Below are 230,686 nucleotides of genomic sequence, written 5' to 3'. Positions count from 1 at the left end.
GTTCCTGAATCATCTTCTTGGCTTTCCTGAGACCTTCTTCGTTCCGGGCCATTCCGCAGTACTCCCACATGATGTGGCCCAGCTGCCGGTGAATTTCCTCGGCGGTCTTCTCGCCTTTGATGGACAGCATGCGGTTGATGGTATCCTTCACCTCCTGTTCGGCAGCCCGGAAGGCCGGGTGGTCGGTAGAGATCTTGTCGGACGGACCGATCGTGGCCAGGTAGTCACCAATCGTATAAGGAATGACGAAATACCCGTCGGCCAGACCCTGCATAAGGGCCGATGCCCCCAGGCGGTTGGCGCCGTGGTCGGAGAAGTTGGCTTCCCCGAGGGCGTACAGACCCGGGATGGTGGTCATCAGATTATAGTCGACCCACAGGCCGCCCATGGTATAGTGGACGGCGGGGTAAATTTTCATCGGTGTTTCGTACGGGTTGTCGTCGACGATCTTTTCGTACATCTCGAAGAGGTTCCCGTATTTGGCTTCGATCACCTTCCGGCCGTCACGCTTGATGGCGTCGGCAAAGTCGAGATAGACGGCCAGGCCCGTCGGAGCGACACCACGCCCTTCGTCGCAGACGTATTTGGCGTTACGGGAAGCCACGTCACGCGGTACGAGGTTCCCGAAAGAGGGATACCGGCGCTCCAGGAAGTAATCGCGGTCCTCCTCCTTTATATCATTGGCTTTCAGTTCCCCTTTGCGAACGCGCTCGGCCAGTTCTTTCGTTTTGGGTACCCAAACCCGGCCGTCGTTCCGCAGTGACTCCGACATCAGCGTCAGCTTCGACTGGTATTTTCCTTTTACCGGGATACAGGTCGGGTGAATCTGGGTAAAGCACGGGTTGCCGAAGAGGGCACCTTTTTTATGGGCGCGCCAGATTGCCGTGGTATTGGAACCCATGGCATTGGTCGACAGGTAGAAGACGTTTCCGTAACCACCGGTGCAGAGCAGTACGGCGTGGGCCGAGTGCGACTCGATCTTCCCGGTAATCAGGTTCCGGGTGATAATGCCGCGGGCTTTGCCCCCCTCCATGACGAGGTCGAGCATTTCGGTCCGGGGGAACAGTTTCACCTTTCCGTTGGCGACCTGGCGGCTCAGGGCGCTGTAGGCGCCCAGCAGCAGCTGCTGCCCGGTCTGACCGCGGGCATAGAATGTCCGGGAAACCTGCGCGCCCCCGAAGGACCGGTTCGCCAGCAGACCGCCGTACTCGCGGGCGAAGGGAACGCCCTGGGCAACACACTGGTCGATGATGTTGACACTGACCTCGGCGAGCCGGTAGACGTTGCCTTCCCGGGCGCGATAGTCACCGCCTTTGATGGTATCGTAGAACAACCGGAAGACGCTGTCGCCGTCGTTCTGATAATTCTTGGCCGCATTGATACCGCCCTGGGCCGCGATGCTGTGCGCCCGGCGGGGACTGTCGTGGAAGCAGAAAGCCTTGACGCTGTAGCCAAGCTCTGCCAGAGAGGCTGCCGCCGAGGCTCCGGCCAGACCGGTTCCGACAACGATGACCTCATATTTACGTTTGTTGGCCGGGTTGACCAGCTTCAGGCTAAATTTATGACGGGCCCATTTTTCGGCGAGGGGTCCTTCCGGAATTTTAGAATCCAGCTTCACGCCGGCTTCTTTTTCTTCAATTAAGTCAACCATAAACAGTTGCGATTAAATTCCTAACCGATAAAACCGTGTGTTTTAAGAAACATATAGACCGGCATAGCAGCAAACAAAGCCGGGATCAGGACCCCAAAGCCATAGGTTCCGATCCACTCGATCATCGGGCTGTACTTCTTATGCCGGATCCCGAGGGTCTGAAAGCCGCTCTGGAAACCGTGCACAAGGTGGAACGATAACCCTGCCATGGCGAGAACATAAAAAAGAACATAAAGGCCGTTGGAGAATGCCGCCGAAACGACCGTATACAGATCCTTATATTCCTCCCCGTCGTAATTCACCATCGGAATGGGTCCGAAGTGCATGGTGAACCAGAAAGTCCGCATGTGAATGACGATGAAGATGAACAGGATTGTCCCCAGAATACCCATGTTGCGCGAGGTCCAGTGGCTGTTGGCTTCCGGGCGCTGGTAGGCATACTTGACAGGGCGGGAGGCCTGATTGTGACGCGTCAGAATCAGGGCCATCGTAGAGTGAATCAGGATGGAGGCATACAGCAGGTACGAGATCGTCATGATCACCGGATTATGGGTCATGAAATGACTGTACACATTGAACGCCCGGCCTTCATCTCCTTTGAACAATTGCAGGTTCCCGGCGAGATGCACGATCAGGAACGTACACAAAAACAGCCCCGTCAGCGACATTACTACTTTACGTCCGAGGGAGCTGGCAAGTGTTGTTGTTAACCAAGACATACGGTGAACAATAAGAATTTGTTTATCAAAATGAACTCAGGAATTGAACGATTCGCGGACGCCAAAACTACGGCACAAAGCATTCTGAAACAATAAAACAACTGTTTTTTGTGCTTATTTGGAATTTGTAAACCGTTGAGATTCCCAGCCATTTGAGTAACATATTGTATTCAGATAATGTTTGTTCGTTACAAGATATAAATAGGATTATTTCAAGCACTCACCACATGGACGTCATTCTCTTCGACGGGGTCTGTAATTTGTGTAATTCAGCCGTAAATTTTGTAATCGACCACGACCGGAAAGGCCGGTTTCGGTTTGCTTCCCTGCAATCTGAGACGGGACGGCGGCTGCTGGCCCAATGCCCTCCTGCCGAAGGTCCGGTTGATAGTGTGGTGCTGATCCGGAACGGCCGCTCCTTCGTGCGGTCCGATGCGGCTTTGGAAATCGCCCGGCATCTCGGGGGCGCCTGGCCGCTTTTGACTGTTTTCAAGTTGGTGCCCCGTTTTGTACGCGACGCGGTTTACGAAGCCGTGGCCCGGAACCGGTACCGCTGGTTCGGACGAACCGACGCCTGCCGGGTTCCTGCTCCCGCCCTCAAAGCCCGCTTTTTGGAATAACCGTCATAAGATTTTTATTTTGGCGGCCGGGACACGGTGGGGTGGGTAGGGACGAGTTTCTTTCGGGTGCCTTCCCGCCGGTAATCTTTCTGCGTGTCGCCGTCTTACAAATCATCTGAATATGAAAAAAGCGTATGTTTTTCCGGGGCAGGGGGCACAGTTTCGCGGTATGGGCCAGGACCTTTATCAGCAATCTGAAAAAGCGAAGGAGCTGTTCGACCGGGCGGACGGGATCCTCGGCTTCCGAATCACGGAAGTGATGTTTGGAGGTACCGACGACGAACTCAAACAGACCAACGTGACCCAGCCGGCGATTTACCTTCATTCCGTGATTCTGGCACAGACCCTCTCCGATTTTGCGCCGGACATGGTGGCCGGGCATTCCCTCGGGGAGATCTCGGCGCTGGTGGCGGCCGGCGGGTTATCATTCGAAGACGGGCTGCGGCTGGTGGCCCAGCGGGCCGGCGCCATGCAGAAAGCCTGCGAAATCAATCCGTCGACGATGGCCGCCGTGCTGGGCCTCGACGATCCGACGATCGAACGGATTTGCCGGGAGGTCGCGGATGGTTCGGGAGAGGTGATTGTGGCGGCCAACTACAACTGTCCGGGTCAGGTGGTCATTTCCGGCTCGATCGAGGGCGTTCGGCTGGCGGGTGAAAAATTAAAGGAAGCGGGTGCCAAACGGGTTTTGCCGCTACAGGTCGGCGGGGCGTTCCATTCCCCCTTGATGGAACCCGCCCGTGAGGAGCTGGCCCGTGCAATCGAGACGACGCCGTTCCGTACGCCGAGCTGTCCGATCTACCAGAACGTCGATGCTCGTCCGTCAACGGATATGGAAACGATCAAGGCCAACCTGATTGCCCAACTCACGGCGCCGGTACGCTGGACACAGTCGGTAGAAGCCATGGGAGCGGACGGCGCATCGGTGTTTGTGGAGTGCGGCCCGGGGAAGGTGCTTCAGGGGCTGGTAAAAAAGATTCTGCCTACGGCCGAAACCGCCGGAGTTTAGGAAAAAGCCTGAAAGAGCGCCGGGAGTGAAGTATTGCCGAAGGCTTTGACATTCCGGTGCTTTTCCAGAAATTCAAGTTTTTTTCAATCAGGCTTGATTCTTTTTACCAACAAGTGCTATCTTTGCACTCGCAATTGCCGGATCGTCTAAGGGTAGGACGACAGATTTTGGTTCTGTTTGTGAGGGTTCGAATCCTTCTCCGGCAACTGTTAAGGTTTAAAACGCGCCAGTTCTCAATGAGAACTGGCGCGTTTTGTTTTTACGTATTTACAGAATAAAATTCAAAATTTTTGACTTAGATCGATGCAGATTTAACCACTTGTGTCGATTTAAAATCTTTTATTTCACCCCAAATAACATGGCTACACATTGCACTGATGTCGGAAACCGATCCTGAATCAAAAGACGGTTTATATACCTGTTCCGGTTGTGGAGCCGGACGATCCGGCCGAAAAGCTGTGCTTCCCGACCGCACTTTAGTAGTTGAAATTCCAGCTTAAAGAAGGGATAATCGTGCCGAAGACCGCGAGCCGGAAGGCCCGGGTGGTCGTGTTTACCCGCTGGAAATAAATCGAGTACGGATTCTTGCGGGCGTACACGTTATAAAACGACACCGACCAGTTGCTGTATCGGCGCTGGCCGGGCGTCCGACGGCCGTCTTTGGTGAACGACACATCCAGCCGGTGATAGTCCGGAATGCGGTCGGCGTTGCGCTGCGAGTAATCGAGCACTTTGGTCCCGTTCAAGCGATAGGTGCCGTCCGGATAGGTCGTCGGTCGACCGCTGGTGTAGACAAAGTTGGTGCCGAACGTCCACCCCCGGCTCCATTTCCACTGCGTGGCGACGGTCAGGTTGTGGGGGCGGTCAAAGGTAGACGCGTACCAGGCACCGCCGTTGATGCGGTCGTGAACATAGGGCGTCCGGACCCGCGCCAGCGTCCGGGCGTAGGTGTAGGCCAACAGGCCCGTCAGCAGCCCGCGGGTCTTTTGCAAACTGATTTCTACTCCATACGCCCGCCCCTGCGCCGGAAGCAGGTCGGCGTCCAAAGCCGGGTTCAGCAGAAGCGTTGCTCCGTTGCGGTATTCGACCAGATGGCTCATCTCCTTGCGATATACTTCCACCGACGTTTCGTATTTATTGTCCTGAAAGTTGCGAAAGTAACCCACGGCCCACTGATCCGCCACCGAAGGCCGTACCAGGGGGTCGCTGAGCTTCCAGAAATCGACGGGCGAAATAGCGGTCGTGTTGGAGATCAGGTGCAGAAACTGCCGGGTGCGGTGGTAGCTGAACTTGACGGAGCCGGCGCTCGTCAGGCTGACCCGCACCGTCATCCGTGGTTCCCAGCCGCCGTAGCCGACGACCGGTTCTCCGCTCCCATAAAACAGCGTATCGGTGATGGATTCGCGGCTGCGGGGGATGCCCCCGGCATACCGATAGCCGACTCCCGGCCCGATGTTGGTGAACCGAACGTACCGAACCCCCGCCTGAACCGACAACCCCCGCACGGGCGTCCATTCGTCGGAGAGATACCCCGCCCATTCACGGGCCTGTTCGGTCGACAGCGTCTGGGCAACGACGTTCGAGCCGTCGCCCGTGGGATGGATGGCCCCCGGCAGTAGAGAATAAGCCGTCAGCGTCCCCCCGAACTCGACCCGGTGCGCCGGTTGGGGCACCCACTGCCAGTCAAGCCGGGCGTCACGCTGGCGGATCGTCGAACGGTAGCGGTACGTGTTGGCCGTGCCCTGTCCGTCCAGATAGAAGCGGTAGTCGCTCTGGGTACCCGTCAGGTTAACCGACAGGTGCTTGTTCAGACGCCGGCTGTAACGGGCCGTCAGCAGAGTAGACTGGGTGGTGTAGAGGGTATCCTGAGGAAATTTGAACGTATCGAAGGAGCGGTAGAGGGTGGCCGTGAGTTGACTGTTCGGAGTGAACTGGTACGTGATGCGAGCGTTCAGGTCATAGAAAGAAGCCCGGTTCCGGTTGGTCGGGGCGGGAAATAACCCTAGCAGCAGGGAAGGATAGGCGATGCGGCCTGCGGCCAGAAACGTCAGTTTTTTATTCTTCGTCACGGGGCCCTGCACCAGCAGTCGGCTCGTAATCAATCCGATTCCCCCCTTGACGCCGATCCGGTCGGTTTCGCCGGTTCTGGTGTTCATGAGCAGTAAACTGGACAGTCGCCCGCCGTAAGCGGCCGGAATGCCCCCTTTATACAGGGTGACATCCTGAATCGCATCGGCGTTCAGATTGCTCAGCAGCCCCAGTAAATGGCTCGTATTGAACAGCGGAGCACCGTCGACCAGCACCAGATTCTGGTCGGTGCGGCCTCCCCGAACGTTGAAACCGCCCGCCCCTTCGCCGACCGTACTGACCCCCGGCTGCAGCGTCAGGACTTTGAGAATATCGACTTCGCCGAAAACGACGGGAATATTACGCAGATTCTTCATATCGAGCTTGACCACACTCATCTGGGCGGCCGAGACGTTGGCGTCGGGGGCGCGGCCCGTCACGTTGACTTCTTCCAGCTGCCGGATGTCCGGGTTGAGCGTCACATTCACCACCTCGTCGGCGCGGCTGACGTCGGCCGGCACACTGCGGCTGTAATAACCGACCCGGGAGAAGGTCAGGCTGTACAGGCCCGGCAGTACGCGCAGGCTGTAGGCGCCGGTGCTGTCGCTGAGGGTGCCGACCTTCAGTTTTTTATCGACTACCGACACATTTCCCAGCCCCCGGCCCGTAGCGCCGTCGGTAATTCGGCCGCGGATCAGATACCGGGTCTGGGCCGATACGCCGGATACGACCAGCAACAGCAGGGCAGCGGTTAAACGTGATCGGGCAGGGAAGGCGCGCATCGCAGGAAGGGGTGAAAGTTATTGCCCGTAGGTGAGCCATTTGGTGGGCGGGGCCGCCTGGGCCTGCTCGCGGGCCAGACCGGGGACCTCCGGGTTGGCGTTGCTGAACAGCAGCGGTCCGAAACGCGAAACGAATCGGGCGTAGTTGATGGTGTCGGTTTCGATGATCATGCGCCGGCGACTGACGGCCGATGCCCCGAAATAGCCCAGCGCCAGCTTGTTCGTATCCGCTTCCGCCCGAACGTTGCCCTCGATGCTGGCGGGTTGCGGGTCGAAAATGGTACCCGTGCGCGAAAGCTGCTCCTGATACAGCACCCAGTACTGGTAAGCCGCCCGCGAGAGGGAATACTGCCGTACTTCAACATATTGGGTGCCTAACGCCACCAGAGGGGCGTTCAGCACCAGCTGCCCTACCAGCCGGTTTCCGTTGATCAGCTGGTCGCTGATGACGTTGGTGAGAGGCCCGTAAAAAGGCGCGTAGGCCCCCTGGCCTGCCGAGAGCGACCGGTTGTAAAAACCCTGCGGATCGTTGCTGCCGCCCCAGACCGGCATATAACTCATGGCCTGCCAGCGGTAAAAGTTTCCGGCTTCGGGTGGATCGCGGGTGTCGATGCGCACCAGAAACGAATTAAAAGCCAAAAGGTTAGGGTCAGACTCGTGGTATTCGGCGTAGAGTTCCTCGATGGGCGGCACCGGAGCGAGGACCTCCGGCCGGGACACATACCGGCTGCCGTCCGGCAACTGAACCCGCAGCGTATAAGCCCGGCCGATTACGCCCTGCAACCGGGCGTCGCGCATCCAGTAAAAAGCCGGGTTCAGGGGGTCCTGCTCCAGCGTCGCCTGATTGCCCAGGTTGTCTTCCAGGGTAGCTACGGCTCCGTTGATGGCCAGCTCGTCAGGAATCAGCAGCGACCGGTTCAAATTGCCCGAATAGGTCAGCTTGATAATATACGGCGGGGCTTCGTCGGTAACCAGCCCCTCCACCACCAACCGGCGCTCGGTTTGCCGGATGGGCAGGTCTACCGGGTCGACGCAGCCCCACAGGAGAACCAGCAAAAGACTCTCGAGGAGAAAGCGTTGCCTCGGACCGGTCAGCATGAATAAAAGGATCCTCACAAGGTAAAGCGTTTAGGTATCTATGAATAAACCCGTTTCAGCTTCCTCCGGCTTCAGGGCGTCAGCTCCCACCAGTCGGTGCAGCCCACGATGCGGTTGACTCCGGTGCCGGTCCGCTGGGCCTCGTAGCCCCAGCCCAGATACGCCCGCTGGGGTTTGGCGCCGTCCGGCGCACTGAACACGGCCAGCAACTGGTTTCCCTGACCGGGGTACTCGGTGACGTATTGCCAGCGGTCGGTGCCGGGATCATACCGCCATAGATCGCGCAGACCCTGCCCGTCGGGCGTCAGACCCAGGCCGAAATACCCGTTGCGGGCCAGCGAAAAAGCCGTACCCCGCCGGCGGGACGGACCCGGAAAGTCGGCGCGCCGGGTCCAGACATCGATAGCCGGGTCGTAGGCCCAGAGCCGCGTGGGCAGGCCCGGGCGCTGGTTGACCACGTAGCCGATGTTGCGGATCGAGAAGGTCGCCAGCGTCCCGGGCGGCTCGGGCAGGGGCGCGCGTACCGTCTGCGTGAAGGTGGCATGGATGCTGCGCATGGCCGGTGAGCCGTTCTGGGTCAGGAAATAGGCTTCGTCGGTGGTCATGAAAAAAGCCACTTCGCCGTCTTCTCCCCCATACAGGGGATAGACCGGGCTGCCTCCGACGGGCAGCTGCACGCTCATATCATGGTAATAAAAATACTTACCCGGCGCCCGCTCCTCGGTAATATAGCCCAGTCCGCTGAACTGGTAGCGGTCTACGCCCTTGAAATGAAACAGATTATACTGAATCATGCCCTGTCGGGGCGTCCGGTTTTCTCCGCCGGCAAAGAACGGCCAGCTGTCAGTGGCCCGGTCGTAGATGCGGGTATCCAGCCGGTCCTGCTGCGGACCGGCGTAGCGAAGCAGTTGCACGCGGTTGCCCACGTAAGCCCCGATGCCGGGGTGGCCGCACCCGTTGTCGGGGTTGGACCCGCAGATGCCGTCCACCGCCACCGGGCAGGCGGTATAATCGCCCCCGCTGAAGGCGGCATGCGCCAGCCGCGTCCAGTGGGGCGAGGTGGACAGCCGGTGTGTGTAGGAGCGAATGGCGGTAATCGAATCCTGTTCGGCGAAGCGGAAGGCTAACCGGAATTGATAGGTCTGCCCGCCGACCAGGCCGTCGAGCCGGAGGGTGGTCAGCCGGAACTCCTTCAGGTCGGTGGTTTCACCGGACGGGATGGGAAGCGTGCTCCCCTCGGGCGAACGGGCCGTCAGGCGCCAGCCGGCCGCTTCGAGCCGGATACTTTTCACAATGACTTCGGCCGAGGTCGGGCCGATGGCAAGAATGCTCACCAGCGATGCCTGCGCTGCCGTAACGGGGTCAGGACTCCGGATGGGCACCAGCTCCCCGCCGGTTCGGCAGCCGGCCACGAGCATCGCGGGGATGATCCACCGTAGGGAAGGAAAGCAGTGAGTCAGGGTATTCATTCGTGGACCTCCGGCATGAATCGGTGCGGCAGTGCGGCCCACCATCCGAAAGCGGCTTTTTGCAGTACAATATAAGAAGAGAGGATAGAATTTATGCTGTTTTTTGGCCGGATACGCATCTGCTGTAAAACAGGTTTATCCATCCGGCGCGGGAAAGAAATGGGCCTCCGGGTCGTTTCCGCAGCCGGAGCCGCTCTTTAGGAATGCTGGAAGCAAATGCCTTCTTACCGGCGCCTTGGTATACTTTTTCAACCCCGGGCCGGCCGCTGGAGCCTGTCTTTTCTGCCTATTAAGGAAATGGCCCTGCCCGAAGAATGCGGGTTTTTCGGCTCAGACCGTTGGCTCAACAGACTCGTAAATGCCGGGTAGGAACCGAATGCGATTGGTTCAATGGCTACCCGGTAAGCAGCCAATGCCCGTTCCTAATTTCCATGACCCCGGAGTTTCCGAAACCCCCGATGTTTTCGCTCCCCATACGGTCGGAGACCTGGTTTGTTTCTCCCATCTTCGTTGGGATTTTGTCTTTCAGCGTCCCCAGCACCTGCTGACCCGGGCCAGCCGTCGCTGGCGGGTCTGGTATGTGGAAGAGCCGGTCTGGTGCGAAACGCTCCGGCTGGAGGTCCGGGCGGCCGGTGACCGGATTAAGGTGATCGTCCCGCATTTACCGCACGGCATCGACGACAGGACCGCCGAACGGTTGCAACGGCAACTGATCAATCAATGGATGGAACGGGAAAGGATCAGTGATTTTATTGCCTGGTATTTTACGCCGATGGCCCTCCTGTATACCGAACACCTGCGCCCTTCCCTGACGGTGTACGACTGCATGGACGAGCTGTCGGCTTTTTCCGGCGCTTCCCCTCTGCTGTTGGAACAGGAGCAAAAACTCCTGAAACGGGCCCACCTGGTCTATACCGGCGGCCATAGTTTATATGAAGCCAAGCAGCCCCATCATCCGCACGTATTCGCCTTTCCGAGCTGCATCGATTTCCGGCATTTTGCCCAAAGCCGGGACGGGTTGCCCGACCCTCTGGACCAGAGTGCCATTCCCGGCCCCCGAATCGGCTTTTGCGGGGTAATCGACGAGCGGCTGGACCTGGAATTGCTGAAAGCCCTGGCCGAGCGCCGGCCCGACTGGCATTTCGTTCTGTTGGGACCCGTGGTCAAGATCGACCCGGCCGCCCTGCCGCAGGGACCCAACCTGCACTACCTGGGCATGAAAAACTATAATGAACTGCCCGCCTATTTCAGCAACTGGCAGGCTGCCCTGCTTCCTTTCGCCCTCAACGAATCTACGCGCTACATCAGTCCCACGAAGACTCCGGAATACCTGGCGGCCGGTCTGCCGGTCATCTCCACGCCCATTCGCGATGTGGTGCGAAGCTACGGAGGCTGGGGTCCGGTCCTGATAGGGAATTCGGTTTCGGCTTTTGAAGAAGCCGTCGAACGGTCGTTGGCCCGGCGCAGCGAAGTGGATTGGGCCGGCGTAGACAAGCAGCTGAAAACCCAGTCCTGGGACAACGCATGGCAGCAGATGCAGCGGCTCATCGAAGCCCGGCTTCTGAACAAATTCGAAAATCGGTAAGACTTTACATCATTCAGCCATGAAAAAGGAGGAAATTCATTTTGACGACTGGAAGCGGATCCTGCTGGGAAATAACCCGCCCGAATTTCTGATCGAGGTATTCTTTCGTTCCCTGTTGATTCTGCTGTTCTTTCTGGTCATCGTGCGCCTGCTGGGCAAACGCATGAACGGGCAGCTGACGCTGACGGAAATGGCCGTCATGCTGACGTTGGGAGCCATTATTTCTCCGATCATGCAGTTACCGGACCGGGGCATTCTGCTGGGCGTGATGGTGCTGGTCTGCGCGCTGTCATTCCAGCGGCAACTGACCCGGCTGGATTTTAAAAGCAAACGCGTCGAAGAGATCACCCAGGGAAAAGAAAGTCTCCTGATCGAAGACGGCGTCCTGCAACTGGAAGCTATGGAGAGAGCCCGAATCTCCAAACAGCAACTGTTTGCCGTGCTTCGCAGCCATAAAATCTTCAACGTGAACAAAGTGGAGCGGCTTTATATAGAAGCCTGCGGCCTCTTCAGCATTTACACCGCCGAGGATGAAAAGCCGGGATTGTCGGCCTTTCCCGATACCGACCCCGAAGTACATAGTCTACAGCCGGCGGCTGCCCCTGCCGTGGTGGCCTGCATGAACTGCGGCAATACGGAACAGATGGAGGATCAGAAAACCCCCTGTCCGGTGTGTCAGGAAGTGGAGTGGACCCAGGCGGTCTGTTAACAAGCCGAATACTTTATGAAACCGGAAGAAATGAAATTGACCGACTGGCACCGCATTTTTATCGGTGAGGTTCCGGGCATGTTTTACGTTGAAGTATTGATTCGAACGGCCGTGGTGTATGCGCTGCTGATGATAGCGATGCGGCTGATGGGCAAACGGATGGCCGCCCAGTTAAGCCGTACCGAAATGGTGGCGATGGTGGCCCTGGCGGCTTCTATCGGGATACCGATTCTGGCGCCGGACCGGGGCCTGGTGCCGGGCGTGATTTCGGCGGTGGTGATTGTGGTTGGCGAGCGGCTCATTTCCAGAATGTCCGCCCGTAACCAGCGGATGGAAGCCATCGTGGAAGATGAGCTGGACATCCTGGTGGAAAACTCGGTCATGAAGCTCGATACGATGCTGCAGTGCCGCGTCACGCGGGAGCGGCTGCTGGCCCAGTTGCGGTCGGAAGGGCTTTATCACCTGGGTGCCGTCAAACGGCTTTATCTGGAATCGAACGGCGCTTTTTCGCTGGTCGAGAACCCCACGCCGACGCCCGGCTTATCGGTCCTTCCGGATTGGGATACCAAATACCGGGAAAGGCAAAAAGCGGTATCCGGATCCCGGGTGTGCGGGTTCTGCGGCAATCCGGCCTCCGTTGCCGTTAACCCGGCTAATTGTTCCAACTGTGGAAAAGATCAGTGGACGACGGCCGTGCTTTAATATCTGAGCAGGTCGAAGATCCAGACCAGTTCACAAAATCATCAGCAATCATGTTTTCTGCCAATCAATTGATTGTCACGGCCATGCTGACGGTTACCGTCAGCATGGCCGGCGGACAGTCGCTTTCCACGCCGAAGGCGAAAACCAGGAATTACAAAGGGGCTTCCCCTACCAGAAAACGGGAACCACCGGGACCGAACGGGTGATCAGGGAAAGATCCGGGCAAACCCCGACGCAGCCGGCCCGGGAGAAGCGGCCGGTGGGCCGGAAAACTGCAAAACGGCCTTCCCCGCCGGCCGCCGGAAAATAAAAAATCCGGGCGTGTCGGTTTCGTTCTATTACCCCCCTTCCGGCGGCCGTAGCTTTGCCTGCGCAAACCCAAACGGCCGCAATGTTTCACTTTACCATCACCGACGTCGTTGTGCTGAGCGCGGCCGTCGCCACCGGCTTAATGGCCGGTCTGTTTTATGCCTATTCGTTTTCCGTCAGCCCGGGTCTGGCCCGGGTTTCGGATGCCGCCTATCTGGCCGCCATGCAGGCCATCAACCGGGCCATCCTGAACCCGGTTTTCTTCGCCGGATTTCTGGGGGCGCTGGTGCTGCTCCCGCTCAGTACATGGCTGCAATACGGCCAGCCGGTCTCCGCCCGGTTCTGGCTGCTGCTCGGGGCTGCCGTGGTGTATACCGTCGGGGTCTTCGGCGTAACCGGTCTGGGCAACGTGCCGCTGAACGACGCGCTGGAAGCGTTCGACCTGTCGTCGGCCACGGCCGACGAGCTGGCGGCCATGAGAACCCGGTTCGAGTCGCCCTGGAATCGTCTGAACGCCGTCCGGACGCTGTCGGCGGTATTGTCGGAGCTGCTGGTAACGGCTGCCCTGCTCAGTCCCAAACCGCTTTGACGCTTTGGTCGTTTCCTCTTTTTCGGGATGTTCGGTCGTCCGGCCGATGGAATGTTAACTTCCTTTTAAATTTCGATTTGCTTTTTCGGAGCTGAAGCGGTTGCCTTAAATTTGGGAGAGGGATAGTCTGCGTGCGGGCTGGACAAGTACTACTCATACGAACCGTAATCTCCGGAAGCTATGGATTCCCATTCACAGGATTCAAGAAGAGAATTCCTTAAAAAAGCCGCCCTGCTGGCCGCCGGCACCGGTTTCCTGAATGCGCTGCCCGCATCGATCCAGAAGGCCCTGGCCATCGACCCGCAGCCGGGCAGCACCTACCTCGACGCCGAGCATGTAGTCATTCTGATGCAGGAAAACCGCTCGTTCGATCATTGCTACGGCACGCTTCAGGGGGTTCGGGGCTTCAACGACCCGCGCGCCATCACCCTGCCCGACCGGAACCTCGTCTGGCTGCAGACCAATGCCGCCGGCGAAACCTACGCGCCCTTCCGGCTGAACCTCAAAGATACGAAGGCCACCTGGATGAGTTCACTGCCGCATTCCTGGACCAACCAGGTCGATGCGCGGAACGACGGGAAGTATGATAAATGGCTGGACGCCAAGCCGTCCGGCAACAAGGAGTATGCCCGGATGCCGCTGACGCTGGGCTACTACAACCGGGAAGATATCCCGTTTTATTACGCCCTGGCCGACGCCTTCACCGTCTGCGACCAGAATTTCTGCTCCTCCCTGACCGGAACCACGCCGAACCGCCTGTATCTCTGGACCGGCACCATTCGGGAGCAGCAGAACGGCACTTCGAAGGCCAACGTCCGCAATGAAGACGTCGACTACGAGGACCCGGCACACTGGACCACCTTCCCCGAGCGGCTGGAGGATCACGGCATTTCCTGGAAAATTTACCAGAACGAGCTCAGCCTGTCGATGGGCTTCACGGGTGAGGAGGACGCCTGGCTCGCTAACTTCACCGATAACCCGATCGAGTGGTTTTCGCAATACAACGTCCGGTTTTCGGCCGCTTACCAGCAGTATCTGCAAACGCTTCAGCAGACGCTTCCGTCCGAAATCGGGGCGCTGGAAGCCCGGCTGCGGACGGCCTCCGGGGAGGACGCCCAAAAGCTGACCAAAGAGCTTCAGGAAAAAAAAGCCATGGCCGCCCGGGCTAAAGAGGATCTGGAAAAGTGGAGCCGGGAGAAGTATGAAAAGCTGCCGCAGCGGGCCAGAAACCTGCACGAGAAAGCGTTTACGACCAACAGCAAGGACCCCCACTACCACGAACTGACGACCCTGAAATACCGCGACGGCGACACCGACCGGGAAGTGAGCATTCCGAAGGGGGATGTCCTGTTCCAGTTCCGGGAAGACGTCCGAACCGGCCAACTGCCGGCCGTGTCGTGGATCGTGGCCCCCGAGAACTTCTCCGATCACCCGGGTGCACCCTGGTACGGTGCCTGGTACATTTCCGAGGTCATGGACATCCTGACCCGGAATCCGGACGTCTGGAAGAAAACCATCTTCATCCTGGCTTATGACGAAAACGACGGCTATTTCGACCATGTGCCGCCCTTCGTCGCCCCGCATCCCGAAAAGCCGGATACCGGCCGGACGTCCGCCGGTATCGACACCGCCGTCGAGCACGTCGGCATGGAGCAGGAACTTGAGCGGAAAAGCAAAAATGCCGCCAGGGAGGCCCGGGCCGGCACCATCGGACTCGGTTACCGCGTTCCGCTCCTGATTGCCTCCCCCTGGAGCCGGGGCGGCTACGTCTGCTCGGAGGTGTTCGATCATACGTCGGTGCTTCAATTTCTCGAAAAGTTTCTCAGTCATAAGACCGGGAAAAAGATCGAGGAGCCGAACATCAGCAGCTGGCGCCGAACCGTTACCGGCGATCTGACCTCGGTGTTCCGGCCTTACAACGGCGAGAAAATCGACCTGCCGAAATTCGTACCGAAAGAGCCTTTTATCCAAAGCATTCATAAGGCGAAATTCAGGGAGGTGCCGTCGGCCTTCCGGAAGCTGTCCAGAGAGGAAATCGACCAGATCAACCGTAGTCCGTCGGCCTCGCCCTGGATGCCCCGGCAGGAGAAGGGCGTTCGCGCTTCCTGTGCGCTTCCCTATCAGCTCAACGTCGACGGCCGGCTCAGCGACGATCGGAAAACGTTCCGCATCCGGTTCGAAGCTTCGAATGAGCTGTTCGGCGAGCGGGCGGCCGGTTCGCCCTTCAACGTGTACGCGCCGGGTACGTACCGGGTCTGGGAAGCCGGCGGAGTGAAACCGGATGTGAAAACCTGGGCTTACGCCGTCAAAGCCGGCGACAGCCTGACCGATGCCTGGCCGCTCGGCGACTTCGAAAACGACAGCTATTACCTGCAGGTGTACGGCCCCAACGGGTTCTTCCGCGAATTCCGGGGCGACGGCGCCGACCCGGCCCTCGATATTGTGCTTGACTATCAGCGGGATATGAAGAAAAAGCCGACCGGCAATCTCGAACTGAGAATGAAAACCCCGGACCGGAACCGGTCGTACAGAATCGAAGTGACCGACAATGCCTACAAAGGCGGCACCCGGACGGCTACGGTATCTAAAGGCGGTCAGGCAACGATGGTGCTGGACCTTGCCCGCAGCTTCGGGTGGTACGATCTAAGTATCCGCGTGAACGGCTTCAACACCTTCACAAAACGATATGCGGGCCGGATCGAAACCGGGAAAACCGGTTTCAGCGACCCGGCCATGGGCCAGGAAATCTCCTGACCGCCCGGAATCCTTATCCATCCCCGGTCTAATATCATGTCTGATAAAAGCCTGCCGAAAGATCGGCAGGCTTTTTGTTTATGTGATTGACAGCGCCCAAAAGCGGTTTTGCCACTTACTAACTTTTATGATGGTGTCTATTAAATAAGGCCGGAAAATTGAGTGGTTCTACTTAGGGAATGATACCAATTACTAACAAATGCCGACCGGGACGGAGAACGGAGGCTTCAAATTAGTAACCATTATACCATATATCGGTAATATTGGCATTGGAACATCTGCGTAAAGATTTTAGCAATTTTTGTAACTTTTATGTGACTTTTCGCTACAACTCGCGTCCGATAAGTGATAAAAGCAAATCGTCTATCAACCTATGGAAAAAGTAAAACGGAATCGTGCGCAGACCTCCCAGAGAATTATCAACGCGATTGAAGAGGTCATCGCGGAGAAGGGCGTCGAGGGAATCGGCATTAATCGGATTGCCGAAAAAGCGGGTGTCAGTAAAGTACTTATTTACCGGTATTTCGGTGGTCTCGACGGCCTGCTGACCCACTACATCAAGATGGGCCGGTTGTTTCCGCTGTTAAGTCCGGCCACGGTGGAGCAGTTGCGTCCGGTTCATGAACACGACCTATCCAAACTCTGGTACAAACAGCTGATTCACACCTACCGCTACTTCCGGCAGTTCCCGGCGGCTTTTCAGGTGCTGAAGGCCACCGTCATGGAAAACGACCTGACCGCCGACATCGCCAGCCAGGCCTATGATGAGGAAGTGACCCGGATGATCGATGAACTTTCCTTCATAAAAGGAACGGATTTCCGGGCGATTTCGGCCATTATGGTAGGAGCCATGTCGTATATGACGCTGCTGGCCCGCAACAACCGGACGCTCGTCGGCATCGATCTGTCGTCGGAAGAAGGATGGAAGCGGATCGAAGACGCCATTCGCCTGATGTACACCGCGCTGAACCGGATGGCCGTACACTCTCCCGATATCTCACTGGAGGTGCACCAGACCAGCCTGCCCTCCGCCTACTGGTGAAGCCCGACCAATATCTGTCCTGCCTGGAGCCGGGCCGGTTCCTGCGCAGGAACCGGCCCGTTGCTTGTCACTGAATCCGAATGGTTTTCTGCTGCGTCCCCACGCCCCTGATCGTCAGGGATTTCCATGTTTTCGGTAAGCGGGTTTTCAACTGCACAATGCCGTTATCCGTGATGTCGAGGCCGCCGAAGCCGTTCAGAACCGCCTGAAGCATACCGCCCGCACCGGTGGCGAAATAGGGGTTCGTTCCGCCGGCCGTCTCCGCCAGCACGCCGAACGGCGGCACTTCATTTGGTTTGTAACTCCTGACAAAAAGGTCATAAGCCCGATCGGATTCGCCCAGCCGGGCGTAGAGCGTCGCCAGCACCGAAAAGCCCATGGCCGGCCCTTCCGGCGACATGCGGGGTTCGTAGTATTTCAGATCTTTCCGAATCTGAGCCTCCTCGGTCACGATTTTCATCGGATAGGCCAGCAGGTTGACGTCGGCCTGCTTGATAGGCACGCCGTCGTAGGTTTCGTTTTCCCGGGTCGTTCCGTCCGGAAACCGGAGAATCGGCAGGTTGTCGGCCACGGTCTTCCAGGCCGTATTGGGCGTCAGCCCAAGTTCCTGAGCGGCCTGAACGGCGTATTGCAGCGAGGTTTTCGCCATGCCGTTCGTATAGGCGTTATCGTTAATATTCTCCTGCCATTCGTTGGCCCCGATCACGTTGTTGATATGATAGCCCTTCGCGTCTTTTTCGACCCGGCTTACCCAGAACTCCGCCACCTCCTTCAGCATCGGATAGCCGCGGGTGCGGAGCCAGTCCTTATCCTTCGTCACCTGGTAGTATTTCCAGAACGCCCAGCCTATATCGCCCGTGATGTGATGCTGAAACGGCCCCGTCAGCGCCCAGACGGGAGTCGCTTCCTGCCCGTCGGCATCGGATTCCCAGGGAAACATCACGCCCGCATAGCCGTGGCTGAAGGCATTTTGCCGCGCCATCGGCATGCGTTCGAAGCGGTATTCGAGCAGCGATCTGGCCATCTCGGGCTTCATCAGCAGCAGGGCCGGGTACATCCAGAGTTCCGTGTCCCAGAAGACGTGCCCATTGTAGCCCAGCCCCGACAGGCCCATCGGCGACAGGCTGTAGGCGGTTCCTGCCCGGGCGAAGGAGTAGAGGTGATACAGCGCCGACCGGACGGCCCGCTGGGCGTCGGCATCTCCTTCGATGACGATGTCGCTCTGCCAGAGCTTGTCCCATTCCGCCTGATGGCGTTTCAGAAGCCGGTCCGTGCGTTCCAGGGCGGCAAAGATGGTCAGGCGCTCGGCTTCATTGTGGGCGTCGGCGGTGTGCGCCGTGGAGGTCACCGAACCCACGACGCTGAATCGATAGGTCTGGCCGGCTTTCAGGCGACGCGTAAACTTTGCCAGGTGCATGTTATAGTCCCAGTCTTCGTGAATCACGTCCGGCTCCTGCCCGTGCGGTTCCTCGAAAATAAAGCTGGTCGAAGCCGCCACCGTCAGCCGCCCCGTCGGGCTTTTAGCTACCGAAGTAAGCAGCCGGACCGTAGCGTGGGGCCGGTCGATTTCGGAGTAGAAGTTCCTGACCTCTTTCAGGTTTTCCGGCGACTCGATGACGCTGGCGGGGGTGATGTCGCAGTCTTTCCGGGCCGTAATCTCGACCATCGAAAGCGTCGAAAACGGCAGCTGGCGCAGCGCCATGACCGTTTGCCGCACGCTGACCTTGTCCTGTACGTCGAAGGTGGTGGTCAGGGCGGCTTTCTGCATGTCGAGGGTCTGACGGTAATGAGCCGTCTCCCGCGGACCGACCCGCCGGCCGTCGACGTCGAGATAAAGGTTGGCGAAGTTGAAGACCTTCAGGATGTTGGAAACCCGTCCCCGGCCGTAGGTATCGAAGGCCCCGTTCAGAACCACGTCTTTCACTTTCATAGGCTCCGGCGACGACACCAGCCCAATCATTCCGTTGGCGACGGTGATGCCGTAGTACCTGGCCGGGTCGATGGCCGTGGCTTCAATCTTCCAGGAGTCGGATTGCCCGTATGATTTCGGAAGAAGGAAAAAAGAGAAGAGAAATAGCCGGTAAAACAGAACGCTCTTTTGCATAGGTTAACGATTTTATTGACCAATAACGGGATAAAATAGTAACGTACAAAGGCTATACGGAAGCGTTCCGGTTATCCCTCGTCGGCTTCCCAGGAGGACCGGTAATAGCCGTAAACGAATAATGCAGCCGCAGCAGCCAGGGCCGATACGCCCAGCAGCCAGGCCGGCAGCCGGTACATAATGAGAAAGAAGGACAGGATGACCTGCCAGAAGATGACCGCCGTAAACCGGTCGCGGGGGCGGTGCCGAACCTGTAAGCCGGCAAAGGGCAGGAGAAGGGAACCCAGCGCGAACAGCCAGACGCTCAGTTGTGCCGGGAGGGAAACCCCGGCCGGACGATTCCGCACCATCAGAAGCAGTTCAGGGCTGAGAAGGAGGGTGAAGATCAGGGCATAAAACAAAAACCGGCGTCCGGTCGGCCAGGGCAGATTCCGCACCAGCAGCAACTGGGTCGCTTCAAACTGATACAGTTCATAGACGATTGACGCATGGAAAGCCGCCGACAGCAGAGCGCCCAGCAGCAGGAGCCGCAGGTCGTAATCGTCGGTGGGGTAGAGGGCCAGGACACCGAGCGTCAGCAGACCGGACCCGCCCTTGGCCAGCAGGAGCGTCACGGGCTGCCGGTGCAGCAGATACCGGATGAAAAACAGCACGTAAGGGGTTGCCAGGCGCTGCCGGAGCCGGCTGCCGATACGGCCGGAAAACCGCTCGGGATTGGGGTGACGCAACGCCCACTCGACACAGGGAACCGGAACGGCAGAAAGAAGAGCGACGCTGAGGATCAACAGGTTATTAGCCTTGACGGTATGCTGCTGAACACCCAGCCAGCCCATGAACCCGGCATAGGCAATCACCGGCAGCAGTAGCTGGACGTGAAGACCGTACAGAATCAGCACCCGCCGGCCGGGCGCAACGAGCCGCATCAGCTGCAGCAGGTCGGTGGTCTGAAAACGGTACAGGCTGAACCGGACCACATAGGCGGTATACACCACCCAGAGCCCGACGTACAGGCCCAGAAAGGGAAGGTCATGAAGGGCGTAGGTCGCCAGGGCGATGTGCTCCACCGAACTCAGGAAACCGAAGCCGACCAGCAGAACGACCATGAACAGGCCGGTATTTTGCAGATAAAACTGCCGCACCAGCACTTTTTCCGGGACGGTCCAGAAGGCGGTCATGGGCGGCTGGTCTGAATGGCCGGTTCCAGCGTGCGCTCCCGGATGGCCCAGAACGAATCGATGGGTAATTCCGACGAATCGACATCCTGGTGGGACGACAGCAGAAAATTTACGCCCTGTTCGCGGCCTGCCCGGATGGCTTCGATAACGGTTCGGGTGGCGGTCTGGTCGAGGGTGATCAGCGGCTCGTCGAGCATGATCAGCTCGGGACGACCCAGAAAAGCCAGGATCAGCGCCGTTTTCTTGAGCATTCCGCTCGAATAGGTTCCTACGGGCGTCTTCAGGAAGTCGCGGACGGCAAAGCGGTCGATCAGTTCGTCGGCCTGGCCGGCCGGGGCGCGTTTGGTCGAAGCGACCCAGCGGATCAGCTCCCAGGCGGTCAGAAAATCGGGATAAACTGGTTCCGCTTCGCTGTAGTTGACCCGCAGACGGTAGTCGACCGGATGCCGCCGAATATCGTATTGACCGTTCAGGACCAGCTCTCCCTCGAACGGCAGCAACCCCGCCACGGCCCGGAAAAAGGTAGTTTTGCCGGAGCCGTTGCGCCCTTTCAGCCAGTGAATACCCTCCGGAAAATCGGCCTTTGGTATGTCCAGAATCAGGCGATGATGATAGGCTTTTTGAAAGTTTCGAACCGCGAGCATGGTAAGTGGGGGCGATTCAGGCGGTATCAGGCTTTTACTGCCTGGATACCGCCTTCACCTTCATTATTTAGCCGCAATTTCGGTTCGTCCTTTCAGCCTCTGTACGACGTATTCACCCAGCCGGCGGCCCTGGATGTTCCCGTTTTCAAGGGCATCGCGGTAATGAATCCCACCATAGAGACGGCTATTGGAAGCCTCGACGGCGGCCTGCCGGAACGACTTGAAGTTGCGGACGCCGTGGCCGTAAGGATTTTCGGTCGAGTCAGTGAAGGCGATGTTGTCGCCGAACAGGATCGTCAGCACCTCGGCGGCTGCCGCGGAGATGACGCTGTGGCCGCTGGTATACTCCGGGAAGGCCGGGGTTTGCAGATAGGGCGTCCACTTCGGGTCGATGTATTTATTGATGACCGTCTCGGGCCGGATGCGGTTGCTGCGGTATTTCTCGTCCCAGCAGCTGATAAAACCGTCGGCGAGGGCGAAGGAGGTCAGCGTATAGGCTTCCACGCTTTTGGCGAAGTCGGCTTTCTGCTGCCGGGCTATCGTGGCGGTAATAGCGAGCCAGTGGCCGCCCGGGGTCATTTTTTTGGACGCGTAGGACACGTGCCCGGCCACGTTCATGACGAAGGCGTTGTCGTCCCAGAAAAAGGCGATCTTCTTCTGTTCGTCGGTCAGGTTATTGCCGATCTGATAAACTTCATCGGCCAGTTTGAAGAAGTGGCTTCCTTTGGTCATGCTGTAGGCGGCCGGGCGGGGCGGCATGAACTGCAGGCAGGTGTCCATCACCCAGCAGCGGATCTTCATCCACTGCGGTTCGGCGGCTTCCATATAGGCCGGGGGCGTCGGCACCCAGGTGCCTTCGGCATTGGTGACGGTATGCTTGAAACCGCGCGTCTGTTTGTAGGAATCTTTCTGGGCAAACTCCAGCACGTGTTTGGCGACCGCTTCGCCGTAGGCGACCGACCGTTCATATACCTCGTCGGGAATGCCCATCTCGTGATATTCTTCGTAAAACTTTTTCTCGAATTCGTCGAAAAGATCGCCGGAGAATGTCAGCGCCCGCCCCACCGTCAGAAAGGCTTTCGTGCTGGCAAGGGAATAACAGTATTCCTGACCCGGCTCCGGTTTCGGGGACGCCTTGAACCGCTTTACTTTTCCGGCCAGCGACCCGTAGCCCGGCTGGCCGGGCAGCATGGCTTCGTAGCCCGCGAGGTTGGCATAGCTGTAGATCCGGCTGGCGACCGGCGGTGAGAAGATATCGTGGATAATTACGTCGGTCAGTTGCTTCACACAACGGTGGTAACGCTCCGGCTCGGCGGCTTTCGCGTTATACTCCTCAGGAGTGGCTTTGGGCTGGCACCCGACCAGGCTCCAGAACAGACCGATCACCGACACCCATAACAATCGCTTCTTCATGAACGACTCTGAATTAGTAGTGGTACAAGAGGACTATAAAAATACCTTAAAAAAAACATATAGCCGCACAGTTACAGTGATTAATGTCATTTCAGCAAATGACCTGCCGTTCCGGGCCTGCCGGCAATCATGACCGCAGCCGGGCGGGCTTTTCGGAACGTCTGCACCGTGGTGTCGTTGCGGGCCGCCAGCCAGAGCGGACCACCGGGCGTCCGGACCGGTTTGATGTCGCGCACTTCGCCTTCGAGCAGGAAACCGCTTGCATACGGCGACAGGGCGGTAAACTGCTCCCGGCCCCCGGCCGACCGGCCCCGGTTTTTCAGAACCAGGCCGTAGTTGGCATCGTAACGGCCCTGGAAAGTGCTGACCCCGTAGAAGTTACCGCCAGCCAGTACCTCGGGGAAGCCGTCCCCGTCGATGTCGTCGGTGCGCAGGGCGAACAGCTTCGACACCTGCGCCGGCATCGGCAGCCGATGAACCGCGAACCGCCCGTTCCGGTTTTCGAGATACACGGAGGCAAACTGATCCACTTCATGTTCCTCCGCTCCCTCCAGTTCGTCGCCTTTAAACAGTTCGTCGATCGGTTTTCCGGCGAAGGATTTATAGTCGGTAAATCGCTTGTTGATGACGCCCGGCATCTGTTTGCCCAGTTCGTCCTTGAAGTTGACCGGATACCAGTCTTTCCCGCGCTGATAGGCCAGAATCTGGTCGACGCTGCCGTTTTTGTCGACGTCCTTCACCCACATTTTCAGTTTCGGGTCGGCCTGTTTAATGAATTTGGTATTGAGGCCGAGGTTGCCGGCCACCAGGTCCAGATCGCCGTCGCGGTCGAAATCGGCGGCCGTGAGGCATTGCCAGAAGCCGCTTACCGGAGCGTTTCCAACCGTTATTTCATCCACGGCCTCCAGCTTTCCGTTCCGGTTGGCATATACCCGGATGGGCATCCAGTCGCCGGCCACCACCAGATCCTGGTCCCTGTCGCCGTCGAAGTCAACCCAGACCGCATCCGTCACCATACCGGCTTTGCGGAGCGTGGGCGCAAGCTGGTCGGTGCGGTCGGTAAACCGCCCTTTCCCATCGTTGATCAGCAGGTAGGAGTTGGGCGTTTTGCCGTAGCCGAACCCGACGACCCGGCCGCCCACGAACAGGTCCAGATCGCCGTCGCGGTCGATGTCGAAGGGCCGTACGCAGCTTTTGTTGTCGTACATGGCCGGCAGGGCGTCGGCTTTACGGGTAAAGGTGCCCTTGCCGTCGTTCAGATACAGCCGGTCGAACTGCTCAGGCATTTTGTCGTAAAACTCGTTCCCGCCCGATACCACATACAGGTCAAGGTCTTTGTCGCCGTCGGCATCGAAGAAAGCCGCATCGACATCTTCACAGGTCGAGTCGTTGCGGATGGACGGCTGGGCCGTCGGCACGAAGCGGCCGTCCGGCTGCTGCACCAGCACGCTGCCCGACTGCCATTTGGCTCCCCCGGCGTACAGGTCGTCGAGGCCGTCGCCGTTGACGTCGCCCACCGCCAGTTTCGGGCCTTCCGCCGACACCTTGAACGGCATCAGCGACTCGCGGACAAAGTCATAATACTCGGTATTTTCCCGGTGCTGCCAGACCAGCGGGCCTGGCTGCGTCACTTCCTCGAAAAGCGGCTGCGGCTGCGGGGCCGTAAACCGGTACCCGGAGGCATCCTGTCGGGCGTCGGTCTGTTTCAGGCTCAGGGTCTGGCCGGGTTTTACTCCGGCGCGGACTTCCATCCGCTGATTCGGCCAGATCACGATCAGCGAATCCACCGCCGGCGTCTCGCCCAGCCCGAAGGTCAGCACCGGCTCCACGGACGACTGGAAGCCCCGGGTGGTCATCAGCTGCTGGTATTGCAGGCCGTTTTTCGTCTTCAAAATCACTTTGGTGCCCAGCCCGAAGCTGTTTCCGCCCTCGCCCTGGAATTTGATTTTCAGGAACTGACGCTCCGGGAACAGCTCCCGGGTCCGATTTTGGTAAATCCCGGCCGGGTCGTTGATGTTGTTGGTGACCAGGTCGAGGTCGCCGTCATTGTCGAGGTCGGCGTAGACGGCCCCGCTGGAAAAGGTGGGCGTTTCGAAGCCCCAGGCCAGCGACTTATCGGCAAACCGCAGGGAATCCGAACCCTGATAGAGATAGTTATGCACCTTTCCTTCCGGCATGGTGGAAATCGCTTTCTGGTCGAGCGTCTTCGAGGTTTCCATCGCGTACCGCAACGAGTCGTCGGAGGCAAATTTGACGTAGTCGAGGTCGTTCGGACGCCGGACGATTCCGTTGGATATGAACAGGTCCTTGATGCCGTCGTTGTCGAAATCGGCCAGCAGGGGCGACCAGCTCCAGTCGGTGGCGGCTACCCCGGCCATCATGCCCACGTCGATGAACCGGCGGCCCGACAGATTGAGCTGCAAACAGTTCCGGCTGTACTGGTTCATGTAACCGTACGCCAGCTTGTAAAGGTAAATATCCAGCGGGTCTTCTCCCAGCGACGACTTCTCGACGGTTTCGTCTTCGGGGTACATATCCAGGGTCATGACGTCCGCAAAACCGTCGTTGTTGACGTCGGCGACGTCGTTGCCCATCGAGAACCGGCTGACGTGGGCGAACGACTGCCGGACGCTTTCCTTAAAGCCGCCTTTGCCGTTGTTGACGTAGTAATAATCATCTTCGTGGAAGTCGTTCGAGACGTAGATGTCTTCCCAGCCGTCGTTGTTGAGGTCGGCCACGGAGATGCCCAGCCCGTAGCCCATGGCGGCCCCGTAAATGCCGGCCTGCTCGCTGACGTTGGTGAAGCGTTTCCGCGAAGCTCCGTCCTGGGCGACCAGTTCATTCCGGAACAGATAATCGCCCGACTCGTTCTGACGCAGGTAGCGGGCCGATACCCGGTCGTAGCTCCGGGAGGTGTGTACCGCATGGTTGAGCAGGTACATGTCCAGATCGCCGTCGTGGTCGTAGTCGAAGAAGGCGGCCTGGGTCGAAAAGCCGGTGAAATCCAGCCCGTAGTCGGCGGCTTTTTCGGTGAAGGTACCGTCCTGGTTGTTGATATACAGCTCGTTGGCGCCTTCCAGTCCTTTGAAATTCCCGACGGCGCAGACGTAGATGTCCAGCCAGCCGTCGCCGTTGATGTCGGCCATCGTGGTTCCGGTCTGCCAGTCGGAGAAGCCTTCGACACCGGATTTTTCGGTGATGTCTTCGAACCGGAAGCCGCCCTTGTTGAGATAAAGCCGGTTTTTGCCCTGGTTGGAAACGAAATAGAGGTCGGTCAGGCCGTCGTTATTGATGTCGCCCGCGGCTACGCCCGCTCCGTTGTAGAAATACAGGTAATCGATGATGTTGAGGTTGGCCGTACTCCGGACGGTATTGGTGAAACCGATGTTGGTTTGGGCCGAGTCCAGCCCCTGAAACAGCGGTTTTTCGGAAGTAAACTTCCATTGTTTACAGCCTCCGAACAGCAGGGTTCCGGCTGCGAAAAGCGTGATAATCTTCTTCATCATAGGTTATGTTCCGAACGCGGGTCGGCGTCCAAAATTACTTAAATACCTGCGCCCGGTCGTTATTTTTGGCCAGTACGAACTGCCCCTGTTTCAGCCGCTTCAGATGCCGCACCTGCCCGCGCGCGAAAAACCCGGAGGCCGTAGGAGGAAGCGGTTGCCAGACGTTTTTGCCCTTGTTCAGCAGCACCAGACCATAGCTGGCGTCGTACCGGCCGATTTCGGGCAGGACGTCAAAATAATTGCCGGTCAGGACCAGGTCGGGCCGACGGTCGTTGTCGAGGTCGGTGATTTCGATGCCGCAGACCGGGGAGAGCTGCGCTTCCTTCGGCAGGGCCTGAAAGGTAAAGCGGCCTCTGCCGTCGTTGAGCAATACCGCCGAAGCGCCGGTATAGACCCGCTGGACGACGGCTTTCTTCAACTGTTCCTCGTCCAGAATCTCGTTCAGTTTCTTCCCGGCATAGTCCGTGAACTTGATGTATTTCTTCTTAATGCTCGGCATCTCCTTCTGCAGGTCCTGCTTCAGCACCATCGGATACAGTTCGCCGGTTTCGTCGGCGCAGTTGATGATCTGCTCGACGTTGCCGTTCTGGTCGTAATCGGCCGTATACATCTCCGCCGGCAGGGCCGGCGTGGCCTTGATGCGGGAGTTCTGGCCGAGGTTGCCGGCCACCAGGTCCAGGTCGCCGTCGCCGTCCACGTCGCCCGCCCGGATGCAGTTCCACCAGCCGGATGCGGGCGTCGGTGACGCGTTGCCGTCGGTGCCGGACAGTTCGGGGGTGGCGGCCTCGACCAACCGGCCGCGCTGATTGCGGAAGACGGTCACCGGCATCCAGTCGCCGACCACGATCAGTTCCGGGTAGCCGTCGCCGTTCAGGTCGGCCCAGGTGGCGTCGGTGGTCATGCCGAGCCGGTCGGCTTCGGGCAGATAGCGTTTCGTGTAGTTCTTGAAGTTGCCCGTGCCGTCGTTCGTCAGCAGGTAACTGGCCGGATTGAAACCGTACCGACCCGGGATCAGCCGCGTTCCGACGAACAGGTCCACGTCGCCGTCGCGGTCGAAGTCGGCGGCCGCCACGCAGGAGCCGCTGGCTTTCAGGTTGGGTAGCCGTTCGTCGCGGGTGAAACCGCCTTTGCCGTCGTTGAGATAAAGCCGGTCGAGCAGTTCTTCGGATTCGGCCACGAACTCGTTGCTCCCCGACACCACGAACAGGTCGAGGTCTTTGTCACCGTCGGCATCGAAAAACTCGGCATCGACGGCTTCGTAAGTCGTATCGTGCCGCATGACGCCGGGCGTTTGTTCCGTGAACCGGCCGTCGGCCCGCTGCACGAACAACTGATGCGGCTTTCCGCCGGCTCCCCCAAAGAACAGGTCATCGAGGCCGTCGCCGTTGATGTCGCCCGTCGCCAGGGCCGGGCCGCCGGTCGAGAGCATCTGCTTCAGCAGCGGGTCGCGGTTATAGTCGACGAAAGGGCTTTCGCGGTGCGTATAGGTCAGGCCGGAAGCCGCCGTCACGTCTTTCAGGAGCGGGGCCGAGACCGGGGCGGCCGGTTTCCAGGTGCCGCGGGCGTCCTGCTGCCGGAGGGTCAGCAACTGGTTGGCTTTGGGGCTGCGCAGCGTCTGCATCCGGTCGTTGGGCCAGATCACGGTCAGTGAGTCGATCCGGTCGGCAGTGCCCAGCCCGAAAAGCAGCGTCAGGTCCACCGACGACTGAAAGCCCCGGTTGGGCATCTGCTGGAGCACCTGCATCCGCCCGGCCTGGTAGACGAACACGCGGGTGCCGATGGCGTCCCGGTTAGGAGCGTCGCCGACCAGCTTCACCCGCAGGTAGTTCGTTTTGTTCTTCTCGACCGACAGGTTCCTGTACATGCCCACCGGCGAGTTGACCCTGTTGACGATCAGGTCGAGGTCGCCGTCGTTGTCGAGGTCACCGTAGGCGGCTCCGTTGGAGAAGTCCGGCTCGCCCAAGCCCCAGGCGGCCGCTTTGTTGGTGAACCGGAGGTTGCCCTCGTTCCGGAAAGCGTAGTTCGGAATGGGTTCGGACGGGTCCTTGTCCAGAAATTCCTTGAAGTTGAAATTGCCGCGCCGGGCGATCTGGGCCATGTTTTCGCGGTCGGCCAGAAAGTTGACGAAGTCCTGGTCCGTCACGTCTTTTGCCACGCCGTTGGCCACGAAAATATCCTTCCAGCCGTCGTTGTCCATGTCGAAAATCAGGGCGCCCCAGCTCCAGTCGGTGGCATGCACTCCCGAAAACCGGGCGACGTCACTGAAAAGCGGGGTCGGTACGCGCTGCCCCGGTTCGGGCGAAAGGCCCTGGTTCAGGTGCAGCATGTTCTGCATATACTGGTAATGAAAGTCGCGTTCGAGCTTGATCTGCTGGAGGTCGTAGTTCTCGAAGGTCGAGGTTTTTTTCAGCCGCCGGTCGTTGCCGGGGAGCATGTCGGTCACGAAAATGTCGAGCCGGCCGTCGTTGTTGACGTCGGCCACGTCGGCGCCCATCGAGGAGAGGCTGATGTGCGGCATCGACTCCTTCACCGACTCCCGGAACGTGCCGTCGTGGTTGTTCAGATACAGGTAGTCGCGTTCGTAGAAGTCGTTGGAAATGTAGATGTCCAGCCAGTTGTCGTCGTTGACGTCGCCGATGGTGATGCCGAGGCCGAAGCCGATCAGGCTGCCGTAGATACCGGCGGGTTCGCTGACGTCGGTAAAGCGGTTTTCCGACCGGCCGGATGAGGAGATCAGTTCGTTGCGGAACAGCTTATGGCCGCCCAGCGAGTCGCGTTCGGAACGGATGTTGGCGTACCCCAGCTTCCCGACGGGCGTAAAGCTGTTGTTGAGCAGATACATATCGAGATCGCCGTCGCGGTCGTAGTCGAAAAAGGCCGCGTGGGTCGAGTAGCCGTGGTCGTCCAGCCCGTAGTCGGCGGCTTTTTCGGTGAATGTCAGGTTGCCGTTGTTGATGAACAGCTCGTTGCCCCGGTCGTCGCCGGGCCGGATGCCGGCGTTGCAGACATAGAGGTCGAGCCGGCCGTCGCCGTTGACGTCGGCGAAGGTGGCGCCGGTGCTCCAGTCCCGTTTGCCGGCCACCCCGGCTTTGGCCGTGATGTCCTCGAACTGGAGGTTGCCCTTGTTCAGGTAAAGCTTGTTATCGCCCATGTTGGCGATCAGGAAAACGTCGGCCAGGCCGTCGTTGTTGATGTCACCGACGGCGACGCCCCCGCCGTTGTAGAAATTCCGGTAATTGAAGATGTTGAAGTCCTTATCGTCGACGACGCTGTTGGTAAACTGGACGTGGGTGCTTTCGGGAGACAACGATTCAAACAGCCGTTCCTCCGACCGGTCGCCCGAATCCCGGCAACCGAGCAGAACGAACGAACTGAAAAAGAAAAACAAGTAACGCATGGACTGTTGGTGGGCTGTGTAATCAAGTCTCAAATGTACTTAATTATTTTCTTTTTTCTGGCGGTTTTGTCCAATTAAATGCCGGAAAACCAGTGTTGTAACCGTGTTTTGGCAGAAGGTAAATTTAATTTTAACGACGATTTAACCGGGGTAAAAAACGAAAAGGCCCGGATGTCCGGGCCTTTTCGGGAAGGTAGCAGCGGGATTAATTGTATCCCGGGTTCTGCTTCAGTTTGGGGTTCAGGGATATCTGATCCCGCGGGATGGGGAACAGTTCCCGGTATTTCTCCGAAGCCGGTTTGAAGCGCCATGCCTTCGTGTACTGTCCGAACCGGATGAGGTCCTGACGGCGGTGGTATTCCCAGGCCAGTTCGCGGCCGCGTTCGGCCAGAATCTCGTCCAGCGTCAGCTGAGCGGCCGTGTATTCCGGCACGCCCGCGCGACGGCGGATGAGGTTGAAATCCGGCAGGGCGTCGGCTACTTTCCCGAGACGGAAGTTGGCTTCACCGCGCATCAGATAGGCATCCCCCAGACGAAAGATCACGAAGTCGTTGCTCATGTCGTTGGTGGTGTTGTTCTTCTGGATTTCATACTTCTGGCTCCGTACCCCGGCCAGACGACCGGCCGGACCGGCCGGCATTTCGAAGGACGGAATTTCGGGCGTGAACACCATCGGAACGCCGTCGTCGTCGAGCGCTTTTCCGTTGATGTCAAACTGCTGGCCGACGATCCACATCTTCTTGCGGGCGTCCTGGTTCGAGAACGAGTTGTAGAACTCGGCCACCGTCGCATAACCGTTCCAGGGAGCGGCCGGCAGGTTGTAGGTCAGCTGGTTTTTGTAGTGCAGCGTCGCCATATGGATGTTGAAGCCGCCCCGCTTCGAGTTGTCGAAGGGCGTTGCCAGAATGATCTCGGACGAGTTCTGGTTCTGCACCTTGAAGTTCTCGAAAAAGTCGCCCGTCAGCGAGAATTTACCCGACTTGATAATATTGTCGCAACGGGTGATGGCATCCTGCCAGCGCGGGGTTCCGGTGTAGACCTGGGCGTTGAGGTACATCTTCGCCAGGGTCATGTCGACCACATACTTGTTGAAACGGCCGTAGTAGGCACCGCCGACGGTTTCGCTCAGCTTCGGATAGACTTCCAGGAGTTCTTTCTCGATCCAGTTGAACACCTCGGTGCGGGTTTTCTGCTCGGGGGCCGCGGCTCCGACCTGGTCGGCGATAATCACGTTCCCGAAGAAATCCATCGCCTTGTAGTGGAAGAACGCCCGCAGGGCCCGCAGCTCGGCCTTGACGTTTTCATCGGTCAGCGAACCCAGCTGCTGGTTGATGGAGGTGATGTTGTTGTAACACCAGGTCCAGGGACCATTGAACTGGCCGTTGTCGGTGACGGGGTCCCAGGTATGGGTGTAGAGCCGCTTCCAGTTGTCGCCGTCTTTCCAGTCACCGCCCCGCGTCGGGACGATCTGCTCATCGGTGGTCGCATTCAGCGAGTTGTGGTTACCGTAGTAGTCGCCCAGACCGCTGTAGAGCGGGCCGATGAGGGCGGCCTGCTGGGCCGCCGTGCTCCCGAACTGGTCGGTCGGGATGACGTCGTAGGTTGTCTCGTCCAGGTCGGTACACGACTGGCCCGCCAGCAGCAGGACTACGCATCCGACCAAAACTTTTATGTTGGAATTAAACATTGTTGTAGTTGAGGATTAGTTTGTTGCGTTGATTAAAACGTCAGGTTGACACCCAGCTGGAACGAACGGGTCTTCGGATAAATGTTGCTGAAGTCCATCCCGATATTGTTCGGTGCCTGGCTTTCGTTCTGCAGGTCCGCTTTCACCTGAAGTTCCGGATCGACGCCTTTGTATTTGGTCAGGGTGAACAGGTTGTTCCCACCGATGTAGATACGGGCTGCGGAGAGGTACTTGCTGGTCGTACGGATGTTGTAGCCAAGCTGCCAGTTGTCCAGACGGGCGAAGGTGCCGCTTTCCAGCCAGTAAGTCGACAGAACGTTCGTGCCGTAGCCGGCGGGCAGGTCGGCCACGCCGTTCAGCATGTTCGTTTCCAGAATCGATCCCGGGATCAGCAGGTTGGAACGCAGGTTGTTCAGGATCTTGTTGCCGAAGCTCCCGCGCAGCTGGAAGTTCAGGTCGAAGTTCTTGTAAACGAACGTGTTGATGAACGAGCCGGTCAGGAACGGCTGCGGGTTGCCCTGGTTGATCGGGTTCTGGTTGTTGATCGCCACGGCGGCATCGGCCTTGCTGACGTCGGTCGTCGGCTGGTCGCCCGAACCGGGCTTCAGCAGCACCTTGCCGTCCTGGGTATAACCCACGAACGTCGGCACGTTGTTGAACTCGCCCAGCGGACGGCCCGGCCACAGGTAAGAAGCGAATACGTCGGATAGACCCCGGCCCCCGAAGGCGTTGAAGCGGATCAGACCGGAGTCGAATTCGTCGCTCTTCAGGTTCACGATGGTGTTCTTGTTATAGGCACCCACGATCCGGGACGTCCAGCTGAAGTTTTCCTTCTGGATGATGTCGCCACCGAACGAGAGCTCGAATCCGCGGTTACGCATCGTCCCGACGTTGGCCCAGATAAAGTTCGTGAAGTATTTCACCCCGTCGGCCGGTACCGAGTAGCGGTACAGCATGTCCTTCGTGGTTTTGTTGTAATACTCCACCGTACCGGAGAACCGGCCGTTGAGCAGCTGGAAGTCCAGACCGACGTTGGTGGTGGACAGAATCTCCCACTTCAGGTTCGGGTTGGCGTTCTGCGTAATCCCGTAACCCGGCAGGAAGTCGCCCACGCTGCCGTCGTAGTAGGTTCCTTTCTGGCCATACAGCTGGAGAGACTGGTACGGCTTCAGACCTTCCGAGTTACCGGTCTGGCCCCAGCCCACGCGCAGTTTCAGGTAGTTGAGCGTCGTCGATTTCGGGAAGAAGTCCTCGTTGGTGATCGTCCAGCCCCCGGCGATGGACGGGAACGTACCCCACTTGTTGTTGGCCCCGAACTTAGAGCTGCCGTCGTAGCGGATGGTGGCCGTCACGTTGTACTTGTCGTTCAGGTTCACCGTTCCCCGGCCGAAGAAGGAAGCCAGGGTCGTGGCGTTCCGGTACGAAGTGGCGTAGTTCGACCCCGGACTCAGCAGCGTTCCGGCACCCAGCCCCAGGTTGTTGTAGGAAACCGAGCTGGTCAGGAACTGCGTGTTGCGGGCCTGGAAGCCGTCATAAACGATGTTCTGGTAAGAATAACCACCCAGCAGGGAGAAGTTGCTGTTGTTCTGCCCGAATCCCTTCGTATAGGTAGCGGTCAGTTCGACCAGTTTGTTGTTGGTCTGGTCGGATTTGCGGAAGGCTTCCCCATTGGTCGTCTGGAAGGCTTTGACGCTGCGATCACGGAAGCGGCTCTCGTCGGTATTTTCGTTCTGGAAGGCACCGTTTACGCCGAGGGTCAGACCGTCGAGGATTTCATACCGCAGGTTGACGCCCCCGATGATGAGTCGTTTCTGCTGATCGAACTTCTGGTTTTCCAGCATCGCTACCGGGTTGAACAGGTCGAAGCTACCCCCTACCTCGTAATAGCCGCCGATGTTGTTCGCACCCGTCGGGTCGCGCACCGGGAGAGTCGGCAGGAACGTCACGGCCCGGGCGATGATCCCGTCGTCGTTCAGTTTGGAGTTCGTGTTCGTAGCGGTCAGGTTATACTGAATGTTCAGACGGTTGTCGAGCGCCTTCTGGTCCAGGTTGATCCGGGCCGTGAGCCGTCCGAAGCCGGTGTTCTTGATGATCCCTTCCCGGTTGATGTAGTTGAGGGAACCCCGGTAGCTGAAGGTGTTCGAACCGCCCGAAATCGCCAGATCGTGGTTGTTGGTGAAACCGGTGCGCGTGATTTCCTTCACCCAGTCGGTATCGTAGTTGCCGGCCGGGAAGCGGATTTTGTCGGCCGTAATGTTGTTGGCGCCTTTCAGCTTCGTAACCGCGTCGCGGTAGCCGGCCGCATCGAGCAGATCCAGGCTTTTGGAGATGGTTTCGACCCCGACGTAGTTGTTGAAGCTGACCGTCGTCCGGCCCGATTTTCCGCGCTTGGTCGTCACGATGATGACGCCGTTGGCGGCCCGTGATCCGTAGATAGCCGCGGCAGAAGCGTCCTTCAGAACGTCCATGGATTCGATATCCTGGGGTGAAACCGTCTGAATAGGAACACCGATCACTCCATCGACCACATACAGCGGATCGCTGCCGCCGGCCAGCGAGGTGTAACCCCGCAGACGGACCGTCGGAGCCTGGTTGGGGTCACCCGAAGGCAGCGTGATGACCAGACCGGCTACTTTCCCCTGGATGGCCTGAAGCGGGTTCGGAATGATACCCGGGTTGAATTCCTTGGCCGTTACCTGCTGGACGGAACCCGTCAGGTCTTTCCGTTTGGCGGTACCGTATCCGACAACGACCACTTCTTCCAGCGACTTGGTGTCGGCAGACAGAGCGACGTCGACCGTGGAGCGGTTACCGACCGGCACTTCCTGGGTCGTCAGACCGATGAAGCTGTACACGAGGGTGGCGTTGTCGGGAACGTTGGACAGGGTGTATTTCCCGTCCGCATCGGTGGTGGTACCCCGGGTCGTTCCTTTCAGCTGGACCGTCACACCGGGCAGACCTACCCTGTCTTCCGCCGAAGTGACCGTTCCGGTAACGGTGCGGTCCTGGGCGAATGCCTGGCTGAGGCCCAGGCAGAGAATGAAGGCGAAAGACAGCAGGAAGGCAGGTAACAAACCGTGCCCGTGGGCCTGTCGTCCCCGGAAACCCCTGGCCCGACCCATTCCGTGACTTGAATGATTGAATCGGAGAGATTGATTCATCATAGGTTACAATCAATTAGGATTAGTGAAAAGAATTGAATGGTTAGCAGGATCAGAAACCGGTCCTCTAAAGCCGAAGGAGTTTATACCCGGCCAGGTTCGCTAAAGGCAAAATGAAATTTGGGGAAACGGCTCTTTGCCAAGTAATTAGCATCCTCCTGAGAATTTATAGAACACAATCCTGTCCGTATTCGGCAAGATACTATTATTTGTAATTATTATACAAAATATTAACGGCAATAATTTTTGCGTATATTATCGTAGGTAATAAGTATGTTCTTTCTTGATCTTAGAAAATTTATACTCTATCTCGGGTTCCCGGGCCGGCTGCGGGGAAAAACAAAAACCCCCGTTCCGGGTCGGAACGGGGGTGGCCGATGGTGGGGCAGGAGGGTCTAATAACCCGGATTCTGTCTCAGGTTGGGATTACTGTCGATGGCCCGTTGCGGGATCGGGAACAGCACGGCGGTAGCAGGTGATTTCTGCGGCCGCTGGTCGACCGGGTCGAGGAAAGTTCCGAACCGGATCTGGTCATTCCGGCGCCAGCCTTCCCAGTAGAGCTCATATCCCCGTTCGGCGAGCATCGCCTTGGCATCGACCGGGTTTTTCGGGCCTACCCCGCGGGTTTTGCGGAGGTTGTTCACGATGGCTTCGGTCGTTTCGCCCATGGGATCCTTGCCCCCGCGCATGATGGCTTCGGCTTTCATCAGCAGCAGGTCGGCGTAGCGGAAGAAGACGTAATCATTCTGCGGGCTGTCGAGAAAACCGGGTTCGGGCTGGTATTTGATCACCCGGATGCCCTCGGCTTCCGTCGCGTAGCCCAGGTTGACGTTGGGAGTGTAGGCCAGCGGGGACCCGTTGCGGGTTTTGAGCGGGTTGCCTTTTTCGTCGTTCTGCTGTCCGACGAGGAAGCCGGCCCGGGTTCCGATCACGTCCGTGATGCCGGGAATGGCGGCTCCCAGCCGTTCGTCCTTTTTGTCGAAGCTGTTATAGAATTCCGAAAGGGTCGTAAATCCGTTCCAGCTGCTTGGCTTCTGATTATAGTGCAGCGTCATGTAGTAGCGGGTCCGGACGTTGCCCGGCTGAGCCGTGCGGTCGTTGGCAATGGTGAAGATCAACTCCTTCGAGCGGGTCGAATTTTCCGGGTGGAAATTATCGAAGTATTTGCCCGACGGCTGGAGAGCGAACTTCCCGGATTTGATGACGGCGTTGCCGTACTCGATGACCTTGTCCATGTCTTCCCTGGCGAAGGTGAACGGTCCGGCCGGATTCGAGGGGTCCTGCTTATACACGGCCTTGTTCAGATATACCTTGGCCAGCAGAAACTGAGCGGCTTCCTTGGTTGCCTTGTTGGGTGGGTTGGTCCCCAGATTGGCGACGGCAAATTCCAGGTCCTTGATCAGGTAGTCGACGGCCTGCGAGCGGGTGAAGACCTTCGGGTTGGCCTCGGCATTTTCGTTTACTTCCCGGAAGGGTACCTGGCCGTACAGGTCCACGACGTAGAACATAAAGAACGCCCGGAGAAAACTCGCTTCCGCCTTGATCTGGTTGTTGCTGCCGGCGGCCGAGATGGCCTGCGTCGCCTTGAAGATGCCCGAGTTCAGGTCGTCCCAGGCGTTGGTAATCTGGTTGTGGTCCGGCGTCCAGGTATGCTGGTGCAGTTTGCGCCAGGTTCCGAAGTCGTCCCAGTCGGTTCCGCGCGTCGGTCCCATCATCTCGTCGGAAGGGTGTTCTTCCATGGCAAACGTCTTGTCGGGAGCCGCTGCGATGTTGTTCAGGGCGGCATAAGCCCCCTGCAGGGCGCCGTTCGGGTCGATTTTTGTTCCGCCCTCGGTTACCTCCGAAGCCGAAATATTGCCTAAAACCGTATCGTCCAGGTCCGTGCAGCCGAAAGTGCCGACCAGCAGAAACGAACCCAGCAGGCCAATGGTCCGGTAAGTTGAAAAATTCATTGAATGGAAATGTTAGGTGGTTAGATCAGTTCCTGAATCAAAAGCCTACGTTGACGCCCAGGGTGAATGTGCGGGCCGTGGGAAACGCCGTATAGTCGATACCCAGTGAGGGGATGTTATTATACACCTTCACGGTATTCACCTCGGGGTCCAATCCCGTGTAGTCGCTGAAAAGCAGCAGGTTCTGCCCGGTAAGCGCGATACTCAGCGACTTGGCGAACGACTGGGCCGGCATCGGAACCCGGTAGCTGAGCGTGGCGTTCGACAGGCGGACGAAGTCGCTTTTCTCCAGGAAGCGGGTCGAAACGGAGCCGGGGTTGAGCGGGTTCTCCGCGTTGTCGGCGACCTCTTTGGTTACGTTCCGGCCATTTTTCAGAATCCCTTTCAGGAACAGGGCATTGGCGGTGTTATTGTAGATGTAACCGCCGAACTGGCCGTTGAAGAAGAGACTGGCACTCCAGTTGCCGAAGGTAAAATTGTTGGTCAGGCCCAGCCGTACTTTCGGAATCGGACTGCCGTGGATGGCTGAGCGGCCCCCGTCCGCATAGGTGGCAATCCCGTTTTCGTTGAATCCGGTGAAGGTCGGCATCACGAAGGAAAAGATGGGGTACCCGTCCCGGATGACCTGAGCATAGGCGCCGGAGAGGCCCTGGCCGTGGATCGTACCGGTCGGAACGACCGTGCTGCCGAAGTCGGTCACCTTGTTTTTCAGGAAGGTCATATTGTAAAGCACCTCCCAGTTGAACCGGGCGCGCTGGATGGCCTGATAGCTGAGCGATAATTCGACCCCGGTATTGTTGATATGGCCCGGCAGGTTGACCCATTTGTAGGTGACCGGAGCAGGCTGCGCGTAGAAGACCTGGAATAACTGGTTGGTCGTCGACTTGTAGAAGTAGTCCACCGTTCCGGCCAGTTTTCCCTTCAGGATCGAGAAGTCCAGACCGGCGCCGTAGGCCACGGTTTCCTCCCATTTGATGTCCGGATTGGGGTTGTTCTTCTGGACTGTCGAGCCGTCGCTGTTCAGCTGAAAGATGATCTTGGAGGCTCCACCTTCGAAATCCTGGTTGCCGGTGATCCCGTAGTTGAGCCGGAGCTTCAGGTCATCGAACACTTTTTTCGGGATGAAGTCCTCATTGGACAGACGCCAGGCAGCCGCAACGGACGGGAAGGAACCGTATTTGTTGTTCAGCCCGAAGCGCGAGGAGCCGTCGACCCGCAGCGTGGCAGTCAGCAGATACTTATCATTGATGTCGTAGTTGACCCGCCCGAAAAACGACTGAAGGTCATTCCTGCTGTGATCCGAGCCACCGGCGAAGGCGGCCTGCTTGGCGGCATTGACCGCCCCGATATTGTCGAGGTAATTGATCCTGTCCTGAGTGGTCGAGAAAAAGCTGGCGTTGATAAAATGGCCCTGGTTCTGAAATTTCTGGTAGGAGAACCCGGCCAGAGCATCCAGTTGCCCGCTGCCGACCTTGTGGTTATAATTGAGCGTGTACTCCAGCAGCCGGGAATTCCGGTACCGGTTCTGAATGATCGCCAGGCCGTTTCCATAGACGGAAAAGGTGGTGTTGCTGGAGGTGTTCAGACTGAAACCGGCATTCAGCCGCGAATCCAGGGCGGTCCGGCGGACGGCGCTGGAATTGTCCAGACCGAAGTTGGCCTTGGCCGTCAGGCCGTCGATGATCTTCCAGCTCACGCTGGCATTGGCTAAGGTACGGTTGGTCATGCCTTTGTCGTTGTCGTATGCCAGGATGGCCGCCGGGTTCCGGAAGTCACCGCCCGGCTGGAAGTAGGCCGTGTCGCCCTGCATGACCGGGTAGGTCGGGTTGGCCTGGATGGCGGCCCCGATCAGGTTGCCCTGATAGCCGGCGTCGTTCCCGTTCAGCACGTAGCTGTCCTTAATACCTGAAGTGGTGACGTTGGCCTCCAGGGTGACGCGTTCGTTGAACAGCTTGTGGCTGGCGTTGATCCGGCCGGACAGGCGCTGCATCGCGGAGTTTCTGACGATTCCCTGCTGGTCGGCATAGCCGAGCGAGAAGTAATATCGGGTGGCGGCATTCCCTCCCCCGAAGCCGAGGTTATAGTTCTGGGAAACACCCGTGCGCAGAATCTGGTCCTGCCAGTCGGTGTTGGCGCCTTTGTCGATGGCGGAAGCATCGCCCCCGGCTTTTTTAACGCCTGCGAGAAATTCATCCCGGTTCAGCAGGTCGTAGCGCTTGAGGGCCGACGACACACTGGTCGAGGCCGAGAAGTTCAGCGCCGGCTGCCCGGCTTTTCCCTTGCGGGTGGTGATCAGCACGACGCCGTTGGCGCCCCGCGAACCGTAGATGGCCGCGGCCGAAGCGTCTTTCAGGACCGAAATATTTTCGATGTCGTTCGGGTTCAGGAAGGTCAGCGGGTTCCGGGCCGACGTTACTCCTCCGCCGAAGTCCACCCCGCCCGAGCTGACGTCACCGCCGTCGAGCGGAACGCCGTCGATCACGAACAGCGGGTTGTTGCCGCTCCGCAGCGAAGCCGTTCCCCGAATCTGGATGTTGACGCCCGAACCGGGTTCACCGCTGGCCGGCGTAATCTGGACACCGGCCGCCCGGCCCTGAAGCAGCTGCTCCGGCGAGGCAATGACGCCCTGGTTGAAGTCTTTCGGGCTGACGGCGACGATCCCGCCCGTTACGTCTTTGGCCTTCTGGGTGCCATAACCGATGACGACCACTTCGGAGATCTGTTTGGTGTCGGTCATCAGCACCACGTCGATGGTGGGGCGGTCGTTGACTTTTTCTTCCCGGCTTTCCATCCCGATGAAGCTGAATACCAGGGTAGCATTCTCCGGAACGCCACTGAGGGAATACCGACCGTCTCCGTCGGTAGCCGTGCCGCGGTTGGTTCCCTTCACCTGGACCGTCGCTCCCGGCAGAACTTTTTTGTCCTCGGCCGTGACCGTTCCCGTAATGGTGCGTCCCTGTGCCGAAGCCAGCTGTAATCCCAGCAGGAACGCGATCAGGGTCAGCAACGGCTTCGGGTTCCTTTCACTACCGCTTTGCCGCCCGGAAAAACCGGAACGTACTCTACCTGCAATCTGTGTAGAGTAGAAAAACAGTTTCATCATAGGTTAACTTGAGAAAATTGGTGGAACAACTGTTTACTGATAAATAATCCGAAGGAAGTCAAGGTTAAAACCTATAATAGTTTGTGCAAGCAATATATAATGCCGACATCTTCAGGGATTTATAAGTTTTTCTCCTTAACTCAGCCTGCAAACTACAATAAAAGATTTGGATAATACAAACCCATACCGGAAATATTTTGCATATACAAATTATAGGTCTGGAGTCAGCCGGAAATCATTTGTTACCTTTATAATCAATATTATACACTGATTGTTACTTAATTAGGTCTTTTGGTAATTGTAGCTCCAAACCGTTCGAGCCACCGGGCCGCAGGCGGGCCGCCATGACCGGCCTCATCAGTGAATTGTATTTTTTTACTATTCAGGCTCTTTGGCCCCGACTTACGCCTGTCTAAAAAAAATCGTACCTTTAAGGCTGAATTCCGTCGATCCGGCGACACCGAACTACCGGAAACTCAGTCAGTATGATTACGCAGGAGATACTCCAGGAACTGGCCACCCGACTGGACGGCGAGTTCCACACCGATACTACCCAACGGACTCTTTACGCCACCGATGCTTCGGCCTACCGCGAAATGCCGCTGGCGGTGGCCGTTCCGAAATCAATCGACGATCTACGGACGCTCATCGCCTTCGCCCGCGAACACCGGACCTCGCTCATTCCGCGCACGGCCGGCACCTCCCTGGCCGGGCAGGTGGTGGGCAGCGGCATCGTCGTGGACGTTTCCAAATACTTTACGAAGATTCTGGAACTGAACGAGCAGGAACGCTGGGTTCGCGTCCAGCCGGGCGTCGTTCGGGATGAACTGAACCTGTTTCTGAAACCGTATGGCCTGTATTTCGGGCCGGAAACCTCCACCGCCAACCGGGCCATGATCGGCGGGATGGTCGGCAATAACTCCTGCGGATCGAATTCCGTCGTATATCGTTCAACGCGGGAGCACCTGCTGTCGGTAAAAGCCCTGCTGGCCGACGGGAGCGAAGCCGAATTCGGCCCGCTGGCTTCCGCCGAGTATCAGAGCCTGATCGGGACGGCCGCCCGCCACAACGGGAGTGCCTCGCTGCTCGACAAAATCTACCTCAAAACCAACGAGATCCTGGCCGATCCGGCCAGCCAGGAAGAAATCCGGCGGCAGTTTCCGAAACGGTCCATCGAGCGCCGGAATACCGGATATGCCCTCGACGAACTTCTGGAAACGGATGTATTTACGCCCGGCACCGAACCCTTCAACCTCTGCAAGCTGATTGCCGGCTCGGAGGGAACGCTCTGCTTCCTGACCGAAATCAAACTGAACGTGGTTCCACTCCCGCCGAAAGAACTGGGGCTGGTCTGCATCCACTTCAATACCATCGAGGAGTCGCTTCATGCCAACCTGATTGCGCTGAAATACCGGCCCCGGGCGGTGGAACTGATCGACCATTACATTCTGGATTGTACCAAAGACAACCTCCTGTACCGGAAAAACCGCTTCTTCGTTCAGGGCGATCCGGGAGCGATCCTGGTGGTGGAACTGGGCAGCGACAACCGGGAGGACGTGCTTCGGTCGGCGGCCGCTCTGGAAGCCGAAATGCGGGAGGCCGGGCTGGGATACCATTTTCCGGTCCTGTTCGGCGAAGAAACCAAAATGGTCTGGGCGCTGCGGAAAGCGGGTCTGGGGCTGCTGGGGAATATGCCCGGGGATGAAAAAGCCGTCGCGGTGATCGAGGATACCGCCGTCGACGTCCGCGACCTGCCGGACTACATCCGGGACTTCAACCAGATTCTGGCGAAACACGGGATGTCGTCGGTGCATTACGCCCACGCGGGTTCGGGCGAGCTGCACCTGCGGCCCATCATCAACCTGAAGACGGAAGAAGGCCACCGGCAATACCGCCTGATCGCGGAGGAAATCGCCCGGCTGGTGAAGAAATACGACGGCTCGCTGTCCGGCGAACACGGCGACGGTCGCCTTCGGGGTGAATTCATCCCGCTGATGGTCGGGCCGAAGAATTACGAGCTGATGCGGCAGATCAAACAGACCTGGGACCCGTACGGCATCTTTAACCCCGGCAAGATCGTCGAGACACCCCCGATGGATACGTTCCTGCGGTACGAGGCCGGTCAGAAAACGCCCGGATTCGACACCGTCTTCCGCTTTCACGATCAGACCATTCTGCAACACGCCGAGCAGTGCAACGGCTCCGGCGACTGCCGCAAAACCCATCTGTCGGGCGGCACCATGTGCCCCAGTTACATGGCGACCCGCAACGAAAAGGAAACCACCCGCGGCCGGGCCAACATCCTGCGCGAGATGCTGACGCATTCGCCAAAGGAAAACCGCTTCGACCACGAAGAAATCAAGGACGTTTACGACCTCTGCCTGGCCTGCAAGGGCTGCAAGTCCGAATGCCCGTCGAACGTCGACGTGGCCAAGCTGAAGATGGAATTTCTCCAGCACTATCACGATGCCAACGGCGTTCCGCTGCGCAGCCGGCTCATCGCCAATTTCGCCGACCTGTCGGGTCTGGCTTCGCTGGTTCCCTGGGTCTACAACGCCGTTCTGGGAACCGAATCCCTGCGCCGGATCGCCAACCGGGTGATCGGTTTTCACCCCGACCGCACGATGCCGCTGCTTCATCGGACGACGCTCCGGAAGTGGGCCGGAAACCGGAAGCCGGCCGCTGATGCGGGCCTGCGGAAAGTGTATCTGTTCTGCGATGAGTTTACGAATTATAACGATGTCGAGGTCGGGCAGAAGGCCATTCTGCTGCTGGAAAAGCTTGGGTATGAAGTGATTCTGCCGGAGCATGAGGAAAGCGGCCGGGCGGCCCTGTCGAAAGGACTGCTGCGGCAGGCGAAGCGGATCGCCGAGAAAAACGTCCGGATGCTGAAAGACCTGATTACGACGGAAACGCCCCTGGTTGGGATCGAGCCGTCGGCCCTGCTGACCTTCCGTGACGAATACCCGGACCTGGTGGACGAATCCCTGCTGAACGACGCCCGGCGAATCGCCGAAAGTGCGCTGACGTTCGAGGAGTTCATGGCCCGCGAAATCGACCGGGGAGCCATCCGGAAAGAAGCCTTCACGACCGAAAAACGGCTCATCAAGCTGCACGGTCACTGCCAGCAGAAAGCCGTGTCGTCGCTCGTGCCGTCGAAGAAGATGCTGTCGCTGCCCGAAAACTTTACCGTTCACCTGATTCCGTCGGGCTGCTGCGGCATGGCCGGCTCCTTCGGCTACGAAGCCGAGCATTATGAAGTTTCCATGAAAATCGGGGAGCTGGTGCTGTTCCCGACGGTCCGCCGGCAACCGGAAGACGTCATCATTGCCGCGGCCGGTACCAGCTGCCGCCACCAGATCAAGGACGGCACCCAGCGGAAAGCGAAGCACCCGGCCGAAATCCTGTACGAAGCCTTAGCCACGAAAGCATGAGAAACGGACTGACCTGGAAACTGGCCGGTATTTTGTTCATGACGGTGTCCGGCATTGCCCTGACCTTCAACCTGAAGCAACGGTACGATGTCCTGTTCGGCGATGAGATGACCTATCTCTATTCCGGTCTGACCTACACCTTTCCGCCCGATCCGAAACTGGCCCAGTGGGGCTCTCTATATGCAGCCTGGTACCGGTTTCTGGGAGTTTTCACCGGCGATACGCTCGATCAGTTTTACCTGAACTGGCAGCTGCTGATCCTTCTGAGCGGGGTTTTGCTGTTCCTGTATCTGTACCTGCGCCGGTCGGGCTTTCTGGTCAGTCTGTTCTGCGCCCTCTGTTTTCAATTTTCGAGCCTCAATGTGCTGCTCGATCCCCGGATTTCGGCTTTCACGCTCTGTCTGATCCTGGCGGGCCTCTGTGTCGTCCAGTCCCGACGATGGTCTGCCCAGGCGGTGATGCTGATCACGGCTCTGACGGCGCTGGTCTGCGCCTATGTCCGGCCGGAGTTCTACGTCACGATGCTGATTGCCTGCGGGATTGCCCTGGGCCTGTTTTTCGTGCCGTACTTCCGCCGGAGAGGAGAAGCTACCCGGATGGGTCTGGTCGGGCTGGCCGGGGTGGCCGCGCTGATCGTGGTCATGCTGGTGGTGTTCGGCAATCCGCTGTCGGAAGGGAACCGGAGCTTCGACGCCTTCGTGCAGCACTTCAGCATCAATTATAACACCTGGCACAACCATCCCGTCAATATTCCGATCGTGGACCAGTTCCGGCTGATTGCCGACGTGTTCGGCAGCGACGTGCAGTCGATGAGCGACGCCTTCCGGGCCGAACCGGGTCTGGTGATCCGGCATTTCTGGACCAACTTCGTTCACACGCTGCGGGAGGAAGTCCGGGTCATGACCGGCGTCCTGTTCGACACTCCGCTGACGTACCTGACTTCGCCCTACCGGAAATGGATTCTGGCGGCTCTCTTTGCGGTCGTCGCCGGGTTGCTGATCAACTGGCCGGCCACCTTCCGGCAGTGGTCGGCCGGCGCCCGGAAGCTGACCAGCCGGGAACTGGCGCTGTTCCTGCTGCTTTTTCCCTCCCTGGTATCGGTGATACTGGTGTATCCCCGTATTCACTACCTCTACTTTCATGCGGTCGGCCTGCTGACCGTGGCGGCTTTTTTTCTGAAGAACATTCAGATCCGGCCCATCCGGACTCCGGTCCGGGTGGCTGGCCTGACGGCTTTGATGGCGGTTTGGGTGATCTACCAGTCCGTCCGGCGGCAGGTGCCGGCTCCGACGCCCGTGGCCGACAACATCCGGTTTATCCGTTCCCTGTCCCTGAGAGGGACCGTCTCGTCGCTGGAGCGCGAGTGGTACCGGGTCTTCCTGTACGGACAGGAGCAGTCTCCGCGCTGGGTCCGGGTCGAACTGTATCCGCCCAACAGCGACTTCACCACGTTCCTGCGGGAACATGAGGTCAACTTCATCCTGATGACCAGGGACATGCAGAAGTATTTTGCCAGGGACTCGGGTTTCTCGGCTTTCCTGACCCGGGCCGAGTCCGACGGCTTCGTTCGCGTCAAAACCCCGGAGCCCGGAAGCTACCTGCTCATCCGTCAGGACCTGCTGGCCAAGGGCGCCCTGGCATCACGGCTGTTTTAACATTTTTTAGGGAAGCGCACAGGATAAGGAGTTCAATATAATTCCCTGAAAAGTTGTAATTTGTACGCCTTTCAACTACCTGTTTTCAACATTACCTTCATGAACAAACTCCTATTGTGGGTAGGCGTACTGTGTTCGGGCTTCGGCGCCTGGGCCCAGTCCGGAGGCACCTCCAAATACGACCCGCACGAATTATTTCACCCGCTGTTCAACATGCAGCCCGGAAACGACTACCGGTCGGGCAGCGGAGCACCCGGCCCCCGCTACTGGCAGAACCGTGCCGACTATCGGATCAGCGTCAGTCTGGACGATGAAACGAACGTACTGAGCGGAGAGGTCGAGATTACCTATAAGAACAACAGCCCCGAGGCCCTGCCTTTCCTGTGGCTTCAGCTCGATCAGAATGCCTTCGCCGATACGTCCCGGGCTACCAAAACCACGCCGGTGCGGGGCGGCCGCTTCGGGAACCAGGGCTTCGACGGCGGATACGTCATCCAGTCGGTTACGGTGGAAGAAGGTAAAAACAAGGCTGCTGCCGACTACGTCATCACCGACACCCGGATGCAGGTACGGCTCTCCGAACCGCTCAAACCGGGCGGGGACGTGGTTAAACTGAAGATTACCTACTCGTTTAAAATACCGGCATACGGTTCCGACCGCATGGGCATGCAGCCCACCCGCAACGGGATCATCTACGAAATCGCCCAGTGGTACCCCCGTATGTGCGTGTACGACGACATCGAGGGCTGGAATGTCCTGCCTTACCTCGGCGCCGGCGAGTTTTACCTCGACTACGGCGATTTCGAATATGCGATCAATGTGCCCTGGAATCACATCGTGGTCGGCTCGGGTGAACTGCTGAACCCGCAGGATGTGCTGACCGCCGAGCAGCAGAAGCGGCTGGCGCAGGCCCGCAACAGCGACAAGACGGTACTGCTTCGCGGCAAAGACGAGGTGACCAGCCCGGAGAGCCGCCCGAAACAGTCCGGCCGGCTGACGTGGCGTTTCCGCTGCCAGAGCGCCCGTGATGTGGCGTGGGCCACCTCCAAAGCCTTTGTCTGGGACGCGGCCCGCATCAATCTGCCCAGTGGAAAAAAAGCGCTGGCGATGTCGGCGTATCCGGTGGAAAGCGCCACCGGCGACTCCTGGAACCGCTCGACCGAATACGTCAAGGGGTGTATCGAGTTCTATTCGAAGTATCTGTTTGAATACAGCTATCCGGTCGCTACGAACGTGGCCGGCATCGTCGGCGGGATGGAGTACCCCGGCATCATCTTCTGTGAACACCGTGACAAGAAGGAGGCCCTCTGGGGCGTCACCGATCACGAGTTCGGACACAACTGGTTCCCGATGATCGTCGGCAACAACGAGCGCAAGTATGCCTGGATGGACGAGGGCTTCAACACCTTCATCAACATCCTTTCGACACAGAATTTCAACAACGGCGAATACAACCGCGAGAAGGCGACGATGCACGACATCGCCCCGGCCCTGTTCAACATCGAGGAACCGATCATGACCACACCCGACGTGCTCCAGTCGAAACACCTCGGCATCATGGGATATTACAAGCCCGGCATGGGCCTGAAGCTGCTGCGGGAGGTGGTGCTGGGGCCGAAACGGTTCGATTATGCCTTCAGGACCTACGTGCACCGCTGGGCGTTCAAACACCCCACGCCGTACGATTTCTTCCGGACGATGGAGGATGCGGCCGGTGAAGACCTGGGCTGGTTCTGGCGCGGCTATTTCTATGAGACCTGGAAGCTGGACCAGTCGGTGAAAGACGTTCGCTACGTGGACCAGGACCCGCAGAAGGGCTCCGTGATCACCATCGAAAATCTGGAGAAATGGGCCATGCCCGTCACGGTGGAAGTGGAAGAAGTGGGCGGTAAGAAAACCCGCGTCAACCTGCCGGTGGAAGTCTGGCAGCGGGGCGGCACCTGGTCGTTCCGCCAGTCCACGACCGCCCCCATCCGGACGGTCACCATCGACCCCGACGAAAAGCTGCCGGACATCAATCCGAAGAACAACTCCTGGAAAAACCCCGGCGCCCCGGCCGCCACGACAACGAACTGAAGGGGCAGCCGATTTTTGTCATCCCGAGGAACGAGGGATCTTGTGGCCCAATAATCCATCTGACCGAACGCCGAAGCACAAGATCCCTCCTGCGTCGGGATGACAAAAAACGCCGGGGTGATCCAACCCCTAACACTTAAGTGCCTTAACCCCCAACTCCTACACCTCGATCAGCATCGCTCCGAACGAGTAGCCCCCGCCGAATACCGTGATGACGATCTTCTGGCCTTTTTTGAAGATACTCCGGTTTTCCGACAGGGCGATCGCACAGCCGGCACAGCCGGTATTTCCCAGCTTCTGAATATTCGAAAGGAGTTTGGACTCGGGCAGTTTGAGCGTATTGATGACGTTGAGGCTGATCCGAAGGTTGGCCTGGTGCGGAATCAGATAATCGACGTCGTCGATCGTCAGGTTATGCTTTTCCAGGACCTGAAGGCTGACCCGGGGCATATACTGGCAGGCGTTGATGAACACGTCCCGGCCGTGCGGCATGCTCACTCCCTTTTCGAGCGGCTTCAGCATGACGCCGGTGGTGGCCTTCCCGCTGGTGGCGGCCCCGCCCGTGATGAGCGTGTGGATGGTCATGTCGTCGTCGCTCAGCCGTTCCTTCGAAATCAGCATGGCCGCCGACCCGTCACCCCAGAGGTGGCCGGAAACCGTGTCGTGCTCGTTGTTATAGGCGGTGTTGTGCTCCGAAACGATCACGACGGCCATGGATGCCTTGTTCATCGCAAAATACCCCTCCACCACTTCGATGGCGTTCAGGAGCGACGAGCAGGCCGTCGAAATGGAAACCACCGGGATATCAGGAACCCCCAGATTGTGCTGGACCACGTGGGCCAGGGTAACGATGGTATCGTAGGGAGTATAAGTCGCGCCGACTATCAGGTCAATTTCTGAGGGTTGGATCGTCGAATGGTCGAACAGACGCCGGACGGCCTCCAGGGCCATCGTGTTCGTATTTTCGTCGGAAGCCGCCTTCCGGCGTTCCTGAATTCCGGTGCGTTCGATAATCCACTCGCTCGACAATCCGTTGAGTTGCGTAAAATGTTCGTTGCCAACTACTTCGGTGGGAAGATAATGGCTAACTGCATGAATATACATCATACTGTGAAATAGAAGGGAATGGGACTCGGCCATTCCACACGGAAAATTAAGTATTTCCGGGAAGGTGTAGTATTGAAAATTAGAACAATGACAAAATATCTTATTTTTTTTCAATTAATTTATAGAAACTCAGCAGCTTGGCCTTTTCCGTCGACCAGTTGTAGCAGGTTTCGGCGGCCTGGCGCCCCCGTCTGCCCATCGCTTCGGCTTCCTGCGGGTTCTCGATCAGCCGGCGAAGACTGTCCGCCAGCGCCACCGGGTCGTACGGGTCGAGGCAGATGCCGCAGCGGTGCGTCTCCACGACCTCCCGGTACAGCGGGAAGTCGGAGGTGATAACGGGCAGCCCGAGGGCCATGTATTCGAACATTTTCGTGGTATAGGATTCCGGGTAATCGCCTACCGGCTTCAGCAGGGCCAGACCGGCCACCGCCCGGGCCGCCACGGACATCGCCCGGTGCTGGTCCGTATACCCGTAAAACTCCAGGTGGCCCCGAACAGCCCGGTAGGCCGGCAGCGTTTCCAGTTCGGCCGCTGCGAACAGCGGCCGGCCGAACAGATGGACCCGAAAATCAGCATGATAGGATTTGAGAATGGCCAGCCCCTCCAGCAGCGTGTCGATGGCCCGTTCGAAACTCAGCCAGCCGATATAGAAAAATTCCACCGGCTCGGACGGCCGGCGGTAGGGCCGCCGGTACGGCTCCAGAAAGGGAAGGGCCGGAAAATTATAGATCACGGCGTGGAGCCTTTTCAGGTTGGTATACGTACTGAGATAACCGTGTTCCGTAAATACCAGATTAAAGTGCTGCCGGGCTCGTTGGTCGAACCAGCGGAAAAGCCACCGGTAAAGCCATCCCCGATTCTCTTTCTTCAGGTGCATCTTCTTGTACAGGTTCTCCTGCACTTCATACACCACTACGGTTCCGAGGGCCTGGTAGAGATAGGCAAAGGGCAGAAACTCGGGCACATAGACGTGAATGATCTTCGGGCGCAGACGAATCGTTCTCCAGACGATCAGCGGGCAGGTGATCAGAAACCGCAGAATCACCTTTCGATAGTAGGGGAGCGGAATAAACCGGATCCCCGGCGCAGCCTTCGGGTCCGCACCCGGAAGCGCGCAGTACACTTCGTAGCGTTCCGTCAGGGAAGGGCATTGTTTGTAGACGATTCGGGGGTCGTAGGGCGGGTGAGCCGTGCTGATATGAACGACCCGGGGACGCTTTCCATCCATGGTGGCTCCGGAAACCGACGGGTGGTCGGTTTCGTTACGGTGGGAAGTATTTTTAACGAACGTTTGTAAGTACAAGTCAGGGCTAAAAGTAAGAACAATTTTCTTCTGTAAGACAAAAAAACGGGGCTCCCAGATTTGGGAGCCCCGTTTTTTTGTCTTAAGTGCCTGATCAGTCGATCAGCACCGCACGGCCGCTCTGCACGTCGTGCTCGACGGTTTTGTATTTCACGTCGCGCTTGACGGTGCCGTCCGAATACTGGACGTTGACGCGCTCGTTGCGGTTGGCGACCTTGATCGTCCGGACGGGCGCCTGCTTTTCGGCGGTGGCCATCTTGCGGGCGTATTCCTGCGGCCCGCCGGCTACCGGCTCGTCATGGTCTTCCTTATTGGTATGCAGTTCGGGCTGCGGTTCGGGCCGGCGGACGGGCGCCTGCTGCACTTCCTGCTCCATTTCTTCGACCTCCTGGCCCGGAATGTCGGCTTTTGTCAGGAAGCTGATCGTATCGAAGTTGACCTTGCTCAGGAAACGCTTGAACAGCTCGACCGACTCGAACTTGTAGACCAGCAGCGGGTCTTTCTGCTCGAACACGGCGTTCTGTACCGACTGCTTCAGGTCGTCCATCTCGCGCAGGTGTTCTTTCCATTCCTGGTCGATGATCGACAGCGAAACCGCCTTTTCCATTTCCGTGATCATCTCGCGGCCTTCCGTTTCGACGGCTTTCCGGAGGTTGGTCACGACCATCAGTTCGCGAAGGCCGTCGCTGAACGGCACCACGATGTCCTGAATGACCGCACCGCGCTCGGCCATGACGCCCTGCAGCACCGGCAGCGATTTCTCGCGGATGGCGTTGTTCTTTTCGTGGTAATGCCGGTCGGCTTCTTCGTACAGCTTCTGGGCCAGTTCCTTCGACTTCAGGCGGTTGAACTCCTCAGGGCGCATTTGCAGCTCGAAGCCGAGCGCCGTCAGCACCTGAAGGGCCAGTTCATCGTAATTGCCTTCCGTGTTGTTGACGAGGTCTTCGCAGACGTCATACATCGTGTTGGCGATGTCGAGGGCCAGGCGGTCGCCGAAGAGCGCGTTCCGGCGCCGTTTGTAGATGGCCTCGCGCTGGTAATTCATCACGTCGTCGTATTCGAGCAGGCGTTTCCGGATGCCGAAGTTGTTCTCCTCGACTTTCTTCTGCGCCCGTTCGATGGACTTTGTGATCATCGAGTGCTGAATCACTTCGCCTTCTTCCAGACCCATGCGGTCCATGATCCTGGCGATCCGGTCGGACCCGAACAGGCGCATCAGGCTGTCTTCCAGCGACACGAAGAACTGCGACGTACCGGGGTCTCCCTGACGGCCCGAACGACCGCGGAGCTGCCGGTCGACCCGGCGGGATTCGTGGCGTTCGGTACCGATGATGGCCAGACCGCCCGCATTCCGGGAGTTGGGCGTCAGCTTGATGTCGGTACCCCGGCCGGCCATGTTCGTGGCGATCGTCACCGTTCCCGGCTTCCCGGCTTCGGCCACGATCTCGGCTTCCTTCTGGTGAAATTTGGCGTTCAGAACCTGGTGCGGAATCTTCCGCAGGCCCAGCATCCGGCTCAGCAGCTCGGAGTTTTCGACCGAGGTCGTACCGACCAGCACCGGGCGGCCCTGCTCGACCAGACTTACGATCTCATCGACGACGGCGTTGTATTTTTCGCGTACCGAGCGGTACACCTTATCTTCCTGGTCTTTCCGGACGATGTTCCGGTTGGTCGGGATCACGACCACGTCCAGTTTGTAGATCTGCCAGAATTCGGAGGCTTCCGTTTCGGCCGTACCGGTCATACCGGCCAGCTTGTGGTACATCCGGAAGTAGTTCTGAAGCGTAACCGTCGCGTAGGTCTGCGTGGCGTCCTCGACCTTCACGCCTTCCTTGGCTTCGACGGCCTGGTGCAGACCGTCCGACCACCGGCGCCCTTCCATGATCCGGCCGGTCTGCTCGTCGACGATCTTGACCTTGCCGTCCATGATGACGTAGTCGACGTCGCGTTCGAACAGACAGTAAGCCTTCAGCAACTGGTTGACGGTGTTGATGCGCTGCGTCTTGACCGAATAATCCCGGATGAGGGCTTCCTTGTGCAGGATTTTTTCCTTTTCCTCCAGCTCGCGGTCTTTCTCGATCGCGTTCAGGTCGATGGAGAGGTCGGGCAGGATGAAGAAGTTGGGGTCTTCGCCCGATCCGGTGATGAAGTCGATGCCTTTTTCGGTCAGCTCGATGCTGTTGTGCCGTTCGTCGATGGTGAAATACAGCGGCTTGTCGGCTTCGGGCATCAGCTTCTGGTTTTCGGCCAGATAGATGGCTTCCGTTTTCTGAAGAACCTGCTTAATGCCGGTTTCGCTGAGGTACTTGATCAGCGGCTTGTATTTCGGCAGACCGCGGTGCGCCCGGAACAGGGCCAGACCGCCTTCTTTTTCGTCGCCGGCGGCAATTTTCTTTTTGGCTTCGTTGAGAAGGTCCATCACGAGCTTGCGCTGGACTTCGGCCACCCGGGCCACCCGGGGTTTCAATTCGCTGAATTCCTGCTCGTCACCACGCGGCACGGGGCCGGAGATGATGAGAGGCGTCCGGGCGTCGTCGACCAGCACGGAGTCGACCTCATCGACCATGGCGTAGTGGTGTTTGCGCTGCACCAGCTCATCGGTTCCCCGGGCCATGTTGTCGCGGAGGTAGTCGAAGCCGAATTCGTTGTTGGTTCCGTAGGTAATGTCGGCCAGATAAGCCTGCTTGCGGGCGAAGGAGTTGGGCTGGTGCTTATCGATGCAGTCGATGCGCAGGCCGTGAAATTCGAACAGCGGCCCCATCCACTCGGAGTCGCGTTTGGCGAGGTAGTCGTTCACCGTTACGATATGGACACCGCGGCCGGCCAGGGCATTCAGATAGGCCGGGAAGGTGGCGACGAGGGTTTTCCCTTCACCCGTTGCCATTTCGGAAATCTTGCCCTGGTGCAATACCGTACCGCCGATGATCTGTACGTCGTAGTGGACCATATCCCACTTGATGAGGGCGCCGGCGGCTTCCCAGCTGTTGGCCCAGTAGGCTTTGTCGCCTTCGATGGTGATATGGCCTTTCCGGGCGGCCAGTTCGCGGTCGATGTCGGTGGCCGTCACTTCCAGCCGTTCGTTCTCGGCGAAACGCCTGGCGGTTTCCTTTACCGTGGCGAAAGCGCGCGGCAGAATGTCCAGCAGCACCACTTCGAGTTCCTTGTTACGGTCGGCTTCCAGCTTATCGATCTGGGTGAAGATGCGCTGCTTGGCGTCGACGTCCATATCCGGCTGGCTGGTCACCTGCTGCTGGAGGTCGGCCAGCTGCGAATCGATTCCCTGCAACCGCTGAGCGATGGTCTGTTTCAGCTCGGCGGTCACCTGCCGGAGTTCGTCGTTGGAAAGAGACTGGAGTTTCGAAAACTCGGCGTTGACCTTCTCGACGTACGGGAGCAGTTCGCGGATATCCCGATCCGATTTGGTACCGAAGAGTTTCGTAATTCCTTTCGTGATAAGATTTATCATTCCGTATTAATTGATTCGAACGATTAATAAAGTTCTGCAAAATTAGCGGTTTGCTCCATAGAACAGTAACAATTTCTCGAAGGGTTTTATTTCTCAGGGGGTAAGATTTCGCAAAACCGGTTTAATCGGTCGGGAGACGGTTTAAACGGCCCGATTACACAGGACAGTTTGCGGAAATATTCTTTTTAGATTTGAGTATTCCCATTTGGTCATTTTCTATTCCTGAACCCGATGAAAAGCTCGCGTCGTACGTTCCTGCGGCAATCTACCCAACTCGCATCCGGCATCGGCCTGACGGCCGCCCTCCCCGACGAACTCCAGGCGTCGCCCGCCTTCCAGGCGCCTTCCGATCAGGTCCGCGTGGCTCTGATCGGCTGCAACAGCATGGGCTGGGCCGACCTCACTTCCATGCTCAAGCACCCCGGCGTCACCTGCGTCGCCCTGTGCGACGTCGACGCCAACGTCCTGAACCGCCGGGCCGGCGAACTGGAGAAAATGCCGGGCAAAACCCCGCCCGGCCGGAAAGCCGTTCTCTACAGCGATTTCCGTAAGCTGCTCGAAAACAAGGAGATCGACGCCGTCATCGTCGGCACCCCCGACCACTGGCACTGCCTGCCGACGGTGATGGCCTGTCAGGCCGGAAAAGACGTCTATGTGGAAAAACCGCTGGCCAACTCCATCGAGGAGTGCAATCTGATGGTGGCGGCCGCCCGGAAGCACAACCGCATCGTGCAGGTGGGGCAGTGGCAGCGCAGCGGTGCCCACTGGAAAGCCGCCCTCGATTTCGTGCGGGCCGGCAAGCTGGGCCACGTCCGCTCCGCCCGGGCCTGGGCGTTCATGCCCTACGGCAAAACCTTCCCCAAAGTGGCCGACGAAGCCGTTCCGGCCGGAGTCGACTACGACATGTGGCTCGGCCCGGCGCCCAAACGGCCTTTCAACCGGAACCGGTTTCACGGCAGCTTCCGGTATTTCTGGGATTATGCCGGCGGCCTCATGACCGACTGGGGCGCCCACATGATCGACATGGTGCTGGCCGGTATGAACGTCACGGCCCCGAAATCCGTCATGGCCGTCGGCGGGAAATACGGCTTCCCCGACCACGACGGCGACACGCCCGACACGATGCAGGTGGTGTATGATTACGGCAATTTCTCCCTGCTGTGGGAGCAGTCGCTCGGCACGGCCCGCGGCCCTTACGACCGGGAACACGGGGTGGCTTTTGTCGGAAATCTGGGCAGCGTCGTGATCGACCGGGGCCGGTGGGAGGTGCTGCCTGAGGTGGAGGCCGGGAACTACCTGATGCCCGCCCAGCCTGCCCGCAGCGGCAACGGCCGCGACCTCGACAACCACACGCTCAACTTCGTGGAGTGCGTCCGCAGCCGGAACCAGCCCAACTGTCCGGCCGAAGCCGGGCGTGACGTAGCCGTTCATGCCCAACTGGGCAATATGGCCTATCGGCTGGGCCGGAAACTGGTCTGGGACGCGGAGAAGAACGTAGTCGTGGATGACCCAAAAGCCAATGAACTGGTGAAAGCACACTATCACGGCAATTGGGCCATCCCGAAGGTATAAAAAGAGGAAGGAACGCGGAGAGATTACCGGGTGGAAAAATGAAGCCGCATCAGATGCGTTTTTTCCAGCTCCGAGGCCGGGGCATTCACCCGCTTGCCGGTTAACTGACGAATCAGGTCGTTATTGAGCCGTTCGTCCTCGCTGAACACCCTGAGACGGGCCAGCCGGTTATCTTCATTGATCTGAAAGCTGATGACCACCACACTGCCCGGGTTGTTCTTCTTCAGCACGTCCGGCCGAACCAGGTGCAGGGCAATCTGCTGCTGCCAGTTTCCGGAAGCCGCAGGTTCTTTTTTATCAGTAGTGACGGGATTCGCGAAGGCCCCCATAGCGACGATGCCCGCCAGAACCAGTGAATATACAATGCGTTTCATAACTTCCCGGTTGGAGTAAAGGATACATAAATGGTTGGTTTGTTTCCCTAACCGTCCCGATTCAATTGGCAGACGGCCGGGACGACAGAGTTTAATATTACTTAAATATTATCTCAATGTTAAGCGAATGTTAAGAAAATTGTGAAGAGAGCGTCGATCAGTTAGTTAACGGTAGCAAAATCGGTGAATCTTTCCCAAAAATAGTTTATGCAATCGGTTGCATTTTTGGAAATAATCAGGACATTTAGGACAGAATTCAATTCCTGAACCTTTATGAAACTGGTATTCCTGACCGTAATGGCGCTGCTCCTGCTGGGGCAGGCGGCCCCATCGCTCGCGCAGCAGATTTCGCGCGAGGAACTCATCTTCCTGACGCCCGAATGGAAAGGCGAACGCTTCCCCGACGGGCGACCCAAAGTTCCGGACGCCATCCTGAAGCGCATGAAACTCGTCACCCACGAGGAAGCCTGGGCGGTGCTGAAGGGCGAAAACTACAAATACCAGTATGCCGGCGGCTGGCAGGTCATCAATCCCGACAGCGTGCTGGTCGGGCGGGCGCTCACGGCCACCTTCATGCCGGGACGGCCCGACATTCACCGGGTCACCGATAAGAAAGGCCACGAAAAGGACGGCCGCGTCAAATCACAGAACTCCTGGCCCATCGACATGCTGACCAAGGGCGACGTCTACGTGGTCGACCAGTTTGATATGCACGAAGACGGCCCTACCATCGGCGACAACCTCGGCAACTCGATCTTCGCCAAATCCGGCAACGGCATCGTCTACGAGGGGGCCGTCCGCGACATCAACGGCCTAAAGGAGATCGGCGGCTTCACGTCCTTCTTCCGCAGCTACCACCCCTCACACCACCTCAACAACCCCGACGGCGAACTGAACACCACGCTGGTGGGCATCAACCGCCCGACCCGCATCGGCCGGGTCATGGTCATGCCGGGCGACGTGGTGCTGGGCCGCGACGGGGGCGTCATCTTCATCCCGCCCCATCTGGCCGAGAAAGTCGTGAAAACCTCGGAGATCGTGCGGCTGCGCGATATGTTCGGCCACCAGCGCCTGCGGGAGCAGAAATACACCCCCGGCCAGATCGACTCCCGCTGGTCGGACGAGATCGAGAAGGATTTTTCGACGTGGCTCAACGCCTACATCGATAGACTCCCCGTCCCGAAAGAGCAGATTCAGGAATACCTGAAAACCCGTACCTGGTAAATCGTCGCCCCTAAACCATTCATTCTCATGACCTTCAACTCATCCCGGCGCTCTTTCCTGACCAAGAGCGCCCTGGCCGGCGTCTTTGCCGGCTCGGCCCTGTCGTCGTTCGGGCAGGGGCTGGAAACGGCCGTCGAACGGACGCCGATGTCGTCCAAACCGTCGGACCTGAAAATCACCGACATCAGGTGCGGTTATATCCGCAACGGGCACAGTCTGTTCGTGAAGCTTCATACCAATCAGGGCATCTGGGGCTGCGGAGAGGCCGTGGACGCCACGCCCGGCACTTACCACCTCGTCAAGATGATGGGCCAGCGCATCAAGGGCAAAAGCCCGCTGAACGTCCACCGTCTGTTCGAGGACGTCCGCCGGTCGGGCTTCTTCGAGGGCGCCCAGGCCGGGATGTACGTCTCGGTGCTGTCGGCGGTCGAAACCGCCCTCTGGGATCTGGTCGGGAAGGCGCTCGGCCTGCCGGTGTATCAGCTGCTCGGCGGTAAATTCCGGGACCGAATCCGGGTTTACTGCGATACCGGCACGTATCGGGACAATGACAAAAGCCCGGATAATTTCGCCAAAAGCGCCACCGACGCCGTCAAGATGGGTTTCAATGCCGTCAAATATGACATCGACGAGCGCGACGACCCGAACAAATACGACCTCTACAACTGGACGGCCAGCCCCGGTGAGCTGGAACGGATGTACAACCAGATTGCCGCCGTCCGGAAAGCCGTCGGGCCGAAAATCGATATCTGTGTCGATATGCACGGGCGGTATGACGTCACCACAGGACGGCGCGTGGCTAAGATGATGGAACCGCTCAACCTGCTGTTCCTGGAAGAACCCATTCCGGCCGAAAACGCCGAAGCCTACCGCCAGATCCGGGAAGCGTCCAACACGCCGATCTGCGCCGGCGAGAACCACTACCTCGGCCACGGCTTCCGGCGCCTTCTCGAAATCGGGGCCGTCGACATCATCATGCCCGACCTCCAGAAAGCAGGGGGGCTGGGAGAAGCCCAGCGGATCGCCAACCTTGCCAACCTGTATTACGTACCGTTTGCTCCGCACATGGTGGCGTCATATCTGGGTGCGATGGCGTCGAGCCACGTTTGCGCGTCAGTACCCAACTTCTTGATTCTGGAATGGCAGATCTATTTTCACGAAGATCCGATGTTCAAGGAGATCGTCACCTTCGACGGGCCGATGGTCAAGGACGGCTTTATCCCGCTGTCGGAAAAGCCGGGCATCGGGGTGGAGATCAATGAGGAGGGCATGAAGAAGTATGCGCCGAAAGACGTGCCTTTCTTTGTCTGAGCCAAACGCCGTACCGAATGATTCATCTTCGAATGCGGCCGCAGGGCGGTCTGGGTCTGGTGGCTGCGCTCCTGATCGGCGCAGCGGCTCAGGCCCAGGCCCCGGCGGCCAACTACGACGAAGCCAAAGCCGGCACCTTTACGCTCCCCGACCCGCTGGTGTTCCGCGACGGCAAACCCGTCCGGACCGCGAAGGACTGGACCCGGCGACGGCGACCGGAACTGATGGAACTGTTTGCCGAGAACATCTACGGTCGCAGTCCCGAACCGCCTAAATCCATCAATTACAAGGTTTTTGAGGAAGATAAGCAGGCTCTGGGCGGAAAAGCCGTCCGGCGGCAGGTAACCATTTATTTTTCCCCGAAAAGGGAAGACGGCCCCAAAGAGGACATCCTGATCTACCTGCCCGCCGACGCCACCAAACCGGTGCCGGTCATTTTCTCGACGAATTTCTTCGGCAACCATACCGTCACGACCGACCCCGCCGTCAAACGGGCCACGGTCTGGTCCGGGAAAACCCACGAACGGATGCAGGCCCCCGAGGAATCGCGCGGGCGGGACAAGGGTTTCGACGTGGAGAAAGTGCTGGCGCGGGGCTACGGCTTCGCAACGGTCTGCTATCAGGACATCGAACCTGATTTCAAGGGTGCCGTCGTCCACGGCATCCGGCCGCTGTTTTACAAACCGGGCCAGACCGAGCTCGCCCCCGACGACTGGGGCGCCATCGGGGCCTGGTCGTACGGCCTCAGCCGGGCGCTGGATTATCTCCAGACCGACAAGGCCGTCGACGCCCGGCGGGTGGCGGTGCTGGGTTTTTCGCGGCTCGGCAAGGCGGTTTTGTGGGCCGGGGCGCAGGACACGCGGTTTGCGATGGTGCTGTCGGTCTTGTCGGGGGAGGGGGGCGCTTCGCTTTACCGGCGCGATTACGGCGAGCGGGTTCGTAATCTGGCCGGTTCGTTTCCGTACTGGTTCGCCGGAAATTTCCGGCAGTACGTCGATCAGGAGGAAAAGCTGCCCGTCGACGCCCACGAACTGATCGCCCTGATCGCCCCCCGGCCGGTCTACATCACCGGAGCCGAAGACGACAAATGGGGCGACCCGAGGGGTGAATTTCTGGCCTGCGTAGCCGCCGGGCCGGTTTACCGCCTGCTGGGCGCTCAGGACCTCGGCACCGACCGGATGCCCCCGCTGAACCAGCCCATCCGGAAAACCATCGGCTATCATTACCGCACCGGCAAGCACGAAGTGACGGCCTTCGACTGGGATCAGTTCCTGAACTTCGCCGATCTGCATCTGAAAAAGTAACCTGTATACCAATCTATGAACCTTGAATTCGGTTTGATCGATTACGCCATCATCGGCCTCTATTTCGTCATCGTCTTTGCCATCGGGTTTTACTTTTCCCGGAAGGAGCGCAGCAGTACCGAGTATTTTCTGGCCGGGCGGCACGTCGGCTGGTTTGCCGTCGGGGCCTCTCTGTTTGCCTCCAACATCTCCACCGAACATTTCATCGGGCTGTCCGGCTCCGGCTACAGTTCGGGGCTGGCCGCCGGGAATTTCGAGTGGTCGGCGAGCGTCTGCCTGCTCATTCTGGGCTGGGTGTTCGTGCCGTTTTACCTCAAATCCGGGGTGTTCACCATGCCGGAGTTTCTGGAGCGTCGGTATAGCCCGGCCAGCCGCTGGTATCTCAGCTCCGTTTCGATCATCGCCTACATCCTGACTAAAATCTCCGTCCACCTGTTCGCCGTCGGGATTCTGCTCAAGCAGGTGATGGGCTGGGATCTTTACACCTCATCCATCCTGCTCGTCGTCGCGACCGGTATCTACACCATCGCGGGCGGGATGGCCGCCGTGATCTATACGGAACTGATTCAGACCTTTATCCTGCTCATCGGGGCCATTGCCCTGACCTGGATCGGGCTGGATAAGCTCGGCGGCTGGGACGAACTCGTCCGGACCGTGCCCGACGGCCACCTGTCGATGTTCAAGCCCATGACCGACCCGGATTTTCCGTGGACGGGCGTCATCATCGCGCCCTACATCGTCGGCATCTGGTACTGGTGTACGGACCAGAGCATCGTGCAGCGGGTGCTGGCGGCCAAAAACATCGACCATGCCAAATCCGGGACCGTTTTCGCCGGGTTTCTGAAGGTGCTGCCGGTCTTCATCCTGATCCTGCCGGGCCTGATCTGTTACGGCCTCCAGCAGAAAGGGCTGCTGATGCCGGGGCAGAAAATCAGCCCGAACGACGTGTATCCGGTTATGGTGAAATACCTCCTGCCGACCGGCTTCCGGGGGCTGGTGGTGGCCTCGCTGCTGGCTGCCCTCATGGCCTCGCTGGCGGCCGTTTTCAACAGTGCCTCCACGCTGATGACCCTCGACGTCTACCAGAAATTCAACCCCGACGCGTCGGAGAAGCGGCTCGTGAACTTCGGGCGGATCTCGACGGTGGTGCTGGTGGCGGTGAGTCTGCTGTGGGTGCCGCTGGTCAACGTGCTGTCGGATCAGCTGTACGTCTACCTGCAAAGCGTGCAGGGCTACATCAGTCCGCCGATTGCCTGCGTGTTTCTGGTGGGGCTGCTCTGGCCCCGCGCCAACGCCAAAGGGGCCGCCGTGGTGCTTTGGACCGGTTTCGTGCTGGGCCTGCTGCGGTTCGTGCTGGAGGTGATCCATAAAAACAGCCCCTTCAGCAACCCGTTTATTAAAACCATGGTCGAGATGAACTTCATGCACTTTGCGATCATCCTGTTCGTGATCTCGATCCTGCTGCTGATCGTCATCAGCCTGGCTACCGAGCGCCCGGCGCAGGAAAAACTCGACGGCATGACGTTCGAATACGCCGGAAACGTCGATTTAACCGAAGATTATAAAATTGAAAGCCGGTCACGGCGTCGTCAGAACATCATTGCTTCGGTCATTCTGGGCGTGATGCTGGTGGTGCTGTGGGGCATATTCTTTTAAAAGATGGGAATGTTACAAACCATGCGGTGGTTCGGGCCGAAAGACCCGGTTTCCCTGATGGACATCCGGCAGGCCGGCTGTACGGGCGTCGTCACCGCCCTGCACCAGATACCGGTCGGTGCGGTGTGGGAAATCGCCGACATCGAGGAACGCATCCGGCTCGTCGGGGCCGCCAACGGCACCTATTCGTCCCTGCACTGGGCGGTGGTGGAGAGCCTGCCGGTCCACGAAGACATCAAGAAAGGCCGGCCGACGCGCGCCCGGTATATCGAAAACTATAAGCAGTCCCTGCGGAACCTGGCCGCCTGCGGCATCCGGACGGTCTGTTATAACTTCATGCCGGTGCTCGACTGGTCGCGGACCAATCTCAGCTACGAGATGCCCGACGGTTCGCGGGCGCTGCGGTTCGTCTGGGAGGACTTTGCGGTATTCGATCTCTGCATCCTGAAACGGCCGGGCGCCGAAGCCCACTACGAGCCGGAAACCTCCGAAGCCGCCCGGAAGAAGTTCGAACGCATGAGTGCCGAAGCCGTCACGGAACTGGGCAACATCGTGCTGCTCGGCCTGCCCGGTTCCGAAGAAAGCTTCACGCTGACCACCTTCCAGGGCCTGCTCGACGAATACGGCTCCATCGGCGACCGGGAACTGCGCGAGAATCTGTATTATTTTATCGGGGAAGTGGCTCCGGTAGCCGCGGAAGCGGGTGTGAACCTCTGCATTCACCCCGACGACCCGCCGAGGCCGCTGCTCGGTCTGCCGCGGGTGGTCAGCACCGAAGCCGATCTGGCGCAGCTGATGGCGGCCTGCGACCTGCGGGCCAACGGCATCACGTTCTGCACCGGCTCGCTCGGCATCCGGCCCGACAACGACCTGCCCGGCATGATCCGGCGCTTCGGCGACCGCATCCATTTTGTGCATCTGCGCACCACCAAACGCGAAGCCGACCCGCGCAATTTTTACGAAGCCGACCACCTGGCGGGAGACGTTGACATGTTTGCCGTTGTCAAGGAGATCGTGCTGGAACAGCAGCGCCGGGAGCGGGCCGGAGTAGGGGAAACGTCCATTCCGATGCGCCCGGACCACGGCCACCAGATGCTCGACGACCTGAATTCCGGCAAACGGACCTATCCCGGTTATTCGGCCATCGGCCGGCTCCGCGGGCTGGCCGAACTGCGCGGCCTCGAATTGGGCATCGAACGGTCACTGGCCGAACAGGCCCGGAACCGTTCGGCGGAACCCCGGCCGACGGCGTCTGCCCAACCATTTTAAACTGTTATTATCTCTATATCGTGAGTCAGAAGTCCATTTTTTCATTGTCCGGGAAGGTCGCGCTGATCACCGGGGGCGGCACCGGCATCGGGTTCGACATCGCCCGCTGCATGGTCGAAGCCGGGGCGCAGGTGGTCATCACGGGCCGGCGCGAAGAGCCGCTGAAGGAGGCCGTCGCGTTGCTCGGCGGGCAGGCGCATTATGTCACCAACGACGTGACCGACCTCGGGTCGCTGGAAGGGCTGGTAGAGCAGATCGAAACCACCGTCGGGCCGGTCGACATCCTGGTCAACAATGCCGGCATCAATCTGAAAAAACCCGCGCTGGAGGTGACCGACGAGGAGTTTGCCCGCATCGTTCACACGAACTTACATGCGGTATTTGCCCTGACGCGGGCCTGCGCCCGCCGGATGGTGGAACGGCGCAGCGGCTGCCTTCTGATGATTACCTCGATGGCCGCCTACTACGGCATCGACCGGGTGGCGGCCTACGGGGCTTCCAAATCGGCGGTGGAGGGGATGGTACGCATTCTGGCGTCGGAGTTTTCCGGCCACGGCGTCCGCGTCAACGCCATCGCGCCCGGGTTTATCGAAACCGAGATGAGCCGAAAAGCTATGGGCGGTGACCCCGACCGTCGCGACCGCGCCCTTCGCCGGACGCCGATGGGCCACTTCGGCAAACCCGAAGACATCGGCCACGCGGCCGTTTTTCTGGCCTCCGACGGCGCCCGCTACATCACCGGAGCCTCCCTGCCGGTCGACGGGGGGAATTCGATCGGGTTCTAACCACCCCCCGCCCCCCTCCTAAAACAGGAGGGGGAGTGCGCTGCCAATCCCCAGTCCCTGCGAAGCCACCCCCTCCTTGGTAAGGAGGGGGATGGGGGGTGGTTTTCCTGAGGATTGTTCATTAAACTCCTAACCCCCTGAAAGCCAAGCCCCCGGTGCGGGGTGTTCTTCGCCTACTTTTCTTGATAAAGCTTTTGGTACAGTTCGGCCTTTTCTTTTTCGGCCTCGAGAAGTCGTTCGTAGAGTTCTACAACTTTATCGATGGGATTGAAGGTACAATGTGTATGCATGGTGGGATTTATCGAATGGGAATTGACGGGACTGGAATTGACGGAAGATCCCTCGTAATTGTGCTGAATGTTGAACATGGCGGTTTCCTCATCGAAGTTCCGGATGGCCTCGGCCGGCACTTTCAGCACGCGGGCCAGTTGGTCCAGCAACTCCGGCTCGATGTCTTCTTTCTGCTCCAGCACCAAGATTTTTCGCTGGTTCCAGTCCTCGCCCAGCTCGAAGGCTAAGGCTTCCTGCTTGATGCCGAGCATCTCCCGGAAGCGTTTCACATTTCGGCCCTGATGAATCGTTTTCGGCATGGTCGGGTAGTTTGTATGGCCACAAAGCTAAAAAAGATGTTCAGCAAACACCAGCACTAAAATAGTCGCTTCCCGGTATTTTACGGAAGTGAAAGTGCCTGAAGGCACTGCTTCGCTACTTTCAGCCCGTTGGCAGCTACAAACGTCTCTCAGGTCTTTACCCTAAACCCTCTCAGAAGTGGTTTGGGGAAGGGGTTCCGTGCCTGACGGCACTGCCGGGGTGGGGTGGTCCGGTCGTGGCTACAACCATCGGGTCGCTACGCGACCTACTCCAGGACCAACACGGCGTTTCATCCCCTACCCACCATGCCGGCATTTAGGTCGCGTTGCGACCCGATGGTTGTAGCTACCCGCAAGCCCCCTACCGGGCGAAGCTAAGCCCTCTTCAGGGGGTTGGGGGTGGTTGATCTTCCCTCCCTAAACAATCTCTAAAGGGAGAGTGGGATCTGGCAAAGCTCCCCTTCAGGGGGCAAGGGTAAACAGGCCCGGGGGTAAACGATCGGCCTTCCCCCCGGGCCATTGCCTCAAAAAGCAGGGAGGCAACAGGATTCAGGCGATAAAAAATTGTATATTAATTACCTTTTCCCGAACCACATTACCCTTTTTAAGTCTGCTAATACGAGAAATTCAATTCCGGAAAGCAAAACGAGTTTTTATCCGTTTTAAGAAAGCCAATAGAACGCACAACAACTCAAACGTATGAAAATTCTGGATATCCGCTTTTTTCGCGGCCCAAATAACTGGTCGGTGCGGTATACGAAATTGGTGGCCATGACCCTCGATCTGGAAGAGCTGGAAGAGCGTCCGACCAATACCATCGACGGCTTTTACGAACGACTGAAGCAACTTCTGCCCAGCCTTTATACCCACCAATGTTCGGAAGGACGGCCCGGCGGCTTCTTTTTCCGGGTACAGGACGGGACCTGGATGGGCCACGTGATCGAACATATCGCCCTCGAAATTCAGGCACTGGCCGGTATTGAAGTCGGCTTCGGCCGCACCCGGGGTGCCGGGCCGGTGGGCGTCTACAACGTCATCTTTGCGTATAGTGAGGAACGTGCCGGTTACTATGCGGCCGGTAAGGCCGTTGAAATCGCCCAGGCCCTGATCGATAATCGACCGATCGACCTTGACGCCATCATCGCCCGGCTGAAGCACCTGTATGAATCGGATCGCATGGGCCCCAGCACCTCCGCCATCGTCGAAGCCTGCGTCCGGAAAGGCGTTCCGTTCATCCGCCTGGATAACGACTCCTATGTCCAGCTGGGCTACGGCGCCCGCCAGAAGCGCATTGAGGCCACCATGAGCAGCCGGACGGGTGCCATCGGCGTGGAAATCGCCGACAACAAAAGCGTGACCAAGCAGGTGCTCGAAGCCGCCGGTATTCCGGTGCCGATGGGCGAAGTGGTTCAGGATGAAAGCGGCCTGCAGGAGGTGCTTCGGTCCATCAGCTTCCCGCTGACGGTCAAGCCGCTGGACGGAAACCACGGCCGAGGGGTAATGACCAACATCCGGACGACCGAAGAACTGTTTATTGCTTACCACCGGGCCAGAGAACACTCCGACAGGGTGGTGGTCGAACAGTTCATCACCGGCGACGATTACCGCCTGCTGGTGGTCGACTACAAACTGGTGGCGGCTGCCCGGCGGGTTCCGGCCCAGGTAACGGGCGACGGTGTCTCGACGGTCCGCGAACTGATCGATCAGGCCAACCAGGACCCCCGTCGCGGGGACGGTCACCTCAACGTGCTGACCAAAATCGTGGTCGACGAATGCTCGCAGGACTACCTGAAGGCGCAGAATCTGACGCTGGACTCGGTGATTCCGGCCGGTAAAACGCTTTCGCTGAAACAAACGGCCAACCTCTCCACGGGCGGTACGTCCGTAGACATAACGGACCTCCTTCATCCGGAGGTAGCGTTCATGGCCGAGCGCGTGGCCCGGACCGTTGGGCTGGATATCTGCGGGGTGGACGTGATCGCCGAAGACCTGACCCTGCCCCTGAAGCCCTCCGGGGCCGTGGTGATCGAGGTCAATGCCGCCCCCGGTCTGCGGATGCACACGCACCCGTCGGAAGGGACACCCCGGCCCGTTGGGGAAGCCATTGCCGAAATGCTGTTCCCCGGCGACGAAAACGGCCGCATCCCGGTTATCGCCATCACCGGGACGAACGGCAAAACGACCACGACCCGGCTGACGGCCCACCTGTTCCGGCATCAGGGCAAAACGGTGGGATTTACGACCACCGAAGGGGTTTATATCGGTAATTTCTGCATCGAGGAAGGCGACTGCACCGGGCCGATCAGCGCCCGTAAGGTGCTGACGGATAGTTCGGTCGAGGTCGCCGTGCTGGAGTGCGCCCGTGGGGGTATGCTGCGCTCCGGGCTGGCGTTCGAACACTGCGACGTCGGGGTGGTGACCAACGTGGCCGCCGACCACCTGGGTCTGAACGGCATCCATACCGTCGAGGACATGGCCCGGGTCAAGTCGGTCATTCCGGAAACCGTGCGTTCGGGCGGGTACGCCGTCCTGAACGCCGACGAGGACCATACCTACGGCATGCGTGAACGGGTAAGCTGCCGGGTGGCCCTGTTCAGCCGCCGTCCCGACAGCGAGCGGATCGTGTCTCACCTGAAGGCGGGCGGTCTGGCTGCGGTGTATGAAGACGGTTTCATCACGATTCGGCAGGGCGATGCGGTCCTCCGTATCGAACGGGTCGAAGCTATCCCGCTGGCCTTTGGCGGCAAGGCGACCTTCATGGTCGAGAACATTCTGGCGGCCACGCTGGCGGCCTACTGCCAGGGCATGACACCCGAAGCCATCGCCGACGGACTGCGGACCTTCGAGCCGTCGAGTGAAACTACCCCCGGCCGGATGAACTGGTTCAAGTTCCGGGAGTTCAGCATTCTGGTCGATTATGCCCACAACCCGCACGGCCTGCGGGCGCTGGCCGAATATATCCAGGCGACTGATTTTAAACGGAAAACCGGCATCATCACCGGGGTCGGCGACCGGCGCGACGAAGACATCCGCGAACTGGGTACCATTGCCGGAGGTATGTTCGACGAAGTGGTCATCCGTCTGGACGAAGACGCCCGCGGGCGGCCGGAAGCCGAAATTATCCAACTCGTGTCGGAAGGAATCCGGTCGGTCGACCCGCAGAAGCCGATTCAGGTCGTCCCGGACGAGTGCGAAGCCCTGAAGTTTGCGGTCAACCGGGCGGAACCGGGAACGCTGATCGTACACCTGACCGAGAAAATCGCCAAGTCGGTGTCGATGATCCGGTCGCTGCTCGAACAGGAAGGCACGCGGGAGCCTCACGAAGAACTGGTAACCTGCTGAGAGACCACCCCCCGGCCCCCTCCTAAAACAGGAGGGGGTGGCTCCGCAGAACTGAAAAGGGGCAGCGCACTCTCCCCCTCCTTAGCAAGGAGGGGTCGGACCGGCGCTCCGGCCGGGGGGTGGTCCGGCGTCCCTCGTTCTTCAGGATAAACCCTTCCCCAAACAAGCTCTGAGGGGGTGGCTTCGCAGAGGTTTGTCATCCCGACGGAAGAAGGGATCTTATGGCTCAATGACCCAACTGACGGAATGCCGTGCCACAGGATCCCTCCTGCGTCGGGATGACAAAAAACTCCCCCTCTTTACCAAGGAGGGGGCCGGGGGGTGGTTAAAAAGGCCTCGGAGGAAAAACGGAGCAGAATAAAATCTCTTGCCGCTTTGCGGCTCCGGATGAAACAATTTGGCCGCTGTTATCTTATTTTGTCAGGAGATTTCCCCAAAGCCTGACAGAAGAAGCCTTATGATCGTAAAAGGAACGCTGATTGCCATTGGCGGAAACGAAGACAAAGGAACCCGAAGAAAGCCGCTGCACGTCCAGGACACGCCCCATCATTTCGTCAGTTCCGGGATTCTTTACCGGGTGGTTTCGGAGATAAAAAACCCCAAATCCTCGCTCGAAGTCATCACCACGGCCTCCAGCATTCCCGAAAAAGTAGGCAGTACGTACCTACGCGCCTTTCGCAAGCTGGGGCACGCCAGAACCGACGTCTTACCGATCACCAGCCGCGAAGAAGCCGACGCGCCGGAGGTGCTGGAACGCATCGCCAAAGCCGGCGCCGTGATGTTCTCCGGGGGCGACCAGTTCAAGCTCACTTCCGTGTTCCGGGATACGGCGTTCGCCAGACTCATTCATGAGCGTTATCTGCAGGATACGTTCGTCATTGCCGGAACCAGCGCCGGAGCGATGGCCATGTCGGACCTGATGATCTATCCGGCCGAAGAAAAAACCGGCCGCCCCAGCACGTCCGTGCCGCTGTATTCCGGCCTGGCGCTGGTCCACGAAGCCATCATCGATACCCATTTTCTGGTGCGGGGGCGCTTCCGGCGGCTGGCCGTGGCCGTGGCCGAGAACCCCACCCACATCGGCATCGGGCTGGAAGAAGATACCGGCATCATTATACGAAAAGGAAACAAACTCGAAACCATCGGGTCGGGCCTGGTGACGCTCATCGACGGCCGGAGCCTTCAGGAATCCAACTACACCGTCGCCCGGGCCAGCCACGACATTTTCATCGAGAACATGCTGGTGCATATCCTCCGCCACGGCAACAACTTCACCCTGCGGGATATGAAAATCTCCTGATCACCGGTCGAAGATTGCGACCTCCTTCCGGCCCCGCTCGTCGGCCCATCCGCGATACATGCCCTCGGAATGATAAACGAGTTCGGCGTTTCCGGCCGGATCGACGGCAATCAGCCCCCCTTCGCCCCCCAGCGGTTTCAGTTTGTCGAATATTACCGTCCGGCAGGCTTCGGCAAGGGAAAGACCCTTGTAGTCCATGAGGCAGGCCACGTCGTAGGCGGCCACGAGCCGGATGAAATATTCGCCGTCGCCGGTGCAGGAAATGGCCCCGATGCGGTTGTCGGCGTAGGTGCCGGCCCCGATGATCGGGCTGTCGCCGACGCGGCCGTACCGTTTGTTGGTCGTGCCGCCGGTGGAGGTGGCGGCCGCCAGGTTGCCGTGCCGGTCGAGGGCCACGGCCCCGACCGTTCCCTTCCCGACGCCAGCCGGTTTCTGCTGCGCCTTCCGCAGTTCCTCCTTTCGAAATTCGGTGATGTAATAGGCATCGGGTTCGAACGGCAGCTGCTGTTCCCGGGCGAATTCTTCGGCGCCGTCACCGAGCAGGAAGATGTAATCGGTTTTTTCCATCACCAGCCGCGACAGCGTGATCGGGTTCCGGACGTTTTTCACCCCGGCCACGGCCCCGGCTTTGCCGGTTCTTCCGCACATGATCGAAGCATCCATCTCCTGGCGGCCGTCCGAGGTGAGGGCGGCCCCCCGCCCGGCATTGAACAATTCATTGTCTTCCAGGCTGTTCACCGCTTTTTCGACGGCGTCAAGAGCAGATCCGTTCCCGGATAATACCGCCAGACCGGCCTGCAGGGCGTCTTCGAGGCCCCGGCGGTAAGCGGCTTCTTTTTCGGGAGTCATTTCGGAAGGAGACAGCGTGCCGGCTCCCCCATGGATGGCAAGTGTAAACATTCGGAATCGGGTTATGTTGCAGGTAGAACCCGTTCCCCGCGGCCGGGTTTGGGCGGGGCCGCTCTTTTTATCCAAATGGACGGTGGTCGGCGGCTTAGGGCGTGGCGGTGCGCAGATTCTGCAGGACGGCGGTCAGCCGCTTCCGGTCGCGGGCATACGGCGCCAGGTCGAACAGCGCCACCTTGCGGAATTCAACGGGATGGCTTTCGCTCTGGAGCGAGATCCAGCCTTCCCGGATAAGCTGCCCGTCTTTCTTTACGGCCGGGTTGTGGTGGATTACGTTACCGCCCCCGATCTGCGGTTTTTCGTACGACAGCACGGTATCGCCCTCGACGATGTGGACCATCATCGAATCGCCCAGGACGAGGGCCGCAGCCCGCACCCACTGGTCGCCGTGGTAGGTTTTGGAGCGTGAATCGACGCAATGCGGGGTAAACAGCTTGCCGTTCATGACCACGTTGGTGCCCGGGGTGCAGAGGTTGGCCGTATGGCGCTCGGCCTTGCCGTTACCGCCCAGCAGCTGCATCTCCAGCGAAATCGGGAAATCCTGTTTGACGCCCATCGTGGCCGGGTCCTGGCAGTGCAGCATGGCCCCGCTGTTACGGGTCGCCCAACCCGGTCCGCCGGCGACCTGGTCCCCGACGAAGCGGTATTCCAGCACCAGCAGGTAGTGGGAAAACTTACGTTTGTAGAAGATATGGCCGTATTGCTCGTCGAAGGCCTTGTACTGGTCATACCGGACCACCATCTTCCCGTCCTCGACCCGGAACGTGTTGCCGAAGTTGTCGTTCAGCGGGTGCCCGGCGATCTTCACCGACCAGTCTTTCAGGTCTTTTCCGTTGAAAAGCTGAATCCAGGCATCCTTCTTCTGCCACGTAGCCGCCGAAGAAGCGATCAGACAGAGGGCCAGGAACAGGAAAACACTCGGGCGAAATTTCATGGAAAACCGGACTTGCCGTCGTTTTTCGGGTTAAACTTTAATGGACCATTCGTCGCGCAGCGGGCGTTCGAGCAGGGCGTTGGCCTCCCTGTCTTTTTTGAACGATTCTTTTTTCGGGTCCCAGCGCAGCGGCCGCTTCAGTTCATAGGCGATGTTGCCGATGTTGCAGACCGTCGCCGTCCGGTGCCCGACCTCCACGTCGCAGATGGGCTTGCTGCGTTTCCGCATGGCGTCCAGGAAGTCCTTGTAGTGGTTGTCGCTGAAATACACGCGCCTGTCGTTGTTGCCGATCACGCGGTCTTTCAGGGCCGTCGGGGTGGTTTCGAGCTTCCGGCGCTGGATGTTCAGCGTCCCTTCCGTCCCGACATACTGGATGGCGTTGCTCCACTCCCAGGGCTCGTGGGTCATGGTAATGCCGCTGGCGTAGCGGTAGGTCAGGAATTTATGCTCCCTGCCGTCGGGCGGAATCACCTCCACCGGCCCGCTGTTGTCCATGTCCAGCGACCACTGCACGATGTCGAACATATGAGCGCCCCAGTCCGTCACTCCGCCCCCGCCGAACTCCTTGTAGTTTCGCCAGTTCGGGAAAACGTCCTGCGAGAGCGGGGGAGCCAGCTCCGTGCTGAACGGTTTCGGCTCGTTCGGCCCCAGCCAGGCGCTCCAGTCCAGTCCTTCGGGAACCGGCTCGCCCTGAAGCGTATACGGTTTCGGTGGCCCGCCGACGTTCACTTTAATCATTTTGATGTCGCCGAGGTAGCCGTTGCGGATGAGTTCGGCGGTCTGCCGGAACTCCGGCCAGGAGCGCTGCATACTGCCGGTCTGGAACACCCGGTTGTGTTTCCGGGCGGCCTGCACCATGGCGCGGCCTTCCCGCACCGTCAGCGAAAGCGGTTTTTCGCAGTAAATATCCTTGCCGGCTTCGGCGGCTTTCACGGCCATGACCGCGTGCCAGTGGTCCGGCGTCACGATCACCACCGCGTCGATGTCCTTGCGGTCGAGCAGCTGCCGGAAATCGTCATAGAGCTGAATGTCGGTATACGTCCCCTTCCCCTGCCCGGCCTCGCTGGTGTAGAAAGTTTTGACCTGGTCGATGAACAGCTGGCGTTTGGCCTTGTAGACCTCGGCGGCCGCCAGAATACGGGTTTCGCCCGTGGTCAGAAACTGCCGCGACAGTCCGCGGCTCTGCTTGCCGGTTCCGATGAAACCCAGCGTGATCATGTCGCTGGGCGCCCGGTAGCCCCGGCCGCCCAGTACGAAGCGGGGTACGATCAGGAAGGCGGACAGGGCCGTGGAAGCCTGCCCGATGAATTTTCTGCGGGAAACGGCCGTTGCCGGTTCTTTTTCCATAACGACGTCAGGTTCGGGGTTCTGAAGGATGTGATGGTAAAAGGCGGGGGCAGGCCGGGTTTACTTATCGCACCACCCCCCGGCCCCTCCTTGGTAAGGAGGGGGTGGCTTTGCTGATTTTAAAAAATTGGCAGCGAACTCCCCCTCCTTACCAAGGAGGGGCCGGGGGTGGTCTACTCCGCCGTCAGCACATACGTCTGCCCCGGCCGGGTCGTGAACTCGACCAGTTGGGTGGCTTTCGGAGCGGGCGGATTCAGTTTTGCTTCCGGCGAGACGCCGGCCGGTTTGGTGTCGGCGGTTTTGTAGAACGGGTTCGGGTTGGAGCCGGATGCGGGTTTGAGCGTCAGTCCGGCGGCACGCAGGGCGTTCGGGACGCGGATGCGGCAGTTGCCCCCGAGCGTCGAGCGGATGGTCACTTTCGCCAGCCGGCCGTCTTTCCACTCCATCGACCGGATCTCGAAGCCGCCCCGCGCCCGCAGGCCGCTGATGCTGCCGGACTTCCAGCCGTCGGGCAGGGCGGGCAGCAGGTGGATGGCGCCGTCGTGGCTCTGCATGAGCATTTCGGCAATACCGGCCGTACAGCCGAAGTTGCCGTCGATCTGGAACGGCGGGTGGGCGTCGAACAGGTTCGTGTAGGTGCCGCCCCCGCCTTTCTTGCCGGGCTTGTTCACCGGCGAAAGCTGGTCGGTGATGAGTTTATAGGCCCGGTTGCCGTCGAGGAGCCGCGCCCACCAGTTGACCTTCCAGCCCATCGACCAGCCCGTCGACACGTCGCCCCGGTGTTCGAGGGAGGTGCGGGCCGCGCTGAACAGCTCGGGGGTGCGGTAGGCCGACAGCTGGTCGGAAGGGAACAGACCGTAGAGGTGCGAAATGTGCCGGTGCTTGTCGTTGGGGTCGTCCAGGTCTTCGAGCCACTCCTGCAGCTGACCGTGTTTGCCGACCTGCATCGGCGCCAGCCGGTCGCGTTTTTCCTTCAGCGTTTTGACGAAGGCCGCGTCGGTATTCAGCACTTCGGCCGCCTGCATGGTAGCCGTCAGGATGTCGAACACCAGTTGGTTGTCCATGGTGGTTCCTGCGCCAATCGAGACGCCCTGCCGGGTTGAAGGGGCATTTTCCGGCGACATGCCGGGGCACACGACGAGGTAGTGATGCGTCGGTTCCTCAACCAGAAAATCAATAAAGAACTGGGCGGCACCCTTCATGGCCGGGTAGACGGTTTTGAGGTAGTTCTTATCGCCCGAATAGCGGTATTTCTCCCAGAGGTGCTGGCTCAGCCAGGCCCCGCCCATCGGCCATAAACCGTAGAAAATGGGGTCCACGGGCCCCGTAATGCGGAAGAGGTCGGTGTTGTGGTGGGCCACCCAGCCCCCGGCGCCGTAGAGGGTTCTGGCGGTCGGCTGGCCGGCCACCGACAACTCCTTCACCATCTGAATCAGGGGCTCGTGCATCTCGCTGAGGTTGGTCAGCTCGGCGGGCCAGTAGTTCATCTCGGTGTTGATGTTGATCGTATACTTGCTGTCCCAGGGCGGGTCCATTTGCTGGTTCCAGAGGCCCTGAAGGGTGGCAGGCTGACCGCCGGGCTGGGAGGCTGAAATCAGCAGATACCGCCCAAACTGGAAGTACAGCGTCACCAGCTGCGGGTCGTTGCCGGTCGCAAACTGCCGGATGCGTTCGTCGGTCGGCAATTGGGCGGCTTCGCTGGTGCCGAGGTCGAGCCGGACGCGGTCGAAATACTTGCGGTAGGCCGCTACATGGTCGTTCAGGATGGTTTGGAACGGCCGGGGAGCGGCTTTCGTCAGGTACTTTTCGGCCAGCGCCCGCGGGTCGGCGGTCAGGGTTTTGTAATCGACGAAGTTGGTACCGATGGAAACCAGAATCGTAGCGGCATCGGCGTTGCTGACGGTCACGGACGTATCGCCCGCCGTCAGTTGTCCGCCCTCCGGAATGACCCGCACGTGGGCGTTGAACTTCACCTGGCCTTTGACGCCCTCGTGGTCGCCGGTGGTACCGGTCAGCACCAGTTTGCCGCCTTTCTCCACGCTTTCCTGCGACTGCTGCGGGCTGGTAAGGAAGGCCGTGAAACTCAGCCGGCGCGGCCGGTCGGCGGTGAGCCGGACGGCGATGACCTGATCGGGAACGGAAGCGATCACCTGGCGCGTATATTTCACGCCGTCGGCGGTATAGGAAGTGGTGGTCACGGCCCGTTCGAGGTCCAGATCGCGATAGTAATTCGAATGCTGATCGTGGCCCGGGAAGCTCAGGTGCAGGTTACCGACGGGCTGGTATTTCATCCCGTTGTTACTTTTCGACTGGTATTTCTCGGCCGCCAGCTTCTGTGCTTCAGCGTGTTTGCCCTCGAAGATCAGCTGCCGGATAGTCGCCAGACCGGAAAGCGCGTCCGGATTTTCGTTGCGGTTGGGGCCGCCCGACCAGACGGTGGCTTCGTTGAGCTTGATGACTTCCTGATCGGGATTGCCGTACACCATCGCGCCAAGCCGTCCGTTGCCGACGGGCAGGGCCGCCGTCCAGGTGGTTCCGGCGGGTTTATCGTACCAGAGTTTCAGCGGGGTTGGCTGCTGGGCGAAGGCCGGTGCAGCCACCAGAAGGAAGAAGATCCGGAATAGTCTTTTCATAGTGAATGGGTCCTATTACTGATTAGTTAAGTCCCATCCGATCATACTCTTTTCGCCGGCTGTTTTTTTACCGTCGGGTTCTTTGAAAAGGCATTTAATCCAGAGCAGGACGCGTCATCGGCTGCGTAGGTAGCCCATGACCATTTCAAAAACGACGGTTTTGCGGTTTTCCAGAAAGACCCGGAACTGTTCCTCGTTCTCGAAATCGGCGATCAGGGTAATGATGGGCTTCGCCATGAACGGCAGCACCAGCGTCCCGATCAGGGTGGACAGCACCTGAATCGGGTCGACCTTCCGGATGGTGCCGCGTTCGCCCTCTTCCCGAAGCTGCATCACAAAGTGGGAGGTTTTCAGAAGTTTCGGCATCTCCAGGTCGGTGATCAGAACGCCCCCGCCCTTCAGCAGCTCGGACAGGACAAACAGGGGCAGGTGGGGGTTGGCGGCCAGAAAATCGGTATAGCGGTCGATCAGCTTCCAGATCTTGATTTCAAGGGGCAATTCATCGTTGAGCAGATGATAGATCGTGCCGAAGAAATTTTTGAAGGCTTCGAGAAAAATGCTCTTATAGAGCTGTTCCTTGCTCCGGAAGTAATAATTGACCAGGGCGATGTTCACGTCGGCCTCCTGGGCGATGTGCTTCAGCTTGGCCCCGTCGAATCCTTTCTCCAGAAACACCTTACGGGCGGCTTCCTTAATCTTCTGTTCCGTATTGAGGTCGGTTTCCCTGCTCGTGTCCATTCCGGCAAAGGTAGGCGTCGGCGCACGGATTAAAAAGGATTTTAAATGACTTTTTAAAATGAATCCTGGCGTACCTTTGCCGCCTGCCTATCACCTTTCATAAACCGCATGAGAAAGATTGTCTATCACGTTGCGTCCACCCTCGACGGCTACATCGGCAACGAAGACGGCTCGGTCGATAAAGGATTCGTACCGGAAGGAGAACACGTCACCGAGTATCTGGAGTCGCTGAAAAGTTACGATACCGTCATTATGGGAAAGGCGACGTATGAATTTGGCTATCAGTACGGAATGCAGCCGGGCCAGCCGCCCTACCCCTGGATGAAGCATTACATCTTTTCCAAAACCCTGCACTTCGAAACACCCCCGGACGAGCGGGTGGAAATCATCGACCGCGATGAACTGGCTTTTCTCCGGCAACTGAAAGCCGGGGAGGGGACCGACATCTATCTGTGCGGAGGGGGCGCATTTGCGGCTTTTCTGCTGGAGAACGAACTCATCGACCAACTGATCGTCAAACTGAACCCGGCGCTGCTCGGCAGCGGCATCCGGCTGTTCGGCACCAGTAAAAAATACGTCGATCTTACCTTACTGGATTCAAAACCATACGACACCGGCGTTCTGCTGCTGACGTATCAAATCAGGTATCAATAACCGGGTCCGGAGGGCCGGCGCACTGCCGGCCGCCCCTATTATCCGCCTTATCCGGCTTTTCCAACTATGAAAAACGGCTTTTTCTTCGCAGCGGTCGTCGGTATTTCCGCCATTCTGGCCGGGCTGCTCACCGCCTTTCACCCGGCACCGCCCAAAGCGGCACAGACGCCCAAAAACATTATCTTCATCCTGGCCGACGACCACCGCTACGACGCGCTGGGGTTCATGAACCGCTTCTCCGGCCTGCAAACGCCGAATCTGGACCGGCTGGCGGCCGAGGGCGCTCACCTTCAGAACGCCTTCGTCAGCACGGCCCTCTGCTCGCCCAGCCGCGCCAGCATCCTCTCGGGTCAGTATGCCCACACGCATCGGGTGGTCGACAACTTTGCCCCGCTGCGGAAAGGGCTGATGTTTTTCCCGCAGTACCTTCAGAAAGCGGGCTACCAGACCGGGTTTTTCGGGAAGTGGCACATGGGCAACGCCGACGATATGCCGCAGCCCGGCTTCAACTACTGGCTGAGCTTTCAGGGCCAGGGCGTCTATTACAACCCGACGCTCAACATCAACGGCAAGCGGATCGCCCACGGCGACAGCGCCTATATCACGGACCTGCTGACGGACTATTCCCTCAAATGGCTCAGCTCGCTCGACAAAAAGAAGCCGTTCATGATGTATCTGTCGCACAAGGCCGTGCATGCCGAGTTCATGCCCGCCCGGCGGCACCGTGGCAACTACCGCGACATGCCCATCGCCTACCCGGCCTCGATGTACCTGACGGCCACCGATACCAGCAAAGCCTGGGGACCGAAACCGACCCGGAACCCCGAAACCGGCGACCTGAAGGCCAACCTGGCCGATCTGCCGGCCTGGGTGAAGAAACAGCGGTACAGCTGGCACGGCGTGGACTATATGTACCACGGCCAGATCGGCTTCAATGACTTTTACCGGAGTTACTGCGAAACGCTGCTGGGCGTCGACGAGAGCGTCGGGCGGGTGCTGAAGTGGCTGGACGACAACGGTCTGGCGGAGAACACGCTGGTCGTGTACATGGGCGACAACGGCTTTGCCTTCGGGGAGAAGGGGCTGATCGACAAACGGCATATGTACGAGGAGTCGATGCGGGTGCCGCTGCTGGTGCGCTGTCCGGCCGTGATCAAACCGCAGACGAAGGTGACGCAGGTCATTCAGAACATCGACATCGCGCCCACGCTGCTGGCCTACGCCGGGATGGCGAAACCGGCCCAGATGCAGGGCAACTCGTTCCTGCCCATCCTGAAAGGGGAAAAGATCGCCTGGCGCGACCGGGCGTTCTACGAATACTACTGGGAAGCCGACTTTCCGCAGACGCCCACCATGTTCGGCGTCCGGACCGACCGGTATAAATACATTTTCAACCACGGCGTCTGGGATGCCAACGAACTCTACGACCTCCAGGCCGACCCCGGCGAAGTGAACAACCTCATTCGCAGCCCGCAGCATCAGGAAGTCGCCAGACAACTCCGCGATCAGGTGTTTACCTGGCTCGAATCGACCGGCGGGCTTCAGATACCGCTCAATCCCGTCCGGCAGAAACGGTTCGACCACCTCTACAAAGGCACGTACTGAAAAAACCGGGTAACCGATAGACGGAAACCGCTTATCTTTAAGTTAATTTTTGCGGGAAATGAACACGTTGCAAACCATAGGAAGGGATTTTTTCCGGTATAGCGCCGGCATCGGGCTGAGTCTCTGGCTGGCGTCCGGCCTGACCGGCTGCTCCTCCGGCGAAAACCGGGAAGCCGAACAAAAGCGGGAGCCCATCGAGCTGACGCCCACGGTCACCGTACTGCCGACCGTCGAGGGCCTGCCGCCCGTGAAGGCCATAGCGGCTCCGGCTCCGGCTCCTTCCGGGATGGTCTGGGTGCCGGGCGGACGTACGCTGATCGGTGATGACACCACCGGCAAGGAGAAACCGACGTTCTGGGTGGAGGTGAAGCCGTTCTGGATGGACGAACACCCCGTGACGGTGGCAGAATTCCGGCGGTTTGTCGAGGCCACCAAATACAAAACCGAGGCCGAAAAGTTCGGCGACGGCGGGGTGTTCGACGAGAAGACCCGCCAGTGGACGCTGGTGAAGGGGGCCAACTGGCAGTACCCGCAGGGCCCGGACAAGCCGAAAGCGCCCGACAACCACCCCGTCACGCAGGTTTCCTGGAACGATGCCACCAACTTTGCCGTCTGGGCCGGGAAGCGGCTTCCCTCGGAGTTCGAATGGGAACATGCGGCCCGCAACGCACGCAACGACCGCACGCTGTATCCGTTCGGGAACGAACTGACGCACAACGGCAGGGCGATGGCCAACACCTGGAACGGCAAGTTTCCCGAATACAACGAAAATACCGACGGGTTCCGGACGACCTCGCCCGTCGGTTATTACGGAAAATCCCCGCTCGGCCTGACCGACATGACCGGCAACGTCTGGGAGTGGTGCAACGAGTGGCGGCAGCGGTATTCCGACCTTGTGGAGGGGCGGCAGCCGCAGAACCCGACCGAGAAGGTGCAGCGGGCCGGCTCGTTTCTCTGCGAACCCGGCTGGTGCCACGGCTACCGGGTGTCGGGCCGTTCGTATACCAGCCCGGAAACGGCGCTGATGCACGTCGGTTTCCGCTGCGTGAAAGACCTCGGCAAGCCCTCCTGACCGGCCCTACACTTCCGCCCGCAGCACTTCGAGGGGCGGGCGTACCAGCACCCCCCGGCTGTTGAAAAGGCCGATGAGGATGGTCAGGGCCGTGACGACGGCGGCTACGACCAGCAGGGGCGTAAAATCCGGAACGAACGGAATCTCGAAGACGAAATAGGCCAGCCCCCAGGTGCCGAATACCGACAGAACGATACCGGAAAAGGCCGCCAGCAGGCCCAGGAGCATATATTCGATCAGGGAAATCAGCAGAATCTGCCGCCGGCTGGCGCCCAGCGTCCGCAGCAGCACGCTCTCCTGAATCCGCTGGTATTTGCTGATCACGACCGAACTGCTCAGGACGAGCAGGCCCGTCACAATGCTGAACAGGGCCATGAACCGGATCACGAAGGAGACCTTCTCCAGAATATCGTCGATGGTGCGCAGGATCAGCCCGAGGTCGATTGCCGAGACGTTGGGATACCGGCGGACCAGATCCCGCTGGAAAGCGGCCGACTGCTGCGTATCGCGGACGCGCGTCATCAGCACGTGGAACTGCGGGGCCTGTTCCAGCACCCCGTTGGGAAAGACGATGAGGAAGTTGGTCTGCACCCGGTTCCAGTCCACCTCGCGGGTGCCGCCCACCACGGTCGGGATCAGGGCGCCCTGCACGTTGAACGTCAGCGTATCGCCCAGCTTCAGGCGCATCCGGTCCAGATACCCTTTTTCGACGGAAATGAGCGCCGTCTGGTTCCGCAGGCTCTGCGCCTTGCCGGTCGCCAGTTTCTCCGAGTCGATCAGGGCGTCGCGGTAGGTAACGCGGTATTCACGGGTCAGCGCCCAGTCCGGTATTTTGGAAGAAGTATCTTTCTGAATCGCTTCGACGGTTCGGCCGTTGACCTCCGCCAGCCGCATCGTCACCACGGGAACGCTCTGGACCACAGGCAGCCGATGGCTTTGAACCAGCTGCTGGACCCCGGCTTTCTGCTCGTTCTGAATATCGAACAGCACCATGTTGGGCTGCCCACCGCTGGCCGAAAGCTGCACCCGGCTCAACAGCAGGGTTTGAGTCAGGTAGAGGGTGGCGATCAGGAACGCGCCCAGACCGATGGAAATGACCAGGATCAGCGTCTGATTCTGCGGCCGGTACAGGTTGGCGAGGCTCTGCCGCCAGATGTAACTCCACGATACCGGGAAGAACCGGCGGACCAGGAACATCAGCAGCCGGCCCAACCCCGTCAGCACCCCGAACGCGGTAGCCAGCCCGAGCGTAAAGCCCAGCGCCATTTTCCAGTCCCGAATCTGCCAGTAGGCGAAACCGGTGATTGCCAGGACGATGGCTCCATAAACCGCCCAGCGAAGGGGATCGCGGCCGGTGACGTCCTCTTCGTAGGAGGTGCGGAGCGTCCGCAGCGGAGACACCTTGCGAATGACCAGCAGCGGCAGCAGCGCAAACAGAACGGCGATCACCAGCCCCGTGCCGACCCCCTGCGCCACGGCTTTCCAGGAGACCGTCACGGTTACGTCGATGGGCAGAAAACTGCCGAAGACTTCCGGCAGAATCAGCTGAACGATCGAACCCAGAGCCGCCCCCAGGACGGCGCCCATCAGGCCCATCAGCGAAGTCTGGATCAGGTAGATCAGGAAGGCCTGCCGGCCGCTGGCGCCGATGCACCGCAGCACGGCCACCGAAGCGATTTTCTCCTTGACGTACAGGTGGACCGCGCTGGCAACGCCCACACAGCCGAGCAGAAGGGCCACGAAGGCCACCAGGTTCAGAAACCGGGTCAGGTCGGTAAAGGCCCGGCCGGTCTGCTCCTTGCGCTCGGTGACGGTGTCATAATTGATCCCGGCTTTGTCCAGCCGGGAAGCGAAGGTTTTGATGTAGGCGTCGACGTTCGTGCCCGGGTCGAACTGGAAGTAAGACCGGTAGGTGACGCGGCTGCCGCGCTGAAGCAGGCCGGTTTCGGGCAGTTGGGCATACGGCAGAAAGACCGTTGGTGCCACGGTGGTCGTGACGGCCGTCTGGCCGGGCGTTTTCATTACCCGCCCGGCAACCAGAAACATCAGGCTCCCGACCTTGACCGAATCGCCGGGCCGGGCGTTGAGCTGCACCAGCAGTGCGTCGTCCACGAGAGCGATCCGCTCCCCGGTTTTGCCGGCCTTCCGGAACCGGGCCACGGCCGCGGACGGCTGCACCTCCCACTCCCCATAATAGGGAAATCTACCTTCCAGCGCCTTGACCTGTGACAGCCGGACACCCCCCGAACGCGGAAAAAACACCATCGACGGAAAGGCCACCTCGTTGCTGCGCTCGGGGCTGATGGTATTCAGAAATGCTTCGGTTTTCTTATTCAGCGTCTTGTTGTAGGTCAGCACCAGGTCGGCGCCGAGCAGTTCCCGGGCCTGCTCGTCCACGCTGGCCGACAGGTTGTCGCCGAATGAGTTGATGGCGACGAGAGCCGCGATGCCGAGCACGATGGCCGACATGAACAGAAACAGCCGCCGACGGCTCCGGCGGCTGTCGCGCCAGGCCATTTTCCAGAGCCAGGGGTCGGTGATCGACACCGACCGGGCGGGTACTTTGGGAAGGATACGGTCCATGAGGAAGGCTTATTGACCGGAGCGCAGGTCGGCGGTGGATTCAGTGTAGGTGTCGGAAACCACGTGGCCGCCCTTGATGCGGATGATGCGCTGGGTGCGGGAGGCCAGTTCGAGGTCGTGGGTGACGAGGACGAGGGTGGTGCCGGCTTCGCGGTTCAGTTCGAAAATCAGGTCGACGACGTTGGCGCTGGTGTCGGTATCGAGGTTGCCGGTGGGTTCGTCGGCGAACAGGATTTTGGGCCGGTTGGCGAAGGCCCGCGCCAGTGAAACACGCTGCTGCTCACCGCCGGAGAGCTGGGTAGGGTAGTGGTGGCCCCGTTGTCCCAGACCGACGCGCTCCAGAAGTTCCTGGGCGGTCCGGCCGGCTTTTTTCTCTCCCCGCAGTTCCAGCGGCACCATCACGTTTTCGAGGGCCGTCAGCGTGGGCAATAACTGGAAGTTCTGGAAAATGAAGCCGACGTACTGGTTCCGGACGGCGGCACGTTCGTCTTCGGAAAGCGTATCGAGTTTGATGTCGTTCAGGTAAACGCTCCCCGACGAGGCCCGGTCCAGGCCGGCGCAGAGGCCGAGGAGGGTGGTTTTTCCGCTTCCGGACGGACCCACGATCGAGAACGTATCACCGGGCTGCAATTCAAAACTCACATCGTTCAACACGGTCAGGGTCCGGCCTCCGCTCTGGTAAGTTTTCGTCAGGTTTTCGGCGCGCAGAATGCTCATGATTCAATCAATTATTCGGGTAGATCAGCTTAGTTAACCAATTATTTAACGTTTTATTCACCGAGAACCGAAGTATATTTGACGAAGGGCCGGAAAGAAGGCTAAATGGAGAAATTAAGATTATTTTTGTCCGACTCCGGAAGACGAGTGGTTCGGTTCGCCGTTATTCCGGAAATTGACTGTTCGATGAAATCCGTACGATACAACCTCTATGCCGTCGCGATGGTGCTGCTGGCCCTGCTGGGCGGGTGCAACGGCGAAAAGAAAGAAACCGCTGAGAATCAGGAAAGCCGGAATACCGCCGACGCGGCCGACAAAGCGAAGGCTCCGGCGGCCAACCGGAAGAAAACCATCCTGTTTTTCGGAAACAGCCTTACCGCCGGTTACGGGGTCGAGCCGTCGCAGGCGTTCCCGGCGCTGGTCGGCCGGAAGGCCGAAGCCGCCGGGCTGACCTACCAGGTGATCAACGCCGGGCTGAGCGGGGAGACGACCGCAGGCGGAAAAAGCCGCATCAGCTGGGTCCTGCGGCAGCCGGTGGACGTGTTCGTGCTGGAACTGGGAGCCAACGACGGCCTGCGGGGCATTCCCCTCGACGCCACCCGCCGGAACCTCCAGGCCATCATGGACACCGTCCGGAAAAAGAGCCCGCAGGCCCAGATCATCCTCGCCGGTATGCAGATACCGCCCAACCTCGGCGCGGATTATACCCGGGAGTTCCGTGAACTTTTCAAAGACCTGGCCGATGAGAACGACGTCGAACTGATCCCGTTCCTGCTCGAAGGCGTCGGCGGCATTCCGCGGCTGAATCAGTCCGACGGCATCCACCCCACGCCGGAGGGCCACCGCATCCTGGCCGACAACGTCTGGGAAATCCTCGAACCCGTTCTTCGCAAACAGCAGGGCACCGACAGCTAATCACCGTTCTGCCCGGCCGGGGCACCACCACGATCATGCGAAAACTTCTCAATAACCTGACCTTCCGGGTCCTGATTGCCATCACGCTGGGGATTCTCGTCGGGCATTTTTTTCCGGCCACGGCGGCTAAGCTCAAGCCCCTCGGGGATCTGTTCATCAACCTGATCAAGATGGTGATCGCGCCCATCATCTTCCTGACTATCGTGTTGGGAATCAGTAATATGGGCGATCTGAAGAAAGTAGGCCGGGTCGGGGGCAAGGCGCTGCTGTACTTCGAGGTCGTGACGACGCTGGCGCTCGTCATCGGTATCGTGGTCGCCAATCTGATCCGGCCGGGGGAGGGGGTGCAGGCCACGGCCGTCAAAGGCGGGGACGTCAGCCAGTATGCCGAACAGGGCAAGGAGATGAACTGGCTCGACTTCTTCCTGCACATCGTCCCGAGCAATGCCGTCAAGGCCTTTGCCGAGGGCGAAATCCTTCAGGTGCTGGTGTTTTCCATCCTTTTCGGCGTCGGCCTGACCCGTATGGGCGAGCGCGGGCAGTCGCTGATCCAGACGTTCGAGAAGCTGTCGCGGGTTTTTTTCAACATCCTGGGCGTGGTGATGGTGCTGGCTCCGCTGGGCGCATTCGGTGGGATGGCCTTCACCATCGGCAAGTACGGTCTGGCGACGCTCGTGCCGCTGGCCAAGCTGATGGGGACGGTCTATCTGACCATGTTTCTGTTCATTTTCGTGGTGCTGAACCTCATCCTGCGGTATTACCGCGTCAGCCTCTGGAAGGTGCTGAAATACATTCGGGAAGAACTGCTGATCGTGCTGGGCACGTCGTCCTCGGAGTCGGCCCTGCCGCAGGTGATGGACAAGCTTGAAGCGATGGGCTGTTCGCGCTCGGTGGTGGGACTGGTGATTCCGGCGGGCTATTCGTTCAATCTCGACGGCACGACCATCTATCTGTCGATGGCGACCATCTTTCTGGCGCAGGTGTTCAGCGTCGACCTGACGCTCGGGCAGGAGCTGACCATCATCGGCATCCTGATGGTGACCTCCAAGGGGGCTGCGGGCGTCACCGGCAGCGGGTTCATCGTGCTGGCGTCGACCCTGACGGCCGTGCAGGTAATACCGGTCGAAGGGCTGGCGCTGCTGCTGGGCGTGGATCGGTTCATGTCGGAAGCCCGTTCGATAACAAACATCATCGGCAATACGGTTGCCACCATTTTTATTGCTAATAATGAGAAGGAATTCGACCGGCGGAAAATGGAGCGTGCCTTCGGCAAACGGGAACGGGACGAACTCGCCGATTACAAATACTGAATTTTTCCGGGGGAATCGATAGGGTCCCTGGAAAAAGAGTATTTTTGCTGGTAACGAGAGTAACGAAGAGTCAGGAACGCAGCGAATATCAACGTAACGAATGAGATTGTCGGGAATCTGGGCAGTAGTCGCTGCCGTGAGTATCCTTATCGGGTGCGACTGGAGTGAAGAGAAAAAATTGAATCGGTCGGCGAATGCCATGCGGAATTGCGCCGAAGACCAGGTATTGAGTCCTTCCCAGGAACAGGCCGTCCGGCAGCAGATCAGCGCGGATGCCAAGATCCAGAAGATCGATGCGCTCATCCGGAGTAAAGTCCGGGCCGGTTTCAACGGCAACGTGCTCATTGCCCAGAAAGGCGTCGTTCTCTATAAAAAATCGTTCGGGCTGGCTCATTTCGAAAGCTCCTCCCGCGATTCGCTCACCATCGACTCCAAGTTCCAGCTGGCGTCTCTTTCCAAAACGTTTACGGCCGTCGCCACGCTCAAACTGGTGGAAGCGGGCAAAATCAAACTCGCCGACAGCATCCAGCGATTCTTCCCGGCTTTTCCCTACCACGGCATCACCATCGAAAACCTGCTGTCGCACCGGAGCGGGCTGCCGAACTACGCCTACGCTTTCGAGGACAGCATGCGGACCAACTTTTACAAGTTCGAAAAGCCGTATCCGAACAATGCCGACATCATGCGCTGGTTTGCCACCGTCAACCCGACGCCCCAGCGGTATAACGTACCGGGCAGGACGTTCAGCTACAGCAACACCAACTACTGCGTGCTGGCGGCCATCATCGAGAAAGTCACCGGGCAGCCGTTCGACCAGTTTGCCCGAAAAAACATCTTCGAGCCGCTCGGCATGAAAAACACCTGGGTCGCCACCACCCGCAACGACTCCATCAACCAGTACCGCACCGCCGGCTACCAGTGGAACCGCAGGATTCCCAAAGACTATTACGACGATGTGGTCGGCGATAAAGGCGTCTATTCCACCGTCGGGGATCTGTTCCGGTGGTACCGCGCCCTCAACGGCGACTGTCTCATCCGCAAATCCCTGCTGACGGAAGCTTTCATGCCCCGCAGCTTCGAGCGGAAAGGCAACCGGAACTACGGCTACGGCTTCCGGATGTACGTCGATAACCAGAACCAGCCCGAATACATCTACCACACCGGCTGGTGGAAAGGGTACAACAGCATCTTCTGGTTCAGCCCCAAAGACGACTTCGTGATCATCCTTCTGGGCAACCGGTTCAACCGGACGGTTTATCAGGTCCGCGAACTGCTCGAAGTGCTGCATGGGCATCCGTCGAACGCCGAGGCCGAAAGCGGGGAAGTAGATGTATAACCCGGATGCCCTTTCATTGCCGGTTGCCTTATATTGCGATAAATTTCCAAACCCTCTATGAAGTTCACCCTCACGTTGCTGTCGGCGGCCCTGCTGCTGACGAGTTCCTCAATGGCCCAGAAACCGGAAACCCTCCATCTCTGGCCCGACGGCCAGGTTCCCAATGCTGTTCCGAACGACGCCGTCCAGGAGAAATCCGAAGTCGGAAAAGACGGTATTCTTCGCATCAGCCAGGTCATCGTACCGACGCTGGTGGCCTATCTGCCGCCGAAAAACAAGGCGACGGGGGCCGCCGTGATGGTCTGCCCCGGCGGAGGCTACGGTATGCTGGCGTTCGGCCATGAGGGCGAGGAGGTGGCGAAGTGGTTTAACGACCTGGGGGTGGCGGCTTTCGTGCTGAAATACCGCCTGCCTGACGACCGTACCCAGAAAAACAAGCACGAGGTTCCGCTGATGGACGCCATGCAGGCCATGAAACTCATCCGGCAGAACGCCGGAAAGTGGAACGTCGATCCCGGACGGGTCGGGGTGATGGGCTTCTCGGCGGGCGGCCACCTGGCGGCCACCCTCTCGACGCATTACCACCGCGGTCCGATGGCCGGCGAGGAGGCCAAACCGAATTTTTCGGTACTGATCTACCCCGTCGTCACGTTCGGCGCGAAGGCCCATTCCGGCTCGCGGGACAATCTGCTCGGCAGGAACGCCCCGGCGGAGCAGATCGCTTATTACTCGAACGAACTTCAGGTAAGCGATAAGACACCACCCACTTTTCTGGTCCATGCCCAGGACGACAAGGGCGTGCCGGTGGAGAACAGTATCGATTACTACCTGGCCCTGAAAAATGCCGGTGTTCCGGGTGAAATGCACCTTTATCCGACCGGCGGCCACGGTTTCGGCTACCGCGTCAAGGGCAAAGGCTCCCTGGAAACCTGGCCCGACGCCTTCCGCACCTGGCTCAAAGCCATCGGAATGCTCGACCGGAAAGGCAGCTGAAGATAACATTCAGTCGCTCTGCGACTTACCGTAGGGTATCTTCCCGAACAACCTCTCGCCCGGGTTGGATCAGACCCGCAGAAACACCTTCTTTTTGTACAGAAAATACAGAAACACCCATTTCACGGCCAGCAGACCGATGATGAAACCGACCTCGCGGACGGGTTCGGAGAAGAAGCTTAGAATGCCTTCGAAGAAGAATTTGGTCGCGTAGGGGAAGTCGATCACCTCACCGGCCAGGTAAATCAGGATGGAATTCATGCCGATGACGGTGAAGAAGAAGGCCCAGCCGCGAATATTTTTAACGTCGATGATCCAGTAGAACAGGGCCAGCATCAGCAGGCTCCAGCCCCCGGCCACCAGCACGAACGAGCTGGTCCAGAGGTTTTTGTTGACCGGAAAAACCAGCCCCCAGCCGTATCCGACCGCCAGACAGACCGCTCCGGCCGCTACCAGCCAGAGCGTTTTTTGGTCACGGTGAGCCGAGCGTCCGTCGCTGCGCAGCAGCCGGCCGGCAAAGATGCCGAGCAGGCCGGTGCCGATGGCCGGCAGGGTCGAAAAAAGGCCTTCGGGATCATGCACTTTCAGGTAAAGCCGGCCCGGCACTACCAGGCGGTCGATATACCCGGCGAGGCTGCATTCCTTCGTCAGTACGCCCGCTCCGCAGCCCGGCACCGGCACGAGCATCATCAGCGCCCAGTACCCCAGCAGCAGCCCGGCAAACCAGCCGTACTGCGCCCGGGGGTTCGGGAAGTAGAGGTAGATCAGTTGGGCGCACATTCCGGCCAGACCGATGCGGCCCAGCACGCTCGGAAACCGCATGTCGCTGATAGGTTTAGTGAACAGGCCGTTGTTGTAGATAATGCCCAGCAGCACCAGAATCAGCCCTCTCGTGATGATCTTCCGGGCGAGTTCCCCCTTCGGAACGCCTTTCTCCAGCCGGCTGCCGACCGCAAACGGGGTGGAAACACCGGCCATGAACAGAAACAGCGGGAAGATGCAGTCATAAGGCCGGAAACCGTTCCATTCCACGTGCGTAAACTGATCGGCCATGAAAAGGGCCCAGGCCCAGCCGGTCGTTTTGGCGAGAACATGGAAGATTTCTTCTCCCCCGGCGATCCAGAACATATCGAAGCCCCGGAGGGCGTCGAGGGACATCAGGCGTCGGACGGGGGCGGGCTGGGCAACGGCGGGTTCGGTGGAGACGGTAGAGGCTGGCTGCATCTGAATCAGGCTGAATGAGTCGAAAGTGTCGAGAGTAATGATACGAAGAAAACGATGAACCTTCAAGACGAACCCGCTTAGAAAGGCCCGGCCTGGAGGGCCCGGCCTGGAGGGCCCGGCCTGGAGGGCCCGGCCGGACAGGTTCGCCCTGAAGGCTTTATCATTCATTACGACTCCTTCGTCGAATCAGGCTACCGCCCGGGCGGATTATTTGTCGCTCAGCAGCAGGGGCGCATTGCTGCGTCCGCCCAGCACGACGATCTTGGTATTGGGCGATGCCGCCAGTTCGCGCTGGGCCTTGATCTGCTCATACTGAAGCTGCCGGTCGGTCAGGCCCGTCGCCAGAATCTTCTGGTAGTCGGCGATACCCTGCGCTTCGACGCGCTTCCGGTCGGCTTCCTGACGCTCTTTCTGCAGAACGAACTGCATCTTCTGGGCTTCCTGCTCGGCATTGATCTTCGACTCGATAGTCTTCTTCACGGAGGCCGGGAGGTTGATGTTCCGGATCAGGAGCTGTTCCAGCAGCAGGCCCCGCTTGCGGAAGTCGTTCTCGATGGATTTGTAGATCCGATTCTGAAACTCGTCGCGTTTGGTCGAATAGAGCGCCACCGCATCATAATACACGGCATTGTCCCGAATGCGGGTCCGGGTGATCGGCCGGATGACATTTTCGGCGTAATTCGGTCCCATCTCCCGGAAGATCCGGGGCGTTTCGGCAGGAACGACGCGATACAGCACCGTCAGGTCGATGATGACCTCCAGCCCGTCGGCCGTCAGCACCCGGATGGCGTCGTCGCCCTGCCTTTCCCCTTCGTCGTGAACGGCCGACATGGTATAGTTCTGGGTCTTAATATCGAATTCGGTCACGTTGACCAGCGGGTTGACCAGATTCAGCCCGCTTTCCAGCACCCGGTTCTGCACGCTGCCGAAGAGGCTCTGCACCCCGACGGTACCGGCGTCGATCTGCCGGATGGAGCCGGAAAGAAAACCGATCAGCAGCAAAATAACGCCGATGACTTTCAGCGGACGGGAATAACGGGCCATCACCAGCGAAGGCGTGTTGACGGCGAAACCGGCAATCAGGGCCAGCACGCCAAGAATGAGAAATAACATGGTTTCGGAAAAAGGAAAAATGAAAGAAATAAAGAGGTGAAGAAACGAATGGAGGTCAGCGCCACACCTGAGGTGGATTCATGGAGTTTGTCAGTTTAAGTGCGTTAAAGATACGGTGGTTTTCAGCGGCTTATCGGCTTTTTACAGGAAGGGACGCCGGAAAGGGAGAATGGCGGTTTTCAATAGCCGATGCCGAGTTTGCGGTAGATGAAGTGCATCAGCCACATCGGTCCGATCATCAGAAACTGGAGGTCCTTGAAAAAGGACGGTTTTTTGCCCTCGACCCGATGCCCCCAGAACTGGCCGATCCAGGCCAGCACAAAGAGGACGGCGGCCACCTTCCAGGGCGTAAAACCGGCCGCGACGATCTGCTGCCAGAGGATCAGACAAATCAGGGAAAACAGCGCCATCCCGACCGATAGCGGCCGGGAGAGTGTGAAATAATAGATCGTCACCCCCACCAGCAGGATCATGGCGACGTTCAGCGGCAGGTTGGGGCCGAGCAGCACGGGCAGCCGGATCCCGTAAAAGAAGCCGACGACACTAAAAAAGATCAGGGGAACACAGATCCAATGGACCAGTTTGTTGGTCGGGTTCTGGTGGCTTTCGCCGTATTCCTCCAGCCATTGCCGGGTGGTTTTCATCGTTTGTAATCCTTCTGTGTTCAGTAATATTACAAACTTTTCGCTACAAAATCCAAGGGCTTATTCAATGCTGAACCGCTGAATCCAGTCGGCGACCGTGGAGTTGGTCAGGTCGAACAGCAGGTTGGGGAAAATCCCGAGCAGCAGCGCCAGAACGGCCAGCGGAACCAGCATGAGCCGTTCCCGGCCGTCGAGGTCGGTGAGTTGGCCGGCGGCTTCGGGCCGGAACCAGAGCGTCCCGAAAAACATCCGCTGGAGCGTCCAGAGAAAGTAAGCCGCGGCCAGGATGATGCCCAGCGTGGCCACCGCCGTCATCCAGCCCGGCAGCCAGATCGACTGGAAGCTGCCCATCAGCGTGAACAGTTCCCCGATGAAACCCGAAAAGCCGGGCAGGCCGAGCGAGGCAAAAAAGGCGATGGCCGTCAGGGCGGTATAGCCCGGCATGGCCCCGGCCAGACCCCGGTAATGGTCGATGCGCCGGTCGTGGGTGCGGTCGTAGATGACGCCGGTGATCAGGAAGAGCATGGCCGAAAGTACGCCGTGGCTGGCCATCTGGTACACCGCGCCGTTGATGCCCTCCGATGTCAGCGACGCAATACCGAGCAGCACGAACCCCATGTGTGATACCGACGAGTAGGCGATCATCTTCTTCAGATCCACCTGCGCCAGGGCGTTGAACCCCCCGTAAACGATGGAAAGGACGCCCAGACCGGCCAGCAGCAGGGCGTATTCGGCCGCACCGTCGGGAAAGAGGCCCCAGCCGATCCGGAGAAAACCATACCCGCCGATCTTCAGCAGCACCCCCGCCAGCACGACCGAAACCGGCGTCGGAGCCTCGACGTGGGCATCGGGCAGCCAGGTGTGCAGCGGCACCACCGGCAGTTTGACGGCAAAACCCAGAAAAACGCACAGAAACGCCAGCAAACGGGAGGGAATGCCCATCAGCATAACCTCACCGGCAACACTCAGAAACGAATCGGGCAGATAATTGCCGCCTTTTGCCATATGGCGCAGGTCGAAGGTATGCACCAGCAGATTCGACGGAATCTTATACTCGGACAGCAGAAACTGCACCTGACGGATCACCTCGTCGGTGGCTTCCGAACGGTCCTGTATCAGCCCGACCCGCAGGGCGGTCTCGACCGGGTCCATTACCGACAGATACAGGCCGATCATCACCAGCAGGATCAGCACCGACCCCGCCAGCGTATACAGAAAAAACTTGATGGATGCGTATTCCCGGCGCGGCCCGCCCCATAAACCGATGAGAAAATACATCGGCAGGAGCATGAACTCGAAGAAGAGGAAGAACAGGAAAAAGTCCAGCGCCACAAAACAGCCGATGACCGTCGAGGTAAGAAGCAGATAGAGCGCGTGGTAGGCTTTCTGGCGGGCGTCGATCTTCCAGGAGGAGACGGCCCCGACGAGCATCACCACCCCCGAAAGCAGCACGAGCGGCAGACTGATGCCGTCGACGCCGACCAGATAATCGATCGATACTACCCCCAGCGAACCCAGCGGCAGCGTGATCCAGTCGGCCCGTTCGAGGAGCTGGTAGCCGGACTGGGTCGGATCGAACGCCGAATAGGCCGCCCCGCAGAGCAGCAGTTCAAGGCTACAGCAGATCAGGGTGATCCATTTGTAACGGCTTTTCATGGAAGCCGGCAGGAGTACCACCCCCAGCGATCCGATCAGCGGAATAAAAATGAGTAACGACAGCATAATGTATATCCTATTGCCGGCTAAATCAGCAGCCAGAGTATCAACAGCAGGCCGACGACGGCACTCACGATGTACGACTGAACCCGCCCGTTCTGGACCTGCCGCGTCAGACCACCCAGCCGACGCGCCAGCCAGGCCGCCCCGTTGACGAGTCCGTCGACAAACGTCCGGTCGAGCCAGGCCACCATGTGGGCCAGTACCACCGTTCCGACCCCGATCCATTCGACCAGCCGGTCGATCAGCAACTGGTCGAAGCGGTAACATTGGCGGGCAAAACGCACGAACGGCCGAACGATCAACCTGCGATACCATTCGTCCAGATGCCAGTTCTGCTCCGAAAGCCGGGTCCAGACGGTCGAAGCGGCCGGTTCCGGCATACGCCACCCCAGCCCGACGCCCCCCGCCACGACGGCGACGGACAGCAGGGCAATCCAGAGATGCCCACCCGTTTCGCCCGAGAGCGGAAACAGATTCGCAAACCAGCTGTGGCCGGCCGAAAACGGATTCCAGGAAAACGTAAAGCCCAGCGACAGGGCCGCCAGCACGATCACCGGACCGGTCAGCAGGAAATCGCCTTCATGCACGTGATCGGCCGGATGGGCGGTATTCCGGTACTCGCCGTAAAAGACCATGCGGGTCTGGCGGGCCATGTAACAGGCCGTCAGCCCGGACGAAAGCAGCGCCAGCACCGGGATCAGGAAGGCCGGCCCGCCGGATCGGCCCGCCCAGTCGAACGCGCCGGTCAGAACGGCTTCCTTGGACAGAAAACCGGAGAACAGCGGCACGCCCGCCAGCGCAGCCGCGCAAACCGCATAGCCGATGAAGGTAACCGGCATCCGTTTCCGCAGCCCGCCCATCAGCCGCATGTCCTGCGTGTTGGTGCCGTGAATGACCACGCCGGAAGCCAGAAACAGCCCGGCTTTGAAGAAAGCGTGGGTCGTCAGGTGAAACAGGGCGCCGGGAACGTTGCCGGTTCCCATCCCGACCACCATCAGGCCGAGCTGCGACACCGTCGAATAGGCCAGCACTTTTTTAATATCGTTTTGATAGAGAGCGGCATAGGCGGCCATCAGCATGGTGATGGTACCGATGCCGGTGATGATCATCAGCGCTCCGGGCGACAGCAGAAAATGAATCCGGGCGAGCAGAAAAATACCGGCCGCCACCATCGTGGCCGCATGGATCAGGGCCGAAACCGGCGTCGGGCCTTCCATGGCGTCGGGGAGCCAGGTCGAAAGCGGAAATTGCGCCGACTTACCGATGCAGCCGCAGAACAGAAAGAAGCCGGTCAGCGTTGCCAGGGGGCCTTCGGGCAGAAACAGGGCGGGCAGTTCGGAAAGTTCGGTGGTTCCCGACTGAAAGATCAGCAGGAAAATGCCGAGCAGAAAACCGGCGTCGCCGATGCGGTTCATGATGAAGGCCTTTTTGGCGGCCACAGCGGCTTCAGGTTTGCGGTACCAGAACCCGATGAGCAGGTACGACGACAGGCCGACCAGCTCCCAGAATACGTACATAACCAGGAGATTGCCGGCCAGGACGATGCCGAGCATAGACCCGATAAACAGCCCCAGAAAACCGAAATACCGGTAGCGGTCGCGGTCGTCGTGAAGGTAGGAAATGGAAAAGAGCTGCACCAGCAGGGCAATGAAATGCACCAGAGGCAGCATCAGCAGCGTGAGCGTGTCGACGCGGAACGTGATCGGCACGGAGCGGCCGGAGAGGGCCAGCCAGTCGGTGCGCAGGGTGATCGTTTCGGGTCCGGCCAGAAGAATGACCCAGACGGAAAAGCCCAGCCCGACGAGCGTCAGCCCGGATGCCGCCCATCCCGCCGGCCCGTTTGCCCGCCGACCCGCCAGCAGCCACAGACTGCCGCTGACGAAGGGCAGCAGCAGAATCAGCCAGAGAACGTTTCGGACGGTATTGTCGTCGGGCATAGAGCGGTGGACAGGACTTTTGAGGGGCAAATATCCTGAATAAACAGGCGAATTAAAATAAATCGTCGATTTTATGCCGCTATGCCCCGGTTGGTCACCGGCCTTCGGGTGGTCCGGCTCCTCAGGCGGTCCGGAGCCAGCCGGTCAGACTGATGCGGTCGCGGCCGGCCGGCAGCACTTCGTGTTCGAGCCGGGCGCTTTCGAAGCATACCAGACGGCCGCCCACGGGCAGTACCTCCAGCGCCTGCTCCGTTCCGTTTTCCTGGGGCAGATACAGCAGCAGTTGTCCGCCGTCGGCCGGCTGCCAGTCGTCGTTCAGGTAACAGATAACGGACAGCCGGCGACGGGAGTCGGTCCGAAACCGGTCGAGATGGCGTTGATAGAAGGTGCCGGCCGGATAATGGGCGTAGTGAAACTCCGCGTCGCGCAGGTTCAGGTAGCAGGTGCGGTTGAGGTAGTCGATGAAGTGCCGGATGCTGCTCAGAAAGGCCCTTTCCTCCGGGGCCGCGTATTCTTCCGCAAGCCACAGGATGGAGTCGCCCCGGATGCCGGTCTGCACCGTCACCTGCTGATTGCCGATCCCGGCCGGTTTAAATTCACCCTGTCGGCGCTTTTCGTGCAGGATGCGGGCCAGAGCCGCCGTCTCTTCCGGCGACAGGAAATGATCGACAATGCCGTAACCGCGATCGGCCAGGCCGTCGATCAGAATCTCGAAGCGTTCTTCCAGCGGGTTCATTATTTTCTCAGTTCGTTGACTTCATCGAGTTGCACCGTCCGGAAGTGCCGGTATACCTGCAAAATGATCGCCAGGGCAATGGCGGCTTCGGCTGCGGCCACAATCATGACGAACAGGGAGAACATCTGTCCCTGAAGCCGGTCCGGATCATACTGGCTGAAGGCGATCAGGTTCAGATTCACGGCATTCAGCATCAGCTCGATCCCCATCAGCACCATGATGGCGTGCCGTTTCAGCACCACGACGGCCAGTCCGATGCTGAACAGGGCCGCACCGATGAGCAGATAGATTCCGGAGTTGATGGGTTCCATGGACGGGTAGCGGGGAGATAGCGAATAATAAATAACGAATAATGAATATTGAATGGCGGCTCGGTCAGCGGTCCGGGCGGGAGGAGGCAGCTAAGGTTGAGGCTCCGATCAGAGCCACCAGCAGCAGCACGCCCGCAATCTCGAAAGGCACCACAAATTCGGTCATCAGCTGCCGCCCAATGGTATCGACCGTCGATTCAAAAAACGGCTCCCGTCCGAAAAGCACGAAATTGGCCCGGACCAGGGCGCTGTACAGGACGCTGAAAATACCGCCGGCCACCACCAGCGCCCACAGCCAGCCGCGGTGCCGGGTCAGAACATAATTGGGTCGGGTGAAGTCCGTTTGCCCGGCATCTTTCGTATGGGTCAGCATGACCCCGAAAATAATCAGCACCAGGACCCCGCCGACGTAGATCATAATCTGCGAAACCGCCAGAAAATCGGCCCCGGCCAGTACGAACAGCCCGGCCACCCCCAGCAGCGTCAGCAGCAGAAAGAAGGCGGCATACAACACGTTCCGCGTCAGCAGTACGCCGAACGCCGAGCCGAGGGTGAGCAGGATAAACAGATAAAAAACGATCTGAACCACGGTCGATACGGGTTAATTAAACGCTATGATTCTTCTTTCGGTGGAGTGTTCGGCTTCATCGTGGGCCGGAACGCCGGGCGTTTGGCCGGCTCGGCCGGTTTCGGTTCCTCTGTTTTTCTCTCCTCCGGTTTGACCGCTTCCGGCGTTGGCGGTTCGGCCGGTTTGGGTGCCGGCGGTTTCATCGTCGGGCGGAACGCCGGTTTCGGAGCGGCCGGTTTTTTCTCCAGCCCTTCCATGGCGATCTTTTCGGCTTCGTCGGGTGTGGCGTCCGTCAGCGGATGTTCGGCGACCGAGCCGGCCGAATTCTGCTCGGTCAGCGGTTTTTCGGGTTCGGCAGCGGGTTTGGCGCCGGCCGGTTTCTGCGTCGGGCGGAACACCGGGCGGGCTGCCGGTTTTTTGGGCGCTTCCGCAGCCGGCATTTCGGCGGTCGGTGGTTCGACACCCGATGGTTCGGCAACCGGCTCATTGGCGGTCGGTGTATCGACACCCGGTTCATTCGCGGTCGGAGCGGTTTCGGTGGCCGGCTGCGCCTTATCTTCCATTGAGACCTCCGAGGGTTCGGCCGGTTTGGCGGCTGGTTTCATGCCGGGCCGGAATACCGGCTTCCGGGGCGCTTCGGCGGCCGGTGTGGCGACACCCGGTTCCGCAGCGGGAGCGGCTTTCGCGGCCTTCTGGGCTTTGAGTTCTTCCTTCTCCCGGACAAACTGCTCGTACAGGTCCCGTTTTTCCTCCGCCTGTTCGGGCGTCAGGTTCGTGAAGTGGTACGTCATGTTGCCCAGTTCGAATTCGCTGAAGTCGTAGGTCTTCGTCATGGTCAGGCACTCGGTCGGGCAGACGGTCGTGCAGAGGCCGCAGTAGCAGCACTTGGCCATGTCGATGTCGAATTTGGCGGCATACAGGCGGATGGGAGACCCGTCCGACGCTTTGCCGACCTCTTCGGTCGCCTTCACGGCGTCAATGGTGATGCAGTCGACGGGGCATACCTTGGCGCACTTGTCGCAGACGATGCAGTCGTCGATCTCGTTATGCAGGCGATACCGCCCATTGTCGGGCACCGGAATCGTCTCGAACGGGTATTGAAGGGTAACGATCCCGTCTTTCTGGGTGAAGTAATCGGCTGCCTGCACGCTGACCTGCTTGCGGCTCCGGCGGGCGTTCAGCAGGTGCCGGAACGTCAGCTTCAAACCGGTGATCGTTGTTCGGATGCCTTCTTCTATATCTTTAAAATACTGACTCATTCCAAAAACAGTTAAACGCAAAGGTCGCTAAGAATAACACAAAGAACGCAGCGAAATGGTTGCGGCCCCCGCGTTTTTCTCATCGGCTCCTGTGTTTAACCCAATTTCGGCTCAATAGATTTCCGGAAACCGCCCGGGCTCCGCTTCGTGCATGAGTTCGTATACGGTGTCGAAGACGTCTTCGGTATTGGGTTTCGAGAAATAATCGCCGTCCGAACCGTAGGCCGGGCGGTGCGCTTTGGCGGCCAGGGTTCTTGGCGGAGAGTCCAGATACCGGTAACCGTTCTGGCCCTCGATCACTTCCTGCATCATGTAGGCCGTTCCGCCCCCCGGAAAATCTTCGTCGGCAAACACCACGCGGCTCGTCTTTTTGAGGGATTCGCTGATGAGGTGGTGAATGTCGAAGGGCAGCAGCGTCTGCACGTCGATCACCTCGCAGCTGATGCCGAACTGCTGCAGCTGCTCGGTGGCTTCCAGCACGATACGGCACATGGACCCGTAGGTGACGATGGTCACGTCGGTTCCCTCGCGGAGGGTTTCCGGCACGCCCAGCGGCAGGCAGAACGCATCGAGGTTTTCGGGCAGGCGTTCCTTCAGCCGGTAGCCGTTCAGGGGCTCGATCAGCAGCGCGGGGTCGTCGCCTTTGATGAGGGTGTTGTAGAAACCGGCGGCCTGGGTCATGTTGCGGGGGACCAGAATGTGCAGGCCGCGCAGGCTGTTGATCATCGCGCTCATCGGGGAGCCGGAGTGCCAGATGCCCTCCAGTCGATGGCCACGGGTCCGGATGATCACCGGCGCCTTCTGCCCGCCTTTGGTGCGGTAGTGCAGCGTCGCCAGATCGTCCGTCAGCGTGGCCAGCGCGTAAAATACGTAGTCGAAATACTGAATTTCTACAATGGGCTTCAGGCCGCGCATGGCCAGGCCGATGCCCTGTCCGATGATGGTCGTTTCGCGGATGCCGGTGTCGGTGATGCGCAGTTCGCCGTACTTTTCCTGCAGCCCGGCAAACCCCTGGTTGACGTCGCCGATCTGGCCGACATCCTCTCCCAGCGCCACAACGCGCGGGTCGCGGGCGAAGAGGCTGTCGAAATACCGCTGCATCAGCTGATAGCCGTCGATGAGCTGGATTTCATCCGAATACTGGGCCGGGACGGGCGTCACCTTCATCGGCGAGTCGGGCGAGTCGCTGTAAAGGTGGGAACTGTAGCGTTCCTCGTTCCGGCGGCCCGTCTTTTCCAGCCAGGAAAGCATATTCCGGCGAACTTCGCCGTTGTCGTCCCGCAGATACCGCAGGGCGCGTTTGACGGCCGCGGTGGCATCCCGGCGAAGGGGGAAGTAGGTTCGCTGAAGCTGTCCGCGGAGGTGGCCGATCGGCCCGGCATCGGCAGACGACCGCTCCGCCTGTTCAAGCAGGGCTACGGCTTCGTCATACTCCTCTTTCAGCGAGGCCGTATAGGCCGCCCAGGCCTGTTTGCGGGCGGCTTTGGCAGTCTGGTCGGCTTCCCGTTCGATGGCGTCAAGTTCGTCGGGGGTGGCGTATCCGTTTTCCTGAATCCACTGCCGGAAGATCCGGTTGCAGTCGTGTTCGCGTTCCCACTGGAGCCGTTCGGGCGTTTTGTAGCGTTCGTGGGAGCCGGAGGTCGAGTGTCCCTGCGGCTGCGTGAGTTCCTGCACATGGATCAGCACCGGAACGTGTTCTTCACGGCAGATGCGGGCGGCCCGCTGGTAGGATTCGATCAGGGCCGGATAATCCCAGCCTTTCACGGTCAGGATCTCGATGCCCTTCTCGGTGGCGGTGCGCTGGAAACCGGCCATGGCCTTCGAGATGCTGCCTTTGGTCGTCTGGTATTCGACCGGCACGGAGATGCCGTATCCGTCGTCCCAGACCGACATCAGCAGCGGCACCTGAAGCACGCCGGCCGCGTTCATGGTTTCCCAGAACATACCCTGCGAGGTGGACGCGTCGCCGATGGTTCCGAAGACAATTTCGTTACCATTTCGGGAAAACGTCGTCAAAACATGTAAGTGCGTATTCTGACGGTACAGCCTCGACGCGTAGGCCAGACCCATCGATCTCGGAATCTGGCCTGCCGTCGGGGCAATGTCACAGGCGGAGTTATAGAGTTCGGTCTGGTCACGCCAGAGTCCGTCGTTATCGAGCCAGCGGGTGGCGTAGTGTCCGTTCATCTGACGCCCGGCGGAATTGCGCTCGGCTTCGACGTCGGTATGGGCGTACAACTGGGCAAACAACTCCGTCCACCGGAGTTCGCCGAGGGCGGCCACAAACGTCTGATCGCGGTAATAGCCGGAGCGAAAGTCTCCGCGCCGGAAGGCCCGGGCGGCTGCAATCTGGGCGACTTCCTTGCCGTCGCCGAAGATGCCGAACTTAGCTCGTCCACCCATGACTTCGCGTCGGCCCAGCAGGCTTACCTGCCGGCTTTCGCAGGCCAGTCGGTAATCCTGCAGGATATTTTCCTGCGTCAGAATATTGGTTGTACTCAGTTGTTCGTTTGCAATCACAGAACTGCCCTGGTTTTAGGTTTGAGTTTTGTGTGTCGATGAAGTGTCGGTTCCTATCTGCCTGGTTTCCTGTCTCTAACGATCGGAAAGACGCAGATGGCGTCAGGCCGAAGGCGGAACGGAAACCCTACTGCCGATTAAAAATAATATAAAGTTCGGCAGCTTTCAAAAAAACGATTTTTTGCCTTTCTTTGTTGAGACATCAAATGCCGATATTTATTTGGCAAACCTTTTGAGGTAGTTTCGGATTTATAAGTGGAATACCCGATTGTTTGTAACTAAATTTTTCAAAAGCAATGAAAAAAGCTTTTTCACTTTTCGTAGTTTTTTTTGCAATTACGACGGTCGCTTTTGCCCAGAAAGGGGTACTTAAGTTTTCTTCGGAGTCACACGACTTCGGCAAGGTTCCCCAGGGAACGCCGGTAACCTACACCTTCGAGTTTACGAACACGGGTACCGATCCGGTCGTGATCTCCAACGCCCAGCCTTCATGCGGCTGTACTACGCCGGACTGGACGAAGAGCGCGGTTCTTCCGGGTCAGAAAGGATTTGTAAAAGCCACTTATAACGCGGCCTCCATGGGTGCGTTCAATAAGAACGTAACCGTCACGAGCAACGCCGAACGGTCGACGATCGTGCTGAACCTGACGGGTGAAGTGACGGCGAAAGACGGTCAGCCGACGACGGCCGCTGCCGCCAGCCCGGCCCCGGCGCCCAGCGAGAAAAAGAAAAAAGGTACGAAGACCTCCCGCTAATACGCTGAAGGGTTAATTGAATCAGTAGTACCCAAAAGGCATCTGGCTATACCGGATGCCTTTTTTAATGATTGAGTTGTTGAATTGTTGAATGATTGAATGGGCGTTGCCGGGCGAGTTACCTGGACTCTTTTGTTGCTTTTGAATGTTTGCGGGCGGTAGCGAAGATGGAGAGGAGTTCGGTTGCTTCCTGAACCAGATGCTTTAACTTGTTTTCCGGCATAATGTCGGCTTCTATCATAATCTCAAGCCAGAACAGCGTTTCATCAGATTCTTCAACGACAATGGATAGCTTGGAAAAATATTCAGTTTGGCTTCGTGCGCGGCAGGTCGCCCGGTAATTGGCGGCCATCGAGGTGGCGGCACGTAGATATTGTTTTCCCACAATGGCAGCTTCTCCCGTTTTCGGCAATGCTCTATAAAGCCGAATGCTTCTCACGGCAAAAGCTTTGGTTCTTCCTAACAATGATTGTACAAACTCGCTTTTGCTTCTTGTTTCCATAACCCTTACTCAATCATTCAATCATTCAACAACTCAACAATTCCTCAGTAATAACCAATCGAGCTTCCCCTTCTCCGGCTGAGTTTCAGGTCCTGGAGGATGGCGGATTTGACGCGGAGGTCGAAAGAGTAGAAATTGGAGCGGAAGCGGCTGCCGGAAAAGGGCGTCCAGCTGAAACTCATGTCCCAGCAGTGGAGGTCGCGGTGGACGGAAAGCGTCGTCAGCGAAGGGGCTTTGGCCGAGAAGTCGAAGCCGGTCTGAATCGACGCCTTCCATTTGGGCGTCAGGCTCAGGTCGCCCGAGAGCTGCAGGGCCTGAATGATCTGGCTCTCGATCGGCGTATACTTGCTCAGGCTGAACGTATAGCTGACGTTGATGCTCCAAGGAATATTGAAGTCGACGTAGTCTTCCGGGTTGCGGTTGATGTTCCGCAGTTCGGCCTGGTCGGTGGGAGTCGTGGCATTGGGCGTCGCTTTGGGCTTTTTGGCTTCCTTCGGCGCAAACTGAGTGCTGACGTAGAAGTTCAGGTTCTGGAGATAAGCCAGCCCCTGCCCCTGCGTGATGGCCAGCTTGTCGATCTTCTGCAACCGGAAGGCATTGGTAAACGGCCCCAGCTGCGGATAAGGGCTCTGGCCCGGAAGGTAATAGACGTTCGTCGGATTTCTGACCGTGTCGGAATAGGCATAGGGGTCGAACACGGCCGAAAAGTTGAAGCTGATCTTCTTCAGAATCTGCGTATTGGCATTCAGGTTGATCGACGAGAACTTAAACCGTTCGAGGTAGGGGTTGTAACTGCCCGACAGGCTGATGTTATCGAACAGCGAAATCTTCTCGAACTCACTCTTGGCCGAGTCGCTCCGGGACCGGACTTTCATCTCGATCTGGTTGACGATGCTGTAACTGACCGAGGCCGACCGGCCCGTAAAGGTCGATGCCCCGGCCGTTCCGCCCAGCCCGCGGTAGTTGGAAACCCGCCGGGTGTCGCCCCTCGGGTTGATCTGCACCCGCTGGGTGAACGCCGTCGACAGGTCCGGCGTATAGCTGAAGGAAATGGAAGGCGCGATGGTATGCCGGATGGCCTCCACCCGACCCATGCGCAGGAAGAAGGTTCCGTAGGCCCGGGTGTTCATCGACGCGCTGAACGACAGGAAGTAAGTGGCCGAGATGCGGTCCATCGTATCCACTTCCACGGCCTGCCGGTCGGCCTTATAGTTGTACTGGAGGTATTTCGTGTACACGTCGCCCTGGAGGGTGATGGCCGGCGTAAAGTTGATATACCGCGCCAGCTTGAAGTTGGGCAGGGTGATGGGCAATGAATACCGGCTCTGGATCTGGGCGTTGCGCAGGACCTCCGGCAGCGTTTCCAGCGTGAGCGGGATCAGGTTCGGGTTGATGTAAACGTCCTGATTCCGAAGGCGGGCGATGCTGTCGCGCCGGGCCTGGAGGGTATCACCCCGGATGGCCAGGGTCGTGATGACCGGAAAGCCCAGCCCCGTGGTGTCGACCGTCCGGCGGGTGTTGTTGATCGTGGCCTGGGCGTTGAAGTCCAGCCCCAGACGGAAGCTCTCGTACCAGCGTCCCGTGCCGCCTTTCAGGGCGAAGGGTGCGATCTGGGTCACGCCGACGTTGATCCCGGACGAGATGTTCGTCTGCCCGCCCTCGCGCAGGTTGGTGGTCGGATTGAACCGGCCGAAGTTCTGGCTGACGTTCAGGTTGGCCGAGGTCGTGACGTACTGGCCGAACCGGCGGCTGTAGTTGACCCCGGAGTTGGCCGCGTTGGAGATGTACCGGCTCGAACTGAGCGAGGTGTTGAGCTGGTTGTAGCTGTTGCTGGTGACGTTGACGTTGGCCGAAAACTGCGAGTTGCCGCGCGGGCGGGGCGAGTGCGACCAGACGATGCTGAAGTCGTTGCGGGGTTTGGCCGCCGTGTCGACCAGCGAGGTGGTGCGGTTGCGGGCGAACGACAGCGCAAAGTTGCCGCCGAAGCGGTAGCGTTTCAGGTACTCCGACGAAACGCCCAGCCCCCAGCTTCCGTTGGAATAGATCTGCCCCCGAAGGCTGAGGTTGACAAACTGGCTGATGGCAAAATAATAACCGCCGTCGCGCAGGTAAAACCCCCGGCCGTTGGGTTCCTCGCCGTATTGGGGGAAGATAAGGCCGGACGTGCCGATTTCGTTCTTCTTCGGTACGGGGAAAAACCCGAAAGGCAGGGCCAGCGGTGTCGGTATTTCGTTGATGACAAGGTTGAACGGTCCGGAAATGATCTGCCGGTTGTGGACCACCTTGATCTTGCTGGCGTTGATGTGAAAGTGCGGAACGGCCAGATTACAGGTCGTGTAAATGGCGTTGCGGATGTAAAGATTGTCCTCGGCGTCTTTTTTAACGGTTTTTCCCCGGACGTTCCCTTCGCCCTGGGCCGTGATGACACTCTGGATAAACCCTTTTTTGGTCTTAAAATTGTAGCGGATCTCTTTGGTGTCGTAGCGGTCGGCGCCGTCCTGAAAGATGGGCTGCCCCACGGTTTTCTTCGAGGTGGAGTCGTACCGGCCGCGGGCGTACACCTCGTTTGTGGTCCAGTTCAGCTTGATGTAGGCGGCTTTCAGCTGAATATCGCCGTAGGTCACCTGAGCATCACCGAACAGCTCGACGATCTGGCTGGTAGCGTCGAACAGGGTCGAGTCCTTGGCCGAGTAGTTGACGGTCGTCTGCAGGTTGTCGGCCGTGTTGAGCGTATCCCGGCGAACCGTATCCACCACGACTGAATTCCCGGTGACGGTTGCGGTACTGGTCCCGGTCGAACGCGGGGTTATGGCCGGAACCTGACGGCTCCGGGGTGCCGATGAAGTATCGGAGGAAGACCTGTTCGGGAGCGGAATCGACCGGCGTGCCGGGTTCTGCTGGGCACAAAGCACCAGCGGCAGCATCACAATCCAGCAGGTGAATAGGTTCCGTAAAATAAAGTATGTATTTTTCAGTTTTATCAAAAAATTACATTTGTCTGTAATTGACAATGGCCGCTTCGGTCTCGCAGTGACGAACCGCACTCTGGGCCGGGTCTACAAAGTTAGTCGCTAACTTCATTCCCAACACTGCCTTGAAACGGTTGAGCCTGTTAAAAATTATTAAAGCACGCCGGATGAATGCCGGACTGAGCCTGTTTTGCTCTGCCTTCCTGATCCCGGTGCTGTGTCTGGTCGTTCTGCCGGGCATGACGCCCGTTCTGCCTCAGGAAAATCCAAAACCGGGCCAGCAGGAACCGGAGGACCGTCCGGGCCGTCTGCGGACGGTCGTGCTGGACCCCGGCCACGGCGGCAAGGACCCCGGTTGTATGACGCGCCGGAACCGCGAGTCGCGGATCGTGCTCAAGATTGCCCTGGAACTCGGCCGGCGAATCAGGGAGGAAATGCCGAACGTGAAGGTGATTTATACCCGAAGCACCGACGTATTTATCGAACTCAACGAGCGTTCGGCCATCGCCAACCGCAACAAGGCCGACCTGTTCATCTCCATCCACGTGAACGCCAGCCCCTCGTCGAGCCGCGTGTACGGCACCGAAACCTATACGATGGGTCTGCATAAAACGAACGGTAACCTGGAAGTGGCCAAGCGCGAAAACGCGGTTATTCTGAAAGAAAGCAACTACCGGGAAAATTACCGGGGTTTCGACCCGGACTCCCCGCTGGCGCACATCATGCTCGCCAATTACCAGCACGCCTTCATGAACAGCAGCATCGATTTCGCCCAGAAGGTGGAATGGAGCTTTAAGAAAAATGCCGAGCGGCACAGCCACGGCGTCAAGCAGGCCGGTTTTCTGGTGCTCTGGCGGACCACCATGCCGAGCGTTCTGGTTGAAACCGGGTTCATCACCAATCCGGAAGAGGAGCGGTTTCTGGCTTCCGAAGAAGGGCAGGACCAGATCGCCAACTCCATTTTCCGCGCTTTCAAGGCATATAAAGAAGAAGTCGATTCGGTAGAGTAACTCACTTGTTGCTAACTTAGCAGCCAAATCAATTGTTGAATGATTGAATGTTGAATGATTGAGTGGGCTCCGCCATTTTCAGCACTGCGAAGCTTTATTCAATCATTCAACAACTCAATCATTCGATTATTTTTCCCTTCCACGCATGAAACTTTCAAAAGAGGCAAAGGTCGGCATTCTGGCGGTGGTTACCCTGGCGATGTTGTATTTCGGATTCAACTACCTCAAGGGTTCCGACATATTCTCCCGATCGAATAAATACATTGTAGTTTACGATAACGTGGATGGGCTGACGCCCTCGAACCCCGTGCAGCTCAACGGCCTGAACGTGGGGCGGGTCGATGCGATCGATATTCTCCAGAATCAGGGAAACCGCCTGATGGTGACGCTCGACATCGATAAAAAAATCGTGGTCGGACGCGGCTCGAAGGCGATTCTGGCCGATGCCGGGGTGCTGGGCGGAAAAGTCATCATTCTCCAGGTCAATCAGACCGGCCAGCCGCTCGGCAAAGGCGATACGCTCGTCAGCGCTAAGGAAGCAGGCATTACGGCGCTGATCCGTGAGAAAACCCTGCCGGTTCTGAACAACGTCGACTCGCTGACCTACAACCTCAACCGCATCGTCAAGCAGTTCGACCGGACGGGCGTCGTGCTGACCCGCACCCTCGAAGGGGTGGAAGCCACCACCGGCACGCTGCAGCTGACCGTCAGCGAAAACCGCGAAAACATCCGGCGGCTGATGGCTAACCTGGGCGCGCTCTCCCAGTCGCTGACCGAAACCGAGAAGGAAATCAAGCCGCTGCTGGCTAAAGCCAATACCTTTGCCGACTCGCTCAACGCCCTGCAACTGAGCCAGACCCTCGCCGGCGCCAACCGCTCCATCGTCACCCTCCAGCAGATGCTGGCCGACATCAACAGCGGCAAGGGTACGCTGGGCAAGCTGAAGGGGGATGAGGCTCTCTACCGGAACGTCAACAGCGCCACCGCCAGCCTCGATAAACTCCTGACCGACTTCCGCGAACATCCGAAGCGCTACGTTCACTTCTCGCTGTTCGGACGAAAGGAGAAAAAGGACGAAAAACCGGCCGCCACCACGACTCAGGACGGCACCACGGCGGCCATTGCCGCAGACACAACGAAGTGAACCCCATGCAACCACTCCTGGAGGAACTGCACCGGCGGGCCGAACGAACCCGGCTCGGCGGTGGGCTGAAAAAGCTCGAAGATCAGCACCGGAAAGGCAAGCTCACGGCCCGCGAACGCATCGACTACCTGATCGATCCGGGCTCGTCGTTCATTGAGATCGGTCTGTTCGCCGGAGAGGGATTGTATGAGGAACACGGCGGCTGCCCCGCGGGGGGCGTCGTGGTCGGCATCGGCACGATCTCCGGCCGCCAGTGCGTAATCGTGGCCAACGACGCCACCGTAAAGGCCGGCGCCTGGTTTCCGATCACCGCCAAAAAGAACCTCCGGGCGCAGGAGATCGCTATCGAAAACCGTCTGCCGATCGTCTACCTTGTCGACAGCGCCGGCGTCTATCTGCCGCTTCAGGCCGAAGTCTTTGCCGATAAGGATCATTTCGGGCGCATTTTCCGGAACAACGCGCAGATGTCGGCCGCGGGCATCATTCAGGTGGCGGCCATCATGGGCAGCTGCGTGGCCGGCGGTGCCTACCTGCCCATCATGTCGGATGAGGCCCTGATCGTGGAAGGAACCGGCTCCATCTTCCTGGCCGGGCCGTATCTGGTCAGAGCCTCCATCGGGGAGGACGTCGACGCCGAAACGCTCGGCGGAGCTTCGACTCACAGCGAAATTTCGGGCGTTACCGACAACAAATACCCCGACGACAAAAGCTGCCTCGACGCCATCCGCCGGATTTTCGATAAAACCGGGCATTTCGATAAGGCCGGTTTCGACCGGGCGGAACCCGCGCTGCCGGCCAAAGACCCGCAGGAGATTTACTCCATCCTGCCCCTCGACCGGGTGAAACCGTACGACATGCGGGAAATCATCCACCGGCTCGTCGACCGGTCGGAGTTCGAGGAATATAAGGAACTGTACGGTCAGTCGATTCTCTGCGGGTATGCCCGCATCGACGGCTGGGCGGTCGGCATCGTCGCCAACCAGCGCAAGGTCGTGAAGGCCAAAGGACGGACCGGCCCAGCCGGGACGGCCCAGCCCGGCGAGATGCAGATGGGCGGGGTGATCTACTCCGATTCGGCCGACAAGGCCGCCCGGTTCATCATGAACTGCAACCAGAAGAAAATCCCGCTGCTGTTCCTGCAGGACGTGACAGGTTTCATGGTCGGCAGCCGATCGGAGCAGGGCGGCATCATCAAGGACGGTGCCAAGATGGTGAACGCCATGGCCAATTCCGTCGTCCCGAAGTTTACGGTGATTGTCGGCAATTCCTACGGTGCGGGCAACTACGCCATGTGCGGCAAGGCCTATGACCCCCGTCTGATCGTAGCCTGGCCGACGGCCCAGATGGCCGTAATGAGCGGGGCTTCGGCGGCCCGGACACTACTCCAGATTCAGGTGGCTTCCCTGAAAGCAAAAGGCGAAACCATTACCTCCGAGCAGGAACAGCAGCTCCTGCAAACCATCACCAGTCAGTACAACGAACAGCTTTCTCCCTACTATGCGGCTGCCCGGCTCTGGGTCGATGCGGTCATCGACCCGCTCGAAACCCGCAGCTGGATTTCGGCCGGCCTTGCAGCCGCCGACCACGCACCGATCACCCGGCCTTTCAACGTCGGTGTGATTCAGACGTAATTCTTTCCCCGGCGGTCGTTCGTTCAAAATGCCTGAAATAAAACTGTCAGGATTTGCGTAGTTACATAGCTACGCGTATATTTGTAGTCAAATAGCTACGCGATGCAGTTAAGACGAGACGTATTCCAGGCCATCGCCGACCCGACACGCCGGGCGATCCTGGTGCTGGTGGCCTCCCAATCCATGACCGCGGGCGCCATTGCCGCCAACTTCGACACCGCCCGCCCGACCGTTTCCAGACATCTGCAAATCCTTACCGAGTGTGAACTGCTTCAGCAGGAGCAAAACGGCCGGGAAATCTACTACCGTTTGAATCCTCGGAAAATCAAAGAGTTAGCCGACTTCATCGAGCCGTTCCGCCAGTTGTGGGATGACCGGTTCAACACGCTGGAAGCGGTGATGAAGCAGTATAAGCCGAAAGAATAGAACGAGATGCAACAGAAAACCCAGGTGCATGCCGAGGCAGGAAAACAGGATTTAGTGGTGATCCGGGAATTCGACCTGCCGCTGGAACTGCTCTTTAAAGCCTATATCGAACCCGACATCGTGGAGCAATGGATGGGAACAAAGGTGCTGAAACTTGAGAACAGAAAGCACGGCAGTTATCAGTTTGAAACCACCGATCCGCGGGGAAATACACACCGTTTCAATGGGGTCATTCATGAGTTCGGGGAGAACCGGAAGATCACCCGGACGTTTGAAATGGAGAACACGCCGTTTCCCGTTCAGCTGGAGTTTCTGGAGTTTGAACCACTCTCCAACCATACCAGCAAACTGAAGATGCATATCGTCTATAAATCGGTGGAAGACCGGGATCAGATGCTGCGGATGCCCTTTTCCCAGGGCATCAATATGGCTCATAACCGACTACAGGAAATCGTAAACAACTTAAAATAACCAACAATGTCAGCAGAAATTAACATCAGCCCGAAGACCGGCTTGTTCGCCGAACCGCAGGAAGAACTTTTCAAAACGCTGAAGGCCCGTTTTGAGCAAAACATGAGCCGCCATCCCGGTCTGGAATGGAATTCGGTTCAGGCGAAACTGGAAGCGAACTCCGAAAAGCTGTGGTCGCTCCTCGAAATGGAACGAACCGGCGGGGAGCCGGATGTGGTCGGACAGGACCCGGCAACGGGCGAATATGTTTTTTATGATTGTTCCGCCGAAAGCCCCAAAGGCCGCCGAAGCGTCTGTTACGACCAGGAAGCGCTGAACGCCAGGAAAGAAAACAAACCGGCCCACAGCGCCGTTGCCATGGCCGCCGATATGGGCATCGCGCTCCTGACCGAAGACCAATACCGGGAGTTGCAGAAGCTCGGAAAATTCGACCTGAAAACGTCGAGCTGGATCGAAACCCCTGCCGACATCCGAAAAGCCGGCGGAGCCCTCTTCTGCGACTACCGCTACGGCCATGTTTTTGTGTATCACAACGGGGCCGATTCCTACTATGCCGCCCGTGGGTTCCGGGGCTCGCTGCGGGTCTGAAGCTTTTTACCCCCGACCGCACCGACGGCCCCTTGAGAGGTTGTTTGGGAGTAAAATCATGATTTCCCCGTCTGTGACGTAAAGGTGCTTTCGAAAATTTTGTCGGCATTGCCGGCCTCGAAACCGTCGCGCCGGTGTTCGCGCCGGATCTGGTCGGCGGGGAGATGCCGGTATTCGGGCAGGACGCGCCGTTCGGCAAACTCGACGTAGGAGCCGGCAATGCGGTGTTTTTTGCCCTCCGCAAACTCGGCCTCCAGCATCTGGGCCACCGTCGACGCCTGCAACAGTCCCTCGTCCGGGCTGGTCTTGATCGTGCCGCCCGCATTGTTCAGCCGGAAGCCCCGGCGTTCCAGAAACGCCACGAAATCCTGAATGGTGTTGTACCCCGGTTTCAGGTTATGGACGCTGATCGTGAAGTGGTTGAGGTAATACCGGTTGTAGATGACCCAGGCCGCGTACTCGCTTTCCTTCAGCAGCGCCAGGTAGTCGTCGAGCGTGGGCGTATCCCAGAGCGGCTGGTGCAGAAACCGGTCGACGGCTTCGGCATCGTCGAGGTCCAGGCTGTCGACCGGGTCGAAAATGACGGTATCCGAATACCGGTAAATCCGGTGCTGGGCCTCGTCCGACAATTCGCGCACCCGCAGTTCGCTGACGAAAATGCGCGGATATTTCGGTTCCGGCGGGCTGTACCAGTACGCGTTCAGCTTCTTCTCCTTAAAGTCGTACGGCTCGCGTTTCTCGTAGCCGTAGTGCAGAAAAATCTTTTCAAACGACTGGATGCCGAGGCTCGGTACGCCCAGGGTCCGGAAGGCAATGTGGTCGTTCTCGATCTCGTCCGCCGAGGCAATGACGCCTTCGTCGATCAGGGCGTCGATGATTCCCGATACGTCGGGCACTCGTTCCCGGTACCGGCTCATGAGGCCGTCCATGACGCCGTCCAGGGTTTTCAGTCGTTCGGATGAAGCAGGCATAGGTTCAACGGTTTCATTTCGTAAAAGTAACCGTTTTCCCCGACCGACGGTTTTTCCGCCGGCTACTCCACGACGATCTCGTCCATCGATACCGCCGTGGGCAGGCCGGCGCGGGGGTGGCCGGCCGGAGCGGGACCGGCGTTTTTGGCCCGCAGCCGCACATACCGCGCCCGGGCGGTTTTGAAGTCCGCCACGACCGGCATCATGCCCCAGGAACCTTCGAGGGCATAGGTCACCGGCTGGCTGATCGCGTCCTTGAAGCTGCTGCCGTCCTGCGAGAGGGAGATTTCCACGGACGAGGGCGGAAAATCGTTATAGGAAATGCGTCGCAGGAAGTGAGTCGAGACCTTCGTCACGGGCCGCACCTCGCCGAGGTCGATGGTCACCTCCAGATCCTGGCCGCTGATGCTCACCCATTCCGATTTGTTGCGGGGGCTTTGGGCCACCTGCCCGTCGGTCAGTTTTTTGCGTTCGGAGTCGGAGGTTTCCGGGGCGACGGCGCCATAGGTGTAGCTCTTTCCCTTGGCCCGGTGAATGTAGAACGTCTCCTCGAATCGGGCCCCGGCCGTCGTGACGGCTTTGATGGTGGTGGTTTTTTTCAGGGCGATGGGCGTAATGTATTCCGTCGAGGAGGTGGAAGGCTCCCGGCCGTTGGTCGTGAAGTAGATCTTACTGTCGGAGTCGAGTTTATCCAGCCGCACCTGCAACTGGTCCTCGGCGGTGAACTGGGTGGTGGCCCGTACGTCGAAAAGCCGTTTGGAGTAGTTGACCTTCAGGTAGTCCAGCCGCTTGAGGTGTTCCTTCAGACGGACGGCAAAATCCTCGAAGTTACGCGGTCCCTGCGGAATCCAGCCGATTTCGGCCAAAGCCGTCGCCCGGGGCCACACCATGTATTCGACCTGCCGGGTGGTCGGCATATATTCGGTCCAGACGTTGCCCTGGACGCCGAGGATGTATTTGCGCTGCTCGGGCGTCAGTTCGTCGGGCGTCGGTTCGTAGCTGTAGACTTTTTCGAGGGGCACATACCCCCCGCCGGCCAGCGGCTCCTGCGCCGGATTGGCCTGATATTGATCGAGGTAACAATATGCGCCCGGCGTCATGACCACGTTGTGCTTCTGGCGGGCCGCTTCGATACCGCCTTCCGTTCCGCGCCAGCTCATGACGGTGGCGTTCGGAGCCAGCCCGCCTTCCAGAATCTCATCCCAGCCGATGATGGCCCTTCCTTTCGAGTTGGCGAACTTTTCCATCCGCCGGATGAAATAACTCTGAAGCTCGTGTTCGTCTTTTAGGTTCAGCTTTTTGATCAGGTCCTGGCAGAATTTGCTCTGCTTCCAGGCATCTTTCGGGCACTCGTCTCCGCCGATGTGTACGTATTTGGAGGGAAACAGGGCGAACACCTCCGTCAGTACGTCTTCCAGAAACTTAAACGTTGGTTCGGACGGGCAGTAGACGTCGCTAAAGATGCCCCAGCGGGTCGCCACTTCGTATTTCTTCGACGCATCGCACGACAGTTCGGGGTAGGAGGCCAGGGCCGCCAGCGCGTGGCCGGGCATCTCGATTTCGGGAATGATGGTGATATGTCGGGCGGCCGCATAGCGCACCACATCCTTAATCTGTTCCTGCGTATAAAAGCCGCCGTATTCCTTCCCGTCGTAGCGGAAGGGATAATTCTCGGCGTTGTGACCCACTACGGTTTCTTTCCGCTTCGAGCCGATCTGCGTCAGTTTCAGGTATTTTTTGATTTCGATGCGCCAGCCCTGGTCGTCGGTCAGGTGCCAGTGGAAGGTGTTGAACTTATGCAGCGCCATCAGGTCGATGAACCGCTTGACGAACGCAACCGGCTGAAAATGCCGTCCGGCGTCGAGCATCAGGCCCCGGTAGCCGTAGCGTGGCCGGTCGAGAATCTGGCAGGCGGGCATCGTCCAGGTCACATTGTCGGCCTTCGAGGGGCTGAACACCTGCACCGGGAGCAGTTGCAGCAGCGTCTGGACGGCGTAGAAGTAGCCTTTCGGCGTTTCGGCTTCCACTACGACCCGCTCCGGCGATACGTTCAGAACGTAGCCTTCCGGTCCGCACTGACCGCCTTTATGTGCCTGAAAGACAATATGCTTTCCTTTCGACGTCGCGGGCGAAACCGGAGCCACCGCCACCGGAAGGCCGCTTGCCGGCTTCAGCCGGTTGATCAGCTCCAGCGCAGCCGCCCGCTGCCCGGCGTCTTTCGGGGAGATCACCACCCGGGTGGCCGCCGTGACGGTAAATTTGCCGTCCTTCCCCGTAAACCGGGCCGGAAAGGGGAGCAGGTGGTAGCTGTTGTCGGTTTGAGCAAAGAGCGGGAAGGCAATTCCAAACAGAAGCAGAAAGGCAATAAGCTGTTTCATCGAAGCCGGGTAACGGGACAAGAAGCGTATGTGAAAAACAAAGGTAGCCAGGAGGGTGAAAAATACGGAAATATAAACGGGAAAAATCCCCTTGAGGACCAACGGGAAGAAGCAAATCTTTGTCGGAGACATCCGGTTTTGTCCGTTAATCTTCACCTTCTGTCCGGAATTATAGTATGGAAAAGCGAAATCGGCGGTTCCGACCGCAAGCCGACGGCCTGAACCCCGCACCTCTGCTCAACGACCGATTGGAAGCGCTTTCGCCGGGGGCACGCCGTCGCCAGGGAATTCCTCAGCCGATGTGGACGGTGCTTCCGGCTCTGTATCTGCGGACCCGCAGCCGCCCGATCCTGGGGATCGTGCTGCACGATACGGCCGGCAGCGGTACTCATGACGATACGCTGCATCTGGCCCGGCCGGACGACGGGCGGGCGGTCAGCGCCGATTTTACGGTGGAGCGGGACGGTCGCATCTGGAATCTGAACCCCGATCTGACGGGATACTGCTCGCTCCATGCCGGACAAAATACCGCTTTCCGGGGCCTGCGCAATTTTGCCGTCGACCAGGCCACGGTCGGGATCGAAATTGTGCAGCATGTCGACCTGGCGCTCACGCCCACCTATCCGACGGCCCAGGTCCGGAAGGTGGCCTGGCTGTGTGCCTGGCTGGCAACAACTCTCGGCCTTCAGCCTTCCGATATCATCACCCACCGGCAGGTCACCGCCGACGGCTCCCGGACCGACCCCCGGTATTTCCCTTTCGAGGGGCCGTGCGGCTTCTGGGCCTATTTCTGGCAGACGCTCGGAAAGCAGCATCCGGGAATATAATTTCATTGGAAAGGCCCCGGCCGGCCAGGTGCCTTCGCTCCGGTTCGGCGAAAAGATTTTGCAGGATAAAATCAGGTCATGGTGTTCGGTTTCGGACGGTTCTGTTCGATTTCGAACACTTTCTATTTTAAAGATAATTCGTAAGCAATTAATAATGAGCGTAATATCGGCTGGCACGTAGATTGTAATCAATAGAAGCAGGTAAACAACAACTACTTCTGATCATCATGTTCCAGTTACTGAATGCGCTGTTATGTGCAGCGCTGTTAAGCCCCGCGGCCGATACGCCCGCCCTGAAATCCGGCTCGGTTGAAACCCATGCCTACGTTACCGCCCAGAACCGCGTCTGGGTAACGGTTAAAAAAACGGAAGAAAGCCGCGTCTGGGTGCTCCTTCGGAACGAACGGAAGCAGGTCATTTTCCGGCGCCTGCTGCCGAAGAAGGAAAAAGCCTACCTCGGTAAATTCGACCTCGACCAACTGCCCGACGGAGCCTACGACCTGGAGGTCCGGTCGCCGGAAGGCAGTTTTCATCAGCAGATTAAAATCGAAACGACCCCCGCCGAGCGACAGCCGATGGTGGTGCAGATTCTGGATTGACAAATAAGCAGAACGGAACGATAAGGCTCCCAATCAAGGGAGCCTTATCGTTTATAGGAGATGGAGCCGTCTTCGTGCAGGATGACCGTTTTTCCTTCATTGATGGCGAAAGCGGCTTCTTCCAGAATCTGGTCTTCCGTCATGGTTTTCCTCTTTTCTTTAGAAAGTTTATAATACTTTTTATCGAAGACGTCGTAAAATTCAAAATCTTCCTGAAGGGCCAGCGTCAGGGTGCTTCTTACTAATTTTACAAGGTTTTCCTTACTCCTGCGCGTGTATTTCCGATCGTTGATCCAGTTGAGATCCGGGTCTTCGATTAACACCAGCCGCCCATCGATAAAGGAGTAAAAGGGAGGGAAGCAGTTAGCACAGAAACTATCGAAAAAAACAGGTTTTAGTTTCAGCAAATAGCTTCCAGGAATCAGGGTAAACTTTGCAATCGTATCTTTTTTACTTTCCTCCCACGTCCGGCCAATATAAGTTGTGGAGGAATTAAATTCGATATCTTGGACTACGATATACCCAAAGCCTTTTTTAAAAACAGAATAGCTGGAATCCAGTTCCCTGATGTACTTCTGGATTTCCTGCTTCAGGATAGTGTTCTTGATGCCTATGTATTTAATATCAGCTATGCCATCCGAAGAATCGGAGTTGCATTCGGAATTGCCAAGGAATTGATATCGTTCGACCGGTACGCTTTGCATGGCAAGTAGACCGGAAAGAATGATTAAATAAGTTAGTAGTCTCATTATAGTAAGTGGTTAATAGGTGTGAGCCTTTGCTATTTTTCTGGCGGTATTAATCATTCAAGTGGTTTGAATGATTAATACCGCCAGGTACTTCAGGTGTAGCAGTTTTCCCGAGAGCTCAGTTGGTTTTATTTCATCGATGAGCAAGTTGTTTTGTTGAAAAACTCAGGATTTGAGCTATTGAATTGGGCTACTACATCATCACAGCCGATCACCCAATGCTGCATATTTGGATACAGAGTTGCAAATCTGAGGTCTTCATCTCCTACCTCATGGGAGACTCCATCGGTACCATCCTTGAGACAGGGTGTATGCGTATGCACCGTTGCCTTAAGGGGAATCGCATAATATTCGATTGACCTCAAACTTATCTTTAGATGCTGACAAGGTGGCGTCTTCTTATTTTTAGCTGGGTAATAAAAGTATACCTGTTTTGTTCCATTGTGCTCAATTAACCCCTCCACCTTACCTCTGGAAACACCTACTCTCGAAAGGGTACTATATGTGCCATCAGTTATAATTGCGCCGAAATATTCACTTGGTATCTTACTCGTACTCCTTCGCCAAATATCTTCTTTAAATTGACATGGGTCCTGAAAAAAAGCTAAAGGTTCTTCTCCTGGACCGCTTAAAACGTTGAAATAAGCTTCCATACCAACGGCAGAACCTCCAGTAGTTATTCTCCGCCTGTAATACCCTTCCGGGAAAAAAGTATTATTAAAGTATCCGCCGGAGTAAAAAAGAACCTGAGGACTTACCGTATAATTAAATCCGCTTCCCGAATAAATTACCTGGAGTTCGGATAATATGAACGGGTTATTGGCTGTCCCGTCACCACCCTCTACGTACATGCTGAAATCTCTGCTTTCCCATGCTTCTCTGGCTCGACCTGGTTTACTGATCGGCTCAGGATCATTTTTATTGTATGAACAACCAAATAAAATAAGACAAAAAAATACCGGCAACACTTTTGTGCTTAGATTCTCCATAACCGTTTGAAAAAAAAGTGAAACATGAACTAATTTTTCTTCAGTTTCGGCCGCAAAACTGTTGGTATTTATTTTCTGTTTCCTAGCAGGCGACTATTTAATCGAGGTTTAGGAGAAACTTTTAATCTATTAGATTAAGTGCAATGAAAAAGAAAACGATTAAATTTAGTTGTACAAAAAATTAACTCCAAGTAAAAAACTCGAAAATTATTTTAGAGTACGAATTTTGAATAATAAGTAAACGATCTGCTTTAAAGTGTAATCACAAGTTTATGACTACCTCATTTTGGTATCATTTATTGAAAGAAAATCGTGCGGGTTACCACCATCATTTCCAGCTGACCAATGATCGGTGCAATCCGCATGAGTAGTGCGTTTCTATGGTTGATTTACTCCGCTCCGCGCAGCCGGAAAACCGCCCCCTGGAGGGTTTCGTCGACCCGGAGCTGACAGGCCAGGCGGCTGTCCGATCCGGCGTCGGGGAGGGTGTCGAGCATGGCGCCTTCCGCGTCGTTGAGGTCGGGCAGCGCGTCTCCGCCTTCCAGCACCTGCACATGGCAGGTGGCGCAGAGGGCCATGCCCCCGCACGTAGCCAGGATGTTATAGTCGGAGCCTTTCAGAACCTCCATCAGGCTGAGGCTGATGCCTTCCGGGATTTCGAGGGTCTGTCGCTCGCCGTTGAAGTCTTCTACAGTGAACTGAATCATGGCTAAAAGGTGGGGATTCCGTTGACGGTGGTGTATTTGAAACTTAACTTCTGGTTGGGGTACACGTATTTGAAGGCGCTCTGGCACATCAGGGCGGCTTCGTGGAAACCGCATAGGATCAGCTTCAGCTTGCCCGGATAGGTGTTGATATCGCCGATGGCGTAGATACGTTCGACGTTGGTCGAATAGTCGGTCGTGTCGACGACGATGGCCGATCGGTCGATCTGGAGGCCCCATTCGGCAATCGGGCCGAGTTTGGGCGTCAGGCCGAAGAGCGGAATAAGGTGGTCGGTCGGCAGGCGGGTGACGGTTTTGTCCTTGCCGACGAGCGTCACCTCCTGCAGGTGGCCGTTGCCGTGGATGGACGTGATGTTCGATTGGAGAATGAGGTTGATGCGTCCCTCCCGCGCCAGATCGTACACCTTTTCGGCCGAATCGGGAGCGCCCCGGAAACTATCGCCCCGGTGCACCAGCGTTACCTCCCGGGCGACGTCGGCCAGAAAAACCGTCCAGTCGAGCGCGGAATCACCCCCGCCGGCCAGCACGACGCGCCGGTCGCGGAGCAGTTCGGGGTTCTTCACCATGTAGGCAACGCCCTTTCCTTCATACTCCTCCAGCCCCTGAATCTCCGGCTTGCGGGGTTCGAAGCAGCCCAGCCCGCCGGCGATCACCACCACCTTGCAATGCACCGCCGTGCCTTCGTTGGTCGTCACGATGAATGAACCGTCTTCGCGTTTTTCCAGCGACTCGACGCGCTCGCCCAGCGTGAAGGAAGGGTGAAAGGGAGCAATCTGCTCCATGAGATTATCGACCAGTTCCTGCGCTTTCACTTCCGGAAAGCCGGGAATGTCGTATATGGGTTTGTGCGGATATATTTCGGAAAGCTGGCCGCCGACCTGGGGCAGGGCGTCGATCAGATGGCAACGCATTTTCAATAAGCCGGCTTCAAAGACGGCGAACAGGCCGACGGGGCCCGCGCCGATGATGCAGATGTCTGTGGTGGTCATATTCCTGATTATCTAAACTATTATTTCGATAGACATACCGTCGTATCGGGTGTGCTGCAAAGGTAGAAGCAAGTGGCTCAGAATTAGTCGATAAAGGGTATGATAAATGAGAATATGGAATAATCGGAAGGAATAGAGAAGCGGAAAAGCACGTTTATCTGACCCACTGAAACCGGCCTTTCGGCGGCTACGAATGTACCCTTGAGCAAATGGTCATATAGTGTCGCATTTTGCTTCTTTTTAGTCGTGAAATACTACACCCGGCCCCGCTTAAATGCTGCAACTTTGCAGCTGTAGTTGAACGCTACATAAACCAAAAAACGGTAAACAACACTACACACATGAAACATCAGTTTACACACCAGCCTGCATGGGTGGTGACCACGAAACGTTTGTTCGTTCTGCTCCTGTCGACCACCCTGCTGGTGACGGGCTGTAAAAAAGACGAAGAAGTTGAGCCTGAGCCTTCCAACACGCTGACCGCCGTTGCCGGCCCCGACCAGAATGTTCAGGTCGGTCAGACCGTCAAACTGGACGGAAGTGCCTCCACGGACGCCGAAGGAAAAACCTTCACCTACCAGTGGGCCATCACGAAGAAACCCGCCAAAAGTACGGTAGCCCTAACCGGTGCCACGACACCCAAGCCGACTTTCGTACCGGATGAAGTGGGTGATTATGAGGTCGAACTGACCGTCTCCAACGCCAACGGAAAAAGCAGCGATAAAGTACAGATCACGGCCGCCGTCGCCGAACCGCTCGCCATTACGCAGAGTATCACCGTCAAGACCACGCTCGTCGACCGGATCGCTAATCCCGAACTGCCCGATTATATCGTGACGAAGGGCATCGCCGTCACTCACGAACTGACCATCGAACCGGGTGTAGTGATCGCTTTCGAACGGGATGCCCGCCTGGATATCAACTCCGACGGTGGTCTGGTGATCGCCAAAGGAACGCCGGAAAAGAAAATCCGCTTCATCGGCGTACAGAAGACCAAAGGCTTCTGGGCCGGTATCATGATCTACTCCGGCAGCAACGCCAATGCGTTCGAGAACGTCGAAGTACTGCACACGGGCAGCCGGGCGCTGATCAGCAACACCAAAGCCGGTATGGCCCTTTTCGGTGGCGGCAAAGCCCAGATCGCTCTGAAATACAGCCTGTTCTCAGAAAATGAAGGCTACGGCCTGCTGGTTCAGGAAGGAGCCATCCTGCGCGAATGGGAGAAAAATACCTTTACGAAGAACGGCGAAGCCGGTATCATTCTGGACCCGGTCAACGTCGTGAAACTGGATGCCGCATCGGTCTTCACCGGCGAAAACGGACGGAACGTCGTGGAAGTAAAAGGCTATTACCTGCGGGAAGTGGACGAAGCCGTCTGGGGCGGTTTCAAGGATAAAACGCCGTACCGTCTGCTGGGTGACTTCGCGGTGGAAGGCGGCTGGGTGCTGAGCCCGGGCGTCACGGTGGAAGTGGCCCGCGATGCCGCCATCATGATCAACAGCAAAGGTTACCTGATCGCCAAAGGCACCGCGACCGACAAGGTGATCTTCACGGGCGCTTCCAAGTCGACGGCCTTCTGGAAAGGGATGATCCTGTACTCGAACAACTCACGGAACGCCATCGAGAACGCCGAAATCAACAACGGAGGCAGCCTGGTGATCGTCTCCGGCAAGAAAGCCAACCTGGCACTCTACGGCAACAGCGCCACGGTAGCCATCAAAAACACGAAGTTCAGCGGCAGTGGCGGGTACGGCATCTACGCCGGTTACGGGTCATCCCTGAACGCCGACGTTACCACCGTGAACACGTTCGAAGCCAACGCTCTGGATAGCGTTTACCGCGAAAAATAAGCAGCTAAAGGGTTTTTATACTTAGGTTTGAGGGGTTCCGCCCGGCTGATCTTCAGCCGGGCGGTTCTATTTGGCCGGGCTGAAAACCACCCCCGGCCCCCTTTAGAGGTTGTTTGGGAAAGGGTTTTTGCCTTTCCGGGCGGCTTGTCATTCCGAGGAACGAGGGATCTGGTGGCTGAATGACCCGCCATCCGGAGCGTCGAGCCCCGAGATCCCTCCTGCGTCGGGATGACAAACCCCTTCCCCAAACCACCTCTCAGGGGGCTCTGCGCTGCCATCTTGAAATTGCGGAGAAAAGACCCCTTCAGGGGGTTTGTGGGGCATTTACTGCTTCCGCTCGGGCAGCAGCACCAGCCGGATGTAGTTTTTGCCGAAATACCGGTCGGCGGCCTGTTTGGTACTTTCGGGCGTCACCTGCTTCAGAAACTCCTCTTCCCGCAGGATTTCCTTCGGATCGTCGTTGTTGAAATACTGGTTGGAGAGGTAGCTGAGCCAGAAGCCGTTCTCCTTCAGCCGGAGTTCCGTTTCGCGCCGGGTTTCGGCCTTGAACTTGTCGATGTCTTTCGGGTCGGGGCCGGTGGTTTTGATCTTTTCGATTTCGGCCAGCGTCCGGGCAACCAGCTTCTCGACGTTCTCCGGCGCACAGCTGAAACCGATCCGGATGGTGTAGCGCTGCGCCGGAATTTTGGCATACGCTCCGTTGACGCCCACGCCGTACACTCCGCTTTCCTCTTCGCGCAGGGTTTCGGTCAGTTTGATCTCCAGCACCTCCGTCAGCGCGTCGACCTGGGTGGCGTTTTCCGGAGTCCAGACAAAATCACCGCTGAATACCAGTTGAACCGTGCTCTTGGGTTCGATGCCTTTGTAGACGGCCCTGGTAATTTTTCCGGCGGGCGTCCGGATGCCGAGGTCGCGGTAATCTTCCTTCCGGTTTTTGGTCGGGAGGCCGCCGAGGTACTTCTCGATCAGCGGTTTAAGGTCTTTTTCCCTGAAATTTCCGACAAAAAAGAACGTGAAGTCGCCCGCGTCGGCGAAGCGGTCCCGGTAGATGGCAAACGCCCGGTCGACGTCCACCTTGTCCAGCCGCTCGGGTGTCAGCGGCAGCCGCCGGTAATTGTAGGCACCCAGCACCGACTGCACCGTATCCTGAAAGATTTTCTGGGGCGTCGGCGTCGCCAGCTGGTTCTGAAGGAAGCTTTTCTGATTCGAGAAAAAGCCCTTGATGACCTCCGGGTCCCGGCGGGGGGACGTGAAAAAGGCATACACCAGTTGCAGGGCCGTTTCGAGGTCGTCGGGCGTGGTGCTGCCGCTGATGCCTTCGGTGGTTTCACTGATGTAGGGCGATACGCTGACGGTTTTGCCGGTCAGGTATTTGCCGAGCTGAATCTGGCTGTATTCGCCCACTCCACCGAGCTGCACCAGCGTGGAGGCAAACCGTGCCGACTCGAAATCCTTGTCTTCATACAGGGATGTCCCGCCCGGGCTGGTGGCCGAGAAAATGATCTGGTCATTCTTGAAACTGGTCGGCTTCAGCACCACCCGGATGCCGTTGCGGAGCGTCCACTCGGTCACGTCGATGTCGCGGATTTCCTTCTCGCTGACCACCGGGCTGCCCACCGGCAGCGTCGGCAGCAGCGGCTGGTCGAGGGTTTTATCGACATAGGCCGAAAGGTCCTTCGCCGAATTGTTGATGAGCCCCAGCACCTGCTGCTCCGACGGCAGTTTGTCCTTGTCCTTCTCGGGAGCCATGATCACCACCGCCCGGTTCTCGGTCGTGATGAACTGTTTGCCGAGCGTGTTGAGATCACCGACGGTGATGTTGTCGAGGTACTTTTTCAGAAAGTCATTATAGAACGAAATCCCGACCGGTATGTCGCCGTGCAGGAAATAGTCGACGTATTCGTTCACGTAATTGGCCGAGCGGGTTTTATCACGTTCCCGGTAGGCGCGTTCGATGGATTTCTGATACTGTTTTTTGGCGCGGTCCAGCTCGGTTTCCGTGAAGCCGAAGCGGTCGACGCGGGCGTTTTCGTTCAGAATCGCCGTCACCGCCCGCTCCACGTTGCCGTCTTTGGCCACCACATAAGAGGTATAGGCATCCTGATCGCCCAGGAAGCTGCCGTAGTTACTGAACCCGACCAGAAACGGCGGGTCGGACTGCTGCGTCAGCTCGGAGATCCGGTTGCCGAGCATGGAGTTGAACAGCGAGCGTTTGATGGCTTCGCGCACGTCATAGAGCGTCTTTTCCTTGATTTCGGGCCGTTTATAGATGATCTGCACCATCGTGTTCGGCTGTTCGGGGTCGGTGACGATGGCTATTTTGGTGTCCTTGTGCGGGGGGACGGGATATTCCACCCGGGGCTTCGGGGACTTCACCGCCGGAATGCGCCCGAATTTATCCCGGATCATCTTCTCCACCCGGGCCATATCGAAGTCGCCCACCGCCACGACGGCCATCAGGTCCGGCCGGTACCAGTCCTTGTAAAACCGCTGGAGCACCTCCGGTTTAAAGGTGCGGATAACCTCTTCTTTTCCGATCGGCAGCCGGTCGGCGTAGCGGGAGTTGTTGAGAATCAGCGGGAAGTACTTCTCGCGCATCCGCTGGCCGGCCCCGCGCCCCAGCCGCGCTTCCTCCAGCACCACGCCCCGTTCCTTGTCGATTTCGGCGGGGTCGAGGGTAACGTTGTGCGCCCAGTCTTCCAGAATCTGGAACGCCCGCTCGAACAGCCGGGCGGAGTCGGTCGGAACGGGCAGCTGGTAGACGGTTTCATCGAAACCCGTGTAGGCGTTCAGATCCGCGCCGAAGCGGACGCCCGAACTCTGCAGAAAGTTGATCAGCTCGTTTTTCGGAAAGTTCTTCGTGCCGTTGAACGCCATGTGTTCCATGAAGTGAGCGAGCCCCTGCTGGTCGTCGGTTTCCAGAATCGCCCCGGCCCGGACCACCAGCCGCAGCTCGGCCCGGTTTTTCGGTTCGGCGTTCTTCCGGATAAAATACGTCAGGCCGTTGGGCAGCTTGCCGACTTTGACATCCGGGTCCAGCGGAATGGGCTGCTTCAGTTCGGCAGGAATCCCGGCGGCAACCACTGCCTTCTGAACGGTAACTTTAGAAGGGGCTGGTTTTGGCGGTTTCGTCTGGGCAACGGCAATGGTCAGGGACAGGCCGACCATCAGGAGAGCGTTCACAAGTATTCTCATGGAAGTAATCTTCAAACCGGGTTAATTTTCAAATTACAACAATTCCGGATAATGATTGTCACCCGAAATGCACTCAAGTTACTTTTATTTTCACTTTATTCGGGGATCGGAAACAAAGGTTGGTTTCCGGGACCTTAACAATGAACACCAGGACGGTACGGAACCGGCTCGGGGCGGTCGTCTCTCTTCTTGGCCTGCTGCTCACGCAGGCTTATGCTCAGGCCCCAACGCTGTCGTTTCAGCACCTTACCCTGCGCCGGGGGCTGGCTTCCAATTATTCCACTTCCATCGTCCAGGATGACCTGGGCTTCATCTGGATCGGCACCGTCAACGGCCTGAACCGCTTCGACGGTCTGCGTTGCGCGACTTTCATTCGGCAGCCCGGCAATGCGCGTTCCCTCTCCCATCGGCTGGTCCGGACGGTGTTCAGGGCGAAGAACGGCGCCGTCTGGATCGGAACCCAGCAGGGCCTGAATCGCTTCGATCCGCGTGATCAGGGATTCGACCGCTTTGCCTTCAGCGCCCTCGGCCCGGGCTGTAATTTCATCCGGACCATTACCGAAACGCCCGACGGTCAGCTTTGGCTGGGCACCAACGGCGGATTGGTCCTCTTCAATCCAGCCACCGGCCTGTCCCGGGGCATAACCCTCCCGGCCGACACGGCCTCTTCGGCGAGCGCCAACGCCATCCGTTTTGTACTGCCGGTCGGTTCCGTCCACTGGATCGCGACGCAGGGCGGCCTTTTCGCCTATGACCGCAGTACGGGCCGCATCCAGACCTATCGTCATGACCCGGCCGTCCCGACCTCCCTGCCCGACGATTACGTTTCCACCCTGGCGCTCGACCCGCATACCGGCGAATTGCTGGTCGGCACCCGCTCGGGCCGTCTGGCCCGGATGAACCGGAAAACCGGACAGTGCCGACTCATGCCCCTGGCCGTCGCCCAGACGATTTCCTCCCTGCTCTTCACGCGGGCCGGGACGTTGTGGGTGGGTGTGGGCGGGGAGGGCCTGTTTCGGTACGATCCGGTCCGCGACCGGTTCCTGAGCTACAAAAACGACGAAAACAACCCGCGAACGCTGGGGTCCAATTCCGTCAAATACCTGTTTGAAGACCGGGCCGGTGTGGTCTGGGTCGGGACGGATGACGCCGGGGTAAGCTGGTTCAACCCGACCGTCGAAAAAATGCATTCGCTGTTCGACGACGTCGGCTATCGGCCGGTCAGTTCTCTCGGATTCGATGCCGCCGGTCTGTCGCTCGACCGGCGGAACGGCCTCTGGGTCGCCACCCGCGACGGTCTGGCCCGATTCGATCTGTCGGCGCAGACTTACCGGCTGTATCGGCATCACCCGGAAGACCCGCGCAGCCTGAGCAACAACCTGCTCTATACGACCCTGGCCGATCGTTCGGGCCAGGTCTGGGCCGGGCATCCGACCGGTCTGGACCGGCTCGACCCGGCCACCGGGCATTTCGACCACCTCCGTTGCCTGCCCGCCCCCGACCACCCCACGGACTACCCGCCCTTCGATCCGGCCCGCCGGGATTTTGTGGCCGGAAACCAGGTGTTCGACGTCGTCGAGGGACCGGACGGCCGGATCTACATCGGAACCAACGAGAAACTGACCGTGTACGACCCGCGCACCCGTACCTTCCTCCACCAGTTCAACGACGAGCGCATCCGGAGCTTACCGGGTAAAAATTATAATACGCTTCATTTCGACCGGCAAAACAATCTTTGGGTCGGCGGTCTGGGGCCGGTGTTCAAAATCAGTGCCGATCTGCGGCTGCTGGCTCAGTATGTTCACCGGGAAGACGACCCGTCTGGCGTACCGGACGAGGGGGTGACGGATTTCGAGGAAGACCGTTTCGGGCGGATGTGGATGAGTACGGACAACGGACTGGCCTGCCTGGACCAGAAGACGGGTCGTTTCATGGTCTTTACCAAAAAGCACGGCCTGCCGCACAGCGATATTTCCGCCATTGCCCTGACCGGAGATACGCTGTGGGTCAGTACGAGCAACGGGCTGGCATCCACCAGCATCCGCCGGATTCAATTCACGGTTTTCGATGAGGCCGACGGCTTACCGACGGCGGAGTTCGAGTCCGGAGCCCGCATCCGGGATGCGGGCGGACGGCTTTATTTCGGGGCCATGCGCGGTCTGATCTACCTTCAGCCGGGCAACCTGAAGCCGAACCGGTTCGTGCCGCCGGTGTACCTCACTTCGTTTCGCGTCAACAATCGGGAGCAGCTGCCGGAGCCGCGGGCCGACCCGTCGGGCTTCACGTTCGACTACACGCAGAACCAGTTCGCGTTCGACATGGCGGCTCTGAGCTACGACAACCCGTCGGCCAACCGGTATGCCTACCGGCTGGAAAACTTCGAAGACCGCTGGAACCAGGTCGGCAGCCAGCCCTTCGGCACCTATACCAACGTGCCGCCCGGAAATTATGTGCTGCATGTGATCGCGGCCAATAACGACGGGGTCTGGAACCGGGTGGGTTACCGGCTGCCGCTGACGATCCGGGCGCCGTTCTGGCAGACGTGGTGGTTTCGGATCCCGGCTTTCGTCCTGCTCATCGTCTCGACGGTATTCATCGCCCAGTGGCGGGCGCGCCGGCAGGCCCGCGAGCAGCAGGAAAAGAGCGAGCTCCGCGAACGTATTGCCGCTTCGGAGATGAAGGCGCTGCGTTCGCAGATGAATCCGCATTTTCTTTATAACTCATTGAACGCCATTCGTCTGTTCGTCCTTCAGAACGACAGCGACAATGCCGATAAGTACCTGGTGAAGTTTGCCCGCCTGATGCGGCTCATCCTCGGAAACTCCCGCCAGGAGTGGGTGCCGCTGGCCAACGAGATCGAGCAGTTGCAGCTATACCTCGAACTGGAGCAGCTGCGGTTCAGTCACAAATTCGACTTCGCCATCGAGGTCGATCCGGCCCTCCGGCAGGACGCCACTTCCATTCCGCCGATGATCATCCAGCCGTACATCGAAAACGCCATCCTGCACGGTATCTCCCACAAGAAAGAACGCGGCATGATCCGCGTCGGCATCCGGGCCGCCGACGACCACATGGAATGTTCGGTCGACGACGACGGGGTGGGCCGCCAGCGGGCGCGGCAGCTCAAAGGGCCGTCGTCCTCGTCCCACCAGAGTGTCGGCATGGTCGTTACGGAGGAGCGGGTGCAGCTCATCCGGCAGCGCAGCGGCAAAGACGCCGGCGTCACGATCATCGACAAGGTCGACGCCGGGGGCGCCCCCGCCGGCACCACCGTGCTCATCCGCCTGCCGCTGGTGGTTTAGGAATGACCACCCCCCGGCGTTCAGAGAGCCAGCTCTGAAATGCCCTTGTCGGCCCATTTCGAGGCCGCGTCCAGCAGGGATTTGGTGTGTCGGGCTTTTTCCGTGGCTCCGAGTGCGGTCTGGGCCTGATACAGACCCGTCAGCGCCCAGATGTTGCGGGGAAATTCCCGGAGGTCTTCGTTATACACCTTTTCGGCTTCGGCGTATTGCTTCGCTTTCAGCAGGTGGGCGCCGAGGTGATGGCGGACGGAGAAAAACCAGTCGGGCGGTTCGTTGTAGTTCAGCTGATCCTCGATGGCGACGGCTTCGCGCAGAAGCGTCATCCCGGCCGGAGCCTGGCCTTCCTGCTGAAGAATTTCGGCCTTCAGGATCCGGCGGGCAATGTCCAGGATCGACCCCATCGAATTGATCCCCCAGATCAGCATGGCCCGCACTTCGGGGTCGGCGGCCCCCTTTTCGAGTTGGGCCAGTTCGGCCCGGGCGGCTTCGATCCGGCCTTTTCCGGCATAGGCCATGCCGCGCGCATAGTGCCGGACGGCAGTAGGGTACTTCAGTTTCACCGTATCGGAGGCACTCATGCGCAGGATCTCATCCCACTTCTCAAATTTGATCGCCACGTTGTACGGAATGGTGTAGTAGTGCTGAAGGGTGGTCCACTCTGGCTGCGTCATCAGTTTTACCTTCGTGGTTTCGGCCACTTTCCGCGCCGAGGCCAGCGCCTGGCGGCTATTGCCTTCCAGTGTGGCGGTGGCCGACAGAAAATGGTAGTTGTGCGGGACCAGCATGAGCGGATAAGAGCCCTGGGCATAGCAGGCGGTCAGGTAGGAACTGTCTACCCCGACGGCCCTCTGGTTGGCCACCGAGCCTTCGTGGTAATGACCGGTGCGGATGTAGATGTGCGACGGCATATGCACCAGGTGACCGGCGTTGGGGGCCAGTTTGCCCAGCACGTCGGCACTGGCCAGCCCGCGTTCCGGCGTTTTGGAGGCTTCGACGGCGTGGATATAGAAGTGATGCGGGCCGGTGTGCCTGGGGTTTCGTTGCATCAGTTCCTCCAGAATCGAAACGATTTCGGGCGTCCAGGGCTTCGGGCGGCCGTCTTTCTCCCACAGATCCCAGGGGTGGAGGTCCATCAGCGATTCGGCATAGAGAGCCGCAAGGTCCACATCGTCCGGGAACTGCCGGTTAACCGCTTTCATGGCCGCCGAGTAGGCCATGTCGAACGGCCGGCGGTCGTCGACGGGTCGGGCCGGATAGCGTTTCGCCAGGGCATCGATCATTGCCTTTTCTTTCGGAGTACAGGTTTCCGAGAGGGCAATGGCCTTCCGGATGGCCGTATACGCCCGTTCATAATTATCCTTTTCCATACCGGCGTTGTAGTTCGGGCCGAGCACATAGGCGAAGCCCCAGTAGGCCATGGCGCAGGTGGAGTCGATCCGGGTGGCTTCATAGAAGGAGCGGGCGGCTTCGGCGTGGTTGAACCCGTAGGACAGCATCAGCCCCTGGTCGAAATACCGCTGGGCTTCGTCGCTGCGGGTCGTGATGGGGAAATGCAGCCCGCCGAGGTTATCAAACAGGGGCGCCTTCCGACCCGACGTATACCAGGCCCGATCGGTCGGCTCGGTTCGGCAGATGAGGTGGCTGAGCCGCAGGCTGTCGGTGTCGGCCTGGGTCGTGGTGGCCTTCTGAGCCGGCTGGCAGCCGCCAAAGATGAACAGAGAAAAAAGGAGAAGGAGGTGGTGCGGTTTCATACGGTGATTGATCACGTAAATCGTTCGCAAAAATATGTACGTACACGTTTATTAGGTTGCGTCTGCCCTTCAAAATCGCCGTGTTTTTATTGAACGTATTGTAAATGAACCGTTCGCACAATTACTTAAACAGGGGAGAGCCTGAATTTCTATTTTTGCTGGCCTGAAATAAATGTGTACGTACGTATATTTTTTCCAACCAACCACCCCCCGTTATGATGCCGGAAGTTCAACTGTACATTGCCCTGGCGGTTATTCTGATCTGTATTTTTTTGCCGGAAGTGATCGGTCGCTATACCTACCGTACCGGTAAGTTAGGAAATTATGAGGAGGAAACGCATCGCCGGATGCGGGCCGAAACCATGGAGGCCGATCTGGCCCGGGCGCGGCAGAAGGAGAAGGAACTGCGTGAACTGCTTGAGCTGAAAAGCGCCGAGATGGCCGTCTGTACGGCGCGTCTTCACCAGAAAAACGAACTCATCGACCGGTTGAAACTCCAGCTGGACCAACTGAATCAACCAACGCCCGACCGGCTGAGGGTCAGCCGGCCGTCCGAGCGCCGGCACCGGGCCGGAGAGAACGTTCTTCTGGAAGCCGCATGAAGGGACCTTACAGGTCGAAGAGGCCGTAAGACCAGAAACGGCGCCAGCCGGTTCGAAGGCGGGTTTTTAAGGCCGTCAGTTTCATGAGTGCGGAGGTTCTTGACTTTGGAATGCGGAGCCGGTGCGTTCAGACGCCCAGCTGCTTCTGGAAATGCTCATGATCCCAGTCGATGGCTACCGACGTGATCCTGTCTTCCTCGTTGAACCGGAAGATGAAAATGTGGTCGCTGTTGAATTTCAGCCCTTTGCTCGTGATCCCGGCAAAGTCCTTTTTCTGCGTGCCGAACAGCACCACGTTGCAGATGACCCGGTCGCCCTCGGTCGTCATCTTGTCGACCGTGTTGTCGATGTCCGGGAAGGCGTCCATTACCCCGACCCAGAAGTTTTTGCCGAGTTCGCCGATGGTGCCCTGGGGTTCGGGGCCGAGCGGCATCAGCCAGAAGTCGCCGTTCGGATCGAAGAGGGCCATCATCCGGTCGATCTCCTTTTCCTGATAAGCCGAGAAAAATTCAATGCTGGTGCCTTTGCGGGTCAGATCGGTCAGCGATTCCTGTTGTGTTGTTTTCATGACGGTTTCGATTTAAATGATGAAACAAAGGTACCGGACCCCGCGGGGCATTGATTGTAAAATTGCGACATTCCTGCCACCGCTTACGATTTGAGGAAATGCGCCAGTTCAGCGTTGTTGCGGACGTATTGGGACGGGCTGCGGCCGGTAAAGGCGGAAAATTCCCGGATAAAATGCGATTGATCGTAATAACCGGCCCGGTAGATGAACTCGTGCCAGTCTTTGACGTTCCAGCGGTTGCCGGCCAGCTGGGCGCACACGAACCCGACCCGCCGGATGCGGGCGTAGTATTTCGGGCTGACGCCCACCTTGTGCAGAAATTTGCGCTCGAACTGCCGCCGGCAGACGTAAAGTTCGTCCATCAGCGCATTGATGTTGACGTTGCCGCGGTGTTCGACGATCAGGTCGGCCACGTAATCCGTGCGGTCGATGACGGCCTGGGTGCGGCTGAGCCGGCGGCTCAGGTATTCTTCCAGCAGACGGACGCGCCCGGTCGGCTCGTTGGGTTCCGAAAGGCGTTCGTGCAGCGTGCGGACCTCGCTGCCCAGAACGGCCGTGAGATCGATGCGTTCGTCGGTAAATTCATACATCGGCAGACCGAACAGACTGCTCAGACCGGCCGCGCGGAACACGATGCCGATCATGCCGATATGGCCCTGAAGGTGAAGCTGATAATTACTGGTGGCCTGTCCGCTGAGGAAAACCGCCGGAGCGATCAGGTCTTCGTGCTTCTGGGTCCTGAGCCGGTAGCGGTCGCCGTAGTTGAAAACCATCGAGCCGTAGCCGGTCGGCGGAGACTCGACCGATACCGGCTGAATCAGCGACGCCCCGCTTTCCCAGACAAAATAGCACTCCACAAACGGTTTCAGATGAGAAGCCGGGTAAAATTTTTGGTAATGCATGAGTTCCGATCACTGAACCTGAGCAATTTAATACCATTTTGTCAATACCCCGCCCGCTCCTTTACTTAGTGGTCATCCGGAATTAACGAACGTTCCCCGCCGGCCGGCTTCAGGAGGCCGTAAAGGGCAGGGTGATGGTAAACTGGCTGCCCCGGTTTTCCTCGCTTTGCACCTTGATCGTTCCGCCGTGCAGTTCGACGAACTGGCGGCTGATGGCCAGCCCCAGCCCGGTGCCCTGGATCGAGTTGGTGTTGCTGGCCCGGAAGAAGGTCTGGAACAGGTTGGGCAGGTCCGCCGTCGGAATGCCGATGCCGTGGTCGGTCACCCGGAAGGTCAGTTCCTGCCCGGTGAAACGGAGGTGCAGCTCCGGATCGTCCTTCGAAAACTTGAAGGCATTGGAAAGCAGGTTGATCAGGGCGTGTCCGATGAGCCGCTCATCCATCGCCACCGGCACCGGCTCGCCCTCGACGGAAGTCCGGACGGTGCGTCCGTCGGCCCGCCGGCTGAAATGAATGGCGATGATTTCCCGGCACAGGTCGGGCACATTCACCTTCCGGCGGTTGGTGGCGACCTTGCCCGCTTCGATTTTGCCGATCGTCAGGATGTCGGACAGCAGGCCGCTGAAGGCCTTGATTTCGTTGCCGATGATGCTCAGGTGGCGCTGTATGGCCGTCCGGGCGGTAGCTTCCGGCCGGTCGAGGTACAGGCTGATGAGGTCCACGCTGGTCTGAATGGTCACCAGGGGCGTCCGGAACTCGTGGGAGGCCGTCGAGACGAACTGCGATTTGAGCCGGTTGAGTTCCTGTTCCCGTTCCAGCGACTGCTGAAGCACGAGTTCCTTTTCTTTCTGGCTCGTGATGTCGGTGGCAATGCCGATGTAGCGGGCCGGCTCGCCCTTTTCATCTTTCATGACGAAGTTGCGCATGTTCATCCAGCGGACCCGGCCCTCGGCGTTCCGGATGCGAAACTGCACGACGACGTTTTCTCCCTCCCGGTATTTCTGAAAAGCGGCTTTCGTGGCGGCCTGGTCTTCCTTCAGTACCGAGGTCAGAAAGGCCAGCGGATCCGTAAACAGGCCGGACCGTGAACGGCCCAGAATCCGTTTGTATACCGGGTTGATATACAGAAGCCGGAAAGGCCGGGCCGAGTGAATCCAGAAAACCTCATCGACGTTTTCGGCAATCTCCCGGAATCGCTGTTCGCTTTCCTCCAGAGCCTGCTGTGCTTTCTGCCGTTCGGTAATGTCGGTCAGGGTGCCGGTGGTGCCGATGGGGTTGCCCCGGTCGTCATGAGTCAGGTCGGCAAAAATCTCCAGCATACGATGGCCTCCGTCTTTGTGCCGGAACCGCTTGATGTTTCGCACCTCGGGGATGGTTCCTTCGATGAGCAGCGGAAACAGCCGCTTCGACATATCGTCCGGATGCAGGAAGTCGGTGTAGGGCCGGCCCAGCGATTCCTCCACCGTGAAGCCCGAAATTCGGGTCCAGGAGGCATTCAGAAACTGAAAACGCCCTTCCAGATCGGTCTGAAAAACCGCTTCCTTCAGGTGGTTCACGAGTGACCGGTACCGTTCTTCGCTCTGGCTGAGGGCCAGTTCGGCCTGTTTTCGTTCGGTAACGTCCCACACGACCCCGACCCGACGAACCGGCCGCCCCTGGGAATCGAAGACCAGCAGACCGTGGGTTTCGGTGTACCGGACCGTACCGTCGGGACGAATGATCCGCAGGATGTGATCAAACGTGTGGTTTTCCCCCGTGATCGTTTCCTTCTCCCGGAGGACGGCCCGGTCTTCGGGATGTACCAGTTCTAAAAAATGCAGGAACGTCCAGGGGGAAGTGCCGGGATCGACGCCGTGAATCTCGAACATTCGTTTGTCCCAGATGAGCCGATCCAGCACATAGTTGTACTCCCAGGTTCCCTGGCGGGCGGCCCGGGTCGCCAGCTGAAGGCGCTGGTTGGCCCTCCGGAGCAGCTTTTCGGTCGACTGCTGTTTGGTGATGTCGCGGGCCGAGGCATAAATCAGGTCGCCGTACCGCTGCGCCCGCCACTGGATGATCCGGTAGGTGCCGTCTTTATGCCGGTACCGGTTGATGTAGCCGTCGATCACCGGCTGGCGGAGGATGTCCACGGTGGCCGGGCGGTCGTCCGGATGAATCAGGTCGAGAAAACTGTTCCCTTCCAGCTCCTGCACTTCATACCCGAGGGTCGGCTTCCAGGATTGATTGACTTTCACGAAGTGGCCGTCCGGACTGGTGATGCAGTGCAGGTCCAGCGCCCTTTCGAAAAAGATTTTTAATTCGAGGCTCTTTTTCTGCAGGGCGGCTTCGGCGGCTTTCAGGGCTGAAATGTCCGTTGCAATCCCCATGTAGCCCGTCACTTTCCCGACTTCGTCCTGCAGGGCGCTGGTCGCCAGTAAAACCGGAATGTGCTGATTCTCACTTCCGACCATCAGAGCTTCGGTATGGTAATACCCCCAGGTATCCAGCGGGTCCTGAAAAACCTGCATTCCGGGAGATTCCGGGGACTCATGCCGGTAGGAAACGACCGGGAGCGGATGCCCGGCGTCGGTGGTATCGACCCGGACCCTGCGCCCGATCAGGTCCTCGCGCGGGATGCCCAGCAGGGCCTCCGTGGCGGGATTGGCCGTCCGGACGATGCCGTGAACGTCGGTTGAAATAATGGACTGGGCCGCATGCTCCAGAATGGCGTTCTGCAGGGCGGACAGTTCCCGGATTTCGAGCGTGCGTTCCTCCACCCTTCGCTCCAGGTCTTCGGTATGATTCTTCAGCTGCTCGTTGAGCTGCTGCTGGTAAAGCACCACCGTCAGCTGGCGGGCAACTTCCTGGGCGATCTCGCGGTATTCATCCGTAAAGAAGCCGGGCTGCCGGGCCACCAGCACGAAGGCACCGACATACTGCCCCCGGCCGATCAGCGGGATCACCTTCAACGAGCGGTAGCCCCGCCCGTACAGGTTCAGTTCAGGCGGAAGGCCGAACGCTCCGGTGTTCAGTTCCTGAATCAGGATCGGTTCACCGACGGTCAGCGGCATCTGAAAAAAATACTCCGCCGGAATGACAATCCCGGGGCGGGCTTCCACCTGACCGTCGGCCAGGCGGCATTCGGCGATGGCCAGCCGTTTTTCCCGGTCGATCCGGAAGACGATCAGCCGCTCGCAGGGAACCAGCTCATGAATATGGGTCAGCGCGGCCAGCAGGGGAGATTCGTCCGAGAAACTGCTGTTCAGCAGGGTGCGGTCGATGGTTCTCAGGCCCTGGAGACGCCGGTTGGCCCGGATCAGGTCGGCTTCGTCCTGCCGCCGTTTTTCGGCGTTGACGATCATGGCGCTGAGGGTCCGCAGCAGGGCAATGTCCGCTTCGTCCCATGCCTGTGCCTTGCGGAGGGCATAGAATCCGAGAAAGCCGAGGATGCGGCCTTCCGAAGCCAGGGGAACGCAGAGCAGCGAGCAAACGCCCCGTTTATTCAACGTGTTTTTCTCCTCCTCGGCTTCCGGCGGCATCTCCGCCAGTGTAGGCAGCGAAATCACCCTTCCTTCGCGGATCATCCGGAACCACCACGGAAACTGATTCAGCGCAACCGCCTGCACTTCCTTTTTCACCGAAGAAATGCCGTCGGCGCACCATTCGTGCCTGCAGCTGCCGGTGGTCTGATCGGTATTGAACAGAAAAACCGTGGCCCGGTCGGCCCCGACGCATCCGCTGACCTGCCGGAGGGCATCGACGAGGCTGTCGTCCAGGTCGGCAGCGGCAATATTGATCAGCCGGCCCGACAGGGTGGCCACGACCGATTCCATCTCCAGCCGGCGCAGCAGCCCCGCTTCGGTCTTTTTCTGTTCGGTACAATCCTGAAGGTTAACCAGCACGCCCTGACCGACCCGGGCCAGGCGGCAATCCATCCAGCCGGGTTCCTGAGAGGTTCCGTAGGCATACCGGAACTTCTGAGTCCGGCCGGTTTCGAGTACCCGGATCATCCGGTCCGGCAGGCCATCCCCGACGAAAGCCGCCGGCAGTTCCGCCAGCGGCCGGCCGATGATCGTTTCGGCGGAACGGCCCAGGAGCCGGGCGAAGGCGGTGTTCACCGAAAGATAGCGGAAACCCGCAATCCGGTCTTGTTCATCCCGGGTGGGGGTCATCAGGGCGATGCCGTCGGGCGAATTTTCAAATACCGCCAGGGCCAGTTCTTCCACCGGAAAAGGGGAGGAGTCTTCGGAAAGGGCAGGCGGTGAGCCGGGAATCGAGGTAAATGGTTTATGCACAACAGAATCTATACAAATTCGCTGCCACGATTGGCTTTCCGGCCCGGAATATTTTGACCTGCCCGGCGGAAGGCCGCTGCCTCTGAAAATCGTTTCGTTTTATCGGAAGGTCCGCCAAACATACCGGCGGTATCGTAACTTGCCGCCCTAAACCCCACTCCGGTATGAATCATCAGGTTTTTGAGAATTACGAAACCCTTTCTCACCACACCGCCCTGCATCTGGTCGATCTGCTGAACCGGAAACCCGACGCCCTGATCTGCGTCGCATCCGGAGATACGCCCATCGGGACCTACCGGCACCTGGTGCGGCTGATCGTGGAGGAGAAGGCCGCCCGCGTCAACCAGTGCATGTTCGTGGGGCTGGACGAGTGGGTCGGGATGAATGCCGACGACGAAGGCAGCTGCGGGAATTCCCTTTATCGGGAGCTGTTCAACCCGCTCGGTCTCCGTCGCGATCAGGTCCATTGCTTCAACGGCCAGTCGGTCGATCTGCCGGCGGAATGCCTTCAGATGGATGCCGTCATAGCGGCCCACGGCGGGCTGGATCTGATTCTGGTCGGCGTCGGGATGAACGGCCATATCGCCCTCAACGAACCCGGCACCTCTTTCGACCTGTACGCGCACGTCTCCGACCTGGAAGAAACCACGAAGGTGGTCGGGCAGAAGTATTTCTCGAAGGCGACCCCGCTCAGCAAGGGAATTACCATCGGCCTGAAGCATCTGATGGAGGCCGGTGAAGCGCTGCTGATCGCCAGCGGAGCCCGGAAAGCCCCGGTGATCCGGACCGCCCTGCGGGGGCCGGTCACGGAGCAGTTCCCCGCCAGCATCCTGCAGCGGCATCCCAACGGCCTGGTCTGGATCGACCGCGAAGCCGCCGGGGAGTTGAGGTAGGTAAGTGAGCGTTTTAAGCGGCTGACTTGAAGATCTTTATGATCTCAAGTTCAGCCCCTTTTCGGTAGACGGATTCGGCTTCTTCGAGGATTTGTTCGGTTACCTCCGAGTCAAAATATTTTTCACCGCAATTATCACAGATTCTGGCCGGGACATCTTTGAGAATCACCAATGAGCCATTTTTCTCAAGTAACACGGTGGTAGTCGCAGGACGTGGTGTGCCCACTTTGCAGGTTAAGCAGATCATGACTTTTTCCTGGTTTTAAAATCAGCTTCAATTATTTCTCCATTTGCCAGAACCTGCTCTACTTCCAGCCTACTGATCTCTCTGGTAAACATTTGCTGGATCGCATGGAAGCGATAGGTTACGAACTTACATTCCATAGCCGGATTCAGTTCCGTTCGACGGTGACCATCGCCTTGCCCAGGGCGATTCCGGCTCCGCAGGAGCTGCTCAAAGAGGTCAGCGTATACTCGGTCGTGGTGGTGGGAGCGACGGTCAGCACATACGGGTTCAGGAACGTGCCGTTGACCTGGGTTCCGTCGGAGAGCATGAACGACCAGGGCGGCAGCCCGTTTTTGAACGCCACCCGAACCCGGGACGTCTGGCCGGGTCGGATAGTGCCCTCGCCCGTGACGATGGCCTGGCTCACATTCGGCGCAATGACCCGGAGGGTGGTTTCGGACCCGTTGACCGCCGGACTGGTCGAGACGACCCGCAGCCGGACGGTATTCAGGGTGTCTTTCAGATACGCCGGGTTGATGACCCCCTTCAGCACCCCGTCCCTGTAGGTCGTGGCGAGGTTGACGAACCGCCCGCTGGTATCGGCCACCTGCACGATAAACTTGTTGTTGGCGTAAAACCGGCCCTGCGTCGTGAACGGAACGGTAATTTCGGAGCCGTGGCAGATCGTCCGGCCCGACAGGTTGCCGGTGGCGATGGTAGAGGGCGGAATCTTCACGGCCACATAGGCCCGTCCGCTGTATTCACCCACCCCGCAGGCACCCCCGGCCGACGTAATCGAATACGGCGTCGGGTTGGCCGGGCTGACCTTCAGGGTATGGGGCGACCGGGTGATGTTGTTCTCGTAGGTGCCGTCGGAAAGCAGCACGAACCAGGGGCCGCCCCCGCCGAAATCCACCGTCAGCTCGGCGGTTTTTCCCTCGTCGATCCGGACGGTGTCGTTCCGCAGCACCGCCACGGCCTGGGAGGCCACCGCCAGCTTCGCGGGCGGGCTCAGCACCGACGGGAGCGTCGAAACCACCCGAATCTGGTAGGCCCCTTTCGGAGAAATACCGTAGGGCAGGCGGGCCGTCAGCGGGCTGGCGACCCCGGAGCCGGAGATGGTGGTCCAGTTGCCGGTACTGTCGGCCATCTGAACTACGAAGCCGTTGCCGGCATTGTATTTTCCGGTTGCCGTGAAGGCTACCTGAAAGGGGGTTCCCGTGCAGATCCGGTAGCCGCCGGCGGGTGCCTTGAGGGCGATCTCCGGGTTCGGATTTTCGTTCACGTTGACGATCACCTCGCCCGAAACCGTGCCGCTGCCGCAGGGGCCGCTGACGCTGACAACCTTATATACGGTGGGCTGAGCGGGTGTTACGGTCAGTTCATAGGGCGTCGTCAGGACGTTCTGCACCTTCGTGCCGTCCGACAGAGCAAAAGACCAGGGGCCATGCCCGGTCAGGGCGACCCGGATCGTGGCCGGCTGGCCCGGCAGGACGGTCAGCGCGGTGCCGCCGTCGGGCAGTTCGATGCGGGCCGTCGGAGCCGGGAGGATACGCAGCGGCTGCGGGGTTCCGCTGATGGCCGGGTTGGTGGCGCTCACTCGCAGGCTGTAGCGGCTGCCGGGGGGGATGTTGAGGGGGACGGCGCCCGTCAGGGTCCCGGTGCCGAAGGGGCCGGCTTTGGCGGGCTCGCTCAGGTTGGTAGCCTTTCCCGATGCATCGACCAGCTGAAGCACAAACTGGTTGTCGGGCGCAAACCGGCCGCCCGCCGTCGAAAACGGAACCGAGACCGGCGATCCGGCACAGACGGCCAGCCCGTTGAGGTCGCCCGTCAGCACTTCGGGCAGCGCTACCTTATGGCTGTCGGCCTGCGCGCGCAGGGCGGCACTGTCCACGCGCATGGTGGTGTCCCGTTTGAAAACGGCTTTGTAGGTGCTGTCTCTCAGGTAGTTTTCGATCAGTGTGTCCTTGCGGATTTCAATCAGCGTATCGGCCGCAGCGACGGGCCCGTTCAGGCGGCTTCCGGTTCCCCGGGCGCCGGCGGTTATCAGACCAATGAGGCAGAAGAGGAAACTAACAATCGTAAACTTATTCATGAAATGGCTGGTTCAGATAAATATCCTTCGGCGGCTGCGTCATCACCCCATGGAGCTGCTTCTCTAACGCAAAGCCGAAGGCAATTTACATAAAGATTCCCCGAAGGTTTTGCGCAAAGTTAACAAGCCGGACCGAGTTGGCAGGCAAACTCCGTGATCTTTGCGTAATTTCGGCCGCCGGGAGACCGGAACGCTACCAAGCCTGCATGAATGAGGAATTATTGAAGCTGCGGGTCGTCGACCTGATCGCGGAAACACCGGATACGAAAACCATCGTGCTGGAACCGGCGGACGGCCGGGCGGTTTCATACCGGGCCGGCCAGTTCCTGACGCTGCTTTTTCAGCACGGCGGGCATGAGGTCCGACGCTCGTATTCGATGAGTTCGACGCCCGGCCTGGACCCTTATCTGACGCTGACCATTAAACGGGTCGAGAATGGCGAGATTTCCCGCTACCTGCTCGACCACCTCCGCGTCGGCGATGAACTCGACAGCCTGCCGCCCGCCGGCCGGTTTACCTTCGATTCGGATCCGGACTACCGGCGCGACATCGTGCTGATCGGGGCCGGCAGCGGCATTACGCCACTGTTCGCCCTTCTGAAGCAGGTGCTGAGCGAGGAGCCGCAGAGCCACGTCACGCTGCTCGATTGCAACACCGGCGAGCGGAACATCATTTTCCGGAAGCAACTCGACGCCCTGCAGCGGCAGCATCCCGACCGGTTTACCCTGATTCACCTGCTCAGCCGCCCGTCGGACGAGTGGACCGGCCGGCGGGGGCGACTGAACAACTGGCTGCTGGAAAAGATGCTGCCCGAACTGACCCGCTTCGACCGGGCGGCCGCCCGCTGGTACCTCTGCGGGCCCTTCACCTTCATGCGAACGGTTCAGATCACGCTGGTGTATGCCGGGATTCGGAGGGAAGCCATCCGGAAGGAAAACTTCGTGATCGAGCCGGTCACGGCCACTCCCCCGCCCGAACTGGCCCGCAACCACCGGATCCTGCTCCGGTTTCGCGGAAAGGAGTACGACATCGACGTGCCGGCCTACAAGTCCGTTCTGCAGGCGGCTCTGGACCATGGCGTGCGGCTGCCATACAGCTGCCGGGGCGGCCGCTGTTCGAGCTGCACGGCCCGGTGCGTGTCGGGTTCGGTGTACATGACGATCAACGACGTGCTGACGGAGCAGGACGTGGCCGAGGGCTGGGTACTGACCTGCACGGGTTATCCGCAGGCTGAAAACGTGGTTCTGGAAGTATAAATAGTGTTAAAAATGGAAGACGGCCGGGCAGGGCCGTATGATTTAGCCCCCGTCTTCGTTACCTTTAATGAATATAGTCTTTACGATAATGCGTTTGCAGCAGCATTTCAGCGGTTGGCGCCGGTGGGCCTTCAGCCTGACGCTGGTCGGGATGGGAGCGGCTATTACGGCCTGTGACCGAAACTTTACGGACCCCAGCGCGGGGAAAGCCGGGGAGAACGACCGGCAGATTCAGCAGTACCTCATCGCTAATAAATTGCAGACGGCGGCCGTCAAAACCACCTCCGGCTTATATTATGTCCTGCTGACCCCCGATCCGGCCGATACCGCCCGCACCCCGCAGGTGGGGGATCAGGTCGAATTCAAATACCGTCTGTCGCTGCTGAACGATCAGGTTCTGGACACGGCCACGACCCGGCTGCCCTTTGGTTCCCGGCTCATGCTGACGGGCCTGGAGGAAGGGCTGGGCCTCATGGCCGAAGGCCGCAGAGCCATTCTGCTGCTGCCGGCTTCCCTGGCCTATGACCGGGGCAATACCGATCTGGGCGTACCCGAATACGAGCCGGTCCGGATCGACGTGCAATTGATCCGCTCCCGTTCCGAAAACCAGCAGATTCAGGAGTATATAACCGCCCAGAAGCTGGCCGTCTCCGATACGGCATCCGGCGGCATCCGACGGGTTCGCCCGGCTCCGGGGGCCGGGGCGGTCATCGCGGGCGGACAGACGGTGCGGGTCGGCTTTACGGGCCGTCTCTTTACGGGCCTCCGGCCTTTCGTTACCGATACGCTTTCCATTCGGATCGGCCGGAATGATTACCTGCCCGGCTTTGACCAGGGCCTGGCGGGCCTGCGGGTGAACGAAAAGGCAACCCTGCTGATCCCGTCGGCGCTGGCCTACGGGACGCAGGGCACCCGCGACGGGAATACCCAGTTCTACCAGATACCGCCCTACACTCCGCTGCGGTATGATGTTCAGATTTTATCGGTTCAGTAGAGCCGGATTCAGGCCAGGAAGGCCGTCACTTTCCGGATTGAGCGCTCGATCCGCCGGAACAGGAAACGCCCCGACATCCGGAACGGCAGTTCGACGATAGCCCGCGTTCCCTGGCCGGGGGCGGTATTCCATTCGATATGGCCGTTCAGCAGCGCCACCCGCGACTCGATGTTGCCGATGCCGAGGCCGCGCCGGGCGCTTTCATAGTCGAACCCCTGGCCGTCGTCGTTGTAATACAGCCTCAGCAGCGGGTCTTCATAAACCAGCCGGATGCTCACCTGGCCCGCGTTGGCGTGTTTGAGCGTGTTGTTGAGCAGTTCCTGGGTGATGCGGTAGAGCATCAGTTCGGCTTCCGGGTCCAGACGGGCCGGCAGCTGGTCGGCCCAGAAATGGGTTTCGATGGTGGTCTCCTCGATGCGCGACAGTAATTCCTCCACGGCGGCCGCATAGCCGTATTGTTCGAGCGTACGCGGACTCAGTTCCCGCAGCAGGCTCCGGATGTTGACGATGATGTCGCTGATCAGCTGGCGGGCGTGATTGCCGAGCGAACCGGCATGGGCGTTCGTGTTGAGGTCCGTCAGCCGGCCGACATACAGCTTCAGCGTCGCCAGCTGGGTGCCGATCTCATCGTGCAGGTCTCGCGCGAGGTTCTTCTTGATCTGCTCCTGAAGTTCGACGGCCAGGCGGGTATTGCGCTGGTGCTGCCGGTGAATGCGGTTCTCCCGTTTGCGCAGCCAGACGTAGCCGACGGAACCCAGCACCAGCAGGAGCAGCATGATAAACCACGCCCGCTGCCAAAAGGGCGGCAGGATCACCAGCGTCAGCCGCCGGATTTTCGGGCTCCACTGCCCGTCTTTGTTGGCCGCCCTGACCCGGAAAGTGTAGGTGCCGGGCGGCAGGTTGGCATACCGCACGTACGTGTCGTTGCCGGCGGACACCCATTTGTCGTCGTAGCCGACGAGCTGGTACTGGTACTGGTTCCGGCCGTTGCTGTAGTAATCCAGCGCATTGAATTCAAAAGCCACCTTGTTGCGGTCGTACGGCAGTTCGAGCCGGGTCATCTCGCCGATATAACGCCCGGTTCCGTACGTCTCGTCGTTGACCAGGAAGTTGTAAATATGCACCGCCGGCATGTAGGAGCTGGTCCGGAACTGCTCCGGGTAAAAACGGTTGAAACCGTTGACGCCCCCGAAGAAAAGCTCGCCGTCATGCGTCCGGTAATAGGCGTTTCCGTTGTATTCGTAACCCTGAAGGCCGTCCGACAGGTCAAAGTTCTTGAAAGCCTTCGACTCCGGGTCGAAGCAGGAAATGCCCCGGTTGGTGCTCATCCACAGGCGGTTGAGTTTGTCGGGAAGGATGCCGTACACGAAGGGGTTCGGCAGGCCGTGCTGCTGGTCGAACATGCGGATCCGGCCGGTTTTCGTATGAAGAGCCGCCAGACCCTTGTCGGTAGCGATCCAGATGATGGGCCGGACGGGGTCCTCGTAGAAGTGCAGAACCGTATAGCCGTTCAGTCCCCGGATGATGCGCCGGCCGGTCATTTTCGGGCCGATGGGCGGCTCCTCGAAGCAGTAAAATCCGGAAGAAAACGTGCCGACCCAGATGCGCCCGGCCCGGTCCCGCGACAGGCTGAAAATGTTCTGGTTGGCGAGCGTCGGCAGGGGAATGAACGCTTTCCGTTTCAGGTCGAGCAGGAAGAGACCGTCTTCACTGGCCGCCAGGATGCGGTTTTCGTCGATCGCCAGCAGCCGGCGGATAAAGTTCTCCACCACCTGGCTGTGGGGAGAGCCGGGCAGCGCAATTTTCGAGAAGCTCTGGGTGGCCTTATCGAAGGTAAATACGCCCCCGTTCGTGCCGACCCAGATCCGCCCGGACGGGTCGCGGTAGAGGCACTTGATCAGTGTGCGGGAGGGCAGGGGGCTGTGTTTGGCCTGGCTCAGATACCGCCGGATGATGCGGTTTTCGGCCCGGTCCAGCACGTCGAGGCTGCGCTCGGTGGCGATCCAGACCTCGTTTTCCGAGGTTTCCAGGAAGCCCCGGACCACGAAGTTGCTCAGCGTGGAGGGGTTGTAATTTTCGGTCGCTTCCTTCCGGGCCACCATCCCGCCGAACAGCGTGCTGCCCGGCACGATCCGGGCCAGCCCATCGGGGTCGGCATTAGCCCAGATGATGCCCTGGCGGTCGATGTAAATCTTGCAGATTTCGTAATCCGACAGTTGCCTGGGACTGTCCGTAAATCGGGAGAGATGGCTGAATCGTTCCCCGGCTTTTTCAAACAGCCAGATGCCGCTGCGCTGGGTGCCGAGCCACAGACGGCCGCTCCGGTCTTCGGCGATGGTATAGACCGAGGTCAGCGGCTGCCCGTTCGGCGGCAGAAACGTCCGGTACCGGCCGGTGGAGGGTTCGAACCGGATGAGGCCGTTGGCGGTTCCCAGCCAGATGGCGCCCGAGCGGTCGGGGTAAAACGAAAATACGCCCATCGGCGGCCCGGCTTCGTTCTTCGGATGGGTACTGAAGTAATAATGGGTCGTGCGGTCGTGGAGATTATGACGGATCAGCCCGGTCGGCGCGTGCAGCCAGACGTCGCCCGAAGCGGTCCGGGCCGTGGAGTTGAGCTGGTCGTATTCGTGCGTCGGCTTCAGGTCGGCCTGCAGCACGGTTTTCCGGTTGGTTTTTACGTCCATCGAAACCAGCCCTTCAGCCTCGCTGTAGTACATCACCTGCTGGTGGTCGGCATAAAAGGGAATGGTTTTGCTCTTTCGGGGCCGGGACGATCCGTCGAGCGCGTAGATACAGGAGAAACGGTCGCCGGCGCGGTCATAGCGGTTCAGACCGTATTCGGTGCCGATCCATAAATTGCCGTCGCCGTCTTCCGCAATGCCGGAGATGTTGATGCCGACAATGGCTGACGGGTCCTGGGGGTTAGGGCGGTAGTGCCGGAAATTCGTGCCGTCGTAGCGGTTGAGGCCGTCCTGCGTACCGAGCCAGAGAAACCCCCGGCTGTCGCTGAACATATGGTAAACGGACCCCTGCGTCAGGCCCTCACTCACCCCGATGTGGTCGATCCGGAGCGGGTGTACCAGCGTGGTCTGGGTATCGGCCGGGGCTTGCTCCGACAAACGCGCTTTTTTATTCGAAAAAATAGCCGCCGTAACGGATGAACTGCCCCTGCCCGGCTGGGCGCACGCGTTCCGTACAGGGCATAGCAAGCCTAAGGCGATCAGCCAGCCGGTCAGAAACAAGGTTTGGGTTAGTTTCATGTGTTGCCGTAACGGAAACAGTTTGGTAAATTACTCGATTGTTTGGTAACCTGCAAATTTCAACCATTTAATCAGTCCGCTTCTCATGCTGAGTTCTTCCGCCATTCCGGCCCGATCCGGCCTCTTACCCTACCCGCCAGCCCGCCGGGTGGACCATACCGACGATTATCACGGTACCCTCGTCGCCGACCCCTATCGATGGCTGGAAGATGACCGGTCGGAGGAGACCGGCGAGTGGGTCGACGCGCAGAACCGGCTGACCTTTCATTATCTGGAACAGATCCCGTACCGGGAAACGCTGCGGAAACGACTGGAGGAGGTATTCGATTACCCCCGGTATTCGGCGCCGGGCCGAAAGGGCGGGTGGTATTATTTTTTTAAGAACGACGGCCTGCAGAACCAGTCGGTGCTGTACCGGCAGAAGGAACTGGACGGGGTGCCTGAAGTGGTGCTGGACCCGAATACGCTGTCGGTCGAGGGCACCACGCGTCTGATGCGGTTCGACCTCTCGAAAGACGGCCGGTATGCGGCCTACGCCCTCTCGCGGGCCGGTTCCGACTGGCAGGACATTCTCGTGATGGAGATGGAGACGCTCCGGCCCCTGCCCGACCGGCTCGAATGGGTAAAGTTTTCCGGGGCCGCCTGGCAGGGCAGCGGGTTCTTTTACAGCCGCTACGACCGGCCGGAACCCGGGCAGGAACTGTCGTCGAAAAACGAGTTTATGAAGGTGTATTATCACCGGCTCGGCACCGATCAGGCGGAGGACGAACTGGTCTATGAAGACCGGAAACACCCGCTGCGGTATTTTTTTCCGCAGACCACCGAAGACGAACGCTTCCTGATCCTGAACATTGCCGAAGGCACCGACGGCTCCGAAATCCGGTTTCGGGATGCGCAGTCGAACGACCCGGCTTTCCGGCTGCTTTTCGGGGGGTTCCGGTACAATTACACCGTGATCGATACGGCTGGAGATCACCTCCTGGTGCATCATAACGCCGACGCACCGAACTACAAGGTGTCGAAGGTCGATCCGGAAAGCGGCACCCTGGCCGACTTCATCCCCGAGCAGCCCGAAAAACTCGACCAGGTGACGACCGCCGGCGGCCGGGTGTTTGCCCATTACCTGAAAGACGTCACTTCCCGCATCGTCGTGTTCGACGCCGACGGCCGGGTCGAACAGGAGGTGCCGCTGCCCGGCCTGGGTTCGGTCGGCGGTTTTTCCGGAGAAAAAGCCGACCCGTTCGTTTTCTACACCTTTACCTCTTTCACCGTGCCGCCGACCATCTACCGGTACGACATCGAAACCCGGCAATCCGAGCTGTTCCGGCGGCCCGAGCTGACCTTCAACCCGGACGACTATGAAACTGCGCAGGTGTTTTTCAGGAGTAAGGACGGTACGCGCGTGCCCATGTTCCTGACGTACCGGAAAGGACTCCGGCAGGACGGTACCCACCCGACGATGCTGTACGGCTACGGCGGTTTCAACGTCAGCCTGACGCCGGCCTTCAGCTCCCTGCTGATTCCGTTTCTGGAGCAGGGCGGCATTCATGCGTCCGTCAACCTGCGCGGAGGCAGCGAATACGGCGAAACCTGGCACGAACAGGGGACCAAACTCAACAAGCAGAACGTCTTCGACGACTGCATCGCGGCCGCCGAGTACCTGATCGCGGAGCGGTATACCTCACCGGCCCGGCTGGCGGTGCGGGGCGGCTCCAACGGCGGGCTGCTCGTGGGGGCCGTCGTCAACCAGCGGCCCGACCTGTTCCGGGTGGCGATTCCGCAGGTGGGGGTAATGGATATGCTGCGGTTTCACAAATTCACGATCGGCTGGGGCTGGATTTCGGACTACGGCAGCAGCGACGATCCGGAAGAATTCAGGGCCTTGTACGCGTACTCGCCCCTTCATAACCTCCGGACAGATGTCGACTATCCGGCGACGCTCATCACCACGGCCGACCACGACGACCGGGTGGTGCCGGCTCACTCGTTCAAATATGCGGCCGCGCTGCAGTCCACCTACCGGGGGCCGAACCCGGTGCTGATCCGGATCGACACCAATTCGGGCCACGGCGCCAGCAGCACCCGCAAGAGCATCGAACTGACGGCCGACCTCTATGCCTTTCTCTTTTGGAACATGGGCATCGAGGTGTCGTGAACGGTAGGGACCTAACACGAAAAACCCGTCTTATGGACGGGTTTTTCAGTATCGGAAAGTAGGTGGATCAGAACTTGAAGGTTACCCCGACTTTCAGCGGAGCGACACCGTAGCCCAGTTCGGCGAAGCCGGCCAGGTTCGGCTTGAAGTAGTAGCGGCCGCCGAGGTGCAGACCGAACAGCACTTTATTGCCGTAGGCGTTGTCGTAGAAGCCGCTGTAACCTGAATTGTCGCTGTAGCTGGATACGTAGTAGCCCAGTGCCAGACCGGCGTACAGGTCCAGTTTTTCGTTGCCCAGGTTCAGCAGTTCGTTGACGTGGTAAGAGCCGCGGACCGCGATGGGAAGGAAGGTATACCGCCATTTGTAACCACCGAAGTTGTAGCCCCAGGTATAGAAGTCGACCTGAGCGCCGACGCTGATTTCGTCGGTAACCCCTACTTCAAAGGCAGCACCGATCGGGACACCACCGCCGTAGTAGGCACCGAGACCGATACCGAGGTTGAGCAGTTTATCGCCTTTCTGATATTGTGCGAAAGATTGAGTGCCGATCAGCATCAGCACGACGACAAATAGAGAGGAAAGAATTTTTTTCATGAAAGTACAAAGAGGTTTGATGTGAAACTTGAACCAAAATAAGGGAGTTTCTGAACGTCTTACAAGAGGTATATGTCCGGTTGTTCGTTTTCGGTTAAAAATTCAGTAGATTTCCTTTACTTTAAGATAGTAGTTCTGCGTATTTTTTCTGTGGCATCAGGTAGAACTACCTGCCCGGCCTGACCGATCCCTCATTTAACTTCTCATTGACCGCTTTGATCCGGCGCCGAGGCTCTTTTATCGGCCGGAAGTGCACGACGGAACCCGGTTTCCGGGAGTGACTACTTTTGCGTCGTTCATTCTTTTTTTCACACCAAATCCAGTACACTTTATGAAAAAGATTGCTTTGGCCCTCGGCCTGCTCGGGGTCGTATTTGCCTGCGAATCCCCGCAGAAGTCCGAAAATGTCGCTCCCCTGAATCGCTCGGCGGCCCGGGCCTCCTCCGGTGCGATCCCCCCGACCTCCGGCGGAAACGGCACCATCGTGCAGGGGCCGACCCAGATCAAGACAGGAACCCTGGCCTTCCAGGATAAGGACATTCGCATTGGCGATACGACACGGGTCTACATCAACCACGGCCCGCACCCGGTAGCTATGCTGACGCGGGCCTGGAAATGGACGGCCGACCCCTGTATGACCTACGCGCCGGACGCCGTCGCCAAAGTTACCCTGCCGGTCGGCACATACGATATATGGGCCTATACCACCTACGCCCACGGAAGTTTCGGGCGCACGCACCGCAACGTGGTGGTCAAAGAGGGCTGCGAACGCTTCGAATTATAATCCAGCTTTTCACTCACAACAACAAATACGAATCATGAAAAAGATTGCTCTGGCAGCCGGTCTGCTCTGGTCGGCCTTTGCCTGCGACAGCCGGCGGGACGCCGAAAATGTCCTTCCCGAACATCACTCTTCCGCCCGGGTGGCTGCCCCGGCCCCGACTCCCAATCCTTCCGGAAGCCGGGAGGAAACCATCAGCCTCAACGCCCGTAAACTGAACATCGACCTGGGGTCCGTGATCGTCTATTCCAAATATATTTATTACGGAGACAGCCTTAAAGTCTATATAGACGGCAGCGAGAAATCCGCGGCTACGCTGAAATGGGACTGGGGTTCTTCCCTTTATCCTACCTGCGAAACCGTCATTCCGAATACCGCGGTCAAAATCACGCATCTGGAAGGTAAGCACACCCTGACCGTCAGAAAATACCATAATGGAGTCGTGCAGGGCGCGTGGGCCTATTATGACGTCGAATTCAACGACAACTGCAAGTCCCTCAAGGTCATCTGATCGTCTGCTTATCCATCTCCAAACACGTTCCACACCATGAAAACAATGCTATTTGCCCTGGGCCTGCTCGGGGCCCTCATCGCCTGCGAATCACCGAACGACAGGGAAACCGTCGCGCCCGGCAGCCGCCAGGCCGCCCGGGTGGCCGCCGGTGGCCCGGCAGGCAGCGCCGGGATCAGCACCGACCACCCGCCCCTGAATCTCGGGTCGGTCGTCGTCTATACGTTTAACATGAGCTATGAAGACAGCCTAGTGATTTACGTCGACGACAACACGAAACCGTCCGGTACGCTGAAGGCCGTCTGGCCGTTCCACGTCAAGCCGACCTGCCAGACCAACCTGGCGGAAAAGGCCGCAAAAATCACGCACCTGGCCGGACGGCATACCCTGAAGATTTACGGTTACAAAAACGGGTATCACAATGCCGCCTGGTTTTATTACGACATCAATTTCAATAAAGACTGCAACAACACCTTCCGGCTGTTCCAGCTGCCGGTGCAGCCATAAAGCAATAATCACCCCTGAACATTCTTTCCACACCATGAAAAAACTTGCCGTTGCCGTCGCCCTGCTGGGGGCGGTATGCGCCTGCGAATCGCCCCGGGGATCGGAGGCCGTCGCACCCCAAACTCACTCGCCGGCCCGAATGGCTACCGCCGAAGGTCAGGCCGGCTTCCGGAAAATAAACCTGAAGTTCGGATCGGTTCACGTCTATACGCGCTGGATGAATTATCAGGACAGCATCCTGATCTTTGTCGACGACAGCCCGGTGCGGGCGGGGACGCTGAAAGCCGTCTGGCCGTATGCGGCCGGCCCGACCTGCGAGTCGGCCAACCCCCAGAGCCGGTTTGTCCGGGTGACGCACCTGGAAGGGAAACACCTGCTGCGGGCGGTCGGCTATAAGAACGGTTCGGTCAACAACGTCTGGATGTACCCCGGTGTCATCTTCTCACGGGATTGCGACAATGCCTTCATGATCCTGAACTGAGACGGGTTTCCGGGAAGCCTTCGCCGAGCCGCCGGACGCAGCCTTAAACCGCTCGTCCGGCGGCTTCTTTCTTTGTCATTTATTCATACATGTTAAAGAATGGTCATGATTTGGTAACAATCGGTTAACAGCAAATATGCGTCGCTGAACTCTCTTTGCACTCGGAAAACCTGATCTCCATTACTATGAGAAAAGTTCTATTTGCTGTCTTTTTAATCTTATTTATCGGGTGCTTCGCGCTCAGCGAAACACTGGCACAAACGACGCAGGCCTCCATTTCAGGGGTAATAACCGAAAAAGAGAAGACCCCGCTTCCCGGCGCCACCGTCCAGGTGCGGAACGAATCGACCGGCTTTACGACCGGGACGGTCACCAACGCCCAGGGCGAGTACCTGTTCAAGGAACTGCCGCTCGGGGGGCCTTATACCATCCGGGTTTCCTATGTCGGATACGGCGAGCAGAAACGGACGGGTTACACCCTCAACCAGGGCGACGCCGTTCGGATCAGCCTGCCCATGCAGGAGAGCGACCAGACGCTCGAAGTGGTGCAGGTGGTGGGTTCCGGTCTGAAAAACAAGGTCGAAAACCTCGGGGCGGCCACGGCCATCTCGGCGCGGTCCATTGCCTCGCTGCCGGTCAACGGCCGGAATTTTACCAACCTCATGGACCTGTCGCCCCTGAGCCGCGGAGGGAACCTGTCCGGCCAGCTTGGCTCGTCGACCAACTACACCATCGACGGGATGACGGCCAAAAACCCGACCTCGGCCGGATCGACCACCAGCCGGAGCGGGGCGCCGTACTCGATTTCCATCGAAGCCGTCCGGGAGTTCAAGGTCGTGACCAACCAGTATGACGTCACCTTCGGGCGGGCCGGGGGCGGTACGGTGAGCGCCGTCACCAAGGCCGGCACCAATAAACTGACCGGCAGCGCCTTCAACTATACCCGCGCCAACTGGCTCGCCAGCCCCTACGACATTCGAGGTAACAAGCGCAACGCGAAATTTTCGACCTACCAGTACGGCTTTTCGCTGGGCGGTCCGATCGTGAAGGACAAGCTCCACTTCTTCCTCGTCTGGGACCACCAGCAGGATTCGCGCCCGCTGATCATTGCCGACGTGCAGTCACCGGCCGACGAGAACCGCTTCAACGCCACCCGGGCCACCCTCGACCGGTTCGTGGAGATCGCCCGCACGAAATACGGCGTCGCCGGCACGCCCCAGTACGGTTCGTTCGACAAAACCCGGGGCTCGGATGCCGCTTTCGCCCGCATCGACTGGCAGATCAACGACCGCAACCTGCTGACGATCCGGAACAACTATACCAGCGACCGCAACAAGCTGGGTCTGGCCGACAACACGTCCATCAACATCTACGAATCCTACGGGAACGACTACAACTGGGACAATAGCCTGCTGGCCACCCTGCGGACCTCGCTGAACCCCCGGCTGACGAACGAACTGAAGGTGCAGCATCTGTTTACGTACCAGAAAAGCAGCCCGGGCGACCAGCTTCCGGACGCCAACATCCCACGGGCGATCGTCGAGAACGTGACCTCGGTCATCGGCGGAGCGACGCGATCGACCAACATCCAGATGGGCGGACACCGCTTCGCGCAGGAGGGCTTCGACAACCACGTGCTGCAACTGGTCGACAACGTCTATTACAATACCGATAAGGTGCAGTATACCTTCGGTCTGGACCTGATGTACACCCGCGCCCACTCGCTCTACGGCAGCGAGGTGAACGGCCGGTTTCACTACACGGTCGACGCGGCCGCCGGCATGACGGCCCTCGACAAGTTCAACGCCCTGCAACCTTACCGGTATTATCGCGAGGTGCCGCTGGTGGCCGACCCGAGCGTCGTCGGCAAGATTCTGAACGCCGGCATCTACGGGCAGATGAGCACGCGCCTGGCGCGGGGCCTGGACATGACTGCCGGTCTGCGTCTCGACTACGCCCATTATCCGAAATCTCCGCTGAACCAGCTGGTGCTGGACGAGGTGGGCGTACGGACGGACCACAAACTGAAGTCGTTCGTGGTGCAGCCGCGCCTGCAGCTGACCTGGGACGTCAACGAAAACCGCACGGACTTCATCCGCTTCGGGGCCGGGGTGTTTGCGTCGGACATCAACAATTATGTGCTGATCAACAACCTGACCTTCGACGGCAAGCACCTGGCGACGGTGGACGTCCGGGGAGCCAACGTGCCGGCGCCGGATTTCATCGCCTACCGCAACAACTACGGCGCCATTCCGTCGCTGGCGGCCTTCCAGCTGCCGACGATCAACACCAACGGGCCGGATGCCCGGGTGCCGGTCATGTATAAGGCCAACCTTTCGTATACCCGCTATCTCAGCGACCGCCTGAAGGTCGGCATCGCCGGTTTCATGACGCTGGGCCGGAACAACTACATGTACGTCGACCGGAACATGGTGGCCGAGCCGTTCTTCCGCCTGGCCAACGAAGACAACCGCGGGGTGTACGTGCCGCTGGCGTCGATGCCCGCCAACGGAGCCGGCGACTGGCTTCAGGGCCGGATCAGCCAGAAACTCGGACGGGTACTGGAACTGAACAGCCAGGGAAAAGTGAATCAGTTTGCCGTCGTGGCCGACGCAACCTGGCAGTACCTGCGCGACGGCGAACTGTCGCTGAGCTATACCTGGAACGACACGCGTGACAATACGTCCTTCAACGGGAACGTCGCCAACACCGCCACCCTCTCGCTGCCGGTGAAAGACGATCCGCGCAACCTGAGCCGGATGACGTATTCCGACAACCAGTTCCGGCATAAGGTGGTCTTCTTCGGTACGCTGCCCTCTTTCTACGGCGTCACCGTGGGCATCCGGTATTCGGGGATCGGCGGAACGCGGTATTCACTGTTGTCCGGGGCCAACACCAACGCCGACTTCGTGGCCGGTAACAACGACCTGGCCTACATCTTCGACCGCAACAGCGAGAGTGTGCCGGCCAACGTGAAATCCGGTCTTCAGGCCATCCTGGACAACCCGAACGCCAGCCAGAGCATCAAAGATTACATCCTGAAATACTCCGGCCGGATGGCCGAGCGCAACGGCGGGATCAACGGCTTCTATGGGGTTCTCGATATTCGGGCCAGCAAGAAGTTCCGGCTGTACAAAACCCACGTACTTGAAATCTCGGCCGACGTGTTCAACTTCGCCAACCTGCTGCGCAAGACCTGGGGCGCCAACCAGTCCCTCGGTTCGCAGGGGCTGTACGCACTCGGCATTCCGGCCAACGGATCGACCCCGGCCGTGCCCGGTTTCGACCGGACCGCCCAGCGGTTCGTGTATCGCGTCAACACGGCCGGTATCGTGACGCCCTCGGGTGATCCCTACCAGCTTCAGCTTGGGGCGCGCTACAGCTTCTAAATAGCCCAAATTTTCAGGAAGAAAGCCCCGGCCGGGGCTTTCTTCCTTTGGCCTCACCCCCAGATTTAACCCGAAGTGACCGGCCCGTTCCGCCGTCGGGAGCCTGCGTCGGAAAAGCGGTTGGCATGGCGGTTTTCAGGGAACATATGTATCTTATTATCAGCACGTTGCATTTGATTTATAAATGTTTATCTTGCCCCGGTCAACCAATGACTTCCTCTTTTCTGACCAGGACTACCTCTCTATCATGCAACGCCGGAATTTTCTCCAGACCACCGCTCTCTGCGCCGTGGCCGTCAGCACCACAGGCTTCGTTCATTTTGACGGACACGCCTACGCCGGCGACTGCGAAACCACGACCGACATCCTCGGCCCTTTTTATCGTCCCGATGCTCCGCAGCGCAACAACCTGATCGTCCGGGGCGTCAAGGGCATGGAAGTGCTCCTGCGAGGGACCGTTCGGCACAAAGACTGCACCACCCCGTACAAAAACGCGAAGGTAGAACTCTGGCATTGCAGCCCGGACGGGGTCTATGACAACACGTCGGACGAATACCGGTTCCGGGGCACCGTTTATTGCGACGAACAGGGACGGTATCAGTTCCTGACGATTCTGCCCGTTCCGTACGATCAGGGGAATGGTCAGATGCGGCCGGCTCATTTTCACCTGCTCGTCTCCGCGCCCGGCTATCAGAGCCTGATCACGCAGCTCTATTTCACCGGCGACCCCCACCTGAAGACCGACGAACAGGCGGCTTCGCCCACGGCCAGACGCCGGATTCTGGATATGGGCTCCTCCGCGGACGGTCGGAAGGAGGTGGTTTTCGAAGTGGTGATGACCGACAACCTGATGGTCGAACCCGCCGTCCTCGACCGGCTGGCCGGAACGTACGTCGATGAGAAGGATGAGAAACTGAAAACCGAGTTCTTCAGGCGCGATCATCAGTTGTGGCGAAAAGCCGGGACGATCGTATACGGTATCAACCTGGACTATATCGGCAACAATACCTTTTCGCAGGGGGGCCTGGCGCCGGGCCGCAGTCGTACGTATCTATTTGAACCACAGGAAGGCGGGGCCGTGAAAATGACCCAGACTACCGTGGAGCCGAAGGCAGGAACCATGGTCAGCGTGGCTTATAGGAAGCCGGAAGCCGCATTGAAACGGTAGGAAAATTAATCAGTCAGGGATCAACAAAGGATCAGGTAAGGAATAATAAACGACAATTCGGCTACTAAAAACGCGAATCCGGCCTTTTTTACTGCCGCTGTGAAGCGCTTTTCCCTTTCTTTGTCAGCCCGGCGCAAACCGTCGGTGAGGAAAGGAAAAAGACCATGCCAACCGTTGAAAAGCCATCTGCATCGAAGAAGCCTTATCTGCCCGGCGACGAATCGCTGGGGCACCTGCTGCATAAAGTCGGCCAGTATGCCGAAGCGTACCTGTCCCGTCTGTCCGACCTGCCCACCTCCCGGCAGGTTCCCGATTTACCCGACCTCCGACTGCCTGAAGCGGGACTGGGCGGGGAAGCCGCCCTGGCGGTGTTCGATGAACGGTTTCGGGAGGTGCTCGTGGCGGCCTCCGGACCACGTTACTGGGGCTTCGTTACGGGCGGAACCACCCCGGCCGCCATCGCGGGTGACTGGCTTACGGCCGTCTTCGATCAGAATCCGCAGAGTCTGACCGGGCCGTCCGGCGGTGACGTGTCGGCCACCATCGAAGCGCAGACCATCGCCCTGTATCGTCAGCTTTTCGGCTTGCCCGACGCCTTTCTGGGTGGGTTCGTAACGGGAGCCACCATGGCTAATTTCACGGGCCTGGCCGTCGGGCGGCAGTGGGCAGGGCGGCAGGTGGGTCACGATACCGCCCGCGCGGGCGTCCTGCCCGGCAGTGTTCGCGTTCTGGCCGCTTCACCCCATTCCTCCTCCATTAAATCGCTGGCGCTGCTGGGGCTGGGCAGCGCGTCGCTGGAAGCGGTCCGGACCCTGCCTGGCCGCGAAGCGATGGACCCCGACCACCTGGCCGATCTGCTTGAGCAGGAACCCGGCCGGCCCGTCATCGTCATCGCCAGCGGAGGAACGGTCAACACCGTCGACTTCGACGATATGCAGGCGCTGGCTGCGCTGAAAGGGCGTCGGCCGTTCTGGCTGCACGTAGATGCGGCTTTCGGTGGGTTTGCGGCCGTGTCGCCCGCGCTGGCGTCCCGTCTGACCGGGTGGGAGCAGGCCGACAGCATTGCTATCGACAACCACAAGTGGATGAACGTGCCGTATGACAACGCCGTCTGGCTGGTTCGCCGGGAGTACGCTTCCCTGCAGGTGGAGACTTTTCAGAACACCAACGCTCCGTATCTGGGCGATCCGCTGGCCAATTTCAATTATTTGAACATGGGGCCCGAAAACAGCCGGAGACTCCGGGCGCTGCCCGTCTGGCTGTCGCTGATGGCCTACGGTCGCAGCGGTTTTCAGACACTTGTGGAACAATCGGTCCACCTAGCGGAGCGGTTTGGGCAGATGGTGGAGGAAAGCGGCTTTCTGCAACTGGAAGCGCCCGTCCGCCTGAACGTGGTTTGTTTTTCTCTGCGGCATCACCGAACCGACCCGGCATGGCTGCGGGCCTTCCATCAGGCCCTGAATGCCGACGGCCGGGTGTTCGTGACGCCGACGTCCTACAACGGGGCCGCCTGTTTGCGGGCGGCCTTCGTCAACTGGCGCACCACGGAAGCCGATCTGGACACGGCGATGGAGGCCATGCAGGAGAGCTGGCGGCAGATCCAGGGACCGAGTCGGTAAAAATGTCGCATTTATACAATCAGAGCCGGGGAGAAGCGGGTAAGTTTGTGGGATCAAATTAATTAACACACCATGAAAAATCTGACGTTACTCACCCTGGCGCTGGCCGCCTGCCTGACCACCTTCGCTCAGGCACCCCAAAAACTCTGGACCGAAACCGACCGAAAATATACGGTCGATCAGCTCAAACGCACCCGCGACGCTCTCGTGGCCGAGACCGAAAACCTCACACCGGCGCAATGGGCCTTCCATGAATCACCCGACCGCTGGAGTATTGGGGAAGTGGTGGAGCATCTGGCCCTCTGGGAGATTATCTGGGCGCGGGAAATCAGTATGGGCACCCGCAATAAACCCCAGCCTGAGTTAAACCAGACCAGTAAGCCCGACAGCTATTATGCCGAGTGGATTATGGAACCCAATCCGCACAAATCACCCGATTTCTCACGGCCAAGCGGCTTTATTGAAGGAAAAAACAACCTGGCCTTCTTTCTGAAACTCCGGAACCAGACGATCAGCTTTGTGGAAACCACGCAGGCCGACATGCGGGCGCATTTTGAACTGACCGCTACGGACAGCCCGCGCAATATGCATCAGGTTTACATCTTCCAGTGGGGCCACGTGGACCGGCACCTGCGCCAGATCCGGAAGATCAAGCAGCATCCGAACTACCCGGCTTCGGCACTTACCAGTAAATAAACGGTCATCCGCAGGGGTTGCCACCGTTGTCATTCGGAGGCTCCCGGAAAACGAAAAAGGCCCCGGTCCGGGGCCTTTTTCGTTGGGTTTTCGGAAGATTAGTGACTGGAAACCGCCTTGATCTGCGGCTTCAGTTTTTCCTTAAGTGATTAAAACAATGTTCTATGTTTTTAACAACAAAAAGATTAATGTACGTTCATTATACAATAATAACTCTTAGATTTTTACTGATTCATATCTCATTACTATATTATTAACATTCAAGTTGGCTTAATGCTTTTGATGAGCCAATATTTGGTCAAGTGCTGGTTCGAGTTCCTGGGGGAAACGAATACCCTGCCTTTTTTCGTCGGCCATATAAACTAAACAACGTCTCTCATCATTCATAAAGGCGTTAAATTTGTCGTGCCACTGGTTAAGATGAGTTCTTAGTAGATTTAGTTGCGCTTCCAATATGGCCCATTTCGAGTCGGAGAGATTATTCAATTTATATATTTCGTTTTTCTTTAGCCAAACCATCATCTCTTCATTTACCCTCTTTAAAGAATTCATGGTTGTGCTTCGGATTAACGAGAATAGTTCTCGTTCCTCAGGTGTAAACTTTTCGTAAAGCCGATGGAAAGTTTCATCAAAACCAAGACTGTTAGGTGTTTCTTGAGGGATTCGACTGGTTAATAACTTCATTAACTGTTTAGCTTTGTAGTTTTGATCGTGGAATATACTTTCTGATTCACTCAGTAGAGTCTTAAGCTTGTACATTTCATCAAAGACATCCTTGCGATTTTTCCGTTGTGCCTTGAAATTGTCAAAAAGTAATTTTCCAAAAAAGCCCAGGAAAGCGAAAAACGCATTAGCTAACCAGTCTGGGATAGAGTTTAATACATCCATATTTTATGAAGAAGAATATTAGGAATACGTTGTGAACCGTTTTATTAATTTAAAAATACTTTTTGTCAATGGGTGAATTTTTTATTGTTCGGTGTAGTAAATCTTTTGAGTATTTATCTGTATGGAAGATTTCTTCAGAAATTGTAATATTTTAGGTCTTTACAAAGTGCCTATGTTATTATCCTTCTAAATAGTAATCAGGATAAGATTAATGCTGGCGCCTTTAATTATTGTCACTTTATGTAAAATGTATTAATTAATATGAAAATATTATCACAAAACTTAAAGTGTATCAAAATGAGTTAAAACGACTCCTTTTTACCGGTAATTTATTGGAATTTAAGTGAAAAGGCTCGTCAGTCTATAAATAGGCGCTGGTGATTAATAGACAGGCTTTTCAAGCCGTGTTGTTTTTGTGATTTTTACCACGCTGAAGATCAAATTTGTGCCTCGGCTGTTTTTGATCTTAATAGGACAGGGCAAAGCATAAACAGTGGATATTCAAACTAACCACATAATCAGCATACAAGAAGTAACAAAATGAAAAAAGGCCCCGATCGGGGCCTTTTTTCATTTTGTTCGAAGCCTTAATGACTTGATGCTACTTTACTCTGCGGCTTCAGTTTCTCTTTGAATACCTTTTTGAACTTGTCCAGTTTCGGTGCGATTACGAAGGCGCAGTAACCCTGGTCGGGGTTGTTGGCATAATACTCCTGGTGGTAGTCTTCGGCCACGTAGAAGGTGTCGGCTGCGCTGACCTCCGTTACGATCGGTTTGTCATAGGCGCCCGAAGCGTTCAGTTCCTTCTTCGCCTTTTCGGCCAGTTGTTTCTGCTCGTCGTTGTGATAGAAAATCACCGAGCGGTATTGCGTGCCGACGTCGGCCCCCTGCCGGTTGAGCGAGGTCGGGTCGTGGCTGCGGAAAAAGGCTTCCAGCAATTCGGCATACGTTACCTTTTTCGGGTCATAGGTGACCTCAACGCACTCCGCGTGGCCGGTGTTTCCGGTGCAGACTTCCTTGTACGTCGGATTGGCCTTCGTACCGCCCTCATACCCTGAAACGGCACTGACGACGCCGTCCAGGGATTCGAACATGGCTTCCGTACACCAGAAGCAGCCGGTACCGAAAGTAGCTTTTTCAAGACCTGCGGGCAATGCGGTGTTGTTGGTATTCATACTTTTGGATTTTGCTTGTGAGGCTGATGTTTGTTTGGATGACTGGGCACAGGACGTAGACGCAAGCAGCGGCAGCAGGGCCACCATCCAGGTCGTCAGAGCTTTTAGAGTCGGATGATTAAACATATCGGGATGCTGAGGGTTTTTATCCGGAAAAGAAGTCGTCCAGAATGGACGACTGCACCTATTTACGCTGAAATCGAACCTTTGGTTTTTAGTAAACATAAAGTTTACTCCGCCGGTTCGCCGACGCCATAATTGCTCTTTTACGAACTTTACCCGAGCTTCCCTTGGATACTGAAACGACACCTCTGCCCCTGAAAACGAACCCCTTCCGCTACGACGGCCATGCCGGACCGTTCGCCATCGCCGACGCTCCTACCCGCATCGACGACCTCTACCAGGACGAGGAGGAGTATGAACGCATGCTGCGGGGACTGACCCAGGAAATGAATGCGCTCCAGGAAAAAATGTTTGCGCATAACCGGTACGGCATGGTCGTGATCTTTCAGGCGATGGATGCCGCCGGAAAAGATAGTACCATCCAGCACGTCTTCTCGGGCGTCAACCCGCTGGGGCTGCGGGTACATTCCTTTAAGCGACCCAGTGAGCAGGAACTGGACCACGACTTCATGTGGCGCAATCTGGTCAGCCTGCCCCAACGCGGAATGATCGGTATTTTCAACCGGTCCTATTACGAGGAGGTGCTGGTCGTGAAGGTGCATCCCGACCTGCTGAGCCAGACGCAGCGCCTGCCCGAAGAACTGCTCGAAAAGCCGGAGAAGCTCTGGAAACACCGTTACCGCGACATTCGGAATCTGGAGAAATACCTGCACCGCAACGGCTTCCCGGTCGTGAAGTTCTTCCTGAACGTATCGAAGAAGGAGCAGGCCGAACGGCTCATTGAACGCATCGAAAACCCGACGAAGAACTGGAAATTCGACGATCAGGACGTGGTGGAGCGGGGCTTCTGGAAGGAATACATGCAGGCCTACGAGGATGCGATCAACGAAACGGCCACCGAACGGACGCCCTGGTTCGTCATTCCGGCCGACGACAAGAAAAATATGCGGCTGATCGTCGCCAAAATTCTGGTCGAGGAACTGAAGGCGCTGAAGATGGACTTCCCGAAAGTAAACAAACGCCAGCGGCAGACGCTCGAAGACCTCGTTCAGGTAATCAAAGCGCAATAACGGCACTTCAGACCGCTTAACTACCCGGTCGGCCGTCCAACTTTTGCGAAATGAAGGGACCTTCGTATTTTTACGGTAGTGTTACCGAACGCCGGCCGAGTTTAACTTTATGTCTACCCCATCGATTTCTGTCATTATTCCCTGTTTCAATGAGCAGGAGGTAATATCAGAAACCCACCGCCGGCTTTCGCAAGTGCTGAAGGCGGGCTTTTCGACGTATGAACTGTTGTTTATCGATGACGGCAGTTCGGACAACACCCCACTGATTCTGAACCGGCTGCAGAAAGAAGATAACTGTACCCGGGTGATCACCTTTTCCCGTAATTTCGGTCATCAGCCGGCGGTTTCGGCCGGTATACAGCATTGCCGGGGCGAGCTGGCGGTGATTATGGACGCCGACCTGCAGGACCCGCCTGAATTGATTCCGGAGATGGTCGCCCTCCTCAAACACGAACAATGCAACGTCGTTTACGGGGTCCGGACGGCCCGGAGGGGAGAGTCGTGGTTCAAGAGCCTGACCGCCAAACTGTTTTACCGCCTGATCAACCGCCTTTCCGATGTGCCGCTGCCGCTCGACAGCGGGGACTTCCGGCTGATCGATTCGGAGGTGATCCGGGCCTTTAGAACCCTGCCCGAACGCCGGAAATACGTTCGGGGCCTGATCAGCTGGATCGGTTTCAGGCAGGTGCCGATCTATTTTCACCGGACCGAACGCTTTGCGGGTTCGACCAAATATCCGCTGAGGAAAATGCTGCGTTTCGCCCGGACCAGCCTGCTGTATTTCAGCCACAAACCCCTTCGGATCGCTTCCTCGTTCGGGCTGATCAGCGTCGGTATCTCGCTGGCGTTCATCCTCTGGATTTTCTACCTCTGGATGTTTCGGCCGCAGGAACTCGTCCACGGGTGGTCGTCACTGCTGGTGGCGGTCGTATTTTTCGGAGGCATCCAGCTGCTCACCATCGGCATCCTCGGCGAATACCTGAGCAGTATGTTCGACGAACTGAAAGGCCGACCCGAATTTATCATCCGGAGCGGCCATGAGACCAATTTCGAGCCGCCGGTGGAAGAAGAAGAAAATGCACACAGATAAGCAGTCGTCGGTGGCTCGAAAGACCCCGAACCATTCTATGTTCTCCGGGAAGAAACGCCAGGCCGTCAACGGGCTGCGTGTGGTTTCGCTGGGGTATCTGATGCTGCCGTCGCTCCTGTTTCTGGCCACCTGGGTCCGGCCGGCCGCCGGGAGCGTGTGCATTGGCCTGCTTCTGGCGTCGGCGATTCTGCTGCTGCGGAACGGAACCCGGTTTTCGGATGCGTCCTACCCGGCGCTGACTCCCCGGAACCTGACCGGTGTCGGCCTGCTGACCCTCGGGCTGTCGGTGGCCTTCGGGATGGGTGAGTTTACGCGGCAGGTGCTTGATTTCCATACCAATAATTACAAGTACTACGATCTGGCGCAACTGGAGTGGCCGGTTTTCTACCGGGACTATCAGGCCTATCTCTGCTACTACATCGCCTATTATCTGCCGGTGTCCTGGGTCTGCAAGTTCGTCGGGCTGGAGTGGGGGCGGTATCTGTCGCTGGGATGGTCGTGGCTTGGAATCGGGCTGGCTTTCGCCTGGGTGCTGCCGTTCGCCGGCCGGAAGCCGTGGCTGTTTCTGGTCCTGCTGCTGCTTTTCAGCGACTCCTGGATCTTCATCAAAATGCTCCGGATGGCGGACCTGGCCGGGCCGTATCTGCCGCCCAACTACATCGACATTCACGGGTTCCGGCTGTTTGCCTACGCGCCCTACAACGACCAGATTGCCTGGGCGCCCCAGCACCTGATTCCGGCCCTGATCGCCGGGATGTATCTGACGTTTCTGAACCTGAACCGGGCCCGGTGGTGGGGGGTAGAAGTTGCCCTGCTGATGGGCAGCTGCGTGTTGTGGAGTCCGCTGGCGGTGATCGGCTGCCTGCCCTTCGTGCTGTTTCTGCTCTGGAAATACCGGGTTTCGCTCCTGCACGACGGTTTCCAGCTGCTGGTGATGGCAGTTGTGACGGCCGGTTTTCTGCCGGTTTTGTCGTATCTGGTCAGCACCGACGCCATGTCGATTGCTTCCACCAATATGTTTATCTGGGAAACCGGGGAGCCGTCCTGGCCGTTGTATTACCTGTTTTTCGTGGGGGCGAACTTCGCCGTCTGGATTCCGCTGGTGCTGGGCGCCGACCGTGCGGTCCGGCCCTGGTTCTGGGTGGCGCAGGCGTCTCTGGCTCTGCTGCCGCTCTACCGGATCGGGGTTTACAACGACCTGCTGACCCGGGGCAGTGTGCCGGCGGTCAGTGTCGTGGCGGTGCTGGTGGTGCGGCAGCTCATCGAGTTTAAAAACCACCGGCGCGGGCTGTATGGGCTGTTTGTCGTCTTTTTCGCCGTCAATGCCCTGTCGCCCCTCCGGTTTTTTACCCGGCTTTTTCCATTCACTCCCCCCGACAATACCATCGAACACCCGTTCCTGCTGGGCAGCGGCAACACCCTCGATTACTTAGCGAAGCAATACGGCGGGCCGACGGCGGCCCGCCAGTACATCCTGAAGAAAGATTCGGGTTTTGAGCGGTATTTCCTCCGGCAAACCGGGCGCGGGGCAGGTGTTACATCGGCTCCACCTTATAGCCGGCCTTCTTCATCAGTTCGATCAGCCCCTGCGGACCCGGCAGGTGCAGCGCCCCTACCGCGATGAAGGTAGGGCGGGCCGCCATCATACCCGGCAGCCGCTTCATCCAGTTCAGGTTCCGCTCGTCGACCAGGTAGGTCAGATCGCCGAAGGTGTCGCCGTATTTTTCGCTCAGTTTCCACATGGCCTGGAGGTCCTGCTTCAGGTAGAGTTCGGTGAGCGACTTTCCGGCCTTGCTCATCTCGTCTTTTTCCTTTACCATCTGCACCAGCTGCTGGGCCTGTTTCTCGACCGGATCATGGTCATACAGAAAAGTCATCTGCTCTTCCATGGTTTCCAGCGAGTTGATGTTCTTTCCGCGTTTGCGGCCGTCGCTGGCAAAATACAGGTCGAGCGGCAGACCGGTGAAGCGGCTGAGCGTATCCGACTCCTTCTGGGTGGTGGCCAGGCTGAGCATGGTGGCCGTCACGATGGGCTTCATCTGGTTGAAGAGGCCGAGGTCGTAGCCCGTCGCTTTTTTGAATTCGTCGGCCACCAGTTTGTAGTCGGCTTCGGGGAGCAGCTTGTTGAGGCTCGTATTGAGCATCATGGCCCGCATCATCATGGACAGCATGGCCGACGAGTCCACCTCCGTCTCGACCACCACGCCCTGGGCGCCCTCGTAGGCCGTCCGGACTTTGGGGTTCTGGTTGAGGTAACTGTCTTTCAGGATATGGTAAGTCCCGAACAGATAGGACGGCTGTTTGAGGCCGTTGCCCGACACTTTCCACAGCAGCGACTGCGAAAAGGCCGGGGCCGAAATCAGGAGCAGAAGAAAAGTAAGATTTTTCATACGGTTTGGTTTGGGCAGTTTAACCGGCTTACGGGCGCTTGCCCTTCGCCGAGCGGATCATCAGGTACAGCAGCAGCCCGGCCGGCCCCAGCATGAAACAGAAGATCAGGCAGGGAACCATCCACAGATGCGGGATTTTGCGTCGCTGGCTGCTGCGAAGCATCCAGCTGCCCACCGTCAGGTCGAAGGCCAGGTAATGAATCCAGCCGGCCAGCACCGCGCTATCCTGGGAGAACAACGTTTTTACGCCCTTTAACGTGCTGAAGGATTGCAAATCCAGCCCACTATTTCCGAAAAAAAGATAAAAGATGTAGGCCACCGCCAGCAGGGCCGGGATGGCGAGCGTCCTGGTCAGCCATTCGGTGGGTTTCCAGCGGGGAGCCGCGAGCATCAGAAGCCACTGCGGCAGCACCAGCGTATTGGCGATCTGAAAGACGGTATCGGTTGACATCGTGTGGTTTTGTTTGGGTCACCCACAAAGCAAACGATTCTGAAACAAAATCCTAATGTACCCTTCATTCGGTCCTGGTATGGCATTAGCCGCCCGGACCGAATTCAAACGATACTCAGCAGCTCGCCCTTCTCGCCTTCGGTAATGACCAGGCCGAGCCGCCCGGTGGGGTCGAAGGTGCAGTTGGTCGGATTCTGGCCGGGGAGGGGAATCGTCTCGACCAGCTCGCCGGTGGGTTTGTAAACCTGGAGACGGCTGCCGCCGTAAATGGCCGCGTAGATCCGGTTGTCGGGGCCCAGCGTGAGACCGTCGGGGCCGTGGCCGTCCGGACCGGTTTCCGCCCAGACCGTCGGGTTGATCCACTGAAGGCTGTTCGGGTCCCAGCGTCCGGCCCAGATGCGCTTGCGGTGCGTTTCCGCGATAAGCAGGGTATGTCCGTTCGGCAGAAAGGCCACGCCGTTGGGGTAAACGAGCCGGTCGGTGATCTTCCGGACTTCGCCCACGGGCGTACAGGCACACACATAGCCGTGGCTGTCGTCGTCGGAGGGGCCGGGGCAGGAAAAAATCAGGTTGCCGTCGGCGTCGGTGATCAGGTCGTTCGGCCAGTTGAGCGGCTCGTCGTCGACCCGGTCGATGATGATTTCCGGCTCCTGGCGGCCCTCCGGATCGGCACTTCGGTTCAGGCAGCGAATGGCCTGCAGGCCGGAGTCACAGAACCAGATGCGGTCGAGGTCGTCGATATACAGGCCGTTGGGGCGGCTTCCGCTGCCGGTAGGCACCCGCCCGGTGCTGCCGTCGGGTTTCAGCCAGAAGAGGCTCTCGCCGTTTTGCTCCACACACCAGAGCGTTCCGTCGGAAGTGAAGGACGGACCTTCCGGAAATTGCAGGCCCGTGGCAACCACGTTGATATTTTTCATGTCTTTCGTTTCAGATGGCGTTGTTTCGCCGTACGGTTATAAACCATAAAAACGGTATCCGGTTACTCGGAAAAACGGCAACCGGCGCTCATCTTGAACCGAATGCTGACGGGAGAGAGAAATTGTTGAATGATAGAGTTGTTGAATGATTGATGCGCTGCCATTCTTAGCACTGCGGAGCATTATTCAATCGCAACGGCGAACCGTCATTCAACAACTCAACAATTCTATCATTAGAAGAATGAAATTCGAATCACCCACGGACTGCCGTACACATAGGACGACAGGCTCGGGTTGGCGTTGTAATTCAGGTTGTAAAGCGCGGTCAGGTTGATGCCGAAGCGCCGGGAAATGGGCTGCATATAGGTCAACCCCACCAGCGGGGCCGTGACCCCGCTCCGGGCCGACCGGCTGCCCGTGTTCTGGTCGATCACCTGAATGCTGGTGTTTTCCACTTCCCCGTGGAGGTACAAATTCGGAACCAGCGACGGTACGACTTCATACATCCCGAAGGCGCGGCCGCCGAACTGGTTGGAGGTCGCTGGGTAATAGGGCGCTTTCTGACGGTAATACACATAATTGGCACCCACGCCCAGGATGGCGCGTTCCGAGGCCTGATAGGCGATCACCGGTGAAACCCCGATGCTGAACGGGTTGCCGATCCGGATGCCGCTGATGCCGCCCCCGAACCGCAGCCGCTGGCCGAACGGCAGGGGCCGGCCTTCCGGCGTCCGGGTTTTCAGCGGGTCCTTGCCCTGGTCCCGGCGTTCTTCCGGATCTTCGGTAATCTGCCCGAAGGCAACACTGCTGCTTACCAGCATGAGGGCCAATAAGCCTTTCTGTATGAGGTTCATAGAGTTGATTAATGAACAGAAAAATAGGAATCAGTATGTTAACGAACAAGAACGTTCCGGAAGTATTCCGGCCGCTTAAAACTCAACCTCCTTTACTTCCGAATCGTTCAGCAGTCGTTTGATGCATTTTTCGTGGGCTTTTTCCGGCCCCGTAACCTTCCATTTTCCGATGATGTCGGTGCCGATCCGCTGCTGTGAATCCCGCTGCGCCACCAGCCCGCAGTCTTCAAACTGCTTTTCGTAATGGTTCAGAGTTTTGTTTTTAAACTGCGTGACGATGCGGTATTGCCGGGTCTGGTTGATCCGGCCGATGCGATGGGAGATCCCCGTCAGCAGCAATAAAGTGGCGAAGATAGCTGCAAAACAGATGATGGCAATGTCGTAATAGCCACCGCCGATGGCCATGCCGAGGGCCGCCACCGCCCAGATGGTGGCGGCTGTGGTCAGGCCCTTGACGCTGGCTTCCTGCCGGTAGATGATTCCCGCCCCGAGAAAACCGATGCCGTTGACGATGTTGGCCGCAATGCGGTCATCGCCCAGTCGGACGGATACCATCGTGAAAGCCGCCGAACCGACGCAGATCAGGATGGTGGTCCGCAGACCGGCCGATTTGCTGCGATACTCCCGTTCGGCACCGACCAGACCGCCCAGCAGCATCGCCAGGAATAATTTTATGACTTCTTCTTTTTCGACGAACTCCATGTAAATCTCCGGATGCCGGTGGAAACCATAATACGTAAAAAACCGTTAGCCCAAAGATAGAGTTTTGCTAAATTTACAGAATGAATTTATCCGTAAGCCCGCCTGTTGACGGTACTTTTCAGTCGCCTGACGTTGAACGCCTTGACCCCAAAGAATATATCATTATCAAAGGCGCCCGGGTGCATAACCTGAAAAGCGTCGACGTGGCCATTCCCCGCAACAAACTGGTGGTGATCACCGGTCTTTCCGGATCGGGCAAGTCGTCCCTGGCCTTCGATACGCTGTTTGCCGAAGGGCAGCGGATGTATGTCGAGAGCCTCAGCAGCTACGCCCGCCAGTTTCTGGGGCGGATGGAAAAACCCGAAGTTGATTACATCAAGGGCGTGTCGCCGGCCATTGCCATCGAACAGAAAGTAACGACCCGCAACCCCCGCTCGACGGTTGGAACCACCACCGAAATTTACGATTACCTTAAACTTCTCTTTGCCCGCACCGGGGTCACCTACTCGCCGGTTTCGGGCCGGGAGGTACGGAAAGATACGGTGACGGATGTGGTCGATTTTCTGTATACCTACGAAGACGGCCAGCGGGTGCTGATCATGGCTCCGCTCCATATCCGCGACGGCCGCACACTGTCCGACGAGCTGAAAATTCTGCTCCAGAAAGGCTACACCCGGATCGTGGCCGACGGACAGGTCCTGTTCATCGAAGAACTGCTGGAAGACCGGGACCGTACGGCGGCCATTCAGCAGGAAACCGGCGACCTCGAAATCCTGATTGACCGGGGCAGCGTGCAGCACGGTGACGAAGACAACCAGTACCGGTTTTCGGATTCGGTGCAGACCGCCTTCAACGAGGGCGAGGGCATCTGCCGCGTGGACGTGATCGGGAAGGAGTCCCGCACGTTTTCGGACAAGTTCGAACTGGACGGCATCGTCTTCGAGGAGCCGAGCGTCAACCTTTTTACCTTCAACAACCCCTACGGCGCCTGCCGCCGGTGCGACGGCTTCGGCAAGGTGCTGGGCATCGACCCGGATCTGGTCATCCCGGATAAGAATCTCTCCGTGTTCGAGGGGGCCATCGCGCCCTGGCGGAGTGAAAAAATGAGCGAGGAGTTTCTGAAACCGCTGCTGAAAAACGGCATCCGCTTCGACTTCCCGATTCATCGCCCCTATAAAGACCTGACCCAGCAGCAGAAAGACACGCTCTGGACCGGAAACCAATATTTTACCGGTCTGAACGGCTTTTTCGATTTTGTCGAGAGCCAGACCTTCAAGGTGCAATACCGGGTGATGCTCTCGCGCTACCGGGGCAAAACCACCTGCCCCGAGTGCCGGGGATCGCGGCTGCGCCGGGATGCCAGCTATGTCCTGATCGACGGCATCCCTACCAAAGGTAAATCCATCACCGATATCGTGCTGATGCCGATCACCGAATCGGCGGCTTTTTTCCGGAATCTCGAACTGGCCCCGCATCAGCAGGAAGTCGGTAAACGGCTGCTGACCGAAATCCGCAACCGGCTCGACTACATGGAGCGAGTCGGCCTGGGCTACCTGACACTCAACCGACTGACCAGTTCGCTATCCGGCGGTGAATACCAGCGTATTAAGCTGGCGACCTCGCTCGGCAGCGCCCTCGTGGGATCGATGTACATCCTCGACGAACCGAGCATCGGCCTGCACCCGCGGGACACCCGCCGGCTGGTCGGCGTGCTGGAACTGCTGCGCGATCTGGGCAACACCGTCATCGTCGTCGAACACGAGGAGGAGGTGATGCGCGCGGCCGACCAACTGATCGACATCGGGCCGGATGCCGGCGTCAACGGCGGCCATCTGGTTTTTCAGGGAACCTGGGACGAAATCAGCCGGCTCGGCCTGTCCGCCCGCCCCTCCCTGAATGGCGACGCCGACAGCTTCGAATCGGGGCTGCATTCCTATACCATCGATTTTCTGACCGGAAAAGAGCAGGTGCCGGTGCCCCGGTTTCGCCGGAAAGCCACCCACTGGATCGAGGTGAACGGCGCCCGGGAGAATAACCTGAAAGACGTGGACGTACGGTTCCCGCTGAACACGCTCACCGTCGTGACCGGTGTCAGCGGCTCCGGTAAGTCGACCCTGATCCGGAAGGTGCTTTATCCCGGCCTGATGCGGCTGAAAGGCGACGGCTCCGAGGAGGCCGGCAAACACGACAGCCTCGGCGGCAGCCTCGACCGGGTTTCGGCCGTCGAGATGATCGACCAGAACCCGATCGGTAAATCGTCGCGCTCCAACCCCGTGACCTACATCAAGGCGTATGATTACCTCCGTCAGGTCATGGCCGAGCAGCCGGTGGCGAAGGCGAGGGGGTACAAACCGTCGCACTTCTCGTTCAACGTCGACGGCGGCCGCTGCGAGGTGTGCCAGGGCGAAGGCGAGGTCAAGATCGAGATGCAGTTCATGGCCGACATCTTCCTGAAATGCGAAGGCTGTAACGGCAAACGCTTCAAGCAGGAGGTGCTGGAAGTGACCCTCGAAGGCAAAAACGTCTCCGACATCCTGGAAATGACCGTCGACGAGTCCATCGGGTTCTTCAAAAAAGCCGAGCAGAAGATGGTGGAGAAGCTGCTGCCGCTGCAGGAGGTGGGCCTGGGGTACATCACGCTCGGCCAGTCGTCGAACACGCTGTCGGGCGGGGAGGCCCAGCGCGTCAAGCTGGCGTCGTTCCTCGGCAAAGGCAACGCCAACAAGGGCAGCACCCTGTTCATCTTCGACGAACCGACGACGGGTCTGCACTTCCACGACATCCGCAAACTGCTGAAAGCCATCAATGCGCTGGTCGATCAGGGAGATTCGGTCATCATCATCGAACACAATACCGAGGTCATCAAATCCGCCGACTACATCATCGACCTGGGCCCCGAGGGCGGGGACGCCGGCGGCTACGTCACCTTCACCGGCACCCCGGAAGAACTGGTGCGGCTGCCCGAGGGCGAAAACTACACGGCCGAGTTTTTGAAGGGGAAGGTGTAAGATTTCCTCCGGGAAATTCTAATTTTGAGGATGCCCACCGTTCTGTTTATCAGAGGTTACCGTTTTTTCTTTTATATGAATAAACATGAGCCGATTCATGTTCAGGTGGCCTAAGCCGAATGCGAAGCCCGGTTTGTACTGGTTCCGCACATCGACATGACCTTCAGCAAAGGCTCTAAGAAAAACGAAATCAGGGAAATTGTGGATTTAATCATCGAGCATTATGACACCCTCTTATCCGCCTGGATCGCGACCTTAGGTAAGTAGCCGCCTGGCCACTTTTCTCGAAACCGATCCTTCGCTTACGGTTGAGGGAGATGAAATTGATGAGCTGATTCGCAGAGAGGGCCTGCGAATCAGCCGGTTTGCTTATTTCCGTGACCTGGACCTGATGATCGTCATTCTCAATAATCGCCGGATTATCAGCCGTCTGCTCTCCAGTTATGCACTCCTGAACAATGCTGCCGACGACCAACTGACCGAGTATGAATTATCGGACTCCGGTATTCATTGGCCGGCTTTAGATGCCGACTTGAGCCGGCGTGGGTTGTTGATGGAAGAAATCAAAAGCAATTTTCAGTCGCTTAGTTTCCCGAAATCAGCAGCCTAAGCACTATTCGGAATGCCGGTAATTTCTATGTTTTATGGGCTTATTATTACGATGTATTACTTTGATAATTAGCAGCACAAACTACCTCATTTTCATGTGCGTTTTGGGATGACGAAGCGGTTTTTGCGATGATTATTCCCGATTGACCCTTTAAAATGAACTGACTATGAATCCACGAGTGGTTTCGGTCGTTCCCTTGCCTGATTACTGCCTGGAACTGCATTTCACGAATCAGGAGAAGCGTTTTTTTAACGTGAAGCCTTACCTCTCTTTTGGTATTTTCAGTGAATTGAAGGATGGAAACTTGTTCAATAGGGTGAAATCCGGTAACGGAGGGGTCTGGTGGCCCAATGACATCGATCTGGGGCCAAATACTCTTTATCTGGAAAGTGTATCCGACCTGGTAGAATTGAACAGCCGCTTAGGTTGAGGTTCACTTTCGGTGCGCCAGCCGGTCGGCTTCGACGGCCGTCAGCAGGGAGGTCAGGCCATTTTGTTCCGTGATTTTGCGGTGCGTGCCGGGGTATCGGATCGCCGTGGTCTGTTCGCGGAACATGAGCCGGAGGAGGTCGCCGTAAAGGTGCATCTTTTCCTCGTCGAAACCGTACGAAAGCCGGATGTTCTGGTAGACGTCGAACGCCTTGAACCGCCCGCGCACCGCCCTCCCGCTGCCGCCGTAATTGGCCGTGACGTCCAGCCGCGCCCCCGGAAACAGATCCATCAGTTCCCGCGTAGCCGTCTCGTCGACCAGCGCCCGGACCACCGCCCGCGTCGGCACCCACTCGTGCAGCGTCACGTCTCCCTTCTCGAACAGAAGCCGCATCTCCTGGCGGTCCATACGCCCCGGCTGCGTGAAGCCGTGGTAAAAATTGACGAGCGCATCGCCGTACCGGACCGTCGCGTTGACCTGCTCTTCGACGCCTGACCCTTCCCGCACGCAGACCTGCGCCGACTCCACCCGTCCTTCGCCGAGCCAGCCCGCGAACAGGTCAAAGAAGTGGACGCCGTGTTCGATGAAAATACCGCCACTCCTGCCGCGGTCCCAGAACCAGTGCTGCGGAGACAGCCCCTCGTCGGACGCATAATTTTCGAAATAACCGTGCAGAAACTCGCCCAGAATCTTCCTGTCGACCAGCGTCCGGATGCGTTCATACATGGGGTTGTAGCGCTGCATGAGGTTGGTGATCATGAGCAGGCCCCGGCTTTCGGCGTAGCCGACCATCTCACGGCCCTGCTCCTCGTTCATCGCCAGCGGCTTTTCGCAGATGACGTGCTTGCCCGCCCGAAGCGCCTGCATCGACTGTTCGTAGTGCAGAAAGGGCGGGGTGGCGATATAAACGATATCGAGGCCGGGCTGGGCGAGGAGTTCGTCGATGGTGTCGTAGTGAACGGCTCCGAAGCGATTCGCGGCCCGGGTGGCCTCGTCGCGGTGCGAACCGGCGATACCGATCAGTTTCATGTGGGGAACCTGCATGAAGTGCTGGGTGGCAAACAGGCCGAAGCCGCCGAAACCGATCACCCCCAGTCCTAATTCCTTGTGTTCACTCATATGGAAAGAGTTCAGTACCGAAGAGTTAACTACCAAACCCGCCGAACTGTTGGGCCATACGCTCAGGGCGTCGCCACCGTCCCGACCAGGTTCTTCTCTACCCGGGAAGCGACTTTACCCCGCTTGATGAGCCAGAAGGTGTACTGCATGGCGTAATCCCGGCCTTCCAGGATGTCGTCGTAAGTCCGCTCTATCGGAAAATCCGGCTCCACGGTAAAACCGTTGGCGTTTTTCGGATCGACGGCGTGAGCCAGCCGCTTCAACGGAATAGTGACGCGCAGGCCGGAGTTGGGCAGGATGACGGTCTTGAACTGTCCGGCAAAATCCCCCCAGTAGGCCCCTCCGCAGGCTTCACCCACGAACGTTCCCAGACCGGCATTGAGGGTATGAACCAGCACGGTGGCCGTGGCCGAATACGAAGCGCCGTTGACGAGAAAATACAGTTTGCCGTCGTACCGGTATTTTTTTCGGGGCCGGTAGGGGCGGGCCGTGAAGCGTTCGGTGTACCCGCCGGTCGTATCGGGTTTGTAGAAAATCGGGAAAACCGCCCACGAGAAGGGGTTGTACCACTTGACGAACGCCTGCCGGACGTCGTGTTTCATGGTTTCACGCTCCATGACCCGGAAGGGCCCGGGCATCCAGTATTGCAGCAGCCGGGCCGCATTCACCACGACCCCGCCCCCGTTGCTCCGCACATCGACGACCAGGTTCCGGACCTCCTTTTCCTGAATCTGCCGGAAGGCCCGTTTGAGCCTCCGGCTGAATTTACCCGTCGCCAGATCGACCGGCGAACTGCTGAAGGTCGAGATGCGGAGAACCGCCGTCCGGTCGAGGCTGTCGACCATCCGCACCGAAAGGTTGGGGCTGCTGTTGATCTCTTTCCGATACCGCTTTTTCAGGTTGGCTTCGAGCACGCTGCCGGTTTCGCAGTGGAGCCAGCGGGTGCGCTGGCTCGTGTCGGCCGGCAGACGGTAGGTGATTAGAACGGAATCCCGCGAGCCGAACCAGTCGGTATAGTAGCCGGGAAAATTCGCCAGGCTCCGGAACCGCCGGCCGGTGCGGTTGTCGCCGTCGGAGCCGCTGCGGTCGGTGTCCTGCAGAAGCCGGTGCAGGTCGACCACCGTCTGTCCGTCGATGCGGAGGAGTTCGGTTCCGCGGACGAGCGTCGAGTCGTCCGACAGGTTGTGGGAGATGTAATAGCGGTCACCGGCCTGCCGGAGAAAGAACGGCAGCGTCCGGTTGTTTTTACTGTTCCGGTTCCGGCGGTGGTGCAGCGAGGTATGGCCGTCTTTCAGCCCGGCGATCAGGGGAGTAACCTCCCGAAAAAAAGTCTGGTAGTCGACCGGTTGCGTCAGCCGGTTGCTCAGGGAATCATACAGCCGGTCGAAGTCCGGTTGAGACAGGTAATAGCCGACGCCCGGATGCAGCCGGTCGAGCTTCTTTTTCAGGAACTGCACGTCTTCGCGGGCCTGCTCGGGCGTCAGGGTCTGCGCGCGCAGGGGAAAGATCACCAGCAGGGTCAGGAATGTCGTCAGCAAACTCTTCATACGGCAATGCGGAACGGGGCCCACGGTATTTAACGTCCGAAACAGGCGGCTTATTGGCAAAGATTTACATGTTTTCGGGTTTGCACCATCCTGCCCGGAAAAGTAGGTTTCATACTACAGGCCGTGCCTTTCGGGACTGGTTTCCGACGGTTCGTCATTTTTTTGTCCTACGGCATAGGGGCATTGCCGACCTTTGCTGTCGTACAACAAAAGAACGTACCAAAAGTTATCATCCAGTACCACCAGCCTGATTATGAAACAGTTCCTACTTATTTTTCTTCTGGCCTCATGGACCGCCCCGGTCGTGACGGCTCAGACGAGTCAGAACACCGCCCCGCCGGCCGGTCTTCCCCCAAACAAAGCCCAATATACGGTCAGCGGCTACATCAAGGATGCCGCCAACGGCGAGGGACTCATCGGCGTTTCGGTTTTCGTCAAGGAAACCGGCTCCGGCGTAACGACCAATGCCTACGGTTTTTATGCCCTGACGCTGCCGGCCGGCACCTACAACCTGGTTTTCTCCTACGTCGGTTTCGCCAAACAGAACCGGACGGTCGATCTGACCGGCCAGAACCAGAACCTGAACATGGAGCTTCAACAGGAGGGCCGTGATCTCCAAGAGGTTACCGTATCGACCAAACGTGAGGACGACAACGTCAAGAACATCGAAATGAGCGTCAACCGGGTCGAGATGAAGACAATCCAGAAAATACCGGCCCTGCTCGGCGAGGTCGACGTGATCCGGAGCATTCAGCTGCTGCCGGGCGTCTCGACGGTCGGGGAGGGCGCCACCGGTTTCAACGTCCGGGGCGGCAATATCGACCAGAACCTCGTGCTGCTCGACGAAGCCCCGGTGTACAACTCCTCCCACCTGTTCGGCTTTTTCTCGGTGTTCAACCCGGATGCGGTCAAGGACGTCAAGCTGGTGAAAGGCGGGATCCCTGCCCTCTACGGCGGGCGCATCTCGTCCATTCTGGACGTCCGGATGAAGGAAGGTAACTCGAAGCGCACCACCGTTTCAGGCGGCATCGGGGCCATCTTCAGCCGCCTGACCGTCGAGCAGCCGCTGTTCAGGGGCAAAGGCTCGTTCATCATCGCGGGCCGCCGGTCCTACGCCGACGTGCTGGCTAAACCGTTCCTGAAAGGTGACCTCAAAGGCTCCCGCTTCTTCTTTTACGACCTGACGGCCAAGGCCAACTACCGCATCAACGACAAAAATACCATTTATGCCTCCGGCTACCTGGGCCGCGACGTCTTCGGGGCCGATTTCGGGTTCAACTGGGGCAACACCACCACCAGTCTGCGCTGGAACCACGTGTTCAGCAACAAGCTGTTCCTGAACACGACGGCCTTCTACAGCAACTACGATTACCTGCTCGACAGCGACCTGAAGCGGAAAGAAGCCAAGGACTATTTCCGCTGGAAATCCCGGATCATCAATTACAGTATTAAGCCGGACTTCACGCTGTTCCTGAAAAACAACACGCTGACCTTCGGCGGACAGGCCATCGTCTATGATTTCCAGCCGGGAAAAGCCACGGCGGCCAGCAACGGCGAGGTGCGGTCGTTCGGGCTGGAAAGCAAATACGCCCTGGAGAGTGCGCTCTATGTCGGGAACGAACAGCAGGTGTCCCGGCGGATTCAACTGCAATACGGGCTGCGGTATTCGCTCTATAGTTTCCTCGGACCGGGCGAAGCCTACACCTTCCAGTCGAACGTCCCGGCCGGACAACGCCGGTTCCCGGTGGCCACCCGCGACTACGACCGGTACGAAAACATCGAAACCTACGGCAACTGGGAGCCCCGGTTTTCGGCCAAGTATGAGCTAAGCGACCTGAGTTCGCTGAAACTGAGCTACAACCGGCTGGCCCAGTACATTCACCTGGTTTCCAATACGACCGCTTCGACACCCCTCGACGTCTGGACGCCCTCGACCAACAATATCCGGCCGCAGATCGCCGACCAGCTGGCGGGCGGCTATTTCCGGAACTTCGGCCGGACCGGCACCGAGTTCGAAGCCTCCGTGGAGGTGTATTACAAATGGCTTCAGAACCAGATCGACTACATCGACGGGGCCGACCTGCTGCTGAACAAATACCTCGAAGGCGACCTGCTGAACGGCAAAGGGCGGGCCTACGGGGCCGAATTCTTCCTGAAAAAGAACAAGGGCGACCTGACGGGCTGGCTCAGCTACACGCTGGCCAAAACCGAGCGGCTCGTCGACGGCGTCAACAACAACCGCTGGTTCCCGACCCGCTTCGACAAGCGGCATACGATCAATGCCGTGGCGCTCTACGACCTGAACACGAAATGGAGTTTCTCGGCCACCTTCGCGCTCAGCAGCGGGACGCCGGGAACCTTCCCGACCAACGGGTACATCTTCCAGGGCTATCTGGTACCGCACAACGCCGAGAATTCCCGCAACAACTACCGGATTCCGCCCTATCACCGGCTCGATCTGTCGGCCACGCTTCAGAATCCGAAAAAGCCGGGCCGCCGGTGGGAGAGCAACTGGGTGTTCTCGGTGTATAACGCCTACGCCCGCAAAAACCCGTTCTCGGTGTTCTTCCGGCAGGCCGAAGACAAACGGACGGTGACCATGAACGGCGAACAGGTGCAGATTCCGGTCGCCGAAGCGGTCCGCTACTCGGTATTCGCCAGCATTATTCCGTCGGTTACCTACAATTTCAAGTTTTAGACCATCCCGCCGGGCTTCCACCCCCGGCCCCTTCGACATGAAAAATATTCAGATATTTGGTTTTTCGCTGATCCACCTGCTGCTGCTGGCCGGGCTTGTTCTGACGCTGGCGGCCTGCGAAGATCCCATCGACATCAACCTGAAAACCGGCCCGTCGCAACTGGCCGTCGATGCCTGGCTCACCAACGAACCGGGTACCCAGACCATCAGGCTCAGCCGGACGACGGGCTATTTCGATGCGGCCCAGCCCCCGGCCGCCACCGGCGCCACCGTGGTGGTCTCCGACGATAAGGGCAAGACCTACGAGTTCGTCGACCTGAAGAACGACGGTAATTACGTCTGGACCCCGAAGGCCGGTGAAGTGTTCGGGCAAATCGGCCGGAAATACGGTCTGGGCATTCGCTACGAAGGGCAGGAATACTATGCGGTTTCCGAAATGCGCCGGGTGCCGGCCATCGACTCGGTCGTTTTCAGGGAAGAAAAAGTCAACCCGCTCTCGGACGAAACCGGCTATCTGGGCGAGTTCTACGCCACCGACCTGCCGAATCAGACCGACTATTACTGGATCAGGACGTACCGGAACAACAAACGGCTGGATAAAACCACCAACATCGTCGTCTCGCTCGACGGCTCGTTCAACGGCAGTGCCAACACCGACGGCCTGCTGTTCATCCAGCCCATCCGTACGTCGATCAACCCCGACAGTCTGTATAAAATGAACGATCGGGTGAGGATCGAAGTCCTGTCCATCACGGAGGATGCCTTCTTTTTCTTCCAGCAACTGAGCGGTCAGATCAACAACGGCGGCCTGTTTGCTTCACCTCCGTCCAACGTCCCGACCAACGTGCTGAACCGCAATTCCGGCGGACCAAAGGCCGTCGGCTATTTCGGGGTGTCGGCCGTCGGCTCCAAATCGGTGACGGTCGAGAAGGCGAACCTCCGCGAGGACGACTAAAATCGCCACTGCGCCTGAAGTCTGGCCTCGGTTTTATGGGAAGTTGGGAGCTGATCCAGATCCGACCCGACGGTTTCCCGGTTGAAGTAATCGGTGCGGCCCCAGCGCAGCCAGAGGTCCAGCCGTGGCCCGGTTTTCCAGCGGACCAGCACGTAATGCCGCAGGCCCCGGTCCGTGTAGGCCGGTATGGAAAACGTCGACGGGACATCCCGTTCATACAGATACAGGCGGCTGTCGTAGGCGTCGCTGTCGAACCAGGCCAGCCGTCCGCTCACTGAAATCCGGCCGAGGTCCAGGGTTACATCCTGGGCCAGCGCCAGGCCCGTCATGGGCACGTTGCCGACCTGCCGGAAACCGGCCCATTGCATCCGCGTGTGAAACGACAATCGGCGCGAAGGAGTATATTCGGCGCTCAGGGCATAACGTTTACGAAGCGTCTTCGTCACCTCCCCGCCTTTATTGAGTTTGGCGGGGAGGTTTTTTTCTTTGTGTTCCTCATGATAAATGCTCTGAACCGTAAGCCGTTTGGTGGGGGTGAAGGTAGCCTGAAAGAGGTAGTCAAACCCCCGCGACGGCCGGTCGACGAGGTATTTGAGCCACGGAAACCGGTAGACATCGGCAAAGGCGCCGAGTGTCAGCTTCCGGTAGACGACATAGCGAAGGCCGGTATAAAGGCCCTTTTCATTGCTGTTACGGCTGTTTTCTCCGAAGGCCCCGGCGTAGAAACTTTGAAAACGGCGGTCGTAATACCGCCCGAGCAGGGTGGCATCCAGCCGTTTCGTGAGGCTGGCAACGGCCCCGCCAACCAGCCCGATGCCTCCACTGGAGGAGCGGGCGGCTTCCCCGAACGTATTCAGGTTTCGCCGGAGATAAGCGCCGTGCAGCCCGACGACCGTGTTCCGTTTTCCGACAAATTCGTAACGGTTGTAAGGCCGGTCCGGTTTCCGGAATGTCTTGTCGAAGGCCGTTTGCAGCACGACCAGCCCCGCCTGAAACCGCTGCCCGTCGTGCCAGTGCAGATGAAGCCCGGCGTTTTGCTCCCGCACGCCGGCCCGGTCGGCCTGCTCGGCCGGGGTCCGGTGCAGGCCGGAAGTCTGGAGGGCCGTGAACACCCGGCCGTTCTCCGAAAGGTTGGCATCCCGTCGGTTTTGGGCCATCAGGATCGTGATGTCCAGCTTCGGACGGAGCGCATAGGTGGCGGTCAGACCCCGGAAAAAGCCGTATTCACTCAGCGAAGTATACGGGCGGCTTCCCAGGGTCGGACGGCGGACTCCGGCTACCGTCTCGGACCCCTTGCCCAGCGAAAATCCGGCCCCCAGTACCAGTCCCTGTCCGACCTGCAACTGGTAATCCCCGACGATGATGTTCCGCCAGCGTCTTCGATTCTGAATCTGTGCATGAACGGAAAGATAGTCGACGCCCAACTGACCGGTGGCCGGACGCCAGCGGAGCGGTTCGCCGGGATCCTGTTCAAGGGTGAGGCCGAAGCTATAATCCCGGGGCCGGTCGTACCGGTAACGCAGGTAGCACTGCTGGCGCCCACCGGCATACCGCTGCGGAAGGCTGCCGTTGGGGGTCGGTTCAGTCGGCAGAAAGCCTTTCGGCCGTTCCAGAATCCGTTCGGTTCGAATCGTCAGGGAATGGTTAGCGGGATTCCGCAGGGAAAACCGTCGTTGCCCGGTACCGACCGTCACGAAGGGCAGCATCCGGCGGATTGTGGGCAGATCGAAATCGGGGACAGACTGGAGTTCATAGACGGAAAGCAGATCGCCGAGGGCGGACCGGTATTCAAAAAAACGATTCAGCTGGCGTTCGGTCAGCAGACCGGTAGCCGAGAGTTCGTCGCGGGTGACGGTGTTGAGGTCGAGCGGGGTGGTATAGAGCTGGTAGAGATTATCGTAGACGGTTTGATAGTCAGGGCCTTCTGCCTGGACCGGAAACAGCTCCTGAATGATCCGGCCGGGATCGGCTTCCGGCCGGCGGTAATCCTGAGAAAATGCCGGAGAGGTCAGCAGGGTTAGCAGCGCAAGGCGCCAAAGCGGGCAATTCAAACGGCATCGGATCGAGGGGAAGACACAAAGCCGGGCCGTCCATCCGGTCGAAAGGCTTTCTTTCAGGCTTTAGACGGCGCGGGGAGGAAGAAGACACGGGGAATTACATCAAAATAATTCGTTTACCCATGGCGGCCGCCATCCGCCGAAGCGTTTCGGCTTTTGGGCTAACCATGTTTCTTTCTACTTTCGATACGTACTGTTTGGTGGAGCCGATGCGACGGGCGAGGTCTTCCTGCGTAATATTTGCCGCCTTTCGGGCTTTCAAAATAGACTCTCCAATCGATTCGGACACCGTGAGCGGATCAGCCATCAGGACACTTTCCTGAAAGGTGGTGATGGAGTCAAATTCGAGCGGTTCAGACCTTTGCCGGCCGCCCAGATTAAATTCTACCCGGATTTCCGGCCAGCTCAGCACGCCGTCCCGCAGTGTAACCCGGCTAAATAGTTCCCATTCGGAGAGCCGGCTGTACAATGGATTGGAACTGCGCTTCCATTCATCCATTCGAGCGGTATAGTCGTTCCGGCGAATTTCACCGTTCGACCAGCGGGTAATGATCCGGTACGGCTCCACGGCCAGAATCTCGATGATTTCGGGTTCGGTCATCCTCCTGTTCTTATTGATTGTTCATGGTTTTCCAGAGTGTCAGGAGGCTTTGCCGATTGCCTTCCAGATACCTCATCGCTACTTTAAGTTTACGGGGCGGCAGATAGCCTGAATAAACTTCCCCGGTTTGAATCACAATCAGGCATTTATGTTCTGCATACTTTACATGAATATGCGGAGGATTATGATCGTTCGAGAACATTTCGATTTTTATACCCCCGTCCAGAAGCTCGATGGTCGCCATGAAGATAGAATAAAGTAATCAGACCTGATTACTTTTCTGTCGAAAGCTACGTAAGGTCGACAGGTGTTTCAGGCTTTAGACGGAGCGGGGAGGGAGAAGACACAGGGTACGCAAAATAAAAAACCGAACGTTTCCGCCCGGTCCGTTATCGGTAACGAAGGATGCGTCTTATAAGGCAAACCGCCGTTTCAGAATGTCGATCAGCATGCCGACCTCGTCGCTGCTCATGTCCCAGAGGTACTGGGCGGCATACCGGTAGGAGATCAGGTCGCGGGCCTGGTCGTAGCTGGTGGCCTGGTTCAGTTCATCGATGGCTTCGTTGTAGGCCACGGCGTTGCCGTTGAACAACTGGTTGATAAACATGAACTTCTGGTTCAGCGAAATACTTTTGCTGATGCTTTCGATCGGCGCCCGGTAAAAGGTTTCGCCGATGGTGACGGGAGCCGGCGGTGTTTCGGCGTCGGCGGTTCCCGGGTCGGTCACGGGCAGTTCGTCCAGCGAAGTGGTTTCACTGAACCGCACCGATGCCTGGCTGGGCTGCATGGAAGGCGCCGACGGTTCGGCGGAGGGCCGGGCGTCGGTCAGAAACAGCGGGCCGCCGGTAGCCTCGTCCGAAGCTTCTGCCGACGAGTTTCCATTCAGGACCGAACCGGCCGCCCCGTTGGCAGGGGCGGCCGGCACGGCAACCGCCACGGGAGCCGTAACCGTGTTGTCGACTTCGATGTCGAAAAATGATTTATTGGTGGTCGGGACGGTAGCCGGCACCGAGAAGTCGTAGGAAGGCTTGCGCAGTAATACGCCCGGATCGAGCAGCACTTTCTCCGAAAACTGGGCAATGTATTTGTCCGGTTTTTCAAGCTCCCGGCCCCGGTGCAGCAGAATCTCGTCGAGCCAGTTCAGTGCCTGATTAACATAGACGAAATCTTTCCCCTTCATGCGTTCCTCCAGGGTGATCGGCACGAATTTATTGATCTGCGTGTAGCGGGTAATCTGATGGGCGGCTTCGGCGGAAAGCGAGAAATCCGGCTGGTTCCGCAGGGCTTCGTCGAAGTAATGACGGGGATCGAACAGAAGAATCAGTGTCCGTTTGGTCGCGTCGATCAGCAGCGGCTCCAACTGTTCCCGACGCATTGAAATATGTTGAGAAACCGTATTCATGAACAACTGAAGCGCTTCCTTCACTTCGGGGTGTTCGTAGTCGAAGTAAGGGCTGCGAAAGCGTTCGGCGTCTGCCCGCCATTTCTCTGATAACGAGCTGACTACGAATATATTGACCTGGCTGATCGGGCTAAGGGAAAGCAGTTCTTTTCCGGAAATGACGGAGTGGGAAGAAAAAAAATCACCGGCCACTTTTCGGGCATATGATTTGCAATATTCGGTAAGAGAGGACGCGTTGAACTTGTTCGACATGTCAAAATATCTTTGCTTTGTAAAGATATGGTTTTCGCTTAGAATCCGGTCAGACATCTTGAAAATTATCGTTTAGAGCCACTTTTTGCCCCAACAATAAGAATGCCAGCGCCATGGAATTGTTGAATGTTGAAGGATAGAGTGATTGAGTGGTGCGCGGCCCGTTAAGCATGGCGAAGCTCATTCAATCATTCATTTATTCTACAACTCATTTATTATTAACGATGCCCTTGTATGTTTATTGAACCGAACCGCCGTCGCGAACCGCCCCACCTCCGTACGGGATGGATCGAAGTGATCTGTGGGTCCATGTTTTCCGGGAAAACCGAAGAACTGATCCGGCGGCTGAACCGGGCCATTATCGCCAAGCTCAGCGTCCGGATTTTCAAGCCGCTGGTCGATACCCGGTACCATGAACTGAATATCGTCTCCCATAATGCGACCGCCATCCGCTCGCAGCCGGTCGGTACGGCCCGCGAGATTCTGGAGCAGGCCGGCAACTGTGAGGTCGTGGGCATCGACGAAGCACAGTTTTTCGACGACCGGGAGATTGTGGAAGTATGCAATACGCTGGCCAACAGCGGGAAGCGGGTCATTCTGGCGGGGCTGGATATGGATTTTCAGGGCAACCCCTTCGGCTGTATGCCGCACCTTCTCGCCATCGCGGAATATGTGACGAAAGTCCACGCGATCTGTGTCGTGTGTGGAGATATCGCCAACTATTCGTACCGGCTCGTACCGTCGAAAGAAAAAGTACTGCTCGGCGAAACCGACAGCTACGAAGCCCGCTGCCGTCGCTGCTACCTGCTCGGCGACCGCGCCGGCAGCAAGGAATGGGTTTATGAGGACAATGTGAAAGGATGAATTCGGTCGCCGGGAGCCTGTTGTTTCTGCTTCTCTCGATTCCCGGTCTGGCCCAGATCGGCACCTGGCGGACACACCCCAGTTTCCGCTCCGCCCAGACGGTGGCCGCCGTGCAGAACCGTATCTACTGTGCCTCGGAAAACGGCTTTTTCTCCTTCGATCCCCAGGCCGGTGAAGCCACCCGGCTCACCCGCGACGATCACTTTTCCGAAACCGGCGTTAGCCGGCTTTTCTATTTTCCGGACCGCCGGCAACTGCTCATCGGCTACCGGAGCGGCACCCTCGATGTGCTGTCGGTTACGGCAACCGGCGAACCGGCCGGCATCAGAACGATCACCCTTATACGGGACGCGGCCCAGATTCAGGGCAGCCGGCGGATCAACCACGTGAACCGGCGTGAAGACCGGGCCTACCTCGCCACCGACTTCGGCATTGTCGTTCTGGACGTGGCCCGCACCGAAATTCTGGATACCTACCGCAACCTCGGCCCCGGTGGCGCATCCGTGACGGTTTATGCAACCGCCTTTGCCAACGACTCCCTCTATGCGGCCACCTCACGCGGGCTGCTGGCGGCCCGTTTTGCGCCTTCCGTCAACCTGGCTTTTTTCGGCAACTGGCGGCCCGTCGGCCTGCCCCGGGGGGGCGACATCCGAACGGTGGTCGGCGTAAACAACAGGCTGTATGCCGCCGCGCCCAGCCAGGGCGTGGTCGAGCGGCAGGGCGGCAGCTGGATGCTGGTTCAGGCGCTGCCCACCATCACCGGGCTGGTGCAGACCCCTACGGAATGGGTGGCCGCGGCCCCGGATGAACTCCGGCGGGCCTCGGGCCTGCTGTTGCAGAACGCGGTGGTGGGCAACCCCAGGGAGATCGTCGAGGCCGCCGGCAGCTTCTGGATCGCGGATTCACTGTCCGGCCTGCTCCGCGTCTCCAACGCCGGGGTTCAGTCCGTCAGCCCCGACGGCCCGGCTTCCGACCTCTTTCAGCGGCTGCGGGCGTTCGGCACCTCCGCTGAATCCCATCAGGTCATTGCCCTGCCGGGCGGGTTTACCGACAACCGAACGGCTCTGGGGCGCCGGCGCGGATTCGATCTTTTTCAAAACGGGCGCTGGCAGAATGTCCTGGATCGCTCCCTGCCCACCGATTTCGTGGCCGCCACCATCGACCCGACCGACCAGCGGCTTTTTCTCGGCAGTTTCGGGGGAGGAATCTGGACGCTGGACGGACAGAATTCGCCCGAGGTGGTCAACCGGGTGCTGGCCGGGGTCAGCGATCTGGCGGCCGACGGCAACGGCGACCTCTGGATCACCACCCCCACCTCCCGTTTCGGGCCGCCGGCACTGTATGTCCGGCGGAAAAACGGACAGATTCAGTCGTTCTCCACCGACCGGCCGGACCTGCTGCGGCTCGTCATCGACGACAACGGCTTTTTATGGATGGCACTGAGCGGGGCCAACGGCGGGGGCCTGCTGGTGTTCGATCCCGTCACCAGTCGCAGCCGGTTTCTGTATGACCAGTCGGGCGAGGGGAACCTCCCGGATCGCAACGTCCGGTCGCTGGTCCGGGACCGCGACGGCCTGATCTGGGTCGGTACGGACAACGGGGTCGCGGTTTTCGACAACCCGGCGGCCGTTTTTACGGCATCGGTGAATGCGTACCAGCCTGTGGCCGGCGGGCGTCGGCTGCTGAGCGGAGAATCCGTCACGGCCATTACCGTGGATGGCGGAAACCGCAAATGGCTCGGTACGCTGAACGGCCTTTTCCTGACCAGTGCGGACGGGACGACCCTGCTCGAATCCTTTACGACCGATAACAGCCCCCTGCCCGATAACCGGATCAACGATGTGGCCGTCGACCCCGTCAGCGGGGAGGTGTTCGTGTCGGCCGGTGTGCCGGGCGGGTCTTACGGGCTGGTATCCTATGGCGGGGGCGCCACCGAACCGGCCGGGCAACTGAGCGGCATCACGATTTTCCCCAATCCCGTACGACCCGGTTTCGGCGGGAACGTAGGCATCCGGGGGCTGGTCGAAAATACCGTCGTGAAGATCATGGACACCGCCGGGCAGCTCGTCTACGAAACCCGTTCGCAGGGCGGAACCGCCACCTGGAACCTGCGGGACTACCGGGGGCGGGCGGCCGAAACCGGCATTTATTTCATCTTTGCCGTCAGCCCCGACGGCAGGGAGGGGCTGGCCGGAAAACTCGCGGTCGTGCGCTGAATGTAGACCGAAACCGGGTATTTTTGTAACATGACCAATAAACCATTTATCGTCGGGATTACGGGCGGGAGCGCTTCGGGAAAAACATCGTTTCTGCGGGGGCTGATCGAAGCGTTTACCGCGGATCAGATCAGTCTTATTTCCCAGGACAACTATTACCGCACGCTCGATCAGATTCCCCGCGATGAGAACGGTATTCCGAATTTCGATTTACCCGAAACCATCGACCATCAGCGGTTTGGCGAGCACCTGCGCCGGCTGCACCAGGGCGAAACCGTCGAGACGCCGGAATATACGTTCAACATGCCGAATGTCGTACCCCGCACCCTGGTTTACCAACCGACGCCCATCATTGTGGTCGAGGGCATCTTTGTGTTTCATTTCCAGGAAATTGCCCGGCAGCTGGACCTGAAGATCTTCATCAATGCCCGAAACCGGGTAAAGCTCGAACGCCGGATGATTCGCGATCAGGCGGAGCGGGCGCTGACTCCCGAAATGATCATGTACCAATGGGAATACCACGTCCGGCCCACCTACCGGCAGTTCATCAAACCCTACAAAGCAGAAGCCGACATCGTCATCCCCAATAACCAGCACTACAAAAAAGGTCTGGACGTGGTGATCGGCTACCTGAAAGGCAAGGTCTGAGCGCGTAAACCACGCACACGGGCGGGGTGCCGGTGTTCAGGCTTCGACCCGCGACACGGTGTGGGCCGGGGTGTTGTCGAGGTTAAAATGCAGCCCGCGGTTGTCCCGACGTGACATGGCGGCCTTGATGACCAGGTAAGCCACCTCGATCATGTTCCGCAGTTCGCAGATCCGAACCGACACCTTCGACTGGCGGTACAGTTCCTCATGTTCCAGATAGATCAGTTCCAGCCGGTCCATCGCCCGCTTCATCCGGCGGTGAGAGCGGACGATCCCGACGTAATTGGACATGATCGACTCCAGTTCGCGCTGCATCTCCGTCACCAGCACCAGTTCTTCGGGATGGGTCGTTCCGGCGTCGTTCCACTCGGGCAGGTTGTCGGGAATGACGGCTTTTTCGAAGTTCTCGACGGTTTTCAGATAAGCCCGGTGTCCGAACACCACGGCTTCGAGCAGGGAGTTGGACGCCAGGCGGTTGGCCCCGTGCAGGCCCGTGCAGGAACATTCGCCCGCGGCATACAGGAAGTGGATGTTGGTCTGACCCCACTCGTTCACTTTGATGCCCCCGCAGAGGTAGTGCTGGGCCGGAACCACCGGAATGAAGTCCTTCCGGACGTCGATGCCGAGGTTGTCGCGGCAGTAGGCAGTAATGTTCGGGAAGTGCTCGACGAATTTGTCGAAATCGCAGTGCGTCACGTCGAGATAGACGTGCGGGTCACCGGATTTCTTCATCTCGGAGTCGATGGCCCGGGCCACGATGTCGCGCGGGGCCAGCGAAAGCCGGTCGTCGTAATGCTCCATGAACGTCTCGCCCTTCAGGTTGCGCAGAATCCCCCCGAAGCCCCGGACGGCTTCCGAGATTAGGAAACTCGGCTTCTTGCCCGGTTCGTAGAGCGCCGTCGGGTGGAACTGGATAAATTCCATATCCTTGGCGATCGACTTGGCCCGGTAGGCCATCGCAATGCCGTCGCCGGTGGCGATGGTCGGGTTCGTGGTGCTCTGGTAGACGTTGCCGATGCCCCCGGTGGCGAGCAGGGTGGTTTTAGCCAGAAACATTTCCACGCGCCCGGTCTGCGTGTCGAGCACGTAGGCCCCGAAACACCGGTTGTCGGTATCGTATCGGTGGACGGTTTCCCCGAGGTGGTGCCGCGTGATGAGGTCGACGGCGTAATAATGGGTGAAAATCTGAATCGACTTCAGGGACTGGGCTTTTTCGAGCAGGGCCCGCTCGATTTCGGCCCCGGTAATGTCCTTGAAGTGCAGAATCCGGTGGTCGGAGTGGCCGCCTTCGCGGGCCAGGTCGTAGTCGCCGTCGTCTTCCTTGTCGAAGCGGGTTCCGTATTCGATCAGTTCCCGGATGCGCTCCGGGGCCTCGCGGACCACGATCTCGACGACTTCCCGGTTGCACAGGAAGTCGCCGGCGATCATGGTGTCCTCGATGTGTTTCTCGAACGAATCGTCTTCCGACCAGACGGCCGCAATGCCGCCCTGGGCGTACTTGGTGTTGGTTTCATCGGCCCGCACCTTCGTAATGACGCCGATCGAAACGGCCTGACCCGCATTTTCGTAATGAATTGCCAGTTTGGTGGCGTAGCTCAGGCCGGCGATGCCGGAGCCGATGACCAGGAAGTCAAATGGTTGGGGCATGTTTCTTTACAGATTCTTGCTCATTTCCAGCATCCGGAGCACGGAGGCTTCGGCTTTGACCCGGACGTCCTCTGGCACGATGATTTCAGGTTTCTCGTAATACATCGCGTTGTAGAGTTTTTCGAGCGTATTCATTTTCATGTACGGGCACTCCGAGCAGGCGCAGGTGTTGTTCTCGTTGGCCGGGGCCGGGATGATCTTCTTGTTCGGAACGGCCTGCTTCATCTTGTGCAGAATACCGGCCTCCGTCCCGACGATGAACACCTCGTCGGGCTGATCCACCACGTATTTCAGCAGGGCGGTGGTCGAACCGACGTAATCGGCCTGGCTCAGGATGTGTTCCTGACACTCGGGGTGGGCGATGAATTTGGCGCCCGGGTATTTCTTCCGCAGCTCGTTCAGTTTATCCTGCGAAATGTCGATGTGTACGATGCAGGCGCCGTCCCACAGCACCAGCTCGCGGCCGGTTTTCCGGGCGACGAACCGGCCGAGGTTGGCGTCGGGCGCGAAGATGATCTTCTGATCCTTCGGCAGGCTCTCGACGATCTTCACCGCGTTGGACGAGGTGCAGATGATGTCGGAAAGGGCCTTGATGTCGGCCGAGCAGTTGATGTAACTGATTACGATATGGTCCGGATACTTCGCCTTGAAGGCCGCGAACTCGTCGGCGGGGGCCGAATCGGCCAGGGAGCAGCCGGCGTTCAGGTCGGGGATGACCACCTTTTTGTCGGGCGAGAGGATTTTGGCCGTTTCGCCCATGAAATGCACCCCGCAGAACACGATCATGTCGGCCTCGGTGGCCGCGGCCTGCTGGGAAAGTCCAAGACTGTCGCCGATGTAGTCGGCCAGGTCCTGAATATCGCCGTCGACGTAATAATGGGCCAGAATCACGGCGTTTTTCTCCACTTTCATCCGCCGGATTTCGTCCATCAATACCTGTTTATCTTTCGGCGTCGAGCGGCTGATGTAGCCGATCTGCCGGATTTCTTCGTCTAATGTCAATGGAATGGTTGCCATGCTGTTCTAACAAAATTCATCAAAAAATGTCTCCCGGCGGCATCAATAGGCTTTCAGGCTCATATCGAGGCTTTTCACCTGATGGGTCAGGGCACCCGAAGAGATGAAATCGACCCCGGTGTCGGCGTATTCGTGCAGGTTGGTTTCGGTGATGCCGCCGGAAGCTTCCGTTTCGAAGCGCCTGCCGATCAGCTGCACCATCTCCCTGAGGTCTTCCGGCCGGAAATTATCGAGCAGAATCCGGTTCACCTGTCCGATCCGCAGCACTTCCTCGACTTCCTTCCGGTTCCGGACCTCGACCTCGATCGGCAGCGAGCGGCCGGTGGTTTTCAGGTAATCGACGGCTTTGGTGACGGCGGCTTCGATTCCGCCGGCGTAGTCGATGTGGTTGTCCTTGATCAGGATCATGTCGAACAGCCCGAAGCGGTGGTTGACCGCCCCGCCGATTTTGACGGCCATTTTTTCACAGATCCGGAAGTTGGGGGTGGTTTTGCGGGTGTCGAGCAGCCGAATGCCGGTTCCTTCCAGAGTGGCCACCATCGCCCGGGTGTGGGTGGCGATCCCGCTCATGCGCTGCATGCAGTTCAGCACCAGCCGCTCGGCTTGCAGAATGGACCGCGCCCGCCCGCTGACGGTCAGAACGATGTCTCCGTAATGAATGGCCGACCCGTCCCGGATATTGACGTGAACCTCCAGTTCGGGATCGACTTCGCGGAAGATGGCTTCCCCCACCTCGACGCCCGCCAGGACGCCGTCCTGTTTGACCAGCAGCCGGGCGCGCTTGCGGGCGTCGGCCGGAATCGTGGAAAGAGAGGTATGGTCACCGTCGCCGAGGTCCTCGGCCAGGGCGGCTTTTATGAATTCCTGAAGGGTCATTTTCAAATTTTCGGCGAAAGTTAACGGATTCTTCTAAAATGCCTCGAAAATTCATGCTTGCATTCTTGTGAAACTATCACGAAATTTGTAATCCTTTTCACAATTTCATGAGGCACCGACCCAGCCACATAGCCCGTTTTCTGAGCCTGTTTCTGACAGCGGTTCTGCTGTTGGTTGCGGTGGGCGGATCGTCGTGGACGGCGGCTTCACCGGCAGCTGCCCGGACGGTCGATGCCGGCCACCAACCCGGCAAGAAAGCAAACAACGGGACCGAGGCAGTTGTTCAGGCGGCTTCGTTCGAAGCGGTGGTAACGCCGGCGGTCACGTTCGGGTTTCAGCAGGCGGTGTATCTGCTGCCTCCGCCGGTCACGTTCTTCATGACCGGGGAGCCTGTCCTCGCGGGTCACTTCGAGATTCCCTACTTCTACTTTTCGTATTTCAGGCACATTTTCGGGCATCATATTGCCACGAATGCACCCTGACGAGGCTGTATGTAAGGCCACCATTTCCCTATTTTTCTTTCCACTTATTTCATATACCATTCCAAAATGCAGAACCGGGTTGGAATACTCATTCTGACGGGGGTAATTGCACTGTTGAGCATTTACTATCTGTCGTTCACCTTCGTATCGAACAGCATCAAGAAAGATGCGGAGGTATACGCTACCAATGCCGAAGGCAAGGTAGATTTCTCCAAAAAACAGCGGTATGTCGACTCGCTCTGGAAAGAGCCGGTGTATCTCGGCAACACGCTCCAGGAAGTTACCGAGCGTGAGCTGGGCCTGGGCCTTGACCTTCAGGGCGGTATGCACGTCGTACTGGAAGTGTCTCCGGCCGAAATCCTTCGGGGGCTGGCCGGCGGCACGCGCGATCCCAAGTTCGAGCAGGCGCTGAAGAAGGCCGTCGATGCGCAGAAAGCCGGTAACTCCAAATTCGTCGATAGCTTCATCGACGCCTACAAGGACCTGGCTCCGAACACCAAGCTGGCGACCATCTTCGCCAACAGCGCCAACCGGGGCAAGATCAACTTCCAGTCGTCGGATGCCGAAGTTCGGAAGCTGATCAACGACGAGGTGGACGGTTCCATCAGCCGGGCGTTCCAGATCATTCAGGCCCGCGTCGATAAGTTTGGGGTAGCCAACCCGAACATCCAGCGGCTGCCGGGTACGGGCCGCATCCTGATCGAGCTGCCGGGCGTCGACAATCCGGAGCGGGTTCGTCGCCTGCTGTCGGGTGCCGCCAAACTCGAATTTGCGGAAGTTTATACGCTGAACGACGTGGCTCCGGCCCTCGATCAACTGGGGGCTTATCTCGTTCAGATGGAAGCCGAGCGCAAAGCCGCTGCCCAGAAAGCCGCCGGAACTACCGCCGGCGCTTCGACCGACACCACGGGGAAAGACAACTCGCTGGCCGCTCAGCTGGCGCAGAAGAACCAGACCGCAAAGGGCGATACCGCCAAAAAGGATACCTCGGCCACGGCCGCCCAGAATGCCGCTCTGACGAGCCTGTTCGTGCCCATTTCACAGAATCAACTGGGGGTTTATCTGAAAGATACCGCCCGCGCCAACGATATTCTGGAGCGCCAGGAAGTGAGGGCTCTGTTCCCGGCCGATGCCGCCCTGCTCTGGGATCGCAAAACGATAACGACCAACGACAACAAGGAAATTCTGCCGCTGTATTTCATCCGGAAACCGGGTGGGGCGGCTCCGCTGGAAGGCGACGTGATCGTCGATGCCACGAACGACTATGACGAGCGCGGCCGTCCGGAGGTGACGATGCGTATGAATGCCGAAGGAGCCCGCAAGTGGCGCGCGCTGACGGCGGCCAACATCAACCGCCCGGTGGCGATCATTCTCGATAACCTCGTGTACACCGCCCCGACCGTCCAGAACGAAATTCCGAACGGAAGTTCCAGCATCATGGGGAACTTCACCGTCGAAGAGACCAAGGACATGTCGAACGTGCTGAAAGCCGGTAAGCTGCCGGCGCCGACCAACATCGTCGAGGAAGCCGTCGTCGGGGCCACGCTGGGTTCGGAAGCCGCTTCGGCCGGGGTGATTTCGTCGGTTGTCGGTCTGGTGATCGTTCTGGTGTTCGTGGTGCTGTATTACGGCCGTGCCGGTCTGATCGCCGACCTGGCTCTGTTTGTCAACCTGTTCTTCCTGCTGGGCATCATGGCCTCGCTGGGCGCGGTGCTGACCATGCCGGGGATCGCCGGTATCGTTCTGACGATCGGTATGGCCGTCGATGCGAACGTGCTGATCTTCGAACGGATCAAGGAGGAACTGGCCTTAGGAAAGCCGTTTAAACAGGCCATTTCCGACGGTTTCAGCAATGCCTATTCGTCCATCATCGACTCCAACGTCACGACGCTGCTGACCGGGGTCATCCTGTTCATCTTCGGAACCGGTCTGATTCTCGGCTTCGCCACGACGCTCGTGATCGGTATCCTGACGTCATTGTTTGCCGCCATCTTCATTACCCGGATCATCCTGGAGCGGTATGTGAAAAACGGCAACACGCTGGCGTTCGGCACCAGCTGGTCGAAGAACCTCTTCAAGGATTCGGCCTTTGACTTTGTTTCCCGTCGCAAGCTGTATTATACGATCTCCTCGATCATCATCGGCGCCGGTATCGTTTCGATCATCTTCAAAGGTTTCGGCCTGGGCGTCGACTTCAAGGGCGGCCGTTCGTATGTGGTTCGCTTCGAGAAGAACATCAGCACGGACGACGTTCGCGAAACCCTGACGAGAGAACTGGGAGGGGCACCGGAAGTGAAAACCTACGGCGGCAGTGAGCAGGTTCGCGTCACGACCAGCTACCTGGCCGACGTCACCTCGCCGGATGCCGACAAGCAGGCCGAGGCCAAGGTGATTTCCGGTATCTCCAAAATTCAGGGGAACCCGGGCCGGATCGTCAGCTCGCAGAAAGTCGGGCCGACGATTGCCAACGACCTGATTTTCTCGGCCATGTGGTCGATTCTGCTCGCCGTGGCGGTGGTGTTCGGCTATATTCTGATCCGGTTCAAGAGACTGGCCTTCGGGTACGGGGCCGTGGTGGCACTTTTCCACGACGTCCTGGTGATTCTGGCCATCTTCTCGATCGGCAACGGCTTCCTGCCGTTCTCGCTCGACATCGACCAGGCCTTTGTCGGTGCGCTGCTCACCATCATGGGTTACTCGATGAACGACACTGTCGTCGTCTTCGACCGCGTCCGGGAGTACCTGGGCGAAAACCGGGGCCGGAAGGAAAGCATTCCGACCATTATCAACAACGCGCTGAACAGCACGCTGAGCCGGACGGCCGTCACGGGTCTTTCGACCCTGCTCGTGCTGATCGTTCTGTTCATATTCGGGGGTGAAACGATCCGGGGCTTCTCGTTCGCGATGCTGATCGGGGTCATCGTCGGTACGTATTCCTCGCTCTTCGTGGCGACGCCGATTGTGGTCGACTCCCTGAGCCGGGATCAGCTTGCCGAAACGCCGGCCACGCCCGAAGTGGCGCCGACCGGTAAACCGGGCAAACCGAACGTCCGCGCGAAAGCCTGACGCTCCATCATCCAAAGGGATAAAGACGCATGGTCTTTATCCCTTTTTATTTTGGTTTCCCTTTTATAGATTAAGGCGACAAAAGCGTTATTTTGCAAAACATTTATTTCGTAAAATTTTATTCGGGCCTCTATGGAGTCTACCAAATCATCGACACAAACACAAAGTTCACTCTGGGCGAAGAAATCGATTTCCAAACTCATGGCCGAAACGGAGGCCGATCCGATGGGTCAGGAAGGGGTTACGTTAAAACGGACTCTGAATGCCACGAATCTCGTGGCATTGGGAATCGGCGCCATTATTGGGGCGGGTTTGTTCGTCCGGACGGCGGCCGCAGCCGGTGGACATGCCGGGCCGGGCGTTACGATTTCGTTTGCCATTGCAGCGTTTGCCTGTGCGCTGGCGGGTTTGTGCTATGCTGAGTTTGCGTCGATGATCCCGATTGCCGGGAGTGCTTATACCTACAGTTACACCACCATGGGCGAGTTTATCGCCTGGATTATCGGCTGGGATCTGGTGCTGGAATACGCCCTGGGGGCCGCTACGGTATCGATTGGCTGGTCGCAGTATCTGAATGCGCTCCTGTACGACTTTTTCCATTTTCACATACCCTACCGATGGTGTCACTCGCCGTTCCAGATCAGTGACGGGTTGGGCATGTACGCCGGCGAGGAAGGCGTGCGGGGACTGATCAACCTGCCCGCCGTTTTTATCCTGCTGATGTTGAGTTTACTGCTGATCCGGGGTACGCAGGAGTCGGCGGCTTTCAACAACTTTATCGTGATTGTGAAAGTCAGCATCGTGCTGCTGATCATCGGCTGCGCCTGGAAATACATTAACCCGGCCAACCACGTACCCTACCTGATTCCGGCCGATGCCGGAACGGCCCGGCTCAGCACCGGTCAGGTTCACGATTATGCCGATCCGCTCAACCACGGCTGGCTGGGCGTTCTGCGGGGAGCCGGAATCGTGTTCTTTGCCTTCATCGGTTTTGATGCCGTATCGACAGCCGCGCAGGAAGCCAAAAATCCGCAAAAAGACATGCCCATCGGGATTCTGGTATCGCTCGCCGTCTGTACCGGTTTATACATTCTGTTTTCCCACGTGCTGACCGGACTCGCGCCTTACAAAGAATTCATGGGTCACGGCGGAGAAGCCTCGGTGGTCTATGCCATCAATACCTACATGCCCGGTTTTGAATGGCTGGCTTCGTTGGTGACAGTGGCCATCCTGGCCGGTTTTTCCTCCGTCATTCTGGTGATGCTGCTGGGCCAGACCCGCGTATTTTACACGATGAGCAAGGATGGTCTTGTGCCGAAAATTTTCTCAAAACTGCACCCGACCTATAAGACGCCCTACCGGTCGCAATGGGTGTTTTTTGTGTTTGTTTCGCTGTTCGCTGCCTTCATTCCGGATAGCGTCGTGGGCGATATGACCAGCATCGGAACCCTGTTTGCCTTCGTACTGGTTTGCATCGGGATCATGATTCTGCGAAAAACCGATCCGCAACTGCCCCGGCCGTTCAAAACGCCCATTTACCTGATTGTCTGCCCTATCGGGGCCCTGGTTTGTCTGTCGATGATTCTGAGCCTGGGTTGGGAAAACTGGACCCGGCTGATCATCTGGATGGTCATCGGTCTGGTGATCTATTTCGTTTACGGCCGCTACCACAGCAAGCTGAAATAACAAAATTTCCTGAATGGATCTCCGAAAGCTCCTGAACCAGACCGGTTCAGGAGCTTTTTTTGGTTTGGGTATCTGATTTGCGAAAGATTTTCCATTTTGGGGCATGCAACTTCAGGAACTTACCGGATACGGAGCGGCCATCGTGGCGGGTCTGGTGATCGGGCTGGCGGGCGGGGGCGGGTCGATCCTGACGGTGCCGATCTTCGTGTATCTGTTTCGCATCGAACCCGTTATGGCGACGACCTATTCCCTCTTCGTGGTCGGAACCACTTCCCTGGTGGGTTCGGTGAGTCATATCCTGCGCAGGGAAGTCGACTTCCGGTCGACGGCGACTTTTGCCGTTCCTTCCTTCGTATCGGTATTTATAGCCCGGTGGTTTCTGGTGCCGGCCATTCCCGATCCGCTCCTTGAACTGGACGGCTTCGTATTAGCGAAACAGGACGCCATTCTTTATTTCTTTGCCTTTGTGATGCTGTTTGCTGCGCGGGGCATGATCCGGAGTTCGGAACCGAAAGCCGATAAATCGGCTCCGGCCGAGCCGCCCCGCTACGGTCTGCTGGCGCTGGACGGGCTGGCCGTTGGGCTGCTGACGGGGACCAGCGGTGCCGGAGGAGGGTTCCTGATCGTGCCGATGCTGGTGTTGCTGGCCAAACTGCCCATGCACCGGGCCGTGGCGACCTCCATGCTGATCATCGCCGTCAATTCCTTCGTGGGTTTTCTGGGTGATCTGCACCGAAACGACCTGAACTGGCGGTTTCTGCTCGAATTCACCCTCTTTTCCACCGGCGGAATCCTCATCGGCATCTACCTGGCGCAGTTCGTGGCCCCCATGCCGCTCAAGCGGGGCTTCGGCTGGTTCGTGCTGGTCGTGGCCGGCTATATAATCGTGCAGGAAATTTTAACGAGCCGATCCATGTTGTAACTCAATAGCAAAAAGTAGTAATTAATAAACTCGTCGGTATGATCATCGAGCAACTCTATACCGGGTGTCTGGCTCAGGGCGCCTATTACATCGAAAGTGAAGGCGAAGCCGCCGTCATCGATCCGCTGCGGGAAACTACCCCCTACCTGCGAAAAGCGGAGCAGGCCGGCGCCCGCATCAAATACGTGTTCGAGACGCACTTCCATGCCGACTTCGTCTCGGGCCACTTGGACCTGGCTAAAAAAACGGGGGCGACCATCGTTTACGGACCCAACGCCCGGACCGGTTTCGAGGCCTGGCACGCCCGGGACGGTGAAGAGTTTGCCCTGGGCAACATTCGGATCAAAGCGCTGCACACGCCCGGTCATACGCCCGAATCGACCACCTATCTGCTGATCGACGAACAAGGCAAAAACCGCGCGATCTTTACCGGCGACACCCTGTTTATTGGAGATGTGGGCCGGCCCGATCTGGCCATCAAGGGCGACCTGACCGAGCACGACCTCGCCGGAATGCTCTACGACAGCCTTCGTACGAAGATCATTCCCCTGGAAGACGACCTGATCGTGTATCCGGCCCACGGCGCCGGCTCGGCCTGCGGCAAGAACATGAGCAAAGAAACGACCGACACCCTCGGGAATCAGAAACGGTTCAATTATGCGCTGCGGGATCAGACCAGAGAAGAATTCATCGGGGCCGTACTCGACGGTCTGACCAAAGCCCCCGGTTATTTTGCCGAGAACGCCCGGCTCAACCGCGAAGGCTACGAGAGCATCGACCGCGTCATGGAACGCGGAACCCATGCCCTGTCGCCGGATGCGTTTGAAGCCGCCGTCAACGAGACCGGGGCGCTGGTGCTGGACGTGCGGGATGCCGGAGAATTTGCCGCCGGGTTCGTTCCCAACTCCATCAATATCGGCCTGAACGGCCAGTTTGCCCCCTGGGTGGGCGAACTGGTGCCGGACCTGAAACAGACCATTGCGCTGGTAACGCCGTTGGGCAGGGAGGAGGAAACCGTGCTGCGGCTGGCCCGGGTCGGCTACGACCAGTGTATCGGTTATCTGGCGGGCGGTTTTGAAAGCTGGAAAAAAGCCGGCCGGGAAACGGACGCCGTGCCGTCGGTATCGGCTGCGGCCTTTGCCGGGCAGCACCGGGACGATCCTGAAGCCCTGGTGGTGGACGTACGCCGGCCCGACGAATTTGCCGCCGGACACGTCGAAGGTGCCGAGAATATCCCCCTGGCAACCCTCAACGACCACATGGCCCGCATCGACCGCAACAGACCGGCGTATATCCACTGCGCGGGCGGCTATCGCTCCATGGTGGCGGCTTCGATCCTGAAGGCTCGCGGTTTCGATCAGGTGATCAATGTGGAAGGCGGCATCGAGGCCATTAAAAAAACCGGGCAGGTCAGCGTGGTTTCCGGGACGCCTTCCATCGAAAAACAATAATTTATTTCGGCGTATGACAGAACTATGGCAGGCCCCCTGGCCCTGGTATGTGGCCGGGCCCCTTCTTGGGCTGACCGTCCCGGTTCTACTTCTGATCGGGAATAAATCGTTTGGTATTTCCTCTTCGCTGCGGCATATCTGTGCAGCCTGTTTTCCCGCCGACATCGATTTCTTCCGGTATGACTGGAAAAAAGAAATCTGGAATCTCTGGTTTGTAGGCGGCATTCTGGTGGGCGGCTGGATCGGCAATACCGTCCTGAAAAACCCGGAGCCGATAGCCATCAGCGCTGCTACTGTCGAAGCCCTGCGGGCGCTCGGGATTCATGATTTTACCAGTGGTCTGATGCCGTCCGACCTCTTTTCCTGGGAGAGTCTGCTGAGTGTCAGGGGGCTGGTGTTTTTTGTGTTTGGCGGTTTTCTGATCGGCTTTGGAACCCGGTATGCCGAGGGTTGTACCTCCGGGCATTCCATCATGGGCCTGGCTACACTGCAATGGCCTTCGCTCGTGGCGACGGTCTGTTTCATGGCGGGCGGTTTTCTGATGACTCACCTTGGGCTGCCCCTGTTGCTGAAATGGGTAGACTAATCAATCCCTGACTCACGAAAATGATACCGGTTGCACCTAAACAAACGATCGAATCGGCGGATCTCCAGAATCTGACTTCCCGTCAGGAGAGTACGTTCTCCAACTGGAAATACGGCCTCGTCGGCATCTGCTTCGGGATTGTGTTCGTCAAGGCGGAAATTCTGTCCTGGTTCCGGATTCAGGAGATGTTCCGGCTGGACTCCTTCCATATGTACGGAGTGATCGGCTCGGCGGTCCTGGTCGGGCTGGTTAGTGTACAGCTGATCCGGCGCTTCGGCGTCAGAACGCTTCAGGGAGAGCCGGTTCAGATTCAGAAGAAGCGTTTCCACAAGGGACTGGTCATCGGCGGCCTGCTGTTCGGCATCGGCTGGGCCATCACGGGGGCCTGTCCGGGGCCGCTGTTCGGCCAGATCGGAGCCGGTTATACGGCCGTTTCGGTGACCCTTCTGAGTGCCGTCGGAGGAACCTGGACCTACGGCCGGCTTAAAAATAAACTACCCCACTGATACAAAATATAGCCCGCACCGGGCTTTTGCAATGACCTTCCTGTACATACTGGACCTTGTCGGAACCGGCGTTTTTGCCATTTCAGGTGCCCTGTCGGCCCTGAACAAAAAGATTTATCACGACCTCTTCGGCATGTTCTTCGTCGGTTTCCTGACGGCCATCGGCGGGGGAACCATGCGGGACATCGCCATCGGCGCCCATCCGCTCGTCTGGATTCGGGATTCCAGCTACATCATCGTGATCCTGCTCGGAGTGGCGCTGGCTATCCTTCTCCGAAAACTCTGGATGAACACCCTGCGGAGGCCGCTTCTGTTTTTCGATACGCTGGGCGTCGGTTTATTCACGATCCTGGGCGCACAGAAAGCCATTGCGTTCGGCGTCAACGCCTGGGCGGCCGTCCTGCTCGGCATGATCTCGGCCATCTTCGGTGGGGTGCTGCGCGATACGCTGGTGAACGACCTTCCCATCATCTTCAGCAAGGAAATCTACGCGACGGCCTGCCTCGCCGGCGCCGTTTTCTACGTCTTCGGCCGGCAGATCGGCATGGACCCCGCCCTGAACCTGATTCTTTCGGTCGGCATCATTACGGCCATCCGGCTGCTCTCGATTCGTTATGGCTGGTCGCTGCCGCGGATTGAGGTGTAAGGCCTACTTTTTTCGGGTCGGTTCGACGGGTTTCTCGTCGATTCCCATCGTGGTCAGGACCGGGTTGAGGAGCCGGGGTGTAATCCGGATACGGAAGACCTTGGCACCGGCCACGTCGAAATCGCACTGGTAGCTGCCCCGTTGTTTCAGGCTGCGATAAACGGCGGTATAGTTGATTTTTACAGGCCAGCCGTTCAGCGCCAGGTGGCTGATGATGGTTTCGACGGCTTTGGTAAGATTGGAGAAGAAAACCGTAAACGGTTCCCGTTGGCGGAGCGCAGTGAGGGAACCGATATATTGCACGGTTACCTCGTAGATCGTCTGCGTTTGTCTTCTCATAACGGCCAAAATAGCGTTTTATTGTCTACCCTGAAAAATGGCAGCGTAATCTTTCAGTAAAAAGAGGTCTGGGGAGGAAGGAAAGGGGTTAAGGAGTTTAAGGGTTGAGGGGTAGGGGGGTAAGGGGTCGGGCTCAACTCCCTAACCCCTCAACCCTTAAACTCCTAACCCCTTTAGCTCGATTCCTTACCTTGCCGAATAGTTGGGTGCTTCCTTCTGAATCTGGATGTCGTGCGGGTGGCTTTCCCGGACACCGGCCGACGTGATCTTCACGAACCGGGCCTCCTGCAGCGCTTCGATGTCTTTGGCTCCGCAGTAACCCATGCCGGCTTTCAGACCGCCGACGAGCTGATAAATGATCTCCGATACCCGGCCTTTGAACGGTACCCGGCCGACGATACCCTCCGGCACCAGCTTTTTGATGTCGTCTTCCGCATCCTGGAAATACCGGTCCCGGGAGCCTTCTTCCATGGCCTCGACCGAACCCATCCCGCGGTAGGTTTTGAACCGGCGGCCTTCATAGAGCACAACTTCGCCCGGGGCTTCTTCCGTTCCGGCCAGCAGCGACCCGATCATGACCGTATAGGCCCCGCCCGCAATGGCTTTGGTAATGTCGCCGGAGAAGCGGATTCCTCCGTCGGCAATTACCGGAACGCCGGTGCCTTTCAGGGCTTTGGCGGATTCATAGACGGCCGTCAGCTGCGGCATTCCGATTCCGGCAATGATCCGGGTCGTACAGATACTGCCCGGTCCGACGCCGACCTTGACCGCGTCGGCTCCCGCGTCGGCCAAGGCTTTGGCCCCTTCGCCGGTCGCCACGTTGCCGGCGATGACGTCCAGCTTCGGAAAACGCTCCTTGATGTCCCGGACGGCATCGATGACTCCTCTGGAGTGACCGTGGGCCGTATCGACGCTGATGACGTCGACACCGGCCTTGACCAGGGCCTCGATCCGGCGGATCAGGTCGGGCGTGACGCCGACGGCCGCCCCGACCCGGAGCCGGCCCAGATCGTCCTTGCAGGCGTTGGGGTGGCTTTTCTTCTTGAGAATGTCCTTATAGGTAATCAGCCCGACCAGGCGGTTTTCGCCGTCCACGATCGGCAGTTTTTCGATTTTATATTGCTGGAGGATGCTCTCGGCTTCTTCGAGCGTAATGCCTTCCCTGGCGGTAATGAGGTTCTCGCGGGTCATGATGGCCGTGACGGGCTTCGCGAGTTCAGTCTGGAAGCGGAGGTCGCGGTTGGTCAGAATCCCGATCAGTTTGTTGCCGGCGTCGACGACCGGAATGCCGCCGATTTTAAATTCCCGCATGATCTGATGGGCGTCGGCCAGTGTGGCGCCTTCGCTGAGCGTGATCGGGTCGATGATCATGCCGCTTTCCGAGCGCTTTACTTTCCGAACCTGCTCCGCCTGAGCTTCGATGCTCATGTTCTTGTGGATGATCCCGATGCCTCCTTCCTGCGCCATGGCGATGGCGAGTTCATACTCCGTGACGGTGTCCATGGCCGCAGAAATCAGCGGAATGTTCAGCCGGATATTGCGGGTAAGCTGGGTCTTGGTCCGGGTATCGCGCGGGAGAACCTCCGAGTAGGAGGGCAGAAGCAGAACGTCGTCGTAAGTGAGGGCCTCGTAGAGAAACTTGGAGGAGTCTAAGCTCATGGCAAATAAACAGGATATGTTATTTGCCGGGCAAAGTTACAAATAAATTCGGTTTCTAAACTATGGAAGCCAGTAATTCAGCGAGAAACAGAATGAAAGGAAGGCGTTACTTCTCCGAAGTAGGCTTCCGGAAGGAAGGTTTGTTACTTTTCGTAGAATCGCGGCAATTCCGCTCTCCGCCCTGCCGTCAGAGCAGCCTGATGGAGACGGTGGTCCCCTCGTCGCCAAGTTTTACCTGGCAATCTTCGAACGACGGACCCGACAGAACCGGCCGGAAGTTATTGCTGAAGCCGTACGGCTCTTTCGGTATGCCGAATAGTTTCTTGTCCATCTTTCCGTTGTCGTTCACGTCGTGAAAGACGGCCACGGCGTAGCTGCCGGGTTCGAATTCGAACGGCACACGGATGCTCTGCCCTCTTCCGGCTATGGTTTGGGTCGCGAAGGGCCGGCATTCCAGCGGGAAGTTTTTACAAGGTTTATACACGCCGATCCGAATCTGCCCGCTCTGGTGCCGTATGTTTTGAATCTCAACGATAAAGCGGGCTTTATAAGGCCGGCCGGGGCCGGAGAAGGGGGCGGATAAAACCGAAAGCAGCAAGGCAGGAATGAACAGTTTATTCAGCATGAACAGCATAAAAAAGAAATTTTAATAGAGCAGAAAAACGCCGGTCCTTGTCTGGTTTCTTTGTAACCGAAAACAAAATAATGTGTCTTTGTAAGGGTACAATTTAGACATTAACACGTATTCAGATAAATTTTTTTCGCCTTGATGTGACTTATTTTAAATCCTGCGTCTATTGGGAAACTGAAGGATAAATTATAACCCGCCTACCCATGAAAGATCAGCTCTACTCTCAGTTTTTCAACTCACTTCTTGAGATCTGCCCCATCGATGAGGCCACGATGGAACTCATCAAACCGTATCTGGTAATCCAGAAAGCCCAAAAGGGAACGCAGCTCTTATCCGTCGGGGACATATCCGATAAACTGTACTACCTGGCCAAAGGTTTAGCCCGGAGTTATTATTACATTCAGCACCGCGAAGCAACCGCCTGGATTGTTACCGACGGTGATTTCGCCTACTCGCCCTACAGTTTCATCACCCAGCGGCCTTCCAACGAAAACATTGAGTTACTGGAAGATTCGACCCTGCTTTTTATTGCCTACGATGATTTACAGCGGCTTTACCGGACGCATCCGAGTGTGAACTTCATCGGACGGAAAGTGGTGGAGAAATACCTTGTCGTTCAGGAAGAAAGGCTGCGGTCGCTGCGGATGCTTTCGGCGGAAGAACGCTACCTGCGTTTTTGTCAGCTGTATCCGACCATCAGTACCCGGGTGCCGATCAAGTACATCGCTTCTTATCTGGGCCTTTCCCGGTTTACGCTGAGCAGGCTCCGCGGCCAGCGGATGAAGTTGCCTGCCCATTGACTGCCAAGTATTAAAAAAGTGCCAAATTGAAGTATATAAAGTGCTATTTGGCAACTATTTTTTTAGGCAACGGTATTATATTTGTTGCGCTTGCTTATACCACCTTTCAGCTTTTGCCGTGGTATAATCCAGTATCTTAAAGTTATAGCTACAAGTGTCGTAAAGGCTATTGCCGTCTGGTGATAGTCTTTATTTTTTGCTACAAGTGCGCTCAGGCAAATCGATAAAACAAAGGTTTAAAATGCAAAGGAATTTTACAAGAATTATTGCAAAAATATTTTCCTATTTTTGATTGCCGTCTGATTATTTTTCCGTACGCCGGGTTTACTTTCGTTTCACTGGTTGTTTAATATCACTTATTAAGTTGCTGAACAGCACAAAAAAGGATGCCGGTACCGGCATCCTTTTTTACTAAAACGGTGGGAAATCTACCGGTTCGATTTAAGCCAGAGCCGGTTCCGTTTCCATCGTTTTTTCCTTCTTTTCCACACGGGGCGGCAGCAGCTTGTACAGCACCGGCGTCACGATCCGGGAAAGCAGCGTCGAACTGATCAGCCCGCCGATCAGCACCAGGGCCAGGGGCGAGTAGAGCGGGTTTCCTTCAATCGCCAGCGGAATCAACCCCCCGATCGCCGTCAGGGACGTCAGCACGATGGGAACGAAGCGGATTTCACCGGCCTGCTCGATGGCTTCCAGCAGCGGCATTCCCTCCTCCCGCAACTGGTTGGTGAAGTCCACCAGCAGAATGGAGTTCTTCACCTCGATCCCGATCAGGGCGATCAGCCCGATCACGGCTACGAACGAGAAGGGGTTGCCCGACAGCAGCAGCGCGGCAATGGCCCCGATGATGCCGAGCGGAATCACCGAGAGCACGATGAGCGAGCTCTTGAACGTCCCGAATTCAAGGACCAGCACGGCCAGGAAACCGAAGACGGTGATCAGGATAATGGTGCCCAGCCCCCCGAACGATTTCTCCCGGCTTTCCAGCTCGCCGGCCGCCTTGTAGCTGAATCCTTCCGGCAGCTTCATGGCGTCGAGTTTTTTCAGCACTTCGCCGTAGACGTTATCGACCAGATAACCGCTCCGCACAAAACCGGTGACGGTGACGTAGCGGTCCTTGTCGTAGTGCCGGATCTGGTTGGCCGAGGTTTCGAACTGAAGGTCGGCAATCTGGCGCAACGGAATCGAGCCGCCCGTCATGGTGTTGACATACAGGTTGTTCAGTACGCTCTGGTCGGCTACTTTACCCTTCGGCATCGTTATGTTGATGGTGAAATCATCGCCGGCCTGGTCTTTGAACGTTCCGACGTTCAGCCCGGCCACGGCGAGCCGGATGGTCCGGTTGATGTCGGCCACCGAAACGCCCAGCATGCCGGCTTTTTCCTTGTTGATTTTGATCCGGACGTCGGTTTTGCGGGTGGCCAGCGGGTTGTTGACGTAAATCAGGCCCGGCGTCGACTTCAGGGCTTTCTCGACGTCGGCGGCTACGGTACGCAACGAATCGAGATTTTCGCCGAATACCCGGATCGCCACCGGCGCTTCCTGGTCCGGCCCCTGCTCGAAGTCCTTCACCTCGATGCGGGCGTTGGGATAAAATTTGAATTGGTCCCGCAACTGGTCGATCAGGGCCCTTTTCTGCGCCGGCGGCATGTCGTGCAGCTGCACGAAGAACTGCGAGAAGTTGGTGCTTTCGTTGCGCTGGATCACGTTGTAGTAAATCCGCGGATTCCCCTTTCCGACGTTGGCCGTGAAGAACATGACCTCCGGCTCGCGGCCCAGCCGGCTTTCGACGTAGCGGGCCACGCGGTTGGTTTCCTGAAGGCTGGTGCCCTCCGGCGTTTCGATGTTGATCAGAAACTGCGGTTTTTCGGAAGCCGGGAACAGGGCGAAACCGACTTTTGGCACCAGGGCCAGCGAACCGGCGAAGATCCCCAGGGCTACTACCAGCGTCAGGCCCGGATGCCGCAGCGCCCAGTGCAGCAGGCGGCTGTAGGAACCGCTGATCAACCGCTTCAGCGCGCGAAGGAACAGGTTGCCCTCGGGGTGGTGGGCTTCTTTCAGTATCCGGCTCGACAGAAAAGGCACAATGGTGAGGGAAACCACCAGCGAGGCCAGCACTGTGGTGACGACGGCGGCCGGCAGCGAGCGGATGAAATCGCCGGAGGCTTCGGGCAGGAACATCAGCGGCATGAACGCCAGAATAAGGGTAATCGTACAGCCGATGACGGCCAGCGTGATCTGTTTGGTAGCCCGGATGGCGGCTTCGCGCCGGGAGAAACCTTCGCGCAGATACCGCTCGATGTTTTCCACCACCACGATGGAGTCGTCCACCAGAATGCCGAGCGCGACGATCAGACCCACGATGCTTAGCTGGTTGATGCTGAAGCCGAACATATTCAGCAGCGACAGCCCGATGGCCAGCGAAAGCGGTATGGAGATCATGACCACCACGGCGGCCCGGATGCCCAGCGGCAGCAGCGTCAGGGCCACCAGCAGGATGGCGATGCCGAAGTCCGTGGCGAACCGGCTCAGACGCTTGTTCACGCTGGCGGCCTGGTCGAAACTCTTGACCAGTTTGATGTGCGGAGGCAGGGTTTTTGCAAAACTCTCGATCACCGGGTTGAACTGCTGGCCGACCTTGTCGATGTTTTCACCTTCTTTCTGGCCCGCCGTCACCAGTACGGACCGGTGGCCGTTCAGCCGGATAATGTGGGTTTCTTCTTCATAATTGAAATCCACGTCCGCAATGTCGCGCAGGTAGATGATTTTCTGGCCGTTGGTGGCGACGACGGTGTTACGGATTTCGTCGAGCGACTGGTAATCCCCGCTGGTTTTGACGTTGAACTTCCGGGTTCCGGCCTGGATGCTGCCGCCCGGTATGTTCAGGTTTTCGGCCTGCAGGGCGCCGATGACGCGGTTCACCGGGATGCCTTCCTGCCCCATTTTCTCGATGTTCAGCGAAATCCGGACGGTGCTGGCCGGGTAGCCCCAGTCTCTGGCGTTTTTCAGGCTCTTTACCTTCTCCAGCTTTTCCTTCAGGGCGTCGGCATAACCGCCCAGCTCCCTGGCGGAAGCCACCTCCGACTGAAGGGCCACCTGCACGATGTTGACGTCCGTGGGGGAGAACTTCAGGATGTCGATCTTGAAGATGTCCTGCGGCAGTTCGGCCCGGAGTGCATTCACTTCCCGCACCATCTCCTGGTATTTTTCGTCCGGGTCCGACTCGTAATCGTATTCGACCCGCAGCACGGCCAGGCCGTCGTCGATGCTCGTAATGACGTGATTGATGCCGTCCAGGCCGTTGAAGCGAGCTTCGGCAGGGTCCACCACCAGTTCTTCCATATCCTGGGCGTCCGTGCCGGGGTAAACGATCACCACCGCAAAGGAGGGCGCCGTAAATTCAGGGTCTTCCCCGCGGGGCATGTTCAGCAGCGAGTTCACGCCCAACGCCACCACGGCGATGAAAACCACCAGCATAAACTGCCAGTTTTTGACGGAAAATTCGGAGAGATTCATCGCTTGTCGGTTTGGATCGGTTCGTCGGAAACCAGAACGGTAACGGATTCGGTGAGGTAGGCGGAACCGGCCGTGACGACCTTCGTGTCGGCGTTCAGCCCATTGGTAACCAGAACTTTGTCGCCGTCGATGAACCCGATGCGGATCGGCAGTTTGCGGACGTGCCGGCGGTCGTCGGCCAGGGTGAAGACGAAGCCTTCCTTCCCGTCGCCCTCCACGATGGCCTCGATCGGAACCACCACATAACTGCGGCTCAGGGTGGGTTGAAGCGTCACTTTGGCAAACAGGCCGGGAGCGAATCGGGCCGGGCCGGGATCGATCCGGACCTCCACCTCATAAAGTTTGTTCATCGGGTCGGCGGCCTGGGCCAGCCGGCTGACCGTACCCGTAAACGTCCGGTCGGGATAGGCGTCGAGATGAACGACGGAACGGTCGCCCGGTTTCAGCCGCGCCCAGTCCTTGTCGGAAACCCCGACCCGGACGACCCAGTCGTTCCGGCGGTTCGAGGAAACCAGAAAGACCGGGGTTCCGGATGAAGCCAGTTCGCCTTCGTTCATCAGTTTCCGGGTCACCGTTCCGTCGACCGTGGCCCGAATCTGGGCGTAGTTCCGGTTGAACTGCGTGATGGTAAGGTTCTGGCGGGCCACGTCGCTTCCGGTGGTGGCGTTCTGAAGCTGTTCCAGCGTGGCCGCCGTGTCGGCATAGAGCGCTTTAACCCGTTTGAGATCCCGCTCGGCCTTCTCACTGGCGAACTGGGCCTGACTCACCTGGGCGTTGATCTCGGTCAGGTCGAGCGTCGCCAGCAACTGCCCTTTCCGGACAAATTGCCCCTCATCGACGTAAGTCTTCTGGATAATGCCGCCGATCTTGAACGACAGCTTCGCTTCTTCGGATGAAGAAAGAACGCCCGACGCCATCACCGGTTCCGACCGCACGACCGAGGTCACGGCGGTCAGCCGGACCGGAACGGCCGTCTCTTCGATCGGACTCCCGGCCGCCGTCCGGCTTTCAGCCGGGCGCTGCTCCGCTTTGGTGCCGCAGGCCCACAAGCCGCCGGCCAGCAGCGCAATCCCAAGGTATTGTAACGCTTTCATGGTGTTTATGAGTTAAAAATCAGAGTGCGAATGATTACTGAAGGGCGGTGGCGCGGTCGAGGGCGGCCCGTTTGACCAGCACGTCGAACTGCGCCAGCGACTGCTGGACCTGGGCCGTCAGACGGTCGTTCTGAAACCGGAGGTATTCGACCAGCAGCGCCTGCCCGTTGCGGTATTTGCTGTCGACGAGCCGGAAGGTCTGTTCGGCGTTCTGGAGGCCGGAACGGGTGGCGGTCAGGCTCTCGCGGGCCGCGTCCAGATCATAGTAGGCCTGAAGCACCTGCAGCTGAATCTGCTTCTGAACCTCGGTCAGGCGGGTCTGAATCAGTTCGGTCTGGATTTTGGCCTGCTGCACCTTCGAGCGTTTTTCGTAGCCTTTGAACAGGTCCCACGACAGCGCCACCTGCCCGACCACGTAGGCCTGATTGCGGAAGGTGTAGCCGAAACCCTGAAAACCGGTGTTTCCGCCGATGTAGACGTTCGGGACTTTCATGCCGGCTTCGTTCAGTTTGACGGCATTCTGGGCCGCCCGCAGCGATCCGCCGAGCTGCTTCAGTTCCTGCCGGCTTTGCAGGGCGGTTTCCTGCAACTCGGGCAGGCCCGACACCGCCGGCACCTGTCGGGTCAGCGCGGAGTCCACCAGGATCTCGGCCGTCAGGTCGCGGTTGAGCAGGAAATTGAAGTAGGCTCTGGCGGTTTCGCGGTTTTTGCCGGCCACCGCCAGCTGCTGGTCGAGCTTGCTGATTTCGTACCGGGCCGAGGTTACGACGTCTTTCGTGGCGACGTGGTTACTGACCAGTTTTTCGTTCAGCTTCGCCAGTTCGGCCAGAACCGTGCGGGAGTTTTCGTAAATCCGGACGGCATCGAGCGTCTGGAGATACTGGTAATAGGCCGTGGCGATGTTGTAACGGAGTTCGTTTTCCACCACGCGCCTGCGGGCTTCCTGAGCCGAAAGTAAATCTTTCTGAATAAGGTAGTTGTATTGGATATCGGTATTGAAAACGGCGTACTGGACGCTCACTTTGGTATCGTGGAAGTTATTGGGTGCCAGCAGTTCGTTCACGTTCGGAAGGTTGGTCGGGAAGCGTTCGGCGCCGGTGAGCTGGTTGAGGGTGCCGTAGACCGGATTGAGCAGATCGCCCACCGGAAACTGGAGCCGACGGCCCCCGGCGGCCAGCGAGTAGGTGGGGTTGAACGTCAGGCGGGGATAGAACAGCGCCTTTGCCTGGTGGATCGATTCCGTGACGCGGCCGATTTCCAGAGACTCCTGTTTCAGCGCCAGATTGCTTTGCAGACCTTCCCGGATATACGTATCCAGAATGGCGGACGAGGGCTCCGTCGGCTGGGCCAGACCAAGCAGCGGAAGGGCGGCCAGATGGAGGGCCAGCCAGTACAGCCAGAACTTGATTTTCAGGTTGCTTACCATGTCTCAATTAATTAACAGTGTTCAGTAAACTCATAAATTTTTTTACAAACCCCTCCGAATCGTTTCCGTAAACAGGGTGAAGGCTTCTTCCATAATCTCCTTCCGACGGTTTTCGTCGAACATATCCAGCCGCTTTCGAAGAAACAGGGCGGTATAGCCGTGTACGGCGCTCCAGATCATCATCGACGCCACTTCGGCATCCTTATGTTGAAAAATTCCCTTGTCGATGCATTCCTGAACGATCTGGACCAGCAGTCCGAAAGCCGTCCGCCCTTCGTTCCAGATGTCGTCACGGCATTCGAGCGCATCCATCGGCGCCGTCATGATGAACATCAGGTCGAACAGCTCCGGGTTCTCGAAGGCAAACCGGAAGTAGGTCCGGCCCATCTCGGTCAGCCGCTCGAACGGATCGTTCCGCACGAAAACCTTCTGGAACTCCCCGGTCAGTTTATGGAAAGCTTCCTGGTGCAGCGCATACAGCAGGTCGTTCTTGTCCTTGTAATAGAGATAGATCGTGGCCGGGCTGTATTCGATGGCATCGGCGATGTTCCGGATGCTGACTTTCTCGAAACCGTTTTCCAGAAACAGCTTCCGGGCCGCGCCCAGAATCAGTTTCCGCATCTCCTCTTTCTCCCGCTCTTTTCGTTCCGTGATTCCCATAGTTGGTTAAGACTGACGAAACAAAAGTACTGAACGGTGTTTAGTAAGCAAGCGATGTTTAGCTGATTTGTCGGATAAGGGGGGTGAAAAGTCCGATTGGGGGAGTGAATTGCCGAAGGAAGAGGATGAAAAAACGGCCCGCGGAGGCCGTTTCAGCTATTCGATGACCTGATAGACCGCCACGGGCTGGGCTTTGTTTTTCAACCGAAGCTCACCGAGCGGCTCGCAGCGGAAGGAGTCTTTCACAAGCTGGTAGGCCGATTCGGGGATGAGAATCTGGCCGGCCTGAGCGACCGCCTGGAGCCGCTGGGCCGTATTGACGGCGTCGCCGATGACGGTATAATCGAGCCGGCGAAGGGTTGCCGAGCCGATGTTCCCCGAGATGACTTCGCCGGTATTGATGCCGATGGCCACCTGCGGGGTGTAGGTGCGGTCGTCGGAAAGGTCATTCTTGGTGGCCTCGATGTGGTTGCGGACGGCCAGGGCCGATTCGATGGCCCGGTCGAGGTGGTATTCACCCCGGAAGACCGCCATGACGGCATCGCCCATGAACTTGTCGACGTAACCGCCCTGCGCGATGATTTCTTTCACCATAATGTCGAAATAGCTGTTGATCAGCTTGACGACCGTATCGGCATTTTCGCGTTCGGTGATGGCCGTAAAGCCGCAGATGTCGATAAAAACCGTGGTGACTTCGATGTTCTCGTTGCTCATCAGCGACGACTCGAACTCCCGGCGGTCCATAAATTTCAGAACCGACTCGTCGACATACATCCGCAGGATGTCGTTCTCTTTGATGGCTTTCAGGGTTTCGCGCAGCTGGTCGACGTGTTTGAGCGTCTTCAGCATCGTGACTTCGAGGTCCTCGAAATTGACGGGTTTGCAGATAAAATCGAAGGCGCCCCGGTTCATGGCCGTACGGATGTTGTCCATGTCGCCGTAGGCCGACACGATCACGGCCTTGGTCAGCGGGTTGAGTTCGCCCAGTTTGATGAGCAGCGTCAGCCCGTCCATCTCGGGCATATTGATATCGCTCAGGACCACATCGATATCCGGGTTCTGCTGAAGTTTTTCCAGCGCGTCGACGCCGTTGTAGGCAAAGACGAACTCATACTGCTGTTCGCGGATTTGCCGCCGAAACTTCTGCCGGATCAGTAATTCCAGATCGGTTTCGTCGTCCACGACCAGAATTTTCGCCTTCATATCGTGTTCTTGAGTTTTTCCTTCAATAGAGAAAAGTCGAGCGGTTTGGTCAGAAAGTCGTTGGCACCGTACTGCATCGCCTGGTTGTAACTGTCGTTGTCGCCGTAGGCCGTGATCATCATCACCTTGGGCGGGGGAGCCGGCTGGGTGGTTCTGATTTCCCGGAGCAGTTCCAGACCGCTCATGCCCGGCATGTTGATGTCCGAGAGAATCAGTACGACCTCCGAGGGGTGTTCGGTCAGATAAGTCAGCGCCGATTCACCGGAATGGGCAAAGGCGAACGAGAAGTCTCCGTTCCGGATTTCTCGCCGAAACCGCTGTTCGAACAGGGACTGGATGTCGGTTTCGTCGTCAACGACCAGGATCTTCATTTCAATTCAGGTTGGGACAGTAAGGCAGTGTTCAAAGATACGGCTTAAACAGGTAACCGAATGGTAAATTCGGTAAATTCTCCTTCCTCCGTATCGACCTTCAATTCTCCGCCGTGGCCTTTGGTGACGATGTCGAAGCTGAGCGAGAGGCCCAGACCGGTGCCCTGGCCGGAGGGTTTAGTCGTGAAAAAAGGCTGGAAGATTTTCTGCCGGACGGTTTCCGGAATACCGGTGCCGTTGTCGTGTACGCAGATTTCGACCGCGCCAGGCAGTTGCCGTGTCCGGACCGCCACTACGGGTTTATAGGTGTCGGGCTGCTGCCGGCGCTTCTCTTCGGTGGCATAGAAGGCATTGGTGAACAGGTTGAGCAGCACCCGCCCGATGTCCTGCCGGACCAGGCTGATCTTTCCCAGGCCGGGATCGAACTCGGTAATCAGCTGGGCATTGAAGGTTTTGTCTTTGGCCCGCAGCCCGTGATAGGCCAGCCGCAGGTATTCGTCGGCCAGGGCGTTGAGGTCGGCGGCTTCTTTCTGGCCGGAACTGGCGCGGCTGTGTTGCAGCATGCCCTTCACGATGGCATCGGCCCGTTTGCCGTGGTGGGTGATCTTTTGCAGGTTCTGCTTCAGATCCGTCAGAATTTCCTCCTCAAGACCGGTGTCGCGGTCGGGTTTCTGCCGTTCGTCTTCCAGTTCGCCGATCAGCTCGGCGCTCACCTCCGAGAAATTGTTGACGAAGTTGAGCGGGTTCTGAATTTCGTGGGCGATGCCGGCGGTCAGTTCACCCAGCGAAGCCATTTTTTCCCGCTGGATGAGCTGGTCCTGCGTCTGGCGGAGTTCGAACAGCGTCTGCTCCAGCTCCTCTTTCTGCCGGGTAATCATGGCCGTCCGCTCGGCCACGAGCCGTTCGAGTTCCTGGCTGTGTTTCTCTTCTTCCAGTCGTTTCAGCCGTTCGACATCGAGGGCTTTCTTCTGTTTGTTCGAATACTGCCACATGGCGAACATCCAGACCAGCGCGAAAAAAGTCCCCATTTCGAAGTACGACTTTACCGGCAATTGCCTGTATAAGCCGGTTGCGTCCAGGAAGTCGGAGACGACGGCGACGGCAACATAGGGCCCGACGGCCGTCAGAATCCGGTTTTGCAGATGGACAAATTCCGGCTGCCGGCGCAGGTACAGCAGCCCGCCGACCATGCCTGCATCCCAGATCCACCGCGTCACGGACTCCTTTTCCACGACGGCCTCGACGCAGAGCAGGCCGATCACTACGTACTGCGCCGTCAGCAGCCGGGCTTCCCAGTGAGGATTCGGGGCCGTCGTCTTCAGATACGTGCGAAGAAACCGAATCAGGAAAAACGCGGCCAGGAAATGGGCGATTGACATGGAGTTCCGAATAGACGTTGTGTCGCGGCCAACCGTCGAAACGATCAGCGATTCAAATTAACGGTTTAAGGGAACACTCACAACATTATTGGGGAATGCGGCTGATGAACTCGCTCGGCGTGACGTGAAACACTTCCTTGAAACACTGGCTGAAGTGCGACGGCGTCTCGAACCCGACCAGATAGGCGGTTTCGGCCACCAGATGCCCCGCCCGCAGCAGTTCCGCCCCGCGCCGGAGCCGGTATTGCCGAAGCAGTTCGTTGGGCGTAAGGTGGGTCAGCCCCTGGGTTTTTCGCAGCAGGGTCCGGCGACTGACGGCCATTTTTTCCGCCAGTTCCTCCACCCCGAAAGCCGAATCGTCGAGGTGACGCTCGATGGTGGCGTAGAGGCTGCTCAGCCACTGATCCTGAACGCTTTCGAGGGGCGACGGTCCGTCCGGAACGACCAGCTGCTCCCGGAATCGCTCCCGCAGGTGATGCTGCCGCTTCAGGAGGTTGCGCAGCCGGAGGTGCAGTTCGTCCAGATGGAACGGTTTTTCGAGATAATCGTCGGCGCCCTGCTGCAAACCCTCGATCCGGCTCGGCTGGGCCGTCCGGGCCGTCAGCAGCACCACAGCGATGTGGTTCGTCGACGGATGGGATTTGATCAGGTGGGTAAGCTGATAACCGTCCATGACAGGCATCATGATGTCGGAGATGACGAGATCCGGCAGTTCGGCCTGCGCCGTGGCCCAGCCCTCGCGGCCGTCGGGCGCCGTCAGGACCCGGTAGAGCGGACTCAGTTCGCGGGAAAGGAAATCGCGCAGTTCCGGGTTGTCCTCCACCACCAGAACCAGGGGCTGGGTCGATCGGGGATCGTCTTCGGGCACGGCCGCCGGTTTGGGGCCGGAGGACGCCTGCCCGGAAACCGGCCGGCTTAGGGGCAGGGAAACCGGAGGAGCCGGCTGCCGAACTCCGTCGACCGCCCGGAGGCTTTCAGAAACGGTCGCCAGCGGCAGTTCCGCCCGGAACCGGGTTCCGCGACCGGCCTCGCTGCTGACGGTCAGGGAACCGTCCATCAGTTCGATCAGGTCCTTCACCAAAGCCAGGCCGATGCCCGTACCGGACTGCACCATGACCGCATCCGACCCGGCCGGTTCGGGTCGGATCTGGTAAAAACGGTCGAAGATATAAGGTAGTTTGTCGGCCGGAATCCCGATGCCGAAGTCCCGGATCGTTAGCCGGACGCGGTGGCCGGACGACTCGGCCGCCTTGCCGGGCACGGGCGAAAAATGCCGCAGCCCTTCGGTTTCTTCCGCCGTATCGTCGTCGGGAGCGTCGGCGGTGGTCAGCCGGATCAGAATTTTTTGGTGCCGGGCTCCGTTCGAGTCGGCGACGGGCTTCCGGGAGGAGAACTTGACGGCGTTGGAAAGCAGATTGTAAACGATCTGTTCGATTTTTTCGGCATCGAACGAATAGCCCTCCCTGAGGTCGTTCCGATAGACCAGCCGGAGGTGCCGTTCCTCGGCCACGGCATCGAACGAGCCGACGAGCTGACCGACGAATTCGCCCAGGTCACCCGGGGTTGGGGAGACGGCGAGGTGGCCGGCTTCGAGTTTGGCCAGGTCCAGAAGCTGGTTGATGAGCCGGAGCAGTTGCCGGGCATTTCGCTGCACCATTTCCAGGCTCTGCAGCGTCTCTTCCGGATACTGGTTACTTTGCAGTATTTTTTCGACCGGGGCCAGGATGAGCGTCAGCGGAGTGCGGAATTCGTGGGTAATGTTGTCGAAAAAGCGGCTTTTGAGTTCATTGAGCACTTTCAGGTGCCTCGATTCGCGCATCAGCCGGACGTGCCGGGCGGTTTTTTCGATGGTGATTTCAAGGTCGTTCCAGTTCAGCGGCTTACAGATAAAGTCGAAGGCACCGGCATTCATGGCCGCCCGGATGTTGCCCATGTCGCCATACGCCGATACCATCACCGTCCGGCTCACCGGCATCAGCTCGGGAAGCTGTTCGAGCAGGGCCAGCCCGTTCATACCAGGCATATTGATATCCAGCAGTACTACATCGAATTCCTCACCGGCTTCGATCATCGACAGAGCCTCGCGGCCCGAGCGGGCAAACCGGAACTGATAGGTGCCTTCCTGAATTTTCCGGCGAAACCGCACCTGCATGAGCGATTCCAGATCCGGCTCATCGTCGACAACAATAATCCTGGTGCTCATTCCGAAAAGTAACGTTGGACAGGTTAGGGTAAAAAACTCTTATAAATATAGTTGTTTCCTGTATTCATGTAAATAGGAAACTTTTATGGCGGATAGTTAACGTTTTGAAATTTATTTACTTAGCTTTTTTAAACATTTTTCTTAAACGGTCGGATATGTCGGATATACTATTTTATCCGCCAGCTGGTTTCCATGAATAACGAAGACGTAAAGGGCCAGATTCAGAAAATTCTGGACCGTGTTCCCAGTAGCATTCTTGTCGATGTTCTTGATTACCTGAAGGAACGCCAGGTCCGAACGGTCTACCCTATACCGGCCCCTGCCGAAGAGAAAGAGTCCTGCCCGGTGGCGGACGAGGCCCCCGCCCCGGAAAAAAGCCGACCGGCCGGCACCCGCCGGGTCGTCTACCCGAATGCGGCCGAGTGGAACGACATTACCGACATTTTCCACTGATTTTCCTTTCCGAAGACGGGGGCATGCCGATGCCAAAATAGAATTTAACCAAGCTAAGCACGCTTGAGCGTGTATAATACATGGATTTTCTTGGGAGGTAGCCGGACTTGTGTTACTTTTGGACGATTTTAGAGGCAACAAGCTATCTCCTTGAAAATGAATTATACTCTCTCACACATTCCGGAGCGAACGACAAAGCCCCGTCAATATGGTCTGACGATGGTCATGGACAAAGGGCTCAGTATCCGGCAGGTTGAGGATTTTTTATCGACATCAGCGGAATATACCGATTTTGTAAAACTGGGCTGGGCCACCTCGTTCGTCACCCCGAATCTGAAAGAAAAGTTAAGAATTTACAAGGAAGCCGGCGTGCCGGTTTATTTCGGAGGCACCCTCTTCGAAGCGTTCGTCGTCCGCAACCAGTTCGACGACTACCGGCGCCTGCTGGACCAGTACGAGCTGGAATACGCCGAAGTGTCGGACGGCTCGGTCGAAATGAAACCCGACGACAAATGTGAATACATCCGGCAGCTGGCTACCCAGGTGACGGTTCTGTCGGAGGTCGGTTCCAAGGACGAAGCCAAGATCATTCCTCCCTACAAATGGATTCAGCTGATGAAGGCTGAGCTGGAGGCCGGGGCCTGGAAGGTCATCGGCGAAGCCCGCGAAGGCGGTACCGTGGGGCTGTTCCGTTCCAGCGGAGAGGTTCGCCAGGGGCTGGTGGAAGAAATCCTGACGCAGGTTCCGTTTGAAAGCATCATCTGGGAGGCCCCCCAGAAAGAGCAGCAGGTCTGGTTCGTCAAGCTCCTCGGCGCCAACGTCAACCTGGGCAATATCTCACCGACCGAAATGATTCCGCTCGAAACCATCCGGCTCGGCCTGCGCGGAGACACGTTTTCCCACTTTCTCAACGGCCACGGGCCAATGCATTGATTTAACGGAAGTTTGCGGCTATATACGGCCTTTTAGCCCGAAAACCGCCCATTTCGCTTTTAACTCCAAATCATTCGAACATGGAATTTCTTCAGTCGGTTCTCGACTTTTTTCTACACCTCGACAAGCACCTGGCGGACCTGATCAACGAATATGGGACGCTCACCTATGCGATTCTGTTCCTGATCATTTTCGTCGAAACCGGGCTGATCGTCATGCCGCTGCTGCCCGGCGACTCGCTGCTGTTTGCGGCCGGGGCCCTGGCGGCTTCCACCGGCGCCCTGGATGTGAAACTCCTGATCCCGCTGCTGATCCTGGCGGCCCTGATGGGCGACAACGTCAATTACTTCGTCGGGAAATTTCTCGGCAACCAGATTAAAATGAGGGATCGAATCCTGTTCTTCAAACGGGAATACATTACCGAAACCGAGAATTTTTACCATAAACACGGTGGTAAGACCGTTATTATGGCGCGGTTCATCCCCATCGTCCGGACCATCGCGCCCTTCGTGGCCGGAGCCGGCAGCATGGATTATCCGAAATACATCGGCTACTGCGTCGCCGGCGCTATCCTCTGGGTGGTCGGGGTCACGATGCTCGGGTACCTGTTTGGAAACATTCCGGTGATCAAAAATAATTTCGAACTGGTTATTTTCGGCATTATCGGTCTGTCGGTTCTGCCGATGGTGTTCCAGTTCATCAAAGTGAAAATGCGCCGGGCCACGGCCTGATCGGAATCGACGAAAAACGGACGGGATGTTTGTCGGAATCTGTATTTCTGATGAACTTCCCGTTTCTTTTTGGATGAAGGCGACTATTTGAGAGAAAGTTATGACACACCGATACGTCCGGATGCTGTTCGTGCTCCTGGTCCTGGGAGTGGGAGCCTGTAGTAAATATGAAGAGCGGGCCTGGGAACCACGCCCCACGCCCAACCCCAACGAAACCCCCGGCACGGGCCAGCCCAACCCGACCGAAAAACCGACTCACCTCGACAACGGCGTCGTCCGGGTGGAGGTGGACCTCGACCTGGGCGGAGCCATCCGGCGGATCGCATCCTCGACGGCCAAAGTGAATCTGGTAAATACCTGGGACCCGGGCCGTTATGTTCAGGCTTCCTTCTATTCCGGCCCGAACCCCTATACGCCCAACGGCAAACAGCCCCACCCGCTCTGGAAAGATACCGGCTGGAACCCCATCCTGGCCGGCGACAGCTTCGGCAACCGTTCCCAGGTGCTCGACTGGTCAAACAACGGCCAGGAGATCTACGTCAAAACAAAGCCCATGCTGTGGCCCTACGACAACGAACCGGCCGAATGCACCATCGAAACCTGGATTCGGGTGGAAGGGAATGCCATCCGGGTGAAACACCGGCTCATCAACAACCGCACCGATACGACCCAGTATTCGGCCCGCCCGCAGGAATTGCCCGCCGTGTTCCTGAACGCCCCTTACCATCAGATCATTACCTATACCGGCAACAAACCGTTCACCAGCGATGCCGTCCTGAAAACCGAAAGCCGCTCGGTCAACCAGATCTACGGCGGCATCGGACTGGCTGCGACGGAGAACTGGGTTGCGCTGGTGGACAATGCCGGTTTCGGGCTGGGTCTTTGGAAAAAGAACAACTACTATTTTCAGGCCGGGGCCTTCGGGACCGCCTATACCGGCAACCAGTACGATTTTACGTCCTGCTACGTCACCTCCACGGCCTACGAAGTCCTGGACCACAACATTCGGTACGAATATGAATACGCTCTGATTCTGGGTACGGTCGATCAGATCCGGCAGTTCGTTTACAAACAGGCCCGGCCCGATCCGATCCCGGATTATCGCTTCGTGTCCGACCGGCAGTCGTGGTGGTATTACCAGGGGGCCGACCGTGGTTTTCCGATCAAAAACGAGCTGGACATTCCGCTCGATAAAGGCAACTTTCTGCTGATCGGACCGGTGGGATACTGGCAGGCGGCCGATGTGCCTAAGCTGTATGTGAAAGGCGCTTTTAAAACCGATGCCGGACAGGCCCGCATCCGCTGGAAAAAACCGGGCGATCCGGAATACCTGTCGACTAATTACCTCGATTTTCCGATTGTCGGCGACGGCGTTTACCGGACCTACGAAATCGACCTGACCAAAGCGCCCGGCTGGCAGGGAACGCTGTCGCAGCTGGGCTTCGAGCCGGCGGTGGCGGAGAAGGGCGGGCCCGGAAAGTATGCCCGCATCCAGTCGATTTCGGCCCGGCCCTGAGGCTTTTGCGATCCCGTTTTGTCGGACAGGGAATTTTCGGCAGGAGGGGTTCGTTTCCGGAAACGTCGCAAAAACGGGTTGGATTTATCTTATTAAAACTGTAGGCTTTTTGAGAATGAACCGGTAAATTCGGGAACTGTTACGATGCTTCAGGGCGTCGGCTTACTCACTCAACGATGAAAGGAATCTACCACACTGAAGACGAAGCGGTATTGTTTCGGCAAATGCAGCTGGATGATTCGCGCGCATTTGAAGAAATCTACCACCGCTATTTTACAAGGCTCTCCAACGCGGCTTTCAAGCGGCTGCAGGACCGTTCCGTTACGGAAGAAATCGTTCAGGAACTGTTCGTTAATCTCTGGCTGAAACGCCGTCAGTTGCCGGAGCTGAAAAGCCCCGAAAGTTATCTGCATACCCTGCTCCGCAACGCCGTCATCGACTGGTTCCGCGCCCAGGCCCGGCAGGACGGTCTGGCGGCCGAGTGGCTTGCCCAGCCCGACCGCGCGGTCATCAACGCCACCGAGCAGCAGATTCTCTACGCCGACCTTCAGCAGGCTTACCAGAACACCGTGGGCCAGTTGCCCGAAAAATGCCGGCAGGTCTACCTGCTGCACCAGCAGGGGAGTACGGTGGCCGAAATTGCCGAATACCTCCGGATTTCTCCCAAGACCGTGGAGAGCCATCTGCTCAAGGCTCACCATACGCTGCGCCATCTGCTGAAGGACTTTTCGGCGGTTTCGGTCGTCCTGATGTTTTTTGTCTGACGCTTTTCCAGGTAAATGTCTAATCTTCAGCGGCCCTCCATAATATTTTAATTTTTTTTCAAAATCGACTAAGGTTTTTGCTTCCCTTGTCCGTCTTATAGGTGAACAGATTGGATTCTGCCGATAAAATCTATTAACCTGAACGGAATGGGCGAACGCTACCCTTCACCCGACTTGCTGGAGAAATACCTTTCCGGTCGTTGTACCCCCGACGAAGCCCGGCAGGTGGAGGCATGGTACGATTCTTTCGAGAACCGGCCGGACCTCAGCCAGACGCACCCGGAAACCCGGAATCCGGCCTACTCCCGGCAGTTGCTTCACCAGATCCGGCAGCGGATCGAGTCGATCGAACAACGCCCGATGGGACCGGTTTCGCCCCGGCCGTGGTGGCGGAGAGGGGGCTGGATGGTATACGTCGGTGGCGTAGCGGCCCTGCTCGTGCTGGCCGTCGGTTTCTGGCAGGCCAACCGGAACGGGAAAGCGCCGGCCGTGGCCAGAGCCAAAGCTTCGGAATGGATCGTGCTTCGGAATGACGGCAAAGCCATCGTCCGGTATGAACTGACCGACGGCAGCGTCGTCTGGCTGAGTCCTTCGACCCGGCTGCGGTATCCCCGCCGATTCGCTGCGCGGCTCCGGGCGGTCGATCTGGAAGGGGAGGCCTTCTTCGAGGTCCGTCGCGATGCGTCCCGGCCGTTCGTCATTCGCTCCGGCAAGCTGAAAACCGAAGTGCTCGGCACGACCTTCAACGTCCGGGCCTACCGCCAGAGTCCGCGGTTCGAAGTGTCGGTCGTCACGGGGAAAGTCGCCGTCAGCGTTTCAGACCGGAAGAAGGTGCTGCTGACGGCCCGCCAGCAGGCCGTTTTCAATCAGAAAGCCGAATCGCTCGCCAAAACCGTGCTGCCCCGCAGGGCCCGGCCCCAGGTCTGGGAGCCGGCTACCATCGCCTTCGAGTGGGCGTCGCTGGGCCAGGTGGCCGGGGCGCTGGAGGAAACGTTCGGCGTTCAGATTCAATTCGCCAATCCGGCGCTCCGCAATTGCCGGCTTCGGGCCGACTTTACTAATATGCGGTTGCCGGTCATTCTCAATCTGCTTTGCAAAACGACCGGTTCGACCTATTCGCTCGATGGTTCACTCATCGAACTGAACGGGCCGGGCTGCCCTTAACCATCTTTTTCAGAACCTGTTTTACAAACCCTGTTTTCACTACCAAATGCTATGAGCAATCAACTTTACCCCCCACCCGGTGGTATCGCCAGGGCCTTTCGGCAAACCGTGAGCCAACTGCTTCTGGTGACCGTATTGGCATCTGCCTCGTTTGCAGAAAAACCGATCAGACAAGATGAACTCAGCCGGAAAGTCGCTCTGAAGGTTGAGAACGTGACGTTGCGGGAAGCGCTGCTGCAGCTCGAACGCAAAACCAATATCAAATTCGTCTACAGCAGCCGCATCATTCAGGACCAGCGCGTCAGCTTCCACACGAACGGCGGCCGTCTGGCCGATGTTCTCGAAAAGCTGCTGAAACCGCTGGGAATCACTTATGAGCTGATCGACAATCAGATCGTCCTTTCCGGAACCGAAACTTCGGCTGCGGGCGCTCCGGAGGCCACCGTATCGGGCGAGGCTCCGGCGGAGGTGAAAGAGGCCAAAGCCGTGGTGTTCCGGGTCCGGGGCGTGGTAAAAGAAGCCAGCGGAACCGGTATTCCGGGCGTCAACGTGGTGGAAAAAGGAACCAGCCGCGGCTCCAATACCGACGCCAGCGGGGCGTTCCAGCTGGACGTGACCGACGGCAATGCCACCCTGGTATTCAGCTCGATCGGTTTTCTGAAGCAGGAAGTGGCCGTCGGCAACCGCAGCACGATCGAAGTGACCATGGAGACGGACAACCGCAGCCTGGACGAAGTCGTCGTGATCGGTTACGGTACGGTCCGGAAGAGTGACCTGACCGGTTCGGTCGGCGCGATCAAGGGCGAAAAGCTGCTCGACCGCCAGGCCACGAACATCGGACAGGCGCTGCAGGGCCGGATTCCGGGCGTCGACGTGGCCATCATGTCGTCGGCACCGGGTTACCAGCCGCGCGTCCGGATTCGGGGCGTCGGCTCGATCAACTCCAGCCTGGAGCCGCTGTACGTCGTCGACGGAATCATCGGGGTGACCAACGCCAACCTGATCAATCCGAACGACATCGAGTCCCTGGAAGTACTGAAAGATGCTTCCGCTACCGCCATCTATGGAGCGCGGGGCGCCAACGGGGTCATCATCATCACGACCAAACGGGGCAAATCCGGCCAGACGCAGGTTTCCTACGATACCTGGGGTTCCTACATCACGCCGGCCCGCCGGCTCGGAACCCTGAGTTCGGAGGAGTTCATGAACGTATACAACAAGGCGTTCGACAACGCGCAGAAGTACGATCCGCAGGGTTTTGCCGACGGAAAATACGTCCGCAACGATCCGAAGAACTTCCCGAACCTGTTCGATGCCAACGGCAAGCCGCTGTACAACACCGACTGGGAACGCGAAGTGTACAAGCCGGCCTGGGCGCAGAACCACGAACTGGGCGTGCGGGGCGGTTCTGAAAAGACCTCCTACAGCCTCTCCCTCGGTTATACCGACCAGGGCGGTCTGATGCTGAATTCCTGGTTCAAGCGGTATTCGGCGAAATTTACGCTGGACAACGACGTTCGGAAATGGCTCAAACTGGGCGGCAGCATCTTCCTGAACCGCACCAACCAGCGGGAGGTGGACGATGCTTCCGGCGGCCTGAACGTGCCGCGGATGGTCATGGAAGGGCTGCCGATTCTGCCGATCCGGTATCCGGACGGAAGCTGGGGCCGCAACAAGGACTGGCCCGGTATGGAAGGGGGTGAAAACCCGGTCCGGATTGCCGAACAGCGCCAGCGGATCAACCCCAAGTCGCAGATGCTCGGCCAGATTTATTCGCTGATCACCTTCAGCCCGGACCTGACCCTGCGCTCGAACTTCGGGTATGAACTGAAATTCGAGAAGAACAACTTTTATTCAGGCCGTGATCTGAATGCCCTCTCGGCCGATCAGAAAGGGACGGCCGATATCTACAGCAATCAGGAGTACTACTGGCAGTTTGAAAACTACCTGAACTACAACAAGACCATCAACACCGACCATACGATCTCGGCACTGGCGGGTCTGTCGTGGCAGAAGCGGGCCTGGGAGAACTTTTTTGCGGCTTCCCAGAACTTTATCGACGACTTCTGGGGGTATCACAACCTCGGCGTCGGTACGACTCTGCAGAAACCCAGCTCGTCGGACCAGCAATGGACGCTGAACTCGTACTTCGCCCGTCTGAACTACAACTTCAGGGACAAGTATCTGGTGACGTTTACGGGCCGCTACGACGGGGCGTCGAAGTTCGGTGAGAACAATAAGTATGCGTTCTTCCCGTCGGCCGCCATCGCCTGGAACGTGAGCCAGGAGGAGTTCCTGAAGTCGGCCACCTGGCTGTCGAACCTGAAACTGCGCGCCAGCTACGGGAAAACCGGTAACCAGGAGATCGGTCAGTATCGTTCGCAGCAGTTCCTCGGAACCGGCGACGTGCTGCTGGGCGGACAGCGTCAAACGGGGATCTGGCGAAGCTCGTTCGGTAACCCTGACCTGCGCTGGGAATTTACCAACCAGCTGGACATAGGGGCCGACATCGGGCTGCTCAACAACCGCATCGACCTGACCATCGACTATTACCATAAGGTGACCAAAGACCTGCTGCTGGACGCGCCCATCCCCTGGTCGACGGGTTTGGGCGGGGTGACGCAGAACATCGGTTCCGTCGAAAACAAAGGGCTTGAGGTCGGCATCAATTCCCGCAACATATCGGGCAACCGGTTCAGCTGGACGACCAATGTGGCCTTCTCGACCAACCGGAACAAGATTCTGAAGCTGGGCGTCAACAATGACGACATCTTCCCGGGTCCGTGGTTCCTCGGCCAGACCAACATCCTGCGGGTCGGTCAGCCGATCGGTACGTTCTGGGGCCGGAAACGGCTGGGTACCTTCAGCACCTCCGAAGCCGACCTGGCCGCCAAGTACAACCGGCTGCCGGGCGACATCAAATGGGCTGATCTGAACAACGACGGCAAGATCGACGGTTCGGACGAGACCATCATCGGCCGGGCGTATCCGAAGTGGAACATGAACATCGCCAACACCTTCCAGATCGGCAAGTTCGACCTGTCGTTCGACATCCGGTTCGTGATGGGCGTCAATACCGTCAACGCCACGAAGCACTCCGTCGAAGACCGTCAGGCCATCGCCAGCAGCGCCCGGAGCGTCCTGAACGCCTGGACCCCGGAGAACCAGAACACCTACATCGCCGAGATCCGTCACTACAACGCCGGTTACGACACGGCGATGGATGACTGGTGGGTGGAAGACGGTTCGTTCATCCGCGGGCAGAACATCGTGCTGGGCTATTCGCTGCCCAACCAGATCGGCAAGCTGAACTTCTCCCGACTGCGCGTTTACGCCAGTGCGCAGAACTTCTTTCTGTCCGACAAGTATTCCGGCTACGATCCGGAAGCGATCACGGGTTTTGCCGGTCAGCTGATTCAGAACATCGAATTTTTCCAATATCCCAGACCGCGTACGTTCAGCCTGGGTCTGAATGTCCAGTTCTAAAATCGACCTGATTCCAATGAAAAAACATATCATCTGTCTTGTCGCAGCGGCCGGTTTTACGCTGACTTCCTGCGAGGACTTTCTGAAGGAGAACCCCACCGGTTCGCTGACGACCTCCTCTCCGGTTTCCAGCCCGGAGATTGCCCGGGCCTTCGTGGACGGTGCCTATTCCAACATCACCACCTGGAACAACGGCGGTGGCGGCTGGGGCGGCAACAACGCGTCGCTGCTGGAGTTTCTGACCGGAAAAGCCGACGGTAACTCCCAGACCGAAGCGTTCAAATTCTACAACCTCGAATACGACGCGCGCGCCTTCTACATCGACAACTGGTGGTCGGGGATGTATTCCGGCATTGCCCGGGCCAACCTGGCCATTCAGAAGGTCGGAGAGATCACGACCCTGCCGGCGGCCACCAAAACCAACATGATTGCGGAGGCCAAAACCATGCGGGCGCTGTATTACTTCCAGCTGGTGCGGATGTTCGGCGACGTGCCTAAAATCACGGGACTCATCACCGAACTCGGCGATGTGCAGACGCCCCGCTCTCCGGTGAAGGAGATTTACGACGAGATCATCATTCCGGACCTGCTCGAAGCCGAGAAGTCGACCCTGCCCTGGCGCGACGTCGCCGGACGGATCTCGATGGGTGCCATCAAGTCCATCCTGGCCGACGTATACCTGACGTACGCCGGTTTTCCGGTGCGGGGCGGCAACCAGGCCTATGCCGAGTCGGCCAAGCGCTCGAAGGAGCTGCTCGACAGCGGGGTTTATTCGCTGTTTACGGAATACACGGACATGATCAACCCGGCCAACCGCAACCAGAAGGAGTTCATCCTGCAGGTGCAGCACGAGAAGGACATCCGCAACAACGGGATGACGCCGGTGACCCTGCCGACCCTCCGTGGCATTGGAGCCTATTCGGATGAGTACGGCGGGCTGACTCCGCGCAAGGAGTTTGTCGAGAGCTATGAGAAAGGCGACAAACGCACGCAGGAAAAGCAGTTCTATTATACCTTCTACAAAGGCCACCCGTCGGATTACCCGCTGGGCGACCCGCGCCGGGAGAAGCTGGAACTGGGCGGCTACTATATCTATAAGTATTTCGACAAGCAGGCCGTCGACAACGACGCCAAGGCCAACCTCAACTTTACGATCTACCGTCTGGCGGACGTCATGCTGATGTATGCCGAGGCCTCGAACCGGGCCGAGGGCAAGCCGAACGCGCAGGCCGTTAAGGCGCTGAACGACATCCGGGCGCGGGCGCTGCTGCCCCCCGTGACGGCCACGACGATGGAGGCCTTCGAGCAGGCCGTCTGGGCGGAACGGTATTTCGAGCTGGCGTTTGAAGACAAGATGTGGTTCGACATGATCCGGACCCGGAAGGTGCGCAACGACATCACCAAACGCTGGGATGACTTCGTCGGGCACACCACCATCTACGGCAAGACGTTCCAGGAGAAACACCTGCTGCTGCCGATCCCGAAACGGGAGATCGACAACAACCGGAACCTGACGCAGAACCCCGGCTTCTAAACGAGTTGATGACAGACAGCGACGCCCGCCGGGACCCAAAACCCGGCGGGCGTTTTTTTGGTGGTTCGGTATCTGAAGGGCCGGACAAGAAAAAGCCTGCTTCCGTTCCGGAAGCAGGCTTTTTTGACGAAGCGTCGGGAAGTTATTTCTTTCCGTAGCGTTTGAGGAATTTGTCCACACGACCCGTGGTATCGACCAGTACGTTCTTACCGGTGTAGAACGGGTGTGATTCTGAACTAACTTCCACTTTCACCACCGGATAGGACTTGCCTTCAAAGTCGATGGTTTCCTTCGTTTGTACCGTGGAGCGCGTGAGAAACTTGTGATCGCTGGTTAAGTCCCAGAAAACGACGTCTCTATACTCCGGATGAATACCTTTTTTCATAATTCTATAGCAATAAATCTGTTTCCAGGAGATTTAAGGACTGCAAAGGTAAGGAGTTTACAAATGCTTTCCAATCAATTCGATAGCTTTTGTCCGGGATCCCCGAAAAGAATTAGGCCCCTGAAAAAACTTCGGAATTCGGGGTTGATTTTTTGTCCATTTTTCCGTATTTTGAGTAACAAACCGGTAACAATCAGAGTTTTAGAGGTGGCGTTGAACCGCAGGCTAAATTCTTCCTATCAACTTTCTTAGACCTTTTTGCCGGTAGGGTTTTGATAAGTATTTCTGGATAAGGTCTTAACAGTTCCTTAACACAGCCATGAGTTTTGATAATTCCAAGTTGACAGGGTATGGACGAACGTTCGGCTTTGCTTTGTTGTATTCCTGCATAGTACCTTTAAGGAATGATTAAAAAACGACATTATATATCAACTTTCTATACTAAACATCCCTCAATCATACTATGTACGTAATCAAGCGTGATGGCCGCAGGGAATCGGTCAAGTTAGACAAAATCACCGCCCGGATCGAGAAATTATGTTACGGGTTGGACCCCGCCTACGTGCAGCCTATCGAAGTGTCGATGAAAGTGGTAAACGGAATCTACGACGGGGTGAAAACCACCGAACTGGATAACCTGGCCGCCGAAACCGCAGCTTCGATGACGACCAAACACCCGGATTACGCCATCCTGGCCGCCCGGATCGCCATCTCGAACCTGCACAAGGAAACTAACAAGTCATTCTCCGGTACCATCAAGCGGTTATACAACTACATCGACCCCAAAACGGGTGAAAATGCGGCCCTCATCTCGAAGGAAGTATACGATGTGGTTCGTAAAAACGCCAACCTGCTCGATTCCACGATCATCTACGACCGGGATTACGGGTATGATTATTTCGGTTATAAAACGCTCGAAAAGTCGTATCTGTTGAAGATCGACGGCAAAATCGCCGAGCGCCCGCAGCATATGCTGATGCGCGTGGCCGTCGGGATTCACATGGGCGACATCGACGCGGCCATCGAGACGTATAACCTGCTGTCGGAGAAGTGGTTCACCCACGCCACCCCGACGCTCTTCAACGCCGGCACGCCCAAGCCGCAGATGTCGAGCTGCTTCCTGCTGACGATGAAGGACGACTCCATCGAGGGCATCTACGACACGCTGAAGCAGACCGCCAAGATTTCGCAGTCGGCCGGCGGCATCGGTCTGAGCATTCACAACATCCGCGCCACGGGCACCTACATCAAAGGTACCAACGGCACCTCGAACGGGATCATTCCCATGCTGCGCGTATTCAACGACACGGCCCGCTACGTCGATCAGGGCGGTGGAAAGCGCAAAGGCTCCTTCGCCGTGTATCTGGAACCCTGGCATGCCGACGTTTTCGAGTTCCTGCAGCTGAAGAAGAACCACGGGAAGGAAGAACTCCGCGCCCGCGACCTGTTCTATGCCCTCTGGGTGCCGGACCTGTTCATGAAGCGGGTTGAAGACAACGACGTCTGGTCGCTGTTCTGCCCCCACGAGTGCCCCGGTCTGGCCGATACCTACGGCGAGGATTTCGAGAAGCTGTATGAAGAATACGAGCGCGACGGCCGCTACCGCCGGCAGGTGAAGGCGCAGGACCTCTGGTACGAAATTCTGGAATCGCAGACCGAAACCGGCACCCCGTATATGCTCTACAAGGATGCGGCCAACCGCAAGTCGAACCAGAAAAACCTCGGCACCATCAAGTCGTCGAACCTCTGTACGGAGATCATCGAGTACACCTCGGCCGACGAAGTAGCCGTCTGTAACCTGGCATCGATTGCCCTGCCGAAGTTCATCGTCAAAGGCCAGGACGGCATCCTGCGTTTCGACCACCAGAAACTGTACGAGATTACGAAGGTCGTGACCCGTAACCTCAACAAGATCATCGATATCAACTATTATCCGGTGGAGGAAGCCCGCCGGTCCAACATGCGCCACCGCCCGATCGGGATCGGGGTGCAGGGGCTGGCCGATGCCTTCATCATGCTGCGGATGCCGTTCGAATCCGAAGAGGCAAAACAGCTCAACAAGGATATCTTCGAAACCATCTACTTCGGTGCCATGACGGCCTCGATGGAACAGGCGAAGCTCTACGGCCCCTACCAGACCTGGAAAGGCTCACCCATCTCGCAGGGCATCTTCCAGTTCGACATGTGGGGCGTCAAGCCCGAATCCAACCGCTGGGACTGGGAGTCGCTGCGGAAGGACGTCGTTCAGCACGGCGTTCGCAACTCGCTGCTGCTGGCCCCTATGCCGACCGCGTCGACGAGCCAGATTCTGGGCAACAACGAGTGTTTCGAGCCGTTTACGTCCAACATCTACCTGCGTCGCGTGCTGTCGGGTGAGTTCGTGGTCGTGAACAAATACCTGCTCAAGGACCTCGTCAAACTTAACATGTGGAACGACCGGACCAAGAACATGCTCATCGCGGCCAACGGCTCGGTGCAGGATATTCCGAATCTGCCGCAGAACATCAAGGACCTCTACAAGACGGTCTGGGAAATCAAGCAGAAAGTCGTGATCGACATGGCCGCCGACCGCGGTGCCTACATCTGCCAGTCGCAGTCGCTGAACATTCACATTCAGGATCCGAACTTCGGCAAGCTGACCTCGATGCACTTCCACGCCTGGAAGCGCGGTCTGAAAACCGGTATGTATTACCTCCGCACGAAAGCCGCAGCCGACGCCGTCAAGTTTACGGTCGAGAGACAGGCCGAAGTGCAGCTGGAGCCGGTACTGGTCGAAACCACCGAAAAACCGCTGAATTACGAGAAATACGCGCAGGAAGGGGCAGCCGCCCATCCGCAGTTGGTCAGCGACGCCGAAACGGCCTATGCCGCCATGGTGTGCTCGCTCGACAATCCGGAAGACTGCGAAGCGTGCGGTTCGTAAGCGCTGCGCATCCCGATAAAATACCCCGCACCCGGTCATACCCTGACCGGGTGCTTTTTTGTATCCGGCCGGAACCGTTCTTCCCATCGACATTTCCCTTATCTTGCCGCCGGCAATTCCTTTCCCCATCTCTCTATCCATGAAACCGATCCTGACGCTGCTGCTGTTGGCTGCGGGTCCTCTGTTCGCCCAGCGCAACCCCGGCGGTGTCTTTTCGCTCAGCCGTCCCGAAGTGGCGGTCTATGACATCGCCGAAATCACCCTGAAACTACCGCCGATGAAAACCGGCAACCCGTTTACGGACGTGACCCTGACCGGCGCCTTTGCGCAGGCCGAGGGCGATACCGTGCGGGTAGAAGGCTTCTGCGATGCGCAGGACGGCTCCCTGTTCCGCATCCGGTTCATGCCCCGCCGGCCGGGCACCTACCTGTTTTTGATAACGGGCCGGCAGGGCGGCAAACCGCTGCGGTATGCGGGTTCGTTCCGGGCGGTGGCACAGGACCGCAACGGGCTACTGCGGGTCGATCCGGAGTTCCCGAACCACTTCATTTACGAAGGCACGAAAAAGCATTATTTCTGGAACAGCACCACCGCCTACTGGCTCATGGGCTGGAAGGACGAGGCCACCATCCGCCAGGCCATCGACCGGCTGGCGAGGCTGAAAATCAACCGGATGCGGGTGGCGATGAACGGCCGGCAGCCCGACGGCGCCCGCTGGTCGGAGCCGATGGTGAAGGAAAGCGCCGGGTTTACGTTCAAACTCAATCCCTGGGTCGCGAGGGACCCGGCCAGCCTCGATACGCCCGGCTTCGACGTGACCCGCTTCAACGTCGAACACTGGCAGCGCATTGACCGGATGCTGGCCCACGCCCGCAGCCGCGGCATTCAGATCTCCCTGATCTTTTATGTCGACGGCCTCGATCACGGCACCGACCCGTTCAAAAAAACGAACATGGGCGGACCGGACGAACAGCGGTATTACCGCTATGCCGTCAACCGGTTTGCCGCCTACGATAACGTCATGTGGGACGTCACGAATGAATACCACCTCTTCCGGAACGAAGCCTGGGCCGACCGGATGGGCAAATTCCTGAAGCAGATCGACCCTTATAAACACCTGATTTCCATCCACGGCCACAGCGATTTTCCGTTCCGGGCTTCCGAATGGGTCGATTACGTCATGTTCCAGAACTGGGATGAGTGCGGAGGGTATTACGCCATGCTTCAGAACCGGGAAAAGCAGGCGCAGACGGGCGTCGTAAAGCCGCAGATCAACGAGGAATACGGCTACGAAGACCATTATCCGGAATGGGGCTGCGGGCCGCTGGGCAAGCGCGTGGCCCCGGGGCGCGATGCCAGAAACCGCACCCGCCTGGCCTGGGAGATCTGCATGGCGGGCGGTTATCAGACTACCGGCGAGCGGGCCGACCGGGGCACCGGCAGCGGCCCCGATACCGGCGGGGGCTGGATCAACGGGCGGGGCGACTCGACGATGATTATGCTGACGTATTACGGCATCCTGCACGACGTCTTTACGTCGCTGGAGTGGTGGAGAATGCAGCCCAACAACACCCTCACCCACCACGGCACCCTCTGCCTGACCGACCCCGACCGCCGTCAGTATCTGCTCTACGTACAGTCGGGGGTGCCGACTCTGTCGACGCCGAAAAAGGTCTACCGGGTGCGGGTGGTGGACATCTGGACCGGCAAAAGCCGCAACCTGCCCGATTTCAAAGGGGGTGTCTGGATCGGCCCTCAGGATCTGGACAAGGATGCCGCCGTCATCTTTACGGCTTCAGATCAGTAAATACCGGATGGTCAGCCTGTTACCTGACGGAGCATAGCTTCGAGCTTCTGAAGCGGAACCACGCCCGACTGCCGCCAGACGATGCGGCCTTTATGAAACAGGATCAGGGTCGGAATACTCTGAATCTGATAGTTCTGGGCGGCTGAGCGGCTCTTATCGACGTCTACTTTGATGATGCGGAGTTTGTCGCCGGTCCGTTCGGCCAGTTGTTTCAGCGTCGGCGCCATCACTTTGCAGGGGCCGCACCAGTCGGCGTAAAAATCGACCAGCACCGGTTTATCACCCCGGATGATGTCCTGAAAGGATTCGTTTTTTGGAGAATTGGCTGCGTGGCTCATAAGAATAGTTGACAGGCTTCGTGCCGCAATAACAACACAGACCGCCTGCCGGTTTCAGCCGGTCCGTTCCCGTTTCGATTCAAAATTTCTAACTTGCCCGAAACCTCCCTTCCCATGTCCGAACAAACCGCAGCCCACCGGGCCGCCATGCCTGCCGTCGTCAATCCGATTCTGGACCGCCGGACCGTCGAGAACGGCAATCGTAACCTCCTGAAATATCTGAAACCGGGGCTGTCGGTGCTGGATGTGGGCTGCGGCTCGGGAGCCATCACCCGCGGCATCGCCGAACGCGTCGGGCCGGAAGGCCGGGTGCTGGGCATCGACCCCAGTGAAAAGCTGATCGAACAGGCGCAGCAACAGCACGGCGATCTGCCGCAACTGGCGTTCCAGCAGGCCGACCTGTTCAGCTTCGAAACCGACGAGCGCTTCGACCTGGTCACCTGCGCCCGGGTGCTGCAGTGGCTGGCGAAACCGGAGGAAGCGCTGATTCGTATGAAAGCCCTGCTGAAACCGGGCGGGGTGCTGGCCGTGCTGGATTATAATCACGAAAAAGTGGAATGGCAGCCGGAGCCGCCCGAAGCCATGAAGCGGTTTTACGCGGCTTTTCTGCAATGGCGGCAGGACGCCGGTTTCGACAATGCCGTCGCCGACCATCTGGAAGCTCTTTTCCGGAGTCACGGTCTGACCGGGATCATCGTCGAGCCGCATTTTGAAACCAGCCGGAAAGGCGAACCGGCCTTTGCGGTCGCGAGCCGCATCTGGTCCGAAGTGGCCGAAATCCGGGGGCCGCAGCTGGTGAAAGACGGCTATATCGCGGAGAGCGAACGCGAAGCCGCCATCGCAACCTACGACCGCTGGATCGCCGAAACCGGAGAGTCCATGCAGTTGTACCTGCTGGCCGTGGAGGGGCGCCGGTCCTGAGGCCGCAGGCTATCAAAACATGAAAACGTTTTGATTTGCTGGGGATAAATTGTATTTTTCCGACTGGTTACGCTCCCGGAAGGGCCTTATTTGTTTCTATTCACTCCCTAACCCAAACCAACGTTTATGGAAGTTCTCGAAACTCTTTATCAGGAAGTCATTTCGTTTTTTGGAATCCGACCCTGGCTTAAACTGTTCGAAACCGGCGATTACGGCTCGTTGATGACGTGGGACGGAATCCGGTCCGCCATGTCTCCGCTGATACCGCTGCTGCTCATCATCGAGATGATCCGGGCCGGTTTTTACAAGCGCTTCAAGATTGAGAATTATAAGATTCCCTTTCTGATCATCGTCTTCAACCGCGTGATCGGGCGGTATATTTCCATTGCCGCCGTGGCTTTCTGCATCGGTCTGTTCGAGCCCTACGCGGTGCTGACCTCCGGCCTGACCTGGTACTGGTTGATTTACGGGTACGTGATCTGGGAACTGGCGCACTTCGTTTATCACTACCTGGGCCATAAGGTGCGGATCTTTTGGTGTCTGCACTCTACCCACCACGCTCCGGAAGACATGAACCTGTCGGTGACCTACGCCCACTTTTTCCTGGAAGGACCGTATGCCGACGTCATCCGAACGACCATCTGCATTCTGCTGGGCGTCAACCCGGCGCTCCTGTTCCTGATCATGTTCATCGACGGTACGTGGGGCGCCTTTATCCACGTGGGCGAAAACGTCCTGAAAGACGGGCGGATGGGCTTCCTGCACAAGATCATCCTGACGCCTTCACACCACCGGGTCCACCACGCCAAAAACCCGCTGTACATGGATACCAACTTCTGTAACCTTCTCAATATCTGGGACAAAGTATTCGGGACGCTGCAACACGAGCGCAAGGACGTGCCGATGGTGTACGGCATCACCCGCGAGATGAAACCCGGTAATTTCTGGGATGTCTATTTCGGCGAGCTGTACGCGCTGGCGAAGGACGTCCGGCGGGCACCCGGGCTGAAAAACAAGCTGCTGTATGTCGTCATGCCTCCGGGCTGGCATCACTCCGGGGAACATAGAACCGCCCAGGTCGTACGGGGTGAATTCATGGCCGCCCCCGAAACCGGCGAGGCTCTTTCCACCCAGCCGATTGTGCCTTAAGCCACCGGCAGAACGGAGCTTTTCAGATACTCCACCACCCGGCGGGCCTGTACCAGATGGCGCTGCTCGTGAGCGATCAGGAACCGGAACGTATCGCCGGCCGAAATCCGAACCCAGCGCGCGATGGAGATCGGGATGCGGAGCCGGCTCATGTCCGTCTGTCCGGCGCGCCGGAGCAGGTCCAGCAGTTGCTGCTGCTGGTTGAGAAAGGAAGCCAGCACGGCCCGGGCATCGAGTTCGGGTGCCGGGCGGTGGTTTTTGAACGCCTTCATCTTCAAACCGATGGAGCCGTCGGCGTTTGGGCGCATGGATTCGGCGAAATAGTGGCCCAGCCGGCCGCTGCGAAACTCCGGATGAAAGGAAATCTGCCGTTCCACGCCTTTCCGGAGTGCTTCTTCCAGCCGGGGCAGATAATAGTCGCCGTAGCTGTTGAGGTGTTCCAGACACTGGGCAATGCTCCAGCCGTCGGGGGAGGGCCGGCGATTCAGGTCGGCATCCGACAGCGGAGCGAGTTCCTCCCGGGCGATCCGGATAAGCTCCCGGGTGTCGCGGTTCAGTTCGGCAAGCAGGTCGTTGGTTTGAAAATGGCGCATGGCGGTGTTGTTTACGGATGCAAACCTACGTCAATCGGGGCATCGAAATCTTGGCACAGACCAAGATTTCGATGCCCCGTTATAATTTAACCGAAGCCATCAGCTTGCTGAAGGTCGTCGGATCGAGGCCCAGGTAGGAAGCGAGGTACTTGTGCGGGATGAGCTGGAGGACGTGGGGGCTGCGGGTCAGCAACACCCGGAATTTTTCCTCGGCCGTGTAGGTCATCAGTTCGATATACCGTTCCATCAGACCCGAGAGGGCCGTCGAGGTGGCCAGCCGCCCCCAGCGTTCGAGGGAGGGATAGCGGCCCAGGAGCCGGTCGAAATCTGCATACGACAACCGGAGCAGGCGGCTGGCGGTCAGGGTTTCAAGATAATACCGCGAGGGCTGCTGCAACTGGAACGAGTCGGCAATCCCGGAAAACGAGCCGGTATAGGAAAAGATCAGCGTGGCCTCCCGCCGGCCCTCACCCAGAAAATAGGCCCGCTGAACCCCTTCCAGCACAAAGTACACATACCGCTCCACTTCGCCGGCCGCCGTCAGGATGGTTTTCCGACGGTATTCGACCGGGTGCCAGCAAACCGCAAAAGCATTCCATTCCTCTTCCGGGAGCGTAATCCACCCGGAAACCGCCTTTTTCAGGCGTTCAAGATCAGAATCGGTGGCCGGCATAGGTCAGGGTCGGTTTAGTTTTCCAGGGGTACAGCAAAGAAATAAAAAAGGACGCAGGTAACCCTGCGTCCCGTCGATGAAGTGCAACTTGCTTACTGGTTTTTCATGCCGTCCTGAATGGCTTTGACCGCATCGTGATGCTTCTGGAGGACGGGCAGCGTTTTGGCGGCAAACGCCTTCATATCGGTGTCCTTCGCATCGTCGGCCGCTTCCTTGAAGTGTTTGATGTCTTCGTCATGGTCTTTGACCATCAGATCGATATATTCCCGATCGAATTCGGCGCCGGAGAGTTTGCTCAGATCGTCGACGTGCTTGCGGTGTTCTTCGCCCATGGTGGCCGGAAGCGAGATGTTTTTAGCCGTGGCCAGCGTCTTCAGTTCGTTGTTGGCTTTCGTGTGATCTTCGACCATCATAGCGCCGAAGTCCTTCACGCGCTGGCTCTGGGCTTTCTGCTGCGCCAGTCGGCCTAACTCCACCTCCATTAGCCCGCCACTGGCGGCTTTTACGGCAAATTCGGAATCGTCCTCGCGGACGTCTTTGTCGTCGTTCGCTTCTTCGGCCTGTTCGGCACTGTCCTTCTCACTACTGTTGCTGTTACAGGCCTGGAAGGTCCAGGCGCCCAGCAGGAGGAGCAGAAATAAAGTGAGTCGTTTCATGATCGTTGAGCTTTTTTGAGTACCTGTTTTAATGCGTACTGTCATTTAAAACCGGAAAAACGAATGAAAGTTTATCGCCGGCCGGTGAAATTTAAAAGAGTAAGACAGGCAGTTTTTCTGAAACCGAAAAGGCGAAAAGGGCGTATAATCCGGTTAAGGACTCGTTAAGACAGCTAATTTATTCCGGAAATCTGGTACAGATTTTGCGCTGATCACCCTGATAAACCAACCGAACGGCAGGAAAATTTTACCGGCTTTTTAAGCATTTATTTTCCGGATCATGCTTTTTTATGAAAAGGCAAGGAGTCATTTAGTGAAATAAACTTAGGTAATTGATAAGATTCTGATTTGAACCTGCTGATAATTAGCGATCTGTTGAAATAAAATTTGGCTTATCGGTTTATGTGAATGTTTGAATACTTGTTATCAATTTTCCATAGAATAAAGTCGTAGACAGGGAGATTAAATAAAAAATAAATAAGTAGAGTATGCATAGAGACTAATTGGAAGGGGCCATTTTAGACTTCGGTTTTACTCCGGCCTTAATCTCTGAAACGTTCGATTCCGGCGTCAGCCGTTTATCCTCATCCCGACAGGAATCAGCAATAGAATGAAGATAAACGCATTATATCCTGCGATTCTATGAAACCATTGCCCGGGAATACCGTTCTTAATAAAGAGGAGAATTTAGTGGTTAAATGGGCAGGTTAGACGCTTAACGAAGAAAAATAAAAAATTTTAATGAAAGTAGTTTTTAATCAATAGATTTGTACGCAAACAAAATTTTTGGAAGCACCCAATGAAGGTAAAACCGAACAAAATCCGCTTTTTCTCTCCGCAGGATAACTCTGGCGAAGTGCCTAAAGCCGCTCCGAAAGAAACCTTATTCACGACTTCGGTTACAAAAACCGGTCGGTTGGCATTTCCTCAAAAACTGATGGAAGGGCTGGATATCGACCCGTCGAAACCCCATTTTCGGGTAGGAACCGTTAACCGTCGGAAAGGAGTTAAGGCTCTTTATTTAATTCCTACGGAGGCCGGAGATGCCGAAGCATTCGAACTGGCGAAAACCGGCCGTGGTTACTCGATTCCCCTGAAAGGCGTATTCCAGAAAATGGGCCTTAACTACATGGATGAAGAGTATACCTTTACGATTAAATCGTTCGATTACGGAGACGGAGTGACGGGATACGAACTGGTTTCTCACCAGCAGACTCCCCGCAGCAATGCTTCCGACGAGTAAGGTAATGGTGATGGCCGGAGTGTTTTTCGCTCTTTCAGGAGAGCATTCCGGCTTTGCTCAATCCCTGTTTCAGCAGCAGATTAACCGACACCGGCAGACCTATAAAGCCGAGTTTTTAAAAGACCCCCGGAGTCCTTTAAAACAGGAAGACCTGCCTCTCCTTTCTTTTTTCGACCCCGATTCCACTTTTCGTGTTGAAGCCGTTTTGCAGCGAACACCGGAAGCGGAACCCTTCGATTTGCCGACTTATGACGGGCAGAAAAAACCGTATGTCCAGTATGCCGTCCTGTCTTTTAAATGGAATGGTCGGGATCAGAAACTGGTCGTTTATCGAAGTCTTCAGCTGGCCCGTCTGCCCCAGTACCGCGATTACTTATTCCTTCCTTTCAAGGATCTGACCAACGGGAAGGAAACTTATGGAGGTGGCCGTTACCTCGACCTTCGGATGAGCGATCAAAAAGAAGGAAAAATAACGATCGATTTCAATAAGGCGTATAATCCTTACTGTGCTTATAGCGACGGCTATGCCTGCCCGATTCCTCCGAAGGAAAATCACCTTCCCATAGCCGTAAGAGCCGGTGAGAAAGCCTTTTCCCGGCCCCATTAAAAGCATTTCTCCCCTTTTCTGGTACATTTCTTGTTCCTGACTCCTTATTTACCACTTTTTCGTAGGTTTTCTTTATGATTACTTTCTCGACCACGAGTGGAAAGAAGAGGTCCGTGAGGTGGAAGGCTCGGTAAAATCGATGCGGCTCACCAAAGATGCCGTCTTCGGTGAACGACGCACCTGTCCGGTGCGGGTCAGGCGGTTTACCCTACCCGCGGTGAAGGAAGGGTCCGTCATTGAATTCAGATACCTGATCGAGTCCGATTTTTTCCATGAATTTCGGGAGTGGCACTTCCAGCAGGAAATTCCGGTCCGATGGAGCAAATACAACTTCAATATGGTGCCCGGCATTGAATACCGGATTCTTTTTCAGGAATTCGAACAGTTGGCCGTCGATAAAACCCAGCGCACCCCCGGCGGCATAAAATATCAGTGGGCCATGAAAAATGTGCCGGCTCTCCGGGAGGAGCCCTATATGAGCAGCCCCGAGAATTATCATTCGAGAGTCTGGTTCGAACTGGTTCGGCGTCTGTTGACTGTTACTGACGCCCAACCTGCTGATTAAGCCTAAGGTCCTCCCGGATGGGAGCGAGGGCCGCTCTGCCGACTTCCAACTGACGGGCGGCTCTTTTCACGTCGACACCGTCGTCTGCCGGCTTCCTGCCACCATGGTTCCTGAAGCTCTGTTTAAACCCGTAGAGATCACCTCCCGCTTCGGTTCTTATTCGGCTTCGGTCGAATGGAAGGAAAACCGGCTCTATTATTACCGCAGACTGCTGATGGAACAGGGGAGTTTTCCGGCTTCCGCTTTCAGAGAATTTATTGATTTTCGGCAGAAAACAGAGATGGCGGACCGGCTGATGGTCATCCTGAAAGAACGGAGCGGTACGGCAGTTAAATAATGGATTTCCACCGGAAAGAAAGGAGCCTGACCTCCTTTCTTTCCGGTGGAAAAAGTCGGTGCCTCAGCTCCACTCGCGGTCGGCCGAGTCGCGC

At 58.2% G+C, this 230,686-nt stretch carries 175 protein-coding genes and 1 tRNA gene (1 of these 176 cut by a window edge); 89 read left to right on the top strand and 87 right to left on the bottom strand.

Going from position 1 to position 230,686, the window contains the following annotated elements; translation table 11 throughout:
* Positions 1-1,618, bottom strand: the 5' portion of a protein-coding gene (locus DX909_RS18350; RefSeq protein WP_128546697.1) for a fumarate reductase/succinate dehydrogenase flavoprotein subunit. It extends 320 nt beyond the left edge of the window; the window shows 1,618 of its 1,938 coding nt (coding positions 1-1,618); the start codon lies at positions 1,616-1,618; its stop codon lies beyond the left edge, outside the window.
* Positions 1,619-1,671: 53 nt separating this feature from the next.
* Entirely contained in the window at positions 1,672-2,370 is a 699-nt protein-coding gene (locus tag DX909_RS18345; RefSeq protein ID WP_128546650.1) for a succinate dehydrogenase cytochrome b subunit, read from the bottom strand.
* A gap of 227 nt (positions 2,371-2,597) precedes the next feature.
* On the opposite strand from DX909_RS18345, the gene DX909_RS18340 reads away from it, so the two are divergent.
* The 3 genes from DX909_RS18340 to DX909_RS18330 all read left to right on the top strand — a co-directional run bounded on the left by DX909_RS18340 (position 2,598) and on the right by DX909_RS18330 (position 4,205).
* The gene (locus DX909_RS18340) at positions 2,598-2,990 is read left to right on the top strand and encodes a thiol-disulfide oxidoreductase DCC family protein (RefSeq protein WP_128546649.1); all 393 of its coding nucleotides are present in this window, start codon (positions 2,598-2,600) and stop codon (positions 2,988-2,990) included.
* Positions 2,991-3,111: 121 nt separating this feature from the next.
* Positions 3,112-3,999: an ACP S-malonyltransferase gene (gene fabD / locus DX909_RS18335; protein ID WP_128546648.1), complete on the top strand. Its 888-nt coding sequence runs from the start codon at positions 3,112-3,114 to the stop codon at positions 3,997-3,999.
* Between the two features lie 135 nt (positions 4,000-4,134).
* Positions 4,135-4,205, top strand: a tRNA-Gln gene (locus DX909_RS18330).
* Positions 4,206-4,475: 270 nt separating this feature from the next.
* Here DX909_RS18330 and DX909_RS18325 read toward each other — a convergent pair.
* From DX909_RS18325 to DX909_RS18315, 3 genes are read right to left on the bottom strand one after another with little or no spacing between them, the layout of a single operon-like run.
* Complete coding sequence (locus tag DX909_RS18325; protein WP_128546647.1) at positions 4,476-6,848, bottom strand: TonB-dependent receptor; 2,373 nt, start codon at positions 6,846-6,848, stop codon at positions 4,476-4,478.
* Positions 6,849-6,866: 18 nt separating this feature from the next.
* On the bottom strand, positions 6,867-7,964 hold the full coding sequence (locus DX909_RS18320; RefSeq protein WP_128546646.1) for a DUF4249 domain-containing protein: 1,098 nt from the start codon (positions 7,962-7,964) through the stop codon (positions 6,867-6,869).
* A gap of 53 nt (positions 7,965-8,017) precedes the next feature.
* Complete coding sequence (locus DX909_RS18315) at positions 8,018-9,415, bottom strand: Kelch repeat-containing protein (protein WP_128546645.1); 1,398 nt, start codon at positions 9,413-9,415, stop codon at positions 8,018-8,020.
* 412 nt (positions 9,416-9,827) lie between these two features.
* Between DX909_RS18315 and DX909_RS18310 the strand changes: the two genes are divergently transcribed.
* The 7 genes from DX909_RS18310 (at position 9,828) to DX909_RS18285 (ending at position 17,105) form a co-directional block, all read left to right on the top strand.
* Entirely contained in the window at positions 9,828-11,000 is a 1,173-nt protein-coding gene (locus DX909_RS18310) for a glycosyltransferase (protein ID WP_128546644.1), read from the top strand.
* A gap of 19 nt (positions 11,001-11,019) precedes the next feature.
* Complete coding sequence (locus DX909_RS18305) at positions 11,020-11,709, top strand: DUF421 domain-containing protein (protein WP_128546643.1); 690 nt, start codon at positions 11,020-11,022, stop codon at positions 11,707-11,709.
* A 15-nt stretch (positions 11,710-11,724) separates the two neighbouring features.
* Positions 11,725-12,411, top strand: a complete 687-nt coding sequence (locus tag DX909_RS18300) for a DUF421 domain-containing protein (protein WP_128546642.1) — start codon at positions 11,725-11,727, stop codon at positions 12,409-12,411.
* 50 nt (positions 12,412-12,461) lie between these two features.
* Positions 12,462-12,617 (top strand): hypothetical protein, encoded by a 156-nt coding sequence (locus tag DX909_RS29590; RefSeq protein WP_164851326.1) that lies wholly within the window; start codon positions 12,462-12,464, stop codon positions 12,615-12,617.
* Positions 12,618-12,802: 185 nt separating this feature from the next.
* Entirely contained in the window at positions 12,803-13,309 is a 507-nt protein-coding gene (locus DX909_RS18295; protein WP_128546641.1) for an anthrone oxygenase family protein, read from the top strand.
* Between the two features lie 180 nt (positions 13,310-13,489).
* On the top strand, positions 13,490-16,063 hold the full coding sequence (locus DX909_RS18290) for a phosphocholine-specific phospholipase C (protein WP_128546640.1): 2,574 nt from the start codon (positions 13,490-13,492) through the stop codon (positions 16,061-16,063).
* A gap of 373 nt (positions 16,064-16,436) precedes the next feature.
* Positions 16,437-17,105, top strand: a complete 669-nt coding sequence (locus DX909_RS18285; protein WP_128546639.1) for a TetR/AcrR family transcriptional regulator — start codon at positions 16,437-16,439, stop codon at positions 17,103-17,105.
* Positions 17,106-17,172: 67 nt separating this feature from the next.
* Here DX909_RS18285 and DX909_RS18280 read toward each other — a convergent pair whose 3' ends face one another.
* The 10 genes from DX909_RS18280 to DX909_RS18235 all read right to left on the bottom strand — a co-directional run bounded on the left by DX909_RS18280 (position 17,173) and on the right by DX909_RS18235 (position 39,151).
* A complete protein-coding gene (locus tag DX909_RS18280; RefSeq protein WP_128546638.1) occupies positions 17,173-19,209 on the bottom strand; it encodes a kojibiose hydrolase in 2,037 nt (678 codons plus the stop codon).
* A gap of 71 nt (positions 19,210-19,280) precedes the next feature.
* Positions 19,281-20,384 carry a hypothetical protein gene (locus DX909_RS18275; RefSeq protein WP_128546637.1) on the bottom strand — a complete coding sequence of 368 codons (1,104 nt, stop codon included), beginning with the start codon at positions 20,382-20,384 and terminating at the stop codon, positions 19,281-19,283.
* Positions 20,381-21,028: an ABC transporter ATP-binding protein gene (locus tag DX909_RS18270; RefSeq protein WP_128546636.1), complete on the bottom strand. Its 648-nt coding sequence runs from the start codon at positions 21,026-21,028 to the stop codon at positions 20,381-20,383. The genes DX909_RS18275 and DX909_RS18270 overlap by 4 nt, the downstream gene beginning before the upstream one ends.
* 63 nt (positions 21,029-21,091) lie before the next feature.
* Positions 21,092-22,441 carry a vanadium-dependent haloperoxidase gene (locus DX909_RS18265; protein ID WP_128546635.1) on the bottom strand — a complete coding sequence of 450 codons (1,350 nt, stop codon included), beginning with the start codon at positions 22,439-22,441 and terminating at the stop codon, positions 21,092-21,094.
* An 86-nt stretch (positions 22,442-22,527) separates the two neighbouring features.
* Complete coding sequence (locus tag DX909_RS18260; protein ID WP_128546696.1) at positions 22,528-25,944, bottom strand: VCBS repeat-containing protein; 3,417 nt, start codon at positions 25,942-25,944, stop codon at positions 22,528-22,530.
* A gap of 37 nt (positions 25,945-25,981) precedes the next feature.
* Positions 25,982-29,344, bottom strand: coding sequence for a VCBS repeat-containing protein (locus tag DX909_RS18255; protein ID WP_128546634.1), 3,363 nt, complete (start codon positions 29,342-29,344; stop codon positions 25,982-25,984).
* A 205-nt stretch (positions 29,345-29,549) separates the two neighbouring features.
* Entirely contained in the window at positions 29,550-31,007 is a 1,458-nt protein-coding gene (locus DX909_RS18250) for a RagB/SusD family nutrient uptake outer membrane protein (protein ID WP_310589860.1), read from the bottom strand.
* A 56-nt stretch (positions 31,008-31,063) separates the two neighbouring features.
* Entirely contained in the window at positions 31,064-34,153 is a 3,090-nt protein-coding gene (locus DX909_RS18245; protein WP_229311101.1) for a SusC/RagA family TonB-linked outer membrane protein, read from the bottom strand.
* A 434-nt stretch (positions 34,154-34,587) separates the two neighbouring features.
* On the bottom strand, positions 34,588-36,144 hold the full coding sequence (locus DX909_RS18240; protein ID WP_128546631.1) for a RagB/SusD family nutrient uptake outer membrane protein: 1,557 nt from the start codon (positions 36,142-36,144) through the stop codon (positions 34,588-34,590).
* A 37-nt stretch (positions 36,145-36,181) separates the two neighbouring features.
* Positions 36,182-39,151, bottom strand: a complete 2,970-nt coding sequence (locus DX909_RS18235) for a SusC/RagA family TonB-linked outer membrane protein (RefSeq protein WP_229311100.1) — start codon at positions 39,149-39,151, stop codon at positions 36,182-36,184.
* A gap of 581 nt (positions 39,152-39,732) precedes the next feature.
* Here DX909_RS18235 and DX909_RS18230 point away from each other — a divergent pair.
* From DX909_RS18230 to DX909_RS18220, 3 genes are all read left to right on the top strand, one after another.
* On the top strand, positions 39,733-42,681 hold the full coding sequence (locus DX909_RS18230) for an FAD-binding and (Fe-S)-binding domain-containing protein (RefSeq protein WP_128546630.1): 2,949 nt from the start codon (positions 39,733-39,735) through the stop codon (positions 42,679-42,681).
* Complete coding sequence (locus DX909_RS18225; protein WP_128546629.1) at positions 42,678-44,336, top strand: hypothetical protein; 1,659 nt, start codon at positions 42,678-42,680, stop codon at positions 44,334-44,336. Before DX909_RS18230 ends, DX909_RS18225 begins: the two co-directional genes overlap by 4 nt.
* Positions 44,337-44,435: 99 nt before the next feature.
* Positions 44,436-46,412 carry a M1 family metallopeptidase gene (locus DX909_RS18220; protein ID WP_128546628.1) on the top strand — a complete coding sequence of 659 codons (1,977 nt, stop codon included), beginning with the start codon at positions 44,436-44,438 and terminating at the stop codon, positions 46,410-46,412.
* Positions 46,413-46,571: 159 nt separating this feature from the next.
* On the opposite strand, the gene DX909_RS18215 is transcribed toward DX909_RS18220, so the two are convergent.
* The 3 genes from DX909_RS18215 to secA form a co-directional block, all read right to left on the bottom strand.
* Positions 46,572-47,516, bottom strand: a complete 945-nt coding sequence (locus DX909_RS18215) for a 3-oxoacyl-ACP synthase III family protein (protein ID WP_128546694.1) — start codon at positions 47,514-47,516, stop codon at positions 46,572-46,574.
* A 103-nt stretch (positions 47,517-47,619) separates the two neighbouring features.
* Positions 47,620-48,747, bottom strand: a complete 1,128-nt coding sequence (locus DX909_RS18210) for a glycosyltransferase (RefSeq protein ID WP_128546693.1) — start codon at positions 48,745-48,747, stop codon at positions 47,620-47,622.
* Between the two features lie 169 nt (positions 48,748-48,916).
* The gene (gene secA, locus DX909_RS18205) at positions 48,917-52,288 is read right to left on the bottom strand and encodes a preprotein translocase subunit SecA (protein ID WP_128546627.1); all 3,372 of its coding nucleotides are present in this window, start codon (positions 52,286-52,288) and stop codon (positions 48,917-48,919) included.
* 231 nt (positions 52,289-52,519) lie between these two features.
* Here secA and DX909_RS18200 point away from each other — a divergent pair, with 231 nt between their 5' ends.
* Complete coding sequence (locus DX909_RS18200) at positions 52,520-53,860, top strand: Gfo/Idh/MocA family protein (RefSeq protein ID WP_128546626.1); 1,341 nt, start codon at positions 52,520-52,522, stop codon at positions 53,858-53,860.
* A gap of 23 nt (positions 53,861-53,883) precedes the next feature.
* Here the strand turns inward: DX909_RS18200 and DX909_RS18195 are convergent, their stop codons facing one another.
* Complete coding sequence (locus tag DX909_RS18195) at positions 53,884-54,234, bottom strand: hypothetical protein (RefSeq protein WP_128546625.1); 351 nt, start codon at positions 54,232-54,234, stop codon at positions 53,884-53,886.
* A gap of 273 nt (positions 54,235-54,507) precedes the next feature.
* Here DX909_RS18195 and DX909_RS18190 point away from each other — a divergent pair, with 273 nt between their 5' ends.
* Genes DX909_RS18190 through DX909_RS18165 form a run of 6 tightly spaced genes read left to right on the top strand, consistent with a single transcriptional unit; the run spans position 54,508 to position 61,783 of the window.
* Positions 54,508-55,458, top strand: coding sequence for an RraA family protein (locus tag DX909_RS18190; protein WP_128546624.1), 951 nt, complete (start codon positions 54,508-54,510; stop codon positions 55,456-55,458).
* A gap of 27 nt (positions 55,459-55,485) precedes the next feature.
* Positions 55,486-56,769, top strand: coding sequence for a mandelate racemase/muconate lactonizing enzyme family protein (locus DX909_RS18185; RefSeq protein ID WP_128546623.1), 1,284 nt, complete (start codon positions 55,486-55,488; stop codon positions 56,767-56,769).
* 17 nt (positions 56,770-56,786) lie between these two features.
* Entirely contained in the window at positions 56,787-58,073 is a 1,287-nt protein-coding gene (locus DX909_RS18180) for a glucuronyl esterase domain-containing protein (protein ID WP_206513018.1), read from the top strand.
* A gap of 15 nt (positions 58,074-58,088) precedes the next feature.
* Positions 58,089-59,729: a sodium:solute symporter gene (locus DX909_RS18175; RefSeq protein WP_128546622.1), complete on the top strand. Its 1,641-nt coding sequence runs from the start codon at positions 58,089-58,091 to the stop codon at positions 59,727-59,729.
* Between the two features lie 3 nt (positions 59,730-59,732).
* Positions 59,733-60,998 (top strand): mannonate dehydratase, encoded by a 1,266-nt coding sequence (gene uxuA, locus DX909_RS18170; RefSeq protein WP_128546621.1) that lies wholly within the window; start codon positions 59,733-59,735, stop codon positions 60,996-60,998.
* 17 nt (positions 60,999-61,015) lie between these two features.
* Positions 61,016-61,783: an SDR family NAD(P)-dependent oxidoreductase gene (locus DX909_RS18165; protein ID WP_128546620.1), complete on the top strand. Its 768-nt coding sequence runs from the start codon at positions 61,016-61,018 to the stop codon at positions 61,781-61,783.
* A gap of 173 nt (positions 61,784-61,956) precedes the next feature.
* Here the strand turns inward: DX909_RS18165 and DX909_RS18160 are convergent, their stop codons facing one another.
* The gene (locus DX909_RS18160; protein WP_128546619.1) at positions 61,957-62,373 is read right to left on the bottom strand and encodes a helix-turn-helix domain-containing protein; all 417 of its coding nucleotides are present in this window, start codon (positions 62,371-62,373) and stop codon (positions 61,957-61,959) included.
* 699 nt (positions 62,374-63,072) lie between these two features.
* On the opposite strand from DX909_RS18160, the gene cphA reads away from it, so the two are divergent.
* Positions 63,073-65,715: a cyanophycin synthetase gene (cphA, locus tag DX909_RS18155; protein WP_128546618.1), complete on the top strand. Its 2,643-nt coding sequence runs from the start codon at positions 63,073-63,075 to the stop codon at positions 65,713-65,715.
* Between the two features lie 457 nt (positions 65,716-66,172).
* Positions 66,173-67,015, top strand: a complete 843-nt coding sequence (locus DX909_RS18150) for a cyanophycinase (protein WP_128546617.1) — start codon at positions 66,173-66,175, stop codon at positions 67,013-67,015.
* Here the strand turns inward: DX909_RS18150 and DX909_RS18145 are convergent, their stop codons facing one another.
* The 5 genes from DX909_RS18145 to DX909_RS18125 form a co-directional block, all read right to left on the bottom strand.
* Positions 67,016-67,915: an isoaspartyl peptidase/L-asparaginase family protein gene (locus DX909_RS18145; RefSeq protein WP_128546616.1), complete on the bottom strand. Its 900-nt coding sequence runs from the start codon at positions 67,913-67,915 to the stop codon at positions 67,016-67,018. It lies immediately after the preceding gene.
* Between the two features lie 94 nt (positions 67,916-68,009).
* Positions 68,010-68,855, bottom strand: a complete 846-nt coding sequence (locus tag DX909_RS18140; RefSeq protein ID WP_128546615.1) for a 3-keto-disaccharide hydrolase — start codon at positions 68,853-68,855, stop codon at positions 68,010-68,012.
* A gap of 30 nt (positions 68,856-68,885) precedes the next feature.
* Complete coding sequence (locus DX909_RS18135) at positions 68,886-70,202, bottom strand: Gfo/Idh/MocA family protein (protein WP_128546614.1); 1,317 nt, start codon at positions 70,200-70,202, stop codon at positions 68,886-68,888.
* Positions 70,203-70,375: 173 nt separating this feature from the next.
* Complete coding sequence (locus tag DX909_RS18130) at positions 70,376-72,835, bottom strand: glycoside hydrolase family 95 protein (protein ID WP_128546613.1); 2,460 nt, start codon at positions 72,833-72,835, stop codon at positions 70,376-70,378.
* 114 nt (positions 72,836-72,949) lie between these two features.
* Positions 72,950-73,573 (bottom strand): TetR/AcrR family transcriptional regulator, encoded by a 624-nt coding sequence (locus tag DX909_RS18125; RefSeq protein WP_128546612.1) that lies wholly within the window; start codon positions 73,571-73,573, stop codon positions 72,950-72,952.
* 108 nt (positions 73,574-73,681) lie between these two features.
* Here DX909_RS18125 and DX909_RS18120 point away from each other — a divergent pair, with 108 nt between their 5' ends.
* The 3 genes from DX909_RS18120 to DX909_RS18110 all read left to right on the top strand — a co-directional run bounded on the left by DX909_RS18120 (position 73,682) and on the right by DX909_RS18110 (position 76,904).
* Complete coding sequence (locus DX909_RS18120) at positions 73,682-74,227, top strand: dihydrofolate reductase family protein (RefSeq protein WP_128546611.1); 546 nt, start codon at positions 73,682-73,684, stop codon at positions 74,225-74,227.
* 66 nt (positions 74,228-74,293) lie between these two features.
* Positions 74,294-75,832, top strand: a complete 1,539-nt coding sequence (locus DX909_RS18115) for a sulfatase family protein (RefSeq protein WP_128546610.1) — start codon at positions 74,294-74,296, stop codon at positions 75,830-75,832.
* Between the two features lie 58 nt (positions 75,833-75,890).
* Positions 75,891-76,904, top strand: a complete 1,014-nt coding sequence (locus tag DX909_RS18110; protein WP_128546609.1) for a formylglycine-generating enzyme family protein — start codon at positions 75,891-75,893, stop codon at positions 76,902-76,904.
* A 6-nt stretch (positions 76,905-76,910) separates the two neighbouring features.
* Here the strand turns inward: DX909_RS18110 and DX909_RS18105 are convergent, their stop codons facing one another.
* Together DX909_RS18105 and DX909_RS18100 are read right to left on the bottom strand one after the other, a co-directional pair.
* Complete coding sequence (locus tag DX909_RS18105; RefSeq protein ID WP_128546691.1) at positions 76,911-79,421, bottom strand: ABC transporter permease; 2,511 nt, start codon at positions 79,419-79,421, stop codon at positions 76,911-76,913.
* Positions 79,422-79,496: 75 nt separating this feature from the next.
* The gene (locus DX909_RS18100; RefSeq protein ID WP_128546608.1) at positions 79,497-80,204 is read right to left on the bottom strand and encodes an ABC transporter ATP-binding protein; all 708 of its coding nucleotides are present in this window, start codon (positions 80,202-80,204) and stop codon (positions 79,497-79,499) included.
* Between the two features lie 186 nt (positions 80,205-80,390).
* Between DX909_RS18100 and DX909_RS18095 the strand changes: the two genes are divergently transcribed.
* From DX909_RS18095 to DX909_RS18080, 4 genes are all read left to right on the top strand, one after another.
* Positions 80,391-81,119: an arylesterase gene (locus tag DX909_RS18095; RefSeq protein ID WP_128546607.1), complete on the top strand. Its 729-nt coding sequence runs from the start codon at positions 80,391-80,393 to the stop codon at positions 81,117-81,119.
* A gap of 35 nt (positions 81,120-81,154) precedes the next feature.
* Entirely contained in the window at positions 81,155-82,429 is a 1,275-nt protein-coding gene (locus DX909_RS18090; protein ID WP_128546606.1) for a dicarboxylate/amino acid:cation symporter, read from the top strand.
* Positions 82,430-82,529: 100 nt separating this feature from the next.
* A complete protein-coding gene (locus DX909_RS18085) occupies positions 82,530-83,765 on the top strand; it encodes a serine hydrolase domain-containing protein (protein WP_374755866.1) in 1,236 nt (411 codons plus the stop codon).
* 57 nt (positions 83,766-83,822) lie between these two features.
* Entirely contained in the window at positions 83,823-84,758 is a 936-nt protein-coding gene (locus DX909_RS18080) for an alpha/beta hydrolase (protein ID WP_128546605.1), read from the top strand.
* A 69-nt stretch (positions 84,759-84,827) separates the two neighbouring features.
* Here the strand turns inward: DX909_RS18080 and DX909_RS18075 are convergent, their stop codons facing one another.
* The 10 genes from DX909_RS18075 to DX909_RS18030 all read right to left on the bottom strand — a co-directional run bounded on the left by DX909_RS18075 (position 84,828) and on the right by DX909_RS18030 (position 96,789).
* Positions 84,828-85,982, bottom strand: coding sequence for an acyltransferase family protein (locus tag DX909_RS18075; RefSeq protein WP_128546604.1), 1,155 nt, complete (start codon positions 85,980-85,982; stop codon positions 84,828-84,830).
* A gap of 207 nt (positions 85,983-86,189) precedes the next feature.
* Positions 86,190-87,095, bottom strand: a complete 906-nt coding sequence (locus DX909_RS18070) for a prohibitin family protein (RefSeq protein ID WP_128546603.1) — start codon at positions 87,093-87,095, stop codon at positions 86,190-86,192.
* Between the two features lie 179 nt (positions 87,096-87,274).
* On the bottom strand, positions 87,275-87,739 hold the full coding sequence (locus tag DX909_RS18065; protein WP_128546602.1) for an Mpo1 family 2-hydroxy fatty acid dioxygenase: 465 nt from the start codon (positions 87,737-87,739) through the stop codon (positions 87,275-87,277).
* Positions 87,740-87,799: 60 nt separating this feature from the next.
* Entirely contained in the window at positions 87,800-89,464 is a 1,665-nt protein-coding gene (locus DX909_RS18060) for a complex I subunit 4 family protein (RefSeq protein WP_128546689.1), read from the bottom strand.
* Between the two features lie 17 nt (positions 89,465-89,481).
* Positions 89,482-91,395, bottom strand: a complete 1,914-nt coding sequence (gene nuoL, locus DX909_RS18055) for an NADH-quinone oxidoreductase subunit L (RefSeq protein ID WP_128546601.1) — start codon at positions 91,393-91,395, stop codon at positions 89,482-89,484.
* Between the two features lie 121 nt (positions 91,396-91,516).
* Positions 91,517-92,131, bottom strand: a complete 615-nt coding sequence (locus tag DX909_RS18050) for a 2OG-Fe(II) oxygenase (RefSeq protein ID WP_310589859.1) — start codon at positions 92,129-92,131, stop codon at positions 91,517-91,519.
* A complete protein-coding gene (nuoK, locus tag DX909_RS18045; protein ID WP_128546600.1) occupies positions 92,131-92,442 on the bottom strand; it encodes an NADH-quinone oxidoreductase subunit NuoK in 312 nt (103 codons plus the stop codon). The genes DX909_RS18050 and nuoK overlap by 1 nt, the downstream gene beginning before the upstream one ends.
* Positions 92,443-92,506: 64 nt before the next feature.
* Positions 92,507-93,031, bottom strand: coding sequence for an NADH-quinone oxidoreductase subunit J family protein (locus DX909_RS18040; protein WP_128546599.1), 525 nt, complete (start codon positions 93,029-93,031; stop codon positions 92,507-92,509).
* A 23-nt stretch (positions 93,032-93,054) separates the two neighbouring features.
* Entirely contained in the window at positions 93,055-94,269 is a 1,215-nt protein-coding gene (locus tag DX909_RS18035) for a 4Fe-4S dicluster domain-containing protein (RefSeq protein ID WP_128546598.1), read from the bottom strand.
* A gap of 111 nt (positions 94,270-94,380) precedes the next feature.
* Positions 94,381-96,789 carry an alpha-ketoacid dehydrogenase subunit alpha/beta gene (locus DX909_RS18030; RefSeq protein WP_164851325.1) on the bottom strand — a complete coding sequence of 803 codons (2,409 nt, stop codon included), beginning with the start codon at positions 96,787-96,789 and terminating at the stop codon, positions 94,381-94,383.
* Positions 96,790-97,085: 296 nt separating this feature from the next.
* Here DX909_RS18030 and DX909_RS18025 point away from each other — a divergent pair, with 296 nt between their 5' ends.
* Entirely contained in the window at positions 97,086-97,544 is a 459-nt protein-coding gene (locus DX909_RS18025) for a DUF1573 domain-containing protein (protein ID WP_128546597.1), read from the top strand.
* 118 nt (positions 97,545-97,662) lie between these two features.
* Here the strand turns inward: DX909_RS18025 and DX909_RS18020 are convergent, their stop codons facing one another.
* Together DX909_RS18020 and DX909_RS18015 are read right to left on the bottom strand one after the other, a co-directional pair.
* Positions 97,663-98,046 (bottom strand): four helix bundle protein, encoded by a 384-nt coding sequence (locus DX909_RS18020; RefSeq protein ID WP_128546596.1) that lies wholly within the window; start codon positions 98,044-98,046, stop codon positions 97,663-97,665.
* Positions 98,047-98,090: 44 nt separating this feature from the next.
* Positions 98,091-100,970, bottom strand: coding sequence for a putative LPS assembly protein LptD (locus DX909_RS18015; RefSeq protein WP_128546686.1), 2,880 nt, complete (start codon positions 100,968-100,970; stop codon positions 98,091-98,093).
* 212 nt (positions 100,971-101,182) lie between these two features.
* Between DX909_RS18015 and DX909_RS18010 the strand changes: the two genes are divergently transcribed.
* From DX909_RS18010 to DX909_RS17985, 6 genes are all read left to right on the top strand, one after another.
* Positions 101,183-102,025, top strand: a complete 843-nt coding sequence (locus DX909_RS18010; RefSeq protein ID WP_206513017.1) for an N-acetylmuramoyl-L-alanine amidase family protein — start codon at positions 101,183-101,185, stop codon at positions 102,023-102,025.
* A gap of 145 nt (positions 102,026-102,170) precedes the next feature.
* Positions 102,171-103,169, top strand: coding sequence for an MlaD family protein (locus DX909_RS18005; protein WP_128546595.1), 999 nt, complete (start codon positions 102,171-102,173; stop codon positions 103,167-103,169).
* Positions 103,170-103,174: 5 nt separating this feature from the next.
* Entirely contained in the window at positions 103,175-104,800 is a 1,626-nt protein-coding gene (locus DX909_RS18000) for an acyl-CoA carboxylase subunit beta (RefSeq protein ID WP_128546594.1), read from the top strand.
* A 102-nt stretch (positions 104,801-104,902) separates the two neighbouring features.
* Positions 104,903-105,226: an ArsR/SmtB family transcription factor gene (locus DX909_RS17995; RefSeq protein ID WP_128546593.1), complete on the top strand. Its 324-nt coding sequence runs from the start codon at positions 104,903-104,905 to the stop codon at positions 105,224-105,226.
* A 6-nt stretch (positions 105,227-105,232) separates the two neighbouring features.
* Positions 105,233-105,697, top strand: coding sequence for an SRPBCC family protein (locus DX909_RS17990; RefSeq protein WP_128546592.1), 465 nt, complete (start codon positions 105,233-105,235; stop codon positions 105,695-105,697).
* A 6-nt stretch (positions 105,698-105,703) separates the two neighbouring features.
* Positions 105,704-106,285: a DUF4256 domain-containing protein gene (locus DX909_RS17985; protein WP_128546591.1), complete on the top strand. Its 582-nt coding sequence runs from the start codon at positions 105,704-105,706 to the stop codon at positions 106,283-106,285.
* 56 nt (positions 106,286-106,341) lie between these two features.
* Here DX909_RS17985 and DX909_RS17980 read toward each other — a convergent pair whose 3' ends face one another.
* Both DX909_RS17980 and DX909_RS17975 read right to left on the bottom strand, forming a co-directional pair.
* Positions 106,342-107,256, bottom strand: coding sequence for a DUF1338 domain-containing protein (locus DX909_RS17980; RefSeq protein ID WP_128546590.1), 915 nt, complete (start codon positions 107,254-107,256; stop codon positions 106,342-106,344).
* 62 nt (positions 107,257-107,318) lie between these two features.
* A complete protein-coding gene (locus tag DX909_RS17975; RefSeq protein WP_128546589.1) occupies positions 107,319-109,634 on the bottom strand; it encodes a glycoside hydrolase family 20 protein in 2,316 nt (771 codons plus the stop codon).
* A gap of 176 nt (positions 109,635-109,810) precedes the next feature.
* On the opposite strand from DX909_RS17975, the gene DX909_RS17970 reads away from it, so the two are divergent.
* Positions 109,811-110,461, top strand: coding sequence for an N-acetylmuramoyl-L-alanine amidase (locus tag DX909_RS17970; RefSeq protein ID WP_128546588.1), 651 nt, complete (start codon positions 109,811-109,813; stop codon positions 110,459-110,461).
* A 227-nt stretch (positions 110,462-110,688) separates the two neighbouring features.
* A complete protein-coding gene (locus DX909_RS17965; RefSeq protein ID WP_128546587.1) occupies positions 110,689-111,060 on the top strand; it encodes a hypothetical protein in 372 nt (123 codons plus the stop codon).
* 44 nt (positions 111,061-111,104) lie between these two features.
* Here the strand turns inward: DX909_RS17965 and DX909_RS17960 are convergent, their stop codons facing one another.
* The 4 genes from DX909_RS17960 to DX909_RS17945 all read right to left on the bottom strand — a co-directional run bounded on the left by DX909_RS17960 (position 111,105) and on the right by DX909_RS17945 (position 114,512).
* Positions 111,105-111,809: a hypothetical protein gene (locus DX909_RS17960; RefSeq protein WP_128546586.1), complete on the bottom strand. Its 705-nt coding sequence runs from the start codon at positions 111,807-111,809 to the stop codon at positions 111,105-111,107.
* Between the two features lie 128 nt (positions 111,810-111,937).
* A complete protein-coding gene (locus tag DX909_RS17955) occupies positions 111,938-112,798 on the bottom strand; it encodes a hypothetical protein (RefSeq protein ID WP_128546585.1) in 861 nt (286 codons plus the stop codon).
* Between the two features lie 389 nt (positions 112,799-113,187).
* Positions 113,188-113,505, bottom strand: a complete 318-nt coding sequence (locus DX909_RS17950; protein ID WP_128546584.1) for a 2Fe-2S iron-sulfur cluster-binding protein — start codon at positions 113,503-113,505, stop codon at positions 113,188-113,190.
* A 2-nt stretch (positions 113,506-113,507) separates the two neighbouring features.
* Positions 113,508-114,512: an NAD(P)/FAD-dependent oxidoreductase gene (locus DX909_RS17945; protein ID WP_128546583.1), complete on the bottom strand. Its 1,005-nt coding sequence runs from the start codon at positions 114,510-114,512 to the stop codon at positions 113,508-113,510.
* Between the two features lie 341 nt (positions 114,513-114,853).
* On the opposite strand from DX909_RS17945, the gene DX909_RS17940 reads away from it, so the two are divergent.
* Complete coding sequence (locus DX909_RS17940) at positions 114,854-116,362, top strand: PKD domain-containing protein (protein ID WP_128546582.1); 1,509 nt, start codon at positions 114,854-114,856, stop codon at positions 116,360-116,362.
* A gap of 324 nt (positions 116,363-116,686) precedes the next feature.
* Here the strand turns inward: DX909_RS17940 and DX909_RS17935 are convergent, their stop codons facing one another.
* Complete coding sequence (locus DX909_RS17935; protein WP_128546581.1) at positions 116,687-119,557, bottom strand: M16 family metallopeptidase; 2,871 nt, start codon at positions 119,555-119,557, stop codon at positions 116,687-116,689.
* A gap of 140 nt (positions 119,558-119,697) precedes the next feature.
* Here DX909_RS17935 and DX909_RS17930 point away from each other — a divergent pair, with 140 nt between their 5' ends.
* On the top strand, positions 119,698-122,859 hold the full coding sequence (locus DX909_RS17930; RefSeq protein ID WP_128546580.1) for a sensor histidine kinase: 3,162 nt from the start codon (positions 119,698-119,700) through the stop codon (positions 122,857-122,859).
* A 20-nt stretch (positions 122,860-122,879) separates the two neighbouring features.
* Here DX909_RS17930 and DX909_RS17925 read toward each other — a convergent pair whose 3' ends face one another.
* Complete coding sequence (locus tag DX909_RS17925; protein ID WP_164851324.1) at positions 122,880-124,610, bottom strand: tetratricopeptide repeat protein; 1,731 nt, start codon at positions 124,608-124,610, stop codon at positions 122,880-122,882.
* 215 nt (positions 124,611-124,825) lie between these two features.
* Here DX909_RS17925 and DX909_RS17920 point away from each other — a divergent pair, with 215 nt between their 5' ends.
* On the top strand, positions 124,826-125,212 hold the full coding sequence (locus DX909_RS17920; RefSeq protein ID WP_128546579.1) for a hypothetical protein: 387 nt from the start codon (positions 124,826-124,828) through the stop codon (positions 125,210-125,212).
* A gap of 127 nt (positions 125,213-125,339) precedes the next feature.
* Here DX909_RS17920 and DX909_RS17915 read toward each other — a convergent pair whose 3' ends face one another.
* The 3 genes from DX909_RS17915 to DX909_RS17905 form a co-directional block, all read right to left on the bottom strand.
* A complete protein-coding gene (locus tag DX909_RS17915) occupies positions 125,340-125,780 on the bottom strand; it encodes an ester cyclase (protein ID WP_128546578.1) in 441 nt (146 codons plus the stop codon).
* Positions 125,781-125,863: 83 nt separating this feature from the next.
* Positions 125,864-126,682: a helix-turn-helix domain-containing protein gene (locus DX909_RS17910; protein WP_128546577.1), complete on the bottom strand. Its 819-nt coding sequence runs from the start codon at positions 126,680-126,682 to the stop codon at positions 125,864-125,866.
* 109 nt (positions 126,683-126,791) lie between these two features.
* Positions 126,792-130,955, bottom strand: coding sequence for a PAS domain S-box protein (locus DX909_RS17905; protein ID WP_128546576.1), 4,164 nt, complete (start codon positions 130,953-130,955; stop codon positions 126,792-126,794).
* 164 nt (positions 130,956-131,119) lie between these two features.
* Between DX909_RS17905 and DX909_RS17900 the strand changes: the two genes are divergently transcribed.
* Positions 131,120-131,848, top strand: coding sequence for a glucosamine-6-phosphate deaminase (locus DX909_RS17900; protein ID WP_128546575.1), 729 nt, complete (start codon positions 131,120-131,122; stop codon positions 131,846-131,848).
* A gap of 13 nt (positions 131,849-131,861) precedes the next feature.
* Here the strand turns inward: DX909_RS17900 and DX909_RS17895 are convergent, their stop codons facing one another.
* From DX909_RS17895 to DX909_RS17885, 3 genes are read right to left on the bottom strand one after another with little or no spacing between them, the layout of a single operon-like run.
* Entirely contained in the window at positions 131,862-132,095 is a 234-nt protein-coding gene (locus DX909_RS17895) for a type II toxin-antitoxin system MqsA family antitoxin (protein ID WP_128546574.1), read from the bottom strand.
* Positions 132,092-132,232: a DUF4258 domain-containing protein gene (locus tag DX909_RS30110; protein WP_128546573.1), complete on the bottom strand. Its 141-nt coding sequence runs from the start codon at positions 132,230-132,232 to the stop codon at positions 132,092-132,094. Before DX909_RS30110 ends, DX909_RS17895 begins: the two co-directional genes overlap by 4 nt.
* Before the next feature lie 8 nt (positions 132,233-132,240).
* On the bottom strand, positions 132,241-134,169 hold the full coding sequence (locus tag DX909_RS17885) for a hypothetical protein (protein ID WP_128546572.1): 1,929 nt from the start codon (positions 134,167-134,169) through the stop codon (positions 132,241-132,243).
* Positions 134,170-134,375: 206 nt separating this feature from the next.
* Here DX909_RS17885 and DX909_RS17880 point away from each other — a divergent pair, with 206 nt between their 5' ends.
* The gene (locus DX909_RS17880; protein ID WP_128546571.1) at positions 134,376-135,425 is read left to right on the top strand and encodes a ferredoxin--NADP reductase; all 1,050 of its coding nucleotides are present in this window, start codon (positions 134,376-134,378) and stop codon (positions 135,423-135,425) included.
* Between the two features lie 88 nt (positions 135,426-135,513).
* Positions 135,514-136,419 carry an FKBP-type peptidyl-prolyl cis-trans isomerase gene (locus tag DX909_RS17875; RefSeq protein ID WP_164851323.1) on the top strand — a complete coding sequence of 302 codons (906 nt, stop codon included), beginning with the start codon at positions 135,514-135,516 and terminating at the stop codon, positions 136,417-136,419.
* A gap of 8 nt (positions 136,420-136,427) precedes the next feature.
* On the opposite strand, the gene DX909_RS17870 is transcribed toward DX909_RS17875, so the two are convergent.
* Positions 136,428-139,679 carry a sensor histidine kinase gene (locus tag DX909_RS17870; RefSeq protein ID WP_128546569.1) on the bottom strand — a complete coding sequence of 1,084 codons (3,252 nt, stop codon included), beginning with the start codon at positions 139,677-139,679 and terminating at the stop codon, positions 136,428-136,430.
* 85 nt (positions 139,680-139,764) lie between these two features.
* Here DX909_RS17870 and DX909_RS17865 point away from each other — a divergent pair, with 85 nt between their 5' ends.
* Positions 139,765-141,834, top strand: a complete 2,070-nt coding sequence (locus tag DX909_RS17865; protein WP_128546568.1) for a prolyl oligopeptidase family serine peptidase — start codon at positions 139,765-139,767, stop codon at positions 141,832-141,834.
* A gap of 67 nt (positions 141,835-141,901) precedes the next feature.
* On the opposite strand, the gene DX909_RS17860 is transcribed toward DX909_RS17865, so the two are convergent.
* Positions 141,902-142,429 carry a hypothetical protein gene (locus tag DX909_RS17860; protein WP_128546567.1) on the bottom strand — a complete coding sequence of 176 codons (528 nt, stop codon included), beginning with the start codon at positions 142,427-142,429 and terminating at the stop codon, positions 141,902-141,904.
* 331 nt (positions 142,430-142,760) lie between these two features.
* Between DX909_RS17860 and DX909_RS17855 the strand changes: the two genes are divergently transcribed.
* From DX909_RS17855 to DX909_RS17820, 8 genes are all read left to right on the top strand, one after another.
* Entirely contained in the window at positions 142,761-143,213 is a 453-nt protein-coding gene (locus tag DX909_RS17855; RefSeq protein WP_128546566.1) for a hypothetical protein, read from the top strand.
* Positions 143,214-143,247: 34 nt separating this feature from the next.
* Positions 143,248-143,721 (top strand): hypothetical protein, encoded by a 474-nt coding sequence (locus tag DX909_RS17850; RefSeq protein ID WP_128546565.1) that lies wholly within the window; start codon positions 143,248-143,250, stop codon positions 143,719-143,721.
* 36 nt (positions 143,722-143,757) lie between these two features.
* Positions 143,758-144,228, top strand: coding sequence for a hypothetical protein (locus DX909_RS17845; protein WP_128546564.1), 471 nt, complete (start codon positions 143,758-143,760; stop codon positions 144,226-144,228).
* Positions 144,229-144,262: 34 nt separating this feature from the next.
* On the top strand, positions 144,263-144,709 hold the full coding sequence (locus DX909_RS17840; protein WP_128546563.1) for a hypothetical protein: 447 nt from the start codon (positions 144,263-144,265) through the stop codon (positions 144,707-144,709).
* A gap of 185 nt (positions 144,710-144,894) precedes the next feature.
* Positions 144,895-148,098, top strand: a complete 3,204-nt coding sequence (locus DX909_RS17835) for a TonB-dependent receptor (RefSeq protein WP_128546562.1) — start codon at positions 144,895-144,897, stop codon at positions 148,096-148,098.
* A 247-nt stretch (positions 148,099-148,345) separates the two neighbouring features.
* Positions 148,346-149,266, top strand: coding sequence for a dioxygenase family protein (locus DX909_RS17830; RefSeq protein WP_164851322.1), 921 nt, complete (start codon positions 148,346-148,348; stop codon positions 149,264-149,266).
* A 164-nt stretch (positions 149,267-149,430) separates the two neighbouring features.
* Complete coding sequence (locus DX909_RS17825; RefSeq protein ID WP_128546560.1) at positions 149,431-150,885, top strand: pyridoxal phosphate-dependent decarboxylase family protein; 1,455 nt, start codon at positions 149,431-149,433, stop codon at positions 150,883-150,885.
* Between the two features lie 72 nt (positions 150,886-150,957).
* Positions 150,958-151,581, top strand: coding sequence for a DinB family protein (locus DX909_RS17820; RefSeq protein ID WP_128546559.1), 624 nt, complete (start codon positions 150,958-150,960; stop codon positions 151,579-151,581).
* A gap of 270 nt (positions 151,582-151,851) precedes the next feature.
* Here the strand turns inward: DX909_RS17820 and DX909_RS17815 are convergent, their stop codons facing one another.
* Positions 151,852-152,469 carry a hypothetical protein gene (locus tag DX909_RS17815; protein WP_128546558.1) on the bottom strand — a complete coding sequence of 206 codons (618 nt, stop codon included), beginning with the start codon at positions 152,467-152,469 and terminating at the stop codon, positions 151,852-151,854.
* 587 nt (positions 152,470-153,056) lie between these two features.
* A complete protein-coding gene (gene msrA, locus DX909_RS17810; RefSeq protein ID WP_128546557.1) occupies positions 153,057-153,644 on the bottom strand; it encodes a peptide-methionine (S)-S-oxide reductase MsrA in 588 nt (195 codons plus the stop codon).
* 290 nt (positions 153,645-153,934) lie between these two features.
* Between msrA and DX909_RS17805 the strand changes: the two genes are divergently transcribed.
* The 3 genes from DX909_RS17805 (at position 153,935) to DX909_RS17795 (ending at position 157,551) form a co-directional block, all read left to right on the top strand.
* Positions 153,935-154,837 (top strand): PPK2 family polyphosphate kinase, encoded by a 903-nt coding sequence (locus tag DX909_RS17805; protein ID WP_229311098.1) that lies wholly within the window; start codon positions 153,935-153,937, stop codon positions 154,835-154,837.
* Positions 154,838-154,946: 109 nt separating this feature from the next.
* Positions 154,947-155,927, top strand: coding sequence for a glycosyltransferase family 2 protein (locus tag DX909_RS17800; protein WP_128546556.1), 981 nt, complete (start codon positions 154,947-154,949; stop codon positions 155,925-155,927).
* Positions 155,928-155,964: 37 nt separating this feature from the next.
* The gene (locus DX909_RS17795; RefSeq protein WP_128546555.1) at positions 155,965-157,551 is read left to right on the top strand and encodes a hypothetical protein; all 1,587 of its coding nucleotides are present in this window, start codon (positions 155,965-155,967) and stop codon (positions 157,549-157,551) included.
* Here the strand turns inward: DX909_RS17795 and DX909_RS17790 are convergent.
* From DX909_RS17790 to DX909_RS17770, 5 genes are all read right to left on the bottom strand, one after another.
* Entirely contained in the window at positions 157,463-158,317 is an 855-nt protein-coding gene (locus DX909_RS17790) for a TraB/GumN family protein (protein ID WP_128546554.1), read from the bottom strand. The two genes, DX909_RS17795 and DX909_RS17790, sit on opposite strands and share 89 nt — an antisense overlap.
* A gap of 28 nt (positions 158,318-158,345) precedes the next feature.
* Positions 158,346-158,768, bottom strand: a complete 423-nt coding sequence (locus DX909_RS17785; RefSeq protein WP_128546553.1) for an ABA4-like family protein — start codon at positions 158,766-158,768, stop codon at positions 158,346-158,348.
* Positions 158,769-158,872: 104 nt separating this feature from the next.
* Positions 158,873-159,685 (bottom strand): SMP-30/gluconolactonase/LRE family protein, encoded by an 813-nt coding sequence (locus DX909_RS17780; RefSeq protein WP_128546552.1) that lies wholly within the window; start codon positions 159,683-159,685, stop codon positions 158,873-158,875.
* Between the two features lie 233 nt (positions 159,686-159,918).
* Entirely contained in the window at positions 159,919-160,539 is a 621-nt protein-coding gene (locus DX909_RS17775; RefSeq protein ID WP_128546551.1) for a hypothetical protein, read from the bottom strand.
* 75 nt (positions 160,540-160,614) lie between these two features.
* A complete protein-coding gene (locus DX909_RS17770) occupies positions 160,615-161,241 on the bottom strand; it encodes an MgtC/SapB family protein (protein WP_128546550.1) in 627 nt (208 codons plus the stop codon).
* An 80-nt stretch (positions 161,242-161,321) separates the two neighbouring features.
* Between DX909_RS17770 and uvrA the strand changes: the two genes are divergently transcribed.
* From uvrA to DX909_RS17750, 3 genes are all read left to right on the top strand, one after another.
* Positions 161,322-164,249, top strand: a complete 2,928-nt coding sequence (uvrA, locus tag DX909_RS17765) for an excinuclease ABC subunit UvrA (protein ID WP_128546549.1) — start codon at positions 161,322-161,324, stop codon at positions 164,247-164,249.
* Between the two features lie 391 nt (positions 164,250-164,640).
* Complete coding sequence (locus DX909_RS17755) at positions 164,641-164,859, top strand: DUF2442 domain-containing protein (protein WP_128546548.1); 219 nt, start codon at positions 164,641-164,643, stop codon at positions 164,857-164,859.
* A gap of 166 nt (positions 164,860-165,025) precedes the next feature.
* Entirely contained in the window at positions 165,026-165,289 is a 264-nt protein-coding gene (locus DX909_RS17750) for a DUF2442 domain-containing protein (RefSeq protein ID WP_128546547.1), read from the top strand.
* A 3-nt stretch (positions 165,290-165,292) separates the two neighbouring features.
* Here the strand turns inward: DX909_RS17750 and DX909_RS17745 are convergent, their stop codons facing one another.
* Positions 165,293-166,408, bottom strand: coding sequence for a Gfo/Idh/MocA family protein (locus DX909_RS17745; RefSeq protein WP_128546546.1), 1,116 nt, complete (start codon positions 166,406-166,408; stop codon positions 165,293-165,295).
* 62 nt (positions 166,409-166,470) lie between these two features.
* A complete protein-coding gene (locus DX909_RS17740) occupies positions 166,471-167,955 on the bottom strand; it encodes a S41 family peptidase (RefSeq protein WP_128546545.1) in 1,485 nt (494 codons plus the stop codon).
* Positions 167,956-168,208: 253 nt separating this feature from the next.
* On the opposite strand from DX909_RS17740, the gene DX909_RS17735 reads away from it, so the two are divergent.
* Positions 168,209-170,653 carry a TonB-dependent receptor gene (locus DX909_RS17735; RefSeq protein ID WP_128546544.1) on the top strand — a complete coding sequence of 815 codons (2,445 nt, stop codon included), beginning with the start codon at positions 168,209-168,211 and terminating at the stop codon, positions 170,651-170,653.
* A gap of 37 nt (positions 170,654-170,690) precedes the next feature.
* The gene (locus tag DX909_RS17730; RefSeq protein ID WP_128546543.1) at positions 170,691-171,608 is read left to right on the top strand and encodes a DUF4249 domain-containing protein; all 918 of its coding nucleotides are present in this window, start codon (positions 170,691-170,693) and stop codon (positions 171,606-171,608) included.
* Here the strand turns inward: DX909_RS17730 and DX909_RS17725 are convergent.
* From DX909_RS17725 to DX909_RS17710, 4 genes are all read right to left on the bottom strand, one after another.
* A complete protein-coding gene (locus DX909_RS17725) occupies positions 171,605-173,659 on the bottom strand; it encodes a ComEA family DNA-binding protein (RefSeq protein ID WP_229311097.1) in 2,055 nt (684 codons plus the stop codon). The genes DX909_RS17730 and DX909_RS17725 overlap by 4 nt on opposite strands.
* Before the next feature lie 103 nt (positions 173,660-173,762).
* Positions 173,763-174,266 (bottom strand): helix-turn-helix domain-containing protein, encoded by a 504-nt coding sequence (locus tag DX909_RS29925; protein WP_229311096.1) that lies wholly within the window; start codon positions 174,264-174,266, stop codon positions 173,763-173,765.
* 10 nt (positions 174,267-174,276) lie between these two features.
* Positions 174,277-174,510: a DUF4160 domain-containing protein gene (locus DX909_RS17715; protein WP_128546542.1), complete on the bottom strand. Its 234-nt coding sequence runs from the start codon at positions 174,508-174,510 to the stop codon at positions 174,277-174,279.
* A gap of 168 nt (positions 174,511-174,678) precedes the next feature.
* Complete coding sequence (locus DX909_RS17710; RefSeq protein ID WP_128546541.1) at positions 174,679-175,920, bottom strand: DUF8457 domain-containing protein; 1,242 nt, start codon at positions 175,918-175,920, stop codon at positions 174,679-174,681.
* A 234-nt stretch (positions 175,921-176,154) separates the two neighbouring features.
* Between DX909_RS17710 and DX909_RS17705 the strand changes: the two genes are divergently transcribed.
* From DX909_RS17705 to udk, 3 genes are read left to right on the top strand one after another with little or no spacing between them, the layout of a single operon-like run.
* Entirely contained in the window at positions 176,155-176,784 is a 630-nt protein-coding gene (locus DX909_RS17705; protein ID WP_128546540.1) for a thymidine kinase, read from the top strand.
* Positions 176,781-179,000: a type IX secretion system anionic LPS delivery protein PorZ gene (gene porZ / locus DX909_RS17700; RefSeq protein ID WP_128546539.1), complete on the top strand. Its 2,220-nt coding sequence runs from the start codon at positions 176,781-176,783 to the stop codon at positions 178,998-179,000. Before DX909_RS17705 ends, porZ begins: the two co-directional genes overlap by 4 nt.
* A gap of 30 nt (positions 179,001-179,030) precedes the next feature.
* Positions 179,031-179,648, top strand: a complete 618-nt coding sequence (udk, locus tag DX909_RS17695) for a uridine kinase (protein WP_128546538.1) — start codon at positions 179,031-179,033, stop codon at positions 179,646-179,648.
* Between the two features lie 36 nt (positions 179,649-179,684).
* Here the strand turns inward: udk and nadB are convergent, their stop codons facing one another.
* From nadB to nadC, 3 genes are all read right to left on the bottom strand, one after another.
* Positions 179,685-181,295, bottom strand: coding sequence for an L-aspartate oxidase (nadB, locus tag DX909_RS17690; RefSeq protein WP_128546537.1), 1,611 nt, complete (start codon positions 181,293-181,295; stop codon positions 179,685-179,687).
* Positions 181,296-181,301: 6 nt separating this feature from the next.
* On the bottom strand, positions 181,302-182,225 hold the full coding sequence (gene nadA / locus DX909_RS17685) for a quinolinate synthase NadA (protein WP_374755867.1): 924 nt from the start codon (positions 182,223-182,225) through the stop codon (positions 181,302-181,304).
* A 129-nt stretch (positions 182,226-182,354) separates the two neighbouring features.
* A complete protein-coding gene (gene nadC / locus DX909_RS17680; protein WP_128546535.1) occupies positions 182,355-183,188 on the bottom strand; it encodes a carboxylating nicotinate-nucleotide diphosphorylase in 834 nt (277 codons plus the stop codon).
* A gap of 107 nt (positions 183,189-183,295) precedes the next feature.
* Here nadC and DX909_RS17675 point away from each other — a divergent pair, with 107 nt between their 5' ends.
* The 8 genes from DX909_RS17675 to DX909_RS17640 all read left to right on the top strand — a co-directional run bounded on the left by DX909_RS17675 (position 183,296) and on the right by DX909_RS17640 (position 192,533).
* Positions 183,296-183,670 carry a hypothetical protein gene (locus tag DX909_RS17675; protein WP_128546534.1) on the top strand — a complete coding sequence of 125 codons (375 nt, stop codon included), beginning with the start codon at positions 183,296-183,298 and terminating at the stop codon, positions 183,668-183,670.
* Positions 183,671-183,736: 66 nt separating this feature from the next.
* Positions 183,737-186,736 (top strand): protein translocase subunit SecDF, encoded by a 3,000-nt coding sequence (secDF, locus tag DX909_RS17670; protein WP_128546533.1) that lies wholly within the window; start codon positions 183,737-183,739, stop codon positions 186,734-186,736.
* A 201-nt stretch (positions 186,737-186,937) separates the two neighbouring features.
* A complete protein-coding gene (locus DX909_RS17665) occupies positions 186,938-188,422 on the top strand; it encodes an amino acid permease (protein ID WP_229311095.1) in 1,485 nt (494 codons plus the stop codon).
* Between the two features lie 103 nt (positions 188,423-188,525).
* Entirely contained in the window at positions 188,526-189,344 is an 819-nt protein-coding gene (locus tag DX909_RS17660; protein ID WP_128546531.1) for a sulfite exporter TauE/SafE family protein, read from the top strand.
* Between the two features lie 38 nt (positions 189,345-189,382).
* Entirely contained in the window at positions 189,383-190,795 is a 1,413-nt protein-coding gene (locus DX909_RS17655; protein ID WP_128546530.1) for an MBL fold metallo-hydrolase, read from the top strand.
* A gap of 13 nt (positions 190,796-190,808) precedes the next feature.
* On the top strand, positions 190,809-191,381 hold the full coding sequence (locus DX909_RS17650) for a YeeE/YedE family protein (RefSeq protein ID WP_128546529.1): 573 nt from the start codon (positions 190,809-190,811) through the stop codon (positions 191,379-191,381).
* A gap of 20 nt (positions 191,382-191,401) precedes the next feature.
* The gene (locus DX909_RS17645) at positions 191,402-191,887 is read left to right on the top strand and encodes a DUF6691 family protein (RefSeq protein ID WP_128546528.1); all 486 of its coding nucleotides are present in this window, start codon (positions 191,402-191,404) and stop codon (positions 191,885-191,887) included.
* Between the two features lie 31 nt (positions 191,888-191,918).
* Positions 191,919-192,533 (top strand): trimeric intracellular cation channel family protein, encoded by a 615-nt coding sequence (locus DX909_RS17640; protein WP_128546527.1) that lies wholly within the window; start codon positions 191,919-191,921, stop codon positions 192,531-192,533.
* A gap of 3 nt (positions 192,534-192,536) precedes the next feature.
* On the opposite strand, the gene DX909_RS17635 is transcribed toward DX909_RS17640, so the two are convergent.
* The 3 genes from DX909_RS17635 to DX909_RS17625 all read right to left on the bottom strand — a co-directional run bounded on the left by DX909_RS17635 (position 192,537) and on the right by DX909_RS17625 (position 195,165).
* Positions 192,537-192,872 (bottom strand): hypothetical protein, encoded by a 336-nt coding sequence (locus DX909_RS17635; protein ID WP_128546526.1) that lies wholly within the window; start codon positions 192,870-192,872, stop codon positions 192,537-192,539.
* A gap of 186 nt (positions 192,873-193,058) precedes the next feature.
* Entirely contained in the window at positions 193,059-194,531 is a 1,473-nt protein-coding gene (guaB, locus tag DX909_RS17630) for an IMP dehydrogenase (RefSeq protein WP_128546525.1), read from the bottom strand.
* Between the two features lie 187 nt (positions 194,532-194,718).
* Positions 194,719-195,165, bottom strand: coding sequence for a DUF2141 domain-containing protein (locus DX909_RS17625; protein WP_128546524.1), 447 nt, complete (start codon positions 195,163-195,165; stop codon positions 194,719-194,721).
* A 200-nt stretch (positions 195,166-195,365) separates the two neighbouring features.
* Between DX909_RS17625 and DX909_RS17620 the strand changes: the two genes are divergently transcribed.
* Positions 195,366-195,962 (top strand): Crp/Fnr family transcriptional regulator, encoded by a 597-nt coding sequence (locus DX909_RS17620; protein ID WP_128546523.1) that lies wholly within the window; start codon positions 195,366-195,368, stop codon positions 195,960-195,962.
* Between the two features lie 441 nt (positions 195,963-196,403).
* On the opposite strand, the gene DX909_RS17615 is transcribed toward DX909_RS17620, so the two are convergent.
* The 8 genes from DX909_RS17615 to DX909_RS17580 all read right to left on the bottom strand — a co-directional run bounded on the left by DX909_RS17615 (position 196,404) and on the right by DX909_RS17580 (position 207,814).
* The gene (locus DX909_RS17615; RefSeq protein ID WP_128546522.1) at positions 196,404-199,478 is read right to left on the bottom strand and encodes an efflux RND transporter permease subunit; all 3,075 of its coding nucleotides are present in this window, start codon (positions 199,476-199,478) and stop codon (positions 196,404-196,406) included.
* Positions 199,475-200,572 carry an efflux RND transporter periplasmic adaptor subunit gene (locus DX909_RS17610; protein ID WP_128546521.1) on the bottom strand — a complete coding sequence of 366 codons (1,098 nt, stop codon included), beginning with the start codon at positions 200,570-200,572 and terminating at the stop codon, positions 199,475-199,477. Before DX909_RS17610 ends, DX909_RS17615 begins: the two co-directional genes overlap by 4 nt.
* Before the next feature lie 34 nt (positions 200,573-200,606).
* Entirely contained in the window at positions 200,607-201,998 is a 1,392-nt protein-coding gene (locus DX909_RS17605) for a TolC family protein (RefSeq protein WP_128546520.1), read from the bottom strand.
* Positions 201,999-202,040: 42 nt separating this feature from the next.
* Positions 202,041-202,658 carry a TetR/AcrR family transcriptional regulator gene (locus tag DX909_RS17600; protein ID WP_128546519.1) on the bottom strand — a complete coding sequence of 206 codons (618 nt, stop codon included), beginning with the start codon at positions 202,656-202,658 and terminating at the stop codon, positions 202,041-202,043.
* Between the two features lie 156 nt (positions 202,659-202,814).
* The gene (locus DX909_RS17595; RefSeq protein WP_128546518.1) at positions 202,815-203,861 is read right to left on the bottom strand and encodes an adenylate/guanylate cyclase domain-containing protein; all 1,047 of its coding nucleotides are present in this window, start codon (positions 203,859-203,861) and stop codon (positions 202,815-202,817) included.
* Positions 203,858-204,232 (bottom strand): response regulator, encoded by a 375-nt coding sequence (locus DX909_RS17590; RefSeq protein ID WP_128546517.1) that lies wholly within the window; start codon positions 204,230-204,232, stop codon positions 203,858-203,860. Before DX909_RS17590 ends, DX909_RS17595 begins: the two co-directional genes overlap by 4 nt.
* 44 nt (positions 204,233-204,276) lie before the next feature.
* Complete coding sequence (locus DX909_RS17585) at positions 204,277-205,611, bottom strand: sensor histidine kinase (RefSeq protein WP_128546516.1); 1,335 nt, start codon at positions 205,609-205,611, stop codon at positions 204,277-204,279.
* A gap of 85 nt (positions 205,612-205,696) precedes the next feature.
* On the bottom strand, positions 205,697-207,814 hold the full coding sequence (locus DX909_RS17580) for a response regulator (protein WP_128546515.1): 2,118 nt from the start codon (positions 207,812-207,814) through the stop codon (positions 205,697-205,699).
* A gap of 192 nt (positions 207,815-208,006) precedes the next feature.
* On the opposite strand from DX909_RS17580, the gene DX909_RS17575 reads away from it, so the two are divergent.
* From DX909_RS17575 to DX909_RS17540, 8 genes are all read left to right on the top strand, one after another.
* Positions 208,007-208,267, top strand: coding sequence for a hypothetical protein (locus tag DX909_RS17575; protein WP_128546514.1), 261 nt, complete (start codon positions 208,007-208,009; stop codon positions 208,265-208,267).
* A 156-nt stretch (positions 208,268-208,423) separates the two neighbouring features.
* A complete protein-coding gene (locus tag DX909_RS17570; protein ID WP_128546513.1) occupies positions 208,424-209,200 on the top strand; it encodes a phosphosulfolactate synthase in 777 nt (258 codons plus the stop codon).
* An 80-nt stretch (positions 209,201-209,280) separates the two neighbouring features.
* On the top strand, positions 209,281-209,931 hold the full coding sequence (locus DX909_RS17565) for a DedA family protein (protein ID WP_128546512.1): 651 nt from the start codon (positions 209,281-209,283) through the stop codon (positions 209,929-209,931).
* Positions 209,932-210,031: 100 nt separating this feature from the next.
* Positions 210,032-211,447, top strand: coding sequence for a hypothetical protein (locus DX909_RS17560; protein ID WP_128546511.1), 1,416 nt, complete (start codon positions 210,032-210,034; stop codon positions 211,445-211,447).
* Between the two features lie 176 nt (positions 211,448-211,623).
* Entirely contained in the window at positions 211,624-212,211 is a 588-nt protein-coding gene (locus DX909_RS17555; RefSeq protein WP_128546510.1) for an RNA polymerase sigma factor, read from the top strand.
* Positions 212,212-212,358: 147 nt separating this feature from the next.
* Positions 212,359-213,375 (top strand): FecR family protein, encoded by a 1,017-nt coding sequence (locus DX909_RS17550; RefSeq protein ID WP_128546509.1) that lies wholly within the window; start codon positions 212,359-212,361, stop codon positions 213,373-213,375.
* 51 nt (positions 213,376-213,426) lie between these two features.
* Positions 213,427-216,861, top strand: a complete 3,435-nt coding sequence (locus tag DX909_RS17545) for a SusC/RagA family TonB-linked outer membrane protein (RefSeq protein ID WP_229311094.1) — start codon at positions 213,427-213,429, stop codon at positions 216,859-216,861.
* 16 nt (positions 216,862-216,877) lie between these two features.
* On the top strand, positions 216,878-218,395 hold the full coding sequence (locus DX909_RS17540) for a RagB/SusD family nutrient uptake outer membrane protein (protein ID WP_128546508.1): 1,518 nt from the start codon (positions 216,878-216,880) through the stop codon (positions 218,393-218,395).
* A 142-nt stretch (positions 218,396-218,537) separates the two neighbouring features.
* On the opposite strand, the gene DX909_RS17535 is transcribed toward DX909_RS17540, so the two are convergent.
* Positions 218,538-218,780, bottom strand: a complete 243-nt coding sequence (locus tag DX909_RS17535) for a type B 50S ribosomal protein L31 (protein WP_128546507.1) — start codon at positions 218,778-218,780, stop codon at positions 218,538-218,540.
* Positions 218,781-219,243: 463 nt separating this feature from the next.
* Between DX909_RS17535 and DX909_RS17530 the strand changes: the two genes are divergently transcribed.
* Together DX909_RS17530 and DX909_RS17525 are read left to right on the top strand one after the other, a co-directional pair.
* Positions 219,244-221,703: a ribonucleoside-diphosphate reductase subunit alpha gene (locus DX909_RS17530; protein ID WP_128546506.1), complete on the top strand. Its 2,460-nt coding sequence runs from the start codon at positions 219,244-219,246 to the stop codon at positions 221,701-221,703.
* Between the two features lie 139 nt (positions 221,704-221,842).
* Complete coding sequence (locus DX909_RS17525) at positions 221,843-223,510, top strand: DUF5060 domain-containing protein (protein WP_128546505.1); 1,668 nt, start codon at positions 221,843-221,845, stop codon at positions 223,508-223,510.
* A gap of 11 nt (positions 223,511-223,521) precedes the next feature.
* On the opposite strand, the gene trxA is transcribed toward DX909_RS17525, so the two are convergent.
* Positions 223,522-223,848 carry a thioredoxin gene (gene trxA, locus DX909_RS17520; protein WP_128546504.1) on the bottom strand — a complete coding sequence of 109 codons (327 nt, stop codon included), beginning with the start codon at positions 223,846-223,848 and terminating at the stop codon, positions 223,522-223,524.
* A 114-nt stretch (positions 223,849-223,962) separates the two neighbouring features.
* Between trxA and DX909_RS17515 the strand changes: the two genes are divergently transcribed.
* On the top strand, positions 223,963-224,769 hold the full coding sequence (locus DX909_RS17515; protein ID WP_128546503.1) for a class I SAM-dependent methyltransferase: 807 nt from the start codon (positions 223,963-223,965) through the stop codon (positions 224,767-224,769).
* Between the two features lie 126 nt (positions 224,770-224,895).
* The gene (locus DX909_RS17510) at positions 224,896-225,918 is read left to right on the top strand and encodes a sterol desaturase family protein (RefSeq protein WP_128546502.1); all 1,023 of its coding nucleotides are present in this window, start codon (positions 224,896-224,898) and stop codon (positions 225,916-225,918) included.
* Here DX909_RS17510 and DX909_RS17505 read toward each other — a convergent pair.
* From DX909_RS17505 to DX909_RS17495, 3 genes are all read right to left on the bottom strand, one after another.
* On the bottom strand, positions 225,915-226,511 hold the full coding sequence (locus DX909_RS17505; protein ID WP_128546501.1) for a DinB family protein: 597 nt from the start codon (positions 226,509-226,511) through the stop codon (positions 225,915-225,917). The two genes, DX909_RS17510 and DX909_RS17505, sit on opposite strands and share 4 nt — an antisense overlap.
* Positions 226,512-226,590: 79 nt before the next feature.
* A complete protein-coding gene (locus DX909_RS17500; RefSeq protein WP_128546500.1) occupies positions 226,591-227,184 on the bottom strand; it encodes a Crp/Fnr family transcriptional regulator in 594 nt (197 codons plus the stop codon).
* 92 nt (positions 227,185-227,276) lie between these two features.
* The gene (locus DX909_RS17495; protein ID WP_128546499.1) at positions 227,277-227,840 is read right to left on the bottom strand and encodes a DUF4142 domain-containing protein; all 564 of its coding nucleotides are present in this window, start codon (positions 227,838-227,840) and stop codon (positions 227,277-227,279) included.
* Between the two features lie 937 nt (positions 227,841-228,777).
* Here DX909_RS17495 and DX909_RS17490 point away from each other — a divergent pair.
* The 4 genes from DX909_RS17490 to DX909_RS30170 all read left to right on the top strand — a co-directional run bounded on the left by DX909_RS17490 (position 228,778) and on the right by DX909_RS30170 (position 230,592).
* A complete protein-coding gene (locus DX909_RS17490; RefSeq protein ID WP_128546498.1) occupies positions 228,778-229,083 on the top strand; it encodes a hypothetical protein in 306 nt (101 codons plus the stop codon).
* Positions 229,067-229,690 carry a DUF1684 domain-containing protein gene (locus tag DX909_RS17485; protein WP_229311093.1) on the top strand — a complete coding sequence of 208 codons (624 nt, stop codon included), beginning with the start codon at positions 229,067-229,069 and terminating at the stop codon, positions 229,688-229,690. The genes DX909_RS17490 and DX909_RS17485 overlap by 17 nt, the downstream gene beginning before the upstream one ends.
* 139 nt (positions 229,691-229,829) lie before the next feature.
* The gene (locus DX909_RS17480; protein ID WP_128546497.1) at positions 229,830-230,255 is read left to right on the top strand and encodes a DUF3857 domain-containing protein; all 426 of its coding nucleotides are present in this window, start codon (positions 229,830-229,832) and stop codon (positions 230,253-230,255) included.
* On the top strand, positions 230,227-230,592 hold the full coding sequence (locus DX909_RS30170; RefSeq protein ID WP_510186349.1) for a DUF3858 domain-containing protein: 366 nt from the start codon (positions 230,227-230,229) through the stop codon (positions 230,590-230,592). Before DX909_RS17480 ends, DX909_RS30170 begins: the two co-directional genes overlap by 29 nt.
* Positions 230,593-230,686: the final 94 nt, after the last annotated feature.

Origin of the sequence: Larkinella soli (genome assembly GCF_003703975.1) — a bacterium.
Taxonomy (GTDB): domain Bacteria; phylum Bacteroidota; class Bacteroidia; order Cytophagales; family Spirosomataceae; genus Larkinella; species Larkinella soli.
Note: the sequence above shows the minus strand (reverse complement) of the source record. Positions and strands in the feature narration are given on the sequence as shown.

Coding starts and splice junctions, on each gene's coding strand:
- DX909_RS17915 (WP_128546578.1), bottom strand. CDS start 125,780: ATGAAAACAACACAACAGGAATCGCTGACCGATCTGACCCGCAAAGGC.
- DX909_RS17970 (WP_128546588.1), top strand. CDS start 109,811: ATGGAAAAGCGAAATCGGCGGTTCCGACCGCAAGCCGACGGCCTGAAC.
- DX909_RS17925 (WP_164851324.1), bottom strand. CDS start 124,610: ATGAAACCGCACCACCTCCTTCTCCTTTTTTCTCTGTTCATCTTTGGC.
- DX909_RS18005 (WP_128546595.1), top strand. CDS start 102,171: ATGAAACTTTCAAAAGAGGCAAAGGTCGGCATTCTGGCGGTGGTTACC.
- DX909_RS17780 (WP_128546552.1), bottom strand. CDS start 159,685: ATGAAAAATATCAACGTGGTTGCCACGGGCCTGCAATTTCCGGAAGGT.
- DX909_RS18025 (WP_128546597.1), top strand. CDS start 97,086: ATGAAAAAAGCTTTTTCACTTTTCGTAGTTTTTTTTGCAATTACGACG.
- DX909_RS17740 (WP_128546545.1), bottom strand. CDS start 167,955: ATGAAGAGTTTGCTGACGACATTCCTGACCCTGCTGGTGATCTTTCCC.
- DX909_RS18345 (WP_128546650.1), bottom strand. CDS start 2,370: ATGTCTTGGTTAACAACAACACTTGCCAGCTCCCTCGGACGTAAAGTA.
- DX909_RS17790 (WP_128546554.1), bottom strand. CDS start 158,317: ATGAAAAATCTTACTTTTCTTCTGCTCCTGATTTCGGCCCCGGCCTTT.
- DX909_RS18140 (WP_128546615.1), bottom strand. CDS start 68,855: ATGAAATTTCGCCCGAGTGTTTTCCTGTTCCTGGCCCTCTGTCTGATC.
- DX909_RS17840 (WP_128546563.1), top strand. CDS start 144,263: ATGAAAAAACTTGCCGTTGCCGTCGCCCTGCTGGGGGCGGTATGCGCC.
- DX909_RS17675 (WP_128546534.1), top strand. CDS start 183,296: ATGAGGCACCGACCCAGCCACATAGCCCGTTTTCTGAGCCTGTTTCTG.
- DX909_RS17585 (WP_128546516.1), bottom strand. CDS start 205,611: ATGTCAATCGCCCATTTCCTGGCCGCGTTTTTCCTGATTCGGTTTCTT.
- DX909_RS17715 (WP_128546542.1), bottom strand. CDS start 174,510: ATGGCGACCATCGAGCTTCTGGACGGGGGTATAAAAATCGAAATGTTC.
- DX909_RS18110 (WP_128546609.1), top strand. CDS start 75,891: ATGAACACGTTGCAAACCATAGGAAGGGATTTTTTCCGGTATAGCGCC.
- DX909_RS18230 (WP_128546630.1), top strand. CDS start 39,733: ATGATTACGCAGGAGATACTCCAGGAACTGGCCACCCGACTGGACGGC.
- secA (WP_128546627.1), bottom strand. CDS start 52,288: ATGATAAATCTTATCACGAAAGGAATTACGAAACTCTTCGGTACCAAA.
- nuoK (WP_128546600.1), bottom strand. CDS start 92,442: ATGGAACCCATCAACTCCGGAATCTATCTGCTCATCGGTGCGGCCCTG.
- DX909_RS17635 (WP_128546526.1), bottom strand. CDS start 192,872: ATGAGAAGACAAACGCAGACGATCTACGAGGTAACCGTGCAATATATC.
- DX909_RS17665 (WP_229311095.1), top strand. CDS start 186,938: ATGGCCGAAACGGAGGCCGATCCGATGGGTCAGGAAGGGGTTACGTTA.
- DX909_RS18285 (WP_128546639.1), top strand. CDS start 16,437: ATGGAAAAAGTAAAACGGAATCGTGCGCAGACCTCCCAGAGAATTATC.
- DX909_RS17490 (WP_128546498.1), top strand. CDS start 228,778: ATGGAAGGGCTGGATATCGACCCGTCGAAACCCCATTTTCGGGTAGGA.
- DX909_RS17590 (WP_128546517.1), bottom strand. CDS start 204,232: ATGAAGATCCTGGTCGTTGACGACGAAACCGACATCCAGTCCCTGTTC.
- DX909_RS17735 (WP_128546544.1), top strand. CDS start 168,209: ATGAAACAGTTCCTACTTATTTTTCTTCTGGCCTCATGGACCGCCCCG.
- DX909_RS18120 (WP_128546611.1), top strand. CDS start 73,682: ATGAGAAAGATTGTCTATCACGTTGCGTCCACCCTCGACGGCTACATC.
- DX909_RS17500 (WP_128546500.1), bottom strand. CDS start 227,184: ATGCCGGCCACCGATTCTGATCTTGAACGCCTGAAAAAGGCGGTTTCC.
- DX909_RS17800 (WP_128546556.1), top strand. CDS start 154,947: ATGTCTACCCCATCGATTTCTGTCATTATTCCCTGTTTCAATGAGCAG.
- DX909_RS17615 (WP_128546522.1), bottom strand. CDS start 199,478: ATGAATCTCTCCGAATTTTCCGTCAAAAACTGGCAGTTTATGCTGGTG.
- DX909_RS18180 (WP_206513018.1), top strand. CDS start 56,787: ATGATTCATCTTCGAATGCGGCCGCAGGGCGGTCTGGGTCTGGTGGCT.
- DX909_RS17830 (WP_164851322.1), top strand. CDS start 148,346: ATGCAACGCCGGAATTTTCTCCAGACCACCGCTCTCTGCGCCGTGGCC.
- DX909_RS18245 (WP_229311101.1), bottom strand. CDS start 34,153: ATGGGTCGGGCCAGGGGTTTCCGGGGACGACAGGCCCACGGGCACGGT.
- DX909_RS17860 (WP_128546567.1), bottom strand. CDS start 142,429: ATGAAAAAAATTCTTTCCTCTCTATTTGTCGTCGTGCTGATGCTGATC.
- DX909_RS17820 (WP_128546559.1), top strand. CDS start 150,958: ATGAAAAATCTGACGTTACTCACCCTGGCGCTGGCCGCCTGCCTGACC.
- DX909_RS18265 (WP_128546635.1), bottom strand. CDS start 22,441: ATGAAGAAGCGATTGTTATGGGTGTCGGTGATCGGTCTGTTCTGGAGC.
- DX909_RS17870 (WP_128546569.1), bottom strand. CDS start 139,679: ATGAAACTAACCCAAACCTTGTTTCTGACCGGCTGGCTGATCGCCTTA.
- DX909_RS18175 (WP_128546622.1), top strand. CDS start 58,089: ATGAACCTTGAATTCGGTTTGATCGATTACGCCATCATCGGCCTCTAT.
- DX909_RS17710 (WP_128546541.1), bottom strand. CDS start 175,920: ATGTCGAACAAGTTCAACGCGTCCTCTCTTACCGAATATTGCAAATCA.
- DX909_RS17985 (WP_128546591.1), top strand. CDS start 105,704: ATGTCAGCAGAAATTAACATCAGCCCGAAGACCGGCTTGTTCGCCGAA.
- DX909_RS18135 (WP_128546614.1), bottom strand. CDS start 70,202: ATGGAAAAAGAACCGGCAACGGCCGTTTCCCGCAGAAAATTCATCGGG.
- DX909_RS17660 (WP_128546531.1), top strand. CDS start 188,526: ATGCAACTTCAGGAACTTACCGGATACGGAGCGGCCATCGTGGCGGGT.
- cphA (WP_128546618.1), top strand. CDS start 63,073: ATGAAAATTCTGGATATCCGCTTTTTTCGCGGCCCAAATAACTGGTCG.
- DX909_RS17775 (WP_128546551.1), bottom strand. CDS start 160,539: ATGAACCTCATACAGAAAGGCTTATTGGCCCTCATGCTGGTAAGCAGC.
- DX909_RS17550 (WP_128546509.1), top strand. CDS start 212,359: ATGGGCGAACGCTACCCTTCACCCGACTTGCTGGAGAAATACCTTTCC.
- DX909_RS29590 (WP_164851326.1), top strand. CDS start 12,462: ATGTTTTCTGCCAATCAATTGATTGTCACGGCCATGCTGACGGTTACC.
- DX909_RS17865 (WP_128546568.1), top strand. CDS start 139,765: ATGCTGAGTTCTTCCGCCATTCCGGCCCGATCCGGCCTCTTACCCTAC.
- DX909_RS17495 (WP_128546499.1), bottom strand. CDS start 227,840: ATGAAACGACTCACTTTATTTCTGCTCCTCCTGCTGGGCGCCTGGACC.
- DX909_RS17900 (WP_128546575.1), top strand. CDS start 131,120: ATGAATCATCAGGTTTTTGAGAATTACGAAACCCTTTCTCACCACACC.
- DX909_RS18105 (WP_128546691.1), bottom strand. CDS start 79,421: ATGGCCTGGCGCGACAGCCGCCGGAGCCGTCGGCGGCTGTTTCTGTTC.
- DX909_RS17510 (WP_128546502.1), top strand. CDS start 224,896: ATGGAAGTTCTCGAAACTCTTTATCAGGAAGTCATTTCGTTTTTTGGA.
- DX909_RS17995 (WP_128546593.1), top strand. CDS start 104,903: ATGCAGTTAAGACGAGACGTATTCCAGGCCATCGCCGACCCGACACGC.
- DX909_RS18115 (WP_128546610.1), top strand. CDS start 74,294: ATGAAAAACGGCTTTTTCTTCGCAGCGGTCGTCGGTATTTCCGCCATT.
- DX909_RS17730 (WP_128546543.1), top strand. CDS start 170,691: ATGAAAAATATTCAGATATTTGGTTTTTCGCTGATCCACCTGCTGCTG.
- DX909_RS18085 (WP_374755866.1), top strand. CDS start 82,530: ATGAGATTGTCGGGAATCTGGGCAGTAGTCGCTGCCGTGAGTATCCTT.
- DX909_RS18325 (WP_128546647.1), bottom strand. CDS start 6,848: ATGCGCGCCTTCCCTGCCCGATCACGTTTAACCGCTGCCCTGCTGTTG.
- DX909_RS18240 (WP_128546631.1), bottom strand. CDS start 36,144: ATGAATTTTTCAACTTACCGGACCATTGGCCTGCTGGGTTCGTTTCTG.
- DX909_RS17575 (WP_128546514.1), top strand. CDS start 208,007: ATGAATAACGAAGACGTAAAGGGCCAGATTCAGAAAATTCTGGACCGT.
- DX909_RS17750 (WP_128546547.1), top strand. CDS start 165,026: ATGAATCCACGAGTGGTTTCGGTCGTTCCCTTGCCTGATTACTGCCTG.
- DX909_RS18185 (WP_128546623.1), top strand. CDS start 55,486: ATGACCTTCAACTCATCCCGGCGCTCTTTCCTGACCAAGAGCGCCCTG.
- DX909_RS17625 (WP_128546524.1), bottom strand. CDS start 195,165: ATGCTGTTCATGCTGAATAAACTGTTCATTCCTGCCTTGCTGCTTTCG.
- DX909_RS30110 (WP_128546573.1), bottom strand. CDS start 132,232: ATGGAATGTAAGTTCGTAACCTATCGCTTCCATGCGATCCAGCAAATG.
- DX909_RS17485 (WP_229311093.1), top strand. CDS start 229,067: ATGCTTCCGACGAGTAAGGTAATGGTGATGGCCGGAGTGTTTTTCGCT.
- DX909_RS18070 (WP_128546603.1), bottom strand. CDS start 87,095: ATGTTATTTCTCATTCTTGGCGTGCTGGCCCTGATTGCCGGTTTCGCC.
- DX909_RS18290 (WP_128546640.1), top strand. CDS start 13,490: ATGGATTCCCATTCACAGGATTCAAGAAGAGAATTCCTTAAAAAAGCC.
- DX909_RS18225 (WP_128546629.1), top strand. CDS start 42,678: ATGAGAAACGGACTGACCTGGAAACTGGCCGGTATTTTGTTCATGACG.
- DX909_RS18125 (WP_128546612.1), bottom strand. CDS start 73,573: ATGGACACGAGCAGGGAAACCGACCTCAATACGGAACAGAAGATTAAG.
- DX909_RS17885 (WP_128546572.1), bottom strand. CDS start 134,169: ATGAATAAGTTTACGATTGTTAGTTTCCTCTTCTGCCTCATTGGTCTG.
- DX909_RS18315 (WP_128546645.1), bottom strand. CDS start 9,415: ATGAATACCCTGACTCACTGCTTTCCTTCCCTACGGTGGATCATCCCC.
- DX909_RS17880 (WP_128546571.1), top strand. CDS start 134,376: ATGAATGAGGAATTATTGAAGCTGCGGGTCGTCGACCTGATCGCGGAA.
- DX909_RS17555 (WP_128546510.1), top strand. CDS start 211,624: ATGAAAGGAATCTACCACACTGAAGACGAAGCGGTATTGTTTCGGCAA.
- nuoL (WP_128546601.1), bottom strand. CDS start 91,395: ATGCCCGACGACAATACCGTCCGAAACGTTCTCTGGCTGATTCTGCTG.
- DX909_RS17980 (WP_128546590.1), bottom strand. CDS start 107,256: ATGCCTGCTTCATCCGAACGACTGAAAACCCTGGACGGCGTCATGGAC.
- DX909_RS18035 (WP_128546598.1), bottom strand. CDS start 94,269: ATGAGTCAGTATTTTAAAGATATAGAAGAAGGCATCCGAACAACGATC.
- DX909_RS17605 (WP_128546520.1), bottom strand. CDS start 201,998: ATGGTAAGCAACCTGAAAATCAAGTTCTGGCTGTACTGGCTGGCCCTC.
- DX909_RS18095 (WP_128546607.1), top strand. CDS start 80,391: ATGAAATCCGTACGATACAACCTCTATGCCGTCGCGATGGTGCTGCTG.
- DX909_RS17825 (WP_128546560.1), top strand. CDS start 149,431: ATGCCAACCGTTGAAAAGCCATCTGCATCGAAGAAGCCTTATCTGCCC.
- DX909_RS17930 (WP_128546580.1), top strand. CDS start 119,698: ATGAACACCAGGACGGTACGGAACCGGCTCGGGGCGGTCGTCTCTCTT.
- DX909_RS18020 (WP_128546596.1), bottom strand. CDS start 98,046: ATGGAAACAAGAAGCAAAAGCGAGTTTGTACAATCATTGTTAGGAAGA.
- DX909_RS18260 (WP_128546696.1), bottom strand. CDS start 25,944: ATGAAGAAGATTATCACGCTTTTCGCAGCCGGAACCCTGCTGTTCGGA.
- DX909_RS17580 (WP_128546515.1), bottom strand. CDS start 207,814: ATGAGCACCAGGATTATTGTTGTCGACGATGAGCCGGATCTGGAATCG.
- DX909_RS17960 (WP_128546586.1), bottom strand. CDS start 111,809: ATGAGACTACTAACTTATTTAATCATTCTTTCCGGTCTACTTGCCATG.
- porZ (WP_128546539.1), top strand. CDS start 176,781: ATGAATTCGGTCGCCGGGAGCCTGTTGTTTCTGCTTCTCTCGATTCCC.
- fabD (WP_128546648.1), top strand. CDS start 3,112: ATGAAAAAAGCGTATGTTTTTCCGGGGCAGGGGGCACAGTTTCGCGGT.
- DX909_RS18210 (WP_128546693.1), bottom strand. CDS start 48,747: ATGGATGGAAAGCGTCCCCGGGTCGTTCATATCAGCACGGCTCACCCG.
- DX909_RS17965 (WP_128546587.1), top strand. CDS start 110,689: ATGTTCCAGTTACTGAATGCGCTGTTATGTGCAGCGCTGTTAAGCCCC.
- DX909_RS17645 (WP_128546528.1), top strand. CDS start 191,402: ATGATACCGGTTGCACCTAAACAAACGATCGAATCGGCGGATCTCCAG.
- DX909_RS18215 (WP_128546694.1), bottom strand. CDS start 47,516: ATGTATATTCATGCAGTTAGCCATTATCTTCCCACCGAAGTAGTTGGC.
- DX909_RS18280 (WP_128546638.1), bottom strand. CDS start 19,209: ATGCAAAAGAGCGTTCTGTTTTACCGGCTATTTCTCTTCTCTTTTTTC.
- DX909_RS17755 (WP_128546548.1), top strand. CDS start 164,641: ATGATCGTCATTCTCAATAATCGCCGGATTATCAGCCGTCTGCTCTCC.
- DX909_RS17525 (WP_128546505.1), top strand. CDS start 221,843: ATGAAACCGATCCTGACGCTGCTGCTGTTGGCTGCGGGTCCTCTGTTC.
- DX909_RS17935 (WP_128546581.1), bottom strand. CDS start 119,557: ATGAGAATACTTGTGAACGCTCTCCTGATGGTCGGCCTGTCCCTGACC.
- DX909_RS18100 (WP_128546608.1), bottom strand. CDS start 80,204: ATGAGCATTCTGCGCGCCGAAAACCTGACGAAAACTTACCAGAGCGGA.
- DX909_RS18000 (WP_128546594.1), top strand. CDS start 103,175: ATGCAACCACTCCTGGAGGAACTGCACCGGCGGGCCGAACGAACCCGG.
- DX909_RS18255 (WP_128546634.1), bottom strand. CDS start 29,344: ATGCGTTACTTGTTTTTCTTTTTCAGTTCGTTCGTTCTGCTCGGTTGC.
- DX909_RS17895 (WP_128546574.1), bottom strand. CDS start 132,095: ATGATCTGCTTAACCTGCAAAGTGGGCACACCACGTCCTGCGACTACC.
- DX909_RS17945 (WP_128546583.1), bottom strand. CDS start 114,512: ATGACCACCACAGACATCTGCATCATCGGCGCGGGCCCCGTCGGCCTG.
- secDF (WP_128546533.1), top strand. CDS start 183,737: ATGCAGAACCGGGTTGGAATACTCATTCTGACGGGGGTAATTGCACTG.
- DX909_RS17940 (WP_128546582.1), top strand. CDS start 114,854: ATGAAACATCAGTTTACACACCAGCCTGCATGGGTGGTGACCACGAAA.
- DX909_RS18015 (WP_128546686.1), bottom strand. CDS start 100,970: ATGCTGCCGCTGGTGCTTTGTGCCCAGCAGAACCCGGCACGCCGGTCG.
- DX909_RS17505 (WP_128546501.1), bottom strand. CDS start 226,511: ATGCGCCATTTTCAAACCAACGACCTGCTTGCCGAACTGAACCGCGAC.
- udk (WP_128546538.1), top strand. CDS start 179,031: ATGACCAATAAACCATTTATCGTCGGGATTACGGGCGGGAGCGCTTCG.
- DX909_RS18310 (WP_128546644.1), top strand. CDS start 9,828: ATGCCCGTTCCTAATTTCCATGACCCCGGAGTTTCCGAAACCCCCGAT.
- DX909_RS17610 (WP_128546521.1), bottom strand. CDS start 200,572: ATGAAAGCGTTACAATACCTTGGGATTGCGCTGCTGGCCGGCGGCTTG.
- DX909_RS17745 (WP_128546546.1), bottom strand. CDS start 166,408: ATGAGTGAACACAAGGAATTAGGACTGGGGGTGATCGGTTTCGGCGGC.
- DX909_RS17815 (WP_128546558.1), bottom strand. CDS start 152,469: ATGGATGTATTAAACTCTATCCCAGACTGGTTAGCTAATGCGTTTTTC.
- DX909_RS18050 (WP_310589859.1), bottom strand. CDS start 92,131: ATGAACCCGCTGGAAGAACGCTTCGAGATTCTGATCGACGGCCTGGCC.
- guaB (WP_128546525.1), bottom strand. CDS start 194,531: ATGAGCTTAGACTCCTCCAAGTTTCTCTACGAGGCCCTCACTTACGAC.
- msrA (WP_128546557.1), bottom strand. CDS start 153,644: ATGAATACCAACAACACCGCATTGCCCGCAGGTCTTGAAAAAGCTACT.
- DX909_RS18145 (WP_128546616.1), bottom strand. CDS start 67,915: ATGTTTACACTTGCCATCCATGGGGGAGCCGGCACGCTGTCTCCTTCC.
- DX909_RS17785 (WP_128546553.1), bottom strand. CDS start 158,768: ATGTCAACCGATACCGTCTTTCAGATCGCCAATACGCTGGTGCTGCCG.
- uvrA (WP_128546549.1), top strand. CDS start 161,322: ATGAATTTATCCGTAAGCCCGCCTGTTGACGGTACTTTTCAGTCGCCT.
- DX909_RS17795 (WP_128546555.1), top strand. CDS start 155,965: ATGTTCTCCGGGAAGAAACGCCAGGCCGTCAACGGGCTGCGTGTGGTT.
- DX909_RS17845 (WP_128546564.1), top strand. CDS start 143,758: ATGAAAACAATGCTATTTGCCCTGGGCCTGCTCGGGGCCCTCATCGCC.
- DX909_RS18200 (WP_128546626.1), top strand. CDS start 52,520: ATGAAAAGCTCGCGTCGTACGTTCCTGCGGCAATCTACCCAACTCGCA.
- DX909_RS17595 (WP_128546518.1), bottom strand. CDS start 203,861: ATGAAGGCGAAAATTCTGGTCGTGGACGACGAAACCGATCTGGAATTA.
- DX909_RS18295 (WP_128546641.1), top strand. CDS start 12,803: ATGTTTCACTTTACCATCACCGACGTCGTTGTGCTGAGCGCGGCCGTC.
- DX909_RS17515 (WP_128546503.1), top strand. CDS start 223,963: ATGTCCGAACAAACCGCAGCCCACCGGGCCGCCATGCCTGCCGTCGTC.
- DX909_RS17835 (WP_128546562.1), top strand. CDS start 144,895: ATGAGAAAAGTTCTATTTGCTGTCTTTTTAATCTTATTTATCGGGTGC.
- DX909_RS18130 (WP_128546613.1), bottom strand. CDS start 72,835: ATGAAAAGACTATTCCGGATCTTCTTCCTTCTGGTGGCTGCACCGGCC.
- DX909_RS17650 (WP_128546529.1), top strand. CDS start 190,809: ATGACAGAACTATGGCAGGCCCCCTGGCCCTGGTATGTGGCCGGGCCC.
- DX909_RS18275 (WP_128546637.1), bottom strand. CDS start 20,384: ATGACCGCCTTCTGGACCGTCCCGGAAAAAGTGCTGGTGCGGCAGTTT.
- DX909_RS18160 (WP_128546619.1), bottom strand. CDS start 62,373: ATGCCGAAAACGATTCATCAGGGCCGAAATGTGAAACGCTTCCGGGAG.
- DX909_RS17855 (WP_128546566.1), top strand. CDS start 142,761: ATGAAAAAGATTGCTTTGGCCCTCGGCCTGCTCGGGGTCGTATTTGCC.
- DX909_RS17540 (WP_128546508.1), top strand. CDS start 216,878: ATGAAAAAACATATCATCTGTCTTGTCGCAGCGGCCGGTTTTACGCTG.
- DX909_RS17705 (WP_128546540.1), top strand. CDS start 176,155: ATGTTTATTGAACCGAACCGCCGTCGCGAACCGCCCCACCTCCGTACG.
- DX909_RS18090 (WP_128546606.1), top strand. CDS start 81,155: ATGCGAAAACTTCTCAATAACCTGACCTTCCGGGTCCTGATTGCCATC.
- DX909_RS18150 (WP_128546617.1), top strand. CDS start 66,173: ATGATCGTAAAAGGAACGCTGATTGCCATTGGCGGAAACGAAGACAAA.
- DX909_RS18010 (WP_206513017.1), top strand. CDS start 101,183: ATGAATGCCGGACTGAGCCTGTTTTGCTCTGCCTTCCTGATCCCGGTG.
- DX909_RS17640 (WP_128546527.1), top strand. CDS start 191,919: ATGACCTTCCTGTACATACTGGACCTTGTCGGAACCGGCGTTTTTGCC.
- uxuA (WP_128546621.1), top strand. CDS start 59,733: ATGGGAATGTTACAAACCATGCGGTGGTTCGGGCCGAAAGACCCGGTT.
- DX909_RS17910 (WP_128546577.1), bottom strand. CDS start 126,682: ATGCATTACCAAAAATTTTACCCGGCTTCTCATCTGAAACCGTTTGTG.
- DX909_RS17480 (WP_128546497.1), top strand. CDS start 229,830: ATGCGGCTCACCAAAGATGCCGTCTTCGGTGAACGACGCACCTGTCCG.
- DX909_RS18190 (WP_128546624.1), top strand. CDS start 54,508: ATGAAACTGGTATTCCTGACCGTAATGGCGCTGCTCCTGCTGGGGCAG.
- DX909_RS17620 (WP_128546523.1), top strand. CDS start 195,366: ATGAAAGATCAGCTCTACTCTCAGTTTTTCAACTCACTTCTTGAGATC.
- DX909_RS17535 (WP_128546507.1), bottom strand. CDS start 218,780: ATGAAAAAAGGTATTCATCCGGAGTATAGAGACGTCGTTTTCTGGGAC.
- DX909_RS17950 (WP_128546584.1), bottom strand. CDS start 113,505: ATGATTCAGTTCACTGTAGAAGACTTCAACGGCGAGCGACAGACCCTC.
- DX909_RS17560 (WP_128546511.1), top strand. CDS start 210,032: ATGACACACCGATACGTCCGGATGCTGTTCGTGCTCCTGGTCCTGGGA.
- DX909_RS17770 (WP_128546550.1), bottom strand. CDS start 161,241: ATGGAGTTCGTCGAAAAAGAAGAAGTCATAAAATTATTCCTGGCGATG.
- DX909_RS17545 (WP_229311094.1), top strand. CDS start 213,427: ATGAGCAATCAACTTTACCCCCCACCCGGTGGTATCGCCAGGGCCTTT.
- DX909_RS17875 (WP_164851323.1), top strand. CDS start 135,514: ATGCGTTTGCAGCAGCATTTCAGCGGTTGGCGCCGGTGGGCCTTCAGC.
- DX909_RS17530 (WP_128546506.1), top strand. CDS start 219,244: ATGTACGTAATCAAGCGTGATGGCCGCAGGGAATCGGTCAAGTTAGAC.
- DX909_RS18065 (WP_128546602.1), bottom strand. CDS start 87,739: ATGAAAACCACCCGGCAATGGCTGGAGGAATACGGCGAAAGCCACCAG.
- DX909_RS17990 (WP_128546592.1), top strand. CDS start 105,233: ATGCAACAGAAAACCCAGGTGCATGCCGAGGCAGGAAAACAGGATTTA.
- DX909_RS17920 (WP_128546579.1), top strand. CDS start 124,826: ATGATGCCGGAAGTTCAACTGTACATTGCCCTGGCGGTTATTCTGATC.
- nadC (WP_128546535.1), bottom strand. CDS start 183,188: ATGACCCTTCAGGAATTCATAAAAGCCGCCCTGGCCGAGGACCTCGGC.
- DX909_RS18300 (WP_128546642.1), top strand. CDS start 11,725: ATGAAACCGGAAGAAATGAAATTGACCGACTGGCACCGCATTTTTATC.
- DX909_RS17850 (WP_128546565.1), top strand. CDS start 143,248: ATGAAAAAGATTGCTCTGGCAGCCGGTCTGCTCTGGTCGGCCTTTGCC.
- DX909_RS18340 (WP_128546649.1), top strand. CDS start 2,598: ATGGACGTCATTCTCTTCGACGGGGTCTGTAATTTGTGTAATTCAGCC.
- DX909_RS29925 (WP_229311096.1), bottom strand. CDS start 174,266: ATGACCGAACCCGAAATCATCGAGATTCTGGCCGTGGAGCCGTACCGG.
- DX909_RS18305 (WP_128546643.1), top strand. CDS start 11,020: ATGAAAAAGGAGGAAATTCATTTTGACGACTGGAAGCGGATCCTGCTG.
- DX909_RS18080 (WP_128546605.1), top strand. CDS start 83,823: ATGAAGTTCACCCTCACGTTGCTGTCGGCGGCCCTGCTGCTGACGAGT.
- nadB (WP_128546537.1), bottom strand. CDS start 181,295: ATGCCCCAACCATTTGACTTCCTGGTCATCGGCTCCGGCATCGCCGGC.
- DX909_RS18075 (WP_128546604.1), bottom strand. CDS start 85,982: ATGCAGCCAGCCTCTACCGTCTCCACCGAACCCGCCGTTGCCCAGCCC.
- DX909_RS18195 (WP_128546625.1), bottom strand. CDS start 54,234: ATGAAACGCATTGTATATTCACTGGTTCTGGCGGGCATCGTCGCTATG.
- DX909_RS17975 (WP_128546589.1), bottom strand. CDS start 109,634: ATGAAACAGCTTATTGCCTTTCTGCTTCTGTTTGGAATTGCCTTCCCG.
- trxA (WP_128546504.1), bottom strand. CDS start 223,848: ATGAGCCACGCAGCCAATTCTCCAAAAAACGAATCCTTTCAGGACATC.
- nadA (WP_374755867.1), bottom strand. CDS start 182,225: ATGGACGAAATCCGGCGGATGAAAGTGGAGAAAAACGCCGTGATTCTG.
- DX909_RS18270 (WP_128546636.1), bottom strand. CDS start 21,028: ATGCTCGCGGTTCGAAACTTTCAAAAAGCCTATCATCATCGCCTGATT.
- DX909_RS17600 (WP_128546519.1), bottom strand. CDS start 202,658: ATGGGAATCACGGAACGAAAAGAGCGGGAGAAAGAGGAGATGCGGAAA.
- DX909_RS18220 (WP_128546628.1), top strand. CDS start 44,436: ATGAACAAACTCCTATTGTGGGTAGGCGTACTGTGTTCGGGCTTCGGC.
- DX909_RS17955 (WP_128546585.1), bottom strand. CDS start 112,798: ATGGAGAATCTAAGCACAAAAGTGTTGCCGGTATTTTTTTGTCTTATT.
- DX909_RS17655 (WP_128546530.1), top strand. CDS start 189,383: ATGATCATCGAGCAACTCTATACCGGGTGTCTGGCTCAGGGCGCCTAT.
- DX909_RS17570 (WP_128546513.1), top strand. CDS start 208,424: ATGAATTATACTCTCTCACACATTCCGGAGCGAACGACAAAGCCCCGT.
- DX909_RS17565 (WP_128546512.1), top strand. CDS start 209,281: ATGGAATTTCTTCAGTCGGTTCTCGACTTTTTTCTACACCTCGACAAG.